The 227,791-nt window shown below is 61.5% G+C and carries 212 protein-coding genes, 2 tRNA genes and 7 pseudogenes (2 of these 221 cut by a window edge); 111 read left to right on the top strand and 110 right to left on the bottom strand.

What is annotated here, in order from left to right; all coding sequences use genetic code 11:
• Nucleotides 1-693, top strand: the final stretch of a protein-coding gene (locus tag ASD00_RS35880) for a bifunctional [glutamine synthetase] adenylyltransferase/[glutamine synthetase]-adenylyl-L-tyrosine phosphorylase (RefSeq protein ID WP_057211472.1). 2,265 nt of this gene lie to the left of the window's left edge; 693 of the gene's 2,958 nt are visible here — the last part of the coding sequence; its start codon lies off the left edge, out of view; its stop codon occupies nt 691-693.
• Here ASD00_RS35880 and ASD00_RS35875 read toward each other — a convergent pair.
• Nucleotides 672-3,032 (bottom strand): ATP-binding protein, encoded by a 2,361-nt coding sequence (locus tag ASD00_RS35875; protein ID WP_025426352.1) that lies wholly within the window; start codon nt 3,030-3,032, stop codon nt 672-674. The genes ASD00_RS35880 and ASD00_RS35875 overlap by 22 nt on opposite strands.
• A gap of 183 nt (nt 3,033-3,215) precedes the next feature.
• Nucleotides 3,216-5,864: an aminopeptidase N gene (gene pepN, locus ASD00_RS35870; protein WP_025426353.1), complete on the bottom strand. Its 2,649-nt coding sequence runs from the start codon at nt 5,862-5,864 to the stop codon at nt 3,216-3,218.
• A gap of 418 nt (nt 5,865-6,282) precedes the next feature.
• On the opposite strand from pepN, the gene ASD00_RS35865 reads away from it, so the two are divergent.
• Nucleotides 6,283-7,221, top strand: a complete 939-nt coding sequence (locus tag ASD00_RS35865) for a DMT family transporter (protein ID WP_025426354.1) — start codon at nt 6,283-6,285, stop codon at nt 7,219-7,221.
• 15 nt (nt 7,222-7,236) lie between these two features.
• On the opposite strand, the gene ASD00_RS35860 is transcribed toward ASD00_RS35865, so the two are convergent.
• The 5 genes from ASD00_RS35860 to ASD00_RS35850 form a co-directional block, all read right to left on the bottom strand.
• Complete coding sequence (locus tag ASD00_RS35860; protein ID WP_025426355.1) at nt 7,237-8,529, bottom strand: MFS transporter; 1,293 nt, start codon at nt 8,527-8,529, stop codon at nt 7,237-7,239.
• Between the two features lie 210 nt (nt 8,530-8,739).
• A complete protein-coding gene (locus tag ASD00_RS41085) occupies nt 8,740-8,895 on the bottom strand; it encodes a hypothetical protein (RefSeq protein WP_164474923.1) in 156 nt (51 codons plus the stop codon).
• A 65-nt stretch (nt 8,896-8,960) separates the two neighbouring features.
• The gene (locus tag ASD00_RS41080) at nt 8,961-9,137 is read right to left on the bottom strand and encodes a hypothetical protein (RefSeq protein ID WP_107026881.1); all 177 of its coding nucleotides are present in this window, start codon (nt 9,135-9,137) and stop codon (nt 8,961-8,963) included.
• Between the two features lie 142 nt (nt 9,138-9,279).
• Nucleotides 9,280-10,191, bottom strand: coding sequence for a uracil-DNA glycosylase (locus ASD00_RS35855; RefSeq protein ID WP_025426356.1), 912 nt, complete (start codon nt 10,189-10,191; stop codon nt 9,280-9,282).
• A gap of 41 nt (nt 10,192-10,232) precedes the next feature.
• Nucleotides 10,233-11,531 (bottom strand): Hsp70 family protein, encoded by a 1,299-nt coding sequence (locus tag ASD00_RS35850; RefSeq protein WP_057211470.1) that lies wholly within the window; start codon nt 11,529-11,531, stop codon nt 10,233-10,235.
• A gap of 177 nt (nt 11,532-11,708) precedes the next feature.
• Here ASD00_RS35850 and ASD00_RS40625 point away from each other — a divergent pair, with 177 nt between their 5' ends.
• From ASD00_RS40625 to ASD00_RS35835, 4 genes are all read left to right on the top strand, one after another.
• Complete coding sequence (locus tag ASD00_RS40625; RefSeq protein WP_128090422.1) at nt 11,709-11,951, top strand: hypothetical protein; 243 nt, start codon at nt 11,709-11,711, stop codon at nt 11,949-11,951.
• A 59-nt stretch (nt 11,952-12,010) separates the two neighbouring features.
• Nucleotides 12,011-13,675 carry an electron transfer flavoprotein-ubiquinone oxidoreductase gene (locus ASD00_RS35845; RefSeq protein ID WP_057211468.1) on the top strand — a complete coding sequence of 555 codons (1,665 nt, stop codon included), beginning with the start codon at nt 12,011-12,013 and terminating at the stop codon, nt 13,673-13,675.
• Nucleotides 13,676-14,070: 395 nt separating this feature from the next.
• Nucleotides 14,071-15,069, top strand: coding sequence for an ABC transporter substrate-binding protein (locus tag ASD00_RS35840; RefSeq protein ID WP_057211465.1), 999 nt, complete (start codon nt 14,071-14,073; stop codon nt 15,067-15,069).
• Between the two features lie 221 nt (nt 15,070-15,290).
• Nucleotides 15,291-16,178, top strand: coding sequence for a proline/glycine betaine ABC transporter permease (locus ASD00_RS35835; RefSeq protein WP_025426359.1), 888 nt, complete (start codon nt 15,291-15,293; stop codon nt 16,176-16,178).
• 69 nt (nt 16,179-16,247) lie between these two features.
• Here the strand turns inward: ASD00_RS35835 and ASD00_RS35830 are convergent, their stop codons facing one another.
• Nucleotides 16,248-17,159 carry a DMT family transporter gene (locus ASD00_RS35830; RefSeq protein ID WP_025426360.1) on the bottom strand — a complete coding sequence of 304 codons (912 nt, stop codon included), beginning with the start codon at nt 17,157-17,159 and terminating at the stop codon, nt 16,248-16,250.
• A gap of 151 nt (nt 17,160-17,310) precedes the next feature.
• Here ASD00_RS35830 and ASD00_RS35825 point away from each other — a divergent pair, with 151 nt between their 5' ends.
• Nucleotides 17,311-17,778, top strand: a complete 468-nt coding sequence (locus ASD00_RS35825) for an Lrp/AsnC family transcriptional regulator (RefSeq protein WP_025426361.1) — start codon at nt 17,311-17,313, stop codon at nt 17,776-17,778.
• Nucleotides 17,779-17,962: 184 nt separating this feature from the next.
• A complete protein-coding gene (locus tag ASD00_RS35820; RefSeq protein ID WP_025426362.1) occupies nt 17,963-18,874 on the top strand; it encodes a diacylglycerol kinase family protein in 912 nt (303 codons plus the stop codon).
• Nucleotides 18,875-18,881: 7 nt separating this feature from the next.
• Here ASD00_RS35820 and ASD00_RS35815 read toward each other — a convergent pair whose 3' ends face one another.
• Together ASD00_RS35815 and ASD00_RS35810 are read right to left on the bottom strand one after the other, a co-directional pair.
• Complete coding sequence (locus ASD00_RS35815) at nt 18,882-20,366, bottom strand: glycosyltransferase family 39 protein (protein ID WP_025426363.1); 1,485 nt, start codon at nt 20,364-20,366, stop codon at nt 18,882-18,884.
• Nucleotides 20,359-21,336, bottom strand: coding sequence for a glycosyltransferase family 2 protein (locus ASD00_RS35810; RefSeq protein ID WP_057211464.1), 978 nt, complete (start codon nt 21,334-21,336; stop codon nt 20,359-20,361). The genes ASD00_RS35815 and ASD00_RS35810 overlap by 8 nt, the downstream gene beginning before the upstream one ends.
• Nucleotides 21,337-21,471: 135 nt before the next feature.
• Between ASD00_RS35810 and ASD00_RS35805 the strand changes: the two genes are divergently transcribed.
• The gene (locus ASD00_RS35805) at nt 21,472-22,425 is read left to right on the top strand and encodes a lysylphosphatidylglycerol synthase domain-containing protein (protein ID WP_025426365.1); all 954 of its coding nucleotides are present in this window, start codon (nt 21,472-21,474) and stop codon (nt 22,423-22,425) included.
• A gap of 12 nt (nt 22,426-22,437) precedes the next feature.
• On the opposite strand, the gene ASD00_RS35800 is transcribed toward ASD00_RS35805, so the two are convergent.
• From ASD00_RS35800 to ASD00_RS35790, 5 genes are all read right to left on the bottom strand, one after another.
• Entirely contained in the window at nt 22,438-23,940 is a 1,503-nt protein-coding gene (locus ASD00_RS35800; protein WP_025426366.1) for an AMP nucleosidase, read from the bottom strand.
• Between the two features lie 172 nt (nt 23,941-24,112).
• Entirely contained in the window at nt 24,113-24,433 is a 321-nt protein-coding gene (locus tag ASD00_RS35795; RefSeq protein WP_025426367.1) for a YnfA family protein, read from the bottom strand.
• Between the two features lie 93 nt (nt 24,434-24,526).
• Complete coding sequence (locus tag ASD00_RS40620; RefSeq protein ID WP_162249772.1) at nt 24,527-24,703, bottom strand: hypothetical protein; 177 nt, start codon at nt 24,701-24,703, stop codon at nt 24,527-24,529.
• Nucleotides 24,704-24,716: 13 nt separating this feature from the next.
• The gene (locus ASD00_RS41075; RefSeq protein ID WP_025426369.1) at nt 24,717-24,890 is read right to left on the bottom strand and encodes a hypothetical protein; all 174 of its coding nucleotides are present in this window, start codon (nt 24,888-24,890) and stop codon (nt 24,717-24,719) included.
• 380 nt (nt 24,891-25,270) lie between these two features.
• Complete coding sequence (locus ASD00_RS35790; protein ID WP_025426370.1) at nt 25,271-25,612, bottom strand: DUF2147 domain-containing protein; 342 nt, start codon at nt 25,610-25,612, stop codon at nt 25,271-25,273.
• A 594-nt stretch (nt 25,613-26,206) separates the two neighbouring features.
• Between ASD00_RS35790 and ASD00_RS35785 the strand changes: the two genes are divergently transcribed.
• Nucleotides 26,207-26,473, top strand: coding sequence for a sel1 repeat family protein (locus ASD00_RS35785; RefSeq protein ID WP_025426371.1), 267 nt, complete (start codon nt 26,207-26,209; stop codon nt 26,471-26,473).
• A 67-nt stretch (nt 26,474-26,540) separates the two neighbouring features.
• Here the strand turns inward: ASD00_RS35785 and ASD00_RS35780 are convergent, their stop codons facing one another.
• From ASD00_RS35780 to ASD00_RS35770, 3 genes are all read right to left on the bottom strand, one after another.
• Nucleotides 26,541-27,665, bottom strand: a complete 1,125-nt coding sequence (locus tag ASD00_RS35780; protein ID WP_025426372.1) for a pyridoxal phosphate-dependent aminotransferase — start codon at nt 27,663-27,665, stop codon at nt 26,541-26,543.
• Between the two features lie 132 nt (nt 27,666-27,797).
• Nucleotides 27,798-28,172, bottom strand: a complete 375-nt coding sequence (locus ASD00_RS35775) for a PilZ domain-containing protein (RefSeq protein ID WP_025426373.1) — start codon at nt 28,170-28,172, stop codon at nt 27,798-27,800.
• A 209-nt stretch (nt 28,173-28,381) separates the two neighbouring features.
• The gene (locus tag ASD00_RS35770) at nt 28,382-28,804 is read right to left on the bottom strand and encodes a hypothetical protein (protein ID WP_244445421.1); all 423 of its coding nucleotides are present in this window, start codon (nt 28,802-28,804) and stop codon (nt 28,382-28,384) included.
• A gap of 254 nt (nt 28,805-29,058) precedes the next feature.
• On the opposite strand from ASD00_RS35770, the gene ASD00_RS35765 reads away from it, so the two are divergent.
• The 3 genes from ASD00_RS35765 to ASD00_RS35755 all read left to right on the top strand — a co-directional run bounded on the left by ASD00_RS35765 (nt 29,059) and on the right by ASD00_RS35755 (nt 33,393).
• Complete coding sequence (locus ASD00_RS35765; protein WP_057211462.1) at nt 29,059-31,278, top strand: caspase family protein; 2,220 nt, start codon at nt 29,059-29,061, stop codon at nt 31,276-31,278.
• 308 nt (nt 31,279-31,586) lie between these two features.
• Nucleotides 31,587-31,676 (top strand) — tRNA-Ser (locus tag ASD00_RS35760).
• A 655-nt stretch (nt 31,677-32,331) separates the two neighbouring features.
• Nucleotides 32,332-33,393 (top strand): porin, encoded by a 1,062-nt coding sequence (locus ASD00_RS35755; protein WP_025426376.1) that lies wholly within the window; start codon nt 32,332-32,334, stop codon nt 33,391-33,393.
• 204 nt (nt 33,394-33,597) lie between these two features.
• Here ASD00_RS35755 and ASD00_RS35750 read toward each other — a convergent pair whose 3' ends face one another.
• From ASD00_RS35750 to ASD00_RS35745, 3 genes are all read right to left on the bottom strand, one after another.
• Nucleotides 33,598-34,497, bottom strand: coding sequence for an alpha/beta hydrolase (locus ASD00_RS35750; protein WP_057211460.1), 900 nt, complete (start codon nt 34,495-34,497; stop codon nt 33,598-33,600).
• Between the two features lie 222 nt (nt 34,498-34,719).
• Entirely contained in the window at nt 34,720-35,205 is a 486-nt protein-coding gene (locus tag ASD00_RS39585; protein WP_081788894.1) for a BA14K family protein, read from the bottom strand.
• 342 nt (nt 35,206-35,547) lie between these two features.
• Entirely contained in the window at nt 35,548-37,620 is a 2,073-nt protein-coding gene (locus ASD00_RS35745) for a lytic transglycosylase domain-containing protein (protein ID WP_025426378.1), read from the bottom strand.
• Between the two features lie 296 nt (nt 37,621-37,916).
• Here ASD00_RS35745 and dapA point away from each other — a divergent pair, with 296 nt between their 5' ends.
• Together dapA and smpB are read left to right on the top strand one after the other, a co-directional pair.
• Complete coding sequence (gene dapA / locus ASD00_RS35740; RefSeq protein ID WP_025426379.1) at nt 37,917-38,801, top strand: 4-hydroxy-tetrahydrodipicolinate synthase; 885 nt, start codon at nt 37,917-37,919, stop codon at nt 38,799-38,801.
• Complete coding sequence (gene smpB / locus ASD00_RS35735; protein WP_025426380.1) at nt 38,801-39,280, top strand: SsrA-binding protein SmpB; 480 nt, start codon at nt 38,801-38,803, stop codon at nt 39,278-39,280. The genes dapA and smpB overlap by 1 nt, the downstream gene beginning before the upstream one ends.
• 71 nt (nt 39,281-39,351) lie before the next feature.
• On the opposite strand, the gene ASD00_RS35730 is transcribed toward smpB, so the two are convergent.
• Nucleotides 39,352-39,933, bottom strand: a complete 582-nt coding sequence (locus tag ASD00_RS35730; protein WP_025426381.1) for an NYN domain-containing protein — start codon at nt 39,931-39,933, stop codon at nt 39,352-39,354.
• 470 nt (nt 39,934-40,403) lie between these two features.
• Here ASD00_RS35730 and rpoZ point away from each other — a divergent pair, with 470 nt between their 5' ends.
• The 8 genes and pseudogenes from rpoZ (at nt 40,404) to era (ending at nt 47,370) form a co-directional block, all read left to right on the top strand.
• Nucleotides 40,404-40,811: a DNA-directed RNA polymerase subunit omega gene (gene rpoZ / locus ASD00_RS35725; RefSeq protein ID WP_025426382.1), complete on the top strand. Its 408-nt coding sequence runs from the start codon at nt 40,404-40,406 to the stop codon at nt 40,809-40,811.
• Between the two features lie 103 nt (nt 40,812-40,914).
• Nucleotides 40,915-43,140 (top strand): bifunctional (p)ppGpp synthetase/guanosine-3',5'-bis(diphosphate) 3'-pyrophosphohydrolase, encoded by a 2,226-nt coding sequence (locus ASD00_RS35720; protein ID WP_025426383.1) that lies wholly within the window; start codon nt 40,915-40,917, stop codon nt 43,138-43,140.
• Nucleotides 43,141-43,485: 345 nt separating this feature from the next.
• Nucleotides 43,486-43,638 (top strand): DUF3563 family protein, encoded by a 153-nt coding sequence (locus ASD00_RS39575; RefSeq protein WP_067698885.1) that lies wholly within the window; start codon nt 43,486-43,488, stop codon nt 43,636-43,638.
• A 106-nt stretch (nt 43,639-43,744) separates the two neighbouring features.
• Nucleotides 43,745-44,387: pseudogene (locus ASD00_RS35715) on the top strand (DUF2062 domain-containing protein).
• On the top strand, nt 44,384-44,803 hold the full coding sequence (gene acpS, locus ASD00_RS35710; protein WP_025426385.1) for a holo-ACP synthase: 420 nt from the start codon (nt 44,384-44,386) through the stop codon (nt 44,801-44,803). Before ASD00_RS35715 ends, acpS begins: the two are co-directional and overlap by 4 nt.
• 169 nt (nt 44,804-44,972) lie before the next feature.
• Nucleotides 44,973-45,716 (top strand): signal peptidase I, encoded by a 744-nt coding sequence (gene lepB / locus ASD00_RS35705; RefSeq protein ID WP_025426386.1) that lies wholly within the window; start codon nt 44,973-44,975, stop codon nt 45,714-45,716.
• Nucleotides 45,713-46,432, top strand: a complete 720-nt coding sequence (gene rnc / locus ASD00_RS35700) for a ribonuclease III (protein ID WP_025426387.1) — start codon at nt 45,713-45,715, stop codon at nt 46,430-46,432. Before lepB ends, rnc begins: the two co-directional genes overlap by 4 nt.
• Nucleotides 46,433-46,440: 8 nt before the next feature.
• Nucleotides 46,441-47,370, top strand: a complete 930-nt coding sequence (gene era / locus ASD00_RS35695) for a GTPase Era (protein WP_025426388.1) — start codon at nt 46,441-46,443, stop codon at nt 47,368-47,370.
• A 240-nt stretch (nt 47,371-47,610) separates the two neighbouring features.
• Here the strand turns inward: era and ASD00_RS35690 are convergent.
• Nucleotides 47,611-48,636, bottom strand: a pseudogene (locus ASD00_RS35690) (glycerophosphodiester phosphodiesterase family protein).
• Between the two features lie 174 nt (nt 48,637-48,810).
• On the opposite strand from ASD00_RS35690, the gene ASD00_RS35685 reads away from it, so the two are divergent.
• From ASD00_RS35685 to ASD00_RS35670, 4 genes are all read left to right on the top strand, one after another.
• On the top strand, nt 48,811-49,857 hold the full coding sequence (locus ASD00_RS35685; RefSeq protein ID WP_057211459.1) for a glutathione S-transferase family protein: 1,047 nt from the start codon (nt 48,811-48,813) through the stop codon (nt 49,855-49,857).
• Nucleotides 49,858-50,163: 306 nt separating this feature from the next.
• Nucleotides 50,164-51,420: a cyclopropane-fatty-acyl-phospholipid synthase family protein gene (locus ASD00_RS35680; protein WP_057211457.1), complete on the top strand. Its 1,257-nt coding sequence runs from the start codon at nt 50,164-50,166 to the stop codon at nt 51,418-51,420.
• Between the two features lie 172 nt (nt 51,421-51,592).
• A complete protein-coding gene (locus tag ASD00_RS35675; RefSeq protein WP_057211455.1) occupies nt 51,593-53,899 on the top strand; it encodes a Tex family protein in 2,307 nt (768 codons plus the stop codon).
• A 209-nt stretch (nt 53,900-54,108) separates the two neighbouring features.
• On the top strand, nt 54,109-54,426 hold the full coding sequence (locus ASD00_RS35670; protein ID WP_025426393.1) for a hypothetical protein: 318 nt from the start codon (nt 54,109-54,111) through the stop codon (nt 54,424-54,426).
• A 136-nt stretch (nt 54,427-54,562) separates the two neighbouring features.
• Here ASD00_RS35670 and ASD00_RS42215 read toward each other — a convergent pair.
• The 5 genes and pseudogenes from ASD00_RS42215 to ASD00_RS35655 all read right to left on the bottom strand — a co-directional run.
• A pseudogene (locus ASD00_RS42215) lies at nt 54,563-55,357 on the bottom strand (nucleotide sugar dehydrogenase); the annotation flags it as partial.
• A gap of 1 nt (nt 55,358) precedes the next feature.
• Nucleotides 55,359-55,627: pseudogene (locus ASD00_RS42210) on the bottom strand (UDP-glucose 6-dehydrogenase); the annotation flags it as partial.
• A 1-nt stretch (nt 55,628) separates the two neighbouring features.
• Nucleotides 55,629-56,075 (bottom strand): annotated as a pseudogene (locus ASD00_RS42205) (3-hydroxyacyl-CoA dehydrogenase NAD-binding domain-containing protein); the annotation flags it as partial.
• A gap of 72 nt (nt 56,076-56,147) precedes the next feature.
• Nucleotides 56,148-57,191 carry an NAD-dependent epimerase gene (locus tag ASD00_RS35660; protein WP_057211454.1) on the bottom strand — a complete coding sequence of 348 codons (1,044 nt, stop codon included), beginning with the start codon at nt 57,189-57,191 and terminating at the stop codon, nt 56,148-56,150.
• 69 nt (nt 57,192-57,260) lie between these two features.
• Nucleotides 57,261-57,593 carry a helix-turn-helix domain-containing protein gene (locus tag ASD00_RS35655; protein WP_025426396.1) on the bottom strand — a complete coding sequence of 111 codons (333 nt, stop codon included), beginning with the start codon at nt 57,591-57,593 and terminating at the stop codon, nt 57,261-57,263.
• A gap of 49 nt (nt 57,594-57,642) precedes the next feature.
• On the opposite strand from ASD00_RS35655, the gene ASD00_RS35650 reads away from it, so the two are divergent.
• Together ASD00_RS35650 and ASD00_RS35645 are read left to right on the top strand one after the other, a co-directional pair.
• The gene (locus tag ASD00_RS35650) at nt 57,643-58,125 is read left to right on the top strand and encodes an SRPBCC domain-containing protein (RefSeq protein ID WP_025426397.1); all 483 of its coding nucleotides are present in this window, start codon (nt 57,643-57,645) and stop codon (nt 58,123-58,125) included.
• Between the two features lie 13 nt (nt 58,126-58,138).
• Nucleotides 58,139-58,495, top strand: a complete 357-nt coding sequence (locus tag ASD00_RS35645; RefSeq protein ID WP_025426398.1) for a glyoxalase/bleomycin resistance/dioxygenase family protein — start codon at nt 58,139-58,141, stop codon at nt 58,493-58,495.
• A 16-nt stretch (nt 58,496-58,511) separates the two neighbouring features.
• Here the strand turns inward: ASD00_RS35645 and ASD00_RS35640 are convergent, their stop codons facing one another.
• Nucleotides 58,512-59,249: a L,D-transpeptidase gene (locus ASD00_RS35640; RefSeq protein ID WP_025426399.1), complete on the bottom strand. Its 738-nt coding sequence runs from the start codon at nt 59,247-59,249 to the stop codon at nt 58,512-58,514.
• Between the two features lie 236 nt (nt 59,250-59,485).
• Between ASD00_RS35640 and recO the strand changes: the two genes are divergently transcribed.
• The 5 genes from recO to ASD00_RS35615 all read left to right on the top strand — a co-directional run bounded on the left by recO (nt 59,486) and on the right by ASD00_RS35615 (nt 65,481).
• Nucleotides 59,486-60,232: a DNA repair protein RecO gene (recO, locus tag ASD00_RS35635; RefSeq protein WP_038576811.1), complete on the top strand. Its 747-nt coding sequence runs from the start codon at nt 59,486-59,488 to the stop codon at nt 60,230-60,232.
• Nucleotides 60,233-60,295: 63 nt separating this feature from the next.
• Nucleotides 60,296-60,805 carry a PaaI family thioesterase gene (locus ASD00_RS35630; protein WP_057211453.1) on the top strand — a complete coding sequence of 170 codons (510 nt, stop codon included), beginning with the start codon at nt 60,296-60,298 and terminating at the stop codon, nt 60,803-60,805.
• A gap of 253 nt (nt 60,806-61,058) precedes the next feature.
• Nucleotides 61,059-63,887: a DUF2339 domain-containing protein gene (locus ASD00_RS35625; RefSeq protein WP_057211527.1), complete on the top strand. Its 2,829-nt coding sequence runs from the start codon at nt 61,059-61,061 to the stop codon at nt 63,885-63,887.
• Between the two features lie 9 nt (nt 63,888-63,896).
• Nucleotides 63,897-64,553 (top strand): HD domain-containing protein, encoded by a 657-nt coding sequence (locus tag ASD00_RS35620; RefSeq protein ID WP_025426403.1) that lies wholly within the window; start codon nt 63,897-63,899, stop codon nt 64,551-64,553.
• Between the two features lie 79 nt (nt 64,554-64,632).
• Entirely contained in the window at nt 64,633-65,481 is an 849-nt protein-coding gene (locus ASD00_RS35615) for an MOSC domain-containing protein (protein WP_025426404.1), read from the top strand.
• Between the two features lie 29 nt (nt 65,482-65,510).
• Here ASD00_RS35615 and ASD00_RS35610 read toward each other — a convergent pair whose 3' ends face one another.
• Nucleotides 65,511-66,434: a phytanoyl-CoA dioxygenase family protein gene (locus ASD00_RS35610; protein WP_038576814.1), complete on the bottom strand. Its 924-nt coding sequence runs from the start codon at nt 66,432-66,434 to the stop codon at nt 65,511-65,513.
• 129 nt (nt 66,435-66,563) lie between these two features.
• On the opposite strand from ASD00_RS35610, the gene ASD00_RS35605 reads away from it, so the two are divergent.
• The 5 genes from ASD00_RS35605 (at nt 66,564) to nadC (ending at nt 72,636) form a co-directional block, all read left to right on the top strand.
• Nucleotides 66,564-67,430, top strand: a complete 867-nt coding sequence (locus ASD00_RS35605; protein ID WP_025426406.1) for an AraC family transcriptional regulator — start codon at nt 66,564-66,566, stop codon at nt 67,428-67,430.
• A 106-nt stretch (nt 67,431-67,536) separates the two neighbouring features.
• Nucleotides 67,537-68,775, top strand: a complete 1,239-nt coding sequence (locus ASD00_RS35600; protein ID WP_025426407.1) for an MFS transporter — start codon at nt 67,537-67,539, stop codon at nt 68,773-68,775.
• Between the two features lie 169 nt (nt 68,776-68,944).
• The gene (gene nadA / locus ASD00_RS35595; RefSeq protein WP_025426408.1) at nt 68,945-70,024 is read left to right on the top strand and encodes a quinolinate synthase NadA; all 1,080 of its coding nucleotides are present in this window, start codon (nt 68,945-68,947) and stop codon (nt 70,022-70,024) included.
• Between the two features lie 55 nt (nt 70,025-70,079).
• The gene (locus ASD00_RS35590) at nt 70,080-71,678 is read left to right on the top strand and encodes an L-aspartate oxidase (protein WP_025426409.1); all 1,599 of its coding nucleotides are present in this window, start codon (nt 70,080-70,082) and stop codon (nt 71,676-71,678) included.
• 49 nt (nt 71,679-71,727) lie between these two features.
• On the top strand, nt 71,728-72,636 hold the full coding sequence (gene nadC / locus ASD00_RS35585) for a carboxylating nicotinate-nucleotide diphosphorylase (RefSeq protein WP_025426410.1): 909 nt from the start codon (nt 71,728-71,730) through the stop codon (nt 72,634-72,636).
• A 113-nt stretch (nt 72,637-72,749) separates the two neighbouring features.
• Here nadC and ASD00_RS35580 read toward each other — a convergent pair whose 3' ends face one another.
• From ASD00_RS35580 to ASD00_RS35540, 9 genes are all read right to left on the bottom strand, one after another.
• On the bottom strand, nt 72,750-72,992 hold the full coding sequence (locus tag ASD00_RS35580; RefSeq protein ID WP_025426411.1) for a hypothetical protein: 243 nt from the start codon (nt 72,990-72,992) through the stop codon (nt 72,750-72,752).
• Nucleotides 72,993-73,248: 256 nt separating this feature from the next.
• Entirely contained in the window at nt 73,249-74,229 is a 981-nt protein-coding gene (locus tag ASD00_RS35575; protein ID WP_107028447.1) for an NAD regulator, read from the bottom strand.
• A gap of 1 nt (nt 74,230) precedes the next feature.
• Nucleotides 74,231-74,770, bottom strand: coding sequence for a tyrosine phosphatase family protein (locus tag ASD00_RS35570; RefSeq protein ID WP_025426413.1), 540 nt, complete (start codon nt 74,768-74,770; stop codon nt 74,231-74,233).
• Between the two features lies 1 nt (nt 74,771).
• On the bottom strand, nt 74,772-75,380 hold the full coding sequence (locus tag ASD00_RS35565; RefSeq protein WP_025426414.1) for an HD family hydrolase: 609 nt from the start codon (nt 75,378-75,380) through the stop codon (nt 74,772-74,774).
• Nucleotides 75,377-76,222 carry a folate-binding protein YgfZ gene (locus tag ASD00_RS35560; protein WP_025426415.1) on the bottom strand — a complete coding sequence of 282 codons (846 nt, stop codon included), beginning with the start codon at nt 76,220-76,222 and terminating at the stop codon, nt 75,377-75,379. The genes ASD00_RS35565 and ASD00_RS35560 overlap by 4 nt, the downstream gene beginning before the upstream one ends.
• A 341-nt stretch (nt 76,223-76,563) precedes the next feature.
• The gene (locus ASD00_RS35555) at nt 76,564-77,334 is read right to left on the bottom strand and encodes a hypothetical protein (protein WP_025426416.1); all 771 of its coding nucleotides are present in this window, start codon (nt 77,332-77,334) and stop codon (nt 76,564-76,566) included.
• A gap of 16 nt (nt 77,335-77,350) precedes the next feature.
• Nucleotides 77,351-77,620: a hypothetical protein gene (locus ASD00_RS35550; RefSeq protein WP_025426417.1), complete on the bottom strand. Its 270-nt coding sequence runs from the start codon at nt 77,618-77,620 to the stop codon at nt 77,351-77,353.
• Nucleotides 77,621-77,779: 159 nt separating this feature from the next.
• Nucleotides 77,780-78,232, bottom strand: a complete 453-nt coding sequence (locus tag ASD00_RS35545) for a TIGR02301 family protein (protein WP_025426418.1) — start codon at nt 78,230-78,232, stop codon at nt 77,780-77,782.
• Nucleotides 78,232-78,702 (bottom strand): NUDIX domain-containing protein, encoded by a 471-nt coding sequence (locus ASD00_RS35540; protein WP_025426419.1) that lies wholly within the window; start codon nt 78,700-78,702, stop codon nt 78,232-78,234. The genes ASD00_RS35545 and ASD00_RS35540 overlap by 1 nt, the downstream gene beginning before the upstream one ends.
• 58 nt (nt 78,703-78,760) lie before the next feature.
• On the opposite strand from ASD00_RS35540, the gene ASD00_RS35535 reads away from it, so the two are divergent.
• The gene (locus tag ASD00_RS35535) at nt 78,761-79,540 is read left to right on the top strand and encodes an SOS response-associated peptidase (protein WP_038576820.1); all 780 of its coding nucleotides are present in this window, start codon (nt 78,761-78,763) and stop codon (nt 79,538-79,540) included.
• Nucleotides 79,541-79,553: 13 nt separating this feature from the next.
• On the opposite strand, the gene ASD00_RS40835 is transcribed toward ASD00_RS35535, so the two are convergent.
• Complete coding sequence (locus ASD00_RS40835) at nt 79,554-79,700, bottom strand: hypothetical protein (protein ID WP_162174732.1); 147 nt, start codon at nt 79,698-79,700, stop codon at nt 79,554-79,556.
• Between the two features lie 522 nt (nt 79,701-80,222).
• On the opposite strand from ASD00_RS40835, the gene cysS reads away from it, so the two are divergent.
• From cysS to rarD, 8 genes are all read left to right on the top strand, one after another.
• Nucleotides 80,223-81,614, top strand: coding sequence for a cysteine--tRNA ligase (gene cysS, locus ASD00_RS35530; RefSeq protein WP_025426421.1), 1,392 nt, complete (start codon nt 80,223-80,225; stop codon nt 81,612-81,614).
• A gap of 110 nt (nt 81,615-81,724) precedes the next feature.
• The gene (locus ASD00_RS35525) at nt 81,725-82,105 is read left to right on the top strand and encodes a VOC family protein (protein WP_057211452.1); all 381 of its coding nucleotides are present in this window, start codon (nt 81,725-81,727) and stop codon (nt 82,103-82,105) included.
• 12 nt (nt 82,106-82,117) lie between these two features.
• Nucleotides 82,118-82,609 (top strand): GFA family protein, encoded by a 492-nt coding sequence (locus ASD00_RS35520; protein ID WP_025426423.1) that lies wholly within the window; start codon nt 82,118-82,120, stop codon nt 82,607-82,609.
• On the top strand, nt 82,606-83,082 hold the full coding sequence (locus ASD00_RS35515) for a GFA family protein (protein WP_025426424.1): 477 nt from the start codon (nt 82,606-82,608) through the stop codon (nt 83,080-83,082). Before ASD00_RS35520 ends, ASD00_RS35515 begins: the two co-directional genes overlap by 4 nt.
• Nucleotides 83,079-83,576: a GFA family protein gene (locus ASD00_RS35510; protein ID WP_025426425.1), complete on the top strand. Its 498-nt coding sequence runs from the start codon at nt 83,079-83,081 to the stop codon at nt 83,574-83,576. Before ASD00_RS35515 ends, ASD00_RS35510 begins: the two co-directional genes overlap by 4 nt.
• A gap of 2 nt (nt 83,577-83,578) precedes the next feature.
• The gene (gene pip / locus ASD00_RS35505) at nt 83,579-84,541 is read left to right on the top strand and encodes a prolyl aminopeptidase (RefSeq protein WP_025426426.1); all 963 of its coding nucleotides are present in this window, start codon (nt 83,579-83,581) and stop codon (nt 84,539-84,541) included.
• A 26-nt stretch (nt 84,542-84,567) separates the two neighbouring features.
• A complete protein-coding gene (gene cimA / locus ASD00_RS35500) occupies nt 84,568-86,184 on the top strand; it encodes a citramalate synthase (protein ID WP_025426427.1) in 1,617 nt (538 codons plus the stop codon).
• A gap of 234 nt (nt 86,185-86,418) precedes the next feature.
• Nucleotides 86,419-87,357, top strand: a complete 939-nt coding sequence (rarD, locus tag ASD00_RS35495) for an EamA family transporter RarD (RefSeq protein WP_025426428.1) — start codon at nt 86,419-86,421, stop codon at nt 87,355-87,357.
• Between the two features lie 176 nt (nt 87,358-87,533).
• Here rarD and ASD00_RS35490 read toward each other — a convergent pair whose 3' ends face one another.
• Entirely contained in the window at nt 87,534-88,154 is a 621-nt protein-coding gene (locus tag ASD00_RS35490) for a TIGR00730 family Rossman fold protein (protein ID WP_025426429.1), read from the bottom strand.
• A 243-nt stretch (nt 88,155-88,397) separates the two neighbouring features.
• On the opposite strand from ASD00_RS35490, the gene ASD00_RS35485 reads away from it, so the two are divergent.
• The 4 genes from ASD00_RS35485 to pssA all read left to right on the top strand — a co-directional run bounded on the left by ASD00_RS35485 (nt 88,398) and on the right by pssA (nt 93,977).
• Entirely contained in the window at nt 88,398-90,164 is a 1,767-nt protein-coding gene (locus ASD00_RS35485) for a LysM peptidoglycan-binding domain-containing protein (protein WP_025426430.1), read from the top strand.
• Nucleotides 90,165-90,383: 219 nt separating this feature from the next.
• The gene (locus tag ASD00_RS35480) at nt 90,384-92,276 is read left to right on the top strand and encodes an ABC transporter ATP-binding protein/permease (RefSeq protein ID WP_025426431.1); all 1,893 of its coding nucleotides are present in this window, start codon (nt 90,384-90,386) and stop codon (nt 92,274-92,276) included.
• Between the two features lie 114 nt (nt 92,277-92,390).
• Nucleotides 92,391-93,089 carry a phosphatidylserine decarboxylase gene (locus ASD00_RS35475; protein WP_025426432.1) on the top strand — a complete coding sequence of 233 codons (699 nt, stop codon included), beginning with the start codon at nt 92,391-92,393 and terminating at the stop codon, nt 93,087-93,089.
• 9 nt (nt 93,090-93,098) lie between these two features.
• The gene (pssA, locus tag ASD00_RS35470) at nt 93,099-93,977 is read left to right on the top strand and encodes a CDP-diacylglycerol--serine O-phosphatidyltransferase (RefSeq protein WP_025426433.1); all 879 of its coding nucleotides are present in this window, start codon (nt 93,099-93,101) and stop codon (nt 93,975-93,977) included.
• Between the two features lie 240 nt (nt 93,978-94,217).
• Here pssA and ASD00_RS35465 read toward each other — a convergent pair whose 3' ends face one another.
• From ASD00_RS35465 to alr, 5 genes are all read right to left on the bottom strand, one after another.
• Nucleotides 94,218-94,958, bottom strand: a complete 741-nt coding sequence (locus ASD00_RS35465; protein ID WP_025426434.1) for an SDR family NAD(P)-dependent oxidoreductase — start codon at nt 94,956-94,958, stop codon at nt 94,218-94,220.
• 12 nt (nt 94,959-94,970) lie between these two features.
• Nucleotides 94,971-96,461 carry an amidophosphoribosyltransferase gene (gene purF / locus ASD00_RS35460; protein WP_025426435.1) on the bottom strand — a complete coding sequence of 497 codons (1,491 nt, stop codon included), beginning with the start codon at nt 96,459-96,461 and terminating at the stop codon, nt 94,971-94,973.
• 144 nt (nt 96,462-96,605) lie between these two features.
• The gene (locus tag ASD00_RS35455; RefSeq protein ID WP_025426436.1) at nt 96,606-97,229 is read right to left on the bottom strand and encodes a CvpA family protein; all 624 of its coding nucleotides are present in this window, start codon (nt 97,227-97,229) and stop codon (nt 96,606-96,608) included.
• 134 nt (nt 97,230-97,363) lie between these two features.
• On the bottom strand, nt 97,364-98,767 hold the full coding sequence (gene radA, locus ASD00_RS35450) for a DNA repair protein RadA (RefSeq protein WP_025426437.1): 1,404 nt from the start codon (nt 98,765-98,767) through the stop codon (nt 97,364-97,366).
• 158 nt (nt 98,768-98,925) lie between these two features.
• On the bottom strand, nt 98,926-100,065 hold the full coding sequence (alr, locus tag ASD00_RS35445) for an alanine racemase (protein ID WP_025426438.1): 1,140 nt from the start codon (nt 100,063-100,065) through the stop codon (nt 98,926-98,928).
• A gap of 154 nt (nt 100,066-100,219) precedes the next feature.
• On the opposite strand from alr, the gene ASD00_RS35440 reads away from it, so the two are divergent.
• From ASD00_RS35440 to ASD00_RS35430, 3 genes are all read left to right on the top strand, one after another.
• On the top strand, nt 100,220-101,077 hold the full coding sequence (locus tag ASD00_RS35440; protein WP_025426439.1) for an AraC family transcriptional regulator: 858 nt from the start codon (nt 100,220-100,222) through the stop codon (nt 101,075-101,077).
• A 123-nt stretch (nt 101,078-101,200) separates the two neighbouring features.
• Complete coding sequence (locus ASD00_RS35435; protein ID WP_051509157.1) at nt 101,201-101,854, top strand: AzlC family ABC transporter permease; 654 nt, start codon at nt 101,201-101,203, stop codon at nt 101,852-101,854.
• On the top strand, nt 101,851-102,156 hold the full coding sequence (locus ASD00_RS35430) for an AzlD domain-containing protein (protein WP_025426441.1): 306 nt from the start codon (nt 101,851-101,853) through the stop codon (nt 102,154-102,156). The genes ASD00_RS35435 and ASD00_RS35430 overlap by 4 nt, the downstream gene beginning before the upstream one ends.
• 18 nt (nt 102,157-102,174) lie before the next feature.
• Here ASD00_RS35430 and ASD00_RS35425 read toward each other — a convergent pair whose 3' ends face one another.
• Entirely contained in the window at nt 102,175-103,677 is a 1,503-nt protein-coding gene (locus ASD00_RS35425; RefSeq protein WP_025426442.1) for a replicative DNA helicase, read from the bottom strand.
• A gap of 328 nt (nt 103,678-104,005) precedes the next feature.
• On the opposite strand from ASD00_RS35425, the gene ASD00_RS35420 reads away from it, so the two are divergent.
• The 3 genes from ASD00_RS35420 to ASD00_RS35410 all read left to right on the top strand — a co-directional run bounded on the left by ASD00_RS35420 (nt 104,006) and on the right by ASD00_RS35410 (nt 107,238).
• Nucleotides 104,006-104,449 (top strand): MarR family transcriptional regulator, encoded by a 444-nt coding sequence (locus ASD00_RS35420; protein WP_025426443.1) that lies wholly within the window; start codon nt 104,006-104,008, stop codon nt 104,447-104,449.
• 137 nt (nt 104,450-104,586) lie between these two features.
• On the top strand, nt 104,587-106,155 hold the full coding sequence (locus ASD00_RS35415) for an MFS transporter (RefSeq protein ID WP_225906190.1): 1,569 nt from the start codon (nt 104,587-104,589) through the stop codon (nt 106,153-106,155).
• Nucleotides 106,156-106,173: 18 nt separating this feature from the next.
• On the top strand, nt 106,174-107,238 hold the full coding sequence (locus tag ASD00_RS35410; protein WP_025426445.1) for an HlyD family secretion protein: 1,065 nt from the start codon (nt 106,174-106,176) through the stop codon (nt 107,236-107,238).
• A gap of 73 nt (nt 107,239-107,311) precedes the next feature.
• Here the strand turns inward: ASD00_RS35410 and rplI are convergent, their stop codons facing one another.
• From rplI to ASD00_RS35380, 6 genes are all read right to left on the bottom strand, one after another.
• Nucleotides 107,312-107,887 (bottom strand): 50S ribosomal protein L9, encoded by a 576-nt coding sequence (gene rplI, locus ASD00_RS35405; protein WP_025426446.1) that lies wholly within the window; start codon nt 107,885-107,887, stop codon nt 107,312-107,314.
• Between the two features lie 33 nt (nt 107,888-107,920).
• Nucleotides 107,921-108,874: a membrane protein gene (locus ASD00_RS35400; RefSeq protein WP_025426447.1), complete on the bottom strand. Its 954-nt coding sequence runs from the start codon at nt 108,872-108,874 to the stop codon at nt 107,921-107,923.
• Between the two features lie 195 nt (nt 108,875-109,069).
• Entirely contained in the window at nt 109,070-109,318 is a 249-nt protein-coding gene (gene rpsR, locus ASD00_RS35395; protein ID WP_025426448.1) for a 30S ribosomal protein S18, read from the bottom strand.
• A 27-nt stretch (nt 109,319-109,345) separates the two neighbouring features.
• Complete coding sequence (gene rpsF, locus ASD00_RS35390; RefSeq protein ID WP_025426449.1) at nt 109,346-109,792, bottom strand: 30S ribosomal protein S6; 447 nt, start codon at nt 109,790-109,792, stop codon at nt 109,346-109,348.
• Nucleotides 109,793-110,076: 284 nt separating this feature from the next.
• A complete protein-coding gene (locus tag ASD00_RS35385) occupies nt 110,077-110,589 on the bottom strand; it encodes a ClbS/DfsB family four-helix bundle protein (RefSeq protein WP_025426450.1) in 513 nt (170 codons plus the stop codon).
• Nucleotides 110,590-110,603: 14 nt separating this feature from the next.
• Nucleotides 110,604-111,647, bottom strand: coding sequence for an aldo/keto reductase (locus ASD00_RS35380; protein ID WP_057211451.1), 1,044 nt, complete (start codon nt 111,645-111,647; stop codon nt 110,604-110,606).
• 249 nt (nt 111,648-111,896) lie between these two features.
• Between ASD00_RS35380 and fabD the strand changes: the two genes are divergently transcribed.
• The 7 genes from fabD (at nt 111,897) to gmk (ending at nt 118,877) form a co-directional block, all read left to right on the top strand.
• Complete coding sequence (fabD, locus tag ASD00_RS35375; RefSeq protein WP_025426452.1) at nt 111,897-112,841, top strand: ACP S-malonyltransferase; 945 nt, start codon at nt 111,897-111,899, stop codon at nt 112,839-112,841.
• 27 nt (nt 112,842-112,868) lie between these two features.
• Nucleotides 112,869-113,606: a 3-oxoacyl-[acyl-carrier-protein] reductase gene (gene fabG, locus ASD00_RS35370; protein ID WP_057211450.1), complete on the top strand. Its 738-nt coding sequence runs from the start codon at nt 112,869-112,871 to the stop codon at nt 113,604-113,606.
• A 336-nt stretch (nt 113,607-113,942) separates the two neighbouring features.
• Complete coding sequence (locus tag ASD00_RS35365; protein WP_003531676.1) at nt 113,943-114,179, top strand: acyl carrier protein; 237 nt, start codon at nt 113,943-113,945, stop codon at nt 114,177-114,179.
• A gap of 221 nt (nt 114,180-114,400) precedes the next feature.
• Complete coding sequence (gene fabF / locus ASD00_RS35360; protein WP_025426454.1) at nt 114,401-115,666, top strand: beta-ketoacyl-ACP synthase II; 1,266 nt, start codon at nt 114,401-114,403, stop codon at nt 115,664-115,666.
• Between the two features lie 366 nt (nt 115,667-116,032).
• Entirely contained in the window at nt 116,033-117,223 is a 1,191-nt protein-coding gene (gene mltG, locus ASD00_RS35355; RefSeq protein ID WP_025426455.1) for an endolytic transglycosylase MltG, read from the top strand.
• Between the two features lie 103 nt (nt 117,224-117,326).
• Entirely contained in the window at nt 117,327-118,214 is an 888-nt protein-coding gene (locus ASD00_RS35350) for a YicC/YloC family endoribonuclease (RefSeq protein ID WP_025426456.1), read from the top strand.
• 3 nt (nt 118,215-118,217) lie between these two features.
• Nucleotides 118,218-118,877 (top strand): guanylate kinase, encoded by a 660-nt coding sequence (gene gmk / locus ASD00_RS35345; protein ID WP_025426457.1) that lies wholly within the window; start codon nt 118,218-118,220, stop codon nt 118,875-118,877.
• A 202-nt stretch (nt 118,878-119,079) separates the two neighbouring features.
• On the opposite strand, the gene rsmA is transcribed toward gmk, so the two are convergent.
• The 6 genes from rsmA to lptF all read right to left on the bottom strand — a co-directional run bounded on the left by rsmA (nt 119,080) and on the right by lptF (nt 126,673).
• A complete protein-coding gene (rsmA, locus tag ASD00_RS35340; RefSeq protein ID WP_025426458.1) occupies nt 119,080-119,907 on the bottom strand; it encodes a 16S rRNA (adenine(1518)-N(6)/adenine(1519)-N(6))-dimethyltransferase RsmA in 828 nt (275 codons plus the stop codon).
• Nucleotides 119,907-120,935 carry a 4-hydroxythreonine-4-phosphate dehydrogenase PdxA gene (pdxA, locus tag ASD00_RS35335; RefSeq protein WP_025426459.1) on the bottom strand — a complete coding sequence of 343 codons (1,029 nt, stop codon included), beginning with the start codon at nt 120,933-120,935 and terminating at the stop codon, nt 119,907-119,909. The genes rsmA and pdxA overlap by 1 nt, the downstream gene beginning before the upstream one ends.
• Before the next feature lie 15 nt (nt 120,936-120,950).
• Nucleotides 120,951-121,892: a peptidylprolyl isomerase gene (locus ASD00_RS35330; RefSeq protein ID WP_025426460.1), complete on the bottom strand. Its 942-nt coding sequence runs from the start codon at nt 121,890-121,892 to the stop codon at nt 120,951-120,953.
• Between the two features lie 184 nt (nt 121,893-122,076).
• The gene (locus ASD00_RS35325; protein WP_025426461.1) at nt 122,077-124,425 is read right to left on the bottom strand and encodes an LPS-assembly protein LptD; all 2,349 of its coding nucleotides are present in this window, start codon (nt 124,423-124,425) and stop codon (nt 122,077-122,079) included.
• Nucleotides 124,425-125,507: an LPS export ABC transporter permease LptG gene (gene lptG, locus ASD00_RS35320; RefSeq protein ID WP_025426462.1), complete on the bottom strand. Its 1,083-nt coding sequence runs from the start codon at nt 125,505-125,507 to the stop codon at nt 124,425-124,427. Before lptG ends, ASD00_RS35325 begins: the two co-directional genes overlap by 1 nt.
• On the bottom strand, nt 125,504-126,673 hold the full coding sequence (gene lptF / locus ASD00_RS35315; protein ID WP_025426463.1) for an LPS export ABC transporter permease LptF: 1,170 nt from the start codon (nt 126,671-126,673) through the stop codon (nt 125,504-125,506). Before lptF ends, lptG begins: the two co-directional genes overlap by 4 nt.
• A gap of 325 nt (nt 126,674-126,998) precedes the next feature.
• Between lptF and ASD00_RS35310 the strand changes: the two genes are divergently transcribed.
• Both ASD00_RS35310 and ASD00_RS35305 read left to right on the top strand, forming a co-directional pair.
• Complete coding sequence (locus ASD00_RS35310; protein WP_025426464.1) at nt 126,999-128,489, top strand: leucyl aminopeptidase; 1,491 nt, start codon at nt 126,999-127,001, stop codon at nt 128,487-128,489.
• Between the two features lie 41 nt (nt 128,490-128,530).
• A complete protein-coding gene (locus tag ASD00_RS35305) occupies nt 128,531-128,980 on the top strand; it encodes a DNA polymerase III subunit chi (RefSeq protein WP_025426465.1) in 450 nt (149 codons plus the stop codon).
• A gap of 76 nt (nt 128,981-129,056) precedes the next feature.
• Here the strand turns inward: ASD00_RS35305 and ASD00_RS35300 are convergent, their stop codons facing one another.
• Nucleotides 129,057-129,983, bottom strand: coding sequence for a Gfo/Idh/MocA family oxidoreductase (locus tag ASD00_RS35300; RefSeq protein ID WP_025426466.1), 927 nt, complete (start codon nt 129,981-129,983; stop codon nt 129,057-129,059).
• Between the two features lie 329 nt (nt 129,984-130,312).
• Between ASD00_RS35300 and ASD00_RS35295 the strand changes: the two genes are divergently transcribed.
• The gene (locus tag ASD00_RS35295; protein ID WP_025426467.1) at nt 130,313-131,155 is read left to right on the top strand and encodes a GNAT family N-acetyltransferase; all 843 of its coding nucleotides are present in this window, start codon (nt 130,313-130,315) and stop codon (nt 131,153-131,155) included.
• Between the two features lie 39 nt (nt 131,156-131,194).
• Here ASD00_RS35295 and ASD00_RS35290 read toward each other — a convergent pair whose 3' ends face one another.
• Complete coding sequence (locus tag ASD00_RS35290) at nt 131,195-133,084, bottom strand: ABC-F family ATP-binding cassette domain-containing protein (protein WP_057211449.1); 1,890 nt, start codon at nt 133,082-133,084, stop codon at nt 131,195-131,197.
• Between the two features lie 324 nt (nt 133,085-133,408).
• On the opposite strand from ASD00_RS35290, the gene ASD00_RS35285 reads away from it, so the two are divergent.
• From ASD00_RS35285 to ASD00_RS35275, 3 genes are all read left to right on the top strand, one after another.
• Nucleotides 133,409-133,696, top strand: a complete 288-nt coding sequence (locus tag ASD00_RS35285) for a hypothetical protein (RefSeq protein WP_025426469.1) — start codon at nt 133,409-133,411, stop codon at nt 133,694-133,696.
• Nucleotides 133,697-133,765: 69 nt separating this feature from the next.
• Nucleotides 133,766-134,044 (top strand): hypothetical protein, encoded by a 279-nt coding sequence (locus tag ASD00_RS35280; protein WP_025426470.1) that lies wholly within the window; start codon nt 133,766-133,768, stop codon nt 134,042-134,044.
• 88 nt (nt 134,045-134,132) lie between these two features.
• On the top strand, nt 134,133-134,603 hold the full coding sequence (locus tag ASD00_RS35275; protein ID WP_025426471.1) for a MarR family transcriptional regulator: 471 nt from the start codon (nt 134,133-134,135) through the stop codon (nt 134,601-134,603).
• Nucleotides 134,604-134,625: 22 nt separating this feature from the next.
• On the opposite strand, the gene ASD00_RS35270 is transcribed toward ASD00_RS35275, so the two are convergent.
• The gene (locus tag ASD00_RS35270; RefSeq protein WP_025426472.1) at nt 134,626-135,711 is read right to left on the bottom strand and encodes a GGDEF domain-containing protein; all 1,086 of its coding nucleotides are present in this window, start codon (nt 135,709-135,711) and stop codon (nt 134,626-134,628) included.
• A 248-nt stretch (nt 135,712-135,959) separates the two neighbouring features.
• On the opposite strand from ASD00_RS35270, the gene ASD00_RS35265 reads away from it, so the two are divergent.
• Nucleotides 135,960-138,626, top strand: coding sequence for an AMP-binding protein (locus ASD00_RS35265; RefSeq protein ID WP_057211448.1), 2,667 nt, complete (start codon nt 135,960-135,962; stop codon nt 138,624-138,626).
• Here the strand turns inward: ASD00_RS35265 and ASD00_RS35260 are convergent.
• On the bottom strand, nt 138,567-139,079 hold the full coding sequence (locus ASD00_RS35260) for a DinB family protein (protein ID WP_025426474.1): 513 nt from the start codon (nt 139,077-139,079) through the stop codon (nt 138,567-138,569). The genes ASD00_RS35265 and ASD00_RS35260 overlap by 60 nt on opposite strands.
• 141 nt (nt 139,080-139,220) lie before the next feature.
• On the opposite strand from ASD00_RS35260, the gene ASD00_RS35255 reads away from it, so the two are divergent.
• Nucleotides 139,221-139,910, top strand: a complete 690-nt coding sequence (locus ASD00_RS35255; protein WP_025426475.1) for a glutathione S-transferase family protein — start codon at nt 139,221-139,223, stop codon at nt 139,908-139,910.
• A gap of 103 nt (nt 139,911-140,013) precedes the next feature.
• Nucleotides 140,014-140,436, top strand: coding sequence for a nucleoside-diphosphate kinase (gene ndk, locus ASD00_RS35250; protein WP_025426476.1), 423 nt, complete (start codon nt 140,014-140,016; stop codon nt 140,434-140,436).
• Nucleotides 140,437-140,511: 75 nt separating this feature from the next.
• Here ndk and ASD00_RS35245 read toward each other — a convergent pair whose 3' ends face one another.
• Together ASD00_RS35245 and ASD00_RS35240 are read right to left on the bottom strand one after the other, a co-directional pair.
• Nucleotides 140,512-141,024, bottom strand: a complete 513-nt coding sequence (locus ASD00_RS35245; protein ID WP_038575989.1) for a hypothetical protein — start codon at nt 141,022-141,024, stop codon at nt 140,512-140,514.
• The gene (locus ASD00_RS35240; RefSeq protein ID WP_025426478.1) at nt 141,021-141,578 is read right to left on the bottom strand and encodes a CGNR zinc finger domain-containing protein; all 558 of its coding nucleotides are present in this window, start codon (nt 141,576-141,578) and stop codon (nt 141,021-141,023) included. Before ASD00_RS35240 ends, ASD00_RS35245 begins: the two co-directional genes overlap by 4 nt.
• Nucleotides 141,579-141,646: 68 nt before the next feature.
• On the opposite strand from ASD00_RS35240, the gene ASD00_RS35235 reads away from it, so the two are divergent.
• On the top strand, nt 141,647-142,543 hold the full coding sequence (locus ASD00_RS35235) for a branched-chain amino acid ABC transporter permease (protein WP_025426479.1): 897 nt from the start codon (nt 141,647-141,649) through the stop codon (nt 142,541-142,543).
• 2 nt (nt 142,544-142,545) lie between these two features.
• On the opposite strand, the gene ASD00_RS35230 is transcribed toward ASD00_RS35235, so the two are convergent.
• The 5 genes from ASD00_RS35230 to ASD00_RS35210 all read right to left on the bottom strand — a co-directional run bounded on the left by ASD00_RS35230 (nt 142,546) and on the right by ASD00_RS35210 (nt 146,875).
• The gene (locus tag ASD00_RS35230) at nt 142,546-143,010 is read right to left on the bottom strand and encodes a molybdenum cofactor biosynthesis protein MoaE (protein WP_025426480.1); all 465 of its coding nucleotides are present in this window, start codon (nt 143,008-143,010) and stop codon (nt 142,546-142,548) included.
• A 4-nt stretch (nt 143,011-143,014) separates the two neighbouring features.
• The gene (gene moaD / locus ASD00_RS35225; protein WP_057211447.1) at nt 143,015-143,275 is read right to left on the bottom strand and encodes a molybdopterin converting factor subunit 1; all 261 of its coding nucleotides are present in this window, start codon (nt 143,273-143,275) and stop codon (nt 143,015-143,017) included.
• On the bottom strand, nt 143,272-143,859 hold the full coding sequence (gene pgsA, locus ASD00_RS35220) for a CDP-diacylglycerol--glycerol-3-phosphate 3-phosphatidyltransferase (RefSeq protein WP_025426482.1): 588 nt from the start codon (nt 143,857-143,859) through the stop codon (nt 143,272-143,274). Before pgsA ends, moaD begins: the two co-directional genes overlap by 4 nt.
• A gap of 230 nt (nt 143,860-144,089) precedes the next feature.
• Nucleotides 144,090-146,114, bottom strand: a complete 2,025-nt coding sequence (uvrC, locus tag ASD00_RS35215) for an excinuclease ABC subunit UvrC (protein ID WP_025426483.1) — start codon at nt 146,112-146,114, stop codon at nt 144,090-144,092.
• The gene (locus ASD00_RS35210) at nt 146,111-146,875 is read right to left on the bottom strand and encodes an SDR family oxidoreductase (protein ID WP_025426484.1); all 765 of its coding nucleotides are present in this window, start codon (nt 146,873-146,875) and stop codon (nt 146,111-146,113) included. The genes uvrC and ASD00_RS35210 overlap by 4 nt, the downstream gene beginning before the upstream one ends.
• A 364-nt stretch (nt 146,876-147,239) precedes the next feature.
• Between ASD00_RS35210 and ASD00_RS35205 the strand changes: the two genes are divergently transcribed.
• Nucleotides 147,240-147,878, top strand: coding sequence for an outer membrane protein (locus tag ASD00_RS35205; RefSeq protein WP_025426485.1), 639 nt, complete (start codon nt 147,240-147,242; stop codon nt 147,876-147,878).
• A gap of 50 nt (nt 147,879-147,928) precedes the next feature.
• Here the strand turns inward: ASD00_RS35205 and ASD00_RS35200 are convergent, their stop codons facing one another.
• The 4 genes from ASD00_RS35200 to ASD00_RS35185 all read right to left on the bottom strand — a co-directional run bounded on the left by ASD00_RS35200 (nt 147,929) and on the right by ASD00_RS35185 (nt 150,711).
• Entirely contained in the window at nt 147,929-148,519 is a 591-nt protein-coding gene (locus ASD00_RS35200; protein WP_025426486.1) for a glutathione S-transferase, read from the bottom strand.
• 106 nt (nt 148,520-148,625) lie between these two features.
• Entirely contained in the window at nt 148,626-149,342 is a 717-nt protein-coding gene (locus tag ASD00_RS35195) for a ribonuclease T(2) (protein WP_057211525.1), read from the bottom strand.
• Between the two features lie 2 nt (nt 149,343-149,344).
• Nucleotides 149,345-149,791 carry a hypothetical protein gene (locus ASD00_RS35190; protein ID WP_025426488.1) on the bottom strand — a complete coding sequence of 149 codons (447 nt, stop codon included), beginning with the start codon at nt 149,789-149,791 and terminating at the stop codon, nt 149,345-149,347.
• 47 nt (nt 149,792-149,838) lie between these two features.
• A complete protein-coding gene (locus ASD00_RS35185) occupies nt 149,839-150,711 on the bottom strand; it encodes a 23S rRNA (adenine(2030)-N(6))-methyltransferase RlmJ (RefSeq protein WP_025426489.1) in 873 nt (290 codons plus the stop codon).
• Between the two features lie 69 nt (nt 150,712-150,780).
• On the opposite strand from ASD00_RS35185, the gene ASD00_RS35180 reads away from it, so the two are divergent.
• From ASD00_RS35180 to ASD00_RS35160, 5 genes and pseudogenes are all read left to right on the top strand, one after another.
• Nucleotides 150,781-152,916, top strand: a complete 2,136-nt coding sequence (locus ASD00_RS35180; protein WP_025426490.1) for a molybdopterin oxidoreductase family protein — start codon at nt 150,781-150,783, stop codon at nt 152,914-152,916.
• A gap of 21 nt (nt 152,917-152,937) precedes the next feature.
• Nucleotides 152,938-153,828: pseudogene (locus tag ASD00_RS35175) on the top strand (cation diffusion facilitator family transporter); the annotation flags it as partial.
• Nucleotides 153,829-153,879: 51 nt separating this feature from the next.
• Nucleotides 153,880-154,476, top strand: a complete 597-nt coding sequence (locus tag ASD00_RS35170) for an NUDIX domain-containing protein (protein WP_025426492.1) — start codon at nt 153,880-153,882, stop codon at nt 154,474-154,476.
• 103 nt (nt 154,477-154,579) lie between these two features.
• Nucleotides 154,580-157,189: a bifunctional lysylphosphatidylglycerol flippase/synthetase MprF gene (gene mprF, locus ASD00_RS35165; protein WP_057211446.1), complete on the top strand. Its 2,610-nt coding sequence runs from the start codon at nt 154,580-154,582 to the stop codon at nt 157,187-157,189.
• Complete coding sequence (locus ASD00_RS35160) at nt 157,186-158,571, top strand: AcvB/VirJ family lysyl-phosphatidylglycerol hydrolase (RefSeq protein ID WP_025426494.1); 1,386 nt, start codon at nt 157,186-157,188, stop codon at nt 158,569-158,571. Before mprF ends, ASD00_RS35160 begins: the two co-directional genes overlap by 4 nt.
• Nucleotides 158,572-158,578: 7 nt before the next feature.
• Here the strand turns inward: ASD00_RS35160 and purN are convergent, their stop codons facing one another.
• Nucleotides 158,579-159,250, bottom strand: coding sequence for a phosphoribosylglycinamide formyltransferase (gene purN, locus ASD00_RS35155; protein ID WP_025426495.1), 672 nt, complete (start codon nt 159,248-159,250; stop codon nt 158,579-158,581).
• Nucleotides 159,250-160,320: a phosphoribosylformylglycinamidine cyclo-ligase gene (gene purM, locus ASD00_RS35150; protein WP_025426496.1), complete on the bottom strand. Its 1,071-nt coding sequence runs from the start codon at nt 160,318-160,320 to the stop codon at nt 159,250-159,252. The genes purN and purM overlap by 1 nt, the downstream gene beginning before the upstream one ends.
• Nucleotides 160,321-160,580: 260 nt before the next feature.
• On the opposite strand from purM, the gene ASD00_RS35145 reads away from it, so the two are divergent.
• The 4 genes from ASD00_RS35145 to ppx all read left to right on the top strand — a co-directional run bounded on the left by ASD00_RS35145 (nt 160,581) and on the right by ppx (nt 166,206).
• Nucleotides 160,581-161,702, top strand: coding sequence for an AI-2E family transporter (locus ASD00_RS35145; RefSeq protein ID WP_038575993.1), 1,122 nt, complete (start codon nt 160,581-160,583; stop codon nt 161,700-161,702).
• A 27-nt stretch (nt 161,703-161,729) separates the two neighbouring features.
• Nucleotides 161,730-162,419 (top strand): DnaA regulatory inactivator HdaA, encoded by a 690-nt coding sequence (gene hdaA, locus ASD00_RS35140; protein ID WP_025426497.1) that lies wholly within the window; start codon nt 161,730-161,732, stop codon nt 162,417-162,419.
• Between the two features lie 65 nt (nt 162,420-162,484).
• On the top strand, nt 162,485-164,671 hold the full coding sequence (locus ASD00_RS35135; protein WP_025426498.1) for an RNA degradosome polyphosphate kinase: 2,187 nt from the start codon (nt 162,485-162,487) through the stop codon (nt 164,669-164,671).
• 11 nt (nt 164,672-164,682) lie between these two features.
• Nucleotides 164,683-166,206: an exopolyphosphatase gene (ppx, locus tag ASD00_RS35130; protein ID WP_025426499.1), complete on the top strand. Its 1,524-nt coding sequence runs from the start codon at nt 164,683-164,685 to the stop codon at nt 166,204-166,206.
• A gap of 59 nt (nt 166,207-166,265) precedes the next feature.
• Here the strand turns inward: ppx and ASD00_RS35125 are convergent, their stop codons facing one another.
• The 3 genes and pseudogenes from ASD00_RS35125 to ASD00_RS42195 form a co-directional block, all read right to left on the bottom strand.
• Nucleotides 166,266-167,624, bottom strand: a complete 1,359-nt coding sequence (locus ASD00_RS35125) for an esterase-like activity of phytase family protein (protein WP_057211444.1) — start codon at nt 167,622-167,624, stop codon at nt 166,266-166,268.
• Nucleotides 167,625-167,830: 206 nt separating this feature from the next.
• Nucleotides 167,831-168,196 (bottom strand): AraC family transcriptional regulator, encoded by a 366-nt coding sequence (locus tag ASD00_RS42200; RefSeq protein ID WP_239637567.1) that lies wholly within the window; start codon nt 168,194-168,196, stop codon nt 167,831-167,833.
• Nucleotides 168,197-168,270: 74 nt separating this feature from the next.
• Nucleotides 168,271-168,726 (bottom strand): annotated as a pseudogene (locus ASD00_RS42195) (AraC family ligand binding domain-containing protein); the annotation flags it as partial.
• Here ASD00_RS42195 and ASD00_RS35115 point away from each other — a divergent pair.
• Nucleotides 168,725-169,132, top strand: coding sequence for a DUF2000 family protein (locus tag ASD00_RS35115; protein WP_057211443.1), 408 nt, complete (start codon nt 168,725-168,727; stop codon nt 169,130-169,132). The pseudogene ASD00_RS42195 and the gene ASD00_RS35115 overlap by 2 nt on opposite strands.
• Nucleotides 169,133-169,135: 3 nt before the next feature.
• On the opposite strand, the gene ASD00_RS35110 is transcribed toward ASD00_RS35115, so the two are convergent.
• The 4 genes from ASD00_RS35110 to ASD00_RS35095 all read right to left on the bottom strand — a co-directional run bounded on the left by ASD00_RS35110 (nt 169,136) and on the right by ASD00_RS35095 (nt 174,327).
• Nucleotides 169,136-170,182, bottom strand: coding sequence for an adenylate/guanylate cyclase domain-containing protein (locus tag ASD00_RS35110; protein ID WP_025426502.1), 1,047 nt, complete (start codon nt 170,180-170,182; stop codon nt 169,136-169,138).
• Nucleotides 170,183-170,354: 172 nt separating this feature from the next.
• Entirely contained in the window at nt 170,355-171,506 is a 1,152-nt protein-coding gene (rnd, locus tag ASD00_RS35105) for a ribonuclease D (protein WP_038575996.1), read from the bottom strand.
• Between the two features lie 78 nt (nt 171,507-171,584).
• Entirely contained in the window at nt 171,585-172,985 is a 1,401-nt protein-coding gene (locus tag ASD00_RS35100; RefSeq protein ID WP_025426503.1) for a multicopper oxidase family protein, read from the bottom strand.
• A gap of 103 nt (nt 172,986-173,088) precedes the next feature.
• On the bottom strand, nt 173,089-174,327 hold the full coding sequence (locus tag ASD00_RS35095; protein ID WP_025426504.1) for an MFS transporter: 1,239 nt from the start codon (nt 174,325-174,327) through the stop codon (nt 173,089-173,091).
• 316 nt (nt 174,328-174,643) lie between these two features.
• Here ASD00_RS35095 and aspS point away from each other — a divergent pair, with 316 nt between their 5' ends.
• Nucleotides 174,644-176,431: an aspartate--tRNA ligase gene (gene aspS / locus ASD00_RS35090; protein WP_057211523.1), complete on the top strand. Its 1,788-nt coding sequence runs from the start codon at nt 174,644-174,646 to the stop codon at nt 176,429-176,431.
• A 186-nt stretch (nt 176,432-176,617) separates the two neighbouring features.
• On the opposite strand, the gene groL is transcribed toward aspS, so the two are convergent.
• The 5 genes from groL to ASD00_RS35065 form a co-directional block, all read right to left on the bottom strand.
• Nucleotides 176,618-178,246, bottom strand: coding sequence for a chaperonin GroEL (gene groL / locus ASD00_RS35085; protein WP_057211442.1), 1,629 nt, complete (start codon nt 178,244-178,246; stop codon nt 176,618-176,620).
• A 115-nt stretch (nt 178,247-178,361) separates the two neighbouring features.
• Nucleotides 178,362-178,580 carry a hypothetical protein gene (locus ASD00_RS35080; RefSeq protein WP_025426507.1) on the bottom strand — a complete coding sequence of 73 codons (219 nt, stop codon included), beginning with the start codon at nt 178,578-178,580 and terminating at the stop codon, nt 178,362-178,364.
• A 171-nt stretch (nt 178,581-178,751) separates the two neighbouring features.
• Nucleotides 178,752-179,759 carry a hypothetical protein gene (locus tag ASD00_RS35075; protein WP_025426508.1) on the bottom strand — a complete coding sequence of 336 codons (1,008 nt, stop codon included), beginning with the start codon at nt 179,757-179,759 and terminating at the stop codon, nt 178,752-178,754.
• Nucleotides 179,749-181,179, bottom strand: coding sequence for a cytochrome P450 (locus ASD00_RS35070; RefSeq protein WP_025426509.1), 1,431 nt, complete (start codon nt 181,177-181,179; stop codon nt 179,749-179,751). The genes ASD00_RS35075 and ASD00_RS35070 overlap by 11 nt, the downstream gene beginning before the upstream one ends.
• 526 nt (nt 181,180-181,705) lie before the next feature.
• On the bottom strand, nt 181,706-182,899 hold the full coding sequence (locus ASD00_RS35065; RefSeq protein WP_057211441.1) for a hypothetical protein: 1,194 nt from the start codon (nt 182,897-182,899) through the stop codon (nt 181,706-181,708).
• A gap of 451 nt (nt 182,900-183,350) precedes the next feature.
• Here ASD00_RS35065 and parC point away from each other — a divergent pair, with 451 nt between their 5' ends.
• Nucleotides 183,351-185,627, top strand: a complete 2,277-nt coding sequence (parC, locus tag ASD00_RS35060) for a DNA topoisomerase IV subunit A (protein ID WP_025426511.1) — start codon at nt 183,351-183,353, stop codon at nt 185,625-185,627.
• Between the two features lie 136 nt (nt 185,628-185,763).
• Nucleotides 185,764-186,102 (top strand): helix-turn-helix domain-containing protein, encoded by a 339-nt coding sequence (locus ASD00_RS35055; RefSeq protein ID WP_025426512.1) that lies wholly within the window; start codon nt 185,764-185,766, stop codon nt 186,100-186,102.
• Between the two features lie 50 nt (nt 186,103-186,152).
• Here ASD00_RS35055 and ASD00_RS35050 read toward each other — a convergent pair whose 3' ends face one another.
• The 4 genes from ASD00_RS35050 to hemB form a co-directional block, all read right to left on the bottom strand.
• Nucleotides 186,153-187,049: a DMT family transporter gene (locus ASD00_RS35050; RefSeq protein ID WP_025426513.1), complete on the bottom strand. Its 897-nt coding sequence runs from the start codon at nt 187,047-187,049 to the stop codon at nt 186,153-186,155.
• 3 nt (nt 187,050-187,052) lie between these two features.
• Nucleotides 187,053-187,841 (bottom strand): arginyltransferase, encoded by a 789-nt coding sequence (locus ASD00_RS35045; protein ID WP_025426514.1) that lies wholly within the window; start codon nt 187,839-187,841, stop codon nt 187,053-187,055.
• 134 nt (nt 187,842-187,975) lie between these two features.
• Nucleotides 187,976-188,440, bottom strand: a complete 465-nt coding sequence (locus ASD00_RS35040) for an RDD family protein (RefSeq protein WP_025426515.1) — start codon at nt 188,438-188,440, stop codon at nt 187,976-187,978.
• A 103-nt stretch (nt 188,441-188,543) separates the two neighbouring features.
• Nucleotides 188,544-189,560 carry a porphobilinogen synthase gene (gene hemB / locus ASD00_RS35035; protein WP_025426516.1) on the bottom strand — a complete coding sequence of 339 codons (1,017 nt, stop codon included), beginning with the start codon at nt 189,558-189,560 and terminating at the stop codon, nt 188,544-188,546.
• A 35-nt stretch (nt 189,561-189,595) separates the two neighbouring features.
• On the opposite strand from hemB, the gene ASD00_RS40610 reads away from it, so the two are divergent.
• From ASD00_RS40610 to ASD00_RS35000, 8 genes are all read left to right on the top strand, one after another.
• Complete coding sequence (locus ASD00_RS40610) at nt 189,596-189,754, top strand: hypothetical protein (RefSeq protein WP_156585923.1); 159 nt, start codon at nt 189,596-189,598, stop codon at nt 189,752-189,754.
• On the top strand, nt 189,744-190,181 hold the full coding sequence (locus tag ASD00_RS35030) for a DUF6163 family protein (RefSeq protein WP_025426517.1): 438 nt from the start codon (nt 189,744-189,746) through the stop codon (nt 190,179-190,181). Before ASD00_RS40610 ends, ASD00_RS35030 begins: the two co-directional genes overlap by 11 nt.
• Nucleotides 190,182-190,311: 130 nt before the next feature.
• Nucleotides 190,312-190,824, top strand: coding sequence for a MarR family winged helix-turn-helix transcriptional regulator (locus tag ASD00_RS35025; protein ID WP_025426518.1), 513 nt, complete (start codon nt 190,312-190,314; stop codon nt 190,822-190,824).
• A gap of 389 nt (nt 190,825-191,213) precedes the next feature.
• Nucleotides 191,214-192,539, top strand: a complete 1,326-nt coding sequence (locus ASD00_RS35020) for a murein L,D-transpeptidase (protein ID WP_025426519.1) — start codon at nt 191,214-191,216, stop codon at nt 192,537-192,539.
• A gap of 183 nt (nt 192,540-192,722) precedes the next feature.
• On the top strand, nt 192,723-194,018 hold the full coding sequence (glyA, locus tag ASD00_RS35015; RefSeq protein WP_057211440.1) for a serine hydroxymethyltransferase: 1,296 nt from the start codon (nt 192,723-192,725) through the stop codon (nt 194,016-194,018).
• 10 nt (nt 194,019-194,028) lie between these two features.
• Nucleotides 194,029-194,502: a transcriptional regulator NrdR gene (gene nrdR, locus ASD00_RS35010; RefSeq protein WP_003529310.1), complete on the top strand. Its 474-nt coding sequence runs from the start codon at nt 194,029-194,031 to the stop codon at nt 194,500-194,502.
• An 18-nt stretch (nt 194,503-194,520) separates the two neighbouring features.
• On the top strand, nt 194,521-195,630 hold the full coding sequence (gene ribD, locus ASD00_RS35005; RefSeq protein WP_025426521.1) for a bifunctional diaminohydroxyphosphoribosylaminopyrimidine deaminase/5-amino-6-(5-phosphoribosylamino)uracil reductase RibD: 1,110 nt from the start codon (nt 194,521-194,523) through the stop codon (nt 195,628-195,630).
• Nucleotides 195,630-196,250: a riboflavin synthase gene (locus tag ASD00_RS35000; RefSeq protein WP_025426522.1), complete on the top strand. Its 621-nt coding sequence runs from the start codon at nt 195,630-195,632 to the stop codon at nt 196,248-196,250. The genes ribD and ASD00_RS35000 overlap by 1 nt, the downstream gene beginning before the upstream one ends.
• An 83-nt stretch (nt 196,251-196,333) precedes the next feature.
• Here the strand turns inward: ASD00_RS35000 and ASD00_RS34995 are convergent, their stop codons facing one another.
• The 4 genes from ASD00_RS34995 to ASD00_RS34980 all read right to left on the bottom strand — a co-directional run bounded on the left by ASD00_RS34995 (nt 196,334) and on the right by ASD00_RS34980 (nt 198,938).
• Nucleotides 196,334-196,684: a hypothetical protein gene (locus tag ASD00_RS34995; RefSeq protein WP_025426523.1), complete on the bottom strand. Its 351-nt coding sequence runs from the start codon at nt 196,682-196,684 to the stop codon at nt 196,334-196,336.
• A 256-nt stretch (nt 196,685-196,940) separates the two neighbouring features.
• A complete protein-coding gene (locus ASD00_RS34990; protein ID WP_025426524.1) occupies nt 196,941-197,519 on the bottom strand; it encodes a GNAT family N-acetyltransferase in 579 nt (192 codons plus the stop codon).
• A 33-nt stretch (nt 197,520-197,552) separates the two neighbouring features.
• Nucleotides 197,553-198,053 (bottom strand): cupin domain-containing protein, encoded by a 501-nt coding sequence (locus ASD00_RS34985; protein WP_025426525.1) that lies wholly within the window; start codon nt 198,051-198,053, stop codon nt 197,553-197,555.
• A gap of 171 nt (nt 198,054-198,224) precedes the next feature.
• The gene (locus tag ASD00_RS34980; RefSeq protein WP_057211439.1) at nt 198,225-198,938 is read right to left on the bottom strand and encodes an HAD family phosphatase; all 714 of its coding nucleotides are present in this window, start codon (nt 198,936-198,938) and stop codon (nt 198,225-198,227) included.
• 278 nt (nt 198,939-199,216) lie between these two features.
• On the opposite strand from ASD00_RS34980, the gene ribH reads away from it, so the two are divergent.
• From ribH to ASD00_RS34960, 4 genes are all read left to right on the top strand, one after another.
• Complete coding sequence (gene ribH / locus ASD00_RS34975) at nt 199,217-199,678, top strand: 6,7-dimethyl-8-ribityllumazine synthase (protein WP_025426527.1); 462 nt, start codon at nt 199,217-199,219, stop codon at nt 199,676-199,678.
• Nucleotides 199,675-200,157 (top strand): transcription antitermination factor NusB, encoded by a 483-nt coding sequence (nusB, locus tag ASD00_RS34970; RefSeq protein WP_025426528.1) that lies wholly within the window; start codon nt 199,675-199,677, stop codon nt 200,155-200,157. The genes ribH and nusB overlap by 4 nt, the downstream gene beginning before the upstream one ends.
• 31 nt (nt 200,158-200,188) lie before the next feature.
• Complete coding sequence (locus ASD00_RS34965; protein ID WP_038576864.1) at nt 200,189-201,394, top strand: MFS transporter; 1,206 nt, start codon at nt 200,189-200,191, stop codon at nt 201,392-201,394.
• A gap of 199 nt (nt 201,395-201,593) precedes the next feature.
• Complete coding sequence (locus ASD00_RS34960; RefSeq protein WP_025426530.1) at nt 201,594-203,729, top strand: sodium-translocating pyrophosphatase; 2,136 nt, start codon at nt 201,594-201,596, stop codon at nt 203,727-203,729.
• Between the two features lie 70 nt (nt 203,730-203,799).
• Here the strand turns inward: ASD00_RS34960 and ASD00_RS34955 are convergent, their stop codons facing one another.
• Entirely contained in the window at nt 203,800-204,306 is a 507-nt protein-coding gene (locus ASD00_RS34955; protein WP_025426531.1) for an outer membrane protein assembly factor BamE, read from the bottom strand.
• A gap of 138 nt (nt 204,307-204,444) precedes the next feature.
• Between ASD00_RS34955 and ASD00_RS34950 the strand changes: the two genes are divergently transcribed.
• The 6 genes from ASD00_RS34950 (at nt 204,445) to ASD00_RS34925 (ending at nt 208,977) form a co-directional block, all read left to right on the top strand.
• Nucleotides 204,445-204,984: a ubiquinol-cytochrome C chaperone family protein gene (locus ASD00_RS34950; RefSeq protein ID WP_025426532.1), complete on the top strand. Its 540-nt coding sequence runs from the start codon at nt 204,445-204,447 to the stop codon at nt 204,982-204,984.
• Between the two features lie 98 nt (nt 204,985-205,082).
• Nucleotides 205,083-205,634 carry a DUF177 domain-containing protein gene (locus ASD00_RS34945; protein WP_025426533.1) on the top strand — a complete coding sequence of 184 codons (552 nt, stop codon included), beginning with the start codon at nt 205,083-205,085 and terminating at the stop codon, nt 205,632-205,634.
• A gap of 201 nt (nt 205,635-205,835) precedes the next feature.
• Nucleotides 205,836-206,894, top strand: a complete 1,059-nt coding sequence (plsX, locus tag ASD00_RS34940) for a phosphate acyltransferase PlsX (protein WP_057211438.1) — start codon at nt 205,836-205,838, stop codon at nt 206,892-206,894.
• A gap of 4 nt (nt 206,895-206,898) precedes the next feature.
• Nucleotides 206,899-207,870 carry a beta-ketoacyl-ACP synthase III gene (locus tag ASD00_RS34935; protein WP_057211437.1) on the top strand — a complete coding sequence of 324 codons (972 nt, stop codon included), beginning with the start codon at nt 206,899-206,901 and terminating at the stop codon, nt 207,868-207,870.
• A 92-nt stretch (nt 207,871-207,962) separates the two neighbouring features.
• A complete protein-coding gene (locus ASD00_RS34930) occupies nt 207,963-208,301 on the top strand; it encodes an integration host factor subunit alpha (protein WP_025426536.1) in 339 nt (112 codons plus the stop codon).
• Nucleotides 208,302-208,440: 139 nt separating this feature from the next.
• Complete coding sequence (locus tag ASD00_RS34925; RefSeq protein WP_025426537.1) at nt 208,441-208,977, top strand: MerR family transcriptional regulator; 537 nt, start codon at nt 208,441-208,443, stop codon at nt 208,975-208,977.
• Nucleotides 208,978-209,386: 409 nt separating this feature from the next.
• On the opposite strand, the gene ASD00_RS34920 is transcribed toward ASD00_RS34925, so the two are convergent.
• Nucleotides 209,387-209,620: a hypothetical protein gene (locus tag ASD00_RS34920; protein ID WP_025426538.1), complete on the bottom strand. Its 234-nt coding sequence runs from the start codon at nt 209,618-209,620 to the stop codon at nt 209,387-209,389.
• Between the two features lie 344 nt (nt 209,621-209,964).
• On the opposite strand from ASD00_RS34920, the gene ASD00_RS34915 reads away from it, so the two are divergent.
• Nucleotides 209,965-210,041, top strand: a tRNA-Pro gene (locus ASD00_RS34915).
• A gap of 110 nt (nt 210,042-210,151) precedes the next feature.
• Here ASD00_RS34915 and ASD00_RS34910 read toward each other — a convergent pair.
• The 7 genes from ASD00_RS34910 to ASD00_RS34880 form a co-directional block, all read right to left on the bottom strand.
• Nucleotides 210,152-210,994: a glycosyltransferase family 2 protein gene (locus ASD00_RS34910; RefSeq protein ID WP_025426539.1), complete on the bottom strand. Its 843-nt coding sequence runs from the start codon at nt 210,992-210,994 to the stop codon at nt 210,152-210,154.
• 11 nt (nt 210,995-211,005) lie between these two features.
• Nucleotides 211,006-212,061: a glycosyltransferase family 2 protein gene (locus tag ASD00_RS34905; protein ID WP_081788848.1), complete on the bottom strand. Its 1,056-nt coding sequence runs from the start codon at nt 212,059-212,061 to the stop codon at nt 211,006-211,008.
• Between the two features lie 122 nt (nt 212,062-212,183).
• On the bottom strand, nt 212,184-213,374 hold the full coding sequence (locus ASD00_RS34900) for a glycosyltransferase (protein WP_225906178.1): 1,191 nt from the start codon (nt 213,372-213,374) through the stop codon (nt 212,184-212,186).
• Complete coding sequence (locus tag ASD00_RS34895; protein WP_025426542.1) at nt 213,371-214,615, bottom strand: O-antigen ligase family protein; 1,245 nt, start codon at nt 214,613-214,615, stop codon at nt 213,371-213,373. The genes ASD00_RS34900 and ASD00_RS34895 overlap by 4 nt, the downstream gene beginning before the upstream one ends.
• Entirely contained in the window at nt 214,612-216,174 is a 1,563-nt protein-coding gene (locus ASD00_RS34890) for an undecaprenyl-phosphate glucose phosphotransferase (RefSeq protein WP_057211436.1), read from the bottom strand. The genes ASD00_RS34895 and ASD00_RS34890 overlap by 4 nt, the downstream gene beginning before the upstream one ends.
• Before the next feature lie 56 nt (nt 216,175-216,230).
• Nucleotides 216,231-217,403 carry a glycosyltransferase family 4 protein gene (locus tag ASD00_RS34885; RefSeq protein WP_057211435.1) on the bottom strand — a complete coding sequence of 391 codons (1,173 nt, stop codon included), beginning with the start codon at nt 217,401-217,403 and terminating at the stop codon, nt 216,231-216,233.
• Between the two features lie 5 nt (nt 217,404-217,408).
• Nucleotides 217,409-217,984, bottom strand: a complete 576-nt coding sequence (locus ASD00_RS34880; RefSeq protein ID WP_025426545.1) for a polysaccharide biosynthesis/export family protein — start codon at nt 217,982-217,984, stop codon at nt 217,409-217,411.
• Between the two features lie 206 nt (nt 217,985-218,190).
• On the opposite strand from ASD00_RS34880, the gene ASD00_RS34875 reads away from it, so the two are divergent.
• Nucleotides 218,191-220,383, top strand: coding sequence for an exopolysaccharide transport family protein (locus ASD00_RS34875; protein ID WP_057211434.1), 2,193 nt, complete (start codon nt 218,191-218,193; stop codon nt 220,381-220,383).
• Nucleotides 220,384-220,407: 24 nt separating this feature from the next.
• Here the strand turns inward: ASD00_RS34875 and ASD00_RS34870 are convergent, their stop codons facing one another.
• The 3 genes from ASD00_RS34870 to ASD00_RS34860 all read right to left on the bottom strand — a co-directional run bounded on the left by ASD00_RS34870 (nt 220,408) and on the right by ASD00_RS34860 (nt 222,766).
• The gene (locus tag ASD00_RS34870) at nt 220,408-221,580 is read right to left on the bottom strand and encodes a GNAT family N-acetyltransferase (protein WP_225906177.1); all 1,173 of its coding nucleotides are present in this window, start codon (nt 221,578-221,580) and stop codon (nt 220,408-220,410) included.
• 213 nt (nt 221,581-221,793) lie between these two features.
• Nucleotides 221,794-222,537, bottom strand: a complete 744-nt coding sequence (locus tag ASD00_RS34865) for a metallophosphoesterase family protein (RefSeq protein WP_057211433.1) — start codon at nt 222,535-222,537, stop codon at nt 221,794-221,796.
• A gap of 16 nt (nt 222,538-222,553) precedes the next feature.
• Complete coding sequence (locus ASD00_RS34860; RefSeq protein ID WP_025426549.1) at nt 222,554-222,766, bottom strand: DUF2842 domain-containing protein; 213 nt, start codon at nt 222,764-222,766, stop codon at nt 222,554-222,556.
• Nucleotides 222,767-222,922: 156 nt separating this feature from the next.
• Here ASD00_RS34860 and ASD00_RS34855 point away from each other — a divergent pair, with 156 nt between their 5' ends.
• Nucleotides 222,923-224,026: a COX15/CtaA family protein gene (locus tag ASD00_RS34855; RefSeq protein WP_025426550.1), complete on the top strand. Its 1,104-nt coding sequence runs from the start codon at nt 222,923-222,925 to the stop codon at nt 224,024-224,026.
• 71 nt (nt 224,027-224,097) lie between these two features.
• On the opposite strand, the gene argC is transcribed toward ASD00_RS34855, so the two are convergent.
• Complete coding sequence (gene argC, locus ASD00_RS34850; RefSeq protein ID WP_025426551.1) at nt 224,098-225,030, bottom strand: N-acetyl-gamma-glutamyl-phosphate reductase; 933 nt, start codon at nt 225,028-225,030, stop codon at nt 224,098-224,100.
• Nucleotides 225,031-225,330: 300 nt separating this feature from the next.
• Between argC and ASD00_RS34845 the strand changes: the two genes are divergently transcribed.
• A complete protein-coding gene (locus ASD00_RS34845) occupies nt 225,331-227,016 on the top strand; it encodes a sulfatase-like hydrolase/transferase (protein WP_025426552.1) in 1,686 nt (561 codons plus the stop codon).
• 12 nt (nt 227,017-227,028) lie between these two features.
• On the opposite strand, the gene speB is transcribed toward ASD00_RS34845, so the two are convergent.
• Nucleotides 227,029-227,791, bottom strand: partial view of an agmatinase gene (gene speB, locus ASD00_RS34840; protein WP_057211432.1) — the 3' portion only. It continues 200 nt past the right edge of the window; the window shows 763 of its 963 coding nt (coding positions 201-963); the start codon falls outside the window, past its right edge; its stop codon occupies nt 227,029-227,031.

Below are 227,791 nucleotides of genomic sequence, written 5' to 3'. Positions count from 1 at the left end.
GCAGCGCTCTCAGCGCCCACAGCCGAGGGCGTACTCTATGAGGTCGACATGCGGCTGCGGCCGTCCGGCAACAAGGGCCCGGTCGCCACCCGCATCAACGCCTTTGCCAAGTACCAGCGGGAAGAGGCCTGGACCTGGGAGCATCTGGCCCTGACGCGGGCGCGCTGCATCTGCGGCGACGACAGTCTGAAGGCGCAAGCCGATGCCATCTTCGCCGAAGTGCTCGGCCACACGCGTGATGTCGCCAAGGTCAGCACTGACGTGATCTCGATGCGCGAGATGATCGACAGCGAGAAGCCGCCAAGCGACATCTGGGATTTCAAGCTGATCCCCGGCGGCCTGGTCGATATCGAGTTCATTGCGCAGTACCTGGCGCTGATCGCTCCCGCCAAGGGCGTGCCGCCGCTTGAGGCCGGCGCCCACACGGCCGACGCCTTGAAGGTCCTCGGCGGTGCGATGATGAACCCCAATGATCTCGACACGACGATGGAGGCGCTGAGCCTCTTTACCGAGCTGTCGCAGATCGTGCGCCTGTGCATCGAAGGCGAGTTCGACCCGAAGGAGGCGCCTGCCGGTCTTGTCGATCTCGTCTGCCGGGCAGGGGACTATCCCGACCTGAAAACGCTGGAGGCGGATATCAGGCGGCTGTCGAAGGCCGTCCGGCGTATTTTTCAGTCGGTGGTTTCGGGATAGGGCTGCGGGTCGCTGTCGCGATCGGGCATGCGCAATGAAATGATGGTGCCGACATTTTCGGCGGAATGGATCTTCATCGTTCCGCCGTGAAGGCGCGTCAGCGACCGGGAGATGGCAAGCCCGAGGCCGGAGCCGCCCTTGCTCTTGGCATACTGGCTCTGCACCTGCTCGAAGGGCTGGCCGATCTTCTGCAGGGCATCACGCGGGATGCCGATGCCGGAGTCGGCGATCGTCAATGTCACAGCGCCCGTGACCTTGCGGGCGCGCAGCGAAATGCGCCCGCCTTCATTGGTGAACTTGACCGCGTTCGACAAGAGATTGAGCAGCACCTGCTTCATCGCCCGCCGATCCGCGACCACGGTCAGGCCCGAGGCGATTTGCTGCACCACATGGATGTTCTTCTGCTGCGCCGGGATCGTGGTGAAACGCAGCGTCTCCTCGATCAGCGGCGCGAGATCGATGGTCTCGCGGCTGATGCGCATATGGCCTGCTTCGATCTTCGACATGTCCAGGATGTCGTTGATGACGTTCAGCAGGTGTTTGCCGCTGTCGTGAATGTCGCGCGAGTATTCATCGTATTTCTCCGAGCCGAGCGGCCCGAACATCTGGGTCTGCAGGATCTCCGAAAAACCGAGAATGGCGTTGAGCGGTGTCCTCAGCTCATGGGACATATTGGCCAGGAATTCCGACTTGGCGTGGTTCGCCGCCTCGGCCCGTTCTTTTTCCGCCTGGTAGTTGGCGTTGGCGATCGACAGCTCGGTCTTCTGCCGCTCCAGGGTCATGCGCGAAGCCGAGAGATCGCCGATGGTCGCCATCAGCCGGCGCTCGGATTCGCGCAGCCGCACCTGGTGACGCTTGAGCAGCGTGATGTCGGTACCAACAGAAACGAGGCCGCCGTCGCGCGTGCGCCGCTCATTGATCTGCAGCCAACGCTCGTCGGCGAGCTGCACTTCGGTGGTCTGCGAATGGTTGCTACGGTCAGGATCCGCAATGCGGCGTTCCACTACCGGGCGTGCCGCAGCGGCGTGTACGGCGATGCGTTCGGTGCCTGGCACCAGAACGTGATCCGGCAGCTTGTAGGCTTCCTGGTAGTGCGTGTTGCACATGACCAAGCGGTCCTGCTTGTCCCAGAGGACGAAGGCCTCGGACGTACATTCGATGGCATCGGCCAGACGCTGATCAGCTTCGGCATAGCGCTGGGCGAGGCGGTGCTGCTCGGTGACATCCATGGCGATGCCGATGAGATGGGCGCGGCCTGAAACGGTGCGGATGATCTCGGCGCGGGCGCGCAGCCAGACATAATGGCCGTCCGCATGCCGCATGCGGAACACCTGGTCGATCTGTCGCGCATCGCCGCGGGCAATTGTCCGCGCCACGCCATAGATACCGCGATCGTCCGGATGCATCAGCCGTGCGGCGTCGCCGAAGGAAAGCACGCTGCTTTCGCCGGGCATGCCCAACATCTCATACATCGACCGCGACCAGAACAGCCGTCGGTTGGCAAGATCGAAATCCCAGAGGCCGCAGCGGCCGCGCGACAGGGCGGTTTCGACCCGCAGGTTCGATTCCGCAAACACCCCGTCGGCGTCGCGGGCGCGTTTGGCCTGGATGTAATAAGCGTAAAGCACCACCAGCAGGATCGCCGAGATGCCGGCAAACAGCGTCACATTCAGCGAAACCTCGTCGCGCCAGGCCGTTTCGAGCTGGGTCACCGGCGTTGCCGCCAGGACGACGCCGGCCGCTTCCGGCAACTGCGCCAAAGCGACGATATGGTCGACGCCGTTGATGGCCGTCTTCATGACGCTGGAATGTTCGCCGTAATACTGCAGCGTGGCGATATCGGGTGCAACCGAGGCAAGCGTCCGGCCGATCAGCGGCACACCATCAGGTGTGCTGGCGAAGATCCGTCCATCCTTGCGCACGGTCAAAAGAAACATGCCCGCGTCGAGCATGGTGTTGGGCAGGTATTGGGTCAGCCGCTGTTCGGCATCCCAACGCCGGCCCTCTTCGAACAGCGTCATGCCGTCAGCCTGGAACGCCGCGACCGCCGTTGCCGCGGCAAGCCCGACCGTCTGGCGCGAGTTGTCTTCCATCCGGGCGTGCTCGCCCATGATGCCGGACATGCGCGAAACGGCGACTATGATCAGGAATGCGATGATGAGGATGGGGATAGAGCGCTTGAGAATAGGTTCCGCGCTCGCAAGACGCTGCGACGTCGGCTCGGCGAAAATCTTCGCCTGCGAGATGAACTCGCGTTCCAGGCCGGAAAAGCCCGAAAACTTGAGTCGCAACCGCCCGTCGGCTGCGCTCGCTGGTCGCGCGTCCGCCATCTTACCCAATGTGAAACCCTCTGATGATTCGGCGCGCCGCTCGCCCGAATCTGACTCAATGAATCACAGGGCGATTCGCCTTGTCCAGAGGTAATGGTAAAGATTTCTTAACCATTTCTAATCGTTGGGAAATAATAGGCCGGGTCGAGCGAGCGACCCGGCCCTTGAAAAATGCCTGCATTCCCGGCCTTTTCAGGCCTTGAGCATGCGCTCGACGATGTCGCTGACATCGGCCGAAAGCTTGGTCGCGCCAGCGATTTCCTTCAGCGCATTGCGGGCATGATCGGCGCGCGTGTCTTCAAGCGAGCGCCAGGAGCGCATCGAAGTCAGGATGCGTGCCGCGAGCTGCGGATTGCGCGGATCGATATCGAGGATCTGCTTCGCGAGGAAACGGTAGCCCTCGCCATCGGCGCGGTTGAAGCCTGTCGGGTTGGCGAAGGCATAGCTGCCGACCAGAGACCGGACACGGTTCGGATTATTGCCATTGAATAGCGGCTCGGTCATCAGCGCCTTGACGCGATTGAGCGTCCCGGCCCCGGGGATTGTCGCCTGCACCGCGAACCACTTGTCGATGACGAGCGCGTTGTCGGCAAACCGTTTCCGGAAGGTTGCCAGTGCCTGAGCCGTCTCTGGCGCATCCGGGAACCGGTGCGCGAGCAATGCCAGTGCATGGCTGAGGTCGGTCATGTTGTCGGCGGCTGCGAAGACTTCTGCTGCCCGTTTCGGATCATCCTCGCCATGGACGAGATAGGTGAGTGCGGCGTTGCGCAGGGCTCGACGTCCCGCACTTTCCGCATCCGGACTGAAGGAACTCGTCGACGCCATTTCGTCGGCAAGCCGAAGGAAGGTTCCGCGGCCGGAAACCGCAATCGCCTTGAGGATCTGCTGCCGGGCGGTATGGATGGCATCGGGGTCGTTGTCGGCGCCGATCTCGCGGGCGATGTCGGCTTCGCTCGGCAGCGACAGCGCCTGCGACCGGAAAGCCGGCTCCAGTCCGTCGTCAGCCGCCGCGGCGACAAGGCCGTCGAGCAGCGCCTTTTCGCAGGTCACGGATTTGCCCGCACGGGCGTTGGCCGTCGCGGATACCAGATTGGCAAGTGCAATGGCGTTGAGTGCCTGCCAGCGTGCGAAGAGATCGCTTTCGTGCCGCGCGATCAGCGCCAGGTCGTCGTCGGTCTGCTCGATATGCAGGTTGATCGGAGCGGAAAAGCCGCGGTTGAATGAAGGCACCGGGCGCGAAGTAATGCCGGAGAAAACCACCGTCTGCTTGCGTTGGGTGAGGTGCAGCACGTCGCCGGTGATATCTGCGCCCGCCACGCTCGAAAGGTCGGCTTCCGCGCCGTTTCCAAGGAGCAGGCCCATGCGCAGCGGAATGTACATCGGCTCCTTGGCGCTTTGGCCCGGCGTCGGCGGCACGGTCTGTTCGAGCGACAGGGTGAAGGTCTGCTTGCCTGCGTCATAGGCGCCGGAGGCTGTCACCAGCGGCGTTCCCGCCTGATGGTACCAGAGCGAAAACTGGCTGAGATTGCGGCCGCTGACATCGGCGAAGCAGGCGACGAAATCCTCGATCGTCACAGCCTGGCCGTCGTGGCGTTCGAAGTAGAGATCCATGCCCTTCTTGAACAGGTCGCGGCCGAGAAGGGTCGCGATCATCCGGGTGACTTCGGAGCCCTTCTCATAGACCGTGGTCGTGTAGAAGTTGTTGATTTCACGGTATTTCGTCGGCCGGACCGGATGGGCAAGGGGGCCTGCATCCTCTGGGAACTGTTCTGATTTCAGGTGCCGGACTTCGGCGATGCGCTTGACGGCGCGCGAGCGCATGTCGGCGGAAAACTCGTGGTCGCGATAAACCGTCAGGCCTTCCTTGAGGCAGAGCTGGAACCAGTCGCGGCAGGTGATGCGGTTGCCGGTCCAGTTGTGGAAGTATTCGTGCGCGATGATCGCTTCGATATTGGCGTAGTCGGCGTCGGTGGCCGTTTCCGGATCGGCCAGCACGTACTTGTCGTTGAAGACATTGAGCCCCTTGTTCTCCATGGCGCCCATGTTGAAGTCGGAGACGGCGACGATCATGAAGATATCCAGATCGTATTCGCGGCCGAACGTCTCTTCGTCCCACTTCATCGAGCGCTTCAGCGCGTCCATGGCGTAGGCTGCGCGCGGCTCCTTGCCGTGTTCGACATAGATCTTCAGCGCGACCTCGCGGCCGGACATGGTGGTGAACGTGTCTTCGACCACGCCGAGATCGCCGGCAACCAGCGCGAAGAGATAGCTGGGCTTCAGGTGCGGATCGAACCAGGCGGCGAAATGCCGGCCATCGCCCATGTCGGCGCCGCCGAGATAGTTGCCGTTGGACAGCAGCAGCGGAGCGGATTTCTTGTCGGCGATGATGTTGACCGTATAGACGGCAAGTACATCAGGACGATCAGGGAAGTAGGTAATGCGGCGGAAGCCTTCCGCCTCGCACTGCGTGCAATAGACGCTGTTGGTGCGGTAGAGACCCATCAGCTTGGTGTTCGTCTCGGGCGAGAGCATCGTGGTGATGGTGACTTCGAACGGGGCGGTCTCGGGCAGGCCACGGATCGTCAGCGTGTCGTCGGTCACGTCGTAGAGCGCGGCTGCAAGCTCTTCCTGGTCGAGCAGCAGGCCGGTCATGACCAGCTCGTCGCCGTCAAGCACCAGCGGGGCCGATGCGTCCACGCCTTCCCGCCGATGCAGGATCAACCGCGCTTCGACCTTGGTTTCCTTCGGGTCAAGCTCGAAGGTCAGATCCACTCTTTCAAGTACGAAGTCGGTCGGCCGGTAGTCTTCCAGATGAATGATCTGGCCAGTATTTGTCCGCATGGTCAGTCCCGCTCGCGCCTTGCTACTGGTGGATTTGTAGAGGGCGCTTGTGATGGTGAAAAGGCCAAAGGGCGAAAAGCCGGATATGCCACACGATTGTGATGCCGGCGACCGCACTTCCGGCAGAAAAGACATGGTGTCCGGTATTCTTCCCGCTCCCTTATCGCCTTGACGTGTATCGAAGTGGCACTAACAAGAAATAAACCGGAAAGGTTTTTTTCGACCCCGCTAAAGAATTCTCGGCGATTGTCTTTGCTGCGATGAACTCATCAAGAAAAAAGTCGGTTCATCAAGAAGATTGATCCGACTTTCGCGGCCGGCGCAGCTAGAGTGACATCGTTCTCCGGTGAGCCTCTCACCCAAATCTCCCAAACTGTCGCCGCCGCGGTCCTCCGCTAAGGCTCGAAAAGCGTTTTCCATGGATGCCGAAGTCGAAAACCCGATGAAGGGGATCCTGCTCAAGGTCCTTTCGGTCGTCATCTTCGTTTGCATGTCGACCTTGATCAAGGCGGCCGGGAGCGAGATCGCCACCGGCCAGATCACCTTCTACCGCTCCGCCTTCGCCATGGTGCCGATCCTCGGCTATCTCGCCCTTCGCGGACAGTTGCGCGACGCTTTCAAGACGAAGGATATCGGCGCTCACATCGCACGCGGCTTCGTCGGCATCCTGGCGATGAGCTTCGGCTTTTACGGCCTCGTGCACTTGCCGCTCCCCGAAGCGATCGCCATTGGCTATGCGATGCCGTTGATCGCCGTTGCCTTTGCCGCGATTTTTCTCGGCGAAACCGTTCGGCTTTATCGCTGGTCGGCCGTCGTCATCGGTCTGGTCGGCGTCATGATCATCACCTGGCCGCGGCTGACGCTGTTTCGCGAAGGCGGTCTCGGGTCGTCCGAGGCGCTCGGGGCGGCGGCGGTCTTGCTGTCGGCGGCGCTCGGCGCGATCGCCATGGTGTTGGTGCGCAAGCTGGTGAGGGCCGAGCGCACCCACACGATCGTGCTCTATTTCTCGCTCTCGGCCTCGGTCTTTTCGCTCGCGACCCTGCCGTTCGGCTGGCCGAGCATCTCGCAGAAAGCCTTCCTGTTGCTGATGATCGCCGGCTTCTGCGGCGGCGTCGCGCAGCTCCTCTTGACCGAAAGCTACCGTCACGCCGACATGTCGACGATCGCACCGTTCGAATACACCTCGATCGTGCTGGGCCTGATCATCGGCTATTTTCTGTTCGAGGACATCCCGACGAGCACCATGCTGATCGGCACCGCCATCGTTGTCGGCGCCGGTATTTTCATCATCTTCCGCGAGCATCGGCTTGGATTGGAGCGCAGGGGTGCGCGCAAGCACGTCACGCCACAGGGCTGACGGCCCCTGTTTCATTCATTCCGGCTGTCGTTCCCAAGCAGGCACCGTGTCGTCCTCGATCAGGCCGTCCTGCGACGCCTGCTGGGCGGTCGGGCTGGTAACGTCGGGTCCGGGTGTCGGCAGCACCGTGGTCGCCTGGAAGTCGGTCTTGGCGACGAGACCCTCGTGCTGCTCCCGCCGCAGGATGCGCCAGGCGGCGTAGCCTGCATAGAGTGCGAAATAGACGGCAAGCACGATGAACAGCGCCGCCGGCCCGAACCGATCCATGACCGGGCCGACCATCAACGGGCCGGAGATCGTGCCAAGCCCGTAGGTGATCATCAGGCCCGAGGAGATCTCGACATATTCGTCCGGCTTGGCGAGGTCGTTGGCATGGGCGACGTTCAGCGCATAGATCGGGAACAGGACCGAGCCGACGAGGGCGGCGACGATATAGAGCACCGTCGGGCTGCTGCCGATCGACGCGGACATGACCAGGCAGGAGATCACGCCGACAATGCCGCAGCCGACCATGACGATACGCCGGTCGATGCGGTCGGAGGCGCGGCCGATCGGGATCTGCGAGAGGGCGCTGCCGGTCAGGAGCGATGCGAGCAATGTTGCGCCTTCGCCGGTCGACAGGCCGATCTTCTGCGTGAACACGCCGCCGAGGTTCAGCCAGGCGCCCGAGAGCGCGCCTGCGAGAAAGCCGCCGACCACGGCAACCGGAGAGCGGCGAAACAGGCCTGGAATGTCGAATCGCGCCTGCGCCGGCGGTGCCGGCATCGGCGAGGAAGAAAGCGCCGTGGGCAGTAGTGCCAGCGAAAACAGCACGCCGCAAAGGATGAAGAGCGATGTGTTGGTCGGGTCTCCCAGCGGCACCATGTATTGCCCGCCGATGGTGCCGACCATCGTGGTGATGAGGTAGAGCGAGAACAGCATGCCGCGGTTCTCGTTGGTCACCCGTTCGTTGAGCCAGCTCTCGATGACGAGATAACTGCCGGAGATCGCGAAACCGGATATGGCGCGAAAGGCGATCCAGGCACGCCAGTCGACGACCAGCCCGCAAAGCAGGATGGCGATCGAAAGCAGGGTTATGAGTGCGGTGAAGACGCGGACATGGCCAACGCGCAACACGAATTTCGGCGTGATGATGCAGGAGAGGGTGAAGCCGACCGTGTAGCCGGTGGCAATGACCGAGACCGTCAGCGTCGACCAGTTCTCGGCGACGGAGCGAACCGGGATGACGTAGCTCTGAAGCCCGAAGGCCACCATCATCAACAAAGTGGACAGCATCAGGCTGAGGACGGAAGCGAGACTGGCCAGCATCGGCGCTCCTGAAAACAAAGACGCGCCGACTTGACCAACCGGGTGGCTGGCAACGAAGGCGCGATGCGGAGCGAGGGCAGTCAGACGGGGTTGCCGGAGTGACCGATCGCTTCGAACTCGAAATGAGTGTGGCTCTATCCAGTTTTCGAGGCGCTGTCGATTGCGACAGCCGATAGCAAAAAGACGGTAACGGTCCGTCCTCGGGCGCTATCAGTTCGGCAGCAGTGGTCTGATCGCCGAGCGATGGGCGCGGCGGGCGTCCTTGGTGGTGCTGAGCGCGGTGTATTCGCGCGAGGCACGTACGGCAGTGCCGATATCGGCGATCGAATCGAACAGGACCTTGAGGCTTGCAATGGGCTTGGTCATGATCTTGTTCCTTGTCTTACGTCGTCTCTTTCGCGCGACACGCCTTTTGGCGCATCGCGTGGGGATCAGCGCTGGATGAAGTCGGCGAAGAGCTGCGACGGACGGGTGGTCCGGGCAAGGCCGATTGCAGTCATCTGCTCGTTGGCTGCCGAGCCGAAGCGGTTGAACGGCGTCCGTCGGGCAGCGTCCGTATGACGGAGCGTCTCAAAGCTGCTGTGGATCGGGCGAAAACGGGCAGTCATGGTTCTTGTTCCTTATTCCATTCCTCCCGTGTTGATATATTGCGCTGCAACATGGATTTTGCAATGCACTAGAACGCTGCGCAGATATGCGCAAACCGCATGGCTTTCTTCACACTTTGTTCATGAAACGGGCAGGCGGCCGTCAGCCGTTGATGCGGGCCTTGAAGGCAAGCATATCCTGCCAGGCAAAGCGCTTGTTGATCGGCGCTGTCACCAGGTCCTGCGGGTGCAGGGTCGCAAGGGTCTGGACGCTGTGTCCGCCCATCTGAAGGTCACGCCATTCGCCGCGCAGCTGGTGGATTGTGTCGCTGCCGCCGAAGAAGAAGCGCGCCGTAAAATTGCCGAGCAACAACAGGTGCTTGGGCTCGGCCAAAGCGACCTGGCGCTCGATGAAGGGGCGGCAGATATCGGCCTCGCGGGCGGTCGGCACGCGGTTGCCCGGCGGGCGCCACGGCACGACATTGCTGAGCAGAACGCCCTCGCGCGATAGTCCGATGCCGGCGAGCATGCGGTTGAGCATGTCGCCCAGCCTGCCCGAGAAAGGCTGCCCGTCGCGATCGTCATCCGCATAGGGCATCGGGCCGACGATCATGATGCCGTTTGACGGATCGCCTTCGGCAAAGACCAGATTGCGGGCGCTGTTTCTGAGATTGCAACCGACGAAGCCTTCCATTGCCAACCGCAGCTCGGCGAGCGACCGCGCCGATTCGGCGGCAAACTGCGCCTCCTTGACGGCCTGGGCGTCGGGGATGGCCACAGCAGGGGCGTTGACGGCAGGTGCTGGCGCGCGCGTTTCGCGAGCTTGGCCACCGGCCGAGCTGGCCGGCTGCCGCGTAGCAGGCGAGGCCTCCGGGCGCGCAACCGGCTGGCTTGCGCTCGTCTGTGGGCGCGAATCGGCCTGTTGGCGCACGTCGGAACGCGCCGCCTTCATCGCTTCGAACTCGGCGAGGCGATCGACAGGCTCCTCCTCCATCAGCCACTCGACACCCGCATCCGCGTGGAATGCGAGCAGGGCGGCGAGTTGGCCGGGGGAGAGGTTGTCGGCAGAAGTCATGGGCGCCAACCTAGCACGTCAGAAAATGTGGTCCAATGGCTTCATGCGGCATTCGCGGTCCAGTGGCCGATATCCTCATGTTCTCCGATCAGCGCCAGGCCGTGGGCGATGGACAGCAGTTCGCCGCCGCTTTCGATCCGGTCCTTTTCGAAGCGCCGCTCGAACAGGTTGCGCACCGCCGGCACGAACGAGGTGCCGCCGGTGAGGAAGACCTTGTCGATGCTTTCGGGCGGCGTTTCCGTTGTCTGTAACACCTCGTCGAGCGCGTCTTCGATGCGCGCAAGTTCAGGCGCAATCCAGCTTTCGAAGTCGGCGCGGCGCACCGTGCGGCGCGACATCTCGCCAAGCGGCGAGAAGTAGAACTCGGTTTCCTCCTCCTGCGACAGGCGCATCTTCGTCGCCGAGATCGCCTGGTAGAGCGGATAACCCTCGTCATGCTCGATCAGGTCGACGAAGGCCTCGAGCTTTTCCGGCTCCAGGCTCTGGCGCACCAGCTTCTTCAGATCCGTGAAATCTTTCAACGTCTTGAAGATCGAAAGCTGATTCCAGCGGCCGAAATTCGCATAGTAGTTCGACGGGACTTCAAGCAGCTTGTCGAAGCTCTTGAACAGACTCCCCTTTCCGATGAGGGGCGAGATCACATTGTCGATGATGCGGAAGTCGAAATGGTCGCCGGCGACGCCGACGCCCGAATGGCCGATTGGCGTTGCCGTCAGACGTCCCGCCTTGGTCTCAAAACGGATCAGCGAATAGTCGGTGGTGCCGCCGCCGAAGTCGGCGACCAGCACCGTGGCGTCGCGCTTGAGGTTCTGGGCAAAGTAGAATGCGGCCGCCACCGGCTCGTAGACATAGTGGATCTCGGGAAAGCCGAATTCGGAAAGGGCGGCGCTGTAGCGCTCGAGCGCCAGTGCCGGATCGGGGCTGGAGCCGGCAAAGCGAACGGGCCTTCCGACGACGATGCGGCTGTATTGGCTCGCCCAGTCGTCGCCGGCATAGTCCTTCAGCTTGGAGAGGAACACCCGCATCAGGTCTTCGAAACTATGGCGCTTGGCATAGATCTGCGTGCCCTGGAACAGCGGGCTTGCGGCGAAGGTCTTGATCGACTGCAGGAAACGACAGTCGCCGGGATTGTCGATGAACGAGCGGATTGCCGCCTGTCCGGCTTCCACCTTCAGGGCGGACGCGCCGAGGTTGGAATCCTTCATGAAGGAGAGTGCCGTGCGCATCGCATCGGTGCTGCCAGCCATGCTGTCGAAGTTCATCGAATGGGTGGTGTCGCCTGCCGAAACCGCGAGGACCGAGTTGGTGGTGCCGAAATCGAAGCCCAGTGCTCTGGCCATATGATGTCTCCTGACGCCTGTGTTTTGGTGTCGCTTCGCGACGCGCCCTTCCGGGGCTTGCGAAGGCGACACGGCTCTGTTCCGCACGCCGCCTTCTGGGCCGGTGCCGGGAAGGTCGGCGGAGCCCGGAATGAAGCGAAAGGCATGCCGTTCCGGCGCCGTAGGGCGCCTTGCCGAATGCTGGTTGCGGATGGGATTGCCGGCGTCTTCCGCCGGAAAATGAATGCCCGGCCTCCTGACATGGCTATTCGGCAAAAGCAAGGCTGCAAGGCGGCGGCCCACAAGGACATGGGTGAAATCACGTATTTACGTTTACGTTCACGTCATATAGACATTTGTGCTAAACTCATGACCTCATGCGCAAAAGCGGGCATCGACTGTCGCATCCCGGCTCGACAAGCCAAACTGCATTTGCCATGACGAGATGATATGGCCTGGGAACTGAGCTGGCAGAAGACCGGCGAGACTGGAGAGACGGTATGAGCGAGGCGATGGATCTACCCGAGCGCGAGAGTATGGAGTTCGACGTGGTGATCGTCGGCGCGGGGCCTGCGGGGCTTTCGGCTGCGATCCGGTTGAAGCAGGTCAATCCCGAGCTTTCGGTGGTGGTGCTGGAAAAGGGCGCCGAAGTCGGCGCGCATATCCTGTCGGGTGCCGTCGTCGACCCCATCGGCATCGACCGGTTGCTGCCGGGCTGGCGCGACGAGGCCGACCATCCGTTCAAGACCGAGGTTACCGACGATCATTTCCTCTTGCTCGGTCCCGCCGGCTCGATCCGCCTGCCGAACTTCGCCATGCCGCCGTTGATGAACAATCACGGCAACTACATCGTCTCACTCGGCAATGTCTGCCGCTGGCTTGCCGGCCATGCCGAAGCGCTCGGCGTCGAGATCTATCCGGGCTTTGCCGCAACCGAGGTGCTCTATAACGACGAAGGCGCCGTCATCGGTGTCGCCACCGGCGACATGGGCAGCGAGCGCAACGGCGAGCCGGGCCCGAACTTTGCCCGCGGCATGGAACTGCTCGGCAAGTACGTGCTGATCGGCGAGGGCGTGCGCGGCTCGCTCGCCAAGCAACTGATTTCAAAATTCGATCTCTCTAGGGATCGCGACGTCCAGAAATTCGGCATCGGTCTCAAGGAACTGTGGCAGGTCAAGCCCGAGAACCACAGGCCCGGTCTGGTGCAGCACTCGTTCGGCTGGCCGCTCGGCATGAAGACCGGCGGCGGTTCGTTCCTCTACCACCTCGAAGACAACATGGTCGCCGTCGGCTTCGTCGTGCACCTCAACTACAAGAACCCCTATCTCTTCCCGTTCGAGGAGTTCCAGCGGTTCAAGACCCATCCGGCCATTCGCGGCACCTTCGAGGGCGGCAAGCGGCTGTCCTATGGCGCCCGGGCGATCACCGAAGGCGGCTACCAGTCGGTGCCGAAACTGTCGTTCCCCGGCGGCGCGCTGATCGGCTGTTCGGCCGGTTTCGTCAACGTGCCGCGCATCAAGGGCAGCCACAATGCGGTGCTGTCGGGCATTCTGGCGGCTGAGAAGCTGGCGGCGGCAATCGCCAGCGGTCGCGCCAATGACGAGCCGATCGAAATCGAGCGTGGTTGGCGCGACAGCGCCATCGGCCAGGACCTGAAGCGGGTCAGGAACGTCAAGCCGCTGTGGTCGAAGTTCGGCACGGCGGTCGGCGTAGCGCTCGGCGGTCTCGACATGTGGACCAACCAGCTGTTCGGCTTCTCGTTCTTCGGCACGCTGAAACACGGCAAGACCGACGCGCAGAGCCTCGAACCGGCCGCCCAGCACAAAAAGATCGACTATCCCAAGCCCGACGGTGTTTTGACCTTCGATCGGCTGTCCTCGGTGTTCCTGTCGAACACCAACCACGAGGAAGACCAGCCGATCCACCTGCAGGTGAAGAATCCGGAGCTGCAGCGCACGTCGGAGCTCGACGTCTTTGCCGGTCCGTCGACGCGCTACTGTCCCGCCGGGGTCTATGAATGGGTGGAAAAGGACGGCCAGCCGGTCTTCGTCATCAACGCGCAGAACTGCGTGCACTGCAAGACCTGCGACATCAAGGACCCGAACCAGAACATCAACTGGGTGCCGCCGCAGGGCGGCGAGGGACCGGTCTATCCCAACATGTGAGGGCGGGTTTTCGCGCGACCGCGCAAAAGGAAACATTTGGAGGCGTCGAGCTCTGGCTCGGCGCCTCTTTCATTTCAAGCACACGACCGGACCCGTGTGCGGCGCGCTTTTCTCGGCGCAACGTCATCCTGCTCAGCGGTGAGCCCACATCTCCGGCGCCCCGACAAATGCGGGAGCATTGGGAAAGGCAATCGTTGACGCAAATGGGAAAGTCCTTGCCGGAAAGACCCTATAGCCTTGAGGGTGCCGTTGTCGCGCCAAGCGCGCCGACGGACCTGCAGGCCGTTCGGTCCCTGTTGTTCTTGAGTAGGGCCCAAGCCTGTTGACACGCGACCGATCACTGCGGTGAGATCGGTCGTCCGACGGGACGTACCGCCAGAACAGAGGGAACAGAAATGAACAAGCTTCTAGCAACGACTTGCCTGGCCGCCGGCCTTCTTGGCCTTGCCGGCATGGCCTCGGCGGCCGAATGCGGCGACGTGACGATCGCCAACATGAACTGGCAAAGCGCCGAGGTTCTGGCGAATGTCGACAAGATCATTCTGACGGAAGGCTATGGCTGCAACGCCGAGCTCGTCGTCGGCGATACCGTGCCGACGATCACCTCGATGATCGAAAAGGGCCAGCCCGATATTGCGCCGGAAGGCTGGGTGGACCTTCTGCCCGACGTCGTCAATCGCGGCCTTGAAGAAGGCAAGCTGGTCGGCGCCGCCGTCGCGCTTTCCGACGGCGCCGTCCAGGGTTGGTGGGTGCCGAAATATATCGTCGACGCCAATCCCGACATCAAGACGATCGACGATGTGCTGAAGCACAAGGAACTGTTCCCGGATCCGGAAGATGCCAGCAAGGGCGCCGTCTTCAACGGCCCGCAGGGTTGGGGCGGCACGGTTGTTACGACCCAGCTCTACAAGGCTTATGGCGGCGAGGCAGCCGGCTTCACGCTTGTTGATACCGGCTCGGCCGCCGGCCTCGATGGCTCGATTGCCAAGGCCTATGAACGCAAGCAGGGATGGGTCGGCTACTACTGGGCGCCGACGGCACTTCTCGGCAAATACGAGATGGTGAAGCTCGGCCACGGCGTCGAGGCGGATGCAGCGGAGTGGAAGCGGTGCAACACGGTTGCCGATTGCCCGGACCCGAAGAAGAACGACTGGCCGAAGGACAAGGTCCAGACGCTCCTGACCAAGACGTTCGCCGATCGCGCCGGCCCGGCTTTGGACTACCTGAACAAGCGTGCCTGGACCAACGACACCGTCAACAAGCTGATGGCCTGGATGACCGACAACCAGGCCAGCGGCGAGGAAGGTGCAAAGCACTTCCTCCAGGAAAACCCTGACATCTGGACCACCTGGGTCTCGTCTGATGTCGCGGAGAAGGTGAAGTCGGCGCTTTGATGGCCATCGACTGACGCAATTGGGCGGCGCACCGTTCAGTGCGCCGCCTGCTAAAGCATTTCCTGGAAAAGTGCGAAGCGATTTTCCGCAAGGAAATTTGTGAAAACAAGGAGATAGAGCGTTTCCGAATCTCCGCTTGATCCGGAAACGCTCTAGGTGATTGTCGGCGGACAAAAACAAACAAACGGGGCCGCCGTCGGGGAGCAGTGAAGGGCAATTTGATGGAATGGCTGACCCAGTTTCCGCATATGGATGACGACCGCCTGCGGGCGTTGAAAAAGGCGATCGACGAGGGTTTTCGCACCTTCACGCGCGCTTATGGCGACGGTATCGAAGCGTTCTTCGAGCCGTTGCAATTCTTTCTGATCCAGTCGGAGCGCTTCATGACGCGCACGCCCTGGCCGATCATCATCCTGCTGATCGCGGTTCTCGCCTGGTTTGCGAGCCGGAACTGGAAGATCGTCGCCGGCTGTATCGGCACGCTGTTGCTCATCGGCTATTTCGACATGTGGGACGATACGATGAAGACGATCTCGATGATCTTCGTCTGTACCGTGCTGTCGATCGCCATCGGCATACCGCTCGGCATCGTCATGTCGCGCTCGGACCGAGTCCAGAATGTCGTCAATCCGATTCTCGACGTGATGCAGACCATGCCGAGCTTCGTCTATCTGATTCCGGTGGTCATGCTGCTCGGGATCGGCAAGGTTCCGGGGCTGATTGCGGTGGTGATCTACGCCATCCCGCCGATGATCAGGCTCACCAACCTCGGCATCCGCCTCGTCGACAAGGATGTGCTGGAGGCGGCAGACGCCTTCGGCTCCTCGGGCTGGCAGAAACTGAAGAATGTGCAGATGCCCTTGGCGCTACCGACGATCATGGCCGGCATTAACCAGACGATCATGATGGCGCTGGCCATGGTGGTCATCGCCTCGATGATCGGGGTTCAAGGGCTCGGGCAGCCGGTGCTGAAGGCGATCGCCAACCAGTACTTCACGCTCGGCATCTTCAACGGCCTGGCCATCGTCGGCATCGCCATCATCTTCGACCGCGTCAGCCAGGCCTATGGCCACCGGCTGCAGAAGCATCGCGAGATCGTTCACGGCTGAAAATGACGGTACCAAGCAACAGAGTGGCCCGGAAGCTTTCGCTTCCGGGCCATTTTCCGTTCTGATCCTTCACGCCTTGCGCGGTGAAAGGATGCCGGTCGAGAGCGCCACGCCGACCGCCGTGACAATGGCGGCGACAATTTCGAACGGGCCGATCTGTTCACCGAGAAGAATTGCGCCGCCGAACATTGCCAGTACCGGGGTCAGCGCGGTGAAGGCGGCGGCCTGAGTTCCGCCGAGGCTGCGAACGGCCACGCCATAGGCGACCATCGCGACGAGGCCCGAGAGCAGGCCCTGGCTGGTGATTTGCAGCGCGATCTCCTTCAGCGGAACGCTTGCAAGCGTGCTGCCGAAGATGCCGGCAAGCAGCAGGTGGATAAGAAAAGACCAGACGGCGATCAGTGCACTGCCTTCGAGCGGGCTGAGGCCGGAGCGCCGGAAGGCGTGGGTATAGATCGCCCAGAGCGTGGCTGCCGCCGGAAGGAGGGCGTAGCCGGTCCAGCCGGTGCCAGTGGTGCCGGCAAGGCTGCGGGCGAGCAGAAGGGCAACGCCCGCAACGATGGCGGCAAAGCCGACGATGCGCATCCGGTCTGGACGCTCTCCGAAGAGGGTGATGCCGATCAGCGCCGTCGCCAGCGGCATCGAGCCCCCGAGCAGCACGCCGACCGAAGAGGCGGGCGTCGCATGGATGGCGAAGGCCGCGACCTGAAAGAACAGCGCGCCGGAACCAGCCACCATCAGGAGAAGCAGGAGCAGCGGAAGCTTGCGCGGCAGGAGCCCGATCTTGAGCCAAACCGGTGCAAGAACCAGCGCAGGAACGCCGTAGCGGATGAGGCCGAGATCGATTGTGCCGAGTGCGGTGCCGGCGGTATGCCGTGTCGCAAGAATCCACCCCGCCCAGATCAGGACGGTGACGAAGGCGCCGGCATAGCCGGCGGCGACAGGCGTGGCGTTGCCGCGATCGAGTGTGAGCGCAACCATCTGATTTTCCTTCCCGATTTAAATGCCCACAATCGCTTGGGCCTGGGAAGAAGATTACTGCCTGGGGGCGGGGCATGTCCTTGCGATTTATGCTTCAAATGGCCTATGGTGCGCAATCATATGCCAATACGGCCTCACTGGATTATCAACTATGCCAAGTCTAGATAAATTCGATCTCGCGATTCTCAAGATCTTACAGGAGGACGCGCGGGCAACGAACGTGGAGATTGCCGAACGTGTCAATCTGTCGCCGTCGCCATGCCTGCGGCGCATCCGCAATCTGGAGAAATCGGGGATCCTGCGCGGTTATCGGGCCGACATCGATCGCAAGGAAGTCGGGCTCGGCCTGACCGTTTTCGTGGAAATCAAGGTCGGCCAGCACAGCCGCGAGAATGCCCAGCGTCAGCAAGAGGCGCTGCTTGCCATTCCCGAAGTTGTCTCCTGCTTCCTGATCTCCGGAAATGCCGATTTTCTTGCTGAGGTCGTCGTCGAAGATCTCTCCGCCTATGAGACGCTGCTGACGGAGACATTGCTGGCCATGCCCGGCGTGACTGACATCCGTTCCAACTTCGCCATCCGCTCGATCAAGACAGGTGGTCCGCTCAAGCTGCCGGAGTGACGCCGAAGCAGGTCGGCGACGTTGCCGCCCTGCAGACAAAGGTGGGCAGCGACGGTGAATTCGAGCGCCCGCCGACGCGGGTTCAAGGTTAAGTTTTGGTAAGGCTCTGGAAACGGCGCCGATTGCGATTATCTCATCGCAGTGGACGCCCGTGTGCCACGGCAATGGAGCCTGTAAGCCTTTCATGAAAATCAAAGCTATCTTCAATCGGGATGGTGGGACCTTCCGAACGACGGACATGGCGGCCTATGGCAACAGGGTTGAGGCGGTCTTTCGCGATGCGGGTCACCAGATCGAGATCGCGACCGTCTCGGGCGCCGAGATGCAGGAGACCCTGGAAAAGACCTGCCGGCGCGACGATCTCGACGCAATCGTGGCGGGTGGCGGCGACGGTACGATTTCGGCAGCCGCGGGCGTTGCCTGGAAAACCGGCATGCCGCTTGGGGTCGTTCCTGCGGGGACGATGAACCTTTTTGCGCGCACGCTGAAATTGCCGCTCGATATCTGGAAGGTGCCGGAAGTTCTGGCGCAGGGCACGATCATCGACGGCGATATCGGCAGCGCCGATGGCCGAGCCTTCGTCCACCAGTTCTCGATGGGTCTGCATGCTCGCATGGTGCGCTACCGCGAATCGTTCAGTTTTCGATCGCGCCTGGGCAAGATCACGGCGAGCACACGCGCTGCGGTCGGGGTCATTCTCAATCCGCCGGATTTCGAGATCGAGTTCGACGTGGATGGTCACCATGAAAGCCGGCACGTTTCGGCTGTGTCCGTGTCGAACAACCCGTTCGGGCGCGATACGCTGATGTATGCTGATGACGTGACCGCCGGCCATCTCGGCTTCTACACGGCACCGCCGTTGAGCCCGCCCGGCGTTGCCAAGCTTGCGCTCGACGTGCTGCGCGGCAAGTTCCGCGACAATCCGGTTATTACCGAGATGAGCGGCCATGCTTTGGACCTGCATTTCCCCAAGGTCGACCGGAAGATCAACTGCGTTATCGATGGCGAACTTCTGCCAATGGGCCGCGACGTCGCGTTGAGGATCCATCCCGGCGAACTCAAACTGCTCGTCGGCGCCGACCGGTCTAGTTCGTGACCCCGGGTCAGTCCCTGACCCAGAGGTAGCCGAAAGTGTACCGGTCTTCAGCCTTGCCGTGCAGGTAGGGCAGGGACAGAACCTGTGGCGTTGCCGACGTCGTCGAAAATCCACGCGTTTTCATGGCGTTTGCCAGCGCCTCGGGCAGGATTGGCTCCGCCTTGCCGTCATCGCTCCAGACGACGAGCAGCGGCAACGATGCGCTGGCCGTCCCTGCGTCAAGATAGCCGGGGGTGAGCACGGGAGCATCGTGAAGGTGCGTGCGAAGGTTGCCACCGATCAACCTGTCTTTCGCAAGGATCAGGGCCGGTTCGCGACCCCCGAGCTTAACGACCGCTTCGGCCAGCGTGGCGTAGGGAATGCTCAATCGCGAATATTTGCCGAAGAGCGGCCGCACGATTGCGCGGGCGGAAACCACCATCAGCGTAGTGAGCACGATGAAGGCCACGAGCCACAGGAACGGTCGAAGTTTAAACGCGGCATCGACGCCAGCCGCTTCGACCTTGAGGCAGAGATAGAGCGGCAGGAGAATCAGGAAGAGCACGAGCCACTTTTCCCGGATATGCGTGGCTCCGACCCCCAGAACAATCAATAGGACTGCCACGAGGCAGATTGCAAGCATACGGCCGACAACGCGAGTCCATTGGCTTTGCGCCGACCAAATCGCAGGAATGCTCTTGCGGAATATGAGTCCGAACACGATCAGCGGCACGATACCGCCGCGGATCGTGGCGGCAATGAGCGAAACCACGCCGCCGAACGCCTGTGCGAGGCGGCCTTCGGAATGGGCCTCGCGCATCTCAAGAAAGGTGTTGTTTGAGGCGGAGCCGAGGTTTTCGAGGATCCACCAGCCATGCGGCAAAGCGATCAGTGCCGCAACCAACAGCGAGACCAGGATACGCCAGTCGAAAAGGCGCTCGCGTAGCTTGGGTTCCGGCAGAATGGCAAGGACGGCAGCGGCGGGTACAAGCGCAAAATTGTACTTGGAGATGAAGCCGATGCCGACAGCAAGGCCGGTCAGCAGATAGGCCGCGAGACTCGGCCGGACCAATGTCCGCAGGAAGCCGTAGAGAAACAGTGATACGGCGAACAGTGCCGCGACCGTATGGGAAAGGTCACGCTGCGCAAGTAGGAAAATCGGCGGCAGTGTCAGCACGCCGAGCATGGCAATCAGCGCCAGGCGCTTTTCTGCAAGGACTTCGCGCGCGGCGAAGCCATAGAAGAGACAGCAAAGAAACAGAAGCAGGTTCTTGAGCACCGTCATCGTCGCGAGAGACGGTCCGAAAACGGATGCAAGCCCGTATTGCAGCCAGTTGTAGAAGGGCGGTTGCGCGCCGTAACCGAGCCGCAGGAACTGCGACACGAATGCCTGCTCCGCCTCGTCGATTTCGAGCGAATTCGAAACGGCGAGACGCAGGCTGATGCAGAGCAGGAAATAGCCGGCGAGTAGGGCGGTGACGAGGTTGGGTCGCCGCTCGACGAACTCAAACATTCGTTTGATCCCGTACAAAGACCTCACGCACGATATAGCTGGTGGTTTCGTCGTCGCGGAAATAGGCACGCGCCATCATCTCGGCGAGAATGCCTGTTGTCACGAGTTGCACCGCCGACAGAAACAGCATCACGCCAACGATCAGCATCGGGCGGGTGCCGATGTCGTTGCCGAGAAGGAACTTGTCGAAGGCAAGATAGAGCAGGATGAGGACGCTCGCCGCCCCGGCTGCAAGCCCGATCGAGCCGAAGAAGTGGCCCGGGCGCGCCTTGTAGCGCATGAAGAACAGAACCGAAAGCAGATCGAGGATCACGCGGAAGGTGCGCGAGATACCGTATTTCGAGTGGCCATGCTGGCGCGCGTGGTGGGTCACCGGCATTTCGCCGATGCGGCTGCTGGGTACGACCCCTGCGACCCAGGCGGGGATGAAGCGATGCATCTCGCCCATCAGCTTGACCTGCTTGATGATCGAGGCGCGGTAAACCTTCAGGCTGCAACCATAGTCGTGCAGCCGGACGCCGGTGATCTTGCCGATTAGCCGGTTGGCGCACCAGGACGGGATTTTTCTGAGCAACAGCCCATCTTGACGATTCTTGCGCCAGCCGACGAGCAGGTCGAGTTGCCGCTCCTCGATTGCTTTGACCATAGCGGGAATATCGACCGGGTCGTTCTGCAGATCACCGTCGAGTGTGGCGATCAACCGGCCGGACGCCGCGTCGATGCCGGATTGCATGGCGGCGGTCTGCCCGAAGTTCTTCTGCAGTTCGATGATTTTCAGCTGAAGATCGGGGCGACAGAGCGCCTTCCTTGCATTGGTGAGCGTGCGATCGGTGCTGCCGTCATCGACCAGGATCAGCTCCCAAGGGGCTGAAAAATTCACCATGGCGTCACTGACGCGCGTGATGAGCGGCTCAATGCTGTCCTCTTCGTTGAAGACTGGGATGACGACGGATAGCTCGATGGGCAGCATGGGATCGCTCGTGCATTCGGCGCGCCTTGCACGAGCCGGAAGAATAGGGGTGCGCTTACATAATCATTTTCTTGCACAGTTATCGGTGATAACCAACGTGCAAAGTTGTGTTTCAACACGGGAAATCGGCGTCTGATGAATTCTGGCTGCGAGTTCGAGCGGCGATCGTGGCTGGCGCGCAACCGTGTGACGCTGATATCGGCCGCGGCGATTGTCGCCTATGCGGTTTTTGTCCAGTGGATCTGGGGCTGGCGAACGCTGCTCGATCAATGGACGAAAATCGGCGTCGGTTCCGGGCTCGCGGCCCTGATACTTCTTGTCGCCACCTATTTCATTCGCTGCTATCGCATCTATGATTATTTCCCGGCGGAAACGTCAGGCCGGTTTCTGGCGCTGTTTCGCGTCACCCAAGTCCACAATCTCCTGAACATCATGTTGCCTTTTCGCGCCGGAGAGACGAGCTTTCCACTGTTGATGCGGTCGGAATTCTCCATCCCGCTGGCGCGGGGGACCGCGGCACTTCTGGTCATGCGGCTGCTCGACCTGCATGCCCTGTTGACGGTCGCCGCAGTCGGCCTGGTTTTTGGCCGCGGATCAGGCGTCGCCTGGGCGCTCTGGATCGCGGCGCTGGTCGCGCCACTTCCGTTCTTTCTGTTGAAGGATCGCGTTGTCGCCCTGGCGCGGCGGTTGCTGCCGGCAAGACTGGAATCGATCGTCGAAGAGCTGGATACAGGTCTGCCCGGCACGACAAAGGCATTCCTCAGGGCCTGGGCGATGACCATTCTGAATTGGGCGGTCAAGGTGGTGGTTCTCGCCTGGGTTCTGGCGATCATGGGTGTCGCGCCGCTTGCTGCCTGTTTTGGCGGGGCTCTTGGCGGCGAACTCTCCTCCGTCTTGCCGATGCACGCGCCGGCGGGCGTCGGCACTTATCCCGCAGCGATCGCCGCCGGCGCCGTTTCTTTCGGAGCAGGGGCGGACCGCGCAGCGCTGGAGCAATTGGCCGGCGCCGGCGTCAACGCGCATCTGCTGATCATCGTGTCCGCTGTCGCGGGCACGATGCTGTCGATGCTTCTGCAGAGAAAGCCGTAGGCGCCGTCACGGTTACTGGAACGACGTCTCGTAGAAGCTTCTGAGCTTGCGGGAGTGCAGCTTCTCAGGCGGCATCGCCGCAAGTTTCTGCAAAGCGAGGATCCCGATCTTCAGATGCTGGCTGACCTGTGTCCGGTAGAAGGCTGTTGCCATGCCCGGAAGCTTCAACTCGCCGTGAAGCGGCTTGTCTGAAACGCAAAGCAGCGTGCCGTAGGGCACGCGGAAGCGGAAGCCGTTGGCCGCGATCGTCGCCGATTCCATGTCGAGTGCGATCGCGCGCGCCTGCGACAGGCGCTTGACCGGTCCGCGCTGGTCGCGCAGTTCCCAGTTGCGGTTGTCGATGGTGGCAACGGTGCCGGTGCGCATGATCTGCTTGAGATCATAGTCGCGGTAGCCGGTGACCTCCGCCACGGCGTCCTGCAACGCCACCTGCACTTCGGCAAGTGCCGGCAGGGGGATCCAGACCGGCAGGTCGTCGTCCAGCACATGGTCTTCGCGCATATAGGCATGGGCAAGAACATAGTCGCCGAGGCGCTGGCTGTTCCTGAGCCCGGCGCAGTGCCCGAGCATCAGCCAGACATGCGGGCGCAGCACGGCGATATGGTCGGTGATCGTCTTGGCGTTCGATGGGCCAACGCCGATATTGACCATGGTGATGCCGCCGTGGCCCTTCTTCTTCAGGTGGTAGGCGGGCATCTGCGGCAGGCGGGCGAGCGTATAGTCCGTTTCCGGCTTGTCGGAACCGGCAGGCGTGATGATGTTGCCGGGCTCGACGAAGGCCGTGTAGCCGTTGCCGCCCTCCGCCATCTGCTGGCGCGCCCAGGCGCAGAACTCGTCGATGTAGAACTGATAGTTGGTGAACAGTACGAAGTTCTGGAAATGCGTCGCACTCGTGGCCGTGTAGTGGCTGAGGCGGGCAAGCGAATAGTCGATGCGCTGCGCGGTGAACGGTGCAAGCGGGGAGGGTTCGCCCGGGCCAGGTTCGTAGGAGCCGTTGGCGATCTCGTCGTCGGTCGTCGTCAGATCAGGTGCGTCGAACAGGTCGCGTAGCGGAATATCGATGGCTTCGCCCGCCGACGCTTCGACGTGGGCGCCTTCGCCGAAGGCGAAATGCAGCGGGACCGGGGTGGAGGATTCGGACACGGTAATGCCGAGGCCGTGATTACGCATCAGGTGCCCCAACTGTTCCTTCAGATAGTGCCGAAACAGTTTTGGTCGCGTGATCGTCGTGGTGTAGACGCCCGGTGCGCTGACATAACCGTAGGACAGGCGGGAATCGACATGGCCGAAGCTGCTGGTCTCGATGCTGACCTGCGGGTAGCAGGCGCGGTAGCGCGTCAGGGTCACGCCGTTCTTGCCCAGCCCCTCGAAAGCCTCTGTGAGGAACCGGGTATTGCGATCGTAGAGCGCCTCCAGGCAATCGACTGCCGCCGCCGGATCATCGAAGAACTGCGGCTCGAACGGATCGGGTGTGGAGACGGAAAGGACGGAGTGTGAAGAGATTCGCTTGTTCATGTCGCATTATAGGCTGAGGCCTCTGACAAGCAAACGACAAGATGCTGGCATGCACAACCGCGTCTGGCAGAACAACTTTACAGCGTTGCGCGTCAGATATGACGCGCAAAGGACGCTGTAACGCTTTAAACTCTCTGCATAAATGCCTTTAAGGCATTATGCAGAAGCGGTCTTAGCGTGGTCCAGCAAGGATGAGGGCGCTGCCTATGAGCGCGACGACCATTCCGGTCAGATCCCAGCGATCGGGCCGCACGCCTTCGGCAAGCCACAGCCAGATGAGTGACGCGGCGATATAGACCCCGCCGTAGGCCGCATAGGCTCGGCCGGCTGCCGAGCTGTCGATCAGTGTCAGCAGCCAGGCAAACAGTGCCAGCGACGCCATGCCCGGGATCAGCCACCAGATCGGCTTGTCGAGTTTCAGCCAGGCCCAGAAGGCGAAACATCCTGCGATCTCGGCAAGGGCGGCAAGGGAATAGACGGCATAGGCTGGCATCGATAGCAGATCCTTTCAGCCGTGAAAGGACAGGAAGGCGCTCGGCGATGCAAGAGAGACAGGCAAATTAAAAGGCGCCGGTGGCGCCTTCGGTCAGCTCATGGATTGACGGTGCAGCGTCACGAAGAGAACGAGGCCGGCGCCCTGCTTGCCGATGCCGAGGCCATTGGCCTTGCTATAGGCGAGCGCCCCAACCGGCGCCATCAGCAGGCTGGCAAGTGCAAGAACACGCAGCGAGAGAAAGGCGGATGTGGAAAGGGCGGCCAGCATGTCGGTTTCTCCCTTAGAGCTTGGCTTGGCAGTATTGCGCTGTATGCGCTGTGCAATCCGTCAGCGAGCCGAGATAAGTGTTGCTGCGGCGACGTTCGGTATCTGCGCTGACTGCGGCCGCGAGGGTCATCGCAAAAACAACCATAAGAAGGCTGATAATAGTGAGGCGCCGAGCAAGAATGTCCATGGTTCTGTCCGTTGGTCTGGAGGCAGTTCAAATCGATTGAGCGTGTTTTCGCACAACCAAACTGAACTCTTGCTGATACGGTCGTTCATCTGGCGTTCATCTTGCGATTGAAATAGCCGCCGTTCTCGCGGGGCAGGGCGCGCGCCCAAGCCAACGATGCGGCAGATGGGCGGTCTTTGGCAGGCGGCTGGATGCGCCTGGCATTTCAAAAACAAAACCCACCGAAAATATCGGCGGGTTTGTCAACGCTCTGGGAGCGACCCCGATGGCCACCCTTTTGTATCGATCTTAAAGCGCGTCGCGATCTCGCGATTTAAGTTCTTGTTTTACGCATGCCGTTATCGCAAACGCGCGGCACACTTTTGCGCGACATGCTCTAGCTAGAGGCGCGACCAGGTCTGCGATTTGCAGAGAATCTTGAGCACGCAGCCCTTCATCTTCAGCGAGTTGCCGCTGACTGCACCCGAGCCGCTATAGGTCTTGTCGGTTTCGGGATCGGTGATCTCTCCGGAATAGCTGCCATCCGTGCCGGACAGGTTGCCGATCCGCTTGCCGGCGTGTTTGCCAGTCTTCAGCGTGACGCAGAAAGCGCCGCCGCAAGGGGCAATCTCGGCCGTAGCGCCGGTTGCGGTCTTCCAGTTGCCGACGATCGGTTCGGCGGCAACGGCCGTTCCGACGACGCCAAGAGCGAGAGCCGCGGTCATGAACAGGGTACGGTACATTCATTCCTCCAGATAGAAGTTGCCGGCGCGGTCCGCTTCGCCGGCATCTCTGCAGATATCCTCGTTTGAAAGGCAGTCTCCTCACCGCCGCGCGCACGATAGCTTACGCGTACGTAAAGGTAAACTGGCTTGAACAAGGCCGTTTATGCTTTTTCTTTGCCGGGTTCAGGCGGAGAAAAATCGAGGAAGGACGGCGTTGGCAGGCCGGGTGCTTGTTTCGTGGTTACCGTTTGGTTGAAATCGGCAGTTGAATATTTCGTAAATTTTTATTCGAATGCGCCGGATTTCCGGCCTTTCGATGTTTAACAAAAACTCAAGTTTACCAAGTGTTTGGACTTTGTTTGTCGCAAATTAATCATGCATTTTAAGCGCGTATTGAAGGCCGTGCTGCATAGTAAGACCCATAAGACGAGCGGAGAAATTCACCCCGCCAAATGACCGAAGACGACGCTGCAAAAGATGGCGCGGTTCGGAAAGGCCCACAAAGAGGCGCGGTCGAACAGGGACCAAAAACGAATGCTGATCTGGAGCATGGTCCGCCTCCAAAGGGCGGGCCGCTTCGGAAAACCAACCAGGCAAAACAGGGACAAGACAATGGCACGCTTTGATATGCAGGTTGCTTCGAATACCGCGATGGGTGGTGAAAACCAGGCGGACGTGTTCTGCGAAATGGGTCTGGCCTATGCGACCGGCCGCGGTCGGCCGGTCGATCTGGTGGCCGCCCACAAATGGCTGAACATTGCCGCGATCAAGGGCTGCGACCGCGCCGTTGATCTGCGCGCTGACCTCTCGATGACCATGAGCAAATCCGACCTCGCAGCCGCGCTTCGTGCCGCCCGCGAATGGATGACCGTTCACTGAACGACAAGGCGGGAGCAAGCTCCCGTCCAGCGGCGCCCGCCAGCGCGCAGGCGCCGGAGATGAAGGCCTATTGGCCGCCTGCCAGTTTGGCCAGAACCTGCGGCAGGGCAGCTTCAAGCAGATCCATCTCCGCTTCCGGCCCGGTGCTGACGCGAATGCAGCGATTGAGCGGGGCTACGCCGGGCATGCGGATGAAGATGCCGTGGTCGCTCATCAGTGTATCGACGATCGCACGCGCATAGACCGCGTCCCGTCCACAATCGATCGCAACGAAATTGGTCGCAGAAACGAGCGGCGACAATCCGTTGCGCCTGGCGATCTCTGCGATGCGTTCGCGCGAATGCGCGATCCTTGCCGTTACCGAGTTCAGATAATCCTGATCCGCAAGCGCCGCCACCGCCGCCGCCACGCCGATCCGGTTCATCCCGAAATGATTGCGGATCTTGTCGAATGCCTGGGCAGTCCCGGGCGTGGTGATGACGTAACCAACCCGTGACCCGGCAAGGCCATAGGCCTTGGAGAAGGTCCGAGTCCTCACGACATTTGGCATGTCGATCAAGCTGTTGATGGCGGGTAGGGCCCCAGCAGGAGCGGTTTCGCAATAGGCTTCGTCAAGAATGAAGAGCGTTGTTTCGGGCAAGGCCCTGGCGAACTCGACGATGCGCTCGGCGTCCCACCAGCTTCCCATCGGATTGTCAGGATTGGCGAAATAGACGAGCGGGGCGTTTTCCTTTTCGACGGCTGCAAGCAAGCCATCGAGGTCCTCGCGATCGCCGACATACGGCACCGTCACCAGCCGGCCCCCGTGACCGACGACGTGATAGTTGAAGGTCGGATAGGCACCGAGCGATGTGACGACCGGCATGCCGGGTTCGATGACGAGCCGCACGATCTGCCCGAGCAGGCCATCGATGCCTTCGCCGATCGCAATGTTGGCGGCAGGGACACCAAGCCGGGCAGCCAGCGCCTGCTTCAGATCATGGTTTTCCGGGTCCGCATATTTCCACGTTCCCGTTGCCGCCTCTCGCATCGCCTGCACGACGCTTTCAGCAGGTCCGAACCCGCTTTCGTTGGCGCCAATACGGGCCGCGATGGCGCGCCCGCGCTGGCGCTCAATGGCCTCAGGCCCGACGAAGGGAATGGTGGAGGGCAGGGATTGGATGAGCGGCGTGAAGCGAGAGAATGCGGACATGCTTTATATAAGGCCCCGTTCGAACAAAGTTCGCGGAACTTAACCCATGCTTCGGCAATGCGGAATCGCCTTGATGAGAAAGCCGTCGCGAATTGTTGCGTTTTGACGCCCGTTGCGCCGGCCGCAGAGGCATCAGCGGCGCTTGGGCGTTTTTGCGTTCTGGCCGGTAAAGAATTCCTGGCGGATGATCTCGCGCAGCAGGCTCTGTTCGATCGGCTTGATGAATTGCACGCCGACGCGATCGCCGTTGCGATAGACCTCGGCGCAGCCGATGCGGAGTGCTGTGCCGATGATATGGAGATAATAATGCTGCGGCAGGCCGATGGTGGTCTGCACGGCAAAGCTGGCGCCACCGCGGGAAATGTCGATCATCCGACAGGTCCTGACAGACACGCTGCCAAGGCCCGGCTGCACCGTCGTCAGGGTGGCGGCATGGCCGATGGAAAAGCGTTCGTAGCGACGCTCGTAGAACGGCGAGGGCACGCAGGAATACATCGTCTGCTGCATCTGTCATTCTCCGCCAACGCCGGATCGCGAAATGCGATCATTGCCAAACTCGGCCTTCGATCGTGGGCAACTCATTCGCCCACGCTTAATCCTCGCGTGAATGCCGAGGTAAGTCGAGTGCAGTTTCGGTTGAGAAGTTTGCAATCCCCTGAAGGAGTTCGATAAAAATCTAACATCGGTCATTTTCCGTGTACCGGAGCCGGCCACAATCAAAAGCCACCGCTTGAAAATTGCATGCGGATCAACCGGCTGATGAAATCGGGCGCCAGCAGCATGTTGAAGCGCACGCCGAGTTCCGCGCCGCTGCGGTGGACCTGGGAACAGCCGATCTCTTCCTTGAATCCGTCGATCTCGAGGAAGAAGTGTTTCGGCACGATCAGTGCGGCATTGAAATCGAGCATGGCGCCGGCGATCGAAATGTGACGCAGCAGGCATTGATATTTGGTCTTTGCCTTGAGGTGCTGGCCAATGATGAGAATCCGGCAGGGACGCTCAATAAAGTAGTGTTGATACGTCGTTGCCAGCTGTCCTGGCTTCGCTTCCGCGACGTGCATTTTCATCGACATGGCAAACTCCGAGAACGCATAGCCTTTCATTGGCGCAGGAAACGCATCAGGCTCGGCCGGAATCACCCGGAGCAAGCGATGCGGCGTCCGGGTTAAGATCGCCTGCTTGCTTCGACCTTGCGGCGGCGCAGACGACGAGCCACCTCAAAAAATATGGCGATCGGAGACATTGAAAGCCCCTGGCTCATACGTAATAGTTTCATTTGGGCATGATTGTGGGGCGTTGGCATCGTCCCGAAGTGCCGTCATTGGGGTTGTGCGCCTCCTCAATCCTGCTCCCGAGGAGTTGGTGGATAAGGGGTGACGCCGGAGGGAAGAGCATGTTTTCGGGGCATTCGTCGCGCTGGCGGTCGTTCGTCATTCTTTTGGTGGCGGTGTCGGCGTTTGCGCCGGCCGAGGTCTTGGCCGCAAAGCGCGTTGCCCTGTTGATCGGCAACGAAAAGTACGAAGCGACCTCGCAACTCAACAATCCCGCCAATGACGTCGAACTGATGAAGGCTTCGTTCGAGGAGGCCGGCTTCGATTCCGTCACCACCGTTCATGACCTCGGGCGCCAGGACATGGTCAAGGCGCTGCGCGATTTTGAAGATCTGGCGACGGGCGCCGACGTGGCGATCGTCTACTATTCCGGCCACGGCATGGAAATGAACGGCCAGAACTTCCTGCTGCCGACCGATGTGCAATTGAAGACGGACAAGGATATCGAGGACGAGGCGATTGGCCTTGATCGGGTTCAGCGCTCGCTCGAGGGCGCAACGAAGCTCAAGCTGGTGATACTCGACGCCTGTCGCAACAATCCGTTCGAGCAAAGCATGACGCGCTCGATCTCGACGCGCGCAGTTTCGCGGGGCCTGGCGCGTGTCGAGCCGGAATCGGCCGACCTGCTTGTCGCTTTCGCTTCCAAGGCCGGAACAGTGGCGCTTGATGGCGAGGGCAAGAACAGCCCGTTTGCCACCGCACTTGCCAAATATCTCACCGAGCCGGGTGTCGATGTGCGAATCGCCTTGGGCAAGGTCCGCGATGAGGTGGTTTCGGTCACAAACCGCGGTCAGGAGCCCTTTGTCTATGGGTCGCTTGGCGGTGCGCAGATCTTCCTGAATATAAAGGAAGTGAACATCAACATCACGAATAACGGCGAGCAGCTCTCGCCGAACAGCCAGTCGGCTGCCGCTGCCGACTGGCAGAACATCCGCGATCTCGCCGACAAAGACCTGATCGATGCCTTTCTCGCCAAGCATGGGTCCGATCCCGTCTACAAGATGTTGGCGGAGAAGAAGCTGAAGCTCCTGGCCGAGGCGGAGCAGATGTCGAGCGTGACCCCTGACGAGATCGCCTGGGATGCCCTCAAGCAATCGACCGATGCCGCCGCGCTGACGCGGTTCCTCGAGCGCTATCCCGACAGCAAGCATAAGGCAGAGGCCGAGCAGCAGATCGCCGCCCTCGAACCACAAAAGGGCCTCAACATCTCGCAGACCGGCAAGGACACGCAGGCTTCGCGCGACTGCTATCTGCTGGCAGGTGAACCTCAGTCGATGCCCGGCTTCGTTGGTGTGAATTTCTTGAAGCTTGATTCCGCCCGCGCACTGACGGCCTGCGCCCAGGCGGTCAACGAAAACCCGGATGACATGATGCTCGTCAATATGTTGGGCCGGGCACAGGATGCCGGACGCGACTATGTCGAGGCACGCCACAATTATCAAAAGGCCGCCGACGGCGGCAATATGTACGCGTTGACCAATCTGGCATGGTTCTCCGTTTACGGCACCGATGGCGCCGTCGATGTCGACCAGGGCCGCCGGATGTTCGAGCAAGCAGCCAAGGCCGGCAATGCCTATGGCCAGGCATCGCTCGGCTGGCTCTATCGCGAGGGCTATGGCGGCATCGCCCAGGATTATGATGAAGCGGCCAGATGGTACCAACTGGCCGCCAACCAGGGTTACGCCAACGCGATGGCGACGGTGGCCTGGTTCTACAGAGAGGGCCTCGGCCTGCCCAAGGACCTGACGCAGTCGCTGTCGTGGTACAAGAAGGCCGCCGAAGGTGGCGACGTCAACGCGATGTCGTCGCTCGGTTGGGCCTACCAGAACGGGCTCGGCACCGAGCAGAACTATGTCGAAGCCAAGACCTGGTATGAAAAGGCGGCCAATGTCGGGGATTCCTATTCCATGGCATTGCTCGGCTGGTTCTACGATATCGGCACCGGCGTCACCCAGGACTATGCTCAGGCCCGCACTTGGTACGAGATGGCGGCGAATGCCAGCAGCGCCTACGCCATGGGAAATCTGAGCCGCCTTTATGACTATGGCCTGGGCACCAAGGCGGATGCGAAGGAGGCGGTGCGCTGGGCGGCAGCCAGCATCGAGGGCGGCGATCCGGCCAAGCTTCAGGAGTTGAAGTCCCAGCCGAGCAATTTCACGCCGGCCTTCCGCAAGGAAATGCAGGCGCTATTGAAGGATCGCGGTTTTTACAGTGGTCCTGTCGACGGGGACTTTGGCGCGGCAACGCTCGATGCGATCGATAGGCTTTCGCGAAAGTCATAGAAACGTGCTGGTGAAAGCTACAGCGCCACGCGTCTTATTAGACGCGCAAAGGTCGCTGTCGCACTTTGGATTGCTGCATGTTTTTATCCTTAAATCGAATACGATCTAAGGAAACATGCAGTAGGCTCGGTCCTGTTCGTCTCGCATTGCTGCCGCTCTCGACCACAGTCGAACCGCTGCTTCCCGTGAGTCTTCGGCCGCGTGAGGGGCTTGGTTCCCCCGGTGCCCACATGAAAATGCGATCATTTCCCGGAAACCGACAAAAAAATCTTGCATTGCCTGCGGTCTGACACTAGTCAGGCGCTAACGGAGAGGTGGCCGAGTGGTCGAAGGCGCTCCCCTGCTAAGGGAGTATACCCGGAAGGGTATCGAGGGTTCGAATCCCTTCTTCTCCGCCATCACCTTCCAAGGTTGAATTTTCCCACTCGTCGCATCTCGGTCATCGGCTGATGGGTCTCGTCTTTACCCATGTGACATCGGTCTAGTCGCGAGCGGGAAAACACTCGCAGCGCCATTCGCGCCAATGTTCATGAATCTCCTCGGCTTTTCTCCGCTCAGAATCAGGCGCTGCGCACGATCAACTGCGAATCTCGCAAATTGATTCTGGTGATTCCCGCTGTCGGAGGGGCAACCCGCAATGTCGATTCTGAGAAATGTGGCGATGCAGCACGTCGCTCCTTCCAAGGAATTTGGCAGCCGGACCGGCGTTTCCCCCCAATTTGGGCCGCTTTCTGCCTCTTTCTGAAACAGGAGATGCCACTTGTCCTTACGCTAAGCTCAAGGGAATAAAGGCTTTTCTTAATCCTTTGTTAATTTTCTCGGGCCGCATGCGGCGATTTTGTGTCGTTTCAGCAACAGGGTTCGGCGAAGGGCGAGGCAAAGCACGCGATCTCATCAGTTGGACGTTGCGCCGATGACCGCGTCTTGTATTTTCAAATCCGGAAGCAAGGGCGGTTGATCGTCCGACTTCTTGAACGTTGGGGATGGGGCAGGGAACGCTGTCCTTCAGCAAAATACCCAGACCCGTTTGAAACTTTTGACTGGAGGTCAGAAATGAACATCAAGAGCCTTCTTCTCGGCTCCGCTGCAGCTCTCGCAGCAGTATCCGGCGCACAGGCAGCCGACGCAATCGTCGCCGCCGAGCCGGAGCCCATGGAATACGTTCGCGTTTGCGACGCTTTCGGCACTGGCTACTTCTACATCCCGGGCACCGAAACCTGCCTGAAGCTCAGCGGCTTCATCCGCGTTCAGGGCTCGTTCGGTTCTGAGGCATCGCAGAGCCGTTACAACCAGGCGAACCATGACTTCGACGGTGACGGCTTCAACGATCAGTCCACGTCGGACTGGGATGTCTTCTCGCGCGCTTACGTCGCATGGGATGCCAAGAGCGACACCGAGTACGGCACGCTCACCGGCTTCTTCGCTGCTGAATTCAATGCCGACAACGACACCGACTCTGGCGATAGCGACTTCATCGACGTTGATGAAGCCTACATCCAGCTCGGTGGCCTGAAGGCCGGTTTCTTCTACAACTGGTGGGATAAGGGCATCAACGGCGAAACCGACACGCTCGGCAACGTCACCGAGTTCAACTCGATTGCCTACCTCTATGACGGCGGCACCTTCCAGGCCGGTATCTCGATCGACGAGCTCGAAGGCTGGTCCACCAAGGCAAACGGCGTTGGCATCTCCGGTATCGTTTCGGCTTCGCTCGGCGGCGTTTCCTTCGACTTGCTCGGCGGCTACGACACCGAGTGGGAAGAAGGCGCGATCCGCGGCTTGCTCTCTGCAGACCTCGGCCCGGGCGTCTTCCAGCTTGCTGGTATCTGGGCTTCGAACCCGAACACCTACTGGGCTCAGTCTGAGTGGAGCGTTGCTGCTTCGTACCGCTTCAACGCAACCGACAAGCTGGCGATCACTCCTGGCGCTCAGTACTTCGGTAGCCTGCAGGATTCCGTCAACAGCTTCGGCGGCGACGATGCATGGCGCGCTGGCGTAACGGTTGACTACAAGATCACCGAAGGCCTCGCTACCCGCGTATCGGTTCAGTACGAAGATGAAGACAACGGCGACGACCAGGTATTCGGCTTCGTCCGCCTGCAGCGCGACTTCTAATCTGATCTGACCTCGGTCAGTTTAGAGAAGCCCGGCTTTCGAGCCGGGCTTTTTCGTTTGGCGCTTTCCATAAAGGAAATGCGATCTCAGGCGGGAGCGCAGGCGCGCGTTCGCTGCTACAGCGCCGCGCGTCCTATTAGACGCGCAAAGGTCGCCGTAGCACTTTGAATTGCTGCATGTTTTTATCCTTAAATCGAATAGGATTTAAGGAAACATGCAGTGGTGAACAAAGGCGGCTATGGCATGCCTGGGGCCGTCGAGATGCAGCAGCGGTGCATGGCCTTGTCCGGCGGCTGTCACGGTCGTCAAGTTGGGATGCCTGCTCTTCATCTCATCGACCGTGGTGCTTGACAGCAGCTTGGAATGTTCGCCGCGAACGACCATCATCGGAAGCCCGGTAAAGGCGTGGAACTGGGGCCAAAGATCCGGCAGCAACATGTCCGACGTCAGCGCCTGCAGTTGTGCCGCAATTGCTGGATCGAAGTCGACGACAGGAATGCCGCCTTCGTCGCGATAGATCGCCCTTGCCATCTGCAGCCATTCGACCTCGTGAAGGATCGGGAAATCGTCTCCGTGCATGGCTTTCAGGTAGTTGGGCGCTGCGGTCCAACTTACCGGTCCGGTCCCTGTGTTGAGATAGTCCCGGATCCCGAGCAATCCCCCGATTTCGATGACAGGCCCGATGTCATTGAGCACGGCCCCTGCTATCAAGCCGGGGGCCAGGCCGATCAAATGGTGCAGGATCAGCCCACCACGTGAGGTGCCGATAAAAATTGCCTTTTCAATAGCGAAATATGCGCACGCGGTGATGACGTCGGACGTTTCGACTGCAACCGTATAGCGACTCTTATCGCCGTCGCGTTCCGAATTCCCGCGGCCACGGTAGTCCAATGAGATAACGGGGTGCCCGCCTCCCGACGACGATGCAAGAAAGGTGGCAAGTTGGTGAAAGTCTCGGCTGTTGCGCGTGAGCCCTGGCAGGCAGATAACCGGAGTTGCCGCTCGTGGCTGAGGCCCAGGTCCGTAGGCCCGCGCGTAGAGCTGCAATCCGCCAACCCCGGGGAAGCGATGTTCCCGAAACGCATCCGCCCCATACTCGTTCATTTCAGCCTCGCCCTCCATCTGCACCCGGGCGGATCGTAGCCATTGAAACGGAAACGGCAAGCAGGCGGTCCGGCGTTCAGGGAATGAAAGGACTCGCCGCTCGCGCTACCTTTTGGACCGCGAGATCGCCGGTCACAGGCTTTAAAACCACGTTTTCGCGCCGATACCGGAGCAGCGGAAACATTGGGAGGGTGCGAGGGGCCGCCGCCCCATCCAGTCTTTTCAGTAGGGCGAATTGCACTGCCGCCGCGGACCACCATAAGGCTGATACGTGTTGTCCCAGGCTCGATAGGACCGATATCGGGCGTAGCACCAGCTGGTATGTGAGCTGCCGCCGGCAACTCCCGGACGGTTGTAGTATCTTGGCTGGCTCAACAAGCCGCCTATGATCGCACCGGCCGCAAGTCCGCCGATGAACGCGCCGGCATCATTATCGTGGTCCCGATAGTATCCGCGGTAACCATCGCGATAATGGCCATGTCTGTCGCCGTAGTAACCGTGCCGGTTGTACCGATAGCCACGGCCGCAATAGGGGAAACCACATCCGCTAGCACTCTTCCGCGCTTCACCGCGCTCGTACGGGAATTGCGCCGGTTGGACATCGGTGGCTTGAGACGCAATCTTCGGGGCGATCGGAAATGCTTGTGCTGGCGGAACGCCACTCATTACTGTCACCACCGACAGGGCGATAACTGTTAACGTCTTCATTGCCTTCACCATTTTCGTCGGGGAGGATGGAACCTTCAAGAAGGGAAATGCGTGACATCGTACTTTGTGCCGCCTTCTGCTATCACGATTATTTGATCATCTCCATTTGTCAACGATAACGACGAACAACCAATCTGAACCTACAGCGCCGCGGGTCTTATCAGACGCGCAAAGGTCGCTGTAGCACTGTGAATTGCTGCATGTTTTATCCTCGAATCGCATACGATCTAACGAAACATGCAGTAGCGTTTCCCGTTGGCACGGGTTCATAGAAGCGCGCTATCTCTTTGTTTTTATGCGATGTCTGACGCACCACCGCTGCGCACTCTTGCTGGAATTGCGCTAAGGTAACTGTCGTCCCATTCTAAGGTCGGCGACTATGTCAGCGCCTTGACCGAGCCTGACCTTGTAGACCTGATAGTTTTCCATCACGCGCTGGACGTAGTTGCGCGTTTCCTGGAACGGGATGCGCTCAATCCAGTCGACGACCTCGTCGATCGGTTTGCCGCGCGGGTCGCCATAGCGGCTGAGCCAGTCCGGTACGCGACGCGGGCCGGCATTGTAGGCAATGAAGGTGAGAATATAGGAACCACCGAAGCTGTTGATCTGCTCGCCGAGATAATGCGCGCCGAGGGTGGCGTTGTATCCGGCATCGCTCGTCAGGCGCTCCTTGGAGTAAGCAAGGCCGTAGCGGCTGGCTACCCCTTTGGCGGTGCCGGGCAGCAGTTGCAGCAAGCCGCGCGCGTTGGCCGTGGAGACCGCCGCAGGATTGAAGGCGCTTTCCTGGCGCGCGATCGCGTAGGCGAGCGCCTTGCCCGAGCCATCGATGTTGGCGGTCGACGGGATGACGCCGACGGGAAAAGCGAGTGCAGCGACATCGATGCCACGGCCAAAGGCGGTCTTGCCGATCTGGAGTGAAAGCTGATGATTGCGGGTCTTTTCGGCGCGTGCCGAAAGGATCGCCAGTTCGCCGGGGCTCGTCAGTTCTTCCGCAAGTGCCCGATAGATGCTGTCGGCACGCCAGCCGTGACCTGCCGCTTCCAGCCGTGCGATGGCGCGAACCGCCTCGCGGTTTTCGAAACGGGCACGGTCTTCCGCTGAAGGGGCGGGATAGGTAACGTTGAGTGCCTTGTGGCCGAGCCGCGCAGCGGCGAGTTGACCGTAGAAGGTGCCTGGAAAGCGGGCGGCATTGGCGAAATAGTCCTTGGCATTGCCCGGTCCGCCCGCTTCCGCCGATCGGCCGAGCCAATACCAAGCGCGGGACGCCGAAAGCGGCCGGTTGGAAACATCAAGGATCCGTCGGAAATGCTGCGATGCTGCGGCCGGATCTTCCATGCCGCGCAGCGCGAACCAGCCGGCGTGAAACTCTGCATCGACGATATCGGTCGCCTCGGTTGCCTTGTGGTTTGCGGCAACTCGGTAGGCGCCGCGAAAATCCCCCTTGTCCAGCAAGCCGCGGCTGACGATCCGTTGTTCGGTCCACCATTCACCGGGATTGACCAACGCGTCCTGATCCCTAGGCATCGTGGCCAGCAGCTTGGCGGCCTCCGCATATTTGTCCTGCTTACGCAGGCTTTCGATACGGATGAACAGATAGGCCGGGTCCTTATGCCATGAGGCGTCGATCGCCGATATCAGCGCAGGGGCATTGGTGCTGCCGCGGCTGACGGCGGCCCAGGCGCGATAGAGCGACTGCGCCTTGCCGAGATCGCTGAAGCGTTCGGCCTGCTCGACGCGGTTGCGATAAAGCAGCATCGTCATCCGCCGTCTGTGGTCGGCAACCGTCAGCAGGCCGGAAAATTCCGACAGGATCTGCGTTTCCACATCCTTGTCGAGCCCCTGCTTGAACCAGAGCGCGCGCAGCCGCGTTGCTGCGGTCGCACTCTGCCCCTGTGCCACCAGCGCGCGGGCAAGGATGATCGTCCCTTCCGTGGTTTCGGGCTGCGTCTGCCCAAAGGCGGCAAGAATATCGGGGGCTGCCGGGTTCTCGCGGTAAAGTGCGCGCTCGGAATGGGCGCGAAGCGATTTGAGGCCCGGCCACCCCTGCAGTTCGCGCTGGGCGTCGGCGATCTCGTAGGAGGGGACGCCACGTTGCCCCGATACGGCGATTGCCCAAGTCAGAATATGACGATCGAGCGTGCCCTCGTGCATGCCGTTTCGAACGGTGATCGCCTTGGTCGGATCCTTGTCGGAAAGCGCATCCAGACCGACCTTCAAGCCGCCCTGAATGGGCGATACCGTCGCCGGGATCGCGCCGGTGATGTCCTTACCCGAAACGCGCCCGACCTTGTCTGAGATTGCGGGTTTGCTGCCCGGTACCGGCACTGTGTTCGAGGCTTCGGAGGAGAGGGCCGACGAGGCCAGAAGCGCTGTGCCGATCATGGCGGCGACAGGCAGAAGAATTGATCCGCGCATCAAGAGCCCCGTGTTTCCCCGTGTCTCACATTCATTTGCCGCCGGATTGCCTAACGAAAGGTTACCGGGGTTTATAGATCACAGCAATCGCACCGCCGCCACCTTAGCACCGGGTGGCGAGCCTCAAGGATTATGCGGCTTGAACGTCAAGCTTTTACGTGAAAACCGGCATGAAATGCCGTGTCACGGCGCTTGCCGCAGCCCCCTCACATGATTATGGTGCGGCAGTTTTTTAACCGTCGATTACGGCCAAAGCGTGAGTGTATGCTCGTCCTTTGAGCCGTCAGGAGTTGTGCATGTTCAAGGGTTCCATTCCCGCTCTCGTAACACCGTTCACCGCCGCCGGCGCGGTGGATGCGGAAGGTTTCGTCGCGCATGTGGAATGGCAGATAAAAGAGGGAAGCTCCGGTCTCGTGCCCGTCGGCACGACAGGTGAATCCCCGACCCTTTCGCATGCCGAGCACAAGCAGGTCGTCGAGCTCTGCATCAAGGCAGCCGCCGGCCGCGTGCCGGTAATCGCAGGCGCCGGCTCCAATAACACGACCGAAGCCATCGAGCTTGCGCAGCACGCCGAAAAGGCGGGTGCGGACGCGGTGCTCGTCGTTACACCCTATTACAACAAGCCCACGCAGAAGGGCCTGTTTGCCCACTATTCGGCGATTGCCGAGAGCGTGAAGCTGCCGATCGTCATCTACAATATCCCCGGTCGCTCCGTCGTCGACATGAGCGTCGAAACCATGGCCGCGCTTGCCAAGGCCCATTCGACGATCATCGGCGTGAAGGATGCCACCGGCAAGATCGAACGCGTATCCGAGCAGCGCATGGCCTGCGGCAAGGATTTCGTTCAGCTTTCCGGCGAAGACGCAACGGCGCTCGGCTTCAACGCCCATGGTGGGGTCGGCTGCATTTCGGTCACGGCAAATGTCGCGCCGCGGCTTTGCGCCGAATTCCAGCAGGCCACCCTTGCTGGCGATTATGCCAAGGCACTGGAATATCAGGACAAGTTGATGCCGCTGCACAAGGCGATCTTCATGGAGCCTGGCCTGTGCGGCGCCAAGTACGCGCTGAACCGTCTCGGCCGTATGAGCCGCGCGGTTCGTTCGCCGCTGCTTTCGACACTGGAGCCGGCAACGGAAGCCGCAATCGACTCGGCGCTCAGACATGCAGGATTGATGAACTGATGGCACCCAAGGGAAGCCAGCGCACGGTCAAGAAGATTGTCGCGGAAAACCGAAAGGCCCGCTTCAACTACGAGATCGTCGACACCTACGAGGCCGGCCTGGTTCTGACCGGCACCGAGGTGAAGTCGCTGCGTGAAGGCAAGGCAAACATCGCCGAATCCTACGCCACCGACGAGGGCGGGGAAATCTGGCTGATCAATTCCTATCTGCCGGAGTACCTGCAGGCAAACCGATTCAACCATGAGACCCGCCGCCGTCGCAAGCTGTTGCTGTCCAAGCGCGAGGTCAACCGGCTGCAGGGGGCCGTCAATCGCGAAGGCATGTCGCTCATTCCGCTCAAGATCTATTTCAACGATCAGGGCCGGGCGAAGCTCGAGCTGGCGCTCGGCAAGGGCAAGAAATTGCACGACAAGCGTGAAAGCGCCAAGGAGCGCGATTGGAACAGGCAGAAGAGCCGACTGCTGAAAGAGCGCGGCTGAACGCAGCCGCACTCTCGCCCCGACGCCCTGCCTAAAAATTTTTTTCGTTGTTTGGCGAGTGACTGGTTCGCTCAGATCCCAACGGGGTCGGCTACCGGCTCGACATGTTGCCGGGGAACGCGTTCCGATGGGTCACGGCCGATTTCGGCCCGCAGCGTGACGAGATCGATGAAGTGATCCGCCTGTCGGCGCAGGTCATCGGCGATCATCGGTGGCTGGGTCGACATCGTCGATACCACCGAAACCTTGCGACCCTTCCGCTGCAGCGCTTCGACGAGCGTGGTGAAGTCGCCATCGCCCGAGAAGATCACCAGATGATCGACGGTTTCTGACTGTTCCATGGCATCGATCGCAAGTTCGATGTCCATGTTGCCCTTGATCTTGCGGCGACCGAGCGAGTCCGTGAATTCCTTCGCAGGCTTGGTCACGACCTTGTAACCGTTATAGTCAAGCCAGTCGATCAGCGGACGGATCGACGAATATTCCTGGTCTTCGATGAGAGCCGTATAGTAGTAGGCGCGTAGCAGATAGCCACGCTTTTGAAATGCCTTGAGCAGTTTGCGATAGTCGATGTCGAAACCGAGGCTCTTCGACGCGGCGTAGAGGTTGGCGCCGTCGATAAAAAGAGCGATTTTCTCGCGAGGGTCAAACATCGTTATTCCTTTTTGGTGCGCATCACATTCGGGTAAGCGGCCCGTCGGCGGATGCGCGAAAATACGGCGATTACATTAATAATTGCTGATATTGCAAATAATGTAGTTAACCACTTGCATTATTCCAAGCGGCGGCACGCGAATATAGCTAGTTTTAGCAGTTGCTGCAGTTCGTCCACATCGGAAATCTGCAGTTTCTACCAGGCGTTTCCGGTTTGTATTAGAAAATGCAACTAGGGTGTGTGAATACAAAGTCCAGCCCGTCCGCGTCGCATTTTATCACGCAGTAAAGGATGATGTGAGCGCTCCGTGCAGGAAAAACTTGAACTTATGCTGTTTTGATTGTATCCGGGCGGCTAATTCCAGAAATCGGAGCCGACGAGGCCGTCATCCGGCGGCCGTTCCGGTCTCGTGTCGTTAATCCGTGCTGCGGCGATGATCGCCGCGCTTTGAGCCCAAAAGGACAGGCAATGGCCCGCGTCACCGTCGAAGATTGCATTGACAAGGTCGACAACCGTTTCGAACTCGTGCTGCTCGCCAGCCACCGCGCCCGCCTGATCTCGCAGGGCGCAGCGATCACCATCGATCGCGACAATGACAAGAACCCCGTCGTGGCTCTCCGCGAAATCGCCGACGAGACGCTCTCGCCCGGCGACCTCAAGGAAGACCTGATCCACTCGCTGCAGAAGCACGTCGAAGTGGACGAGCCCGAGCCCGATCCGGCTTCGCTGGTGCAAGCCGATGCCGACACGACTTTTGCCGAGACGGCGGAAGACGACGACCAGCCGGAGGCAATCACTTTCGACCGCATGTCGGAAGAGGAACTTCTGGCCGGCATCGAGGGCCTCGTGCCCCCGGAAAAGAGCGACGACTACTGAGATCCGTAACGGAACAAGCGTTCCCGCGTGTTTTCAAAGCAGTGCGCCACTCGTATGATTGGCGCACTTTTTTTATTGTCTTTTCCCATGGAGCCGCCAGCGAATGATGCGCCAGTACGAGCTCGTTGAGCGCGTTCAGAAATACAAGCCCGACGTCAATGAAGCCCTGTTGAACAAGGCTTACGTCTACGCGATGCAGAAGCACGGGCAGCAGAAGCGGGCAAGCGGCGACCCCTACATTTCCCACCCGCTGGAAGTGGCGGCGATCCTTACGGAAATGCATCTCGACGAATCGACGATCGCAGTCGCGCTCTTGCACGACACGATCGAGGATACGACCGCGACCCGGCAGGAGATCGATGATCTCTTCGGCGAGGACATCGGTGCGCTTGTCGAGGGCCTGACCAAGATCAAGAAGCTCGATCTCGTCACCAAGAAAGCCAAGCAGGCGGAAAACCTGCGCAAGTTGCTGCTCGCGATCTCCGACGACGTGCGCGTCCTCTTGGTCAAGCTTGCCGATCGTCTGCACAACATGCGCACGCTCGACCATATGACGCCCGAGAAGCGGGCACGCATCTCCGAAGAGACGATGGACATCTATGCGCCGCTCGCCGGCCGCATGGGCATGCAGGATATGCGCGAGGAGCTCGAAAACCTCTCGTTCCGCCATATCAATCCGGAGGCCTTCGAAACCGTCACCCGCCGCCTGGAAGAGCTGTCCGAGCGCAATGAAGGCCTGATCAAGAAGATCGAGGACGAATTGACTGAGCTGCTCCAGACCGAGGGGTTGAAGGGCGCGCAAGTCAAGGGGCGGCAGAAGAAGCCCTATTCGGTCTTCCGCAAGATGCAGTCGAAATCCCTGTCCTTCGAGCAGCTTTCCGACGTCTGGGGCTTTCGTATCGTCGTCGACGATATCCCGTCGTGCTATCGCGCGCTTGGCATCGTGCACACCCGCTGGCGCGTCGTGCCTGGCCGCTTCAAGGATTATATCTCGACGCCAAAGCAGAACGATTACCAGTCAATCCATACGACCATCGTCGGCCCGTCGCGCCAGCGCATCGAACTGCAGATTCGCACGCGCCGGATGAACGATATCGCCGAATACGGTATTGCCGCTCACTCGCTCTACAAGGACGGCGAGGGGGTCTCGACGGAAACCGCCCTGTCGCCGACCTCGAACGCCTATTCCTGGCTGCGGCGCACGATCGAGTCGCTCGCCGAAGGCGACAACCCGGAAGAGTTTCTCGAGCATACCAAGCTCGAGCTTTTCCAGGACCAGGTGTTCTGCTTCACGCCGAAGGGGCAGCTGATTGCGCTGCCGCGTGGCGCGACGCCGATCGACTTTGCCTATGCGGTCCACACCAACATCGGCGACACCTGCGTCGGCGCCAAGATCAACGGCCGCATCATGCCGCTGGTCACGCGCCTCAACAACGGCGACGAAGTCGAGATCATCCGTTCGGGCATCCAGGTGCCGCCGCCGGCGTGGGAAGAAATCGTCGTCACCGGCAAGGCGCGCTCCGCCATCCGGCGCGCGACGCGCGCTGCCATCCGCAAGCAATATGCCGGCCTCGGCTATCGCATTCTGGAGCGAACCTTCGAGCGCGCCAGCAAGACGTTTTCACGCGAAGCGCTGAAGCCCGCGCTGCATCGGCTTGGACATAAAGAGGTCGAGGATGCGATCGCGTCGGTTGGCCGCGGCGAACTGTCGTCGCTCGACGTGCTGCGCGCGGTTTTCCCCGACCATCAGGACGAGCGCGTCACCGTCAAGCCGAACGCCGACGATGGCTGGTTCAACATGCGCAGTGCCGCCGGCATGGTGTTCAAGTTGCCTGGCCGATCCAAGGAGGCGGGCGAGCCGGCGCAAGCGGAAGGTCCGGAAGCGCTGCCGATCCGCGGGCTCTCGGGTAACGCCGGCGTGCATTTCAGCGCGGCGGGTGCAGTTCCGGGCGACCGTATCGTCGGCATCATGGAGAAGGACAAGGGGATCACCATCTACCCGATCCAGTCGCCGATCCTGCAGAAGTTCGACGACGAGCCGGAGCGCTGGATCGACGTGCGTTGGGATCTGGACGAGGCCAACAGCAGCCGCTTCATGGCGCGCATCGCCATCAGCGCCTTGAACGAGCCGGGCACGCTGGCGGAGGTCGCCCAGTCGATCGCGACGAGCGACGTCAACATCCGCTCGCTTTCCATGGGGCGTGTGGCTGCCGACTTCAGTGAGTTGCAGTTCGATCTCGAGGTCTGGGATCTGAGGCAGCTGAACCACCTGATCACGCAGTTGAAGGAATTGCCGAGCATCTCCACGGTCAAGCGCCTCTTCGAGTGAAGGGGCGCCGCTCGACTTTCGCATAGCTGCCGAACCGTCACCACCGGCGCCGTTGCTTCCGCCTTCCGTCGGGGTCTCGCCTTGGCAGGCGGATCATGACCGGCACTTTCTTCTTCTTGCCTCCGTCTGTCTGGCCGTCCGTGAGGGTTGGCGATACTCGCATTCGGCGGTGAAGTTTGGGCCTATGCGCGTCCGTTTTGCGCAGTTGCCTTCAAAACAGGCAGGTCGGGGCTTGAAAAACGGCAAGGCATGCTTGTTGCGCATGGCTGCTGTCTCTTCCTGGCTCTGGTGGAACAGTGACCTCTAAACTATCTTCTGCATGGGAGGTAAACGAAGAGGTTTGCCATGTTAAATCAGTTGAAGAAGATCACCCGCGCTCTGCGCGTCGCCACTCAGGAAGAGCGCGAGCTCGCCTATCTCAACGGTTCGGTCGATCGCATCGATCTCGAATACCGTCAGCGCCAGATCGATCGCGGCCTGTTCCGCAACGGCTACTAAGCCGCTGCCTGTTCCCGCATGATGGCGGGAATGGCGAGCCATGCGCCAGGCGAATGGCTCAATCGTGATCGCTGCACCACACGCCAGCGGGTTGCAAGCAAGGGGCATGACGCCTATCTTGCGGCCTTTAAACAGGCGGACACGCCGTCTTGTGCCGACTGGCGGTTTCAAGATGCGGTCATGACGGCATAATGTTATTCAGACGTAGAAAACCGGTCACGATATCCGAGAGGCTTCGCGCGCTTTTATGGCCGCGCAAGGGCTTTCGGCGTGGCCCGAGATACATGGCGCTGCGCATCCTGCGCCTGTCGTCGTCACCGCACTCGATTGCGGTCGGGGTCGCTGCAGGTGCCGCGTCCTCCTTCACGCCCTTCTTTGGGCTGCATATCATCATCGCGGTCGCGGTTGCCTCCGCGTTCTCCGGCAATCTGCTTGCGGCAGCGATCACCACGGCGCTTGCCAACCCGGTGACCATCCCGATGATCCTGACCGCGTCCTACGAACTTGGCACGGTCATCATGGGACCGCAGGCGTCAGGTCCCGCAACCGGCGCGGACGTCGCGCATATGGTCGAGCACCTCGAATTGTCGGCGCTTTGGGGGCCTGTGTTCAAGCCTATGCTCATCGGATCGGTTCCGCTTGCCGCCGCCGGCGCACTGATCTTCTATCCTCTTGCCTATCAAGCAGCCCGTCTTTTCCAGTCCCGCCGCAGGCGCGCGCGCGCGTCCGGTGCAAGGTCCACATCATGATCATCGGTATCGGCAGCGACCTCATCGACATCAGGCGCATCGAAAACTCGCTCTCGCGTTTCGGCGAGCGTTTCGTCAATCGTTGCTTCACCGAGGTGGAAATTGCCAAGTCCGAAGGTCGCAAGAACCGCGCCGCCTCCTACGCCAAGCGCTTCGCTGCCAAGGAGGCCTGTTCCAAGGCGCTCGGCACCGGAATAGCGCATGGCGTCTTCTGGAAAGACATGGGCGTCATCAATATGCCCGGTGGCAAGCCCACGATGCATTTGAGCGGTGGTGCTGCCGAACGGCTCCAGGCGATGGTGCCCAAGGGGCATCGGGCGGCAATCCATCTGACGATTACCGACGATTTCCCGCTGGCGCAGGCCTTCGTGATTATCGAAGCACTCCCCGTTGCCCCGCCAGAGGGAACGGTTTAGAGCATTCCGTTGAGAAATCCGGGCGTGCCCGATTGCAGGGGGCAGAGCGCCCTTGCAGCATGGATACAGAATTGCGCATCCGCCGGTGAGGCTGGAACCGAAAGCGCGAATGACAGTTGATTGAGCGGAGCGCCTATCCAGCGCGCCGATGACAAAGGAAGACAGCAGCGTGGCAGAAAAGACAGAAGCGAAGCAGAGCGGTCTCTGGGAGAATGTGAAGGTCATCATCCAGGCGCTGCTCCTGGCCGTGGTCATTCGCACCGTCTTCTTTCAGCCCTTCACCATTCCGTCGGGCTCGATGATGCCGACCCTGCTTGTCGGCGACTACATCTTCGTCAACAAGTTCGCCTACGGCTACTCCAAGTATTCGCTGCCGTTCTCGCCGGATCTGTTCTCGGGCCGAATCTTCGCCAGCGAGCCGGAGCGCGGCGACATCGTCGTCTTCCGCTTTCCGCCAAACCCGGACATCGACTACATCAAGCGTCTGGTTGGCCTGCCGGGCGATCGCATCCAGGTCCGCAACAGCATTCTCTACGTCAACGACAAGCCGATCGATCGCGCGCCTGACGGTGTCTTCCGCGCCGACGATCAGTACGACACCGGTGGCGACGTTCCGGTCTACCGCGAAACCATGGACAATGGCGTTTCCTATGACACGCTCGATCAGTTCCCGGATTCGCGCGGTGACAACACCCGCGAGTTCATCGTGCCCGAAGGTCATTACTTCATGATGGGCGACAATCGCGACAACTCGGCCGACAGCCGCTTCGACGTCGGCTTCGTGCCGGCCGAGAACCTTGTCGGCCGCGCGAGCCTGATCTTCTTCTCGCTCGGCAATGACACCTCGTTCCGCGAGATCTGGAAGTGGCCGGCGAACCTGCGCTACGACCGCCTGTTCAAGGCGGTCGAATGATGAAGGCGCGGTCGCTAAGCGCGGAGGATCGGGCCAAGCTCGAGGCCGTGATTGGCTATCAGTTCAGCGAGAAGGAACGGCTCGATCGGGCGCTGACCCATTCCAGCGCCCGCAATGCCAGGGGATCGAACTACCAGCGGCTCGAATTCCTCGGAGACCGTGTGCTGGGGCTTTGCGTCTCCGAGCTTCTGTTCCAGACCTTTCGTGATGCCAACGAGGGCGAACTTTCGGTGCGGCTGAACCAGCTCGTCAGCGCCGAGAGCTGCGCCCTGGTCGCCGACGACCTGGCGCTGCACCAGTTTATCCGCACCGGTTCCGACGTGAAGAAAATCACCGGAAAGGCGATGATGAATGTGCGCGCCGATGTGGTAGAGTCGCTCATCGCCGCCATCTATCTCGACGGCGGGCTGGAGGCGGCGCGTAAATTCGTGCTGCTTCACTGGAAAGAGCGGGCGACCCGTGCCGACGGCGCCCGTCGCGATGCCAAGACCGAATTGCAGGAATGGGCGCATGCCAAGTTTGGCATTGCGCCGACATATCGGACGGACAACCGCTCCGGCCCCGACCACGACCCGCGTTTCACGGTGACCGTGGAGGTTGCCGGCGTTGCGCCCGAGACCGGGACGGATCGATCCAAGCGCGGCGCCGAGCAGGTGGCCGCGACAAAATTGTTGGAACGCGAAGGCGTGTGGCGGAAAGTCTCCGCCGGAAATTGACGGAAAACATGACGGATATGGAAAAAGATACGGCCGCCGAAAGCGCGCCGACCCACTCTGGTTTCGTGGCGCTGATCGGCGCCACCAACGCGGGAAAATCGACGCTGGTCAACCGCCTCGTCGGCGCCAAGGTTTCGATCGTCAGCCACAAGGTTCAGACGACCCGGGCGATCGTGCGTGGCATTGCCATCCACGACAACGCACAGATCGTGTTCATGGACACGCCGGGCATCTTCAAGCCACGGCGCCGGCTCGACCGGGCAATGGTGACGACGGCCTGGGGTGGCGCCAAGGACGCCGATGTGATCATGCTCCTGATCGACAGCGAGCGTGGCCTGAAGGGCGATGCGGAAACGATCCTTCAGGGCATGAAGGAAGTCCACCAGCCGAAGATCCTGGTTCTGAACAAGATCGACCAGGTGCGACCGGAGGATCTGCTGAAGCTTGCAGCGGCGGCCAACGAGACGATCAAGTTCGAGCGCACCTTCATGATCTCCGCGCTGACCGGCTCGGGCTGCAAGGATCTGATGGATTATCTTGCCGAGACGCTGCCGGAAGGTCCCTGGTATTATCCGGAAGACCAGATCTCCGACCTGCCGATGCGCCAGCTCGCGGCCGAAATCACTCGCGAAAAACTGTTCCTGCGCCTGCATCAGGAACTTCCCTACGCCTCGCATGTCGAAACCGAGAAGTGGGAAGAGCGCAAGGACGGATCCGTTCGTATCGAACAGGTGATCTACGTCGAGCGCGAAAGCCAGAAGAAGATCGCACTCGGCAAGAATGGCGATGCGATCAAGGCGATCTCCACCGCGTCGCGGAAGGAAATCTCCGAAATCCTTGAGCAGCCGGTGCACCTCTTCCTGTTCGTCAAGGTGCGTGAAAACTGGGGCGATGATCCCGAGCGCTTCCGCGAAATGGGTCTTGAGTTCCCACGCTGATCGGCCAGTATTCTCAATACCGCTAACGCCGCTCGCCAGCCCTGCTGGCGGCCGGCTCCTCTCGGAGGGTGAACTTCGGGCTGCCGGGCATCTGCCGAAACGACAGGCGGGACTTGTCTCAGGTCAAGGCGCCGGTGCCCCAACCGTACGCTCCCTCAGTGACAAACGAGATTGGATAGGAACCGCTACTGCATGTTTCCTTAAATCCTATTCGATTTAAGGATAAAAACATGCAGCAAATCAAAGTGCTGCAGCGACCTTTGCGCGTCTAATAAGACGCGCGGCGCTGTAGGACGCCGGCTGTCTTTTTGCCAGCATCGGCCCGATCATCTCGGCACGGTTAGTCCAGACGTAGCCCGAGAAGTTCTCCGGCACCAGTTCAAGATCTTCCGCGCTATCGATGCCCGTGGTGAAATCTCCGCCGGCATAGGGGCCGAGCAGGATGATCTCGCTGCCGGCTGATTTCATGCGCTGTGCAAAACGGTCGGGCCAACCCCACAGCCAGGGCGCATAGTTTCCCGGAACGATCACCAGCGTGTTCTGGCAGGCGGCCGGAACGACGCCGGTCCAGCCATAGGCGATGTAGCGGGCGAGGCAGCCGACGACAGAGTTCCTGTCGTAACCACGCAGGCCCTTCACCAGCTTCAGCGCTTCCCGCGTCGGCTCGCCGCCGCCATAGACCCCAAAGACGGCTTGCCGCCATTCCGGATGTGTTTCGAGCAGGGCGGCGAGCGCTGCGCCTTCCTCGGCCCGGCGGCTCTTGAAATTGACGAGAAACTGGCGATCGGGCAGGGCGGTGAAAACCTCCTCCAAGGTCGGCATGTGGCCGGTGCCTTTTCCGCGGAACGGAAAGGTCTTGCCGCCGTCGGCGGTATAGCCGTAGCCGATGTCGAGCGATTTCAGCACCGTCATTGGCGTTTCCTCGGTGACCCCTTTGCCTTCAGTGCGGCAGTCGAACGTCCAGTCGTGGAAGACCGCGAACTGCCGATCGGGCGTCAGGTGGATGTCGAGTTCGACGACCGCAGCGCCGGAATCGAAGGCGGCCTGCATTCAGGCGACGGTATTTTCGAGGTGATCGTGCCGTGGCTTTTCGATGATCTCGGCCGTGCAGGTATCGTTCCCCACGCCCGCTTTCGGATAGGTCTGGTGGATGCCGCGATGCGCGAGAATCTTAGGCGGGCCCTCGGGGGGCGTTGCCAGCAGGGACGTGTTGAGGAGCCAGACGACGGCAGCAAAAAGCACGGCGACAATGACGAATCTTTTCATCCTGATTCTCCCTCTCGCGACCGGGATTGCTCGACAATGTGGCGCTACCGTGATGCTACGCGCTGGGCGTGTGGGCTGTGTAATGCGAACGATCTGTCAACCGGCCGCCGAATTGACCGGCACGCGCCCGCGTGTGAGTGAGTTGGCATTCCCCGTAGGTTCAGGAGAGAATTCATGCCGCAGCTCGTCGATGGAAAATGGGTCAAGGGTGACGTTGCTGCGAGCGAGATGAAGGGTGGCGCCTTTTTCCGCGAGCCGACCCGTTTCCACAGCTGGATCACGGCCGATGGCGGCCCCGGCCCGCAGGGGCAGCCAGGTCTTCCGGCGGAGGCCGGGCGCTTTCGTCTGTTCGTTTCGTACCTCTGCCCCTGGGCGTCGCGCACGATCGCTTTTCGCAATCTCAAGGGACTGCAGGACGTCATCGGGCTTACCGTCTCCGACCCGCTGCTAGGCGAGGATGGTTGGGTCTACGACGAGCCTGTGGACGCTGGCGGGCGTGTTGGTCTGATCCGTTATCATCACGAGCTCTATACGGCGAGTGATGGCCATTACACCGGCAAGGTGTCGGTCCCCGTCCTTTGGGACATGAAGGAAGGGCGCATCGTCAACAACGAATCCGCCGACATCATCCGCATCCTGAATTCGGCTTTCGACGACCTGACCGGCAACCGCCTCGATTTTTACCCTCAAGCGCTGCGTGCGGAGATCGATCACTGGAACGACCCGATTTACGAGCGCGTCAACAACGGCGTCTACCGCGCCGGGTTCGCCAAGTCTCAAAGCGCCTATGACGAGGCCGTCACGAGCCTGTTCGGGATGCTCGACGAGCTCGAGCGCCACCTGGCGGCCAATCGTTACATCGCCGGCGAGTACCTGACGGAGGCCGATATCCGTCTGTTCGTGACATTGATCCGGTTCGATGCGGCCTACCACGGCGTCTTCAAGTGCAATCTTCGCCGGATCGAAGATTATCCGGCGCTTTCCAACTATCTGCGCGAAATCTACCAGTGGCCCGGCATCGCCGAGACGGTGCGCATCGACCATATCAAGCGAGGCTATTACGGCATCGCCCACGTCAATCCGACCCGCATCGTGCCTGTTGGTCCCATGCTCGATTTCACCCGGCCGCATGACCGGCATTCCCTACCGGGTCGCGGGGTCGTCGGAGCTGAGGCCAATTCGGCCGATTTACTAAGCAAACAAATCTTTGAGGGGGCATAAAAAGCCCATTGCCAATCGTTTGAAGCTTACTAAGTTAGTGTAAGTTCTGATGGATAGGAGCCCGATGGCGGCTGGCATGGCGAATTTCCGGCAGCGCGCGCACGAGGAGCGCCGCATCTGTTCCGGATACCATGAGGCCACGCCAGAGCCGGTTTTCGCCGCTTCCGGAATTAGGTCGCGTCATGCCCCTGCGTTCCGCATCATTCTTCATGCGCGCCGCAACGCTTTCCCGGAAGCCCCGATAGAACCGGCCCCGTCGCCGCTCCTACGCAGCAGGACACAGGATGTGTCTGGCAGGGGTTGGATATGAATGCGGCATTGTTGAATTTGCTTCGCCGTCTGGTGCGCAAGGGCAATCTGACGGTGTTTTTTTCTGCGGGTGAGCAGGTCATTCTGGGTGACGGCTCGGGAAAGCCGGCAACGATCCGCATTGTCGATGCGGAAGCTGAAAAAGCGATCGCTATCGACCCGGGGCTTCGTTTCGGCGAGCTTTATATGGATGGCCGCGTCGTCATCGAGGACGGCGACATTTTCGATGTGCTCTCGATAGTAAAGGAAAACGGTCTGGAGAACGCCGCGACTGTTCCCAACACGCTGGTTGCTCTTCAGCATGTGTTGCGCCAGCAGGTGAAGAGCCGCATGCCGGTCAATCGCAACCGGCACAATGTCGCCCATCACTATGATCTCGATCGCAAGCTCTTCAATCTGTTCCTCGATCAGGACTGGCAATATTCCTGCGCCTATTTCGAGCCGCCGGGCATCTCGCTCGATGAGGCGCAACTCGCCAAGAAGCGCCATATCGCCGCCAAGCTGCTGCTTGAACCCGGGCAGAAGGTGCTTGAGGTCGGCTCCGGCTGGGGCGGGATGGCGATGTATCTTGCGGAATCCTCCGGCGTCGAGGTGACGGGCATCACACTCAGCGAAGAGCAGCTGAAGATCTCGCGCGAGCGGGCGGCCAAGCGAGGCTTTTCCGATCGTGTCCGCTTCGAGCTTCAGGACTATAGGACGATGCAGGGGCGGCAGTTCGACCGCATCGTGTCGGTCGGTATGTTCGAACATGTCGGCATCGGCAATTACGGCCGATTCTTTCGCAAGATCAGGGAATTGTTGAAGCCTGAGGGCGTGATGCTGTTGCACTCGATCGGGCAGGTCTACAAACCCTGGGCGACCAATCCATGGATCGAGAAATACATCTTCCCCGGCGGTTACATCCCGGCGCTTTCGGAGGTTCTGCCTTCCGTTGAAAAGACCCAGCTTCTCGTCAAGGATATCGAGATCCTGTCGATGCACTATGCCTGGACATTAAGGGCGTGGCGGGAGCGTTTCCTCGCGCGGCGCGAAGAGGCGGTAAAGCTGTTCGACGAGCGCTTCTTCCGGATGTGGGAGTTCTATCTCGCCGCGTCGGAGACGGCCTTCCTGCATGACAAGCACTTCATCTTCCAGCTGCAGCTGTCGCCGTCGCTCGATACGGTGCCTTTCGCACGCGGTTACATCGAGGCGAAGGAACGGGAACTGATGGAATTCGAAATGACCCGCCCGCCGCTTGAGCTGGTGGATATTTAACGCATGTCGCCCGAAAGTGCGCCGCGGTTTCGGTGCAACGACATCCTTAGAAAACACAGGTCGAGCGCACCTCTCCTGTGGAGTTCCGGTTTCGCCACGCAAGCCTTCACTTGGCCTTGAAGACCTGCGCCTTTATGGTCGCCGACTGAAAACAGGAAAGACGGATCCCACCATGGCCAGCCCAGCAAAACCCATCGCCGCCATCATTGCCAGCGAGATCAAGGCGTCGACCTCCCAGGTAATCGCCGCGGTGGAGCTGCTCGATGAGGGCGCGACGGTGCCGTTCATCGCGCGTTACCGCAAGGAAGTGACCGGCGGGCTCGACGACACGCAGCTGCGCACGCTGGCTGAGCGTCTGACCTATCTGCGCGAACTGGAGGCAAGGCGGGGTTCGATCATCGAATCGATCCGCGGACAGGGCAAGCTGACCGACGAACTCGAAGCCAAGATCGCCGCGGTGGAAACCAAGGCCGAACTCGAAGATATCTATCTGCCCTACAAGCCGAAGCGGCGCACCAAGGCGGAGATCGCCAAGGAGCGGGGCCTTGGGCCGCTTGCCGAAGCTATTCTCGCCGACCGGACGGTCGCACCGGCTGACCGCGCCGCAAAGTTTCTGACGGCAGATGTGCCCGATGTGAAGACGGCGCTTGACGGCGCGCGCGACATTATCGCCGAAGGCATGGCGGAGAATGCCGACCTGCTCGGCCGCCTGCGCAATCACATGAAGGGCGCGGCGTTCCTGCGGGCCAAGGTCGTCGACGGCAAGCAGGCGGCGGGTGCCAAGTTCTCGGACTATTTCGATCATTCCGAACGCTGGGCGACCACACCGGGTCACCGGGCGCTTGCCATGCTGCGCGGCTGGAACGAGGAGGTGTTGTCAGTCGATATCGTCGTCGATCAGGACGATACGTCTCCCGTCAAACCGGTCGAGCGCATGATTGCGGCCGCCTACAATGTCGGCGGACAGCTGCCGGGCGACAAATGGCTTTCCGAGGTTATCGGTTGGACCTGGCGCGTGAAGCTGTCGATGTCGCTGTCTCTCGACCTGATGCGCGAGCTGCGCGAACGGGCGGAAGAGGAAGCAATCCACGTTTTCGCCCGCAACCTGAAGGACCTGCTGCTGGCCGCTCCGGCCGGCTCGCGCGCGACGATGGGGCTGGATCCGGGCATTCGCACCGGCGTCAAGGTCGCCATTGTCGATGGTACCGGCAAGCTTTTGGAGACAACGACCGTTTATCCGTTCCCGCCGAAGAACGATGTCCGCGGCACGCAGGCCGAGCTGGCATCGCTGGTCCGCAAGCACAAGGTCGAGCTGATCGCGATCGGCAATGGCACCGGCAGCCGCGAGACGGAGAAGCTTGTCGCCGACATGCTTGCCCAACTGCCGGCGCCAAAGCCCACCAAGGTCATCGTGTCCGAAGCCGGTGCTTCGGTCTATTCCGCCTCGGAGACGGCCGCACTTGAGTTCCCCGGTCTAGACGTCTCCCTGCGTGGCGCCGTCTCCATCGCCCGGCGCCTGCAGGACCCGCTGGCTGAGCTCGTCAAGATCGAGCCGAAGTCGATCGGCGTCGGCCAGTATCAGCACGATGTCGACCAGTCGAAGCTCAACCGCTCGCTGGATGCGGTCGTGGAAGACGCGGTGAACGCCGTCGGTGTCGATGTGAATACGGCATCCGCACCGCTGCTTGCGCGCGTCTCCGGTCTCGGCAAGTCTTCGGCAGAAGCGATCGTCGCACACCGCGATGCCGCCGGACCGTTCGCCAGCCGCAAGGAACTCTTGAACGTCGCGCGTCTCGGCGCCCGCACCTTTGAACAGTGCGCCGGCTTCCTGCGCATTCCTGATGGCAAGGAGCCGCTCGATGCGTCGTCGGTCCACCCGGAAGCCTATGGTGTCGCCAAGAAGATCGTCGCGGCCTGCGGGCGCGATGTGCGCGCATTGATGGGCGACAGCGCGGCGTTGAAGCAGCTCGATCCGCGTGTCTTCGTCGATGAGCGTTTTGGCCTGCCGACGGTGAAGGACATTCTGGCCGAACTGGAAAAACCGGGCCGCGACCCGCGCCCGAGCTTCAAGACCGCGACCTTCGCCGAGGGCATCGACGACATCAAGGATCTGAAGGTCGGCATGCAGCTCGAAGGCACCGTGACAAATGTTGCCGCCTTTGGCGCCTTCGTCGACATCGGCGTCCATCAGGATGGCCTCGTTCATGTTTCGCAGCTTGCGGACCGGTTCGTGAAGGACCCCCATGAAGTGGTCAAGGCCGGCGACGTGGTTCAGGTGCGGGTGACCGAGGTGGATGTACCGCGCAAGCGCATTGGCTTGACCATGCGCAAGGACATCGGTGCCGATACGGGCCGCGAGGCGAGGGCGCCGGGATCGAACAACGGCAATCGCAGCGCGCCAGCGCGTCCGCAGAAGCCGCAGCAGCCGTCGCAGGGCGCCTTTGGTGCCGCGCTCATGGAAGCGATGAAGCGCAAGTAATACGGGTCGCCCAGAAGTCGTATCGGTTCCCGGGTTACTCTCCGTAAATTAGTCAATTGTAATATACGGATTGCTCCGCCATACTGATCTCGTGGCGGCACTTGTATCGTGTCGCGAGCAAGTGCCGATCATAACAATGCCGGTCAACGGCGGATGAGGTCAGCGGAAACTCCTTTTCCGCCGGGTTTCCCGGCGAAAGGAGGTGCGTCATGGGACGCAATATGATCCGTGGCCTCGCTCGAGCCGTCATATTGGCGGCCGCGGTGACGGCACTTCCAAACCCGGCAAGTTCGCAGGTGATGGCGAACTGTGCCGCGCGATCCGAAGTGATCGAATTTCTCATGCGACAGTATCAGGAAAAGCCTGCGGGGATCGGATTGATCAACCCGCATGCGGTGATGGAAATCTATGCCGCCGATAGCGGCACCTGGACCCTGATCGTCACGGATGTCACCGGCCGAAGCTGTGTCATCCTTGCCGGCAAAAGCTGGGAGGCACTGCCGCCCCAGCCGATACCGAAGGCATAGAGCATGTCGCGCAAAAGTGTGCAGCGGTTTTGCGATAACGACATGCGGCATAACAGGAAACTTTAAGTCTGTCGCCGCCTGTCGCAGACGATCGCCGGGCAGGGCGCCCGGCGTTAGATTCCGTGTCTTGCAGCCCTCACTGCGGCCGGCCGACGCTGGCATAGGCAAAGCCGTGCTTTGCAACTTCGTCGGGGCGATAGATGTTTCTGAGGTCGACCAGTACCGGCGCCTTCATCACGGCTTTCAACCGGCGGAAGTCGAGCGCGCGGAACTCGTTCCATTCGGTCACGATCACCAGCACGTCGGCCTCTGCGGCTGCCTCGTACGGATCCTTGGCGAAATCGAGACCGTCCATCAGTTTCTTGGCGTTTTCCATGCCTTCCGGATCATAGCCGACGACATGGGCGCCGGCGTCCTGCAGCGTCTGAACCACGGTGATGGCCGGGCTGTCGCGCATGTCGTCGGTGTTCGGCTTGAAGGTGAGGCCGAGGACGGCGACCTTGCGTCCGCGTACATCGCCGCCGGCAGCCGCGATAACCTTGCGGCCCATGGCGCGCTTGCGGTTGTCATTGATGGCGACGGTGGTCTCGACCAGGCGCACGGGGCTGTCGAAGTCCTGGGCGGTCTTGACCAGCGCCAGCGTGTCCTTCGGGAAGCAGGAGCCGCCGTAACCCGGGCCGGCATGCAGGAATTTTCCACCGATACGGCCGTCGAGGCCGATGCCGCGGGCAACGTCCTGCACGTTGGCGTCGACCTTCTCGCAGAGATCGGCCATCTCGTTGATGAAGGTGATCTTCATCGCCAGGAAAGCGTTGCCGGCGTATTTGATTAGTTCGGAGGTGCGGCGCGAGGTGAAGACCAGCGGCGCCTGGTTGAGGTAGAGCGGACGGTAGACCTCGGTCATGACGTCGCGGGCGCGCGCATCATCGTCNTCGGAGGTGCGGCGCGAGGTGAAGACCAGCGGCGCCTGGTTGAGGTAGAGCGGACGGTAGACCTCGGTCATGACGTCGCGGGCGCGCGCATCATCGTCGGCAAGGCCGATGACGATGCGGTCGGGGCGCTTGAAGTCCTCGATGGCGGCACCTTCGCGCAGGAATTCCGGATTGGAAACCACGGCGAAATCGGCGTCCGGGTTGGTTTCGCGGATGATGCGCTCGACCTCGTCGCCGGTGCCGACCGGAACCGTCGACTTCGTCACGATNATTGGAAACCACGGCGAAATCGGCGTCCGGGTTGGTTTCGCGGATGATGCGCTCGACCTCGTCGCCGGTGCCGACCGGAACCGTCGACTTCGTCACGATGACGGTGAAACCCTTGAGGTTGACGGCGATCTCGCGCGCTGCGGCGTAGACATAGGAGAGATCGGCATGGCCGTCGCCGCGACGCGACGGCGTGCCGACGGCGATGAAGATCACGTCGCTGTCCGCGACCGCCGAAACGAGATCCGTGGTGAACGACAGGCGGCCGGACTGGACATTGCTCGCGACGAGATGGTCGAGGCCGGGTTCAAAGATCGGAATGCGCCCCTGCATCAGGGCATCGATCTTGCTTTCGTCCTTGTCGAGGCAAACCACGTCATGGCCGAAATCGGCAAAACACACACCCGAAACAAGGCCGACATAGCCGGCGCCGATCATCGTGACTTTCATCTGCTCTTCCTTTTGTTGCGAGAGCTTCGCTTATGCAAAGTGTGGCGACGGCAGTCGTCGCCGATGGTTGCCTCAGGCCTGCCGGGCCGGCGAGCCAGCCTTCTCGGAGCGACCGTAATATTCGTCATACCAGGCTGCAAAGCGCGCGACACCGTCTTCCACCGAAATCGACGGCTTGAAATCGGTGAGCGCCTCAAGCAGATCCGGAGACGCATAGGTGCGTGGCACATCGCCCTGCTGCATCGGCAGCATGTTGCGAAGCGCCGGGCGACCGACTGCCTTTTCGATCGTCTCGATGAAGGTCATCAGTTCGACCGGCTGGCCGCCGCCGATATTGACGACGCGGAATGGCGCCTGCCGCGACAGCGTGTCCTGCGCCTTTTCGGATGGCACCCGGTTTTCCTCCGAGGGGAGGACATGCGAAAGCCTGAGGATGCCTTCGACGAGATCGTCGATATAGGTGAAGTCGCGGCTCATGCGGCCTTCGCCGTAAATGTCGATCGGCCGGTCGTTGTGGATGGCGTCGATGAACTTGAACAGCGCCATGTCGGGCCGACCCCAGGGGCCATAGACCGTGAAGAAACGGAAGGCCGTCGTCGGCACCTTGTAGAGATGGGCATAGCTGTGCGCCATCAGTTCCATCGATTTCTTCGTCGCCGCGTAGATCGTCATCGGCTCGTCGGCCCGGTCTGTCTCGGCGAAAGGGATCTTTTCGTTGGCGCCGTAGATCGATGAGGTCGAGGCCAGCATCAGGTGCTTGGGGCCGATTTCGCGCGCCAACTCCAACATGTTCCAGGAGCCGATGAGGTTGGAATCGACATAGGCCTTGGGGTTTTCCAGGCTGTAGCGGACGCCGGCCTGGGCAGCCAGATGGATGATGACCTCCGGCTCGGCAAGCTCTGCGGCGTGGTTCAGCGCATCCCGGTCTTCCAGCATGCCGACGACCGCCTTGAAGCCGTTCGAGCGGGCGAGGATCGCGTGGCGCTGTTCCTTGAGCGTGACGTCGTAGTAGGGCGTCATTCCGTCGAAGCCGACGACGAAATGCCCTTCGTCGATCAGTCGCTTTGCAAGATGAAAACCGATGAAGCCGGCCGTGCCGGTGATGAGGTAGCGCAAGACGATATCCCCAGATTGCGTTGTCGCGCGTTCATACGAAGAAAGCAGGGCAATGGAAAGCCGAAACCGTCATTCCGAGGGGCGGTCGAGCCCTTGCTGAAGGGCGGAAAGGATCGACATCGCCTGGCCGGCATACTGGCTGATCCAACGATTGTGGATGGCCTGGATCGGCATGGCGTTGAGGTGGTTCCAGCGCTCGCGGCCCTCACGCTGAACGATCACCAGATCGGCGTCTTCGAGAACTCTTAAATGCTGCATGACGGTGCAGCGATCAAGGCTGTCAAACTGCTCGCAGAGCATGCCGGTCGTCTGCGGCTCATCCTTCAGGGCGTCGAGGATCTGTCGGCGCAGGCCGTTGGCGAGTGCCTTGAAAACAAGGTCATCTTTCGAATCGGTTGACATGTTATATTTTTATAACATATGCTGTGTCAGCACAATGGGAGAAGAGGTCATGTCTTTCGAATTTCGTGTGAATGGACGCATCGACCGGCCTGTCGCCGAGGTATTCGATGCCGTGGTCAATCCTGATCAGATCAGCAAGTACTTCGTCACCCTTGGCGGGGTCAGTGGGCCCTTGGTCGCCGGAACAACGGTTACCTGGTGGGGCAACGTGCCGATAGAGGTCGAGGCCGTGGAACCCCACGAGCGCATCGTCCTTCGCTGGGATGCGATGGTGGAGAAGGAGGAGGAGCCTTATCGCACCAAGGTCGAGATGCGCTTCCAGCCACTCGAGGACGGCGCCACCATGGTGACGATCGCCGAAACCGGCTGGCGCGAAAACGCGCGCGGACAGAAGAGTTCCTACATGAACTGCGAGGGTTGGTCGCAAATGCTGGCCTGCATGAAGGCCTGGCTCGAATACGGCATCAACCTGCGCCAGGGCTACTACGTCAGCGAATTGTCCGGGCAGCCCGCAACCGAGCCGCCGCTTTAAGGGAGATCACACGATGACGATTACGGGTGGTATCAACATCGCTATGAAGGTGCCGTCGCACCAATATGAGGCGGTCGTCGCCTTCTACCGCGACACGGTCGGTCTCGAGCCTTTCGACGAGAAGGCGCCGGCCAAGGGTTTTATCCTCGGTCCTAACAGGCTTTGGATCGACGAGGCGCCGAATTACAGCCAGGCGGAGGTGTGGCTCGAACTCTTCACCGACGACCATGAGGCCGCACTCGGCGGGCTTGCCGAAAAAGGCGTGGTGCGCTGCGATGCGGTCGAGGATCTCGGCGAAGGCTTTCGCGGCGGCTGGATCATGAACCCGGCCAACATTGTGCACATGCTGCGCACGCCGGACGCCTGGTAGGCGCCCGGCAGCGGGATTAGTAGGCGAACGGCTCGCCGGCGTTTGCCGGCGTCGACATTGGCGCGAGCGTCTCATTCATCGGCGCTTCCGCCTGCAGCACGACGACGCGCGAATCCTTCGGCACGCGGCTGTAGAGATCGATGATATCAGGGTTGAAGAGCCGGATGCAGCCGCTCGATACCGCCTTGCCGATCGACCAGGCCTCGGTGGTTCCGTGGATGCGGAACAGCGTGTCGCGGTCGCCCTGGAAAAGGTAGAGCGCGCGCGGCCCAAGCGGGTTGCGCACGCCCGGTTCCATGCCGCCGGCAAGCGGGCCGTAGCGTTCGGGTTCGCGCGCGACCATGCTGGAGGTGGGCGTCCAGCGCGGCCATTCGGCCTTGCGGCCGATACGGGCTTCGCCTTCGAATTCCAGGCCGGCCTTGCCGACCCCGATACCGTAGCGCATCGCCATGCCGCCGTCCTGGACCAGGTAGAGGAAGCGATTCTGCGTGTCGATCACGATGGTGCCGGGCGGCTCATGGGTCGCATAGGCAACCTGCTGGCGCAGATAGCGCGTATCGACCTTCCTGATATCGATGGCGTCGAGCGGAAACTTTTCGTCCGGCTTCGGTCCATACATCGCGACATAGTAGGGATCGGGTCCCTTCGGCTTCGCCGGTCCGCCGCTGGTCACGCAGCCTGCGAGCGTGGACGTGGCAAGAAGGAGGGCGAAGAGCTGCGCCAAGCGGCCGGCGCTGTTCCGGGACACACACATAATCGGGTCAATATTCCTGCTGATTGCATTTCGGGAGGGAGCGGACGTTGCCGCCGTGTACGGCCGTTCTAATGCCAAACATGGCCTCGGGGAGGCAAGAGCGCGACGGAATTGAGGCAATTGGTGAGTGTCACCGAAAGGCGACAGTGCGGAGGTCTGCGTGAAAGCGCTAGATCGCGATGCCAGACTGGCATCATCGCTTGATCCGCTTTCCATCGCGGGTGTATGCCTTTTTCATGCAATGGAGCGATCAGGCCATCATTCTCGGGATCAGGCGGCACGGCGAAAGCTCGGCCATCGCCGAAGTCATGACTGCGTCGCGGGGCCGGCATCTTGGCATGGTGCGGTCCGGCCGTTCGCGCACCATGCAGCCCGTCCTTCAGCCGGGAAATACCGTCGAATTGACCTGGCGCGCGCGGCTCGATGAGCATATGGGCGAGTTCCGCATCGAGCCGCTCGAACTCCGGGCGGCGCGGCTGATGGAGGCGGCCACGTCAGTCTATGGCATCCAGGCGCTGGGCGCGCTTTTACGCCTGCTGCCGGAGCGCGATCCGCATCCGCATCTCTATGAGGCGCTGGCCGTCATCGTCGATCACCTCGAGGATCCGGCCGATGCCGGTGAACTGTTCGTGCGCTTCGAACTTGCCGTTTTGAACGATCTTGGTTTCGGGCTTGATCTGACCGAATGCGTGGCGACCGGAACGCGCGAAGACCTGGCCTTCGTGTCGCCGAAGTCGGGCCGGGCCGTCTGCCGCGCAGCCGGCATGCCCTATGCCGACCGCATGCTCGCGCTGCCGGAGTTTCTCGCCGTCGAAGCGCGAAGTGCGGCCGACTATGACAGCCTTGCCGCCGCCTTCCGCCTGACGGCCTTCTTTCTCAACCGCCATGTCTATGAGCCACGCGGCCTCAAGGTTTCGTCCGCGCGCGATGGTTTCGTCAATGCGGCGCTCAAGGCATTGAGGCCTTCTTCTTCAGCCGCGTGATCGACAGCGCCGCGCGTCCGATCGGGCGTGTGAAAGAGGCTGTCACACCTCAAGGGAGTTTGCATGTTTCAAGAACTTTTCCCCGGCATGCCTGTATCCGGCATCGGCGTGCTTCCGCTGGATCGCGTTGCGCGCGACGGCGGCCTCAAGGTCATGCAGGATCTTTTGAAGGGCGACCTGCCGGCGCCGCCGATGTCGGCAACGCTCAAGTTTGGCCTGACCGAGGTCGAGGAGGGGCGGGTGGTCTTCAAGGGGCTGCCGACCGAGGAGCATCTGAACCCGCTTGGAACCGTGCATGGCGGCTGGACGGCGACGGTGATGGATTCGGCGCTGGGATGCGCAGTGTTCACGATGATGAAGCCCGGCGAGGCCTACACCACTGTCGAATTCAAGGTAAACCTGGTGCGGCCCTTGCTGCCCGGCATGGGCGAAGTCTTCTGCGAAGGCAAGATCGTCCACCGTGGCCGCACCATCGCCACGTCGGAGGCCTGGCTGCGTGATGCTGGTGGCAAGCTTCTGGCGCACGGGACGGAAACCTGCGCGATCTTCCCGATCGACAATCTGCGCCGATAGCAGCCGCCCTTTCCCCGACGCTGCAACGATCGTCGGCGCTCACATGGGCGCCGGCGGAAGTCGCATACGTGAGTGGGATGCCGTTGGCTGTGCCTCATAGCTGCTCGGCTGTCGCGACGCCGGCGCATCACGTGAATGAAACTTATACATTTCCGCGAAGAGATTGGGGCTCTCAACCGTCTATGCCTTTGGCGGTCGTGCAAAACTCTGTATGGTCGCGATCGGCCTGCGAATATTGCCGCCAGGGGAAAACATGATTGAAGTTATTGCCTTAGTCGCTTTTGTTCTGGCGCTCTCCGCCTTTTTCGGCGGCAGGAAGACAGCAGAACGGTTGGACAGCGAAGTCGCCGCGCTCAAGAAGGAGATCGCGCGATTGACGGCTGCGGCCGGGCTCGCAGCGCCGGAAGGCGATATCGCGTCGGAGCAGGCGGCAGCGCTTTCTGAACGCTCCGCCGATGCGGTGACCGACGATGATGAAGGCGTCGATGGGCTCTCGGCGAGCGCTCGCGAAGGCGCAAGGATCTTCGGCAATGCCGAACCGACCGAGCCCGAAACCGCATCCGACGAAGCCGTGGCCGCGAGCGTCGAGGCGACCTCCGTCGATGCAGCGCCATCCCGGCAGGTGGAAAGCCTGGAAAGCCGTCTCGGTGCCCGCTGGGCCGTCTGGGTCGGCGGCATCGCACTGGCGCTCGGTGGCGTCTTCATGGTCAAGTATTCGATCGACGCCGGTCTTCTGAGCCCTGCCGTCCGGCTGACGCTGGCCGCACTCTTCGGTTTGCTGCTGGCTGCGGCTGGCGAGGTCATTCGCCGTCGCGCCGTGCCCGTTATCGCCAACGAATTCCAGAATGCGATGATCCCCGGCATCCTCACTGCCGCCGGTGCCGTCACGTTGTTCGGGGTCGCCTATGCGGCTTATGACATCTATGGCTTCATCGGCACGGCGACGGCCTTCGTGCTGCTGGCGATGATTTCGCTCGCAACCGTCGGCCTGTCGTTGCTGCATGGGCAGGCGCTGGCCGGCCTCGGCTTGCTTGCCTCGCTGATCACACCGTTGCTGGTATCGAGCGATGAGCCGCGCCCCTGGGTTCTCTTCGGCTTCCTGTCGGTCGTGTGGCTCGCGACCTTATTGGCGTCGCGGTTGCGGCGCTGGATGGTCGTGCCGACGCTCGCCAATGTCGGCATCGGGCTCTGGGGGCTTGCCTATGTCACCGCGGTATCGCCCTTCGACGCGCTGCCGGTCGCCTTTGCGCTGCTGGTGATGATCCTGGGTGTCGGGCTGGTCTGGCCGGGTGCGATGGACACCGATGCGCCCAGTGAGCCGTTGCCTGAGCCGACGAACCGCCCGATTGCGGTTGCCGGCCCGTGGGAGAAGCTCTTCACGCCGGCCTATGCCGCCATCAGCGTTTCCGCGGCCATTGCCGCGACCGTGCTCGCTCTGATCTTCATCAGCCCGGCCGTCAGCGCCGTGGAATATCCCGTCAAGGAGTTCTTCGTCGTGGTCGCGGCCCTGGCCGCACTCGGCGCATGGCGGACGAATGCCGTCTATCCGGCCCTGCTGTCTGCCCTCGGCGCGATCGTCGGCATCGGCAGCCTGACGGCGCTGAGCGGCGTCCTTGCCTATCTCGACTCTTCGCTTGCCGGTGTTGCGCCGGAGATCGTTCTGCCCAGCCGAACCGCGACGCTGAAGGCCTTGCTGCTGGCAACGCTGTTCGTGCTGTTCGGCGCATTCGTGCTCACCCGCCGCCTGCGCGAACACCCGCAGTTCGCTATCCTGTGGGCCGGCATTGCCGCCGTCGTTCCGGTTGCTCTGACCACGATGTCATTCCTGATGACCGGCAACTACACCTTCGATCTGCCGCACGGCCTTTTCGCGCTCGTTGTCGGTGGTGGTCTGCTGGCGCTTGCCGATTGGCTCTATCGCCGTGACGGCGAAGCAGAGGGCGTGGATATCGCCTCGAGCCTTCTGGTTACCGGCTCCTTTGCGCTCTTCGTGATCGCCTTGCATGCCTGGACCGATGGCCTCGTCACCACCCTGGCGATTGCGCTGCTTGGGACTGCCTATGCCGGCGCGACCCGTGTTCGGACCTGGCCAATCCTGCCCTGGATGACCGGCGCAGCGGCGATCGTCGTTCTTGGCCGTATCGCCTGGGAGCCGACGATCGTCGGCGCTGAAAACCTCGGCACCACGCCGGTGTTCAATGCGCTGTTGCCGGGCTACGGCATTCCCGCGCTCTTGCTTGTCGCCTCTGCCTATCTCGTCCGATCCTGGCCGGATGTGCGTGTGCGCAACCTGCTGCAGGCCCTGGCGAGCCTCTTCGTGCTGTTGACGCTGGCGATCCTCGTTCGCCATGCCATGAACGGTGGCGTGCTCGACAGCGCCGTACCGACGCTTGGCGAGCAGTCGATCTACACGTTGCTGGCGATCGGTGCCTCGGGTGTGTTCATGACGCTGGACATGAAGTCACCAAGCCCTGTCTTCCGCTACGGCGGCATGGGGCTTGGCGTGTTCTCGATGCTCTCGGTTCTCTCAGCGCATCTCTTCGGGCTCAATCCGTATTTCAGCGGCGAACTCTTGGGGGCCATCCCGTTCTTCGATCTGCTTTTGATCGGCTATCTCCTGCCGGGCATCGGTTATGCGGGCCTTGCCTGGTATGCGCGCGGCAAACGACCATTGCCCTACGTCATGGCGCTCGCCGTCAGTGGCGCGATCCTCGCTTTTGCATGGGCAACGCTTTCCGTCCGGCGCCTCTGGCAGGGGGAGAACATCGTGGACTGGAAAGGCTTCCTGCAGGGTGAGACCTACACCTATTCGGTCGTCTGGCTGGTGCTCGGCGTGCTGCTTTTGGTGTTCGGCTCGCGCTTCAATGCCAAGAGCATTCGCATCGCCTCGGCCGTGCTGGTCTTCATTGCCGTTCTGAAGGTCTTCCTGATCGACATGTCCAATCTCGAGGGCTTCCTGCGCGCGCTCTCCTTCATCGGGCTCGGCGGCGTTTTGATCGGCATCGGGCTGTTCTACCAGAAGATCCTTTCGGGCGTCGGCGTGACGCGGCAGTCGTCTGCTGCGCCGACACAGCCGCAATAGGTTGATGCCATGACTCGTAATTTTGCATTGGCGGCGGCATTCGCGCCGCATGCTGATCTCGCCGCCGTTCTCCTGCCGCATGCTTTTGCGGCAGATGACGGTTCGCATGATGCATCCCACCTGATCCGGGTCTGGAAGAACGCCGCCCGCATCCATGCCGAAGAGGGTGGTGACGAACGCGTGCTCTCCGCAGCCGTGTTGCTGCACGATTGCGTTTCTGTCGAAAAGAACTCGCCGCATCGCACGCAGGCCTCAAGGCTTGCGGCTGAAAAAGCCGCCGACATCCTGCGCGATCTCGGCTGGTCGGCTGAAGCCATATCGTCCGTCGCCCATGCAATTCTCACCCACAGCTTTTCGGCCAGCATCACGCCCGAGACGATCGAGGCGAAGATCCTGCAGGATGCAGACCGACTGGATGCGATCGGCATGGTCGGCGCTGCCCGCTGCTTCTACATCGCCGGGCGCATGGGCAGCGGCCTTTACGATCCGCTCGATCCGCTGGCAGAGGATCGAGAGCTCGACGACAAGGCCTTTGCCATTGACCATTTCGAGACCAAGCTGTTCAAGCTGGCCGATGGATTTCAGACGGCTACCGGTCGCAGGCTGGCGCTCGAACGCCAGCAACGGCTGCGCGATGTGCTTGCCATGATGCTGGATGAAATCTAAGCCTTTCAATCCATTACCGCCGTCCTGTGAATCAGATCGCGAACGGCCTGAATCTGTTTCTCAACGTGGAGCGTTTTCGATGAAGGTGACCGGACTGAACATTCATCCGCTGAAGAGCGGCCGGGCGATCCCGCTTGAGACGGTCACCGTCAATCTCGATGGTTTCGAGGGCGACCGCCGTTTCATGCTGGTGGAGCCGGATGGGCGTTTCATCACCCAGCGCGAGCTGCAGACGCTGGCACAGGTCGAGGCAAACCACATTGATGGCGGCGTGCAGCTGAAGATGGGCGACAAGGCACTCATCGTGCGCTTCGATCCTGACCAGCGGCTCGACGTGCGCGTCTGGGCAAGCGACGTCGATGCGGCAGTGGCCGACGATGCAACAAACGAGACGCTGTCGGGCTGGTTCGGCCGGCCCGTCAAGCTTGCCCATATGGATGCTTCGGCGGAGCGTTTCGTCGGTGCCGAGTGGGCCGGCACGGCAGCACCCGTCGGTTTTGCTGATGGCTTTCCGGTGCTGATCACCACCACAGGCTCGCTTGCCGATCTGAACCGTACACTTGCGGAGAAGGGGCAGGAGCCCGTCGGCATGGACCGGTTCCGCACCAACATCCTGCTCGATTGCGATGAGGCCTGGGACGAGGATTTCTGGGAGAGCCTGGAGATCGGCGGCATCCGCTTCGATTTCGTCAAACCCTGCGCCCGCTGCATCATGACCACCCAGGACCAGATCACCGGCGAACGCATCGGCGGCAATCCGATCCAGGGCCTCGCCGAAAAGCGCATGTCGGCCGACCGCCGCGTGGCGGGCGTGCTGTTCGGTTGGAACGTCGTGCCGCGCGGCGAAGGAACCTTGAAGCTCGGCGACGAGGCGCGGATTGTCGACCGGCGCCGGGAGCGCTGGCCGATGAAGGTGCGCGCTTCCTGAACCGGCGGAAGCCACCTACGATCTCCGCCTCAGAACCAGGGCGTTACGCCGAGCAGCTTTGCCCCGAGGTCCGAGAGGTTGGCGGGCGTGGCGTTGTGCTTTTCCCATTCGCGCGGATCGCCCGGAAAGGCGTCGCGCTTCGGATGGTCGAGCTCCCGCCAGAGCCGCACGCGTTCTTCGCGTTCGGCTCTGTTGTTCCACTTGGCTGGATGCATGGAGATGTACTGTGCCATGCGAACCCTGCCATCGGAATGGTTGGGCCGGACGCCGTGGGCAAGCAGGCTGTTGAAAATCATCAGGTCACCTGCCTCCATCTCGATATTGACGGTCGAAAGGCCTGACATGTCGGGGTGCATGGGGTCTCTGTCCGCCGGTTGGGTCTTTTCCCAGGTGGCGAAGTTTTCAAACAGCTCAGGAACACACTGAAAGCCGCCGACATCGCCATCCTGCTTCTGCAGGCTGAGCACGCCCTGGACGCCGATCGGCAGCGGACGGATCGAGGTGTCGACGTCCCAATGAATGAAACCGTTGGGATTTCCCTTGACCCTTTTCGGCGGGTTGAGGTTGGCGCGGTCGATCGTCACCCAAAGATCCTCCCGGTCCCAGATATCGACGAAGGCACCATAGATGCGCGGTTCCTGGCGATTGTCCCAGAGATATTGGTGATTGTAGATCTCCAGCATGCCGGTGTTGTTGAGTTCCTTCATCTTGTGTTCGCGGCGCTGCGGCGCGTACCAGGTCGAAGGGTCGGCTGGATCCTTCTCGTCGAAGCGCCAGAGCAGTTCGACGAGCCGCTCGACATTGGCTGCCGGCACGGCCTGCCGGACGATCACGTAACCCTTGGTGATCCAGTGCTGCCAGTCCTCCTCCGAGAGCACGCGCAACGGGAGGCGCTTCTTGATGTCCTTCAGTTGGGTTTCGGCGGCGGCTGTGGGGTGGCTGTCTCTGAGCATGCGCAAGGCCTCCTGTGCATCTGCGTCTTTCTGTCGATGCAGGCAGATTAGGCGTTCCGTGGCTGGCATGTTGCCTTCGTACGGCAAAGATTGGTACTAATCTGGCGTCATGATCCAGATGAGCGCAATATGAAGGCCGTTCTGCAGAAGATCCCAAGGCCCACGGAAGCATCCTCCATCCTTCTCGACCGACGGCTTGACGATTGCATCCCGTTTCAGTGGCATCACCATCCGGAATTCGAGCTGACCCTTACGCTGAACTCGCGCGGCCAGCGTTTCGTCGGCGACCACATCGGCACCTATGATGATGGCGATCTCGTGCTGGTCGGGTCGAACCTGCCGCACACATGGCATTCCGCGTCCAAGGTCGATGAGGGGGCGCCCCATGTGGCGCTGGTACTCTGGTTCCACCCGGAATGGGTGGAGCGGATGCAGGACGGCTTTGTCGAGCTCGGTGGCGTGCGGGCAATGTTCGATCGCTCCGCGCCCGGCCTGCAATTCTCGCAAGGAGCAGCCCGTCGCGTTCGGCCGCTGTTCGAGCGCCTGCGTACGCTCGAGCCTGAAGAGCGGTTGCCGGATGTCCTTGCGCTGCTGACGATCCTTGCGCGGGACGAGCATGTAACGCCATTGTCTAACCGGGTCGTCGCGCCCTCGGGCAGGGCCGTCGATCGTGGTCGCCTCGACCGCGTGCTCGATCACATCCACCTCACCTATGCCGAAAGCCCTTCGATGGACGAGCTTGCGGATATTGCCGCCCTCAGTCTCTCGGGCCTGCACCGCCTGTTCCTGCGCCATCTCGACATGCCGATCTCGGAGTATCTGATGCGGCTGAGGATCGGCGAGGCCTGCGCGCTTCTATCCGGCTCCGGAAAATCCATCGCTCATGTGGCCGAGGCGGTCGGCTATCGCTCGATCGCCAATTTCAACCGGCAGTTCAGGGTCCAGAAGGGTATGACGCCACGACTGTTTCGCCAGCGGTTTCAGCATGTCCGATGAGTGGCTTCCGGCCTCATCAATTCCGGTGATCGCGTCGTCAATTTAATTGGCTTTTATCTATTTTAGCGTCCGCGTAGGGTCGCGCTTCGTCATCAGGAGAAAACCCATGTCCGCCATTTCGGGAGCATCCGCGCCGTCGAGCGTTCGCCAGGAAATGCCTTGGCTGATTATTGTCGCCGGCTCGCTCGTTGCGATGCTCACCTTCGGTCCTCGCTCGGCGATGGGCTTCTTCCAGCTGCCGATGCTTGCCGAGACCGGTTGGGACCGCACGACCTTCGGTCTGGCAATGGCGTTGCAGAACCTCTGCTGGGGGCTGAGCCAGCCCTTCTTCGGCGCGATCGCCGACAAGTTCGGCACCTGGCGCGTGTTGACCATGTCGGGGCTTCTCTACGCCTCCGGCCTGTTCATCATGGCCCACGCCAATGCGGCGATCTGGTTGCACATCGGTGGCGGCGTCTTGATCGGCATGGCTGTCGGCTCCGGTTCGTTCGGCATTCTGCTCTCCGCATTCGCCCGCAACGTCACGCCGCACCAGCGCTCCATGGCCTTCGGCATCTGCACGGCGGCAGGGTCCGCCGGCATGTTTCTGTTCGCGCCTCTGAGCCAGGGGCTGATCTCCGCCTATGGCTGGTCGGACAGCCTTGTCTATCTCGGGGTGTTGATGTTGCTGGTGCCGTTGTTCGCCATTCCGTTGCGTGGAAACGCTTCCTCCGGCCGGCAGACGGAAGCGCAGTACAAGCAGTCGATCGGTCAGGCGCTGAAGGAAGCGCTCGGCCACAAGAGCTACCTGCTACTGGTCTCCGGTTTCTTCGTCTGCGGCTACCAGGTGGCCTTCATCACCGCGCATTTCCCTGCTTATATCGGCGACATCGGCATCGACGCCCGCTATGCGGTAATCGCGCTGGCGCTGATCGGGTTCTTCAACATCATCGGCTCGCTGTCGGCCGGCTTCATCGGCCAACATTATTCCAAGCCCTATTTCCTGGCGCTGATCTACATTGCCCGGTCGGTCGCGGTCACCGCCTTCCTGCTGCTGCCGCAATCGCCGACCTCGGTCATTGTCTTTGCAATCGTCATGGGCTTGCTCTGGCTTTCGACCGTGCCGCCGACAAACGCGCTCGTTGCCATCATGTTCGGGACACGCCATCTCGGCCTGCTCGGCGGCATCGTCTTTCTCTCGCACCAGGTGGGTTCGTTCCTGGGCGTGTGGATGGGCGGATACCTCTATGACCGCTTCGGCTCCTATGATCCGGTATGGTGGCTAGGCGTGGCGCTCGGCCTGTTTGCGGCCGTCGTTCATTGGCCGATCGAGGAGAAAGCCGTTCCCCGGCCTGCCATGGCCTGAAGAAATCCGTGAACGGGGCGTCGCAAAATGCGACGTTCCGTTCTTGAATTCTGTCACAAAACTTTCTAAATCAATCCATGCGGCTTTGCCGCTTTTGTTTTGGTTCAATTATGCTCATTTTGAGCATAATTGAAGAGCCGCCCAGGAGAGGGGCGGAGAGGAGATCTCGATGACGCGCCTTGACACCCGCACGCAGGCCGTGGCGAACCCGGTTCTTGTAAGCGCCGCCCAGCGCTTCGGCGTCATCGAAAGACCCGAGCTTGCTTTCACACCCGCAGTCGCGCGCGAGACGGAGCATCTTTACGAGAAGGTGAAGGATTTCATTCCGGCGATCGAGTGGCCGGTCTATGCGCCTTACGTTCACGCCATCAACCGGCTGAAGAAAGAGCGCAACGCCGTCATCCTCGCGCATAACTACCAGACGCCCGATATCTTCCATTGCGTCGCCGATATCGTCGGGGACTCGCTGCAGTTGGCGCGCGACGCCAGCAAGGTCGATGCCGAGATCATCATCCAATGCGGCGTTCACTTCATGGCGGAGACCTCCAAACTGTTGAGCCCGGAAAAGACCGTGCTGATCCCTGATGGAAAGGCCGGCTGCTCGCTGTCGGAATCGATTACCGGCGCGGATGTACGGTTGCTGAAGCAGCGTTACCCCGGCGTTCCCGTCGTCACCTACGTCAACACCTCCGCCGACGTGAAGGCCGAGACGGATATCTGCTGCACCTCGTCGAACGTGCTTGCGGTCGTTGAGAGCTTCGCATCGGACACGGTGCTGTGCATCCCGGACGAATATCTGGCCATGAACGTCGCACGCCAGACCAACAAGAAGATCCTGACCTGGAAGGGCCACTGCGAGGTGCATGAGCGCTTCACCGCCGCCGAACTGCTGGCCTACAAGGAAGCCAATCCGGGCATCGAGATCATCGGCCATCCCGAATGCCATCCGGATGTGATTGCCGTTTGCGATTTCGCCGGCTCGACATCGGGCATGATCAACTACGTCAAAGACCACCGGCCGTCGAAGGTCCTGCTCGTCACCGAATGCTCGATGGCATCGAACATCCAGGCCGAGATCGAAGGCGTCGAGTTCATCAAGCCCTGCAATCTCTGTCCGCACATGAAGCGCATCACGCTGCCGAAGATTCTCGACAGCCTGCTCACCATGACGGAAGAGGTTCTGGTCGATCCGGCGATCGCCGATCGGGCGCGCCTTGCAGTCGAACGCATGGTCAACCTCAAGCAATAACACCTGCCGGGCGAAAGGCCCGGCATACAAGCATGCGCTGGAGGAGAGCCGCACCATGCTGAGAGATCATTTCCGTCCGCAATCCTTCAACGGGATTGACGATATCGTCATCGTCGGCGGCGGCCTTGCCGGCCTCTTCTGCGCGCTGAAGCTCAGCCCCCGGCCGGTAACCATTCTCGCCGCCGCACCGATCGGCCACGGCGCCTCGTCGGCCTGGGCGCAAGGGGGGATCGCTGCGGCGATGAGCCCGGGCGACACTTTCGAGAAACACGTCGCCGACACGTTGACGGCGGGGGCCGGCATCGTCGACGAGAAGATGACGCGCATGATGGTGGCCGAAGGTCCCGCGCGCATTCACGATCTGCTGGAATATGGCGTACCCTTCGACCGCGATCTCGAAGGCAAGTTGATCCTGTCGCGCGAAGCTGCCCACTCCGAACGCCGCATCGTGCGCGTCAAGGGCGACATGGCCGGCAAGGCGATCATGGAAGCGCTGATCACGGCTGTGCGCAACACCCCGTCGATCCGCATCATCGAAGGCTATGTGGTCGAAGAGCTGGTGCGCGAAGGCCGCTTCATCTCCGGCGTCATCGCCCGGCCGGATGCCGGCCAGGCGAAGAAGCGCGTTTCGTTTCCGGCGCGGGCCGTGGTTCTGTGTTCCGGTGGCATCGGCCACCTCTATGCGGTGACAACCAACCCTTGGGAAGCTTGCGGCCAGGGTCTCGGCATGGCGGCGCGGGCAGGGGCGATCATCGCCGATCCGGAATTCGTCCAGTTTCACCCGACGGCGATCAACATTGGCAAAGACCCGGCGCCGCTTGCGACCGAGGCGTTGCGTGGCGACGGCGCCCAGCTTATCAACTCGGCCGGGCATCGCTTCATGCTTGACATTCACCCGGACGGCGAGCTTGCCCCACGCGACATCGTCTCGCGCGGCGTGTTCGCCGAGGTCCAGGCCGGTCGCGGCGCCTTTCTCGATTGCACCAAGGCGGTCGGCAAGCATTTCCCGGACATGTTCCCGACAGTCTATGCCTCGTGCATCGGTGCCGGCATCGATCCGGTGACGCAGCCGATCCCGGTCGTACCGGCGGTGCACTACCACATGGGCGGCGTGCTGACGGATGCTGAGGGCCGCACCTCGATCGACGGTCTTTGGGCAGCCGGCGAAGTGACGTCGACCGGCGTGCACGGCGCCAATCGGCTGGCCTCCAATTCGCTGCTGGAAGCGGTGGTTTTTGCCGCCCGCATCGCCGAAAACATCAAGGGCACCCTGCCGACGCCGCAGCTTACCCAATGGGGCGACAATGCCGGCGAAAACGACGACCCGGTCACGGTCGAAGACAGCCCGCAGCTCACGATCCTGCGCAGCCTGATGAGCGACTGCGTCGGCGTGGTGCGCACGCGCGAAAGCCTGTTGCGGGCGATCCGCGAAATTTCGGCGCTCGAGCGCGACAACACCCGCATGCGCTTCACCAACATCATCACCACCGCCAAGCTGATCGCCGTCGGCGCCCTTCGCCGCACCGAGAGCCGTGGTGGCCACTACCGCGCCGATTGCCCGACGGAACAGCCGGAATGGCGGCGCAGAACCTACCTGACGCTTGCGGAAGCGAACCGTCTGGCGGCCGACGTCGCGGAAGCCGAAACGGCCTGAGCATGGCGCGCAATAGTCACTTGAGAATAGAGACAGGACCAACGACCAGATGACTGCAGCCCTTCGCCCCGAACTGCCCGCCCTCATGGTCGAGGATCAGGTGCGTGCCGCCTTGCTCGAAGATCTCGGTCGCGCCGGCGACATCACCACCCTGTCGACGATCGGGCCGGAACTGTCGGCAACGGCTGGCATGAACGCCCGCGATCCCGGGGTGATTGCCGGGCTTGAGCTGGCGCGGACAGCGTTCCGCTTCGTCGATCCGTCCATCGTCTTCGAGGCTCTGGTTTCGGACGGAGATCGTGTGACACCGGGAACGGCGATTGCCCGCATCTCTGGTCGCGCCCGCGGGCTTCTGTCGGCCGAGCGCGTTGGCCTGAACTTCCTCATGCATCTCTCGGGCATTGCCACCTACACCGCGAAATTTGCCGACGAGATTGCCCACACGCGCGCAAAGGTCTGCTGCACCCGCAAGACGATCCCTGGCCTGCGCGCGCTGGAGAAATACGCCGTGCGTCTCGGCGGTGGCTCCAATCATCGCTATGGCCTCGACGACGCCGTGCTGATCAAGGACAATCACATCGCCGTCTCCGGCGGCGTTGCCGGCGCCGTCCATGCGGCGCGCGCCTATTGCGGTCATCTGGTCAAGATCGAGATCGAGGTCGATGGCCTCGACCAGATGCGCGAGGCGCTGACTGCGGCACCGGACGTCATCCTGCTCGACAATATGGGACCGGTGCGCCTGCGCGAAGCCGTCGCCATCAACGCCGCCCATTGGCAGCTTGGCGACGAGGCCTATGCCGCAGACCCGCGGCGCACGCGCCTGGAAGCTTCCGGCAACGTCAGGATCGACACGGTACGTGCCATCGCCGAGACCGGCGTCGACTATATCTCGACCTCCAAGATCACCATGGCCGCTCCGACGCTCGACATCGGTCTGGACGTAGCGATCAAGCACTGAGGCGCTCCGACGCGTAAGCGCCGCGATAATGCTTGAAGCGCGCCGCATAGGGCCCTGAATCGATTCCGGTTTAAGGAGTTGTTTAGTGGCCGTCGGCGCAGTTGAGGCCGACGCTAGCGCTGCATGATGAAGGGGCAGACGACGCGTTTGTCGATGGTGATCTCCGTGCCGCAGTCATAGCGACAGATCTTGAACTGCCCTCGCATGTCCTGGCCGTTGAGGTTGCAGATCGTCACCTGGCCGCGGCCCATCTGGTTGTTCTTGAAATAGTCGGGGATCGCCTTGTTCCCCTGCGGGTTCGGCAGGAGAGGCTGGTCCGTCAGGAGGCTGGTGAGCAGCGCAAGCGCAAGCAGCATGTGTTCTTCCCTAAAGCATTTCCAGAAAAAGTGCGGAGCGATTTTCCGTTCGGAAATGCGTTAAAACAAAGAGGTAGAGTGCTTCTTTGACTCCGTTTCAACCGGAAGCGCTCTAGCCGGCCACAGAGCCGGCACCATATCCAATTGAACGAATGTAGCGCGCATTGGCCGAAGTGTTAGATGCAGTCCGCACATTAAACCCGCCGCAACGATGTCATCGCCAGCATAAATCCCCAGTCGTTTCTGCCTGCGCGTTTCATGCGGAGGATGAGCGGCCGCCCACCTTGAGGCCGGGTGCGGGCCGTTCGTCGAGGATTTGCCGGCGGAAGCGGAACAGCGCCGCAGGCCTGCCGCCGGTCGACGCCAGCGTCATGCCGGTCGGCTCGACCAGCTCCGCACCTTCGACCAGACGCCGAAAATTCTGCTTGTGCAGGTGGCGGCCGGAAATGGCCTCTACCGTTGCCTGCAGATCGGTGAGGGTGAATTCGGGCGGCATCAGTTCGAAAATGACCGGCCGATATTTGATCTTGCCGCGCAGGCGGGCGATCGCCGTTGCGACGATGCGGCGGTGGTCGTGGCGCATGGCCTGCCCGGCGGCAGCGTTGTCCTGCTCCCGGCTGCGGCCGTCAATCACCGCTTCGCGCACGAGACCGGCCTCGTAGAGCAACTCGTAACGCTCCAGCACCCGTTCCTCGTCCCAGGGGAAATCGTCGAGGCCGAAGGCAAGCCGGATGCGTGCGCGCCGCTGCGCGCTTGGCGCCATGCGCTCGTCGTCTGATGTGGCAAGCTCCCACCGCGAGAGCGCGGGCAAAATCAGCTGGTCGAGGATGGCAGGGCGGCCCTGCCGCCAATCCTCCCACGGCAGGTAGCCGTACCAGTCGCGCCAGTGCGCGCCGGCCTCGGCCAACCGCTCGGTGTTCTCGGTATCGGTTCGCGTCAGGGCGAGATAGCCGACCGAGACCATGTGCTTGCCTTCTTCGCCCGGCAGGCGCTGCCGTCCGCGGTCGCCGAAGGTGTAGAGCTGCTCGATATAGCCGAGCTTGAGCGCCGTGCGTTTTTCCACGCGGTCGCGCAGACTGGTCTCGAAGGTGCGGTGAAGAGCAGGGTCGAAGGGGCCGAAGGGCAGGCTGTCCCTCGCGTCGCCATCCGCCTCGTTGACGGCCAGGATGCGCGGGCTGCGGCTGACGACGGCAACGATGGCCGCGTTGAGACCGATTTCGACGGTGACGGCCCGCATCTCAGTCGCCAACATTGGCTCCCTCGGCTACAAGCGGCAGCACGAAGGGAACATTGCCGTCCGTGTCCGCACCGCGGCCGATCGAGCGTACGGCAGCGACCAGCCGCCCGCCGCGCGACAAGACAGTGTCGCCGATTTCGACAAGCCGCGTATTCGGCGTCGCATAGGGAGAGGCGAACCGCAGCCGCTCGACCAGTTCTCGGTCGTCCTGCTCAGGCTCCACCGCAAGGGCGGCGATAAGGGCAGCGGCCGGCGACCTCGAAACGCCCATCCAGCAATGAACGAGCATCGGCCGCGAACGGTCCCAGCCCTTGGCGAAGGCGACGATCTGCTGGACGTGCTCTTCCTGCGGAGCGATGAGCCCACCGGTACCGGCGAAGCTGATATCGTTCATTCCCAGCGTCAGGTGCCGCGCCTTGGCAATGACGGCCGGACGGTGGAAGTCCTGGCCCTTGGCGACCAGGCTCAGCATCTCGGTGCAGCCGTGGCGCACAGCCATCTCGGCGATGCGGGCAAGCGGCGATACGACGATCTGGGGCATCTCAGGCATCCACCTTCGCAGCGGCGCGTTCCGCCTCGAGCGTGGCAAAACGCTCGGTAAACAGACGCTGGGCCTCTATGGCCGGCAGGGGGGCGATCAGCAGGCTGTCGCGGGTGATGCCGCGCGGCTGCCCGAAGAACTTTCGCGCCTCCTCGGTCGAAAAGCCGGCAAGCGCAGTCGCCTCGAAATAGGCGGCAATATGATCTGCCTTCTTGATCCGGTCCTTCAGATCCTTGGCGCAATGGGCAGGCAGACCGAAGCGCAGGTGAATGGCGCTTTCCAGCCTCTTTTCGACCAGCTTGTAGCCGCCGCCGACCACGGCCTTGAAGGGGGAGATCATATCGCCGATCACATACTCCGGGGCGTCATGCAGCAGCGCCATCAGGCAGTCGTCGGCGTTGCACTTGTAGCTCCGGCGAAAGATGTCCTCGACGATGAGGCTGTGCTGGGCGACGGAGAAGGCGTGGTCCCCGGCCGTCTGGCCGTTCCACCGGGCAACGCGGGCAAGACCGTGGGCGATGTCGGTGATCTCGACATCGAGCGGTGACGGGTCGAGCAGGTCGAGCCGCCGGCCGGAGAGCATGCGCTGCCAGGCGCGTGCCGAGGTCACGCGCTTGCCTCGTCGGCGGTGGTTGGGAAGGCAAGCCCGGTCCATTCCGGCAGGGTCAACGTCACAGTCACGTCGCCCGCGAGCAGGTCGACGCCGTTGGCCATCGCTTCGCCGGCCTTATCGATGCGCACGATCGCGAGGGCCGAAGTGCCACGCACTGTGCCGAGCGTGCCGATCGACTTGCCGTCTGCCGTTATCGCTGTGCCGGTCGGCGGGAGCGCCGATGCACCGGCGACGATTACGACGCGACGGCGCTGCGTGCCGCGGTGCTGCATGCGCGAAACCACTTCCTGACCGACATAGCAGCCCTTGCGGAAGGAGAGCGCACCATTCTTGTCCATTAGCACATCATGCGGGAAGGCGTCCTGCAGCGCATAATCGGGGCCGGAAACGGCAATGCCGGAGACGATCCGGAGTTGGTCGAGGTCGGCATTAGAGGCTGAGTCCGCTTCGCTCTCACCATAGAAGCGGAAAACGGTGGCGCCGGCCTTCTCGAAGCGGTGGTCGCGAAATCCCTCGGCCAGCGGCTCGTCGAAGGCAATGACAGTGGGTGTGGAGGTGTCGAGCGACAGGGTCACCGCCGAGCGCAGCTTGTACATGGTCAGCCGCTTCAGAAGCGCTTCGGCCTGATCCGCAGTCGTTTCCAGCCTGAAGCCGTCGCCGTCGCGGGAAATCATGAAATCGAACAGGATCTTGCCCTGCGGCGTCAGCAGCGCGCCTGGCCTCGCCTCGTCAGGGGCGAGGGCATCGAGATCGGTGGTGATCAACCCCTGGAGAAGATCTTCCGCATCCTTGCCGGAAACGGAGACGATCGCGCGGTCGTCGAGGCGAACTCTGGGCATGGCTCGATTCCTGTTCACATTGCCGAACAGGTAGGATGTTCAGGGATGAACGGCAAGCGTATCGCCGGCGCTTAGAGCACTTCATCTTTAAACGGAAGCAATTCTGTTGGCTCAAAACGGCCGTTCCACACGAAGGATGGCGCTGAGCGATGCGGATCCATCGGGCAAGCCATCCGACACAGTGGGCGGCCGTTTTCAGCCAACCCTAAGGGCCGGATGAATTTCGGCCATTACCGGCGGCGGCCGTCTCGACCGCAGCTTCTGCTGCGCTCTTTGCCAGCCGCCTTGGTCCTGGCCGAAATTCCTTCCGGCAGAATGCTTCTGTTTAAAGATGAAGTGCTCTAGTCGCCGGCGATGAAAAATTTCCACTTCCCGTCGGGCATGATGCCGACACGATAGAAGTTGTAACTGCCGAATTCTTCCATGTCCGCGAAATCGCCTGCCGTCACCAGCCGGAAGAGGTCGACTTTCTCAGGGGCGGTCAGCGAGGCCAGCGGCTTTTCGGCGAAATAGGGCCAGACATAGGCTTCCTGTGGCGTACCTTTGTCGACCTGGACGAAGCTGGTCGAAAGAACGTCGAGCAGGATTGCCAGGATCTCGACGCCATCCTGGTCGCCCGACAGGCTTTTCAGGATCGCGATCGGATCTTCATCGGCGCTGACGCCAGTGACCTGGGTCTGGGTCGGGCCTTTGCCGAGCAGGGGCCGCAGCCGCTCGATATCGCCGGAGGCAGCCGCCTCGACGATCAACTCGCGCATGCGCGCCACAGGCGCCGGTATCTTGGAGACGTCGCTGAGCACTTCTACGGGTTCGACCGTCTTCGGCTCTTCGGCGGCCTGATCTTCCTTCGTTATGGTAACCGTCTTTTTGATCAGCGGGTCCGGCATCGGGATTTCGAGCGGGAGCTTTTCTTCCTGATCCGGTTCGTCGTCCACAGGTTCGGCTGGCGGAGGAGGAGTATTCTGGTCGCTTGCGACTGCGTTGGGCGCTTCCTGCAATTCGCTGAGCGCGAATGCGGGCGACATCATAACCGGAACGCAGAGAGCGACACCGGCCAGAAGCAGCGTAACAAGGCGAACCGGAGAGGTCCGGTTGGCATGGTTCCGGCTCATAAGGGCAGTCCTGATATTACTGAAGCGAGCGTTGGGGCGAAAATTCACCGGCGAGCATGCGCTCGCGAAGCGAATTGAGCATCGCTTCCGCACCTTCTTCACCATGAAGCCGAACGGTTTCCCGCATGGCTAGAGCGATGGCCGCATCGGCGATGATTTCTGGCTCGATGCCATCAGCCATGCCGTCCGCCCAGGCCTCGTTCTGGTGTTCCAGCGCTGCCTGCATTTTCTCGTGGACGATCATGTCATCGATGTCGGTCAGGCTTGGTTCCATCATTCGTTCCATGCGACTTCCATTGCTGCAAGTGGCTCACTTTAACGTCGTCCGGCTGAACCCCAACTGAACGACTGTGACCCGGTTGTCACTTCTTACCACTCTCTTAACGAACTTAGCAGCCTTTTCCCGAAACGACACGGGGTCGTGAGAAAAGAGGTTAATTTATTGCTAATTTCCAAAGCGAGCGACGATTTCTGACGCAAGTGTTGCTCCTTCGGCACGATATCGCTGTTCCGCGACGATCGCCGGCTGCGTGCAGGTCGTGTAGACAGAGGCAAAGGTGCGATACCCCCGGTTGAAGGCGGCGGTCATCCGCTCGCGCCTTTTTTCCTCGTTGGCCGTTTCCTTGTCGATCAGCTGCTGCATCGAGCGCCGCCAGACATCCTCGGGCTCTTTTACGCAGAGATTGCGCAGATAATGGACCGATCCAAGCACCTCGGCGAGGCGAATCAGCCGTTGGTCATAGGGTGTCGGCTTCTCCTCGACGACAGCAGGTGCGGGCGCTTGCGTCTGCGTCTTGTCCTGCGGAGGTGCAGCCGTCTTCTGCGACGCAGCGGCCGTCGCCGTGGCAAGCAGCAGTGTTGTCACAGTCAGGCGGATGATGGTCGGGCCGAATGTCATCATCCCTTCAAGTCCGAATCGACGGCTGTTTCAAGGCATCCGCCCGTCTTTGCGTTGGCTGCAGCCTGGGCGGCCAGTTTTTCCACGCATTCGCGAACACTGTCGGGAATGGGAAGCGCAAAGATCTTGTCCGGCGTGAACCATCCGAGGCCGGCTGCGTCGTCGCTGGCAACAGCGACAGCCTTCGCGTCCGCCTGCGCCTTGAAGACGGAGAGGAAGAAATGCCGACCCTCGGATTCTTTGCCCGGCAGATCGTAGGTTTCAAACAGCACGGGGTTGTCGGCACAAATGCCGGTCTCTTCCTGCAATTCGCGCAGGGCCGTCTGCTCCGGCGTCTCTCCCGGCTCGGCCCGGCCGCCGGGAAAAGCGTACATGTCGGCCGACGGCGGATTGGCGCGCCGCACAAGCAAGTAGCGGCCATCGCGTTCGAGAATGACGGAGGAGGCGAGTTCGGGCTGTTTCGGCATGATGGAATCAATTTCGATCGGTATCGTTGACCCATCCTACGTGAAGTGCCACATCCATGTCATGTGCGGACGTTTTGCGCTGACGGCGACCCCGGAAGAATTGATGGAGCTGTTCGGCCTGCTGGAAAGCGACGACTTTCCGGTGCGCTTCAATATTGCGCCGACGCAGCCGATCATCGTCGTGGTCGCCGCGGATCGCGCCGGGCCGGGCAGCAATCTGCCGGAGCGCAAGGCCCTTCTCGTTCGCTGGGGCTTCACGCCCGGCTGGGTCAAGGACCCCAGGGACTTTCCGCTGCTGATCAATGCCCGTGCCGAGACGGCGATCGAAAAGGCATCGTTTCGCGCCGCGATGCGCCATCGGCGCGTTCTCGTCCCGGCATCCGGCTTCTATGAATGGCATCGCCCCGCAAAGGGCAGCGGCGAGGCGTCGCAGGCCTATTGGATCCGTCCTCGAAAAGGGGGCATCGTCGCCTTTGCCGGCCTGATGGAGACCTGGTCTTCCGCCGATGGCTCCGAAGTCGACACTGCTGCAGTGCTCACCACCAGCGCCAATCCCGCGATTGCCCCCATACATGACCGCATGCCGGTGGTGATCCAGCCGGAAGATTTCGCCCGCTGGCTGGATTGCAAGACGCAGGAGCCGCGCGACGTCCTCGATCTGATGGTGCCGGCGTCGGAGGATTATTTCGAAGCGATCCCTGTATCCGACAAGGTCAACAAGGTGGCGAATGCGGGGGCCGATATCCAGGAGGCGGTCATCCCGCAACTGGTGCCGAAAGCGCCCGTGAAGGACGACAAGAACGGGGACAAGCCCGACGACGGGCAGATGTCCCTATTCTGAATCTCATGGGTACTTAGGCCGTCTGCTTCTTCAGCTTGGCGGTGGGCTTTGCCTTCACCTGCAGGGCAGCGGCCAGCACGGCCTTGAGACCAAGCGGACGGTACTGTTGAACCAGATCGGCGGGTGTCTTGGCGATGTCGGTGGTCTTGGCGGTCTTCACGTGCATGCACTCCTTGATGCTTTTCCTGGACCGGAAACGCCTCGTTCTCGCTTGCCTACTGCATGTTTCCTTAAATCGTATCCGATTCAAGGATAAGAACATGCAGCAATTCAAAGGGCTACAGCGACCTTGGCGCGTCCGATAAGACGCGCGGCGCTGTAGGCGACAACGACGCTCCTCCTCATTTTCTCCGGAGACAGGAACCGTGGCGCAGGGCCAAGCTGCACCGCGAATCTCTTTCCCGCGTGGCGATCCCAGATAAGCCAAATCGTGACAAATCCATGACCATGCCTCAGCTTGGATAGTTGGCTGTGCTTCGCATGCGGCTCACCACTTGACCGGCGCCATGCGACGCGCGATAAGTGTGGCCATGAAAACGGTTACCTGCATTATCTGCCGGAAGATTATTCGCTAGCGCTTCGCTGGCCTGGCCGTTTTCGTCTCCCGAAATCCAAGATGACAAACGTGCGGGCCTCCCGGGCGCCGTATTTCTGAGGGTCGCATGCGTATTGGAGATTTGGAATGGGCGGAGTGCCGACACTTAAGCTGTACAACACGCTGACGCGGGAGAAGGTCGATTTCCGGCCGATCGATCCTGACAATGTCCGCATGTATGTCTGCGGCCCGACCGTCTACGACTATGCCCATATCGGCAATGCGCGTCCGGTCATCGTTTTCGATATCCTGTTCCGGCTGCTGCGCCATGTCTATGGGCCGCAGAGGGTGACCTATGTTCGCAACATCACCGACGTCGACGACAAGATCAACGCGCGGGCCCTGCGCGACTATCCCGGCCTGCCGCTGAACGAGGCGATCCGGCATGTGACCGAGAAGACCGAGACGCAGTTCCTCGAAGACGCCAAGTCGCTCGGCTGCCTTGATCCTGATGTCGAGCCGCGCGCCACCGACAATATTCCGCAGATGATCGACATCATCGACAAGCTGATTGCCAAGGGCCATGCCTACAAGGCCGGTGGCGAGGTGCTGTTCGATACCAGATCGATGCCGGATTACGGGCAGCTTTCCAAGCGCAATCTCGACGAGCAGCAGGCCGGTGCCCGCGTCGCCGTCGAGGTGCACAAGAAACACCCGGGCGATTTCGTGCTCTGGAAACTCTCGGCCGACAACGAACCGGGCTGGGAAAGCCCATGGGGCAGGGGGCGTCCGGGCTGGCACATCGAGTGCTCGGCCATGAGCGGGCGTTATCTGGGCGAGGTCTTCGATATCCACGGCGGCGGGCTCGATCTCATCTTCCCGCACCACGAGAACGAGATTGCCCAGTCGCGTTGCGCTCACGGCACGGATGTGATGGCGAATGTCTGGATGCACAACGGCTTCCTGCAGGTCGAAGGCCGCAAGATGTCGAAGTCCGAAGGCAACTTCGTCACCATCTACGAATTGCTGCACACCGAAAAATTCGGCGGCCGGAAGTGGCCGGGCGACGTGCTGCGCCTTGCCATGCTGATGACCCACTACCGCGAGCCGATCGATTTCTCGATCAAGCGCCTGGAGGAGGCCGAGCATCTGCTGTCGAAATGGCCGGTGCCGGGCGACGCCAAGGGCGAGGTCGATCCGGCCATCGTTACGGCGCTGTCCGACGACCTGAACACGGTGGCGGCGGTTCAGGCGCTGCATGCGCTGGCGCAGAAGACCGCCAGCGATCCAAGCCTGAGGGGCAGCTTTGCCGCCAGCGCGTCGCTGCTCGGCATCGTGCCGCAGGCGGTCGAACTCGACGAGGCCGTCGTGCACGAAGTCGATGGCCGCGTCAGGGCACGTCTCGAATTGCTGAAGGCCAAGGATTTCGCTGCGGCCGACAGAATCCGTGACGATCTGCTCGCCCAGGGCATCCAGTTGAAAGACGGCAAGGACCCGGCGACTGGCGAGCGCCTGACGACCTGGGAAGTGAAGCGATGAAGACGGCCTGCCATCCCCTATTGCCCTTGGATGCCGACGGTGTCCGGGCAGGGGACGGCGGTCGCAGCTTGACGGCATGAGGAGAGGCGCATGAAGGAGGAGTTCGTGCAATGATCGATCATACTGGTATCTCGGTTGCGGATTTCGACAAGGCGAAGTCGTTCTACGACGGGGCGTTTGCGCCGCTTGGCGCCTCCCTCCTGATGATGGTGCCGGCCGAGCACACCGGCGGCGTCAAGGTCGGCGGTTACGGTCGCGAACGTCCGGTCTTTTGGTTGCATGAGGCGGCCGCAGGTCCGGGCAGGCACTATGCTTTTACCGCACGCAGCCGCAGCGAAGTCGATGCCTTCTACGACGCAGCTCTTTCTGCCGGCGGCCGCGACGATGGCAAGCCGGGACTGCGCCCGCACTACCACCCGGATTATTATGCCGCCTTCGTCTTCGATCCCGACGGCAACAACATCGAGGCGGTCTGTCATGTGTCGACTTGAGGAGACGTTGCGATGAGTCTCGACAACAGGCCGTATCATACCGGCGGCTGCCAATGTGGTGCCGTGCGTTTCCGCGTCGAGGGCGTTCTCGGCGACGCTTCCGTCTGCCATTGCCGCATGTGCCAGAAGGCGAGCGGAAACTTCTATCTGCCGTTGGTGTCGGTGCGTGGCGCTACCGTCAACTGGACGCGTGGCGAGCGCAAACGCTTCCAGTCGTCCAATTTTGGCTGGCGTGGATTTTGCGGTGATTGCGGCACGCCTCTAACCTATGAGGCGCCCGATGGCATGGCGCTGGCGATTGCTGCCTTCGACGAACCTCAGGGGATCGTGCCGACAATCCAGTGGGGCATCGAGGCTAAGCTGCCCTATGTCGATCAAGTGCCTGAATTGCCGGGGGAGGAGACGTTGGCCGATGCCGACGCCGTGGCATTCCTTGCCGATCTCGTTTCCTACCAGCATCCTGATCATGACACCGAAACCTGGCCCCCGGAGGACGAGAAATGACCGATACAGTGCGAACAGGCGGATGCCAGTGCGGCGCGGTCCGTTTCCGCATTCGGGGACAACTCGGCCGTCCGTCGATCTGCCATTGCCGCATGTGCCAGAAGCAGTTCGGCGCCTTCTTCTCGGCGCTGGTGACAGCGCCGAAGGATGGCGTCGAGTGGACGCGCGACGAGCCGAGCTACTTCCAATCCTCGGTCAATATCGATCGTGGTTTCTGCCCGAAATGCGGCACGCCGATGATCTACCGCCATCCCGGCGGCATGGAAATCGCCATCGGCACGTTCGATGATCGCAGCGATCTGGCCCCGCAGATACAGGTTAATTATGCCTCGCGGCTCCCCTGGGTCGAGACCATCTTCGACCAGCCGGTGCTGACGGATCCGGATTTCTATAGCAGGCAGGAGAGTGTCATTTCCTTCCAGCATCCCGATCACGACACCGAGCAGTGGCACCAACCGGGAGTGTTCCGATGACGATTTCGCGCATCTTTACCGGCGGCTGCCAGTGCGGAGCGATCCGCTACCGCGCCGAAGGCGTGCTGGCGGATGCGCATATCTGTCACTGTCGCATGTGCCAGAAGGCCGCCGGCAATTATTTCATGCCGCTCGCCAACATCGCGCGCGACAATTTCGACATCACCCGCGGGCAACCCTCATGGTTTCGCTCCTCGCATCTGGTGCGCCGCGCCTTCTGCCACGATTGCGGAACGCCGCTCTTCTATGACATGCCGGACGAGGATTTCCTCAACATCGTGCTCGGCTCGCTCGATGATCCAGACGATCTGCCACCGGTTTATCAGTCTGGGGTAGAATCGCGCATGGTTTGGTTCTCGCGGCTTGCGAAGCTTCCCGAAAGGCAGACCGACGACGGCACCGAGCTTTCCGCCACCCGGCACCTGCTCGTGCTCGAAACGAACCGCCAGCATCCCGATTACGATACGGTGCACTGGCCACCGATGAGAGACTGAAGATGACTGCTCAATTGCGTACGCTCTACCCGGAAATCGAACCCCATGCGTCGGGTCACGTCGACGTCGGCGACGGTCATTCGGTCTATTGGGAACGGGTAGGAACGCCAGGCGCAAAACCGGCGGTGTTCCTGCATGGCGGGCCGGGCGGCACGATCTCGCCCAACCATCGCCGGCTGTTCGATCCCAAGCTTTACGACGTGACGCTGTTCGACCAGCGCGGTTGCGGCATGTCGAAGCCGCATGCGGAGATCGAAGCCAACACCACCTGGCACCTCGTCGCCGATATCGAACGTCTGCGCGAGATGGCAGGGGTCGAGAAATGGCTGGTGTTCGGCGGCTCCTGGGGATCGACCCTGGCACTCGCCTATGCGGAAAAGCACCCGGGTCGGGTGACGGAACTGGTGCTGCGCGGCATCTATACCCTGACCAAGGCCGAGCTCGACTGGTACTATCAGTTCGGCGTCTCGGAGATGTTTCCGGACAAATGGGAGCGGTTCATCGCGCCGATCCCGGAGAATGAGCGGCACGAGATGATGCGTGCCTATCACCGGCGCCTGACCAGCGACGACAGGGCGACGCGTTTGGCAGCTGCCCGGAGCTGGAGCATATGGGAAGGTGAGACGATCACGCTGCTTCCGGAACTGTCGACCAGCGGCCGTTTTGAGGAGGACGAGTTTGCCGATGCCTTCGCGCGCATCGAGAACCACTTCTTCGTCAATGCCGGCTGGATGGACGACGGCCAATTACTGCGGGATGCCCATCGTCTGCATGGCATCCCCGGCGTGATCGTCCAGGGCCGCTACGACATGCCATGCCCGGCAAAATATGCCTGGCAGTTGCACAAGGCCTGGCCCGAGGCTGAGTTCCACCTGATCGAGGGGGCAGGGCACGCCTATTCCGAACCCGGTATCCTCGACCGGTTGATCCGCGCCACTGACAAATTCGCCGGCAAGACCGAATAACGACTGAGCATTATTGGAAACGAGCCATGACCAGGGAACGCATCTACCTCTTCGACACGACGCTACGGGACGGGCAGCAGACGCCCGGCATCGACTTTTCCGTCGAGGACAAGATCGCGATTACCACCCTGCTCGACGATTTCGGCATGGACTATGTCGAAGGCGGCTATCCCGGGGCAAACCCGACCGATACGGAGTTCTTCAAGCGCAAGCGCACGAAGAAGGCCTCCTTCGTCGCCTTCGGCATGACCAAGCGCGCTGGCGTTTCCGCCTCGAACGACCCGGGCCTTGCCGCCCTGCTCGAAGCAAACACCGACGCGATCTGTCTCGTGGCCAAGAGCTGGGATTACCACGTGGCGGTGGCGCTCGGCTGTTCCAACGAGGAAAACCTCGACAACATCCGGGCTTCCGTCGCAGCCGTTGTCGGCGCCGGCCGCGAGGCCATGGTCGACTGCGAGCATTTCTTCGACGGCTACAAGGCGAACCGCGCCTATGCGCTTGCCTGTGCGCAGACTGCCTTCGAAGCGGGCGCACGCTGGATCGTGCTTTGTGATACCAATGGCGGCACCCAGCCGCACGAGGTGCGCGAGATCGTTTCGGCTGTTATCGCCGCCGGTGTGCCCGGCGCCAGTCTCGGCATCCACGCCCATAACGACACGGGGCAGGCGATAGCCAATTCGCTTGCAGCCGTCGAGGCCGGCGTCCGCCAGATACAGGGAACGCTGAACGGCATCGGCGAGCGGTGCGGCAACGCCAATCTGGTGACGCTTATCCCCACCCTCGCGCTGAAAGAGATCTATTCCAGCAGGTTCGAAACGGCGATCGATTCCGACCGCCTGCAGGAACTGACGAAGCTCTCGCATGCTTTCGACGAACTATTGAACCGCTCGCCGGACATGCAGGCGCCCTATGTCGGTGCCTCGGCCTTTGCCACCAAGGCCGGCATTCACGCCTCGGCGCTTCTGAAGGATCCACGCACCTACGAGCACATCGCCCCTGAAAGTGTCGGCAATCTGCGCAAGGTCATGGTGTCCGACCAGGGCGGCAAGGCGAACTTCATCAACGCGCTGAAGCGGCGGGGGATCGTGGTTGGCAAAGACGATCCCAAGCTCGACAAGCTGATCGCGATCGTCAAGGAGCGCGAGGCGACCGGTTATGCCTATGAGGGCGCCGATGCGAGTTTCGCGCTGCTGGCCAGCCGCATCCTCGGGACGGTGCCGGATTTCTTCCACGTCGAAAGCTTCCGGGTGATGGTCGAACGTCGGTTCGACGCCAACGGTCATCTGAAAACCGTGTCGGAAGCGGTCGTCAGGGTCGTCGTCGATGGCGAAACCATGATGTCGGTGGCCGAAGGCCACGGGCCGGTCAATGCGCTCGATCTGGCCCTGCGCAAGGACCTCGGCAAATACCAGTCGGAGATCGAAGACCTGGAGCTTGCGGACTACAAGGTCCGTATCCTCAACGGCGGGACCGAGGCGATCACGCGCGTTCTGATCGAATCGACCGATGGCACGGGCGCGCGCTGGTGGACGGTCGGCGTCTCCGACAACATCATAGATGCCTCGTTCCAGGCGTTGATGGACAGTATCATTTTCAAGCTGTTGAAGAATCGCGACCATGTCGGACTGATCGCCGCCGAGTAAGCGCCTGCTTCAGGTGAGGGAGAGCATAGGCACCCCGCTGGGCGTCGTTGCTCTTGCCTAAAGTATGAGCAAAATTCACCATCCGTTCACGGAAATGAATTGGTGCATTGATGGTCATTGGAGTACGACGCCCCATGGAAGGGTTCGTCGGCCGGTAAGGCTGCACCTTCGATTGCGACCGGAGCGGGCGTCATCGCCAAGACAGCCTCCGGCGACTACATCAGGAAAAATGTCATGGCCGAGCCGAACGCGAAAGTACCCGCAGAAAACACCGATTCCGCCAAGGGCTTCGCCTTTGCGCTCACGGCCTATCTGCTCTGGGGATTCCTGCCTTTCTTCATGAAGGCGATCGCCCATATCCCGGCGCCGGAAGTGGTTGCGCACCGCATCGTCTGGTCGGTTCCGCTCGCGGGCCTCGTGCTGGTGTGGCTTGGGCGCACGGAAGACGTCAAGGTCGCCCTTCGTTCACCGCGCATGTTGCGCATGGCGGCTCTCACTGCCGTGCTCATCACCATCAACTGGGGTATCTATGTCTGGGCGATCGGTGCTGGTCGCGCGATCGAGACGGCGCTCGGCTATTACATCAATCCGCTTTTCTCGATTTTCCTCGGCGCTCTGTTGCTGAAGGAAAAGCCAAGCCCGGCGCAGATGGTGGCGATCGCGCTGGCCGCTGCCGCCGTTGGCGTACTCGCCTTCGATGCCGGCGGTCTGCCCTGGGTGTCGATCGGGCTCTGCCTCTCCTGGGGCTTCTACGCCTTTTTCCGCAAGACGCTGCCGATCGGGCCGAACCAGGGCTTCTTCCTCGAAGTGCTGCTGCTCAGCGTTCCAGCGATCGGCTACATCATCTGGCTCGAGGCGACCGGCCAAGGGCACTTCGGCGACACGGGCATGACTGACGTGCTGTGGCTGATGTCCTGCGGCATTGTCACCGCGATCCCGCTGATGATCTATGCCAATGGCGCCAAGCTGCTGCGGCTGTCGACCATCGGCATCATGCAGTATATCGCGCCGACGATGATCTTCCTGATTGCCGTCTTCGTCTTCCACGAGCCTTTCGGCACCGCAAAGCTGATCGCCTTCGCACTGATCTGGGCCGCATTGGTTATTTATTCCGGCGCCATGCTGGCACAGAGCCGCGCCCGTCGCGCCGAACAGGTCAGCCCGGCCGAATAAGACACTACAGCGCCGCGCGTCGTGTTAGACGCGCAAAGGCCGCTGTAGCACTTTGAATTGCTGCATGTTTTTATCCTTAAATCGAATGTGATTTAAGAAAACATGCAGTAGGCAAGAATGGAAAAAGGCGCGTCCGTCAGGCGCGCCTTTTCTGATTTTGGGGGTGTAACACAGGCCTAAAGGCGGGAGATGATCTCGGCTTCGCCTTCGCGGCCGTTTGCGCCGCTAGCGGCCGCAAGGATCGCCGGCACGATGTCCTCGGCCTTGTCGACGACAAGCGGCTGGACGAGGTGGGCCGTGTGAACGAAGCCTTCAGCGCGCATGTGCTGCAGCAGGTCCAGCATCGGCTTCCAGAAATCGTTCATGTTGCCGAAGACCATCGGCTTGCGGTGACGACCGAGCTGCGCCCAGGTCATGATCTCGACGATCTCTTCCAGCGTGCCGATGCCGCCCGGCAGGGCGACAAAGGCGTCCGCCCGCTCGAACATGGTGTGCTTGCGCTCATGCATGTCGGCGGTGACGATCAGCTCGTTGAGCTGGCCGAGCGAATGGCGCGTCGCTTCCTTGTCCATCAGGAATTCCGGGATGATGCCGGTGACCTCGCCGCCATTGGAAAGCACGCCGCTGGCGACCGCTCCCATGATGCCGCGCGTGCCGCCGCCATAGACCAGACGCAGGCCATGGTCGGCGATCGAGCGGCCGAGCGCGCGGCCGGCTTCCATGTAAATCGGGTCGCGCCCGGGCTGCGAACCACAGTAGACGCAGATGGATCGAATCGTGCTGGTTTCAGTGCTCATCCGGTCAAAAAGCATTGCAGCGCAGCAAGGGTCAAGAAAAATGAGGGGAAAGCTTGGTTCGCGGCGCCTGCAGCAGGGGCGGCTGCTTGTCTGCTACACTAGGAAACGCTAGCAATTTCAGGGATCGATTGAAGAAATTGGGCGGGTAGCTCGCAGTTGCGCTATAATGACCGCGCAAGCCCCGCGCCTTAGGCCGATGAGAGGGCATGCGCGGAGCGTCGCTCCGCTCCTGTGGAGAGTGGCATGATCAAGAACAAGGCCGGCTGGGTGGCCCTTACTGTCCTTGCGGCAGCAACAGCGTTGATGGTTTTTGTAGTTCAACCGAATTTGCGTGACGGCAAGGAAGCCTCGGCCGATGGCACGGCAAACGCTCCGGCCCAAACCGGTGACGCGGCATCGTCGACCGGCGGGCCTCAGCCCACTTCGGACTCGGCGAAGTCCGATGACGCCAGCAAAATGGCGGAGCCGCAACAGGCGGCAAGCGCCGCTGACGCGAAATCACCGGTCGAGGATGCATCTATTCCCGGTTTTGACGTGCTGCGCGTCGAGCCCGATGGTTCGACCGTTGTTGCCGGCCACGCCGCACCCGGTTCCAAGCTGGAAATCCTCAACGGCGCGACGATCGTCGGAACGGCTGATGTCGGCGTGACCGGCGATTTCGCCGCCGTCTTCGACAAGCCGCTTCCGGCCGGGGACTACCAGCTGACCCTGCGCGCGGTCGGCGAAGACGGCGTTGCCAAGAATTCGCAAGAAGTCGCAACGGTTTCCGTTCCAAAGGACCCGACCGGCCAATTGCTTGCCATGGTCTCTAAGCCCGGCACTGCCAGCCGGCTGCTCACCACGCCTGACGCGCTGGCGGGCGTTGCGCAGACGGCTGACGCGCCTGCTTCGCAGCCGGCCGCGGCGACATCCGCCGATGTGGCGTCTGCAACGCCGCAGACGACGAGCGACGCAACGGCGGCAAAGCCAAACGGCGCTGCAGGGCTGCAGGTCACCGCCGTCGAGATCGAGGGCGCCAAGATGTTCGTCGCCGGTAGCGCAAAGCCCGGTGCCGTCGTTCGCATCTACGCGGACGACAAGCTGCTCGGCGAAATGAAGGCGGATGACAAGGGCCACTTTGTCGTAGACGGTCAGATCGACCTTGCGGTCGGCAGCCACATCATCCGTGCAGACATGTTGAGCGAGGACGCAAGCAAGGTCGTCATGCGCGCATCGGTGCCGTTCGACCGCCCGGCCGGTAGCCAGGTCGCAGCTGTTGCCGGCCCGGTTTCGGCCGCCGCGACAGCCGGCCTCGACGGGCTGCGTGCCGAAGCCGGCAAGGCGCTCGCGCTGCTGAAGGGGCTTTTCTCCAATGGCAAGGTGCCGACGGGCGAGCAACTCGCGGCAGCACGCTCAGCAAGCGAATTCGCACTGAAGTCGCTGGCCGATTTCAGGCTCGCCGACAATTCCGATCAGGCGCTCGCAGGCGAGGTCGCCCGGACAGCAAAGGCTGCTGCCGATGCGCTGGCCGTGCTGAAGGAGGCCCCGCAGGATGCCTCAAGTGTCGCTGCGGCCCTAACCAAGGTCGAAGCCTCGGTCGGTGCAATCCTTGCTGAACGCGGCAGTGTCACGCCGGCGGTTGCCAACACCATCGCATCGGGCGAGATCGCCGAGGCTTCCGGCGCGTCGAAGGTCAAGGGTGCCGGCAGCTCGATCACCAATGACGTCGCCGCTGCGCAGCCTTCCATGGCCTCGACTGAAACCCAGGCTCAGCCGGCAACGGTGGAGCAGGCGCCGCTGAAGGAAAGCAAGAGTTCCGTGATCATCCGTCGCGGTGATACGCTCTGGCAGATCTCACGGCGTGTCTATGGCGCGGGTGTTCGCTACACCACGATCTACCTCGCCAACCAGGCACAGATCGAAAACCCCGATCGCATCCGCCCTGGCCAGGTCTTCGGCGTTCCCGATCAGGCACTTTCCGATGAAGAATCGCGCGAAATTCACAAGAAGCACATGAAACACGAGCAATAGGCTGTTCATCGACATCATCGCATTGCGGCAGTGTCGACGGAGACCTATTTGTCAAAGAAGGCGGCGTCTTCAACGAGACGCCGCTTTTCATTGGATGGCGATGATGTGCCCCGATGTCCTTGCCCAAAGGTTCGAGGCGCGGAGCCGCAACTGCGCGACGCCGGTGGATTGGCATGACCGTCCGCCCGGGCGTGCGAAAGAGTGAAGGCGGATCAAGACGTGGCACCTCAGAACCAGACGAAGACGATTTCTGCCGATACGAGCAACCCGTTTCGAACCATCGTCAACCTGTGGCCCTACATGTGGCCTTCAGATCGGGCTGATCTGAAGCTTCGAGTCGTCTGGGCGACGATCATCCTGGTGATTGCCAAGGTCGTCCTCATCCTCGTTCCTTATTTCTTCAAGTGGGCGACGGATGCGCTGAACAACAAGCCGGATGCACTGGGCTTCCTGCCGCAGTTCCTGGGCGGCGCAGTCATGCTGGTGCTTGCCTATAACCTCGCGCGTTTGCTGCAGGCGGGGCTCAACCAGTTGCGCGACGCGCTGTTTGCCAGCGTCGGGCAGCATGCGGTCCGGCAACTCGCCTACAAGACCTTCGTGCATATGCACCAGTTGTCGCTGCGCTTTCATCTCGAGCGACGCACCGGCGGCCTGTCGCGCGTGATCGAGCGCGGCACCAAGGGCATCGAGACCATCGTTCGCTTCACCATTCTGAACAGTGTACCGACGCTGATCGAATTTTTGCTGACCGCCGTGATCTTCTGGTGGGGCTACGGTTTCAGCTACCTGCTGGTCACGGCCATCACCGTCTGGCTCTATATCTGGTTTACGGTCAAGGCGAGCGACTGGCGCATCGCCATCCGCCGCTCCATGAACGACAGCGACACCGACGCCAACACCAAGGCGATCGACTCGCTCTTGAACTTCGAGACCGTCAAGTATTTCGGCAACGAAGAAATGGAAGCCAAGCGCTTCGACAGATCCATGGAGCGCTATGAGAAGGCGGCGACCCAGGTCTGGACCTCGCTCGGCTGGCTCAACTTCGGCCAGGCGATGATCTTTGGCGCTGGCACGGCAGTCATGATGGTCATGTCCGCGCTCGCGGTGCAGCGCGGCGAGCAGACGCTCGGGGACTTCGTCTTCATCAACGCCATGCTGATCCAGCTGGCCATTCCGCTCAATTTCATCGGCTTCGTCTATCGCGAAATCCGCCAGGGGCTGACCGACATCGAACACATGTTCGATCTGCTCGACGTCGAAGCCGAAGTGGTCGACCGCCCGGATGCGCGGCAGCTCGCCATTGCAAACGGCGCCATCGCCTTCAAGGACGTGCACTTTGCCTATGATGCAGCGCGACCGATCCTGAAAGGCATCAGCTTCGAGGTGCCTGCCGGCAAGACCGTTGCCGTCGTCGGCCCGTCGGGGGCCGGCAAGTCGACGCTGTCGCGGCTTCTTTATCGCTTCTACGACGTGCAACAGGGCACGATCACTATCGACGGGCAGGACGTGCGCGGTGTGACACAGAAGAGCCTGCGCGCCGTGATCGGCATGGTGCCGCAGGACACCGTGCTGTTCAACGATACCATCGCCTACAACATCCGCTACGGACGCGTTTCGGCAACCGAGGAGGAGGTTGTCGCTGCGGCTGAGGCGGCACAGATCGCGACCTTCATCCAGTCGCTTCCCGAAGGGTTTCAGGCAATGGTCGGCGAGCGCGGCCTCAAGCTTTCGGGCGGCGAGAAGCAGCGTGTCGCCATCGCCCGTACGATCCTGAAGGCACCGCCGATCCTCATCCTCGATGAGGCAACTTCCGCGCTCGACACGCGCACGGAACAGGAAATCCAGTCGGCGCTCGACGTGGTTTCCCGCAACCGCACGACACTGGTTATCGCCCACCGGCTTTCGACGGTCATCAATGCCGATGAGATCATCGTGCTCAAGGATGGCGTCATCGCCGAGCGCGGCACGCACGGGGAACTGATCGATCGCGACGGACTTTATGCTTCCATGTGGAGCCGCCAGCGCGAGGCGACCCAGGCGGAAGAACAATTGAAGCGTGTGCGCGAGAGCGACGACCTCGGTATCGTCACGCGTGGCGAGCCGGCCCTATGACGGCCATGTCTTGTCGCTGATCGCGACGCGTTTTGTCGCTGTCGGGCGGGCAGCGTTGCCGCGGGCGGCATTTCGCGCTAGGTCACGTTCCACAGCAAATTTGGAGTAGAGTTCATGAGCTTGGTCAATACGGTGCGCAACACGCTGGTCCCGGTGCACAAGGAAGGCTATCGCTTCATCGCGATCTTCTTCGTCGCGTCGCTGGTGCTGGGCTTGCTGTGGGAGCCGCTGATGTGGATCGGCTTCCTGCTCACCGCCTGGTGCGCCTATTTCTTCCGTGACCCCGAGCGCATGACGCCGATCGACGACGATCTGGTGATCAGCCCGGCCGATGGCCGCGTTTCGTCGATTGCCATGGTGACGCCGCCGGAAGAGCTGGGTCTTGGTTCCGAACCGATGCTGCGCATCTCGGTCTTCATGAACGTCTTCAACTGCCACGTGAACCGTGCGCCGATGACCGGCACCATCAGCCGCATCGCCTACCGCGCCGGCAAGTTCGTCAACGCCGAACTCGACAAGGCCAGCCACGAGAACGAACGCAACGGCCTCGTCATCCAGACGAAGCATGGTGAAATCGGCGTCGTACAGATCGCCGGTCTGGTTGCCCGCCGCATCATCTGCTGGAAGTATGAAAACGGCTCGCTCGACGCCGGTGAGCGTTTCGGCCTCATCCGGTTCGGCTCGCGCCTCGACGTTTTCCTGCCTGATGGTGTCGAGCCCCGCGTCAGCCTCGGCCAGACCGCGATTGCCGGTGAAACCGTGCTTGCCGAATTCGGCTCGGCCAAGGGCCCGGTCATCAGCCGTCGCGCATAAGGAGCCCCTATGGAAGGTCCTCAACAGGAAAACCCAGCCGAACCGCCGAAAGTCGCGGGCGAGGCGAACGGTTCAAGCGATACCGGTCGCGGCCCTCGACTGCGCGAGATACCGCTGCGCCTGATGATCCCGAACATGATCACCGTGCTGGCGATCTGCGCAGGTCTCTCCGGCATTCGGCTCGCCTTCGAAAACCGCATCGAGCTCGCCGTTGCCATGGTGTTGCTTGCGGCCTTTCTCGACGGTATCGACGGTCGCGTCGCGCGCCTGCTGAAGGCGACGTCGAACTTCGGCGGCCAGATGGACTCCCTCGCCGATATCATCAACTTCGGCGTGGCGCCGGCGCTCGTTCTCTACGTCTTCATCCTGGATCAGGCCCGCTCGATCGGCTGGATTGCGGCGTTGATCTACGCGATCGCCTGCGGCCTGCGATTGGCCCGCTTCAACGTCATGGCCGAGCGCCAGTCCAAGGCAGCGTGGCAGTCGGAGTATTTCGTCGGCGTGCCTGCGCCGGCGGGTGCCATGCTGGTGCTGCTGCCGGTCTATCTCGGCCTGCTGGGCTTGGCACCTGAGCGCACCTTCGCGCTGATCGCATCGGGCTACACCGTGCTGATTGCCTTCCTGCTGGTCAGCCGTCTGCCGGTCTGGTCGGGCAAGTCGGAAAACAGCCGCGTTCGCCGCGATCTCGTCCTGCCGGTCATTCTCGTCGTCGTCTTTTATGTCGCGACGCTGATGACCTACACCTGGGAGACAATGGCGGTGACGGCGCTTGGCTACCTGATCACGCTGCCGTTCGGCGCGCGCTCGTGGCAGCGCAAGTATGGCGGCGACTGGCCCGCCCATCCCGCCCATGGCGGCGACGGCCTGCCGGGCGACAAGGTCGACTGAAGCATGTCGCAAAAGTGCGCGGCGGTTTTGCGATAACAACATGCGCAAAACGAGAGCTTAAAGCGCGGTAAGCGAATCCTACAGCGCCGCGCATCTTATTAGACGCGCGGCGCTGTAGCGCTTTGAATTGCTGCACATGCAGTAGAGATCGCGGCGCGCATTAACGCTGAATGTCAGCGCAAAATAAAAAGGCCACCGTGGAAACACGGTGGCCTTTTTGATCTCGGCTTTGTGGTGACGTCACTCCGGCAGGCGGTAGTCGACGATCTTCTTTTCGCGAACGATGTAAAGCTTGCCGGTCTCGGTCTGGTCCGGGCCGACCAGTGGCAGAAGCTCCGCCGCGACCTCGGAGGGGTGCGGCACGGTCTCCGGATCTTCACCGGGCATCGCCTGGGCGCGCATCGCGGTGCGGGTTGCGCCCGGATCGACGCTGAGGATGCGCAGCGGTAGTCGCTGTGTCTCTCCGGCCCATGTGCGGGCGAGCGCTTCGACGGCGGCCTTGGAGGCAGAGTAGGGGCCCCAGAACGGCTTGCACTTGTGGGCAGCGCTAGAGGAGAGAATGAGCGCACGTCCGGCATCGGACTTGATGAGCAACGGCTCGAGCGTGCGGATCAGGCGCCAGGTGGCATTGACGTTGATGTTCATCACCTTCTCGAACACCTTGGCCTCGACATGGCCGATCGGCGAGATGGTGCCGAGCACGCCGGCATTGGCGACCATGATGTCGAGTTTGCCCCAGCGCTCGTTGATCGCGCCGCCGAGCTTGTCGATCGCAGCCATGTCGGCGAGATCGAACGGAACGAGCGTTGCCGAGCCGCCGACCGCCTTGATCGCGTCATCCAGCTCTTCGAGGCCACCGACGGTGCGGGCGCAGGCGACGACGTGGGCGCCAGCCTTGGCGAGTTCGAGGGCCGTGAAATAGCCGATACCGCGCGATGCGCCGGTGACGACGGCGACCCGGTCTTTCAAATTGATCGTCATTTTATTGTCTGATTATCCGTTGCTGGCGAGAACCGAGAGTTTGCGGACATTGCTGGCGCCTTCCTGGTCGAGAAGGCGGGTCGGATAGTCCCCGGTGAAATAGTGATCGGTGAACTGCGGCGACTTGAGATCGCGCTTGATGCCGCCCACAGCCTCGTAGAGGCCGTCGATCGACAGGAACTCGAGCGAGTCCGCGCCAATGAAGCGGCACATGGACGCAAGGTCGGCATGCTGGTTGGCGAGCAGCTTGTCGCGGTCCGGCGTGTCGATGCCGTAGAAGTCCGGATGGAAGATCATCGGGCTGGCAACACGCACATGCACTTCGCGTGCACCGGCATCGCGGATCATCTGCACGATCTTGACCGAGGTGGTGCCGCGAACGATCGAATCGTCGACGAGCACGACGCGCTTGCCCTCGATCATCGCGCGGTTCGCCGAGTGCTTCAGCTTGACGCCGAAGGCGCGGATCTGCTGCGTCGGCTCGATGAAGGTCCGGCCGACATAATGGTTGCGGATGATGCCGAGCTCGAAGGGAATGCCGCTCTGCTGTGCGTAGCCGATTGCGGCGGGCGTACCGCCATCGGGAACCGGGACGACGACATCGGCCTCGACAGGGGCTTCCTTGGCCAGGTTCTGGCCCATGTTCTTGCGCGCCACATAGACGTTGCGGCCGCCGACGACCGAATCCGGACGGGCGAAATAGACGTATTCGAACAGGCAGAGCCGCTCCGGTTGCGGAGCCAGCGGCTTGCGCGAATCGATCGAGATCGAGCCGTCGGGCTGGATCTCGCAGATGATGATTTCGCCATTCTCCACGTCGCGCACGAACTTGGCGCCGATGATGTCGAGTGCGCAGGTTTCCGAGCAGAAGATCGGCTTGCCGTCGAGGTCGCCCATGACGAGCGGGCGGATGCCGTGCGGGTCGCGGGCGGCGATCAGCTTGGTGCGTGTCAGCGCCAGCATCGAGTAGCCGCCCTCGACCTGCGCGATCGCATCGGCGAAGCGGTCGGTGGTCGAAGCGTGCTTGGAGCGGGCGATGAGGTGGAGGACAACTTCGGTGTCGGAGGTCGACTGACAGATGGCGCCGTCCGAGATGATCTGGCGGCGCAGCGTCAGGCCGTTGGTGAAGTTGCCGTTATGGGCAATCGCGATGCCGCCTTCATGCAGCTCGGCAAAGAGCGGCTGGACGTTGCGCAGCGCCACTTCGCCTGTCGTCGAGTAGCGCGTGTGGCCGATGGACATGAAGCCCGGGAGCTTCGCGAGCGTTGCGGGATCGGTGTAGTGATCGCCGACGAGACCCATGCGCTTTTCGGTGCAGAACTGCTTGCCGTCGAAGGTGACGATACCGGCGGCCTCCTGGCCGCGATGCTGGAGCGCATGCAGGCCGAGCGCCGTCAGCGCCGCCGCATCCGGGTGCCCCAGGATGCCGAAGACGCCGCACTCTTCGTGCAGGGTATCGCCATCGAGTTCGTCATGGATTTCCGTGGATCTCAGATCGGTCATCACAGTCGCCTTTGCTCCGTGCCGGTGCGCATATCGTGATCAGGCCCGCCGTCTTCAAGCGATCTTAGCTGAAAACGGACACAAGCGTTATTCCCAAAAGGACAAAGCCCGCGCAGCGGGCTTTGTCGGCAGTTCTTCCATGTCTCAGCCGTTGGTGGCCGGGGCGTCGTCAACGGGCGCCTGGTCGGGCGAACCCGACGGTGCCTGTCCGGGCGTGCCGGCCGGGGTCTCGCCTTCGCCTTCGCCGGTCGTGTCCTTGCCGCGCAGGCGGTCGAGGATGGTGGCGTCGGCTTCCTCGGGCAGAAGCGCGATCAGCTTGTTGCCGAGATTGTCGAGAAGCGGCTTGGACTTCGCCTGCGTGACCCAACCCGGCTGCTGCTGCGGAGCGACCAGCCAGTTGAAGAACAGCATGGCGACGACCACGAGCAGGATGCCGCGCGCGGCGCCGAAGAGAAAGCCCAGCGTGCGGTCGAGCGCGCCGATGCGGCTGTCGATGATGAAATCGGCGACGCGCATGGTGATGAAGGAAATGATGATCAGCGCAACCAGGAAGATCACTGCCGCCGAGCCGATCAGCGCGACCGTGTCGCTGCTGGTATACTGCTTGGCATAGGGCAGGAGGTGCGGGTAGAGGAAGTAGGCCGCCGCCGCCGCGCCAACCCAGCTGGCAACCGACAGGACTTCGCGTGAGAAGCCTCGGACCATTGCCAGGATTGCTGAAAACAGCGCGACGCCGAGAACGATACCGTCGAGAATTGTAATGGGCATTTTGTCCTTACTCCGAACCCGGTTCGTCCGGGTCTCCTCAAGCCTATCCGCCGTCGGCCCTGCCTGATGTTCAGGGCATTGTTATGAGCCTGCTCAGAAGGCGTCCCGTGGAGCCGCTTGCAGCACCCGCACCTTCAATCTGCATCCTCTGCCGGTCTCAAGGCGTTTCGCGATCCCGCGATGCGCGCCACCAGATCCGGCAGGCTTTCCAACTCGCTCCACCGGCCATTGCCGTTCTTCGGCAATTCGGTCGAGGCAGCTGGCAGAACAGCCTGCGAGAAACCGAGCTTCTCGGCTTCCTTGAGGCGTTGAGCGGTATGCGCAACCGGCCGGATGGCGCCCGACAAGCTGACTTCGCCGAAATAGACGCAATCAGCCGGAAGGGCAAGCCCGGCAAGCGACGAAACCAGTGCGGAAGCCACAGCCAAGTCGGCGGCAGGCTCGGAAATTCGGTAGCCGCCGGCGATGTTGAGGTAGACGTCGTGCTGCCCGAGCCGCACGCCGCAATGGGCTTCAAGCACCGCAAGGATCATCGAGAGGCGGGCGGAGTCCCAGCCGACGATGGCACGGCGCGGCGTGCCGAGCGAGGTCGGCGCCACCAGCGCCTGCACCTCAACCAGGATCGGCCGTGTTCCCTCCATGCCGGCAAAGACGGCGGCCCCCGGCGATTTTTCGTTGCGCTCGCCGAGGAACAGTTCCGATGGATTGGCGACCTCGCGCAGACCCTTGTCCGACATCTCGAAGACGCCGATCTCGTCCGTCGGCCCGAAGCGGTTCTTCACTGTTCTCAAGATGCGGTAGTGATGGCCGCGGTCGCCTTCGAAATAGAGCACGGCATCGACCATGTGCTCGACCACGCGGGGACCGGCGATCTGGCCTTCCTTGGTGACGTGGCCGACGAGCACGACGGCGGTTCCCGTCTGCTTGGCAAAGCGGATCATCGCCTGCACGCCGGTCCGCACCTGGGTCACCGTGCCGGGCGCCGAATCGACGATGTCGCTCCAGAGTGTCTGGATCGAGTCGATGATGACGAGATCGGGGCGCTTGCCCTCGGCAAGCGTCGCGAGAATGTCCTCGACGTTGGTTTCAGCTGCCAGCAGCACGTCGCTGTCGGCAGCACCCAGCCGTTGGGCGCGAAGGCGCACCTGGGCCACGGCCTCTTCACCCGAGACATAGATGACACGGTGTTTCTGGCGCGCAAGGGCCGCTGCCGCCTGCATCAGCACTGTCGATTTACCGATGCCGGGATCGCCGCCGATGAGGAGGGCAGAGCCGCGAACGAAGCCGCCGCCGGTGGCGCGGTCGAGCTCGGATATCCCGGTCTGGATGCGCGGGGCGTCCTCGATTTCACCCGATAGCGTGGTGAGCGCAACCGGGCGCCCCTTCTTCGGCGCGCGGGACGGGCCGCCGCCGATGCCGGCTGTCGGGTCGTCCTCGATGATCGTGTTCCATTCGCCGCAGCCCTCGCACTTACCGGCCCAGCGGGTATGGATGGTGCCGCAGTTCTGGCAGACGAATTGTGTGCGGGCTTTCGCCATCGGCAACGACTTTCACAGTGCGGAGACTTTCGACGTGCCGTCTGTGGCGGCACTGCCGGTGATCGGAGAATCACTTTTGCCTTCACATAATGCCGCGAAACGCGGAACAAAAGGTGATTTTCGACGACGGACTGTAAAGTATCGGTGCGAAAGCCGGCTCAGACCGCGCCGATATAGTGGCGGTCGTAGCGATGGCCGAGGCTGGTCAGCATCTCATAGCCGATCGTGCCGCCGGCGCGCGCCACGTCGTCCAGTGCGACGTGCCGGCCGAACAGCTCGATATAGTCGCCGGCGCGCACCGCGTTTTCCGGCAGGTCGGTGACGTCGAAGAGGCTGAGGTCCATCGTCACCCGGCCGACATGCGGCACCTTCTCGCCGTGCAGAAAGCCGAAGGCGCCCGAAGGCGTCGCCTGGCGCAAGGTCACGCCACCGCCCGAGACGGAGCGGTGATAGCCATCGGCATAACCGACGGCGACGGTGGCGATGCGGCTGTCGCGGTTGAAGCGGGCAGACGCTCCGTAGCTTGCGTGCCCGCCGGCGGCGACGTTGCGTACCTGAATGATGCGGGCTTCTGCCGTCACGACCGGCTTCATCGGATTGGCGACGTCATTGACCGCTTCGCCGCCATAGACGGCGATGCCCGGGCGCGTCAGGTTGAAATGGTAGTCGTCGCCCAGGAACACGCCGCCGGAGTTTGCCAGGCTGGCATCAACGCCTTCGAATGCAGCAGAGGCTTCGCGGAAGCGTTGCAACTGATAACTATTGAGCGGGTTGCCCGGATCGTCGGCGCAGGCGAGGTGGCTCATGATCAGGACCGGCGAGAAGCTCGCCGGGCGGGCCGGATCGTTGGCAAGAGCGACGGCTTCTTCGACCGACAGCCCCAGGCGGTTCATGCCGGTATCGACATGCAACACGCAAGGGTGGTCGCCGCGCTCGGACAGCGCCGCCATGAAAACGGCAAGCTGCTCCTCCGAGTTGATCACCGGCACGAGATCATTGTCGAAGAACAGCACCTCATTGCCGGGCCACATGCCGGCCAGAATGTAGATCCGGCCTTCCGGCACCAGCGGCCGCAGGTCAGCACCTTCTTCCGCATTGGCGACGAAGAAATCGCGGGCACCGGCGGCGTAAAGCGCTGGCGCCGCCTCGTCGATGCCGAGGCCGTAGGCATCCGCCTTCAGCACCGCAGCGGCACGGGCCTTGCCCGAGCGGGCATTCATCGAGCGCCAGTTGTCTGCCAATGCGTTGAGGTCGATCGTGAGCCGGTTGGAGGCGGAGAGGAATTCTGGACTGAGCATGCCTGGCACTCTGCGTGGACGATGAAGGACCAATACAGCCAACCACGCTTGCCCGCAAATGCCGTCCTGTCGGATGGCGGCATTCGGTTGGGCGGCGAGGGCGAAGAGCACTTTTATGCAAGACGCTGGTCGTGGCGGACGTTAGGATCGCCACATGCACACGATTTCGCAGGAACAGGCCATCGATGTCATGCCGCTGGAAGGCGCGGAGCGGACCCGATTCTGGCGGGACCTCCGGTTCGATGGCATGGAATGCCTGACCGCGACTTTCATTACGCACGAATTTGCGCCGCACGCGCACGACACCTTCAGCATCGGCGCGATCGAGGCCGGCTCGCAGATCAGCAAGATCAGGGGCGAACGATCGCAAGCGGGGCCCGGCGACTTCTATCTCATCAATCCAGACGAGATCCATGACGGTCACCCAGGTGGTAGCGGTTACCGCTATCGCATGGTCTATCCGAGTACCGAATTGCTGGTGAACATTCTGGAAGATGTCACCGGGCGGCCGTTCAAGGGAACGCCGTCCTTTTCCAAGCGCATGCTGTGCGATCCGGATCTGGCCCACTCCTTCTATCACGCCCACAAGGCGCTGGAGCACGCGACTGGCGCGCTCGAAGCCGAGGAACGCATGTTCGGCGTGCTCGCCACCATGTTCGAGCGGCACGGCAGCACGATCATCGTGCCGGTCGAAACGAAGGAGCAGTCCGCGGTCCAGCGGGCGCGCGACTATCTGACCGAGAACTACGCGCAGGATATCGGCCTGGAGGAGCTGGCCAAGGTCGCGGGCCTCAGCCGGGCGCATCTGATCCGCGCCTTCCGGCGCCAGTTTCACATCACACCGCATGCCTTCCTGACTGACAAGCGCGTGCGGGCGGCAAAGACACTGCTGCGGCACGGCTGGTCGGCGGTCGATACCGCCTATCAGTGCGGGTTTGCCGATCAGGCGCATTTCAGCCGACACTTCAAGGCTCGAACCGGCGTCACGCCCGGCGCCTTCCGCGCCGGTTGATCACTTTCGTTCAATACGCCCCGCTCGGGCCGGTTTAGGTGTGCTCCGTTCGTTATCGATCGGGAGGCATGAACATTGAGCGACACGGGATTCGGTCCAGACTTTCGAGCCGGAGCCATGGCGATGGCGCCGCTCATCGTGGCGGTCATGCCGATTGGGCTCGTCTTCGGCGCAGTTGCCGCCGGCAAGGGGCTTTCGGGCGCGGAGGTGACATTGATGAGCGCGCTGGTTTTTGCCGGCGGCTCGCAATTCGTGGCCATGGACATCTGGACGCATCCGGCCTCTTGGGCGGCACTCGCTTTCTCCGCCTTGCTGGTCAATGTCAGGCACGTGCTGATGAGCGCGTCGCTCGGCGCCAAGCTCCAGGGGTTCTCAGGCCCGACGAAATACGCCTCGATGCTGCTGCTTGCCGACGAGATATGGGCAATGGCGGAGATGCGCGCGAAAGAGGGCAGGCTGACGCCCGCCTGGTTCGCGGGAATCGCCGTGCCGTTCTACTTCGTCTGGGTGACGACAAGCCTTGCCGGCGCGTTGCTGGGGGCCTTCCTTGGCGATCCGAAGGTGACGGGGCTCGACTTCGCCTTTCCCGCGGTTTTCATCGTGCTGGTGATGGGTTTCTGGAAAGGCCGTGAGACCGGGGTTGTGCTTGCCGCAAGCGCCGCTGCCGCGGTGCTGACGCATCAGTTTCTGCCGGGTGTCTGGTACATCGCCGCTGGTGCTGCTGCCGGGGTTGCGGTCGCGCTTCTTGCCGGCCGTAGCCAGGAGGTGCACGCATGACCGTCGATCCGAACACGCTTCTGGCCATCGTCGCCATGGCAATCGCAACCATTGCCACCCGCATCGGCGGCCTGGTGCTCATTCGGTTTGTGACGATCGGAGAAACGCAGAAGCGGGCCCTGGAGGCGATCCCGCCGGCCGTGTTGATGGCGGTGATCGCGCCGACGGCGCTGGTCACCGGGCCGGCGGAAACGATCGCTACGGTGGTAACGGCACTCGTCGCCATGCGGTTGCCGTTGCTCGCCGCTGTCGCGGCCGGCGTCGTGACCGTGGCGATCTTCAGAATGTTGCTGGGGGCGTAAAGACGCCCCCCGACTTTCTCAGTGTTCTTCGTATTGGGTGAAGGACGGATCGGCCAGATCGGTAAAGCGGGTGAATTCCGACTGGAAGGCGAGCTTGACGGTGCCGGTCGGTCCGTGACGCTGCTTGGCGATGATCACGTCGGCCGTGCCCTTCACCTGTTCCATCTTCATCTTCCACTCGTCGTACTTCGGATCGAATTCGTCGCGAGGCTCGAGGTTCTTCACGTAGTATTCCTCACGGAACACGAAGAGCACGACGTCGGCGTCCTGCTCGATCGAGCCCGATTCGCGAAGGTCGGAGAGCTGGGGGCGCTTGTCTTCGCGGCTTTCCACCTGACGGGAGAGCTGCGACAGCGCGATGATCGGCACGTTCAGCTCCTTGCCGAGTGCCTTCAGGCCGGTGGTGATCTGGGTGATTTCCTGCACGCGGTTGTCGCTCGATTTGCCCGAGCCGGTCATCAGCTGAATATAGTCGACGACCAGGCAATCGAGGCCGCGCTGGCGCTTGAGGCGGCGCGCACGGGCGGAGAGCTGGGCGATCGAGATACCACCGGTCTGGTCGATGAACAGCGGAACTTTCTGCATCATCTGCGAGCAGGCGACGAGCTTTTCGAAGTCGGCTTCGGAGATGTCGCCGCGGCGGATCTTCGAGGAGGAGACTTCGGTCTGCTCGGAGATGATACGCGTTGCCAGCTGTTCGGACGACATTTCGAGCGAGTAGAAGCCGACGACGCCGCCGTTCTTGGCCTTGAACGAACCGTCCGCCTGAACCTCCGGGTCGTAGGCGGCGGCAATGTTGTAGGCGATGTTGGTGGCAAGCGAGGTCTTGCCCATGCCGGGACGTCCCGCAAGTACGATCAAGTCCGAGCGCTGCAGGCCGCCCATGCGGGCGTCGAGCGACAGGATGCCCGTCGAAATACCCGACAGGCTGCCGTCGCGCTCGAACGCCGCGCCGGCCATGTCGATGGCAAGCGCGACCGCATCGTTGAAGGACTGGAAACCGCCGTCGTAGCGGCCAGTTTCGGCGAGCTCGAACAGGCGCCGTTCCGCGTCCTCGATCTGGCCCTGCGGCGGCATGTCGAGCGGTGCGTCAAAGGCGATATTGACCATGTCCTCGCCGATGGTGATCAGCGAACGGCGCAGCGCCAAATCGTAGATTGCGCGGCCGTAGTCTTCGGCGTTGATGATCGAGACGGCGCCGGCGGCAAGGCGGGCAAGATACTGCGCGACCGTCAGGTCGCCGACCTTTTCGTCGGCCTTGAGGAAGGTCTTGATCGTCACCGGGTTGGCGGTCTTGCCCATGCGGATGATGTCGCCGGCAACCTCGTAGATGCGGCGATGCAGGGGTTCGAACAGGTGGACCGGCTTCAGGAAGTCCGAGACGCGATAGAACGCATCATTGTTGACGAGGATCGCGCCGAGCAGCGCCTGTTCGGCTTCAAGGTTGTTCGGCGCCTCGCGGTAATGCTGGTCCGATTGGTCCTTGCCGATAGGGGCGAGCTTTCGCGCTGCGTCGTTCATGGTCGTTCGTCTCTGCCTCTTCTGGTGTGCACCCGGTTTGCTGTCTGCGTCTCTGCGGGTCAAGTGCAGCAGTGCCACAGTCGCAGACCATGTGGCGCGGCCCATCGCATTTGCCCGTTGTTCGACTGATCCACAGGCCGACATCACGAAAGTGCAAAAAATAAAGTCCGCATGAAGAACGACGTTGACGCCGCGAATCGCTGCAATCGGCGACTGCGCCAATTCTAGCGCCGTTTGCCCCCTCTCAAAACGCCGTCTTGAAAATTGCCTTGGGATGGATTAGATAGGAGCAGAATAATTAGCATGCTACTAATATGGAAAAGGTACTATGTATCAGCCCATCGTCAATCGCGAACTGTTCGACGCCTTGTCGATGGTCAATCGTAAGCTGCGGGCTGTCTTCGATGCCAGGGTGAAGGAGCGTGGCCTGACCCTGGCTCGGGCGAGGGCGCTGTTTGCGCTAACCAAGAAGGATGGCTTGAACCAGCGCGAACTGGCCGACGAACTGGATATCGAGACGCCGACGATCGTGCGCCTGCTGGACGGAATGGAAAAGCAGGGTTTCATCGAGCGCAGGGTCGAGGTGTCGGATCGCAGGGCCAAGCAGATCCACATGACCGAACTTGGGCGCACCATCGCCGACGAGATCCTGAAGCTTGCCGACGAGATCCGGGCAGAAGTGCTGCAGGGCGTCGGTGAAGACGAGGTCGCGGCGGTGCTGAAGGTCGTGCGCACCATCGCCGATAACGTTCAATCGCTGGCGAAGGAATGACATCGATGAGTGCCGCCGCAAGGCCCGCAGCAAACGACAACAGGACAGCCCTTGGCGACGACGAGGCGGAGGCGCCCTCTGGCGAGCCAGCACAACAGCAAGTCACGGCCACCGCAACGATGCCCGTGCCACGGCCGATGAGCGTTGCCAGGTCCGCGACCTACGTCGTCTGCTCGGCGCTACTGTTCCTCACCCAGGGCCTCGGCATGAATCTGGCGCTCGCCAATCTTACCCAGCTGCAGGGATCACTTTCCGCCACCTCGATCGAGGCCGCCTGGCTTTCGGCAGCCTACATGGCGCCGAATGTCTCTCTCTCGATCGCGCTCGTCAAAATCCGGGCGCAATACGGACTGCGCCGGTTCGCAGAAATCGGCATTGTCGGCTTTGTTATCGTTTCGCTGATGAACGTCTTTGTTTCCGATCTGCAGTCGGCGATCGTCGTTCGCTTCATCAGTGGCATCGCGGCGGCCCCCATGTCGACGCTCGGTTTCCTCTATATGCTGGAGGCCTTCCTGCCGGCGCGCAAGCTGACGGTCGGTCTTGCCCTGGCGCTGACCTGCACGACCATTTCGGCACCGATCACCCGGCTGATCTCGCCGAAGCTGATCGAATACGGCCAATGGCATGGGCTCTATACGCTCGAGATGGCCCTGGCGCTGATGGCGCTGCCGATCATCTACCTGCTGCCGCTGACGCCGGTGCCGCACGCCAAAGTGATCCAGCGCACCGATATTCTGAGCTACCTGCTGGTGGCTGTCGGCTTCGGCTGTATCGCCATCGTGCTGACCATGGGGCGGCTCTACTGGTGGTTCGAAGCGCCGTGGCTGGGTGTGCTCCTGGCTGTGGCGATCGTGGCGCTGACCAGCGTGGTGCTGATCGAACTCAATCGTGAACTGCCGTTGATCGACGTTCGCTGGCTCGCCTCCAGGGAGATCCTGCATTTTACCGCGGTGCTGCTGGTCTTTCGCCTTGTCGCCTCGGAGCAGTCGGCGATCGCGGCAAACTTCTATCAGCTGCTCGGATTGCAGTTCGAGCAGGTCGCGACGCTTTATTGGGTCATTCTCGGCGCATCGATCGCCGGCGGCCTTTTGTGCGCCGCACTAATGAATCCTGACCACGCCGAGTTCGTGCATGTTCTGGCGCTGAGCCTGCTGGCTGGCGGTGCCTATATCGACAGCCAGGCGACCAATCTGACACGACCCGAGCAGATGTATATCAGCCAGGCCATGATCGCCGCCGGAACCGCTCTGTTCCTGCCGCCGGCCATGGCCAGCGGCTTCAAGGCGGCGCTGATGAAGGGGCCGAGCTACATTCTCAGCTTCATCGTCATCTTCCTGTTCACCCAAAGCATCGGTGGCCTGATCGGCACCGCGACCTTCGGAAGCTTCGTCACCCTGCGGGAGAAGTTCCATTCCAATGTGCTGGCCGAGCAGATCGTGATGTCGAACCCGCTCATCGCCCAGCGCCTCAGCCAGCTGGCCGCAAGCTATGGCCGGGTGATCGGCGACAGGACCTTGCTGAACGGCGAGGGCGTGGCGTTGTTGGGGCAGCAGGTTACCCGCGAGGCCAACATTCTCGCCTACAACGATGCCTTTCTGCTGGCGTCCGGCATTGCCCTTTGCGCGTTGGCCGGTCTGCTGGTGCATATCCTTTACAAGCGGATCGCGGCGCGCCTTGCGCCTCCCGCACCCGCCTTCTCTTCTTGACGAACAGAGTTGACGACCATGCTGAAATCCTTGCGCTCACCCACCACGATCATCGTCTTGCTCGCCGGCCTCTCGGGCCTCGCCCTGGTTCTCTATGCCTGGCGACTGCCGCCGTTCCCCAGTTCCGTCGAGATGACGGAGAACGCCTATGTCAGGGGTTACCTGACGGTCATGAGCCCGCAACTGTCAGGTTATGTCGCCGAGGTGCCGGTGCACGACTACGAGGAGGTCAAGGCCGGGCAATTGCTCGTCAGGATCGACGACCGGATCTACGCCCAGAAACTGGCCCAGTCAGAGGCGACACTTGCCGCCCAGAAGGCATCGCATGCCAATTCGCGTCAGCAGGAACTGTCGGCCAAGGCCGGTATTGCTGCCAGCGCAGCACAGCTGGACAGCGCGAAGGCTGCGTTCAACAGAGCGAGCGCATCTTGGGACCGAATCCGGCCGTTGGCGGAGAAGGGCATCTCGACACGCAGCGAAGCCGATCAATCGCGCGCAGCGTTCGAACAGGCACAGGCCGCCGTCAACCAGGCCGAAGCGGGGCTGGAGGTTTCGCGCCAAGCACTGGCCACCACGCTTGGCGCCCGTGCCGGTCTGCAGGCTGCCGTTGCCGGCGCCGAGGCCGCCGTCGAACTGGCCCGGATCGATCTGGAAAACACCCGGATCGTCGCTCCCCGTGACGGAAAGCTCGGCGAGATCGGTGCGCGCCTCGGCCAATATGTCACCGCCGGCTCGCAATTGCTCGCCGTCGTGCCGCATGATGTTTGGGTGCTTGCGAATTTCAAGGAAACGCAGCTCGACGGCATGAAGGCCGGCCAGCCGGTGACCATTTCGGTCGATGCGCTGCAAAGGAACACGCTGACCGGGCACATCGAGCGCTTTGCGCCTGCCGCCGGCTCCGAGTTCAGCATCATCCGCCCGGACAACGCCACCGGCAATTTTACCAAGGTCGCCCAGCGCGTGGGCGTCCGGATCGCCGTCGATCCCGGCCAGCCGCTTGCCGATCTCTTGTCGCCCGGCCTGTCGGTCGTCGTACGTGTGGACAAGGATGCAGCACCTGTGGCCGAGCTTGCCCACAGCTGAAGTCAAGCCGACAGCAAAGAAAAAGCCCGGGTCCAAGGATCCGGGCTTTCGCATTCAGAATGGCCTGTAAGGCTTATTCTTCTTCGCCTTCGAATTCGGCTTCCGGGTTGAAGAAGTCTTCCGGCTTCAGGGCATCTTCGTCAACGCCGTAGATGGCGTCGGCCGAGGTCAGGCTTTCGCCCTTTGACTGGCGCTCAGCTTCTTCAGCCGAACGGGCAACGTTGACTTCAACCGCGATTTCGACTTCCGAATGCAGGTGCAGCGTGACGTTGTGCAGGCCGATCGACTTGATCGGGTGGTTCAGGTCGACCTGGTTGCGGCCGATGTTGAAGCCTTCTGCAGCCAGCACTTCGATGACGTCGCGAGCGGCAACCGAACCGTAGAGCTGGCCGGTTTCGCCAGCGGAACGGACGATGATGAAGGACTTGCCGTCGAGGTTCTCGGCAACCTTCTGGGCTTCCGACTTGCGCTCGAGGTTACGGGCTTCGAGCGTCGAACGCTCGGATTCGAAACGGGCCTTGTTAGCAGCGTTGGCGCGCAGTGCCTTGCCGAGTGGCAGCAGGTAGTTGCGTGCGAAGCCGTCGCGAACCTTTACGGTTTCGCCCATCTGGCCGAGCTTTGCGATACGTTCGAGAAGAATGACTTGCATGTTCGTTTCCTTTCAGAGTTCAGTTTTCGTTGGTCAGTTTTTTTCCACCGGGGTGACTGCGATGGTGCGTCGCGTATCGGTCAGGCCCGTGAGGAGGAAGAAGATTGCCGGGATCGTGAACACGAGCACCGACAGGTATGCGATCCACAGCACGGGAAGCCGCCAGGACTTGCCGCGCGTGCGGAAATGGAAGGATGCGAAGCCGGCGAGCAGGAAGCCTGCACCGAAGGTTCCGCAGACCAGCGCGCCGATCGTGGCAGGCGCGCCACCCAAGAAGGTCAGGACAAGGCCGCCGAGAAAGATGAAGATCGCATTGCGGTGCATGCGCAGCGTCGACGGAATGTCTTCGCGGGGGCGCAGCGACCGGCCCGACATCTGCACGATGCGGGTGGCGACATAATAGGCGGAAAACAGCATCACCACCCAGACGGCGCCCTGGATGAGCGGCAGCGCCAGCGTGAAGATCGACTTGATCTGGGAGATCGCCGCAGCATCGGGGTTGTAGAGCGGTTCCTGCGCCTTCACCGCCTGAATGACGATGTCGACCATACGGTCGGACACATCAGAATCATATCCGACGATGAAGCCGACGATGATCATGCCCGCGGTCACCAGGCCGGCGAGGTGGCTGAGAATGTCGGAAAGCGGGTACCAGGCAAGCGCGCCATCAGGTCCGCCGAGCTCAGTGGCCGGGCGCGCCAGATTGGCGAGATGGCTGAGCCAGCCGGCCGGAATGAGCGTCACGACGAGAATCAGCAGCGCGAAATAGGGCGAGACCAGAGCGGCGGCAGTAGCGCCGGCGCTGACGATGGCCGTGATGGCGGCCGCATTGCCCCAGCCAAGACCGGCAATGAGAATGGGAAGCGCCGAAGCGGCATAAAGAACGATCGCAAGCGACGACTGCGTATTCGCGCCCATCGACAGAAGGGCAGCGGTAAAGCCGGCGAGAACGCCGGTCAGCAGCGATGTCTTGTTCAACTTGTTCACGTTCGCTGTCCTGCTTCGTGCAGTTAGGGGATGGCCAAAGGCTCAACCCCAACATGGGATTTCCGAGTGTTTCCACACGGGTTCCGATCCGCGCCCAACGCGGAAGGGAGAGGGCAAGGCGATCACCCAAGGGGAGCGCCTTGCCCTAGAGTCGGTTTCCGTTGAGTCAGGCGACCAACGGAACGTCAGCCGTTCTTACGAAACGACGTAGGGCAGCAGGCCGAGGAAGCGGGCGCGCTTGATCGCCTGGGCGAGTTCGCGCTGCTTCTTCTGGGAAACGGCCGTGATGCGGGAAGGAACGATCTTGCCGCGCTCGGAAATGTAGCGCTGCAGAAGACGGATGTCCTTGTAGTCGATCCGCGGAGCGTTTGCGCCCGAGAAGGGGCAGGTCTTGCGGCGACGGTGGAACGGGCGGCGAACCGGAGCGGAAGAAACTTCAGCCATTGTCTTTAATCTCCTAAAGCTTCTTGATTAAGCGCGGTCTTCGCGCGGACGACGCGGGCGGTCTTCGCGGTCGCCACGGTCCGGACGCGGACCACGGTCACCGAAGCCACGCTCCGGACGGTCGCCATCGCGGCGCGGACGGTCGTCGCGGTCGCGCTTCTGCATCATGGCAGACGGGCCTTCTTCGTGCTTCTCGACGGCAATCGTCATGTAGCGCAGGACGTCTTCGTTGATGCGCATCTGGCGCTCGATTTCATGAACGGCCGCTGCCGGAGCATCGATGTCCATGAGAACGTAGTGAGCCTTGCGGTTCTTCTTGATGCGGTAGGTGAGGGACTTGAGGCCCCAGTTCTCGACGCGACCGACCTTGCCGCCGTTTGCTTCGAGCACGCCCTTGTACTGCTCGACGAGACCGTCGACCTGCTGCGGCGTGATGTCCTGGCGGGCCAGGAATACGTGTTCATAAAGAGCCATTGTGGCTTACCTTTCTTGCGTTAATCAGCCCGGACATCGGCGGCTAAGCCTCAACGACTGTTCTTATTGGCTGACAGGCAGCCGGCAAGAAAGTGTTGTATCGAGACGGTCGAGAGCGGAGACACGGGAGGCCGGAAAGACTTGCAATCCTAACGGCTCCCCTCGAGGAAGCCGGCCCTCCGTTCAGCCACCAGCCAGAAGACCGGGCATTTCGAACAGCGCGCTTATACGCATATTTCATCGAAAGGCAAGGCTTGCGCGGTCTTTTCGCCACGCTTTGCCCTTTAAGCGGCTCCCTTGAGCTTCTTCCACTGGCGCAAACGACCTCGCGCATTGGCATAGGGCGAGGACGTGTTGAACTGGATCATCCGGCCGAGCGGCCATTTGCCGTACCACGCCTGTCCGTAGAGGGTCTGATCGTCACGCGCCTCGATCAGTGCGACCAATGCGTCCTTGCTGGCCGCGAGGCGAGACAGGAGTTCCGAAGGCGGGAGCGCTCGGTAGTCGCCGTAGAATTTCTGCGCGAGACGACCGAGCTCGTTCCACTTGTACCCCGTTTCCGGAAAGTCGACCGGCAGACCTTGCTCGTCCCATTCGATCCATTTGACCACCAGTTCGCCCCAACCGGTGAGGTAGGCGACGAGGTCGCCGACGCTCATCATCGTGCCCTTGGCGTGTCCATCGAGCGATGGTTCGGCGAATCCCGCCGGCGGAATGCCATCGAGTTCGCGCTCGAGCTTGGCGAATTCGGTCTCGATGGCGTTCAGCAATTCCGCTTTCGTCTGGGGCACGGCCATCTGCTGTTTCGCGCTCAGATCGGCATCGGATAGAGCCGGTGCAGGCGACGAATGCCGTTCATGACATCCTGCGACAGCGTCATTCCGGCAGCGCCGAGATCCGTCTTCAACTGATCCATCGAGGTTGCGCCGATGATGACGGACGCCATGAACGGGCGGGCGAGGCAGAAGGCGATCGCCAGTTGCGACGGGTCGATCCCGTGTTCGCGGGCAAGCGCCACGTAGCCGGCGACGGCCGGTTCCTGGTGTGGCGTGAAGCGACCGCCGAGATCGCCGTTGATCGCAAGGCGCGACCCAGTCGGCCTGGCGCCGTCAAGATACTTGCCGGTCAACAGGCCGGCGGCGAGCGGCGAATAGGCGAGCAGCCCGACGTCCTCGTGGTGTGAGAGTTCGGCAAGGTCGAGGTCGTAGGCCCTATAGAGAAGATTGTATTCGTTCTGGATCGAGGCAACGCGCGGCAGCCCGTGCCGCTCCGCCATGTCGATCAGCTTCATCGTGCCCCAGGCGGTGTCGTTGGACAGGCCGATCGCGCGTACCTTGCCTGCCTTCACCACGTCGCCGAGCTTTTCGAGGATAGCCTTCAGGTCGGCGGCCACATGGGCCTTGTTCTGCTTGGCGGGCTCATAAGACCAGGCGTTGCGGAAATGGTAGTGGCCGCGGTTCGGCCAGTGGATCTGGTAGAGATCGATGTATTCGGTCTTCAGCCGCTTGAGGCTGGCGTCGACCGCCTCGCCGATGCCCTCAGGGGTGATCGGGCCGCCGTTGCGGATGTAGGGGCGGCCGGAGCCAGCGACCTTGGTGGCGACAACGACGTCGTCACGGCGGCCGCGCTTGCCCAGCCACTCGCCGATGATGCGCTCGGTATTGCCGTAGGTTTTGGCGGAAAGCGGGGTCGTCGGGTAGAGTTCGGCGGTGTCGATGAAGTTCACGCCTTTGTCGAACGCATAGTCGAGTTGTTCGTGCGCCTCAGCCTCGGAATTCTGAGAGCCCCAGGTCATTGTGCCCAGGCAGATTTCGGAAACCTTGATGCCGGTCCGGCCAAGCGTGTTGTAACGCATGCAGTGATGGTCCTTGTGAAAGGCGAGCCTCGACCCGGGAGGAAAGGGGTGCCCGCGGCAGAATTGGGTGAAGGCCGCAAGCCCAGGGGACGGTCGATCGGGCAGGGCGGCGATGCGCGGCAAACTTACGCCTTGATTGGCGAAGATCAAGGGCAAAAGGCCGGCTGAAGCCCGCAAAGCCGGGCCCGCGCGCTTGACTCGCCGGTCAGGAATGTGAATGGAGAGGAAAACCAGGGAAGGGACAATCCCATGAGTATTGCATTCACGTTTCCGGGCCAGGGCAGCCAGGCTGTCGGCATGGGCAAGGATCTGGCGGACGCGTTTCCGGAAGCAGCGGCAGTGTTTGCCGAGGTCGACGACGCGCTCGGCGAAAAACTCTCCGAGATCATGTGGAACGGCCCCGAGGAAACGCTGACGCTGACGGCGAACGCCCAGCCGGCGCTGATGGCGGTATCGATGGCGGTGATCCGTGTGCTCGAAGCCAAAGGCCTCGATCTGAAGAGCAAAGTCTCGTTCGTGGCCGGACATTCGCTCGGCGAATATTCGGCGCTCTGTGCCGCCGGAACCTTCTCGATCGCCGACACCGCGCGCCTGCTGCGCATCCGTGGCAACGCCATGCAGGCGGCCGTGCCCGTTGGCAAGGGCGCGATGGCGGCCATCATCGGTCTTGAGCATGCGGACGTCGACGCGATCTGCCGCGAAGCTTCTGCTCTCGGCTCCTGCCAGATCGCCAACGACAATGGCGGCGGTCAGCTGGTGATCTCCGGCGAGAAGGCGGCCGTCGAAAAGGCTGCGGCACTTGCATCCGAAAAAGGCGCCAAGCGCGCGCTGATGCTGCCGGTCTCTGCGCCCTTCCATTCGAGCCTGATGGCGCCTGCCGCCGAGGCAATGCGTGAAGCGCTTGCCAAGGTCGAAAAGCACAATCCGTCCGTGCCCGTTATCGCCAACGTCCTGGCCGCTCCCGTCAGCAACGCCGAAGAGATTGCGCGCCTTCTCGTCGAGCAGGTCACCGGCCAGGTTCGCTGGCGCGAGACGGTGGAATGGTTCGCCGCCAACAACGTCACGACGCTTTATGAAGTGGGCTCCGGCAAGGTTCTTACCGGGCTTGCCCGCCGGATCGACAAGTCAGTCACCGGTATTACTGTCAACACGCCTGCCGATATCGACACCGCGCTCTCGGCGCTTCTGGCCTGAGTGCTCCAGTTATAAGGAATCAATCCGATGTTCGATCTTTCCGGCCGTAAGGCTCTTGTAACCGGTGCATCCGGTGGTATCGGCGAAGAAATCGCCCGCATGCTGCACGCTCAGGGCGCAATCGTCGGCCTTCACGGCACGCGCGTCGAAAAGCTCGAGGCGCTTGCCAACGAACTCGGCGAGCGTGTCCAGCTGTTCCCGGCCAATCTTTCCGATCGCGCCGAAGTCAAGGCGCTCGGCGAAAAGGCCGAGGCTGAACTGGGCGGCGTCGACATTCTCGTCAACAATGCCGGCATCACCAAGGACGGCCTTTTTGTTCGTATGAGCGACGACGACTGGGACAATGTTCTGGAGGTCAACCTGACCGCCGTGTTCCGCCTGACCCGCGAGCTGACCCATCCGATGATGCGCCGCCGCTTCGGCCGTATCGTCAACATCACGTCGATCGTCGGCGTCACCGGCAATCCCGGCCAGGCCAACTACTGCGCCTCGAAGGCCGGCATGATCGGCTTTTCGAAGTCGCTCGCCCAGGAAATCGCCACCCGCAATGTCACGGTCAACTGCGTTGCGCCCGGCTTCATCGAGAGCGCCATGACCGGCAAGCTGAACGACAAGCAGAAGGAAGGCATCATGGGAGCGATCCCGATGAGGCGCATGGGCACCGGTGCCGAGATTGCATCTGCCGTCGTTTATCTCGCTTCGAACGAGGCAGGCTATGTCACCGGCCAGACCATACACGTCAACGGCGGCATGGCAATGATCTGACGAGGTGTCCGGGGCCTGCATGCCACGCACGCGAAACGGGCGTGATCTTGGCCTGCAATGCTCCGGCACACCACCGGCCAAATGCCTGAAATTCAATGTTGAGCAAGCGATTGTCAGGCATTTTCGCACTTTGCGGCAGACTTAAACCGTGTTAATCGGGCCATGACTGTTAGCAGTCGACCGGCCCCGCCAGGTGTCCGGCAGCCTTGGCTGCCTTGGGTTTGCCGCGGTTCTGGTTGGATGGATTGCCCGTTGGACCGTCTTGGTCTATCAGGCTTATTGAGAGTACCGGTGCCAGAAAGGCGCCCAGAGAAACGAAGGTCGAGGAACTCCGACATGAGCGATATCGCAGAACGCGTAAAGAAAATTGTTATTGATCATCTTGGCGTCGACGCCGAAAAGGTCAGCGAAGGCGCAAGCTTTATCGATGACCTCGGCGCGGACTCGCTCGACACCGTCGAACTGGTCATGGCATTCGAAGAAGAATTCGGCGTCGAAATCCCGGATGATGCCGCGGATTCGATCCTGACTGTCGGCGACGCCGTCAAGTTCATCGAAAAAGCTCAGGCCTGATCTTTTGCGATCAAGCCATTGGCGGGCCGCGTTCAGCGGCCCGTAATCAGCCCAGGGGAAGTGGGCTGTCTCGCGCTGGGCGCGGGTTTTCGATCAGCAAAGCGGTCCCGCATTTCCCTCTGATCGTTGCTACAAGAACTTAAAATGGATGCACGGATCGGGTTCGTCACGCGTGGTCCGATCCGGCTCTGAAATTGAACAGTCAGGGTGGGTCGCGGACTATGAGACGTGTCGTTATCACCGGTACCGGCATGGTATCTCCCTTGGGTTGCGGAACCGAGGCAACTTGGGCGCGCCTGATCGCGGGCGACAATGCTGCGCGCAAGGTCACGGAATTCGAAGTCGAAGATCTGCCCGCGAAGATCGCGTGCCGCATTCCGTTCGGCGATGGCTCGAACAACACCTTCAATGCCGACGACTGGATGGAGCCGAAGGAGCAACGCAAGGTTGACCCCTTCATCGTCTATGCGATGGCCGCTGCCGACATGGCGCTGGCCGATGCCGGCTGGAAGCCCGAAAACGACGAAGACCAGATTGCAACCGGCGTCCTGATCGGTTCGGGCATCGGCGGTCTCGAAGGCATTGTCGAAGGCGGCTATACGCTGCGCGACAAGGGGCCTCGGCGCATTTCGCCCTTCTTCATTCCCGGCCGTCTGATCAACCTTGCCTCGGGTCAGGTCTCGATCCGCCACAAGCTGCGTGGTCCCAATCACTCTGTGGTCACCGCCTGTTCGACCGGCGCCCACGCCATCGGCGACGCAGGCCGCCTGATCGCGCTCGGCGATGCCGACGTCATGGTTGCCGGTGGCGCCGAATCGCCGATCTGCCGTATCTCTTTGGCCGGCTTTGCCGCCTGCAAGGCGCTATCCACGCAGCACAATGATGATCCGCAGAAGGCATCGCGTCCCTATGATGTCGACCGCGACGGCTTCGTCATGGGCGAGGGTGCCGGCATTGTGATCCTTGAAGAGCTGGAACACGCCAAGGCGCGCGGCGCCAAGATCTATGCTGAAGTCGCCGGCTACGGTCTCTCTGGCGATGCTTACCACATTACCGCGCCGTCCGAGGATGGCGACGGTGCCTACCGCTGCATGCAGATGGCGCTGAAGCGCGCCGGCCTGACGGCGGCAGACGTCGACTACATCAACGCCCATGGCACATCGACGATGGCCGACACGATCGAGCTTGGCGCCGTCGAGCGGCTGGTCGGCGAGCATGCCTCGAAGATCTCCATGTCGTCGACCAAATCGGCGATCGGCCACCTGCTGGGCGCCGCCGGCGCTGTGGAAGCGATCTTCTCGGCGCTGGCGATTCGCGACGGCGTCGCACCGCCGACGCTGAACCTCGACAATCCCTCCGTCGAGACCAAGATCGATCTCGTACCGCATGTTGCGCGCCAGCGCGAAATCAACGTCGCGCTGTCGAATTCCTTCGGCTTCGGCGGCACGAACGCTTCGCTGGTTCTGCGCCGCTACACCGGCGTTTGATATTGCCGAATTATCAACGGGGCGATGCATGTCACTGGCCCGTTGATCCTGCTTTTGCCGCATTGCTCGCTACAAGCATGTAGCAGGAGGACGTGTCGGCCCTTTTCAGGGATTGGCGCTGCCTGACGGCTATGTTCGCGCAAGGCACATCTGACAGTTTGTTGTATCGCTATTGCCGGGCGCATGCTGGCTGTCTTCGAGCGAAAACGCCGTTGACCGGCGGGTGCGCCGAGACCATTTATTCCACTGCCAATCCAAGGGGATGGCTGCGGCTCAAACGTTTTGTTTTATACCTGCCACGGTCCAGGCCGAAATTCGCACCGCGGCAGCTAGAATGAGGATGCGAATTTCGGGTTCGGGACAATCGTGAGCGACTCAAACGAGAACGGCGCGGCGCAATTCGGCCGCAGCGACACCGGGAACAACGGGCCGATCATTCCGAAATCGGCCAGCGAAGCCTTGCGCCCCGAGAAGGCGCCGCAGCCGCCTACGAAGCGTTCGCGCAAGGCGCGCAGCCAGGTCGTGATCTTCCTGAATTTCGTCATGACCGTTATCGTCTTCGTCGCGCTCGCAGCGGCCGGTACCGTCTATTATGCGATGCATCAGTACGAAAAAGCAGGCCCGCTCGAAGCCAACAAGAACTTCATCGTCAGAAGCGGCGCCGGTATCAGCGAGATCGCCAGCGGCCTCGAGCGTGGCAACATCATCACCGATGGCCGCGTCTTCCGGTTCGTCTCGGAGGCTTACCTGGACAACGACACACTGAAGGCCGGCGAGTACGAGATCAAGGCTGGATCATCGATGCAGGAGATCATGCAGCTCCTGAAATCCGGCAAGTCCATTCTCTATTCCGTGTCGCTGCCGGAAGGTCTGACCGTCAAGCAGATGTTCCATCGCTTGTCCGATGACGAAGTCCTCGTCGGCGACCTGCCGCAGGAGCTGCCTGCCGAAGGTTCGCTGAAGCCTGACACCTACAAGTTTACGCGCGGCACCAAGCGCGTCGAAATCGTCCAGCAGATGGCGGCTGCCCAGAAGGCGCTTGTCGACCAGATCTGGGAAAAGCGCGATCCGAACCTCCCGGTCTCGACTGTCGAGGAGTTCGTGACGCTTGCGTCGATCGTGGAGAAGGAAACCGGACGCGCCGACGAGCGCCCGCGTGTTGCCTCGGTCTTCATCAACCGGCTCGACAAGGGCATGCGCCTTCAGTCCGATCCGACGATCATCTACGGCATTTTCGGCGGTGACGGGAAACCGGCGGACCGGCCGATCCTGAAGTCGGACCTCGATAAGGATACGCCCTACAATACCTATATCATCAAGGGCCTGCCGCCGACGGCGATCGCCAACCCGGGCCGCGCCGCACTTGAAGCCGTTGCCAATCCGTCGCGCACACCGGAACTCTACTTCGTGGCCGACGGCACGGGCGGCCACGTCTTTGCCGTGACATTGGATGAACACAACGCCAATGTTCGCCGCTGGCGCAAGGTCGAAGCCGAAAAGGCAGCCGAAGCGGCAAAGGCCGCCCAGGACGCGGCAACGACGGCACAGCCTCAGTAACAACGGCCTGCATTGTGGACGGACTTGTCACGGCGCGGATATCCCTTGCGGGATACCGCGCCGTCGCCTTATTGCTTTTCCAGAAAATGCCACGGAGGTGAGGATGCCGCTCCAATCGATGACCGGCTTTGCCCGGAGAGAAGGCAGCAGCGGCCGGCATCGCTGGGCCTGGGAATTGCGCTCCGTCAACGGCAAGGGCCTCGATGTCAGGCTTCGCCTGCCGCAGGGACTTGAGCGGTTCGAGCCGGATGTGCGCCGGCTCACTGCAGAATTTTTCTCAAGAGGCAATCTGCAGATCAGCCTGTCCGTCAGTGGAGCGGAGAGCGCTGTCGAAGCGGTGGTGAACCAGGCGGCGCTGACGGCTGTCCTGACCTTGCGCGAACAGCTCGGAGACCTCGTCGATCCCGCACCGCTCAAGTTCGACACGCTGCTGGCGATCCGAGGCATTGTCGACTTCCGTGAGCCCGAGGAGAGTGAAGCGCAACGCGCGTCCCTCGACGACGATATCATGACGGGCCTCAAGCTTGCTCTCAGCGATCTGCGCAGCATGCGCGCCGAAGAGGGCGGGGCGCTCTGTCAGATCCTGCTGGCGCAGGTCGGCAGCATCGAAGCACTGACGGCAACAGTCGAGAATGATCCCTCGCGCAGCCCGGGGGCAATTGCCGAAAGGCTGGCGCAGCAGGTGGCGCTGGTGATGGGCAGCGGCTCTTCGCTCGATCGCGACCGGCTGCATGCCGAAGTGGCACTGCTTGCGACCAAGGCCGATTTGAGAGAGGAGCTGGACAGGCTTGGCTCTCATATTGTCGCTGCCCGCGACCTCTTGTCGAAAGGCGGGCCGGTCGGCCGCAAGCTTGATTTCCTGGCACAGGAATTTAACCGCGAATCGAATACGATCTGTTCCAAATCGAATGCGGCAGTGGTCTCCGCCGCCGGCATCGAGTTGAAAGTGGTGATCGATCAGTTCCGCGAACAGGTTCAAAATCTGGAGTAACGCATGAAACCGGCGACCCCTTCGCCCATCAAGATCGCCCGCCGCGGGCTGATGCTGGTCATTTCCTCACCCTCGGGTGCGGGAAAGTCGACGATCGCGCGCAATCTGCTGGAAGCCGATCCCGATATGAGCATTTCGGTAAGCGTGACCACGCGTCAGCGCCGTCCGAGCGAAATTGATGGACGGCACTATCACTTCAAGTCTATCCGCGAGTTCGAAGCATTGCGGGCGACCGACTCGCTGCTGGAATGGGCTGAGGTTCACGGCAATTTCTACGGCACACCGCGCGACGCCGTCGAAGCGGCGATGGCTGCAGGCCGCGACATGCTTTTCGATATCGACTGGCAGGGCGCACAGCAGCTTCAGGAGAAGATGGCCGGCGACGTCGTCTCGATCTTCATCCTGCCGCCGTCGATGGCCGAGCTGCAATCGCGGCTGCATCGTCGCGCCGAGGACAGCGAGGAAGTGATCGCCACGCGTCTGGCCAATTCACGTGCAGAAATCGAGCACTGGCGCGAGTACGACTATATCGTTCTCAACGACGATCTCGACCGCGCCTTCTCGGCGGTACGCGCCATCGTCGAGGCCGAGCGCCTGCGCCGAGATCGCCGCCCGGGCCTGTTCGAATTCGTCAATGGACTTCTGACGGAAAACCCGTTCTGACCGGAGGCATGGCCGGCAATGCCGGCCATCCGTAGATATTGCTATCGCGGGTACGTTTGCCGCTCCCGCAAAGCCGCAGCGCCCTTTCGGGCGACATGCGCTAGAGCGTTTCCGGTTTAAGCGGAGTCGCAGAAACGCTCTATCTCCTTGTTTTTATGCATTTCCTGACGGAAAACCGCTTCGCACTTTTCCTGGAAATGCTCTAGAGGCAGTTTGCCAGCCGACAGAATTCTTCCACGGAGAGCGTTTCGGCGCGCCGCTGTGGATTGATGTCGGCTTTTGCCAGCAGCGTTTCGCCACCAAGCGGCTTCAGGCTCTGGCGGAGCATCTTGCGGCGCTGGCCGAAGGCGGCGTGCGTCACTTTCTCCAAAGACGACACCGCGCAGGGGATCGGATTGGCGACCGGCTCCAGATGCACGACCGAGGATGTCACCTTGGGCGGGGGCGTGAAGGCCTGCGGCGGCACGTCGAAGGCCATGCGGGCGTTCGTTCGCCAGCCACACAGAACCCCCAGACGCCCGTAATGATCGTCGTCAGCGTCGGCCACGATCCTCAAGCCTACCTCGCGCTGAAACATCAGTGTCAGCGACTGCCAGAAGGGCGGCCATGTCTTTGGCAGCAGCCAATTGACCAGAAGCTGCGTGCCGACATTATAGGGCAGGTTGGCGATGATCTTGACCGGGCCACCACCGGTGATCTCCTCAAAGTCAATCTTGAGCGCGTCACCCTCGATGACATCGAGACGGTTCGGATAGTGGCCGGAGATTTCGGCAAGCGCCGGCAGGCAGCGCGCGTCCCTTTCGATCGCCACTACCTTCTTTGCGCCAAGTGCTAGGATTGCTCGCGTCAGGCCGCCCGGGCCTGGGCCGACTTCGATGACTGTCACGTCCTCGAGCGGGCCGGCCGTCCGGGCAATCTTCTGTGTGAGATTGAGATCGAGCAGGAAGTTCTGCCCGAGCGCCTTCTTGGCGTCGAGGCCATGGCGTTGGATGACATCCCGAAGCGGCGGGAGCCCGTCGAGAGCGGCCATCAGACGATAACTCCTGCGGTATTGTTGGAAAGTTCTGCCGCGAGCTTCAAGGCTGCGAGCAGGCTGTCGTCCCTGGCAATGCCCTTTCCGGCGAGGCTGAAGGCGGTGCCATGATCGGGCGACGTGCGGATGAAGGGGAGGCCGAGCGTGACATTGACGCTATCGTCGAAACCAAGTGCCTTGGCGGGGATGAGCGCCTGGTCGTGATACATGCAGATCGCCACGTCATAGGTCGCACGCGCGCGGTCGTGAAACATCGTATCGGCGGGCAGAGGCCCGGTTGCATCGATGCCTTCGGCGCGCAGCCGTTCGACGACCGGACGGATAATGGCATCGTCTTCGGCGCCCAGCGCTCCACCTTCGCCGGCGTGGGGATTGAGCCCGGCGAGTGCCAGCTTCGGCCTGTCGAGGCCGAAGCGCGTGCGAAGATCCGCCGCGGTAATGGTGCAGGTTCGATAGATCAGATCTGCCGTGAGCTGGGCGGGCACGTCTTTCAGCGGGATGTGGATGGTCACCGGCACGGCACGAAGCTTGGGGCCGGCCAACATCATCACCGGCAACAGGGGCTCGCCGGTGGCCTTCTCCGCGAGATCAGCAAGGTATTCGGTATGGCCGGGGAAGCGGAAGCCGGCTTCGTAGAGCACGGCCTTGGCGATCGGGTTCGTGACGACGGCTGAAGCCTCGCCATCCATGACCAGCTGTACCGCTGTGTCAATCGACCCCGTTACGGCCGGAGCGTTGGCAGAATCGGCCTCGCCAGCAATGACGGGAGAAGGGCAGCGCACCGGCAGAACGGGCAAGGCGTCGGCAAAAATGGAGACGGCATCCCGGCAATCGGTCTCGCGGATCGCAACCGTATGCCCGAGCAATGCTGCCCGCGCCGCGAGAACTGTGGGGTCACCGATGAAAAGGAATGGCGGGGTCGCGCGTTCACGGCGGCCAAGCCAGGTGGTCAGGCTAAGGTCGAGTCCGATCCCGGCAGGATCGCCCATGGTCAGGGCAAGGGGCCCGCCGGTCGTGTCACGCATTTTTGCCCGCTGATCTTACTTGTTGACGATCTGCGCCTTCTTGCGCAGTTCTTCGAGGTACTTTTCGCTGTTCGGGTCTTCACCGCCGGCCTTCTTCTTGCCGATGTCCTCGGCGCGGAAGACGATTTCGGCTGCGGTGTCGTCATTGACCTGGCGCTTCTTGCAGATCGCCAGGAATTCGACGCCCTTTTCGGTCACGCGTGTTCCCGTCGTGTTGCCGTCGCCGGCCTTCTCGACGAGCGGCTTCCACTCGTCCGGCAACTGCTGGACAAGCATGCGGCCGAGATCGCGGATAGAAACGTCACGGTAGTTTGCCGCGAAAACCTTGGCGGTATCGCATCCCGGGAACTGACCACGCGCTGCGTTGGCTTCCGCCTGACGCTTGCCGGTGATGGCGCCGCGCTTCTTCTCCGGAATGACGAAGATGACCTGCTTGAGATAGTATTCCGTTGTGACCGGCTTGGTGCCTCCGCCTTCCATCATGCGCTTGACGAGATCAGCGCCTTGCAGGCGACTTGAGTTGCCGAAACGGAAGTTGACGGCGCGAGGCCAGCTCATCTGCACCGCGATGAACTGCTTGAAATGGTCGGAACCAACGCCGGCTTGATCGAGAATCTTGCCGAGCTGCTCCGGCGAGAGCTTGTTGCCGGCTGCAAAGCGCGCATAGGCCGCGTCCACGTCCTGCGTACTGACCGACTGGCCGATCCGCGCGATCTCGCCACGCTTAAGCACCTCGTCGACGAGCTGCTTCTTGGCTTCTTCTGCGCCACCAGCCTGGCGTTGCAGGCGAAGGAAGGCGACGCGCTTGGCAACGTCGCCGGAGGTGATCACGGTGTTGTTGACCGTTACCGTCACCTGGCTTGCAGCTTGCGCGCTGGCGCAAACGGCAATGCTCAGGCTGCCGGCCAAAGCCAGTGCCGAAAGCGTCCTCAAGATCGACATTTTCCCGCCCATCATCTTTTCCTGTCCTTCGCGCGGGCGAAGCCTGGTGCTTCGATCCGCAGCCCGGCTCACGCCGTTGTTCTATCTTGTCGGAGGGAATGCATAATACATGCGGCCAAACGATGACAAGACCGTTTGGCCGGCCCGACAGCGGGCAGAGGGGCAAACATGTGGCGAATGCCCCTCGGATCGAAGCGTATCAATAGTAGTCCAGCTCTTCGAACTTCGTGTCGCCGACATTGACGTCGCCAAGCGTACGGAAGCTGATGCGGGCGCCGATCGACCAGTCGTTCGCAATCGTGTTGTCGGTATCGCGTTCCTGCTTGTAGACGAGCGAGAACAGCGTGTCTTGATCGTCATAGGTGATGCCGAAGCCATTGCGCGAGATGACATCGTTGTTGATGTCGTAGGTTATCGCGCCGAAGACGGACCAGTAATCGTGGAACCTGTAGGCCGCCGCGGTCTGGATTTCGTCCTGGTTGTCGAGCGAGCCGTAAAGCGGCTGCGCCTCGATGCGCGTATAGGTCATTGCCGCCTGCCAGGTAAGGCCAAGATACCCCACGGTGGCATCGGCGCGACGCAGCGCCAGGTCCTCTTCATCGAGACGGCCGGAAAGGCTGGCCATAAGGCCAGACGGCGCATCGACACCGAACATGGCGACGTAGTCGGACCGTGTGCTCTCGAGGCCCGAATTCGCTCCCGCCTGGACCAAGTCTTCCGTTGCGAACGAGTTCAAACCGCCAAGCTGGTAGGATTGGCCGACGATGCCGCGCAAGCCGTAGCCGCTGTCGAATGTCCCGGTATAGCGAAGACCGACGTTGGCGCGCGTGCCGCCTTCGATGCGGTCGAAGCCGGAGTACTTGTCGCGATCAAACAGGTTCGTCGCGTCGAAGACAAAGCTCTGCGCATCTTCGTTTGGCAGGCCACCGGGATGCTGCTCGTCGGGACGGGCATAGATCTGGGCGATCGGCTCGAGTACGTGGCTGCTGTTGTCGCCGACGAAGAGGATCGGATAGCGCGCTTCGAGGCCCGCCGTCAGCATCCGCCGCGTCGCGGCGTCGCTGTTGTCATAATCCCCGGCATAACCAGGCCCCGGATCCGTCATGTTCAGGCCGAGCGCATCACCGCGCGCGGCAAGCAACGGCGTCAGCACGAACCCGCCCGGAGCAATGTAGGTACGCTTCCATTCGAGTTCGGCCGTGAGGCGGTGCGACGTGCCCTCGAGACCTAGGTACCTGTTGACGTCTGGAACGGCGTCAAGGTCAAGCCGGTTTCGCTTGATGTTGGTGAGGTTCACCGTCGCCGAAAGTTCGCCTCCCAATACCGGCTCTGGCGCCTTGTAGGAATAATCCAGAACCTGCGCGGTAGGCTGCTGGTTTTCAGCGATGCTGTTCGGATCTGCGTCCTGGATATCGAAATAGAAGGCGCGCAGGTCGAAGAAGTTCCGCTTGCCAAGCCCGGTCAGATACGCCTGGTTGACGTAGGTCGTTCCGTCGAAAGTCGACAGTTCGTAGGTCTTGGCGAAGTTGTTGTCGGATTGGACGAGGACGTTCCAGCCGAAGCTCCAGCGCGGATTGATCTCGAATACGCCCCTGGAAGCGACCATGCCGCGGTTCGTTTCAAGCGCGTCGACCGTACCAGGCGTGAAGCGGCTCTTGTCGAGCTGGCTGATGCCGGCGAAGCGCAAGGTGTGAAGGCCGTTGTGGAAGCTCTGGCGAAACTCGCCTTCGAGCAGGAAGCCTTGGCGGCTCAGGCCCGTCACGGTGGCGGTCGCGTCCATATAGGGCGAGATCGCCCAATAGTAGGGGACGCCCACGCCTGCGCCGAGCTTCTGTGTGTACTGAAACTGCGGGAACAGGAAGCCGCTCTTGCGCTTGACCGTATGATCAGGCAGTTCCATCACCGGAATATAGGCGATGGGCTTGCCAAAAAGCTCGAAACGGGCGTTTTCCAGCCGTATCGTCCGCGTACGTCCATTCTGGACGACGCGCTGGGCCTTGATGTGCCACAGCGAACGGTGATCGGGCTTCGTCGTGCAGGGCGTGCACGCGGTGTAAACGGCCTCGTTGAGGATGAATTCTTCGCCGTTCCGCCGTTCGCCGCTGGTCGCAGCAAGCCGTGTCAGATCGGTCGTCTCTATCCGCAAGGCATCAATGAAGCCGTTGCCGAAGTCATCGGTGACGTCCATCTTTTCGGCATAGACGACATTGCCGCCCGGCTCGATCAACTGGATTTCACCGGTGGCATGAATGCGGCCCGATTTCTGGTCGTATTCGACCTGTCGGGCCACCATCTTGTAGCCGCCGTAATCGATCTGCACGTTGCCGCGCAAGATGACCTTTTCGGCGTCCTTGTTATAGACAAGCTCATTGGCGGACAGAAGCAGCTTGGCATCTTCCGGCATGTTCGGGCGCAGCGAATCAAGGCGCTCCGACGTCTGCTGCGCGAGCGCGGGTGCACTCATTCCCATGGCAAGTGTCTGCAGCGCCACTCCTGCGAGCAGGGCAGCGTTGATCAGCTTTGTACGTTTGCGGTTGCCTACCGCCACTAGCCATCCTCCTGATTTAAAAGAATCGTCGAGCCCAGCGCCATCGCTACAACAACTGGCAACCAGGCTGCAACGAAGGGAGGTACAATACCGCTGCTCCCGAATGCTTTGACAAGCACGGTGACGACATAAAGCACGAAGCCCGACAGGATTCCACCGAGAATCACCGAGCGCGATTGGTTGAACCGGCTAAATTTCAGCGACACGCACGCAGCGATCAGCGTCATGGCGACAAGCAGCAGCGGCAGTGACAACAGGGAGTGGAATTGGGTTTCCATGCCGTTTGTGGAAAAGCCGAAGGAGCGCGCCACCTCGATCTTCCGCGGAAGGTCGAAAAACTGAATGGAATCAGCCTTTGCAAGCCTTTCCTGAACAAACTCTGGCTTCAGATTCGTGCGGAGTTGTGCCGTTTGCAGACGGCGAGGCAGCTGTCCGCTGCTTGTTTCCGTTACGCCATTAAGAAGCCAGTAACCATCTTCGAGTTTAGCGGAGGCGGCATCCTGTCTCAGAATGATCGAACCCTGTGGATCAAAGTGGATGACGGTGACGTTCAGAAGTGTGGTGCCGCCATCCTGAACCGAGCGTGCGCCGATGATCGTATCGGTGCCTTCATAGATCTGTCGCAGCCAGGGAATCGAGCCGGCATCCGAGGTGCGCGATGACCCGAGGGCAGCAAGCAGGGTCTCTTCCTTCTTCGTGCCCCAGGCTGCGAGCGGGTTTAGCGCAAGCACGGCGAGTACGCCGAACAGGAAGGCGCCAAGCACGAACGGGCGCAGGAACTGCCACACCGAAATGCCCGCGGCGCGGGTAACCACGAGCTCGTAGCGGCGGTTGAGCGAGATCAGAGCCGCCATCGCCGAGAAGAGTGCCACGAAGGGCACGGTTTGTTGCAGGATGGTCGGGATCCGGAACGCGCTGATCAGCAACGCGCCGGTGACCGAATAATGCGGAAGGTTGGACAGGCGGCTCGCCTGTTCGCTGAAGTCGATGATGAAGACCAGCGAAAAAATGCCGACCAGAAACCAGAAGGTCGTGACAGCATAACGGGTCAGAAAGTAGCGGCCGAGTGTGGTGAAAATCATGATGCGTTGCTCCCGTCAGATGAGGGGCGCACGAGGCGAAGGCGAACCATCAGCTCGGACAGCTTTTCCTGCCAGGTCATCGGAATGTCGAGACGCCGGTTGCTGGCGAGTTGGTGAATGGCGAGCGCTCCGGTCGCAAGGGGCACGATATACATCAACGGAACGAACCAGACGGAATCCTCGGCGCTGTTGCCCGCATAGAACGTCATCCATCGGATGACGAGGGCAGAGCCGAGTGCGCTGACCATCGGATGGACGCGCGCCTCGCGGTGCGAGCGTGCATCACTGCAGAAGACAAGCGCGATCAGGCCGAACACCAGCGGGAACGTCCATTCCGTCAGGCGGCGGTGCAGTTCGGCGGTGAAGGCAAGCGGGTTGCCCTGGTAGACAGAATCATTGGGATCCGGATTGAAAAGATTGGGAAGGTCGCGATCCTTGGCGCGTATCGTCGCTTCGCGGGTCGCCTTCGTCATGTCGGCCAGATCGAAGGCGTAGGAATCGAATTTGATGATCGACACGCCGCCGTCCGGCAGTTTGCGTTGGACTTCGCCGTCCTTCATGACCAGCGCCGAGCTTTTCTCGTCCACGGCACCTTCGCGCGCATAATAGACGAGCTCGAAAGCCGGGTTGCGCGAATCGGCAACGAAAATCCCCTCAAGCACACCACCGCCGCGCCGGCCGCCAACCTGGACATAGAGGCCGTCAGTAATCTTGCGGAAGGCGTTCTCCTGGACGACCGAGGAAAGCAGGTCGGCGTTGGCCGTTGCTAGCATCTTGCGCACAGCGACGCGCGAATAGGGCTCGACAAAATTGTCGACCACGAACGACAGGACGCTAAGGCCAGCGGCGAGATAGATGATCGGCCGGATGATGGTCATGCGCGAGCTTCCGGCCGCGTTCAGCACCGTCAGCTCCGAATCGGTATTCATCGTCGTGAGCGTCTGGGTTACGCCGATCACCAGGGCGAAAGGCAGAATGATCGGCACGACCGACGGCAGAATGAGCGTTGCCAGCTTCAGGAAGGCGAAGACGGACTGCCCGCTATCGGTAACCAGGTTGACGTTGGTCAGGGCCTGCGTCGTCCACACGATGCCGAGCAACGGCAAAAGCGTAGCGAGGAACATGGTCAGGGCACGCCGGAAAATGTAGCGTTCGATCAGCTTCATGTCCGTTTCCGGTCCAAATCCATGCTCATGTTTCTGTGCCGCACCGCCGCATCGAAACGCCTGTTGCTGCCGCCGCCATCAGCGGGAACCGAGCTTCCGTCTCACGTCCGGCGCTGCTCAAATCGTAAAGCAACTGGGATAATTTAAGACGAAGAACCTCGGTTAACCGCATGTAAACATCTGCGGGCATCTTGCCAAGCCGTTGAAAAGCGAGAAGGGTGCCGACCACAGCTTTGACGGTGGTAGACGCAGCGAATGTTTGTCACTGTCACCCCCCGGTAACAGGGCGGGTCGTGTAAGACCGAAAAATGCCCGGAGTTTTGTAATGTCTATGAAATTTGAGTTCACCTTCGCCAAGTCCCATCGCCCGGCGGGTGGTGTTGCGGTCCTCCTGAAAGCCGCCGCAGGACAGGCGGCGGGCGCCGATGTCGCCGATCCGGAAGGCGTGCTGGCCAAGGCGGCGAAGGTCAAGAAGTTCAGCGGCAAGGCATTCTCCACCCTCGATATCATTGCCCCGCATGGCTCGCCCGCGGACCGGATCGTGGTTCTTGGTCTTGGTGACACCGATGCATTGACCGATCACGATTGGCTGAAGGCAGGCGGCGCGGCAGCCGCAAAATTGCGTGGAGCCGACAAGGCCACGATCTTCATCGACGTCCCCGACCTCGATGTCACCGGCAAGGCGGCGGCCGACTTTGCGCTCGGCATGGAAATGAACGCCTACAGCTTCGACGGTTACAAGACGAAGAAAGCGGACGACGATGCCAAGCCGGCAGGCAAGCCGGTCAAGGTGACGATCGTTACCGGCGCGGTGATTGCAGCGAAGAAGGCTTTTGCGACGGCGCAGGCGGTCGGCGAGGGCGTATTTCTCGCCCGCGACCTGGTCAACGAGCCGGCAAACGTCCTCGGTCCGCTGGAGTTCGCCGCCAAGGCGAAGGAGCTGGAAAAGCTCGGCGTCGAGGTGGAAATCCTCACCGAAAAGGAAATGAAGAAGCTTGGAATGGGTGCGTTGCTCGGCGTTGCCCAGGGCTCGACGCGTCCGCCGCGGCTGGTCGTGATGCAGTGGAAGGGCGGCAAGTCCAAGGATCGCCCGGTCGCCTTCGTCGGCAAGGGCGTCGTGTTCGACAGCGGCGGCATTTCGATCAAGCCCGCGGCCGGCATGGAAGAGATGAAGGGCGACATGGGTGGTGCTGCCGCCGTCACCGGCTTGATGCACGTGCTCGCTGCCCGTCACGCCAAGGTCAACGTCGTCGGCATCATCGGGCTTGTGGAAAACATGCCGGATGGCAGCGCACAACGCCCAGGCGACATCGTCACCTCGATGTCAGGGCAGACGATCGAGGTCATCAACACCGATGCCGAGGGACGTCTCGTTCTGTGCGATGCACTTTGGTATTGCAACGACCGCTTCAAGCCGCAGGCCATGATCGACCTTGCGACGCTGACAGGCGCCATCATGGTTGCGCTCGCGACCCATCACGCCGGCCTGTTTTCGAATGATGACCGCCTGGCCGGCCAGCTGTTGGCCGCCGGCATTGCCACGCAGGAGCGCCTCTGGCGCATGCCGCTCGGCAAGGAATACGACAAGATGATCGACAGCAAGTTTGCCGACATGAAAAACACCGGCGGACGTCATGGCGGCGCGATTACGGCGGCGCAGTTTCTGCAGCGTTTCGTCAAGGATACGCCCTGGGCGCATCTCGATGTCGCCGGAACCGCCATGGGCTCGCCGACCGACGAAGTCAATCAATCCTGGGGCTCCGGCTTCGGCGTTCGCCTGCTCGATGAGCTGGTCCGCGCGAGCTATGAGTCCTGAGCGGCATCGTGAGCCGCGGTGAAGGTCGTGGAGAGATCGGTGTGATCGAGGTCCTTTTCTATCACCTGACGGAATCGAAGCTCGAGGACGCACTTCCACCGCTGCTCGATAAAAGCGTCGAGCGCGGCTGGAGGGTGGTGGTGCAGACGGTCGATGCCGAGAGGCGCGATGCGCTCGATACGCATCTCTGGGTTTACAGGGACGAAAGTTTCCTGCCGCACGGGACAGATGCCGGGGAACTCGCTGCCGAGCAGCCGGTTCTCCTGGTGGCGGACGATGGAAATCACAATGCCGCAACCGTTCGCTTCGTCGTCGACGGTGCCAACCCGCCACCGGTCGATACTTACGAGCGGATCGTCTTCATGTTCGACGGCTACGACCAGGAACAGCTCGAAGCCGCTCGCGGTCACTGGAAGCGGCTGAAGGGTGAGGGCCACAACCTCACCTATTGGCAACAGAACCGTGACGGACGCTGGGAAAAGAAGGCCTGAGCGACGCAAGAACGGCTTCAAGAAGACAAAGCCCGCGGCAAACCGCGGGTTTTGTTTTTCGATCCTGTCCGGACGCCTAGTCGTGGAAGGCTTCGACGAATTTGCGTCGGCCGAGCATGAAGGCATCGGCGACATGGCGCAGCGGCGCCAGATCGACGTCCGACGTCTTGGCCCTGATGATTTCGGCGAAGCGCTTGTAGAGCATCGGATATTCCTGCTCCGGCTCCTCATGCACAATCTTGCCGTCGACCGAGAGCTTTGCGCCACCTTCCGAAAGCACCATTTCGCCTGATGCGGTCTGCGCGACGATGTCCCAACTCTGTTTACCGGTCTGGCGCCAGTCGAACTCTGCCGAAACCGCCAGCTTGTTCGCGTCGGTGAAGGCGATCGTGGCGGCGATCGGGGCGTCGCGGTTCTCCGGGAATTCCAGCGTGGCTGCGGTTATGAACAGCGGCCGTGGCAGGATATGCGTTACGATCGACAGCGCATTGATACCCGGATCGAAGATACCGAGGCCACCGGCCGCCCAGATCCATTCCTGATTCGGATGCCAGTGCCGCACGTCCTCCTTCCAGATGATCTTCACATCGTGGATTGCGGTCGCGGTGAGAAACGACTTCGCTGCCTCTACTGCCGGTGCATAGCGCGAATGCCAGCTTGCAAACAGTGACAGCCCCTTAGATGCAGCCAGAGCCTCCAGATCCGCGACTTCGCTCAATGTGGCGCCTGGCGGTTTTTCGAGGAAGACATGTTTGCCGGCCTCAAGGGCCGTGCGCGCGGCCTCATACCGGTATTGCGGTGGCATGCAGAGCGATACCGCGTCGATTGCGGGAACGGCCTCCAGCATCGCTTCGATCGACTTGAAATTATCGATGCCATCGACGGTGCCGTGGCGGCTCGCCGCAGCAATCAGGTGGTAGTCGTCGTTCTTGGCAATGGCCGGCAGGTGCTGGTCACGAACGATCTTGCCGACGCCGACAAGCGCGATTTGAATTGGAGGCATGGTGTTTCGCTCATATTAGTATGATTTATTGTCGGTTCTTGTAGCAGATTGCGCGGCGCGGGCAAGCACTGCCGAAGAGACGCGAGCCCGGTTTGCTGAACGCCAAACAAACGGCAACGGACCCATTCTTTCTGGCCTCCTGTGCCCTACAGCGCCGCGCGTCTTATCAGACGCGCAAAGGTCGCTGTAGCACTTTGAATTGCTGCATGTTTTTATCCTTAAATCGAATAGGATTTAAGGAGCATGCAGTAGCTTCTACAATCCATGATGCCAATCCACATGTGCAGCAAACGCGACACGCGCGGTGACCGGCAGAACGAGGAGAGATTATGCACCACGAAATCCGCCATGCCAGCCGCCACGAACTCGATGCCATCATCGATTGGGCGGCCCGCGAAGGCTGGAACCCGGGGCTCGACGATGCGGCGGCATTCTGGGCGGCGGATCCGGAAGGATACTGGGTGACGGAGCGCGAGGACAAGCTCGCAGCCGCCATATCGCTGGTGCGCTACGACGAGAACTATGCCTTCCTTGGCTTCTACATAACGGCACCGGATTTCCGCCGGCAGGGTATCGGCGGCCAGATGTGGCAGCACGCCTTGGCGGCGGCGGGACAACGCATTGTCGGTCTCGACGGTGTCGTTGCCGAGCAGGAGAACTACCGGCGGTCTGGCTTCGTTCTCGCCCACGCCAATATCCGCTATGGCGGCATCGTCGACGCGGTCGAGCCTCCGGGTACGGACCTGGTGGAGGTTGCGCCGATCCACATGCCGATGCTGATCGACTACGACCGTCGCTTCATGCCAGCCCGGCGCGACACTTTTCTCACCGAATGGCTGAGACCGGGCCGTACGCGACGAAGCGTCGTGCTGCTCCGGGACGGTGCGATTGCCGGCTACGGCACCTTGCGCGCCTGCCGGCAGGGCTACAGGATCGGTCCGCTCTTTTCCGAAAGCGAGACGGCAGCCGACCTGGTGTTTCGAAAGCTGGCTGCGACGGTGAAGGGCGAGGAGATCCACCTGGACATTCCCGAGCCGAATGCCTCGGCGCGTGCGCTCTGCGAGCGCTACAACATGAAACCGGTTTTCGAAACGGCGCGGATGTATCGAGGCGTCGTGCCCGATCTGCCGCTCGCCCGCATCTACGGCATCACCACCTTCGAACTCGGCTGACCGGCGACGTGCCGGGACAGCCATTTCGAAAGTGTCGGATCAGATGGCCATCGCCTCTTCGTACTCGGACGAGAGCTCGAGCCATTGTTCCTCGGCATGCGCAAGTTTGTCGACTGCGTCGGAGCGTTCCTTGGCCTTCTGCGCGGCCTTCGCCGGCGACTTTTCGTAAAGCGTTGGGTCGGCGAGTTCAGCGTCGAGCGCTTGAATCACTTTCTCCAGCTTTCCCGTCAGCGATTCGATTTCGTTGATCTTTTTTCTGAGAGGTGCCAGCGATGCGCGCTTGTCCGCGTTGGCCTTGCGCTGGTCCGCCTTTGACAGGGAATCGTCCGCTCCGGCTGCCTTGGGTTTGTCCTCCTTGGCCTTAGGGCCGCCGACGATCAGGCTCCGATAGTCTTCCAGGTCGCCGTCGTAGCTCGTCACCGTTCCGTCCCGCACGAGCCACAGCCGGTCGGCGGTCGCCTCGATCAGGTGGCGGTCGTGCGAGATCAGGATCACGGCGCCGGAATAGTCGTTGAGCGCGGTGATCAACGCATTGCGGCTGTCGATATCCAGATGGTTGGTCGGCTCGTCGAGGATCAGCAGGTTGGGCGCGTCGAAGGCAGCCAGCCCCATCAGCAGGCGTGCTTTCTCGCCGCCCGAGAGGTCCTTGGCAGGCGTTTCCATCTTCTCGGTCGCCAGGCCCATCTGCGCCACGCGGGCGCGCACCTTGGCTTCCGGTGTTTCCGGCATGCGACGACGCACATGTTCGACGGCGCTTTGGGTCGGGATCAGATCATCCAGCTGGTGCTGCGCGAAGAAGCCGACCTTGAGGTTCGGCGCGATCTTCAACTCGCCGGATTCTGGCGCCAGCCGCCCGGAGATGAACTTGGCGAAGGTCGACTTGCCGTTGCCGTTCGAGCCGAGCAGCGCGATGCGATCATCGGTGTCAATCCGCAGGTTGAGGCGCTTGAGGATCGGGTTGCCGGGCTCGTATCCGACGGTTCCGCCGGTGACGGCGATAATCGGCGATGCGGCCTCTTTCTCCGGCTCTGGGAAGGAGAAGCCCTGAACGTGATCCTCGATCACGGCCGCAATCGTACCCATGCGCTCCAGTGCCTTGACGCGGCTCTGCGCCTGGCGGGCCTTGGTGGCCTTGGCCTTGAAGCGGTCGATGAAGCTCTGGAGGTGCTTTCGCGCCGCGTCGTTCTTGGCCTTCGCCTTCATCTGCAACTCGTCGGCTTCCGCCTTCTGTCGCTCGAACTGGTCGTAAGGCCCGCGATAGTAGGCGAGCTTCTTCTGGTCGAGATGCACGATGGCGTTGACCGCCGTGTTCAACAGATCGCGGTCGTGGCTGATGATGATGACGGTGTGCGGATAGCGGCGAATGTAATCTTCGAGCCAGAGCGTACCTTCGAGGTCGAGATAGTTGGTCGGCTCGTCGAGCAGCAGCAGGTCCGGCTCGGAGAAGAGAACGCCTGCGAGCGCCACGCGCATCCGCCAACCGCCGGAGAAGGAGGAGGCAGGGCGCAGCTGCGCTTCGTGATCGAAGCCGAGGCCGGCGAGAATGCTCGCCGCACGCGCCTCCGCCGAGTGGGCGCCGATATCGGCGAGCCGGGTCTGGATTTCTGCAATACGGTGCGGGTCGGTCGCGGTCTCCGCCTCGGCGACCAGCGCCGTGCGTTCCTTGTCCGCCTTGAGCACGATCTCGATCAGCGGTTCCTCGGTGCCGGGCGCTTCCTGTGCGACCTGGCCGATCCGCGCATTCTTGGGCAGCGAAATTGTGCCGGCTTCCGAAGCGAACTCACCGGTAATGATACGGAACAGCGTCGACTTGCCGGCACCGTTTCGTCCGACTAGCCCGGCCTTCGTGCCCGCCGGAAGCGTCACGGATGCGTTTTCGATGAGGAGACGGCCCGCGATGCGGGCGGAAAGGCCGGAAATCTGGATCATTGCGGCCTTTTGCCCGGACTTGAGCCGGAAGGCAAGAGGTGCGTCGCGACTGCAGTTTCGGCCCGGCGCGTGGATGTCTGGTTCGCGGATTTCAAGGGGCCATTGTTATCAATTCATGAACAACGCGTTCCGACAATCGATACTACACATCCTCATCGTGAGGGACCATCTGTTTAAGCGAAGGGCAGCGAAAGCTCTTCCGACCGCCTCGATCGACTGAACGCCATCGGCAAGGCCACCGCGTTCCAGGAAAGACCGATCCGGCCAAACGTAGTTTTGATGAAACCCTCGTTCAAGCGAACGAGCCTCCCAGGAGCAAAGACGATGAAAACCACGATCCACACCGCACTCGCCGCAGCTCTCGTTGCAACAGCCGTTCTCGGCGGCGCCTCCGCCGCCTTTGCCGGCGGCAGCTATTACGAAGGCATCAGCCCGACCCCGCTGTTTACCGAACGCGCTCCCAAGGCCGCCGGTAGCTCCGCCTTGAACATCCGCGGTTCGGAAGCCGGATATGTCGACCGTACGTCCACCGGCTCGGTCCACAATTACGATGCCAGGCCGCAGGTTGTTCAGGGCGGCGAAGGCGAATACTACCAGGGCATCTCCCGCTAAGGCGCATTCCGTCTCCGGTCATGGGGCTTCCAGCCCCATGACGCTCCATCCCCATCAAGGAAAACTCCCATGAAAAAGTCCATCGCAACGCTTCTCGTTGCAGCGGCAACGTTGGCCGGCGCATCCACCGCCTTTGCCGGCGGCAGCTACTATGAAGGCGTCAGCCCGAAGCCGCTCTTTACCGGTCGTGCAGACGCTTCGGCAGGTGCCGGCGTGTCCGCAAACACCGTCGACGGTGGTGATTACTATGCCGGTATCGAGAACAAGGCGGTTGACGCCGCGGCGACAGGCGCGATTGCCAACGGCAATGCGAAGGCCTTCGGCAAGACCGGTCAGGACAGTCAATAACCCACGCCAAACGGACGACCAGATAACCCGGTCCCGCCAAGCGGGGCCGGGTTATCTCGTTTTGGCGTTGCCAATGAGGTGATTTGCCATGACAGAAAAAATTCACGTCGCTGAGCGGCTCTTCGAACTCTACCACTGCGTCCACCGCCTGGTGAACGCGTCCATGAGTGAAGAAGGCGTCTCGCTCGCGCGCAGCAAGTTCCTGTTCTATCTCAGCGAACTCGGGCCATGTCGCTGCGCCGACATCGCTTCGGCACTCAGCTTTGCCCCGCGAACCGTCACTGAGGCGATCGACGGACTTGAGCGCGACGGGATGGTCGTCCGCGAGCCGGATCCCGAGGACCGGCGAGCAAAGATCATCTCGATTACCGACCTCGGCCGGGCCGGCCTCGAAGCGGCGCTCCGGCCACGTCGTCAGATGATCGAAGAGCTTTTCTCGGCGCTCGATGACAATGAGCGCACGGATCTTCATCGCCTGCTCGGTCGGCTGGGTGACAAGGCTTGCGAAATCGGCACGAGCCGGATGGCCGTGCATGAGCGGCAGTCAGAAGCGGCATGAACCCTGGAGATCGCGACGCGCTTTAGGCAGCGTGCGGCGAATAGATCTTCGCCCGTTTGCCGCCAAGCTCCGGCGTATAGGCAAGAATTCCCGAGCGCGATCCCGTTCGGGCGGCCGCAAGCGCCAGTTCGGCCTGCTGCATGACGTCGGCTGGCGTCGCCATCGGCTGGGCCGTCGCGATGCCGGCCGAGAGCGAAAGGGTTTCGGTCGTGAAAGCACGGCCGGGCAGGGCGACGCGCAGCGCCTCCACCGATTGCTGGATGCGCTGCGCAATTGCTTCGGCGTTCTCCTCTGTGACGTCGCTGCAGAGGAACGCAAATTCCTGGCCGCCGACGCGTGCGACGAAGTCACTCTTCTTGATCGACTTGCGAAACAGCGTCGAAAGTTTGCCGAGCGCCTTTTCTGCCGCGCTGCCGCCGTGCTGCTCGGCGATACCGCGCAACCCCTCGACTGACACGACAAGCAGGGCAACCGGCTCGGTTATGCCTTCGGCTTCCAGCATTGTTCTCAAACGCGCCGCCAGGGCCAGGCGATTGGGCAGGCCGGTGGCGGGGTCGCGGGTCAACGGTTTGCGGCTTTCGGCGAACTCGCCTTCCAGCGCTGCAAAGCGCTCGGCGCTTACCTGCAAGGCTGTTTGAAAAGCCTGTTCTTCATTCATCAGCAGGCCGGCCGCATCCCGCAACCTCGCTGCGTCGTCGGCAAACTCCGACAGGCCGGCAACCGGGTCGGCGACCAGGCGGTCTTTGAAGCGGTCGAGCTGGCTTCTGAAGGCGTGTTTCTGCGCCAGGCTGTGCCTCAGCTGCAGAGCAAGTTCGCTCAGGGCCTCCTGTGCTGCTGCCCTTGCCCTGTCGGCGGCAAGTGCCCCGTGAGCCACCAGATGATGCTTGAGGCCGAGTTCGTCGAGGGCGTCCTGCTGCGGCGTGGCGCCGAGCGCCGCCAGATCGCGCGAAAGCTGCGGTAGCCGGCCGGACAAGGCTTCATAGACAAGTTCATAGTTGCGTGGCAGTGCCGCGATGCCAAGCTGAGACATGGATTGCGCCACCTTCAAAATGATGGTGGTGCTTTTCGTCTGCGATCGGCCGGTGTTCGCGGCAACTTGCCTGGTCATTCCGTGGTCGTCCTCGATGCCTGTATGGGATCCGAAAACACTATGGCGGCGCTGCGTTTAAGGGAGTCTGAAGATACCAGGCGCGATACCAGATCTGCCCGGTATGGTTGTCGAAATCCCACCGCAGGAGGGACTGGCGCAACCGATTGGAGCGGAAAGTCGAAAGTTGCTGTTTTAGTTCATGTTTATAGTTGACGGAGCTTGTCAACAATTATATCCCGCCTTGCTAAATCGGGCGGGAGGCTCGAATGCAGAGTGATGGTTTGACAATGCCCCCTTCATTCATCGCGGATCTTGCGGCGTGGGGCGAGCGTCCCGCTCTGGTTCTTCCCGGTCGGCGTTTCGTCAGCTACCGCGACCTGCACGAAAGGGTCGACCGTCAGGTCGCACTTTTTCCGCGCACCCGCGCGCTGATAAAGCTTGAGCCCGAACTCTCCGAACATGCCATCATTGCCTATCTCGCAGCGCTTAAGGCCGGACATGTGGTTGCCATGCAGGCGCCGCGCGCCGCCGGCACTGCGGCCTGGACGGACATGTTCGAACCGGACTGTGCCTATTGCCGGATCGACGGCCGTTGGCGAACCGAACATCTGGGGGGCAGTGACAAGCCGTTGCATCCGGACCTCGGCCTCCTGCTGTCGACCTCTGGCAGTACCGGGTGCGGCAAGGCGGTGCGGCTTTCGGCTGGCAATGTTTCGGTCAATGCCCGCTCGATTGCCGAATATCTGGAGCTTGGCGCCGACGATCGCAGCTGCTTGATCCTGCCGCTGCATTACTCCTATGGCCTTTCGGTGCTGAACGCCCATCTGACTGTCGGCGCCAGCCTTTACGTTCCCAGCGGCTCGATCCTTGATCCAGGATTCCTTGACGGTCTTGCGGCCAGCGGCTGCACCAATCTTTCCGGCGTGCCCTATTCCTATGAACTCCTGGAAAAGGTCGGCTTTCGCGACCGTGCGTTCCCGCAACTGCGTTTCATGACGGTTGCCGGCGGACGTATGGCGCCGGAGCGCGTTCGTGCCTATGACGAGCATCTTCGCGCCCAAGGCGCCGCTTTATTCGTCATGTACGGTCAGACCGAAGCGACGGCCCGCATCGCCTATGTTCCCCCCGCGCGGCTCAAGGGCAATGAAGACCGGATCGGCGTCGCCATTCCCGGTGGCATGCTATCGATCGCGGATGATGAGGGGCGAGCGATTGCCGGTGCCGGTGTCGCCGGCGAACTTGTCTATCGCGGCCCCAATGTGATGATGGGCTACGCCTCGTCGCGGCAGGACCTGGCCCGCGGCGCAGACCTTGACGAACTGCATACGGGCGACCTGGCGGTCCGCGAAACCGATGGCCTTTTCCGCATCGTTGGACGCATGAAACGCATGTCCAAGATCGCTGGCCTGCGCATCGGCCACGATACCCTCGAGCACGCGCTCGAGCGGCGCGGTGTTGTGGCGGCAATCGTCGGCGATGACGAAGGGCTGCATGCCTTCTTTCAGGGCGAAGGCCGACTCGAGGACGTGCGCCGCCTGCTCGTTGCCGCGAGCGGCCTGACACTTGCCCACATCATGGCCACGCACGTGCCGGAAATCCCGAGGTTGCCATCGGGCAAAGTCGACTATGGTGCCCTGAGCCTTGCAGCAAAGCAGGCGATCGCCGCCGGCCACGGCGATCGCGAAGGTATCGAAAGCCTCTTCCAGCAAGTGTTCTATCCTGCACGGGTGAAGCCGGAGGATAGCTTCCTCTCGCTCGGCGGAGATTCGCTGCGTTTCGTGCAGCTCTCGATTGGTCTCGAAAAGGCGCTTGGACAGGCTCCGGAGATGTGGGAGGCCATGCCGATCGCAACACTTGCGGCGCTGGAAAAGCGAGAAACGGCGACGGCAAGGATCGGAATGGATCTGATCATCCGTGCCTTGGCTATATTGCTCGTCGTTCTTCACCACGAAACCCTGTGGCCGCTGCCGGGCGGATCGGCTGCCATGGTTATCCTTGCCGGTTTCAGCCTCGCCCGATTCCAGATGGGGCCGCTTCTGGCCGGTGGTGGCTTGGCTATTCTGCGACCACTCACGCAGATCCTCGTGCCCTATTATCTCATTGTCGGCGCCTATGCCGCCGTTTGGGGCGAAGTCCCCTGGGCATCGATCTTCCTTGTCGGCAATTTCGGTTTCGCCGATCCGGAGACCCGTGGCATGGTGCCCTACCTCTATTGGTTCATCGAAGCCTATTGCCAGATGATGCTGGTCTTCGTGGCGCTGTTCGCGATCCAGCGCTTCCGGCGGCTTGCTGCTCGGCAGCCCTTTGCGATGGGCATGCTGTTGCTCGGCGTGGCGCTGATCGCCAGGCTGGCCTTGCCGATACTCTGGCCGATCGGCAACCGGCTGATCTTCACCTTGCCATGGATCTTCTATCTCGCTGTGATCGGCTGGTGCGCCGCGATCGCCGAAACGCATCTGCAGCGACTGCTTCTGGTGGTCGCGGGAGCTGGCGCCTTCCTGTTTTTCGGCCTTTACGAGGGCGTCTGGATCGGCACGAAGATCAAGTATCTGCTGTTGATCGCCGTGCTCGTTGCTCTGGTCTATGCGCCGCGCGTCAGCGTTCCGCGCTGGGCAGCGCAGCTGGTGCTGCCGCTATCGGCTGCCGGCTTCCATATCTACATCCTGCACCGTTTCGTGCCGGAGCTGTTGATGACGCCGCTGCAGCCGCATCTCCCAACGGTGCTCTTTTCCACAGTCTCGATCGCAGGCGGCATCGCGCTTGGCCTCGCCGCCTGGCTCTTGCAACGCCAATTGCTCAAGGCGGCTGTGAACGGAAGGCCCAAGCCCGGACTGTCGCTTAATCATCTGCGGCCGAGTGCCAGATGGGCTGTTTTAGTTCGCCCACTTTTCGCCTTCGGTCCACAAAAAGAACGCGAGATCCAGCACAATTGATGGACGCCCAAGCGCTGTCAGCGTCGCGTGCACCTGGCCGCGGTGATGGGTCTGGTGATTGAAGACGTGGGCGAGCGTTGGCCCGAGCTTCTGCGTGACGATCACTGGTGAGCTCAGCGTCGTGTAATTGAAGGTGGCGGCAAACCGCGCCTCATCGAGCCCGTAGATCCAGGCAATCATTCGCGCATCTTCCCGTTCGCGTGCGCTGGTAAGGCTGGCGAGATCTTCATGGAGCATCGTATCCAGCGCTGTCGGCGCGTCGCCTTCGCCGGTGAAACGTTTCATCCAGATCCGATCCGCGGCAAGGATATGATTGAGCGTCGCAAGCGCTGACCCGAAGAATGCACCCTTGCTCTGCCTCAGTTCGCTGTCCGGAAGTTCTGCGGCCGCTGCGTAGAGCCGGCGGTTGGCCCAGATGTTGTAGTCGGCGAACATGCGAAAATGATCGAGCATCTGTTTCTCCTTCGTGGTCGCGAAGTTAGCGCAGATCCGCATTCCTGTGGCGAATGCCACCCATGAAATTTAATCATTTGATCGTTCGATCCGTCTGGCGTCGAATGAGGTGAGACGATCCAATTTTCGCCGGGAGATCACGTGAGCAGGAAACTCTATTCGCTTTGCGGTGCCGACAGGGCCCGACCTTTTTCACCGCATGTCTGGAAGACCAAGCTGTCGCTTGCGCATAAGGGGCTCGACTTCGACGTCGTTCCGATCGGCTTTACCGAGATCCCCAAGGTAGAGGAAGGCGCCACCAAGCTCGTGCCGCTTCTGCGCGACGGCGACCGGCTGGTACAGGACAGTTTTGAGATTGCCGTCTATCTCGACGAGAACTACCCGGATCGGCCGTCGCTGTTTGGCGGACCGGGCGGCATGGCCATGGCCCGCTTCATCGAGGGCTGGTCGCAGACGACGCTGCATCCGGCAATCGCTCGCATCATCATCAAGGATATTCACGACAGGCTCGATCCGGTCGATCGGGTCTATTTCCGCGAAAGTCGCGAGGCGCGCTTCGGCACTTCGCTCGAAGCGGTGGCTGAAACCGGAGGCGCGGCCCTTGCGACCTTCTCCGACAAGCTTGAGCCGCTGCGCCATATGCTGAAGTTTCAGCCCTATCTCGGCGGCGAGCGGCCACTCTTTGCCGACTACATCGTCTTCGGTGCGCTGCAATGGGCGCGTATCGTTTCGCCGCAACGCCTGCTTTCCCAAGGCGATCCGGTCACAGACTGGTTCGAGCGTTGCCTCGACCTGCACGATGGCATCGGCCGCTCTGTGACAGCGGCGTGAAACCCGCAAGGCTCGCGGCGAATCGTGAGTGAACCCCCTTGTTTTGCGCGGAATTGGCGGCTAATGAACCGCCACTTCTCAAGAAAACAAGGGAATTGAGCCAATGGCGATTGAACGTACCTTTTCGATGATCAAGCCGGACGCAACGAAGCGTAACCTGACCGGCGCCATCACCAAGATGCTCGAAGACGCCGGCCTGCGCGTCGTTGCTTCCAAGCGCGTCTGGATGAGCCGCCGCGAAGCTGAAGGCTTCTACGCCGTTCACAAGGAACGTCCGTTCTTCGGCGAACTCGTCGAGTCCATGTCTTCGGGCCCGACCATCGTTCAGGTTCTCGAAGGCGAAAACGCCATCGCCAAGAACCGCGAAATCATGGGCGCCACCAACCCGGCAAACGCTGATGAAGGCACGATCCGCAAGGTTCACGCCCTTTCGATCGGCGAAAACTCGGTTCACGGTTCGGACGCTCCGGCAACGGCTGCTGAAGAAATCGCATACTGGTTCTCCGGCACCGAAATCGTCGGCTGAATTCAATATCTGCATTTCCGGCCATAACGGCTTGAAATCACTCGATTGAACCGGAGCGGAAACGCTCCGGTTTTTTCATATCGGGCACTTTGCCGTTTCAAAATGCTCCGGCGCCTTGCCGTCCCGGAAGACCGCCGGATTCTTGTCGTATGCCGGACCCTCGACCAGTGGCTTCGCCGGCAAGATATCTTGGTCGACATCGGAGGTGACGGTGGTCTCCAGTTTCTGCAGCGTTTCGCCCGCAGGTCCTTTCACCTCGATCGTCACCGCATAGGGCCTTTCCTTTTTCACACAAGTCAGATCGGGACTTTCCAGCACCACTCTGTCGAGCTTTGGAAAGAGCTTGCGCGTCACCTTGAGCGACTCGCCGCCCACCGGGTTCTCGAATGTCGCGATGACAATGCTACCCTCGGGCACGGGCTCCGTCTTCTGGAGCGTGATCGTGTAGACGGCATAGGCGAGGCGGTAGTTGAAGATGAACATCTTGCCAGTCAGCTTTAGCGGATCGGGGCCGGTCTCCCGTTGGCAGCCGGCGATCAGCATCACCGTCATCATGGCCGCAAGCGTTGCAATCGTCCGTATTATCATTGTGCCTCCTCCTTGCTGCGGCGATAGTGACGCTTGGCCTTGCTGCGGTTGCCGCAGACGGCCATGTCGCACCAGGTCCGGCTGCGGTTGCGGCTCCTGTCCAGAAATAGCCAGCCGCAATTGGGGCAGATCTTCAGCCGATCGGGTTCGGGATTGGCGACGAGGCTGAGTGCGGAATGGGCCGTAGCGGTGTCGAGCGCGACGGCGTCTCCACCGTTGCCGGCACCACGCAACACCGCGGCGATCGCCTCGAGCAGGTCGGCCATCAAGTCTACCCGCTGCTCGGCCTCCGCCTGCGCCCGAAAATGCCGATCCGTTGCCTCGCGCAACGTCAAGAGCCTGGTGCGGTTCGGCTCGGCAACGGGCAACAGCGTGCCAAAGCGTTGGCTCTCGGCGCAGAACCGGTTGGCGGCTCCGGCGAAGCCGTCGAGCGCCGGGACGTCGGCAAAGCGATCGATCCGCCTCGCGGGATCAAAGCGCAGGATGACGGAGTTGGCGACATCCAGCGCCAGCGCGCCGCCGGCAAATCGGTGTGCGGTCCAGGTGAAGGTCATGAACAAATCCTAACTGGTAAATGTGATTTTACCAGTTATATTGATGTTGTCACGCTCCCGGATGCGCCATGCTCTATTTCCTGCAGCAGATCGCCAATGCCGTCCCTATCGCCGCGCTCTATGCTGCGCTGGCATTCGGCTATGCCATCGCCTTTGCCGTGACCCGCCGGGCCGATCTCACCTACGGTGCTCTCTTTGCCTTCGCCGGCCAGATGTTCGTGCTGTTTGCCAATTTCGGCTGGAACCAACTGTGGCTGGTGCTGCCGGTAGCGCTCGGCCTCGGCGCCGCAGCGGGCCTCACACTCGGCGTCGGGGCAGGGCTTGTCGCCGGGCGCTATGTGATGCGCCCGCTTGCATTCTCGTCGGCCAACACTGTCGTCGTCGCGTCGCTTGGCTGTCTTCTGGTGCTGATGGAGACCGCGCGGCTGGCGTCGGAAACGAAGAGCCTGTGGCTGCCACCGTTTCTGAACGGCAACATCGTCTTCTGGTCCGATGCCAAGTTCCCGGTGACGCTGACGGTGATCCAGTTGCTCAACACGCTGTTGATGGTGGCGCTGGTCGCGAGCGGTCACTGGTTTCTGGCGCATAGTCGCGCCGGGCGGTCGTGGCGAGCGGTGTCAGAGGATCGTGGCGCTGCTGCCCTGTGCGGCATCGATGCGGCGCGTGTCTATATCGCCGCCTATGGCGCCGCGTCGCTGATCGCCGCCTGCTGTGGCATCCTGGCCGCGTCCTACTATGGCAACATGGATTTCGGCACCGGGCTAACCTTCGGGGTCAAGGTGCTGTTCATCGCGGCGATCGGCGGCCAGACCTCGCCGCTTTGTGCCGCGCTCGGTGCAGCAGCGATCGGCCTGCTCGAAACGCTCTGGGGCGCGTATGGCCCGATCCTCTGGCGGGATTTCGCGATCTTCGGCTTCCTCGTCATCGTGCTCGCGGTGACGCGGCAGGAGAAAATCATCCCCTGATGTCAGCGTTTCCAGCGATCACGCGCCGTGTCGTCGGCATCCTTGGCGCTGACCCAACCGCCGGCCGTTCCGTCGCTCGAGTGCTCCTTCTTCCAGAAGGGAGCGGAGGTCTTGAGGAAATCCATGATGAAGTTGGCGCCATCGAAAGCCGCCTGCCGGTGCGGCGAGGCGGTGATCACCAGCACGATGTTTTCGCCGGGATTGATCTTGCCGTAGCGATGGATCGCCGTTGCCGCTTGCAGCCCGAAGCGTTCGACCGCCAGCCTGCAGATGCGTTCGATTTCGGCTTCGGCCATTCCAGGATAATGCTCTAACTCGAGAGCGGTCAGCGTGCCCGCTTCGTCGCGGCAGAGGCCCGAAAACGTCACAACCGCCCCGATGTCAGGGCGGCCGGAAGAGAGCTTGGAAACCTCGGCCGAAAGATCGAAGTCCTCGCGCTGCACGCGCACGGTGACGGCCGCGCCCATGGCGTCAGCCACCGGTCATCGGCGGGAAGAGAGCGATCTCGCGCGCGCCGGCGATCGGTTCGCCATGCTCGACATGCTCCTGGTTGATCGCTGCGCGGATGACGTTCTGGTGCTCGAGCGCCGTCTCGTATTCTTCCCCAAGGGTTTTCAGATGCGCAAGCAAATCGGCAATGGTGACGACGTCGGCCGGGACTTCCAGCGTTTCCTCACCCTTGCCAATGCGTTCGCGCACCCAAGAGAAGTAGACGAGATTGACGGTGCTCATTCGTTGACCACATGTTTCAGGCCGGCGCGGAAATAGTCGTAACCGCTGTAGAGCGTGATCGCCGCGGCAATCCACAGCAGAACGATACCGGCCTCGGTCGTATAGGGCAGGATCTTGTCGCCAGCGGGGCCGGCCAGCAGGAAGACGATCGCCACCATCTGGATCGTCGTCTTCCACTTGGCGATGCGGGTAACCGGGACGCTGACCTTCAGCGCTGCCAGATACTCGCGCAGACCCGAAACGAGGATCTCGCGGCACAGAATGATGATGGCGGCCCAGATCGACCAGCCGGCAATCGTGCCGTCGGCGGCAACGAGCAGCAGGATCGAGGCGACCAGCAGCTTGTCGGCGATCGGATCGAGCATCTTGCCGATGTTCGAGGTCTGCTTCCAGATGCGGGCGAGATAACCGTCGAAGAAGTCGGTGATCGAGGCGATGGCAAAGAGAGTGACCGCCGTCCAGCGCGCAAAATCCGAACTGTGCAGCCGGCCTTCGACGAAGAAGCAGAGCACGATCAGCGGCACGATCAGGATTCGGAAATAGGTGAGCAGGTTGGGGATGCTGTAGGCGACGGGCGTGGGCATGGATTCGGGTTCTCTGTCTTCCTCGGAGGTACAGAATGACTTTGCGACCCTCAGGTCAACAAGTCATTGTGCGAAGGTTGTCATAATTGGCGCATCTCACCTGAACGCCCGGTGAATTGCCACTGCATAATTCCTTAAATCGGTATCGATCGGGGGGCGAAACGATGCGGCAAGGTTGAACCATTACAGCGTCTTCCGCGTGTCCTCTTCGACATGCTGCGCTGCAACGGTCATTTTGCCGCGTCCTCATGGAAATGCTCGTAGACCAGCCGGGCGACCGCTTCGGAAATGCCGTTGACCGCCATCAGGTCGTTCATGCCGGCGCGGGAAACGGCCTTGGCGGTACCGAAATGGGTGAGCAATGCTCGCTTGCGCGTCGGCCCGATACCGGCAATCTCGTCGAGCGGGTTCTTGACCATCTCCTTCTTGCGCCGCGCGCGGTGGGAGCCGATGGCAAAACGGTGCGCCTCGTCCCGTAGGCGCTGGATGAAATAGAGCACCGGATCTCGCGGCGGCAGGGTGAAGCTGTCGCGCCCGAGCGCGAAGAAACGCTCGCGCCCGGCGTCGCGGTCGACACCCTTGGCGACGCCGATCGCCGTCACGCAGTCTTCGACATCCAATTCCCTCAGGATCGTGCGGACAGCCGTCATCTGTCCCTGGCCGCCGTCGATCAGGATGACGTCCGGCCAGGCCGGGAAGGCTGCATCTTCGGCGACCTCGGCAGTCCGGTCCGGTTTGCCTTCTTCCTTGAGCAGGCGCGAGAAGCGGCGGGTCATCACCTCGCGCATCATGCCGAAGTCGTCGCCGGGCGTGATGTCGGTCGATTTGATGTTGAACTTGCGATACTGGCCTTTGACGAAACCTTCAGGGCCGGCGACCACCATGCCGCCGACGGCATTGGTGCCCATGATGTGGGAGTTGTCGTAGATCTCGATCCGCCGTGGGGCGCGTTCGAGCTTGAACGTTTCGGCAAAACCTTCGAGCAGTCGCGACTGCGACGCGGTTTCAGCCAACTTGCGGCCATGCGCCTCGCGGGCGTTGGCAAGCGCGTGATCAACAAGATCCTTCTTTTCGCCGCGTTGAGGCACCTGGATCGACACCTTGTAGCCCGACTTTTCGCTGAGCGCCTGGCCGAGCAGTTCCTGCTCCTCGACTGCCTCGCACAGCAGGATCTGCCGCGGACAGGGCTTGTCGTCGTAGAACTGCGCGAGGAAGGCCGAAAGCACCTCTGCCGTCGGCAGCGATGGGTCCGCCTTCGGGAAATAGGCGCGGTTGCCCCAGTTCTGCCCGGTGCGGAAGAAGAACACCTGGATGCAGGAGGTTCCGCCCTCGTGGTGGATCGCAAAGACGTCCGCCTCTTCGACGCCGGCCGGGTTGATGCCCTGGTGGCTTTGAACGTGGCTGAGTGCTGCGAGCCGGTCGCGATAAAGTGCGGCACGTTCGAAGTCGAGGTTTTCCGCAGCCTCGCCCATCGCCGCCGCAATCGTCGCTTTCACCGCCTGGCTCTTGCCGGAGAGGAAGTCCTTGGCCTCGCGCACAAGTTCGGCATAACCCTCATTGCTGATTTCGCCCGTGCAGGGCGCCGAACAGCGCTTGATCTGGTGCAGAAGACAAGGACGCGTGCGTGTCTCGAACACACTGTCGGTGCAAGTTCTCAACAGAAAGGCGCGCTGCAGCGAGTTGATCGTGCGTCCGACGGCGCCCGCCGATGCGAAGGGGCCGAAATAATCGCCCTTTCGGCTGCGTGCGCCGCGATGTTTGTAAAGGGCGGGCGCACGGCTGTCGCCGGTGACCAGAATATAGGGAAAGGACTTGTCGTCGCGCAGAAGCACGTTGAAACGCGGCCGGAGCCGCTTGATCAGGTTGGCTTCAAGCAGAAGCGCCTCGATCTCCGTGCGGGTGGTGACGAACTCCATGTTCGCCGTTTCGCGAATCATCCGCGAAATACGGTTGGAGTGGCCGCGCCCCTGGGCGTAGTTGCCGACGCGCTTCTTCAGGCTGCGTGCCTTGCCGACATAAAGGACGTCGCCGGCCTCATTGAACATGCGATAGACGCCAGGGCCGTTCGGCAGCCGCTTGACGAAGGCCTGGATCAGTTCGGCGCCCTTGAGGCCCACGACCTCGTTGCGATTCTCCGCCCACTCGATCGCCGGGCCTGCGGGCACGCCTTCAGGCGCCTCGATCAGGTCGTCGTCGTCTTCGATGTCATTGCCGTCATAAAGGATGCCGCCGTCAGTCGGCACGCGTCCGTTCATTCCACTATCTCCCTGATATCAGGCGTTTCCCAGGCGAGGTGCTGGCCGCCATCCAGCGCGATCATCTGTCCGGTAATCGACGGCGTGTCGAAAAGGAATCGGATCGTCCGCCCGAATTCGCCGAGCGCCGGACCGCGCTTGAGGATCACCGCATCGACCTGAGCCTGGAAATCGCGAGGATCCTGCCGCTCGTTCGGCAGTGTCGGCCCGGGGCCGATGCCGTTGACGCGAATATCCGGCGCAAGTGCCTGAGCCATCGTTTGTGTTGCCGTCCACAGTGCGGACTTGGACAACATATAGGAATAAAAACGCGGGTTTGGAGACCAGACGCGCTGGTCGATCACATTGACGACGAGGCCGGAGACGCCGCGTGGCAGCTGGCGGGCAAAATCGCGGGCGAGCAGGGAGGGTGCTTTTACATGCAGGGCGAAATGCCGGTCCCAGACGGCTTCGTCGAAAGCGTCGAGGCTATCCTTCTTGAACAGCGAGGCATTGTTGACGATCAGGTCGATCGGTCCGAGCGCTTCGTTGGCTTGCGCCATCAGCGCCAAGGTTTCCTGTGTGTCGGTAAGGTCCGCCTTCACGGCAACGGCTGCGACCCCGGTTTTGACAAGCGAAGCCGCAAGCGCCTCCGCCTCATCGAGCGAGCCATTGGCGTGGATTGCGACCGCGAAGCCGTGCGCCGCGAGGTCTTCAACTATAGCCTTGCCGATCCGTTTGGCGCCACCGGTTACGAGTGCCGCCTTCAGTGATTTCTTCACGTTTCATCCCGCTTTTCGAATCTTCGCGCCAGCGGACGAAGATATAGGCAAGAAACGCCGCCCTGAAACTCTCCCTGACGATTCATTTCGCAAAAATTAATGGAATTCACGTAAATTGTATTATTTTGAAGCCATATAGTATATCTTTCGTTAATCTTGAAAGATGGTTAATAAAACTCCTGTGGCGTGAAAGCAACATCAAACTTTGGGCGTGATTGTGCCACCAAAATTTCACATTTTGGCTCTTGTGAATCCTCATTTGCTGGCCAATTTCAGCTCAACCGGGCGGGTTAATTGAAAGTTGTCCGATGTTTCATTGCGGGATCCCAACCCTCGAGGCATCGGTTCGTAAAGGAGAATATTTATGCGTACGTTCACCACCACCCTCATGGCTTCGGCCGTATCCCTCATCGCCTTCCAGGCCGCCCACGCTGCAGACGCGATCGACGAAGTTCCGGCGGCTCCGGCGGCTGAATACACCGAGCCGGCTGCGAAGAACTGGTCGGGCGCTTATGTCGGTGGTACCGTTGATTGGCGCCATGGCGAAGCCGACGCGACCGGCAACAACCCCGCGGTTGGATTTGGCGGCGGCCTCTATGGCGGCTACAACGTTCAGAGCGGCCAAATGGTTTACGGTGGTGAAGCCGATATCGGCTACGCCGGCAACGATTCTCATTCCAGCAACCGCAGCGTTACGCAAGGTGTGAACGGCTCGATCCGCGGCCGCGTCGGTGTCGATCTGAACCCGGTCCTGGTTTACGGCACGGCCGGTCTCGCCGTCGGTAACGCCAAAGTTAGAACTCAGGCTGGCGCCGACGACAAGACCATGGTCGGATGGACGGCTGGTGCTGGTGCCGAAACCTTCGTGACGGACAACATCACCGCCCGCGTTGAGTATCGCTACACGGACTACGGCTCGAAGGACTTCCATATGGGCGGTACGAGCGTCTCGACCGGTTACGATGAGCAGAGCGTTCGCGTCGGTATGGGTGTGAAGTTCTGATCGGCTTCTGCCGGATCAAAGAAAGAAGGCCGGGGTGACCCGGCCTTTTTTTATGCTTTGAATTTGGAATAATCCGGAAAGTGCTTTTCGAACTTCGCCGGCCAGTTCTTGAGCTTGGCGCGACCCCGCTGCCATTCGCCGCTGAAGCGCAGCTCAATGTAGCGCAGCAGTGCCGCGAGCGCGAAATGCCCCGCATGCAGCTTGGCTCCGGTCTTGGGTAGGTTTTCGTTCAGATGGTCGAGGCCGCGTTCGATCTTCGTCCATTGCATGTCGATCCAGGGCTGATGGACCTTTTCCGGCGGGTGGATGCGCTTCTCGTAGACGATCGCCAGCAGGCAGTCACAAATGCCGTCACACAGCGCCTCGAGGATTTCGATATCCAAGCGCTTGCCGGCATTCTTCGGGTAGAGCTTGCCTTTCGTTCCCCGGTCGATGAAGTGCATGATCGTGCGGCTGTCGTAGATAGACTTGCCATCGCCGGTAATCAGCGTCGGAATCTTGCCGAGCGGATTGCTGCCGATAAGCTCTGGCGAGTTGGCATTGGTATCGGTCAGCACGCTTTCAACCGCAAACCCGGCATAATGCGCGGCCATGCGGACCTTGTTGGAGTAGGGGGATGTGGGCGAGTAGAGTATTCTCATCGAGCATCTTTCACTTTCGCGCGCACCGCCCGAAATCGAGTACGGAAGGCCACACGCAGTTTCAAAACATAGGAGCGGCTCCCGCACCCATTGGCAAGGTATCGGCCTAGGATGCTGGAGGCAGTGTCACGGTGTCTCTTCGGCAGGCCTGGCGATCCACTTCGGGGCAGGGCCGGAAGCTCAGCGCCTTGTCGAAGCAGATCCTGATTTCCTCCAGCCGCTTGCCCTCGCAGGTAACAGCGACGGCGTTTGTCGTCATGCCCGGATTTCTGGCCACGAACGCGGCCTCGATGGCGCTGACGGACATCGAATTTTCGCGACGCGCAGCACCGAGTTCCGCCGGCAATGCAACGCGCTCGCGCGCTGCACGTGTCACGGCGAAATAGTCCTGCTGGCTGAGGCCCGAGCAGGTGCCATGTTTGCGCCATTGATGGCCGATCAGCCCCATCGAAGGAATGAGATCGAGATACTGGCGGCCGAGCGCTTCCGGCACACGATCGGATTGGCGCGTCGGGCAGAAATCGGGGTACCCTCGCTCATCCTGCGGCCACAGCCCATGTACGATCAGCCCGCGGTTGCTGCCGATCTTGCACTGTCCGATTTTGCCTGATGGGTCGTTGTCATCGCACCAAGTCGGCGACCAAGAGAGTGAGAGGACGTAGAAATCAAAGCCCTGGCCGACGGGGAGGGCGACATCCGTTTTTGTGTGGCCTGCAGTTTGCAATGGCGGCTTCTTCTCGGCGCTGTCTTCGCTGCAGCCGACAAGTGCCAACACAACGAAAAGCGCCGGCAGGAGCCGGCGCTGTCGGCAATACCTCGGCATGGTCAGCGAAGCGAAGCGCAATGTGCGCCGTAGACATACCAGGGATCGAGGCCGCCGACGCAGAACTCGATGCTCCGGCCGATGCCGGCAAAGCCCCAGTTGCGCTCGATGAGATAATAGAGCGGCCGCTGGTCGCCATCCGTCATGACGGCAGTCGCGCGGCAATACTCGCGCTCGACGCGGTGCGTGTAGTCGCGTAGTTCCAGCCGGTTCTGGCCCATGTTGCGGATCTCGGCGATCGAGAGATTGGCGTGCAGATAGTTCGCCGCCTTGTATTCGAACCGCGAGGTGATGAAGCCGAGAACCGAGGCGTCGCCACAGACGCCCGCGCTATAGGACGTCGGCTGGTCGCGGTAGGTCCCGAGATAGTCGGCCGCCGAAGCGGCGGGCGCTGTCGTGGCGGCGAAGGAAAGCGAGGCCAGAAGCGTTGCGGCGAGCTTGCGAGTCATGGGCGTCTCCCTGGATCGTCTCGCAAGATTGCGGCTTTAAGAGCCTTTCAGTCAAGGCCCCGAGTTGCTGCTTCTTCCCCACGCAGCCAGAAGCAGCGTGCCGAAGCGAAACGGTCTTGTCCGAGCCGGGTTTTCAAGAAGGGCAACAGCACGTCGAGTTCACTCTTGAGCGTGAAGGGTGGGTTGACGATGATCAGGCCCGAACCCGACAATCCCGTGGTGTCGCGGTCGCTGCGCACGGCAAGCTCGGCGCAGAGCATTTTCGGGATGTTGAGCGCCTTGAGTGCCTCATGGAAGGCCTTGATCGGCGCATTCTTCTTCAGGGGGTACCACAGGCAGAAGGTGCCGCCGGCAAAGCGTCGATAACCCCTGGCGAGGCCGTCGGCGAGCCGTTCGTATTCTCCCTCGATCTCGAAGGGCGGGTCGACCAGGATGAGGCCGCGCTTTTCCTTGGGCGGCAGGTGAGCGCCAAGCGCCAGCCAGCCGTCAAGCTCGGTGATCCGGCTCTGGAAGTCGCCGTCGAAGAGCCGGTGCAGCGTCTCGTAGTCATCAGGGTGCAATTCCATCGCCGACAGACGGTCCTGCGGGCGAAAAAGCATGCGAACCAGCTTCGGAGAGCCGGGATAACGCGTCAGCTCCGAACCGGTGTTGAGCTCGCGAACGGTCGCCAGATAGGGTTCGAGAATAGCTGCGACCGGCGCTGGCAGATCACCCTCGAGCAGCCGGCCGATGCCGTCGCGCCACTCGCCGGTCTTCTGCGCTTCTTCGCTCGACAGATCGTAGAGACCGATGCCGGCATGGGTGTCGAGAACCCGGAACGCCTTCTCCTTTTGCTGGAGATAGGTGACGAGCCGTGCCAGCACCGCATGCTTGAGAACATCGGCGAAATTGCCCGCGTGATAGATATGCCGATAGTTCATGAGGGCCGCCGATGGCTGTGATCAATTGTTTCGATGGATGCGCGTTTGGCTCTTTGAGCCCGATTGTCGATGCCATATAGAAAAGCCATGAACGTTGCGACCCCCATCAAAGCAGAAAAGTCGATCGGCCACTCCGTCTGTCCGCACGACTGTCCCTCGGCTTGCGCGCTGGAAGTGGACCTGACGGCCGAAGGCCGCATCGGCCGCGTGCGCGGTGCCGCCGCCAACACATACACCGCTGGCGTCATCTGCGCCAAGGTCGCGCGCTATTCCGAGCGCATCTATCATCCTGACCGGCTGATGGTGCCACAGCGGCGCGCCGGAGCGAAGGGCAGCGGCAACTGGCAGGAGATTTCCTGGGAGGCGGCACTCGACGAGATCGCCGACCAGTTCGTCAGGGCCGAGCAGAAGCATGGGGCCGAAGCCATCTGGCCCTATTTCTACGCCGGTACCATGGGGCAAGTGCAACGCGATTCCATCGACAGGTTGCGCCACGCCAAGCGCTATTCCGGCTTCTTCGGCTCGATCTGCACCAATATGGCCTGGACCGGTTTCTCGATGGCAACCGGCTCGCTGCGCGGCCCCGACCCGCGCGAGATGGCGAAGTCCGACTGCGTGGTGATCTGGGGGACAAACGCGGTCGCCACCCAGGTCAACGTCATGACCCACGCGGTGAAGGCCCGCAAGGATCGCGGCGCCAAGATCGTCGTCATCGACATCTACGACAATCCCACGGTCAAGCAGGCCGATATGGGCCTGGTGCTGAGACCGGGCACGGATGCGGCGCTCGCCTGCGCGGTGATGCATGTCGCCTTCCGCGACGGTTATGCCGACCGCGCCTACATGGCCGAATTCGCCGATGACCCGACCGGGCTCGAAACGCATCTGAAGTCGCGCAGCCCCGAATGGGCGTCGGCGATCACCGGTCTGTCCGTCCAGGAGATCGAGGCGTTCGCGAAACTCGTCGGCACGACGCCGAAGAGCTTTTTCCGCCTCGGTTACGGCTTTACCCGCCAGCGCAACGGATCGGTGGCGATCCATGCAGCCGCCTCCGTTGCCACGGTTCTTGGATCGTGGAAGCACGAAGGCGGCGGGGCGTTTCATTCCAACAACGACATCTTCAAGCTCGACAAGCGTGAGCTTGTCGGCACCGCATTCCACGATCCTGATGTGCGCATGCTCGACCAGTCGCAGATCGGGCGGGTGCTGACCGGCGATGCCGAGGCGCTGCGCCATGGCGGCCCGGTGACGGCGATGTTGATCCAGAACACCAATCCGGTGAACGTCGCCCCGGAACAAAGGCTGGTGAAACGCGGGTTCCTGCGGGACGACCTGTTTGTCGCGGTGCACGAACAGTTCATGACCGACACGGCGCAGCTTGCGGATGTCGTGCTGCCGGCGACGATGTTCCTGGAACATGACGACCTTTATCGCGGCGGCGGCCATCAACACATCCTGATTGGGCCGAAGGTGGTGGAGCCGCCATCGACCGTGCGCACCAATCTCTTCGTCATTGAGGAACTGGCGAGGCGCCTCGGCGTCGCCGATCATGCCGGCTTTGGGTTGAGCGAGCGCCAGCATATCGACCGGCTGCTTGCCAACTACGGCATCGGCTATGACGAGATGAAGCGCGAGAAGTGGCTCGACTGTCAGCCGGCGTTCGAGGACGCGCATTATCTCAAGGGCTTCGGTCATCCCGACGGCAAATTCCGCTTCAAGGCGGACTGGACCGGCACGCCGGCGCCGAACCGTCCCCCGAAGTCGATGGGTCTGCAGGGGCCGCATGCGGCACTGCCTGAGTTCCCTGATCATGTCGACCTGATCGAGGTCACGGATGCGAAACACCCCTTCCGTCTCGCTACCTCGCCGGCGCGCTCTTTCCTCAATTCGACCTTCGCCGAGACCCCGTCGTCGATCCAGAAGGAAGTCCGCCCGATGGTAATGATGCATGCGGATGACGCCGCCTCACTTGGCGTCGGCGACGGTGATATCGTCAAGCTCGGCAACCAACGCGGCGAAGTGCGCCTGCATGTGGTGGTCGGCGGCGGCGCGCGGCGCGGCGTGGTGATCGCTGAAGGCCTGTGGCCGAACGGCGCCCATCTCGACGGGGAGGGCATCAATGTGCTTACTGGCGCCGATGCAGTTGCGCCCTATGGCGGCGCGGCTTTCCATGACAACAGGGTCTGGGTGAAACCGGCACCCTGACTCTAGCCACCGGATGCCTTCATGAGCGGCGACCATCAACATGCGGATGTCAGCAACACGCCAGTCTCGCGTCTCTGGGGTGCGCTCGGGCTGACGGGCGGCTTCATGCTGGCCGAGGTCGTCGGCGGCATTCTGACCGGCAGCCTGGCGCTGATCTCGGATGCGATGCATATGCTGACCGACGCGGCGGCATTGGCCATCGCGCTGGTCGCCATCCATGTCGGCCGCCGGCCGTCGGATCTGCTGCGCACCTACGGCTATGCCCGCTTCGAGATTCTCGCGGCGGCCTTCAACGCCCTGCTGCTGCTCGCCGTCGCCTTTTACATTCTCTACGAGGCCTGGCAGCGCCTGTCGCTGCCGCAGGAAATCCAGTCGGGCGGCATGCTGCTGATTGCCGTCATCGGTCTTGTCGTCAACCTGATCTCCATGCGGCTTCTGACCAGCCACAAGGACGAGAGCCTCAACGTCAAGGGCGCCTATCTCGAGGTCTGGTCGGACATGCTCGGGTCGCTGGCGGTGATAACAGGCGCGGCGATCATCTGGTTTACCGGCTGGCAATGGGTCGATTCGTTGCTCGCCGTTGGTATCGGCTTCATGGTTTTTCCGCGCACCTGGGTGCTGCTGAAGGACTGCGTCAACATTCTGCTGGAAGGCGTGCCGCCTGGCATGCGCCTGGCCGATATCCATGCGGCAATCACGACCGTGCCCGACGTTGCCTCGGTGCATGATCTGCATCTCTGGGCGATCACCCAGAGCCAGCCGTCGCTGACGGCGCATGTCGTTCTGGCGGAAGAGGCCGACGGCGAGACGGTGCGGCGTGCGATCGAACAACGGTTGCGCGACGAGTTCGACCTGCACCACACGACCTTGCAGATGGAACGCGAAAGCTGCGCCCCTTCGGAACACATTCACTGACGGTCGACTGCGACCACATCCTTTCCTCTCCCGACCAAGGACCCCGCCATGACGAACCACCACGATCCCCGTGTCAGGATCATCGAGCGGCGCACGCTCTCGGACGGTTTCATTCATCTGGAAGAAATCACCCTTGAGCAGGACATGTCAGGCGGCGGCACGGCGACGCTCACGCGTGAAGTGCATGATCACGGCAGCGCCGCGACCATCCTGCTGTTCGATCCGAGGCGTGAGAGCGTCGTGCTCGTCCGCCAGCTGCGCGTGCCGGTGCTGCTGCAGGGCGATCCCGCCTATATGATCGAAGCGCCGGCCGGCCTGCTCGACGACGATACGCCTGAAGTCGCGATCTGCCGTGAGGTGCTGGAGGAGACCGGCTACCATGTCGACAAGGCCACTCACCTCTTCGATGCCTATATGAGCCCCGGCGCGCTCACCGAGCGCACCAGCTTCTTCGTTGGGCTTGTTGATGTCACAGAAAAGGCCGGTGATGGCGGCGGCCTGGCGCATGAGGGCGAGGATATCGAGGTTCTCGAAATTCCCTTTGATGAAGCGGTCGCCATGATCGCGACCGGCGAGATCTGCGATGCCAAAACCATCATGCTGCTGCAGTGGGCCCAGCTGAACCGCGGCAAGCTCACGGCATAAGACCTTGTTTTATAAGAGAACAATACATTACGGATATTTCACTTTTTGATCGTTCTCGGGTAGGCTACAGCGCTGATGTCTTCATCAATGACATGGGCAACCCATGACGTCCTCCCTTACGGAACGTGCAGCCAACGACGATCAGCAGATCGAGGTAGGATGGAGACCCTTTCTGCGCCGTAACCGGCGCTATCTGCAGGCACTTGCGACATTGCTGGTGATCGCCCTCTTCGGGTTGGCGATCTTTCATCTGACCTCCGAAGTGCAGTACGGCGACGTGGTCCAGGCGCTTGCAGATACCAGCTGGACCTCTGTCGCCGCGGCGGTGTTCTTCACCGCCTTGAGCTTTTTCGCGCTCACCTTCTACGATGTCGGCGCGCTTGATTACGTCAGGCGCAAGCTGCCCTATGCCGATGTCGCGTTGACGGCGGCCTGCGCCTATGCGGTCGGCAACACGGCCGGCTTTGGCGCCTTGAGTGGCGGCGCCATCCGCTACCGGTCCTATTCGCGGCTGGGCATCGAGCCGGAAAACATCGCCCGGATCATCGCCTTCGTGACGCTCGCCTTCGGCCTTGGGCTTTTGACGGTCACGTGCCTGAGCCTGCTCGCCGTCGGCGAATATGTGGCGCCCTTGACGGGTCTTAACCCCTTCTGGCTGCGGATGATCGCGGTTGCCATTCTCGGCGTCGTGCTCGCTGTCTTCGTCAAGGCGCGTGACGGTCATGAGGTCAGCCTCGGGCGCTTCACACTGCGCCTGCCGGATTCGCGCACCTCCTCGCGCCAGTTCCTCGTCACGGCGCTGGATCTGGCGGCATCGGCGACGGTGCTCTACGTGCTGCTTCCGGCGGGCACAATCGGTTGGCCCGCCTTCCTGGCGATCTATTCGCTTGCCGTCGGTATCGGCGTTCTCAGCCATGTTCCGGCCGGGCTCGGCGTCTTCGAGACGATCATCATCGCCACGCTCGGTCACAGCGCCGATGTCGACACGATCCTCGGTGCGCTGGTTCTCTACCGTGTCATTTATCACGTGCTGCCGCTGCTGATCGCGATCGCGGTTGTCATCGGCACCGAGCTTCGTCAGCTTTCCGGCCATCCCGTCGCCTCCAGCGTGCGCCGTATCGGCGGCCGTATCACGCCGCTTCTCCTGGCAACACTCGGCATCGTGCTGGCGATCATGCTGGTGCTGTCGAGCGTCACGCCGACGCCGGATGAGAATCTCGCCTTCCTCGAGGGTCTGCTGCCGCTGCCGATCGTCGAGGGCGCGCACTTTCTGGCAAGCTTGCTCGGCCTTGCGCTCGTCATCGTCTCGCGCGGGCTCGCACAGCGGCTCGATGGCGCCTGGTGGGCGTCGGTCGCAATCGCCGTTGCCGCACTGCTGCTTTCGCTGATCAAGGCGATCGCGCTGGTCGAGGCCGGCATGCTTGCCTTCTTTCTCGTCGGTCTCCTCGCCAGCCGCCGTCTGTTTGTTCGGCCGGCTTCGCTCTTCGGCCAGGCGCTGACGCTGCCGTGGTTGACGGCACTCGGGGTGATCTGCCTGGGTGGGCTGGTCGTCCTGCTGTTCGTCTATCGCGACGTCGAATACAGCCATGAACTCTGGTGGCAGTTCGAATTCTCTGCCGAGGCGCCGCGCGGCCTGCGTGCGCTTCTGGGTGTGACGATCGGCGCCAGCGCTGTTGCCATCTGGAGCCTGATGCGCCCGGCGGCCTCAGGCGCGGAGCCGGCAACCGACGATGCCATGGAGCGGGCATTGGCGATCGTCGAGGCGCAGGACATGTCCGATGCCAATCTGGTGCGCATGGGAGACAAGAGCCTGATGTTTTCCGCCGATGGTCGCGCCTTCATCATGTATGGCCAGCGCGCCCGCTCGTGGATCGCGCTGTTCGACCCGGTGGGGCCGGTCGATGCCTGGCCGGAACTGATCTGGCAGTTCTTCGAGAGGGCCCGCGCCAGCGGCTGCCGCGCGGTGTTCTATCAGGTTTCGCCACTTGGGCTCGCCTACTATGCCGATGCGGGACTTCGCGCCTTCAGGCTCGGCGAGCTCGCCCATGTCGATCTCGCCCGTTTCGAGATGAAGGGCGGCAAGTGGGCCAATCTGCGCCAGCAGGTCAGCCGCGCCCAGCGCGACGGGCTGGAGTTCAAAATGGTGGCTCCAGCAGACGTTCCGGCGATCATGGGCGAATTGACGGCGATTTCCGATGCATGGCTTGCCCATCACAATGCCAAGGAAAAGGGTTTTTCGCTTGGGGCTTTCGATCCTGAGTATCTGGCCGAACAGCCGGTCGCGATCCTCACCTACGAGGGACGGATCGTCGCCTTCGCCAATATCCTGGTGACGGCAACCAAGCAGGAAGGCACCGTCGATCTCATGCGCTTCTCGCCGGATGCCCCCAAGGGATCGATGGATTTCCTGTTCGCGAAGGTGATGGAATATCTGAAGGCCGAGGGGTACCGGACCTTCAATCTTGGCATGGCGCCGCTGTCTGGTATGTCCTCGCGCCAGATCGCGCCGGTCTGGGATCGGGCAGGGCGAACCTTCTTCGAGCACGGCGAACGCTTCTACAATTTCAAGGGACTTCGCGCCTTCAAGTCGAAGTTCCACCCCCATTGGCAGCCGCGCTATCTCGTGGCGAGCGGCGGCATCAATCCGATCCTTGCCTTGATGGATGTAACATTCCTGATCGGCGGCGGCCTCAAGGGAGTGATGAAGAAATGATGCGGATCCCGATGATCTGGAAGCCTCTGGCAGGTGCCGCCCTTCTCGCCATCGCGACGGTTGCACCGGCTTTAGGGCAGGAGACGGCGGCGACCTACGACACCGGCATGATCCCGGCACCCCATATCCTCGTCCCGAAGGACAAGGCATCCGCCCTTGTTGTTCTGCTGTCCAATGCGGATGGCTGGAGCGACAAGGAAGATGCGGTCGCTCGCGCCCTTGTCGACGACAAGGCGGTCGTCATCGGTATCGACCTCAAGGCCTATCTTGCCTCGCTCGCCAAGGACGACGGCGACTGCATCTACACGGTGTCGGATATCGAAGCGTTGAGCCAGCAGGTCCAGCGCGTCCTCAAGAGCGATGCCTACCTCCCGCCGATTGTGGCCGGGGTCGGAGCGGGCGGGGCCATGGCGCTGGCCATCGCCGCACAGACGCCGGCTGCGACCATCGGCCAGACGCTTGCGGTCGATCCGGAGGAAGGCGTTGCGCTGACGAAGCAGCTCTGCACGCCGGCGGAGAAGACCTTGAAGGCCGATCGCATGGTGTACGGCCTGACGGACGGTGCCCTGCCGGACCCGATCTCCGTCGTCTTTACGCCGACGGCATCCGACGACGGCCGAAGCCATGTGGCTAAACTCATCGAAAAACACCCTGATATCACGCAGGAAGACAGCGACGACGAAGCCTATGCGGCGCTATCAGGTCATCTGACGGATCTGATCGACAGCGAGAGCGCGGCAGACAATCCATTCGGCTTGCCCCTGACGGTGCTCGATACCAAGCCGACACGCGACACCATGGCGGTGATCTATTCCGGCGATGGCGGCTGGCGCGATATCGACAAGCAGGTCGGAGACGTCCTGCAGCAGCAAGGTGTCCCTGTCGTCGGCATCGATTCTCTGCGTTATTTCTGGTCCGAGCGCGAACCGCAGGCGACGGCCGACGATCTCGCCAAGGTGATGAGCTACTATCGCAAGCGCTGGAACGTCCGCAATGTTCTCTTGATCGGTTACTCCTTCGGTGCCGATATCCTGCCACGCACTTTCAATCTGCTCCCGCCCGCAGAGCGCGCCCATGTGCGGCAGGTCACGCTGATGGCGCTATCGCATCAGGTCGACTACAAGATTTCGGTGCTTGGCTGGCTCGGCGCGGCCGGGCAGGGCGATGGCGGCGATCCGCTCGACGATATCAAGCACATCGACCCCTCTTTGGTGCAGTGCATTCACGGCACCGAGGAAGAAGACGACGCCTGCCCTGACCTGAAGGGCGCGGGCGTCGATGTCGTCGCGATCGAAGGCGGTCACCATTTCGACGAGGACTATCCCGCCTTGACCCGGCGTGTGCTCGACGCGCTCGACCGGCGGTTGGCTTCGGCAAAGTAGTGGTGGTTTATACGGCCGGCGAAATCAGAGTTGAAGACGCGGGCACGGGACTGATGCCCTGCGTGACGACCCGTCCGTCTTCCATCCAGGCTTTGCCTTCCGCCAGCAGCCTGAGCGCCATCGGATAGGTGCGGTGCTCGACCGTCAGCACGCGAGCGGCAAGGGTGTCGGCCGTGTCGCCGTCGACAACCGGTACGACCGCCTGCGCGACGATCGGACCCTCATCCATGCCCTCGGTGACGAAATGCACCGTACATCCCGCCACTTTCACGCCGGCGTCAATGGCGCGCTGATGGGTGTGGAGACCCGGAAAGAGCGGCAGAAGCGACGGATGAATGTTGATGATCCGGCCTTCGTGGCGCTGGATGAAGTTCGCCGACAACAGCCGCATATAGCCGGCAAGGCAGATAATATCGGGAGACAGCCGCTCGAGTTCGGCAAGGACCGCCGCCTCGTGCGCATCCTTGCTGTCGAAATCCTTGCGAAGGAACGCATAGGTTGGGATGCCGAGCGCTGCAGCCTTGGCAAGGCCTCCGGCATCGGCCTTGTCGGCAATCACTGCGACGATCTCGGCCGGAAAACCAGGCTCGGCGGCAGCTTTGGCCAGCGAAAGCATGTTGGAGCCGCCGCCCGAGATCAAGACGACGACTTTTTTCCTGCCTGCCGTCACGTCGTTCATCATAGGGCGAGGCTGCCCTTGTAGATCGTGCCATGCGCGCCTTCGGCGCGGGCAACCATGCGGCCGAGCGTGAAGACGGTTTCGCCCTCGGCTTCCAGCACGGCTGCAACGTCCTGCGCCTTTTCCGCCGGAACGACGGCGATCATGCCGACGCCGCAGTTGAACGTGCGCAGCATTTCGTTGGCCGCGACGCCGCCGGTCTGGGCAAGCCAGGAGAAGACCTTCGGCGCCTTGATGGCGTCGAGATCGATCTCGGCTGCAAGATGCTTCGGCAGCACGCGCGGAATGTTCTCGGGGAACCCGCCGCCGGTGATATGCGCCAGCGCCTTGATCGAGCCGGTTTCGCGGATCGCCTTCAGGAGCGGCTTCACATAGATGCGCGTCGGCGTCATCAGGAGATCGGCAAGCGTGCCTTCACCAAACGGGGCAGGTGCATCCCAGGCAAGACCCGACAGCGCGACGATCTTGCGAACGAGAGAGTAACCGTTGGAGTGAACGCCTGACGATGCAAGGCCGAGGATGACGTCGCCTTCACCAATGTCACCCGCTGGAAGCAGCTGGCCGCGTTCGGCCGCACCGACAGCGAAGCCGGCAAGGTCATAGTCGCCTCCGGAATACATGCCCGGCATTTCCGCGGTCTCGCCACCGATCAATGCGCAACCGGATTGGCGGCACCCGGCGGCAATGCCGGCAACGATTGCGGCACCCTGATCGGGATCGAGCTTGCCCGTGGCGAAATAGTCGAGGAAGAACAGCGGCTCGGCACCCTGGACCACCAGGTCGTTGACGCACATGGCAACGAGGTCGATGCCAACGGTGTCGTGCTTGTTGGCGTCGATGGCAATCTTGAGCTTGGTGCCGACACCGTCATTGGCGGCAACGAGCACCGGGTCGGTGAAACCGGCGGCCTTCAGGTCGAACAGGCCGCCGAAGCCGCCGATCTCGCCGTCGGCACCCGGGCGCCGGGTCGAGCGCACATGCGGCTTGATTTTCTCCACCATCAGATTGCCGGCATCGATATCCACGCCTGCGTCACTGTAGGTGAGGCCGTTCTTTCCCGACTGGCTCATGCTGGTTCTCCAAGGCTGGTCGCGCGACAGGTATTTTGCGGATGCGATTGGCACGATGGGCAAGGGAGTGCAAGCCGACAGCCTGCCTTCTCGGCCTTTTTTCAACATTTTGCCCATATCCCACCGGCAAGAACGGTATGGAGGGTTCAATTTACCGGGCTGAGAAGCACGCGGACTTGACCGGTGCGCGCCACGCCACCTATCTCCTCATACAGAATATGATGCGGTAAAGGCATGCTTGGCGTGTTACGGGGAACACCATGGACATAAAAGTCAGCGGTTCGGGACTACAGCGCCAGGTTATCTTCTGGCTGCTGGTGCTCGCCGCCTTCATCGCCTTCCTGATGGTTTTCAGCTCGATCCTGCTGCCGTTCCTCGCGGGCATGGCACTGGCCTATTTCCTCGACCCGGTCGCCGACCGCCTTGAGCGCCTCGGCCTCAGTCGGCTGATGGCGACGGTGGTGATCCTCATCGGCTTCGTGGTGATCTTCGCCCTGTCGCTGATGATCATCATCCCGGTGATCTTCACCCAGGCCGCCGACTTCATTCAGAAGATGCCCGGTTACATCTCCAAGCTGCAGGCGCTGTTGACCGACAGCCAGTCGACGCTGCTGCCACAATGGCTGGCGGACCAGATGACGGCGATCAAGCAGAATTCAGCCAAGCTTTTGGAGCAGGGCGCGAGCTTCCTCGGCACGTTGTTCCAGCAGCTCTGGAACTCTGGCATGGCGCTGCTCGACATTCTGTCGCTGTTCGTGATCACGCCGGTCGTCGCCTTCTATCTGCTGCTCGACTGGGACCGGATGGTCAACCGGGTCGATAGCTGGGTTCCGCGCGACTATGTCAGCGTCGTCCGCCAGATCGCCCGGGACATGAACACGACGATCGCCGGCTTCGTTCGCGGCCAGGGCTCGCTCTGCATCATCCTCGGCCTTTACTATGGCATCGGCCTGTCGCTCGTCGGTCTCAATTTCGGCCTGCTGATCGGCCTCTTTGCCGGCATGATCAGCTTTATCCCCTATGTCGGATCGATGGTCGGTCTGGTGCTGGCCGTCGGCGTCGCGCTTGTACAGTTCTGGCCCGATTATCTCTGGATCGGGCTTGTCGCTGCCATCTTCTTCAGCGGCCAGTTCCTCGAAGGCAACATCCTGCAGCCCAAGCTGGTGGGCAAGAGCGTCGGCCTGCATCCGGTCTGGCTGATGTTCGCGCTTCTTGCCTTCGGTGCCCTCTTCGGTTTCGTCGGGCTTCTGGTTGCGGTTCCCGCGGCCGCCGCCATCGGCGTGCTTGTTCGCTTCGGCATCCAGCGATACCTTGATAGCGATCTCTACCATGGGCATGGAAAGGTCGCGGCGAAGAAGGCAAAGGGCAGTCAGCCCGGCTGATAGTCCCATCCTTGTCCCGAGTACAGCATGACAAAACGTCCCTTCGAACAACTGCCTCTGGCATTCGACCACGACCCGGCAACGGGTCGTGAGGATCTGCTCGTTTCCGATCGGTTGAGCGCGGCGATCGCGATCGTCGATCACTGGCCAGACTGGCCGTCGCCGGTTGTCATCATCGCCGGCCCGATCGGTTCCGGAAAATCGCATCTCGCCAGCATCTGGAAGGAGAGGGCGGGCGCGCGGGCGATCCACCCGGTTGCGGACTCGGATGTGGCGTTGATCGCCGCCAACGGTCCTGTGCTGTTCGAGGATGCCGACCGTCAGGGGTTCGACGACACCACCCTGTTTCATGTCATCAACAGCGTTCGCCAGCATGGCACGGGCCTCTTGATGACCTCGCGCCTGTGGCCGATGTCCTGGCCGGTCGTTCTTCCGGACCTGCGCTCGCGCCTGAAAGCAGCAACCGTCGTCGAGATCGGCGAGCCCGACGATGAGTTGTTGACGCAGGTATTGATCAAGCTCTTTGCCGATCGCCAGCTTTTCATCGACGAAAGGCTCGTCGGCTATATCGTCCAGCGCATGGAACGCTCGCTCGAGGCTGCCCAGACGATCGTCGAACGCATCGACAGGCTGGCACTCGCCCGCGGCGTCAAGCTGACCCGATCGCTTGCCGCCGAAGTCCTGGAAGAGCTTGGAAATCAACGCCATTCCGATTGATTGTCACAGTTCCGTCGTCAAACTGTTATAGTTCCTGCATGCGAAGAAATGGGGTCTGACCGGTAATGGATAATGCGACGTCTGCGGTGAATGAGAACAAACAGGCCGCGGAGGAGCTAGACCTGCTCTCCAGCCCGGAACGGTTCATCAATCGCGAATTTTCGTGGCTGCAATTCAATCGCCGCGTGCTTGAGGAGACCCTGAACACGGCGCATCCGCTCCTGGAGCGTGTCCGCTTTCTGTCGATTTCGGCCGCCAACCTTGATGAGTTCTTCATGGTGCGCGTCGCCGGCCTCGAGGGCCAGGTGCGGCAGGGGCTCGCCATGCGGTCGCCTGATGGCAAGACGCCGGCCGAACAGCTCGAAGACATCCTCAAGGAAATCGACAACCTGCAGATGGAGCAGCAGGCGTCGCTCGCCGTCCTGCAGCAGTATCTGGCCAAGGAAGATATCCTCATCGTCCGCCCGGCGTCCTTGTCGGCGCAGGACAAAAGCTGGCTTGCCAACGAATTCGACCAGGCGATCTTTCCGGTGCTGACGCCGCTGTCGATCGACCCGGCGCATCCGTTCCCGTTCATCCCGAACCTCGGGTTCTCGATGGGCCTGCAGCTCGTCAGCAAGACCGGCCGTGAGCCAATGACGGCGCTCTTGCGCCTGCCGGTGGCGCTCGACCGCTTCATCCGCCTGCCCGATTTCAAGAACGTCATCCGCTACATCACGCTCGAAGACATGGTCAGTCAGTTCATCGAACGGCTGTTCCCAGGCTACGAGGTCAAGGGCTCGGGCACGTTCCGCATCATCAGAGACAGCGATATCGAAGTCGAAGAAGAGGCCGAAGATCTGGTGCGCTTCTTCGAAACGGCGCTGAAGCGTCGTCGTCGCGGATCGGTGATCCGCATCGAGCTCGATTCGGAAATGCCCGCTTCGCTGCGCCAGTTCGTCGTTCAAGAACTCAGCGTTCCGGAAAACCGCGTCGCCGTTTTGCCGGGGCTTCTGGCGCTGAACACGCTGTCGGAAATCACCAAGGCGCCGCGCGACGATCTGCGCTTTGAACCTTACAATCCGCGCTTCCCCGAGCGCGTGCGCGAACACGCCGGCGATTGTTTTGCCGCGATCCGCGAAAAGGACATGGTGGTCCACCACCCCTATGAGTCCTTCGACGTCGTGGTGCAGTTCCTGCTGCAAGCGGCGCGCGATCCGGAAGTGGTCGCCATCAAGCAGACGCTCTACCGTACCTCGAACGACAGTCCGATTGTGCGCGCGCTTGTCGACGCTGCCGAAGCCGGAAAGTCCGTGACGGCGCTGGTCGAACTGAAGGCCCGCTTCGATGAGGAAGCCAACATCCGCTGGGCGCGCGACCTGGAGCGCGCCGGCGTGCAGGTGGTCTTCGGGTTCATCGAACTCAAGACCCATGCCAAGATGTCGATGGTGGTGCGTCGCGAAGAGGGCCGGTTGCGCACCTATTGCCACCTCGGCACCGGCAACTACCATCCGGTCACGGCGAAGATCTACACTGACCTGTCATTCTTCACCTGCAACCCGGTCATCGCCCATGACATGGCGAACATCTTCAACTTCATCACCGGTTACGGCGAGCCGGAAGCCGGCATGAAGCTGGCGGTTTCGCCGCACACGCTTCGCCCCCGCATCCTCAAGCATATCGAGGAGGAGATCGAGCACGCCAAGGCCGGCCGGCCTGCGGCGATCTGGATGAAGATGAACTCGCTCGTCGATCCGGAAATCATAGACGCGCTCTACAAGGCAAGCCGTGCCGGGGCTGAAGTCGACCTGGTGGTACGCGGCATCTGCTGCCTGAGGCCGCAGGTGCCGGGGCTGTCCGACAATATTCGTGTCAAGTCCATCGTCGGCAGATTCCTTGAACATTCCCGCATATTCTGCTTCGGCAACGGTCACGGCCTTCCATCGGAGAATGCGCTTGTCTATATCGGCTCGGCGGATATGATGCCGCGAAATCTGGACCGGCGGGTTGAGACGCTTGTGCCTCTTATCAACCGGACTGTGCACGAACAGGTACTTTCGCAGATCATGCTGGGCAATCTCATCGATAACCAGCAGAGCTACGAAATTCTTCCCGACGGTACGTCTCGCCGGATGGAAGTCGGCAAGGACGCCGAACCTTTCAACGCGCAGCACTATTTCATGACCAATCCCAGCCTCTCCGGCCGGGGTGAAGCCCTGAAGTCCAGTGCACCGAAGCTGATTGCCGGCTGGAAGAGCAGCTGGCACAAGTAAAACGGAATTGCATGGTCGAATCTGAAGCGCAGGGGCGTCTGCCCGGCATCCGCCCGGTTTCCGTTGTGGATATCGGCTCCAACTCCATTCGCCTTGTCGTCTACGAAGGCCTGAGCCGCGCTCCGGCCATGCTGTTCAACGAGAAGGTCATGTGCGGTCTGGGCAAGGGCATCGATGCCACCGGACGCATGGACGAGGAGAGCGTCGAGCGCGCTCTCCGGGCGCTGCATCGCTTTCATGCGCTGTCGCAGCAGGCGCGTGCGACCTCCATGTATGTTCTGGCCACCGCAGCCGCTCGCGAGGCGAGCAACGGACCTGCCTTCATCGAGAAGGCCGAGGCGATCCTCGGCCACAAGGTGCGCATCCTCACCGGCGAAGAGGAAGCCTATTTCTCCGCCATGGGCATCGTCAGCGGCTATCACGACCCTGATGGAGTGGTCGGTGACCTTGGCGGTGGCTCGCTGGAACTTGTCGAGGTCAGCGGCACAAAGATCGGCAAGGGCATCACCCTGCCGCTCGGGGGTATCCGCCTCTTCGAGCATAGCGGCGGCTCGCTGCCGAAGGCTCGCACCTGGGTGCGCAAATTCATGAAAAGCTCGCCGGTGCTGAAGACCGGCACCGGCCGCACCTTTTATGCCGTCGGCGGCACCTGGCGCTCGATCGCCAAGCTGCACATGGAAATCCGAAACTATCCGCTGCATATGATGCAAGGCTACGAGATCTCCTACGACGAGGCGATGGCGCTGCTGCCGGAGGTGATCGAGCCGAGGAACATCAAGCCATCGGCCTATGCGACGATCTCCAAAAGCCGCCGCAGCCTGCTTCCCTTTGGCGCGATCGCGATGCAGGAAGCACTGTCGATCATGAAGCCGGAGCGGATTTCGTTCTCGGCGCTCGGCGTGCGCGAAGGCTATCTCTTCTCTCTGCTGAACGAGAGCGAGCGTGCGCAGGATCCGCTGCTGACCGCCGCCGGCGAAATCGCCATCCTGCGGGCGCGTTCCCCCGAGCATGCCCGCGAACTTGCCGACTGGACCGGCCGCATGGTGCCGTTCTTCGGCGTCGAGGAAACCGAAGAGGAAAGCCGCTATCGCCAGGCTGCCTGCCTGCTCGCCGATATCAGCTGGCGCGCCCATCCGGACTATCGCGGTCTGCAGGCGCTGAACATCATCGCCCACTCGACCTTCTCCGGCATCACCCATGCGGGGCGGGCCTATATCGCGCTCGCCAACTACTATCGCTTCGAAGGCCTGAACGACGATGGCGCGACCGGCGCACTGACCGGCATTACCACGCCGCGACTGCTGGAACTGGCGAAACTGCTCGGCGGCCTGCTGCGCGTCGCCTATCTGTTCTCGGCGTCGATGCCGGGCGTGGCGAGGAATCTGACCTTCCGCAAATCGTCCCTGCCGGATGTCGATCTGGAGATCGTCGTGCCTGCGGCCTATTCGGAATTTGCCGGCGAGCGCCTCGACGGACGGCTGCAGCAGCTCGGCAAGCTGACCGGCAGAAGATTGGCGTTCCAGTTCGAGAGCTGAACGCACTCAGATCTTTGACGAAGGGGCGCGCGGACGCAAATCCGCGCGCCCTTTTTTGATTATTCGGCTTTCAAGAATTCGCCGACTTCGAGCAGAACGAACTCGTTGTCGTCGGCCTTATCAAGCGCCCGGCCGGCCGAGAACGGCAGGTTGTTGTCATTGCCGACGATGATGTGCGTGTCATCGACGCGATCGACGTTTTCGATCGTCACGAACGGCATGTCGTAATAGCCGTCACCACCGCCCTGGCGCTTCTTGTTGTCGGGGTCGGCGATCTTCAGGAGGTCGATGTAACCGATCTTGCGGACGGCCTTGCCGACATTGCTGTCATCGAAGGCAATCTTGTAGACACGTTTCACCTTCGAGCCGACGGCAAAGCAATCCGGCTTCGGATCCTTCGGATCGGCGCAGGCCTTGTCGAGCGTGCCCGCGCCGTTGTCGCGTTCGATCACCAGTGCCGTCTTGTCGTCGAGCATGTTGAAGTCGCCGATTGCCTCGCCGCCTTCGGCCAGCGGATAGAGCCAGCTGCGGCCCGTCCAGGCCTTGGCTGCGACATCGAGTTCGATGACGCGTAGTGTCGGACGGCCATCGGCCTGTTCCACGGTTTCGCTGTCGGTCCAGATCGGCCCTTCGAGCAGACCGTAGAGCTTGGAGCCGTCCTTCGACAGTGCCATGCCTTCATAGCCGCCGGAGCGCTTCAGGTTGAAGGCGGGTGTCTTCTTCGACGGATCGCCCTGCAGTGTCAGGGTCGGATTGTCGGGCGACATAACCGGCTTGCCGTCAACTGTTGTCGCGATGACGTCGGTCAGCTTGCCGTCGACATCGAATTTCAGGATATAGGGACCGAATTCTTCCCCGACCCAGAAGCCGTCGGCGACCGGCTGGATCGACTCAACGTCGAAGTCAGCGCCGGTCAGGTAGCGCTTGTCGGAACCTTCTATGACGATCGGGAAGGGGGCCTTGCGGTCCGGGTCGGTGAGGAACAGTGTTTTCAGCGCCTCGACCTTGCCGGCGTCCCAGTCCATCTTCACGTGGTGCAGCATCAGCATGGCATCGGTTGAGTTCAGCTTGTTGCCGAAGCCGTTGTCGGAAAGGCTCCAGAAGGTGCCGTCTTCCATGGCCCTGATGCCGGAGAAGCCCTGCATCGGCTGGCCGTTGAACGGCAGTGAAAGGCCGGTCGGGCGCACGCCATCCTTGCCGGGCACGGTGCCGAGCGCGTCAGCGCGCTTGCGGTCCGCCGTGGTGAATTTGCCCGATGTCTTCAGGTATTCCGGTGCGTCGGACTGTGCTGCCAGGATCGTGTTTGCCGGTAGGATCGCATGTGCCTTCAGGGTTGCGGGAAAGGCCTTTTCCTCGGCCAGGACGGTCGTCGTCATCAAAAGTGTGAGCGCCGCAGCGGCGAGAAGCGTTTTGGTCATGAAAGTCACCGTGGGTTGGATGCCAAAGTACGGGAACCCGATAGGCGGCTTTGATGACGGTTGGGTGATGCTTGGCTTACAGGCTGGTGAAGCTTTGATGACAGACGAAAGGCGCTGCGCCCGAGGGGAGAAACTCGCCGAGTTCGAATTGTTGCGCGTGACCGGACACTGGTTCCGGGCCGCAACGACCCAGCGGCGCCGGTGCTTCAGCCGGCGAGCGCCAGGCTCGCCCAGCGCCCGGGCGTTACACCGTAGGCACGTTTGAAATGGCGGGTGAAATGGGCCTGGTCGGCAAAGCCGGTTTCGAGCGCGGCACCTGCCAGGCTGTGACCGGCGGCAATCATCCGGCGCGCCTGCTCCAGCCGCCGCATCAGAAGGTAGCGGTGCGGGCTGGTGCCGAGAACCTTGCGGAACTGGCGGGCGAGGGTGAAGCGATCAAGGCCGCTGACGGCCTCGAGTTCCTGCGAGCCGACCGGGCGATCGAGGTTGGCTTTGAGATAGTCCGTCGCCTCGAAACCGCCCGCTTGGCCGACCTGCCGGCAGCCTTGCTTGTCGTGCCGGCATGGCGGCACAAGCCTTCTGCAATGCGTGTAAGAATGTCGTCGAGCGCGAGTTCGTCAATACCGCCGTCGAGATCCATGACGGCCTCGCCGATCGCCTGGCGCAGGGCCACGTCACCAACAACCGGGGCGGCTATGATGGGCAAGGCGCCGCCACTGTCGCCAAGCGCCGCGATCAATCGCTCCGGCTGCAGATACATCATCCTGTAGCGAAGCGTCGCTTCCGTGCCCGCGCCGCCATCGTGCAGTTCGTCGGGGTGAATGATGATGATGCTTCCAGGCGTGCTGTAGCGGCTCTCGCCACGATACTGGAAGGTCTGGATGCCGCCAAGCGTCACGCCAAGCGCATAGGTGTCGTGGCGATGCGGCTCGAAGACCTTGCCGTGCAGCCGGGCCTCGATGCGCTCTATGCCGTCCACCGGTGCCGCGACGCGGATGCCATCGCCCGGCGATCCGCACAATCGTTCAAGATTGATCGCTGCGTCCTCGGTTAAGGCCTCCTTGGGCACGCCCTGATGTCCTGAAATGGAGATACCCGTCATGTTCGACACCAAGTTTGCGATCGTTTTGCGCGACGATCTGGCCACCTGGCAGAAGCTGAACGTCACCGCGTTTCTGGCAACCGGCATCGCCGGGCAGAAACCGGCGATTATCGGCGAACCCTATCGCGACGGCGCCGGCCACATCTACAACGCTCTGAGCGTTCAGCCGATCATCGTGTTATCGGCAGATGGTGCGACGCTTGGCAATATTCAACGCCGTGCGATCGAAAGGGAAATACAAACCTCTGTTTATGTCGATGCGATGTTTTCGACCGGCCACGACAGTGCCAACCGCGCGGTCTTCGCCGAAACGCGACCCGACGGCGCGAAGGTCGCCGGCATCGCCATTCATGCCGACAAGAAGCTGGTCGACAAGATCACCAAGGGTGCAAAACTGCACGGTTGACGGCTAATTGACAGCCACTGGCGGTGCAGGCGTGCCCCCGGCCCGAAGCGCCAGGACGCCGAGCTTCTGCCCGCGTCCCTTCACGGCGTGCTCGCCAAGATCTTCCACGCGGACATAGTGCGGCAGCCGCATCTTGCGGGCGAGGTCGGTGGAAATCAGCACCTGATGGTTCAGTGACTTGCACAGGCCTTCGAGGCGAGCGGTGGTGTTCACCGTGTCGCCGAAATAGGTGATCTTGTGTTTGTCGACGCCAATTTCCGCGGCGACGATGGTGCCGCCATGAAGCGCTGCCCGTAGGCGCGGAACCTCGCCGAACTCCTTGCGCCAACGGTGGGCGCCGGCTTCGATCTCTTCGAGAATGTCGAAAACGCAGTGCACGCAGGCGGCGTTTTTGACAGCACGGTCGAAGGGCCAGGTAATCACGGCCGCGTCGCCGACATAGTCGTCGATCGCGCCGCGATAGCGCAGTACGGGGTCGGCAAGTGTTGCAAACAGCTTGCTGAGATATTCCTGCATCCTGAGATCGCCGTATCGCTCGGCATAGGCGGTGGAGCCGGCAAGATCGATGAAGAGGAAGACGCGCTCCTCCTGCATCGGCTTGCGATAGCGCCCGGTCAAAAGGCTCAGAAACACGTCACGGCCCAACAGTTCGCGCACGCGAAGCGCGAAAACGATCGAGCCCGAGACCGCCAGGGCGAACAGAAGCGCCGTGCTTGAGGGGACGACCGCGTCCTTCCAATCCGCGTCTATTTGCCCGCTCATCTGCATCAGGAAGCCGGCGACGCCGTAGCCCAGCTCGATAAACACCAGATAGACGGCGATCGAAGCGAGGAAGAAAGCGGGCGTCGAATAGGAATGGATCTTGCGGTTGAGACGCCGGAGAATGATGCGCCGTTCAAAGGCGAGGATCGGGACGCAGACGCACAATGCGTACGTGGCGCCGATCAATCCGCCGCCACCGTCGAAGGCGATCGTCGCATAGATGGCGCCGGCGCTACTGACGATCAACAGCAGCAAAATTCCCTCGAACATGGAGAAACGCCAGCGCATGCGGAAGAGCCTCGAACCCGGACAACGAAGAAAAAACGCGTCGGACACCCTGGTTGTCGTGTCACGCGTCAGCGCTCTGATGTCTGCTCGACGCGATTGCGAATCAGTCCCGCTGCAGGGCCTTGGCTAGAGCCGGATTCGGGCGGAAAGTTGTTGTCCGCCCGTCCGTTTTTCAGTCACCGATTTCCATCGCTTCGATCTTCTTGTCGACGAAGCGCAGAGCCACTTCACCATTGATCAATTTCAGTGCCGTATCGCCGAACAGCTCGCGCCGCCACCCCTTGAGCGCGCCGACATCGGCGTTCTCGCCCTCGGCGGCGATCTTGTCGAGATCCTCGCTGTTGGCGATGATCTTGGCAGCCACGCCCTGCTTCTCGGCGATCAGCTTCAACAGCACCTTCAGCATTTCGGTGGCGGCGGCTGCGCCTTCAGGTGTATGGCTCTGCCGCGGCAGCCGTGGCAGGTCGGTCTTGGGGATGGCGAGCGCTTCGTTGACCGCCTCGATCAGCGCAGCCCCGGCGCTCGATCGTTCCCAGCCCTTCGGAATGGTTCGCAGCCGCGCCAGCGCCTCGGTGTCCTTCGGCTGCTGCTGCGCGACTTCATAGATCGCATCGTCCTTGATGATACGCCCGCGCGGAACGTTGCGGTTGCGTGCCTCGCGTTCACGCCAGGCTGCGACCTTCTGCAGCACGGCAAGCTCGATCGGCTTCTTGACGCGCATTTTCAGGCGCTGCCAGGCATCGTCCGGGTGCAGGTCGTAGGTATCGCGGGCTTCGAGGATCGCCATTTCCTCGGAAAGCCATAGCGAGCGGCTTTCGCGCTCGAGCTGCGCATTCAGGTACTGATAGATGTCGCGCAGATGCGTGACATCGGCCAGCGCGTAATCGAGCTGTTTCTCGGTCAGCGGCCGCCGGCTCCAATCGGTGAAGCGCGAGGACTTGTCGATCTGCTCGCCCTTGATGCGGTTGACGAGCTGGTCATAGGAGACGCTGTCGCCGAAGCCGCAGACCATGGCCGCAACCTGGGTGTCGAAGATCGGATGCGGAATCAGATTGCCGAGATGGAAAATGATCTCGATATCCTGGCGCGCGGCATGGAAGACCTTGATCACGTCGGGGTTGGCCATCAACGCGAAGAACGGCGTGAGATCGATGCCCTTGGCCATCGGGTCGACGATGACGGCCATATCCGGGTTTGCCATCTGGATCAGGCAAAGCTCTGGCCAGAAGGTGGTCTCACGCAGGAATTCCGTGTCTATCGTAATATAACTTGAGCGGGCCAGCTGCTGGCAGGCGGCCTCTAGATCTGCGGTTGTTTCAATCATCGGATTTAAATCACTGTGGCAAAAATGCGGCTAGGTTTTTCGTGTAGCCCTTCATGCCATCCGTCACAATCGAAAATCTCAAACCACCTTGAAATAACCGGTCATGCCGGTCTTCTGGTGCTCGATGATGTGGCAATGGAACACCCAATCGCCAAGATTGTCGGCGACGAGCGCGATTTCCGCCTGTTCGTCGGGCAAAAGCAGGATGGTGTCCGTCGGTGGTGGCAGGAAGGTCCGCTTGTTCGAATTGAGAATTCGGAAGCTCATGCCATGCAGGTGGATCGGATGGGCATGCGGCGTCCGATTGGCGATCTGCAGGACATAGCTCTTGCCGAGCTTCATCTCCTCGATCGGCGCGATCGGATCGGGCGTGTCGCCCGGCCACGGTACCTTGTTGATTGCCCAGAAGGTGTAGCCGAGCGAGCCGCAGATCGACGGCGTCGCCTTGTGTTCTGCCGTGGCCGTCAGATCGATCGGAACGCGAGTGGCAACCGACAGGTCCGCCTCGGCGATCGGATTGGCGGGAAGGGCAGCCACATCGCGGATATCGCGCTTCAAGGATTGGCCCGTTGCGCGGAAATTGGCGATCGTCCAGGGATGCGAGCCACGCAGATTGCCGAGCTTCACCGTCGCACCTTCGTTGTCGGGCATCCTGACGACGAGGTCGATGCGCTGGCCCGGGCCGACGTCGTAGCGGTCGAGCGGGAAGGGCTTGTCGACCGGATTTGCATCTAGCGCGACGACCATGGCCTCCGCCCCCTCCAGGCCGACCGTATATATCCGCGTGACATCCGTCGCCGCGATACGGACCCGCACGAGGCCGCCGGCCGGCGCGTCGTAGCTCGGCTCCTGCTGCCAGTTTGCGGTGCGAACCGTGCCGTAGGTGCCGCCGCGCGCAGCGTCCCTCGGTTTGAACGGGTCGATGAAAACGCCGCCTTTGCCGAGCCGCCAGTCGCGCAGGTTCAAGACGATCTCGGCGTCGAATACTGGATCATCCGGGTTCTCGACGACGATGACGCCGGTCAGCCCGCTTCCCATCTGCGTCAGCGTATTGCAGTGGGGGTGATACCAGAAGGTGCCGGCATCCGGCGGCGTGAAGATGTAGTCGAAGGGATCGCCCGGATAGACATAGGGCTGGGTCATCTCGGGCACGCCGTCCATGGCATTGGGTATGCGAAGTCCGTGCCAGTGGACAGTCGTCGGTTCGTCGAGCTTGTTGATCAGTCTTGCGGCATAGGGCTCGCCCATGCGCATCCGCAAGACAGGCGGCATGCCGTTAGTGGTCGCATCGCCCAGCCCGTAGGTCATCACCTTGGGTGTCACGCCATCTGAGGCGATCTGTGCCTGCGTCAGCTGTGCCGTCAGGACCTGCGGATCCGGTGCCGCACCGGCGCGTGCCGCCATGCCGGCTCCGAATGCGAAGGCGCCTCCCAAAGCGGCAGAGCCCTGGAGGAACGTACGGCGGCTGATCAGGGACATTTTGGCAATCTCGGCAACTGGATAGGACGACTGCTCGGTTTTTAAACCTGATCGCCGCAATCAGCAATTCTTTGCCGCAGGCACATCTTGCCGCAGGTTGGTATCAGTCGTCTTTGCGGGCGTGGTTGCCGCCGGCGAGCTTGTTGAAGAACGATGAGGTCCGCAGCAGGTTGCGGAAAGGCATGACGCGCGCTTCCGCGGGAACGCCGCTGCGCGCTGTCATGCGCCTGACCGTGTAGAGCATGAAGAGGAAGAGGATCGCGGCGGTATAGATGAACAGCGCCTGCGGACCGAAAATTTCGAGCAGGAAAGAGGCAAACAGCGGGCCGATGATGGCGCCGAGCGACCAGAAGAACAGCATGCCCGCCGATACCAGCGCATGCTGACCTTCCGCCGCATGGTCGTTGGCATGGGCCGAACAGAGCGAATAGAGCGGCATGGCGAAGGCGCCGAAGAGGAAGATACCGGCGAAATTGAGCCACTCATCATTGCCGGCGCCAAACGCAAGGAAAAGTCCGGCGAGCAATGATCCGAGGGTGGCGATCAGGATGATCAGGCGCCGATCGATCTGGTCCGAGTAATGGCCGAGCGGATATTGCAGCACCACGCCGCCGATGATGCCGGCGCTCATGAAAGTGGCGATTGCCGTCACCGAGAGGCCGATCCCCTGCGCGTAGATGGGGCCTAGCGAGCGGAAGGCGGCGTTGGTGAGGCCGACGACGATGCAGCCGACGGTCGCGAGCGGCGAGATGTTCCAGAGCGCCTTGACGTCGAAGCGGATCGCTTCCGGCGCCACCGGGCTCGACCGGTCGGCAAAGGAAATCGGCACGAGCGACAAAGTCAATGCCATCGAGATGATCGCGAAGAGTTCGAAGCCGCCGATACCGACGCCGGGAATGATATATTGGGCCGCGGTGACCGAGCCGAGATCGACCAGACGATAGACGGAAAGCGTGCGCGCGCGGTTAGTATTGGTGACGCTGGCATTCAGCCAGCTTTCGACGGTCGCAAAAAGACAGGCGAAAGCGATACCGGCGACGAGCCGCATCAGGAACCACATGAACGGATTGATGATCAGCACCATGGCGATCGCCGCCGCCGACGCGATCGCTGCCATCGCCGAGAACGTGCGGATATGGCCGATCGAGCGCAGGATGCGCGTGACATAGACGCAGCCGAGCGCGAAGCCGATGTTGTAGCCGGCGCCGATGACACCGATCAGCGAGGTCGAAAAGCCTTCTTCCAGCGCCCGCAGCGAAATGAAGGTGCCTTGTAGTCCGTTGCCACCGATGAGGATGCCTGCGGTGACGAGAAGCGGAATGAGCGGACGAATTTGCGACATGGGGCAGGCGACTTCCGAATGGTGCTCGCGAGTCGGATAAGGCGGACCCATTATGTGTAGCGGCGCATTCCCGTGGCGCACAGTCGCGAATTGTGACGATATCCGTTCTTTTCGCGCCGTTTGGGCGAATGCACTTGTCTCAAGCCCATGAATAGGGTCGAACTTGTCCCGGTTGAGCGGCGCTTCCCTCGGGGAGCGCGGAGGTCTCGGCTTGACAAAGCCGGCGCATCATGCGCTTTTCCGCCCGATTTTGATCATGTTGCCGCGCGCCGTTCCGGCGAGCCTGCGCGGCGCTTTGCAATTCCGGGATAACACCATGCACCGCTACCGCAGCCACACCTGTGCCGCCCTCCGCAAGTCGGATGTCGGCTCCACCGTTCGCCTTTCCGGCTGGGTCCACCGCGTCCGCGACCATGGCGGCCTGCTCTTCATCGACCTGCGCGATCATTACGGCATCACCCAGGTCGTCGCCGATCCCGATAGCCCTGCCTTCAAGGCCGCCGAGACCGTCCGCGGCGAATGGGTTGTCCGTATTGATGGCCTCGTCAAGGCCCGTATGGACGACACCGTCAACAAGGGCATGCCAACAGGTGAAATCGAGCTCTACGCCCAGGAGATCGAGGTTCTCTCGGTCGCCAAGGAACTGCCGCTGCCGGTGTTCGGCGAGCCGGACTATCCGGAAGACGTGCGCCTGAAGTACCGCTTCCTCGACCTGCGCCGCGACACGCTGCACAAGAACATCGTCAAGCGCACCCAGATCATCTCGTCGATGCGCCGCCACATGGGCGACGTCGGCTTCACCGAATACACGACCCCGATCCTGACGGCGTCGTCGCCGGAAGGCGCACGCGACTTCCTCGTGCCGTCGCGCATCCATCCCGGCAGCTTCTACGCGCTGCCGCAGGCGCCGCAGCAGTACAAGCAGCTGCTGATGGTCGCCGGTTTCGACCGCTACTTCCAGATCGCGCCGTGCTTCCGCGATGAAGACCCGCGCGCCGACCGCCTGCCGGGCGAATTCTACCAGCTCGACCTCGAAATGAGCTTCGTCGAGCAGGAAGACGTCTGGACGACGATGGAGCCGGTGATCCGCGACATCTTCGTCGAGTTTGCCGACGGCAAGCCGGTGACGGAAAAGTTCCCGCGCATTCCTTACGACACGGCGATCCGCAAATACGGTTCCGACAAGCCGGACCTGCGCAACCCGATCGAGATGCAGGCCGTTACCGAGCACTTTGCCGGTTCAGGCTTCAAGGTCTTCGCCAACATGATCGCCTCGAACCCGAAGGTCGAAGTCTGGGCCATCCCGGCCAAGACCGGTGGTTCGCGCGCGTTTTGCGACCGCATGAACGCCTGGGCCCAGAGCCAGGGCCAGCCGGGTCTCGGCTACATCTTCTGGCGCAAGGAAGGCGAGAAGCTCGAAGGCGCCGGTCCGCTTGCCAAGAACATCGGCGAGGAGCGCACCGATGCGATCCGCACCCAACTCGGCCTCGATGATGGCGATGCCTGCTTCTTCGTCGCCGGCGACCCGTCGAAATTCTACAAGTTTGCAGGCGAAGCCCGCACGCGGGCAGGCGAGGAACTGAACCTCGTAGACCGTGACCGCTTTGAATTCTGCTGGATCGTCGACTTTCCGTTCTACGAATGGCTGGAAGACGAAAAGAAGATCGACTTCGCCCACAACCCCTTCTCGATGCCGCAGGGTGGCCTCGAGGCGCTGAACAGCGAAGATCCGCTGTCGCTCAAGGCCTACCAGTACGACATGGTCTGCAACGGCTTCGAGATCGCGTCCGGCTCGATCCGTAACCAGCTGCCGGAAGTCATGGTCAAGGCGTTCGAGCTGACCGGCAAGTCGCAGCAGGAAGTGGAAGAGCAGTTCGGTGGTCTCTACCGAGCGTTCCAGTACGGCGCGCCTCCGCATGGTGGCATGGCCTTCGGCATCGACCGCGTCGTCATGCTGCTGGTCGGCGCCAAGAACCTGCGCGAGATCTCGATCTTCCCGATGAACCAGCAGGCTGTCGATCTGCTGATGGGCGCGCCGTCCGAGGCGACATCAGCCCAACTGCGCGAACTGGCGCTTCGCCCGATCCCGCAGAAGAAGGACTAAGGTCCGAAGCGATCAAAGAAGCAACGGACCCGGCAGCGCTCGCTGCCGGGTTTTTTCATTTCGGCAATCCAAGGGCTTACGGCTGGGCATAGAGCGCGTCGCGAACGCCCCGGGTGAACTCGGTGCCGTCCGATTCCTCGGTCTGACCCACGCCAACTCGCAGCCGATGGCGCTAGCCCGTTGATCCTAGAAATCCATTCCGGGTCCGCCCGGCAGTTGCGCGGCGCCATCCTTTTTCGGCTTTTCGGCGATCATCGCCTCGGTTGTGACCAGGAGCCCGGCGACTGACGCTGCGTCCTGCAGAGCGGCGCGCACGACCTTGGCCGGATCGATGACGCCCATTTTGAACAGATCGCCGTATTCGCCGGTCTGAGCATTCCAGCCGTAAGCGAAATCGGTTTTCTCACGCAGCTTGCCGACGATGATAGAGCCTTCGGCGCCGGCATTCTCGGCAATCTGGCGCACGGGCGTCTCGATTGCACGCCTGACGATCTCGACGCCGACGCGCTGTTCCGCATTGGCAGTCTTGATATTGTCGAGCGCGTTGACGACCCGAAGCAGGGCGACGCCGCCGCCCGGCAAGATGCCTTCCTCGACGGCCGCGCGCGTCGCATGCAGCGCGTCATCGACACGGTCCTTCTTTTCCTTCACTTCGACCTCGGTCGAGCCGCCGACGCGGATCACGGCAACACCGCCCGAGAGCTTAGCAAGCCGTTCCTGCAGCTTCTCCCGGTCGTAGTCGGAGGTACTCTCCTCGATCTGCGCCTTGAGCTGGCTGATGCGGCCACCGATGTCGGCCTTGGTGCCGGCGCCATCGACGATGGTGGTGTTTTCCTTCTCGATCATCACGCGTTTGGCGCGGCCGAGCGTTTCCAGCGTGACATTCTCAAGCTTGATGCCGACGTCGTCGGAAACCACCGTCCCGCCCGTCAGCACCGCGATATCCTCAAGGATCGCCTTGCGCCGGTCGCCGAAACCCGGTGCCTTGACGGCGGCGATCTTGAGCCCGCCACGCAGCTTGTTGACGACCAGCGTCGCCAATGCCTCGCCTTCGACGTCTTCGGCGATAATGAGCAGCGGGCGGCTCGCCTGGATGACCGATTCGAGGATCGGGATCATCGCCTGCAGGTTGGAGAGCTTCTTTTCGTGGATGAGGATGTAGGGATCTTCGAACTCGACCCGCATCTTCTCCTGGTCGGTGATGAAGTAGGGCGAAAGGTAGCCCCGGTCGAATTGCATGCCCTCTACGACTTCGAGTTCGATCTCGGCGGTCTTGGCTTCCTCAACGGTGATCACGCCTTCGTTGCCGACTTTGGCCATCGCCTCGGCGAGATATCGGCCGATCTCCGTATCGCCGTTGGCGGAGATGGTGCCGACCTGGGCGATCTCCTCATTATTGGCGATCTTGCGGGCGCGGACCTTAAGTTCGGCGACGATGGCGTCGACGGCGAGATCTATGCCGCGCTTGAGGTCCATGGGGTTCATGCCGGAGGCAATCGCCTTGACGCCTTCTTTCACGATCGCCTGCGCGAGCACGGTTGCCGTCGTTGTCCCATCGCCGGCAACATCGCTGGTGCGTGACGCCACCATGCGCAGCATTTGCGCGCCCATGTTCTCGAACTTGTCTTCGAGCTCGATCTCCTTGGCGACGGACACGCCGTCCTTGGTGATGCGCGGGGCGCCAAAGGACTTTTCGATGACGACATTTCGTCCCTTTGGCCCGAGCGTCACTTTCACGGCATTGGCAAGAATATCGACACCGCGCAGCATGCGATCGCGGGCATCGCTACTGAACTTGACTTCCTTGGCTGTCATAGTCGGCCTCCCTCAACACGAAACTCGCAGTCACGTGGCCAGCCATCACGAGATGGCTCCTGACGTCTTGGTCATTACATCTGCCTCGTCGGGCGTCTCCTCAGCGCCCCAAAGTTCATTCCTCGCCGTCATCCGGCGTCAGGATGTCGATCAAAGCCGCAACGCGCCCGGCCGGCAGATGTCGTCCTTCGCCGATCAGCGCTTCGTCGTTGTTGACCCAGGCGATCGCTTCGGCGAGTTCGGCCGCACTGGCCCCGGTAGCCAGCAGCTCTGCCATCAGCGTTTCGTCGACCGGGCCAAGAATGGCGGTGATATCCGCGTGTTTCAGTCCCATGGCGTTCTCCTTCCGTGTGATCGGTCAGGAATGCGGGATGGAGTCTTGTCTTCAGACAGATGTAGATAGGCGACTGCTCGCGGGCATCAAGCAGATACGATCATAACATGGAACGCACGCGCGCGAAAAAGCCCGGCGGAAGTCGCTATACTTGCCATGGCCCGGTTCGGGTCACTCCGGTCGGAGCGAATTGTCGAGAAAGTACCACTGGTCGAGATTTGCCCGGATAACCGGCTCGATGGCGTTGTTCAGCATCAGGATATCGTCAAGCTGGCGTGCCCCGGGGCGCTCTTCGGGCGGGAGCCGGATAGGCGCCAGCGCGCGGCATTCGAAGCGGAAACCCTCGGTGCGCAGATTGTACCACGGGCAAATGGTGGCGCCGGTCATGCGTGCCAGACGAATGGCAATGGCAAAGTTTCCTTCGAGATGCGGCTTGCGGTCGAAGAATGGTCCGCGAATGAAGCCGCCAAAACCTTCGTCGCAGAACGTGCTGACGACGCCGCCATTCTTCAGGATCTTGATCGCCGGCCGAATGCCCTCGGCGCCCGGCGGCAGGAACCGCAAGCCCGCCTTGCTGCGGACGCGCTCGGCGATCCAGGCTTTGGCGCGGCCCTTGGGCGGGAGGTAGAAGGCATGGGGGTGGACATTGATGCTCTGCAGTACAGTCGGACCAACTTCCCAGTTGCCAAGATGCATACCGACGATGATGACCGGGCCGGCCTTGGCCGCTTCGCCGATAATGTCGAGGCCGTGCAATGTCAGGCGGTCACGGTTGTTTTGCAACCGGTTCACGACGGAGAATTCGGTCATCAGCCGACCCTGTGCCCGGCAGTTCTCGCGAAAGAGCGCCGCCTGCTCGGCCTCGTTGAGATCGGGTCGCAGTGCGCGGATCGTTTCTTGCGCACGCCGTGATGCCACCTTGTGGAAACGCGGCACGGCAAACAGACCAAGGGCTGCACCAAGGTTGGAGCAGGCGTCCATCGGCAGGAGTTTCATCCCGAAATGCCCGGAGAGGTGCGCGAGGTTCCAGAGATTGTCCGTCACCCAATAGCGCCAGAAGGCGCGGAAGCCTTCGCGGCCGGAAAGGGCATCCACAAAGGAGGGCCGCCCTTCGCTGGCGAATGTCCACGCCTTTCGCTTGGCGATTCTTTCGGCCTGGCTCGGCTCTTCAGTGGTCATGGGATGCTTTCTGCCGTCGATGAAGGGTCACCGGAAGCCCGCCCTTTGGCCGCAGCGTCAGGCGGCAGATGGGCTCGACCTTGTGGCCGTCGACGACGGTCACCCGGAACTGCTGTGCAATGATCGCCAGGCACAGGATTGCTTCGGTCAGGCCGAAATGCAAGCCCGGGCACACGCGTGGTCCGCTTGCAAACGGAATGTAACTATAGGGCGTCGGGCGACGTCCGCCCATGAAGCGGTCCGGGCGGAAATGGTGCGGGTCCTCAAACAGGCTTTCCGTTCGGTGGAGAAGCCACGGGACGATCAGAACGAGCGATCCGCGTTCAGCGGCGATATCGCCGATCATTTCGGCTTGGCGCGTTTGGCGCGCGAGAATGGGGACGGGCGGATAGAGGCGAAGGGTCTCTTCAATGATGGCCTTGCACCATTCGAGTTGCGGTACGTCGTCGATCGTCGGAACGCGATCGCCGCAGACACGGCCAATCTCTTCATGGAGCGCCTTTTCCACCCATTTGGCGCGAGACAGCAGATACCAGGCCCAGGTCAGCGTGGCGGCTGTCGTTTCATGGCCCGCCATGAAGATGGTCGCCGCTTCGTTGCGCAGGGCAACCAGGTCGAGTTTCAACTCCGGGTTTCGTTGTTGTCGACGGATCAGCAGCTCAACCATCGAATTGTGATCGCCGCGACCTTCCAGGTGATCCTCGACCACCTTGTCGATGATCTGATGGATACGCTTGACCGAGCGGCGAAGCGTCGGCGTTCGCAAGATCGGTAGCCCGTCGTCGAAACCGAGGAAGTAGCCGAGGTTGATCGAATCGACCAGCGATTGGTAGCTCGTGAAGCTGTCGGTGACCGCCGCAGCACTGTCGTCGCCGAGCTGGTTTCCAAAAACGCTGCGGGCAATGATTTCGGCGGTCAGTCCAGCCATTTCGTGCAGGGCGTTGACTTGCGTGCCGTCCGGCATCCCGTTCCAGCGCTCGACCAATTCGGTGGTCGTGCGCTCCATCACCGGACCGAAGGCCGGCACTCTTTTGGCATGCACGATGTCGGCGACCAGGGGACGCCGCTGTTTCCAGGTTTCGCCGTCCGAGATGAAGAGGCCGTCGCCCAAAAGGAACTCGAGCGCCCGGCGCATCTGCGGGCTCTTGCGCTCGAAGTTCTCATGACGCTTGACGACGACCTGACGGATGAGGTCGGGCGAGTTGACCAGAATGACCTGCCGGCCGATCAGCCGGATCTGGGAAACCTTCTCGGTAAAGTCGTTGTTTCGCCAGATGGATAGGAAATCTGTTCTCGCCTGAAGCAGAAGTCTGAGGGGCTTGCCTGGTGGGCCTGCATAATATTCGGCGCGCGCAGGCTCAAATTTTTCTTCCGACAGCTCTTCCCTGAACTTTACCGGTTGATGGAACCACCCAGCCATTGACGTCCGATCTGTCGAAAAAAGAGAGATGATTACTTCTGCGTTCGGCGTTCAGTTCAGCTGGTTGTTCGCAAGAAAACGGCTCTCCAAACAGGAAATCCGCCGCTTGTATTCTTAGCTGTTCTTCCTTGGATCGAAGTCGTCAGCGTGGATTTGTTTGGCTGTCGGTATCGGTATGCGGTCGAAAAAGTCGCGCAGAAAGAGGTGTCAGGCAAAGCGCCATTCAGGTCTTACGCTTGCAAGTCATGCTGAAAAAAGATGCAGTCGCCCGCGAGAGGCGCGCCAGTAATAGTGGCTGCGCGGACATGGGGAAGCAAGGCAGGCGAAATAAAACGGCGCACGGAAATGCGGGTTTTCAACCGAAAAGCGCGGGGCAACAGCTATTCCAGTACGCGCCGGCCGGCTTGATCGTCCGTTTAACCGGCAGCGCCGGCACCGGGCGCCGATGCTAAAACGCCGGCGACTTCGATGACAACAGTGTCTTGCGAAGTCGCCGGCGGCGATTGTCAGACTATGACTTTAGCGATCAATCGTTCGCCGTCACCTTGACGCCCAGCACCGAAGGGATGGTGTTCGGCGCGCCCATTGCCGCACCCATGATCATGGGGAACGGCACCGGCTTTTCCGGTGCGGCGCTGATCGTCAGGCTCTTCGGGCCGTCGAGATAGGTGTTGACCGCGGACGATACCTGATTCTGCAGTTCCGGCACGTTGAGCTGCGCCATCATCAATGGAACGAGGCCCTTCAGCGATTGGGCCAGCTGATCGCCGGTAACGCCCTGCTGCGAACCCGCATAGTCGAGCGCCTTCTTGGTGATGGAGGCGTCGTCGAAGCGGACCTCGGCGCTGTTGAAGGTCAACTGCTGCATCAGCCCCATCATAGCAAGGCCCATGGCCTGATTGGCCTCTTCCTTGTTCGGGTTGGCTTCTGCGGTCTTCATGGCTTCCTGGAGCGACTTCATGAAGGCAAGCGTGTAGCCCGAGATGTCGACGGCGAGGTTCAGCCGCCCGACATTCTTGAAGTCGAAGGCATATTCTTCCAGCGCGACGTTGCCGCTTTCGATTTCCCAGCTGCCCTTCATGGTCACGGCGCCATCAAGCTTGGTCAGGCCGAGCTTCTCGATGGCGTCCTTGGTCTTGGGGTCTTCGACTTCGGAAAGGTCGGCCTTGAGGCCGGCAGCCGTTGCGTCGAAGTCAAAGCCGGCATCGTTTTCCTGGCGGGCGAGGTTTGCTTCGCTGCTTTCGAGCGAGAAAACTTCCTTGCCTTTGGCGCTGACCGTGATCGGGCCGGTGCTGGCGCTCTCGTAGAGCAGGATATCGTTGATCGTGCCGCCGGCCGGGTTGGCGGGGATCGACAGACCCGAAACGAGAATATCCTTGACGGCGAAGCTGCCCGCGTCCTGCGTGACATTGACGTCGGGGAAGGAGACGGTCTCGGCATAGTAGCCGCCGCCTTCGGTTTCTTCGACGCCTTCAAAAGTGATGTCGCCGATCTTCAGCGCGTCGCCGGGCTGGCCCGCGAGTTTGACCTGGACGCCCGAGGCCGTGACGGTGTCGCCGCTGACTTCGGCCTTGTCGAAGGTGAGCGTGGTGCCGTTCGAGTTCGTCGCCGCATCGAGCTTCTTCATCATGTCCGCACCATCAAGCGCGAAGGCCGGGCCGGTCAGGGTCAGGAGTGCGGCGCTGGCCATCATCAGGCGGATCTTGCGCGTATGCATCATTGTGGAGTTCCTTCGTGAAAATATTTGATTGTTTAGCTGTGTTGAAGAAGCGGTGTCGCTAATCTGGTTCATATCGGCAAGCTGCGTCAACTGAGGTGGACAGCCGTGTCGGCCGACGAAATATGCCGTGCCTATGGCTCCATCTCCCCTCAGTTCGCGTCCCGCAATGTCCCCCTCGCAAATCATCCAAATCAACAGCAGCCGAACCTAATACGAAACAGGGCGAAATTATATTCGCTTGATGAAATCACACAGCTTCCGCGCCCGGATGCTTTCCAGGGCGTTACTGGTGGCGATCGCTCATCCATGGCATAACCGTCTAAGCGTTGCATGAACATTGCAGCGCCCGGTCTGCGCCGTTCAATAGCGCGCCGGCGGCGACTTGTGGTTCTCCACAGCGCGATCCCCTGAAATCCTTGATGTTCCGGGTTTGTTGCGCTAGCAAGAACATATGGGACAAAGCCTTACTCCCCCGTCTGGCGGGGATGATCATATTCAGCCGGTTGACCTGAAGGCGGCGCTGGAAGAGCGTTACCTCGCCTATGCCTTGTCGACCATCATGCATCGCGCGCTTCCTGATGTCCGCGACGGCTTGAAGCCGGTGCATCGACGCATCGTTCATGCCATGAGCGAGATGGGGCTCAGGCCGAACACCTCGTTCAAGAAATGCGCCCGCATCGTCGGCGACGTCATGGGTAAGTTCCACCCCCATGGCGACGCCTCGATCTACGACGCACTGGTGCGCCTGTCCCAGGAATTCGCGATCCGGTATCCGCTGGTGGACGGGCAGGGCAACTTCGGCAATATCGACGGCGATAACGCCGCTGCCATGCGTTACACCGAAGCGAAGATGACCGACGTCGCCTCGCTTCTGCTTGAGGGCATCGATCAGGACGCGGTGGATTTTCGTCCCACCTACAACGAGGAAGACCAGGAGCCGGCGGTGCTTCCCGGCGCCTTCCCGAACCTGCTTGCCAATGGTGCGACCGGCATTGCCGTCGGCATGGCGACATCGATCCCGCCGCACAACGCCCATGAACTGTGCGACGCAGCGCTGCATCTGATCCGCCATCCCGAGGCGACCGTCGAGGATCTGCTCTACGATCCTGCCAATCCGCAGCGGGGCGGGATCGAAGGGCCGGATTTCCCGACCGGCGGCATCATCGTCGAAAGCCGTGCGAGCATGGCGGAGTCCTATCGCACCGGTCGCGGTGGCTTTCGCGTGCGGGCGCGCTGGGTTTCGGAAGAGCTCGGTCGCGGCGGCTACCAGATCGTCATCACCGAGATCCCCTATCAGGTCCAGAAGTCGCGGCTGATCGAGAAGATCGCCGAACTGCTCGTTGCGCGCAAACTGCCGCTGCTGGAGGATATCCGGGACGAATCGGCGGAAGATATCCGCATTGTGCTGGTGCCGAAGAGCCGTTCCGTCGATGCCGGCATCCTGATGGAATCGCTCTTCAAGCTGACAGAGCTTGAAAGCCGCATCCCGCTCAACATGAACGTGCTGTCGATGGGACGCGTGCCGCGCGTCATGGCGCTCAACGAAGTGTTGACGGAGTGGCTTGCTCACCGCCGCGACGTCCTGCAGCGTCGTTCGCGCCACCGCCTGGCTGCGATCGAGCGGCGCCTCGAGATTCTTGGCGGTTATCTCGTCGCCTATCTCAATATCGACGAGGTTATTCGCATCATCCGCGAGGAGGATGAGCCGAAGGCCGTGATGATGGAGCGGTTTTCGCTCACCGACCTCCAGGCCGAGTCGATCCTCAACATGCGGCTGCGCTCTTTGCGCAAGCTGGAAGAATTCGAGATTCGCACGGAGTTCGACGCGTTGTCGAACGAAAAGGCCGAGATCGAGGCGCTGCTCGCTTCCGAGGAGAAGCAGTGGCAGACTGTCGCCTGGGAAATCGGCGAGGTGAAGAAAAAGTTTGCCAAGGCGACCGAGATCGGCAAGCGGCGCAGCACCTTTGCGGATGCGCCGGACGCCGACATCGAAGCCATCCAGCAGGCGATGATCGAGAAGGAACCGATCACCGTCGTCATCTCTGAAAAGGGCTGGATCAGGGCGCTGAAGGGCCACATCTCCGATACCTCGACGTTGCAATTCAAGGAGGGGGATGCGCTCAAGGTGGCGTTCCCAGCGCAGACGACCGACAAGATCCTCGTCTTCACCACGGGCGGCAAGGTTTATACGCTCGGCGGCGACAAGCTGCCCGGCGGTCGCGGTCATGGCGAACCCTTGCGCATCATCGTCGATATGGAAAATGACCAGGACGTGCTGACGGCATTCGTGCACGACCCGGCGAGAAAGCTCATCGTGGCCTCTGTTGCCGGTAACGGCTTTGTCGTGACGGAAAGCGATATCGTCGCCAATACCCGCAAGGGCAAGCAGGTGATGAATGTCGCCAACAACGATGAGGCGAAGTTGGTTGTTTCCGTCAAGGGCGACCATGTCGCCGTTGTCGGCGAAAACCGCAAGATGCTCGTTTTCCCGCTGGCGCAGATTCCGGAAATGGCGCGGGGCAAGGGCGTCCGGCTGCAGCGCTACAAGGATGGCGGCATCTCCGATATCCGCTGCTTTGCAATCGCAGACGGCCTCGTCTGGGAAGACAGCGCCGGCCGCGTCTTCACCAAGGGCAAGGACGAACTGATTGAGTGGCTGGCCGATCGCGCCTCTGCCGGTCGCGTCGTGCCCAAGGGCTTCCCGCGCAGCGGCAAGTTCAGCGGCTGATCCATCGCTGCCTGCGCGGCTTGGCTGCGCAGGCCGATACCCATCTGCTTCTAAAGCAATCTGAAATTTAGTAGAATGCCCCGTTTTCGGCGCTTGAAAGCAACGTGCGGTCGTGGATCAATAATCGTCCAACAGGATGAAGACCATGCCAAATTCTGCTGCCCTTGACGACATTCTGCTCGCACTCGCGAATCCGGTTCGCCGGCGGATATTCGAGATATTGCTCGGCGGAGAAACGCGGGTTGTCGAGGTGGCCGCCGCCGTCGCCGTGACGCCGGATGCACTCGAGCAGCACCTGCGCATCCTTGAGGAAGCCAGCCTGGTTTCGCGTCTACCTGCCCGTGATGGCGAGGCCGTGTGCGGCAATCCCGCACCTCTTGATGTCGCTGCCGCCTGGATCGACATGAACCGTGCGCTTTGGTCGATGCACAGCCAAGTGGCGTACTCTTTGGAGGGCGGTAGAACGTCAGCCTGACGAACCTTCGCTGACAATCGTTATTTCGCCGCCTTGCGGACGGCCGCTACCTATTCGGGGCAGGGCAGAGCCGCGCGGACGGGGCGGCTGCGCATCTGCCAGAGAGAGTGGCCGATAAGCGCAAGGATAAGGACGGCGCCGCCGGCAAGCGTCTGCGTCGTCGGGCTTTCGGCGAAGACAAGCCAGACCCAGATCGGTGCCAGGATGGTTTCGAGCAGATAGAACATACCCACTTCCGGTGCCGACAGGAACCGCGGCCCTGTTGCCAGACAGAAGAAGGCAAGCGGGATCATCACCAGGCCGTTGAACAGGATGTATTGCGGAGCCGCGATCGCGAAGCCGCCGGCAGGCAAGAGCAGAAGCGCGACTGCGGCCGGAAAGATGGCGGTCACCAGCGGCACCAAAGCCATGTCGCGGCCGCTTGCCCGGCTGATGGTGATGGCGCTGGCGAGCAGGAAGGCGGAACTTGCCGCCATCGCGTCGCCGAAGATATGGCCACTTTCAAGCCCGTCCTGCACGATCAGCCCCACGCCGATCACCATGGCTGCCATCGTCACGAGCGTTGCATTGGAAGGGCGTTCCTTCAGGAAGATCCAGGAAAGCAGTGCCGCGAACATCGACGTGAAGGCAAGAATGAAGACGACGTTTGCCGTTGACGTGTTGAAGACGGCCAGCAGGAACGTGCACGAGTTGATGCCGTAAAACAGACCGACGACCAGCCCGGTCTTGCCCGGAATGAGTGAGATCTTGCGGCGAAGCAGCCGATTGAGCACGAACCATGCCAGGAGGCCGATGAAGAAAGTCGAAAGGCTGCGCACCGCGAGCAGCGACCAGACCTCGCCGCCGGCGGATCGGATGAGCGGAATGTCGAAGGAGAGAGCAAGGCCGCCAAGGCCGGTGATCGCAAGTCCGCGCCGGTGCAGCGCGGCATCAGTGGAAGGGTTCAATTTTCAATCCGTTTCCGTCGAGGGCATTTCTGAAGGAGCGTCAGGACCATCGTAGCGCTCCCAGCCGCGCGGCATAAGATGCTCCTGCGGCAAAAATTTCGTCTTGTATCCCATCTTGCGCGACCCCTTGACCCAATAGCCGAGATAGACATGCGGGAGGCCGCGCTCCTTGGCGCGCCGGATATGATCGAGAATCATGAAGGTGCCGAGCGAGCGCTCCTCATGCGCAGGGTCGAAGAAGGAATAGACCATCGAAAGCCCGTCACCCATGCGGTCGGTCAGCGCTGTCGCGATCAGCGGTCCGCGCGCTCTCTCGCTGATGCCGTCGCCTTCGGTCCTTAAGCGATACTCGATGATCTTGGTGTGCACATGGGTGTCTTCGACCATCATCGCATAGTCGAGAACCGACATGTCGGACATGCCACCCTTCTGGTGTCGTCGGTCGAGATAGCGGCGGAAGAGGTTGTACTGTTCGCTCGACGGCTCGGCCGGATATTCCGATGAGATCACGTCGCTGTTGGTCGCGAGCACGCGGCGCATCGACCGGCTCGGCGAAAATTCGTTGGCGAGAATTCGAACGGAAATGCAGGCGCGACAGGTTTCGCAGGCGGGCCGATAGGCGATGTTCTGCGAGCGGCGGAAGCCGCCCTGGGTCAGGAGGTCGTTGAGCTCCGGTGCGCGCTCGCCCACCATGTGGGTAAACACCTTTCGCTCCATCTCATTCGGCAGATAAGGGCAGGCTGCCGGTGCAGTGAGATAGAATTGCGGAGACGGTGTGGTCTGTGTGTTCATCGAGTGCGGCGGTCACTCTTCGCGCGGTTGTTCATGACAGTAGCATGGCGGAAGAATGGAAAACGTCAACTCACACGTTTGGGGCGGTCGCCCCTTGCGCGCGGATTGTTCGTCGTCGATTGCTTCGGCAGGGTTCAGTAGGTGTCGCGACGGACCGTTACGGTGCCAATCAGCAGATCGTGCAGCAGGCGGCTGCGATCTGTAAACAGTCCGATCAGCAGAATCAGCGGCGTCAACAGCGCGTTGGCGATCCAGAAGATGACGAGATGCACGATCGCCGTCAGGAAGTCCATTGGTCGTCCGTCAGTGCGCGCAATCGCCAGTCCCATCATCCGCATGCCGGGCGATGCCTGCTCGCGGCCGCCCACGGTCACGCCGAAATAGAGCATCGCTACCAGCGCAAAAAGCACGGGATAGAGCAGGAAGCCGAGGCCGAGCGTCAGGATGCCGAGGAAGAACACAACGACGGCGGCCGGGATCCACAAGAGCGCGATGATGACATAGTCGAGAATGAAGGCGAACACCCGCCGCGACAGCACACCCTGATAGGCGCGCCAGTCATTGCTCGGCAGCCGCAGTTCTTCGTTGTGCATCGTCATCTCTATAGGCCCCGCATAGTTGTAAGCTCGATATGGGTTGGCATTGCGTGCAAAACAAGGATTGCCCGCCACGCGCCGCCTGCAGTTTGCAAAGGTGAGGGCGTTACCGCCCCTTGGCCAGGATCCTTGCGACCTCGATGGCGAAGTAGCTGAGGATGCCGTCGCAGCCGGCGCGCTTGAAGGCGAGCAGCGTTTCGAGCATCACCTTCTCGCCGTCGATCCAGCCATTGGCGGCCGCCGCCTTGACTTGAGAGTATTCGCCCGACACCTGGTAGGCGAAAACCGGAAGGCCGAAGGCCTCCTTCATGCGCCAGCAGATGTCGAGGTAGGGCAGGCCGGGCTTGACCATCAGCATGTCGGCGCCTTCCTCGACGTCGAGTGCGGCGTCGCGGATCGCCTCGGTGCCGTTGGCCGGGTCGATATAATAGGTCTTCTTGTCGCCCTTGAGCAGACCGCCGGTGCCGATCGCCTCGCGATAGGGACCGTAGAAGCCGGAAGCGAATTTCGTCGCATAGGCCATGATGCCGACATTCTGGTGGCCCGCCGCGTCGAGCGCCTGGCGGATCGCACCGATGCGACCGTCCATCATGTCGGAAGGCGCGATGATATCGGCGCCGGCGTCGGCCTGGCCGACAGCGGCCCTGGCGATCGTCTCCACCGTCTCGTCGTTGACGATTTCGCCATCGCGCAGGATGCCGTCGTGGCCGTGGCTGGTGAACGGGTCGAGCGCCACGTCGGTTATGACGCCGATCTCGGGCACGGCCTTCTTGAAGGCGCGCGTCGCCTGGTTGATGAGATTGTCGGCGGCAAGGCTGTTGGAGCCGGTCTCGTCGCGCAGCGACAGATCTATATTGGGAAAGGTGGCGATTGCCGGGATGCCGAGATCGGCGGCTTCTTTCACCGCTTCCACCGCCGTGTCGATGCTCATGCGGTTGACGCCAGGCATGGCATCGATCGGCTGCACGATGTTGCTGCCCGGCACGATGAAGATCGGCCAGATCAGGTCGTCGACCGTCAGGCGGTTTTCCTGCACCAGCCGGCGCGTCCAATCGGCCTTGCGGTTGCGGCGCATGCGGCGGTGTCCGGTAATCCTGTCCACAAGATTCGTCCTGTCGTTCATCGCGCCGCGCCTTTCCTTGGAAACTGTGAGGTGGCATGCGCTTTATCATGTGGGGGCCACGCTTGGAAACCGCGCCGCGCACGACCGGCCTGCGGCATTTCTTCCCCGTCGCCAATCGACAAAGGGGGGGAGGGGCTTCCTTCGTGCTGGCGGATGGCGTCGACCCGCCCTATCTTGCCGCCCATGCTTCATGATTCTGCCCATGTGCCGAAACCATCGCTGACCGAGATCCTTTTCGGTCTGTTCCTGCGGCTGGTGTCGGCCTCGTGCTTCTGGTTCGCGCTGAACTATTGGGCCATGCTGATCGGCTTCTCCCATGGCGGTGCCGGCCGTTTCGATCTATTGACGCCGGAGTGGCGGGCAGCGGCTACCGCGCTTGCCGTGGTCTACCCCGTGGCTGCCCTCGGGCTGTGGCTGCTGGTCTCCTGGGGACCGGTGGTCTGGGTGGTAGCGGCAGCGATCGAAATCGCGATGTACGAGTTCTATCCCGTCAGTTTCGGCGCCCGTCCGTTGCTGATTGCGCTGCACGGGGCCGTCGCCGTTACCTTCATCCTTTTCAGGGCCGCGCTGTTCTATCAACGCTACCGGCAGGCGAGACAGGTAAGAGTTGATTCACCCTGAGACAGACTCGCCGAATGGTAAGCTCATGTTAAGGCTGCGGTTTAAGTAGAATTTTAGACGTATTCGATAGGGTCTCACTCAAGGCGGGAAGACAAACAGACACCGCCAAACAAAACAGTGAGGCAGTCAAATGAACACGAAGATGAAGCCGCAGGTCGCTGCGCCCCGAGACCCTCAGGAAGAAACCATCCGCGGTCTCTACATGGAATCCCTCCACCTCGTCGAGCGTCTGCACCGCCGTCTGCTCGACGTTATCAAGGACGAGTTCGACCGTCAGGGTCGCGACGATGTCAACGCCGTCCAGGCTCTGTTGCTGTTCAACATCGGCAACTCCGAGCTGACCGCCGGCGAGCTTCGCTCCCGCGGCTACTACCTCGGCTCGAACGTCTCCTACAACGTCAAGAAGCTCGTCGACCTCGGTCTCATCAACCACCAGCGCTCACGGGTCGACCGTCGTTCGGTCCGCATCAGCCTGACGGAAGACGGTCAGGAAATCGCCGAAACCGTCGCCAAGCTCTACGAGCGTCACATCGGCTCGATCCAGAAGGTTGGCGGCATCGGTTCAGATGAGTTCACCCAGATGAACAAGCTGCTGCAGCGCCTCGATCGCTTCTGGAACGACTCGATCATGTACCGCCTGTAATCGGCGTCGCTTACCTCCAGTTCAATGGCCGGACGCAATCCTTGCGTGTCCGGCCTTTGCCGTTTTTCGGTCCCGGCGATGTTGCCGAAAGGCCGCAGTGGGCCCAAGCAAGAGGCGTGCCACATGCCTTCGGCCGCCGCCCGAGACACGAATTGGCCATATTGGTGTGACAGCGACGAGAGCATGCGGTAGGTGCGCCCACGTGTTTTCATCGATGTGGTTTCGTTTCGCGTACGCCTGCCGGATGAGGGACCTCGCTCGCGGTATCGTGAAATGCGAGGGCAGGGTGGCTCGTTGGTTGACCTTTGTTAACCACGATCGTGTTAGGGCTCCGGCAACATGCGTGCCTGCGCATAGGGCGCGTGCCAACGCATTGGGATGGTAGGAATATGTCGAAAAAGAATGGAATTGATGCATTCTCGCGCCGTGCATTTCTGCGCTCGGCCGCAACCTTCGGTGCCGTCGCTTGCGCGGGAGCCGCGGGCGCACAGGACGCCCTGAACGAGATCATCAATTCGCCACGCCGCGGCTCCTGGGACGACCAGTACGACGCCAAGGCATCGCGCACGGCGACCACGGTCGTGTCCAATACGCCGGTCTTCGGCCCGGAGACGATCAGCCATGTCCAGCAGGCGATCTTCGACTATCAGAACATCGTTTCGTCAGGCGGTTGGCCGATGGTGGCAACCAGCCTCAAGCTCGAGATCGGCGTTACCGATCCTTCGGTGCAGCAACTGCGCCAGCGCCTGATGGTTTCCGGCGACCTGCCGCGTTCGGCCGGCATTTCGTCGCAGTTCGATTCCTACGTCGACGGCGCCGTAAAGCGCTTCCAGGCCCGCCACGGCCTCCCGGCGGACGGCGTCATTGGCGAATACACGCTGAAGGCCATCAACGTTCCGGCGACCACCCGTCTCGGCCAGTTGCAGACCAATCTCGTGCGCCTGCAGTCGATGTCCGGTGACCTCGGCCGCCGCTACGTGATGGTCAACATCCCGGCTGCCTACATCGAAGCTGTGGAGAACGGCCGCGTCGCGCTGCGCCACACCGCCATCGTCGGCAAGATCGACCGCCAGTCGCCGATCCTCAATTCCAAGATCTACGAGGTCATTCTCAACCCCTATTGGACCGCGCCGCGCTCGATCATCCAGAAGGATATCATGCCGCTGATGCGCAAGGATCCGACCTACCTGAAGCGCAATGCCATCCGCCTGTTCGATGGCAGCGGTGGCGAAGTGTCGCCAGAAACGGTCGACTGGAATGCCGAGAAGGCGCCGAACCTGATGTTCCGTCAGGATCCGGGCAAGATCAACGCGATGTCGTCGACGAAGATCAACTTCCACAACGAGCATCAGGTCTACATGCACGATACGCCGCAGCAGGGCCTGTTCAACAAGCTGATGCGTTTCGAATCGTCCGGCTGCGTTCGCGTCCAGAACGTTCGCGACCTTTCGAGCTGGCTGTTGAAGGAAACACCCGGCTGGTCGCGCCAGCAGATGGAAGCCACGATCAAGACCGGCGTCAACACTCCGATCACGCTGGCCGAAGAAGTTCCGGTCTTTTTCACCTACATCACCGCCTGGTCGGCGACAGATGGCGTCGTCCAGTTCCGCGACGACATCTATCAGCGCGATGGCGCGACAGAACTTGCACTGCAGACGCCCTATGGCGTCGAGCAGTCCTCCGGCTCGGTCGAGCAGGACGCTCTGCCGCAATAAGCAAAGTCGGGACAATAATTTGAAAAAGCCGCGCTTGCCTTGGCAGTGCGGCTTTTTCGTTGGTCCATGGCTGCGATGTTTAGGCGCGGCAGATGGGGGAAATGACGCAAACCGCACAGCGGATATTGCTCTCGCCGTGCGAGGAAGCTAAAGAACTGCCACCTTTGAGAGGAGCCTCGCCCGATGCTTGCACAGAACAATGATGCCTTCTTCACCCGCTCTCTCGCCGACAGCGATCCGGAAATCTTCGGTGCGATCGAAAAGGAGCTGGGTCGCCAGCGCCACGAGATCGAACTGATCGCCTCCGAGAACATCGTTTCGCGCGCCGTGCTCGAGGCCCAGGGCTCGATCATGACCAACAAATATGCCGAGGGCTATCCGGGCAAGCGCTATTACGGCGGCTGCCAGTTCGTTGATATCGCCGAGGAATTGGCGATCGAGCGTGCCAAGAAGCTCTTCGGTGCCAAGTTCGTCAACGTGCAGCCGAACTCCGGCTCGCAGATGAATCAGGCCGTGTTCCTGGCACTCCTGCAGCCAGGCGACACCTTCATGGGTCTCGACCTCAATTCGGGCGGTCACCTGACGCACGGCTCGCCGGTCAACATGTCCGGCAAGTGGTTCAACGTGGTTTCCTACGGCGTTCGCGAGAGCGATCACCTGCTTGACATGGACGCCGTCGCCGAGAAAGCGCGCCAGCATAAGCCGAAGCTGATCATCGCCGGCGGCACCGCCTATTCCCGCATCTGGGACTGGAAGCGTTTCCGCGAGATCGCCGACGAAATCGGCGCCTATCTGATGGTCGACATGGCGCACATTGCCGGCCTCGTTGCCGGTGACCAGCATCCGTCGCCGGTTGCGCATTGCCACGTTGCAACGACGACCACACACAAGTCGCTGCGCGGCCCGCGCGGTGGCATGATCCTGACCAATGACGAGGATATCGCCAAGAAGATCAACTCGGCGGTCTTCCCGGGTCTCCAGGGTGGCCCGCTGATGCACGTCATCGCCGCCAAGGCCGTTGCCTTCGGCGAAGCGCTGCAGCCGTCCTTCAAGGACTATGCGGCCCAGGTCGTCAACAACGCCCGCACGCTTGCAGAGACGCTCAAGGCGAACGGCCTCGACATCGTTTCCGGCGGCACCGACAACCACCTGATGTTGGTTGACCTGCGCAAGAAGAACGCGACCGGCAAGCGCGCCGAGGCAGCCCTTGGCCGCGCCTATGTCACCTGCAACAAGAACGGCATCCCGTTCGATCCCGAAAAGCCGTTCGTCACGTCGGGTGTCCGTCTCGGCACTCCGGCCGGCACGACGCGTGGCTTCAAGGAAGCCGAATTCAAGGAAATCGGTGAACTGATCGTCGAAGTGCTCGACGGCCTCAAGGTCGCCAACTCCGACGAAGGCAATGCTGCCGTCGAAGCGGGTGTGCGCGAGAAGGTGATGAAGCTCACCGAACGCTTCCCGATGTACGGCTACATGTGATCGGCTCATCATGCGCTGCCCCTATTGCGGTTCCGAAGACAGCCAGGTGAAGGACAGCCGTCCGGCAGAGGACGGCAACGCCATTCGTCGTCGCCGTATCTGCCCGGATTGCGGTGGTCGCTTCACGACCTTCGAACGGGTGCAGCTGCGTGAGCTGATGATCATCAAGAAGACCGGTCGGAAGGTGCCTTTCGACCGGGACAAACTACTGCGGTCTTTCGAGATCGCACTGAGAAAGCGCCCTGTAGATCGCGACCGCATCGAGCGGGCAGTTTCCGGCATCGTGCGACGGCTCGAAAGCTCCGGCGAGACCGAGATCCCTTCGGAAGAGATCGGCCTGCAGGTGCTGGAAGCGCTGAAGAGCCTCGACGATGTCGCTTTCGTCCGCTACGCATCGGTCTATCGGGATTTCTCCCACGCCGAAGATTTCGAGAAGGTCATCGCCGAGATCAGCGCCAAGATTGCGCGCGACCCCGGCGAATAGGAAAGCGCCCGGATCGCCATGGCCAATCCCACCCGTGAGGACGAGAGGTTTATGGCGGCGGCGCTGCGGCTGGCACGCCATCATCTCGGACAGACATCCACAAACCCATCGGTCGCCTGCCTGATCGTGAAGGATGGCATTGTCGTCGGACGGGCGGTAACCGCCAGCAGCGGTCGTCCGCATGCGGAAGCCCAGGCGCTTGCCGAAGCCAGAGAACGGGCGCGGCGCGCGACCGCCTATGTCACCCTCGAACCGTGCTCGCATCACGGCAAGACGCCGCCCTGCGCCGATGCGCTTGTCGCCGCCGGCGTTGCCCGTGTCGTCATCTCGATCCTCGACCCCGATGAACGCGTTGCCGGCCGCGGCGTCGTGCGTTTGCGCGATGCTGGAATCACGGTCGATATCGGCCTACTGCCGGAGGAGGGGCATCGCGCGCTCGAAGCCTATCTCATGCGGCAGGTCAGCAAACGTCCGCATGTGACTCTCAAGCTTGCCATTTCTGCCGACGGCATGATCGGCCGCAAAGGGGCTGGACAGGTCCGTATTACCGGTCCGATTTCCAGGGCGCAGGTTCAGATCCTCAGGGCGCAAAGCGACGCGATCCTGGTGGGCATCGGTACGGCGACCGCCGACGATCCGGAATTGACCGTGCGTCTTCCCGGACTTGAAGACCGCTCGCCCGTCCGCATCGTTCTCGATCGACGCTTGGACCTTTCTCCCGGATCGAAGCTCGTGCGCTCAGCACGCGATGTCCCGCTGATTGTCGTCTCCGGCGAGCCGTCGGGGCAACCGGAACTGGAGCCGGCTGGCGACCGGGCTGGCCGCCGCGCGGCGTTGGAGGCCGCCGGTGTCGAGGTGCTGGAAACCGGATCGGTCGCCGATCTGCTGACAGCGCTCGGTTCTCGCGGCATTTCCTCGCTGCTCGTCGAGGGTGGTGCCGTTGCCGCTCGTGCTTTCCTGGAGAGTGGCCTCGTCGATCGCATCCAGATCTATACCGGTCCGCAACAGATTGGCGAAAACGGTATCGCGTCCCCATTTGATCGGAAGTCCGTTCCTGCCGGCTTCACGCTCGTCAATTCCGCACGATACGGCGACGACCTTTTCGAAGAATACGAAAGAGAGAACTGATGTTCACAGGCATTGTCACTGATATCGGTACCGTTGACGCCGTTACGCCGCTGAAGGAAGGCGTGAAGCTGCGCGTCGCCACCAATTACGATCCGAAGACCATCGACATGGGGGCGTCCATCGCCCATTCCGGCGTTTGCCTGACGGTCACGGCTTTGCCTGATGGTGGCAGCAACGAGCGCTGGTTCGAGGTCGAGGCATGGGAGGAGGCGTTGCGGCTGACGACCATAGCCGGCTGGAAGAAGGGCACACGCATCAATCTCGAGCGGTCACTGAAGATCGGCGATGAACTCGGCGGCCATCTCGTTTCCGGTCATATCGACGACAAGGCCGAGATTCTCTCGATCGAATCTGAAGGTGATGCTGTCCGGTTCCGGTTGCGTGCACCAGCGCATCTGGCCAAGTTCGTTGCGCCCAAGGGGTCCGTCGCACTGGACGGCACGTCGCTTACAGTCAACAAGGTCGATGGCGCCGAGTTCGACGTGCTGCTGATCCGGCATTCGCTTGAGGTGACGACCTGGGGCGAACGCCAGGCTGGCGATTTCGTCAATTTCGAAGTCGATACGATGGCGCGCTACGCCGCCCGCCTTGCGGAGTTTCCCGCGCCGAAGGCTGAATAGGCGATCGCAGCCGCCGAGACCCGACAAGGTGCACCACCTCGAATGTGGAGATGGTGCACCTTTTTAGGTTGACCGCGCGCGGTTCAACGCACGTATAGGGTGAGGCTTCCGTTGGCACTCTGCACAGCGCCCGCTATATTGCCCATTTCGACGTTCTTGGCCTTCAGCGCGGCGGCTAATCCAGCGTTGCTGTTGACCGCCGCTTGCAAGGCGGCGCGCTGTTCTGGCGTCGCATGCTCGATCCACATGCGTGTCTGATCTTGTTCGCTCAGCGTACCGACATCGACGATGGTGAAGTTGTCTCCCTTGAACTCTTGCACCGTCTTCTCGATTTCAGCCGGCCATTCCATTTTGGCGTCTTGAGCGTGGGGGATAGCTGCGAAGGCGAGGGAAGAGAAAGCAGCAATGATTGATAGCTTGGCAATGCGATTCATGGTCATGCTCCCTGGTTGTTTGCGGCGCAGTAACCGGTAACCTGATACCCGAACATATTACCCAGTGCGGGTTTCTGGCGGGCCTGCTGGGGATGCGCATGGCAGTCGCCAGCGGGCTGTATTACGGGTGACTTACCCGCAGCGAAATTTGTTGGACGTCGACTGATCAGGTGGTGTTGCCTAAGGTTATAATTCGCCTCCACCCGAGGCCCAGCAACCTTACTTGCGATCTAGGCGTTTGGCAATTCAGGATTGTTTACGTTGCCAAATTCGCAGGCATTTGCCCCAAATGGGCCGTGGCACCAGCAAGCGGTCGTTGCCGTTCAAACATGATCACATGGGTTCCGTGATAGGACGTGCGCCAGAATTCCTTAAAGCCATGCTTTTCTGCGACGCGGATCGAAGCATTGTTGCCGACATCGATGATGCAGGTCTTCCGCAACTTCGGAAACTGTCGGTCGGCCCATTCGAGCGCGGCGGTAACAGCCTCGGTTGCAAGCCCCTGGCCATGTGCCTTGGGCGAAAGCGCCCATCCGGTTTCCATGGTTCCTTCGAGCGATGGCGTGATCAGCCGATGAACGTCATGAAAACCCGCTTCTCCGAGAAAGGTGCCGGTCGCTCGATCCTGGATGGCGAAGAAGCCGAAGCCGAAATAGTGCCACATGCCGACCTGGCGCAGGAACCGCGTCCAGGACTGCTCTCGCGTGTAGGGAACGCCGCCGACGAAACGCGTTACCTCACTGTCGGCAAACAGGGCGGCATAGGCCGTGAAGTCGTCACGTCGATAGGGACGCAGGACCAGGCGTTCGGTCTCGATGATAGGAACACTGTGCATGTTTTATCCACTGCTATTGGTTTGGAAAGGGGATCAGATGCCGGGCTCGCCGTCCCAGTAGTCGACGGCACTTTCAGGCCTGCCGGTGAACTGGAACCGGCGTTCGCCGCCGGCCGTGCGCGTCCTGGCGTGAAACTTTCCGGAATCCGGGTATTCGCAGATCTCGGTTGCGGCCATCGTCGAGATGGAGAGATATTTGAGCGGCACGGTTCCGGTGTTGATCAGGTGGTGTGCCGTCTCGGGGCCGCCGGCAGGTGCGCCCAGGATGTCCCCAGGCCCGACAGCGTAGCGCTCGGCGCCGAACCGATAGGTGCCTTCGCCTTCGAGGATGACGAACAGTTCCTCTTCCACATGATGGTTGTGGAACGGGCAACCGGATTTGCCCGGTGGCACTTCGCCATAGCCGATGCCTAGGTCTTTCAGCCCCAGCCGGCCGCCGAAAGACGCGTCGCGTGACTCGAAAAACGTGCCTTCCGACCAATGGTCGAGGGCAAGATCCCTCGGGTTGATGATGGGTTTGTTGGTGTCCGCCATGTATTCCTCCCTGGCGCTATCGGCGTCGCACGGGGCGACCTTAGTGGCTCCTCCGTGTCGCGCTTGATTTTTGGTCTGCCGACAATCGGTCAGGTGTCCGGCGGCGGCCATTCGTTCTTACGGGAAAATTTGCATTCGAAACGTGAAGAAAGGCGCGTGGCAATTCTGTCTTCAGGCAGGGGCATGGGCGCCTCGCGAATGGTTGAGGAGCGCGTGGTGAACCTGGCCGAGGTGGGCGGCGACATTGACGCAAAGGCTGCGGATCTCTTCCGTTGCCGCCAGCAGATCCGGCACCATGATCGTCATCATGCCGGCCGATGATGCCGAGCGCACGCCGTTATGGCTGTCCTCAAGCGCAAGGCAAAGCTCGGGCGGGACATCGAGCCGCCGAGCAGCCGTCAGGAAAGGTTCGGGATGCGGCTTGCCCAGTTGGTAGTCGCCGTGAGCGACGACGACAGGGAAGCGGTCGAACAATCCATGAAGGCCGAGGTTTCGCTCGACATCGTGATGCTCTGACGATGTGGCGATCGCAAAGGGAATGCCGAGGTCTTCCAATAGGTCGATGAGTTCGACCACACCCGGCTTCAACCGCAGTTCGGTCGTTGTCAGGGTATGGAAGGTGGCGGACGCCTGCCGCCAAAACCCGTCGAGATCGAAGTCTGCTCCGAAATGTCTGCTGAGTGATTGTCGCGTCGCTTCGCCGGAAAGCCCTATGGTCGCGAGATAAAGCGACAGCGGCATGATCTGCCCGAGCGCCTGCGCAGTCGTAAGCATCGCGTCGCGATAGAGTGCCTCGGTATCGAAGAGCAGGCCGTCCATGTCGAAGACGACGGCCTGAGGCATACTGGGCAGACGAATAGATATCGACGGATCGACATCATGCATTAGGGACAACCTTCGCTCGACTTCCATTGTCCGGGCCGGCTTTCTCTCCGGCCAGGCGTTGTGTAAGGTTTGATTATTGTCATTGTCGGCAACGCCTGGCTACCCCCTCAAGCGTGACACAAGCGTACCGCCCCATCTGGAGCGGGCAGGGCGCTACCGGCGTGCGACGCGGCAAAAGGGCGCCGAGAGCGGAATTTGCTTGCCATTCGACGCCGGTCATGGTTTGACCGCCGCCTCAGCCGGTCGCACCGGCGCAGAAATCTCAAGACAGGTGACCCATGGCGAAGACCAAGGCTGCCCACATCCTGATTGTGGAAGCACGCTTCTATGACGATATGGCCGACGCGTTGCTCGATGGCGCCAAACATGCGCTGGATGCAGCCGGCGCGACCTATGATATCGTGACAGTTCCCGGCGCACTCGAAATCCCGCCGGCAATCGCCATGGCGCTCGATGGCGCGGACGACGGCGGCACGGGCTACGACGGCTTCGTCGCGCTCGGCATGGTCATTCGCGGCGAGACCTATCATTTCGATATCGTCGCGAACGAATCCTCGCGTGCGATCATGGACCTCGCCGTCAGCGAAAGCCTTGCCATCGGCAACGGCATCCTGACGGTCGAAAATGATGATCAGGCCTGGGCGCGGGCGCGCCGGTCGGAAGGCGACAAGGGCGGCTTTGCAGCGCGCGCTGCGTTGACGATGATTGAACTGAAGAACAAATTGGGCACGGAACAGTGACGAACACCCCCTCGGATCAGCCGTTGAAACAGGCTAACCAACGCGGCGCGGCGCGTCTCGCGGCCGTGCAGGCGCTCTACCAGATGGATATCGGCGGCACCGGCGTGCTCGAAGTCGTCGCTGAATACGAAATGCACCGCCTCGGCCAGGAACTGGACGGCGATACCTATCTGAAGGCTGATGCGTCCTGGTTCCGCTCGATCGTTGCAGGCGTCGTGCGCGATCAGCGCAAGCTCGACCCGCTGATCGGCTCGGCATTGCAGGACGACTGGGCGCTGTCGCGGCTCGATTCCACCGTTCGTGCCATCTTGCGCGCCGGGACATTCGAGATGCTGGAGCGCAAGGACGTGCCTGTTGCGGTGATCGTCACCGAATATGTCGAAATTGCCAAGGCTTTCTTCGGAGACGACGAGCCGAAGCTGGTGAACGCCGTTCTTGACCGAATTGCCCGGCAGGTTCGCGGCGAACCCAAGAAGTAGCGCGGCCATGGTTGCGGCTGCCGTCGATGATATGGGCTCTGCCCTTCGCGAAGCGCGCCGCAACGTTTTCCTTCTAACGGCGGCGCAGGCGATCCTTGGCGTCGTCGGCCCGATCTGTTTTGCCGTCGGCGGCGTTGCCGGCTATCAATTGCTGGCAGACGACAAGTCGCTGGCGACAGCACCTCTGACTGCCTACAACGTCGGCATGGCGCTCGGTGTCATTCTCGTGGCAACGCTCTCGCGCCTCATCGGCCGACGCTTCGCCTTCATGGTCGGCACCGGGATTGCGTCGGTAGGCGCCGCAATCGCCGCGGTTGCGCTGTTCCGCGAGAGCTTCTGGCTCTTTGCCTTCGGTCTTGCCATTCTCGGCTCCTCCAACGGGTTTACACAAAAGCTGCGCTTCGCGGCCGCCGATGCTGCGCCGTCCTTCTACAAACCGAAGGCGATATCGTGGATCCTGGGCGGCGGCATCGTTTCCGCGATTCTCGGCCCACAGATCGTCATTTTCGCCGGTGATCTCTTCGCGCCCGTTGCCTTTGTCGGGGCCTTCATCGCCTTGCTGCCGGTCTGCCTGCTGGCCGCATTCTTCTTCGCGCCATTGCGTCTGCCGGAGCAGGGGACCGTGGCTAGCGAGCATCATGGCCAGGCCGCCCGCTCGCTCAGTGAGATCGTTCGCAACCAACGCTTCATCACCGGCATGGTCTGCGGCATATCCAGCTACGCGCTGATGACATTCATGATGACCGGTGCACCGGTCGCCATGGTCGTCGGCTGCGGCTTTTCCACCGAGCTTGCCACGCTCGGCATCCAGTGGCACGTGCTCGCAATGTTTGCGCCCAGCTTCTTTACGGGGTGGCTGATCACACGCTTCGGCGCCGAGCGCATCGTCGCCTGCGGGCTGCTGCTGCTCATGGCCTGCGCGGCCGTCGCCCACATGGGTCTGGAACTCTGGAACTTCTGGGGCGCTCTGGTGCTTCTCGGTCTGGGCTGGAATTTCGGTTTCATCGGCTCGACCGCCATTGTTGCCGGCAGTTATCGCCCACAAGAGGCCGACAAGGTGCAGGCCTTCCACGACATCATCCTCTTTACCACCGTCGCGCTCTCGTCCTTTGCCTCTGGCAAGGTTCTCTCGGTCTATGGCTGGGATATGCTGAACGCCGTCGTCTGGCCGGTGACATCAGTCTGCCTTCTTCTGCTCTTCTTGCTGATGCGTACTCGTCCCAGCGTTGCGGCCTGAGCCACCGCTTTTCTCCAAAATCTTCCGTTCGCAAAGGTCCGCCGGTAGTTAGTTTTCCGGGGCTTGACGATCTTTCGTTGCAACCGCACTCTGGCCGCGCCGTGAGGGGTGCTGCTTGAGGAGGTGGTGCGTGATTCGCGGATTTGAGGGGCCTGCGGCCGGGAGTGAGTCCGCGGGTTGAAACGGAGGGTAATGCGAAATGACCATTTTGTTGGGCGTTATCGCATGCGGGTTGCTCGCGGTGGCTTATGCCATCTGGGCAACACGGTCGGTGCTTGCCGCCGACCAGGGGAACGCCCGCATGCAAGAAATCGCAGGCTACATTCGTGAGGGGGCGCAGGCCTATCTCACACGTCAGTACAGAACCATTGCCATCGTCGGCGTCGTCGTTTTCATCGGCGCCTGGGTTCTACTTTCTTCCGCAGCCGCGTTCGGCTTTCTCGTTGGGGCAGTGCTTTCGGGCGCTGCCGGTTTCATCGGCATGCACATTTCCGTTCGCGCAAACGTGCGCACCGCGCAGGCGGCTTCGGTCAGCCTCGCATCCGGCCTCGATATTGCCTTCAAATCCGGCGCGATCACCGGCCTTCTCGTCGCAGGCCTCGCCCTGCTCGGCGTATCGGTCTATTACCTCATCCTGACAGCAGGTCTGGGTCACGAGCCCGGTTCGCGTGAAGTGATCGACGCGCTGGTGGCGCTCGGCTTCGGCGCATCGCTGATCTCGATCTTTGCCCGTCTCGGCGGCGGCATCTTTACCAAGGGTGCTGATGTCGGCGGCGACCTCGTCGGTAAGGTGGAAGCCGGAATCCCGGAAGATGATCCGCGCAACCCTGCGACGATTGCCGACAACGTCGGCGATAATGTCGGCGACTGCGCGGGCATGGCGGCCGACCTGTTCGAAACCTACGCTGTCTCGGTGGTCGCAACCATGGTGCTGGCTTCAATCTTCTTTGCCGGCACGCCAGTGCTCTCGACCGTGATGGCTTACCCCCTGGCGATTTGCGCGACCTGCATCATCACCTCGATCATCGGCACCTTCTTCGTCAAGCTCGGCAGCAACAACTCGATCATGGGCGCTCTCTACCGCGGCCTGATCGTGACGGGTGCGCTGTCGATCGTCGGCCTGGGTGCGGCCACATCGCTGACGATCGGCTGGGGTTCGATCGGCACCGTCGCGGGCCAGGATATTACCGGCTGGAACCTGTTCCTGTGCGGTATCCTCGGCCTCGTGGTCACCGCATTAATCGTGGTCATCACCGAATACTACACTGGCACCAACAAGCGCCCGGTGAACTCCATCGCGCAGGCGTCGGTCACCGGTCACGGCACGAACGTCATCCAGGGCCTTGCAGTCTCGCTGGAATCGACGGCATTGCCGGCGATTGTCATTGTCGGGGGCATCATTTCGACCTACCAACTGGCCGGCCTGTTCGGCACCGGGATTGCCGTAACCGCGATGCTTGGCATTGCCGGTATGATCGTTGCACTCGACGCCTTCGGTCCGGTGACGGACAATGCGGGCGGCATCGCGGAGATGTCGCATCTGCCGCCGGAAGTGCGCAAGTCTACCGACGCGCTCGATGCCGTCGGCAATACGACGAAGGCCGTAACCAAGGGCTATGCCATTGGCTCGGCCGGGCTCGGCGCGCTGGTTCTGTTTGCGGCCTACGCCAACGACCTCAGCTACTTTGCCGCCAATGGCGACAAATATCCGTACTTCGCTGATGTCGGTCAGATCTCCTTCGATCTCTCGAACCCCTATGTCGTTGCCGGACTGATCTTCGGCGGCCTCATTCCCTATCTCTTCGGCGGCATCGCGATGACGGCCGTCGGGCGTGCGGCAGGTTCGATCGTCGAGGAAGTGCGCCGCCAGTTCCGCGAAAAGCCGGGTATCATGGCCGGCACGGAAAAGCCGGACTATGGTCGCGCGGTCGACCTGCTCACCAAGGCGGCGATCCGCGAAATGATCGTTCCGTCGCTGCTGCCGGTTCTGGCGCCGCTCGTCGTCTATTTCGGCGTGCTGTTGCTGTCCGGCTCGAAGGCATCCGCTTTCGCGGCACTTGGCGCGTCGTTGCTTGGCGTGATCGTCAATGGCCTGTTCGTGGCGATCTCGATGACCTCGGGCGGCGGCGCCTGGGACAACGCCAAGAAGAGCTTTGAGGACGGTTTCGTCGACAAGAACGGCACTCGGCACCTCAAGGGCTCCGAAGCGCACAAGGCGTCGGTGACCGGTGATACTGTCGGCGATCCCTACAAGGATACGGCAGGCCCCGCGGTGAACCCGGCAATCAAGATCACCAACATCGTGGCGTTGCTGCTTCTGGCAGTCCTTGCCTGATCCTATCCCCAAAACGCAAAAGGCCCGCGGAACATCGTTCCGCGGGCCTTTTCTTTGCGATCGGGTGAACTTAGTTGCCGAAGTCCTTGAACAGGCTTCGCGCTGCAGCCTGTCCGGCGCCGGGGCCGGTCAGCAACTGGCCGAGGAAGCTCGTTTCCTTGCCGCCGGTCGGCGTCGTACGCGTCAGCATGTCGAAGACCTTGCCGTCCTTGAGCGTGTAGTGCGCGAGCTGGCTGACCGTGCCTTCCTTGTCGAAATAGACGGCAAGAATCGACTGGTCGACGAGCTGCGGCTTCATGAACGCGACAGGCCGTTTGCGGGTCTGCGAGATGTAGTAGAATACCTCGTTGTCGAAGGTCGCGGTCGTCGACGGTGTGCCGAGCGAAAGCATGACCTGTTCACGGCTGGAACCGACCGGAACGAGATTTAGCGTTTCCTGGTCAACCACATAACCCTGGTGGAGAACTTCACCGACATTAGCGGACTGGCAGGCGGAGAGAGCAATGGTGCTAACAGTCGCTACGGCCGCAACTCGGCCTAGGACCTTCAAATTTGTTCTGAAAAACCGCTTCGTCAACGACAGCTCCCTTTGGAGTAACGATGGCATATCCGCCATTGCAATTCGTGCATGCTTCGGTAAACCAGCTTCGGCTATCATGCAACAACGTCATGGGCGCTTGCGCGCATTTCGAGAAAGCCAAAGCTGGGCTTTGTGATGATTTTTGGACTGTTCAAAAGAAAAAGCGGCAATATTGCGATTGTCGAACGGCAATATGCATTGTTGACCGCGGCGGCACGTCAGCCGCACCTCTATACGGACCTCGACGTGCCCGACACGGTGATGGGGCGTTTCGAGATGCTGTCGGCCGTGCTGATCCTTTATTTCCGGCGCACGCGCGGGTCGGCGCGCGCCGGCCAGGAGATCGCTCAGGAGATCGTCGACGCCTTCTTCGAGGATGTCGACCATTCGATCCGCGAGCTTGGCGTCGGTGATGCCGGCGTGCCGAAGAAGATGAAGAAGCTGGCCGGAATGTTCTATGGCCGGCTCGAATCCTATGCGGCGGCACTCGAAGGTCGAGATGCGTCCTCGCTTGCTGCGGCGCTGAAGCGTAACTTCTATCCGAAGGGCGATCAGGGTGAGCCGGGGATGGATGGCCTGGCTGCCTATCTCCTCTCTGTCGAGGAGCGGCTCGCGACTGAACCGGAAGAGCGCGTCGAAACCGGCCAGTTGCGCATCCCCACCGCCGGAGAGTAAGAGACGCCATCGATGCCCGTGCGCCCTTGAACCTGGCGTGCGGCACTATCCGCGAAGAGCGTGCCGGCAACGGCGCCCGCGCGAGGAAGGATCTGATCATGAAAGACGATAGCCGACCGGCATTCTCCTACCCGGTGAAGGTCGGGCATATCTCGGCCAATGCCGTGACCGTGCGGCTCTCGGCAAACGAGAGCGAACGGCAAGCGCTTGCCGAACTCTGGGATGTGCGCGAAGTCCTGTCGCTTTCAGCGGATCTGCAGATCGCGCGCTGGAAGAAGGACGGTGTCAAGATCAAGGGTGACGTTACCGCTCGGATCGTGCAGTCCTGCGTCGTGACCCTCGAGCCAGTCGAGGCCGATATCAAGGAATCCATCGATTCTATCCTCGTACCGGAAGGATCGAGGCTCGCCCGCCAGGCCAGCAATGATGGCGGTGAGATGATCCTCAGCCCCGACGGCCCCGATATCCCCGATACCTTTACCGGCGACACGATCGATGCCGGCGTCGTCGTCAGCGAGCATGTGGCGCTGGCGATCGAACCTTATCCGCGCAAACCGGGCGTGACTTTCGGTGCGCGCATCGAAAGCACGGCGGCCGACGACGAGAAGCCGAACCCGTTTGCAGCGCTGAAGGACTGGAAAAAGGACTGAGGCCGCCAAAGCCTCCCCTACAATTCGGTTGTCACGCGGGCGAAAAGCAGTATTTTGGCCCGACTCCGGCCAAATGAGCCGCCGCAGCGACCTGCCGCGTGCCTGGCTCAAGCGTCAGAAGCAATATGTATCGTCGTTGCGTTCGAAAGCGTGCGCCACGGCAGCACGTGTTGTGTGGCAGGAAAAAAGGATAAGACACGCGTGGTCAGAATTTCTCTTGACGTGATGGGCGGCGACCATGGTCCTGAAGTCGTCATCCCGGGCGCCGCACGGGCGCTTGAACGTCATCCGGACATAAGGTTTGTCCTGTTCGGCATAGAAGCGCAATGCGCTGATATCTTGGCCAAACACCCCAAGCTCAAGGCCAATAGCACCTTCCACGATTGCGAGATCGCAGTCGCCATGGATGAGAAGCCGAGCCAGGCGCTGAGGCGCGGCCGCGGCAAGTCGAGCATGTGGCGGGCGATCGATGCGATCAACGCCGGTGAGGCCGACGTCGTCGTCTCGGCCGGCAATACCGGCGCGCTGATGGCCATGTCGGTCTTCTGCCTGCGCACGATGCGGGGCATCCAGCGCCCGGCGATCGCCGCGATCTGGCCGACGCTCAAGGGCGAGAGCATCGTGCTCGACGTCGGCGCCACCATCGGTGCCGATGCGCAGCAGCTCATGGATTTCGCGCTGATGGGCGGCGCCATGGCACGAGCGTTGTTCGAGATAGAACGCCCGACCGTCGGCCTGCTCAATGTCGGCGTCGAAGAAATCAAGGGCCAGGAAGAAGTCAAGGAAGCCGGGCGCCTCATCCGTGACGCCAATATCGAAGGCTTCGATTATTACGGTTTCGTCGAAGGCGACGATATCGGACGCGGCACCGTCGACGTAGTTGTCACCGAGGGCTTCTCCGGCAATATCGCGCTCAAGGCCGCCGAAGGAACGGCGCGACAGATCGCCGAATATCTCCGCGCGGCCATGTCGCGCACGCTGATGGCCAAGATCGGCTACATCCTGGCCAAAGGTGCCTTCGACCGCCTGCGCGAAAAAATGGACCCGCGCAAGGTTAATGGCGGCGTCTTTCTCGGCCTCAATGGTGTCGTGATCAAGAGCCATGGTGGCGCCGATGGCGAGGGCTTTGCGGCCGCTATCGACGTCGGCTATGACATGGTGAAAAATGGCCTGAAGGCGAAGATCGAGATCGATCTGGCGAAGTACCATGGCGCCGAGCCGCCGAGCGCGCTTCCCGCCGGCATGAATGATGAGGTTTGAATAAATGATCCGTTCCGTCGTTCGCGGCTTCGGTGCAGCGTTGCCGAAGCGCATTGTCACCAATCAGGAGCTGGAATCCAAGGTCGATACGTCAGACGAGTGGATCGTGCAGCGCACCGGCATCCGCCAGCGCTACATCGCCGGCGAAGGCGAAACCACGGCGTCGCTTGGCGAGGCCGCTGCACGCGCAGCACTGGACAATGCCGGGCTGACGGCGGCTGATCTCGACCTGATCATTCTGGCGACGTCAACGCCAGACAACACCTTTCCGGCAACTGCGGTCAACATTCAGAACCGGCTCGGCATGCACCATGGCGCGGCCTTCGATCTGCAGGCGGTCTGTTCGGGCTTCATCTACGCGGTAACGACGGCGGACGCCTATATCCGTGGTGGGCTGGCAAGGCGTGTTCTGGTGATCGGTGCCGAGACGTTCTCACGCATTCTCGATTGGTCCGATCGCACGACCTGCGTGCTCTTCGGCGATGGCGCTGGCGCGATCATCCTGGAAGCCCAGAAAGGCGAGGGCACGATTGCCGATCGCGGCGTGCTCACTGCCAAGTTGCGCTCCGATGGTGCGCATCGCGAAAAGCTTTATGTCGATGGCGGACCATCGACAACGGGTACCGTCGGCCATCTCAAGATGGAAGGCCGCGAAGTCTTCAAGCATGCCGTCGGCATGATCACCGACGTGATCGAGGCCGCCTTCGAGGCCACGGGAACGACGGCGGAAGACATCGATTGGCTCGTGCCGCACCAGGCCAACCGCCGTATCATCGATGGTTCGGCCAAGAAGCTCGGCATCCCGCTCGATAAGGTTGTGGTAACAGTCGATCTCCATGGCAACACCTCTGCCGCGTCCATTCCGCTGGCTCTGAACACCGCGGCGGCGGACGGCCGGATCAAGAAGGGCGATCTCGTTCTGCTTGAAGCCATGGGGGGTGGCTTCACATGGGGCTCCGTTCTGATACGCTGGTAAAAAATGCTGAGGCAACGCAGGCGCTTGACCGCAAAAGGCAAGGGCAATAGTCTTCGGTCGCTGATCGGCGTGCCAGACATCGGTGGGGGAAGATGAGCGGAAAAACAGTAACACGAGCAGACTTGGCTGAGTCGGTTTTTCGCAAGGTGGGTCTGTCTCGTACAGAGTCTGCCGAGTTGGTGGAAACCGTCATTGACGAAATATGCAACGCAATCGTGCGTGGCGAGAGTGTGAAACTATCCTCCTTCGCGACCTTTCAAGTTCGCGATAAGAACGAGCGCATCGGCCGCAACCCGAAGACCGGTGAGGAAGTGCCGATTTCGCCGCGGCGGGTGATGACCTTCAAGGCGTCTAACGTCCTGAAGCAGCGGGTGTTGAAATCGCATCTGAGCCGCAAGGCCAAGCTGAAGCCGGCCTCTCCCGTATCGTAAGCGGAGGTCGGCAACCACAATGTGGTTGAAAACCCATCCATAAGCCGTTGAAATGGAGCCGATTCGTGCGATCATCGCACGACATCGGTTCATTGCGCTTAGGCTTGCCCTGAGTCGCATGACATGGAATGGGAACGAAATGGAAAAAAGCCCCGACGCTTTTCGCACCATCAGCGAGGTCGCCGACGATCTCGATCTGCCGCAGCACGTCCTGCGCTTCTGGGAAACACGCTTCCAGCAGATCAAGCCGATGAAGCGTGGTGGCGGCCGGCGTTATTATCGCCCTGAAGATGTCGACCTGCTGAAGGGCATCCGTCACCTGCTCTATGATCATGGCTACACGATCAAAGGCGTGCAGAAGCTGCTGAAGGCCAACGGCAACAAATTCGTGGCGGCGATCGCCAGCGGCGATCTGGCGACGGTTGAGGCCCTGGCCGCCTCGAGCAACGAGGAGCCGCTACCGCCGAAGGCCGGCTTGTCCGACGAGGATCAGATCGTCGGTCGCGCCAAGGCGCCAGCCAGCCGCCGCTTTTTCTCCTTCGGCGGCGGCAATGACGACGTTCCGGAAATCTCTCTCGGCAAGTCCTCCTCCGTCGGCAAGGAAGATCGGGCGCTGCTTCAAGAGGCGCTTTACGATCTCCTGGAATGCAAGCGTTTGCTTGATCAGGCGCGGTAACTGGCGCCTGCTGATTCGGCAGCGAAGGTTGCGCGTCGGCGAGGCAGAGGCGCAGGCCGCGAAAGTAGAGGGGCTGTGCAGGTCACGCCGGAGGATTGCGGCAACTACGCCGGTCCCGAGCTGATGAAGCACGCCTCGATCCTGTCGCATAGTCGAATCACTTCACCGATGCAGGTGCGCGCTAAGGGTGTTCTTTGGGTGTCCTTTGATGGACTGCACAACTCCTTAAATTGACGGTGATTCAAGGGGGCTGCGGCGGGCCTTTAGCCGTGACTCATTCGACGTACACCCGTCGGCGTTCGCCTGAGAGCGAGAGCTGATCGCAAAGGGACCCCAGGGCCTGAGCTATTTTGCGCGAGGTCCTGATGGTTCTGGAAGATCGCGGATAGGCGGAAAGCGGTCCTGCATGTCAGGCAGCGTTCAGATCCGCAATCTCGCCGAACTGGACCAATAGGCGAGGGCTACTCATGTCGCCGCTTTCTTCGTCCACCTGGACAGCATAGGCGGCGACGCCGACATGCCTCGGCGCCATAGCCGCCGCAACCTTCTCTGCCCCAGCCGCGGTCGTGGCGGCACGCATCTCGCCGGGCGCGAGCCCACCGCGAACGCGTTTAAAGGGCATGATGATAAATTTCTCTGACATGGCAAAGCCTCCAATTTGTTCTACAAATGTTCTGATGCTGGTCAGAAGTCAACGGCTTAATTCTGCGGGAGACCAATCGCTCGTTTGCGCTGCAGAAAGACGGGCCTAGCTGGGTTGCCAGCCCTGTGAAGGGAGGGGCGAAGCGGCGGTGTGGCGACAACCGTTGCCGGCAGTGACCGCCGCGTTCACATGGAGTGTATTCTAGACCGACAATCGCAAAGTTTTGACCTGTGGGACTTCTCGTCCCATTTTCCACTTATCCACGCCGTTTGTTCCTTTTTCCTGCCGGGCCCGAAATTCCCGCTTGCGCTCTAAGCGTTGAGAATATAGGGATTTCCTCGGTCCGGAGCGTAGCGCAGCCCGGTAGCGCACTTGACTGGGGGTCAAGGGGTCGTGGGTTCGAATCCCGCCGCTCCGACCATTTCAATCACCAAGCCCCCAAGGGGTGATTGATAAATTCCTTCGTTTGTTGATTTTCCGTTGTCGCCAACTAGGCGGCTATACGGCGCCGCCAACTCACCCGTCTGAGCGTCAGAGGCCGAAAATCCGATACCTGGTCTTACGCCTGGCATCGTTCCAGCACATGCGGAATAGCATCAATCGGCTGTAGAGGGATGCGGGAGGAAGCTTGTCTTTGAGCTTGTAGCAGCCGATCGTGTATTGCCAGCGAGCTCGAATTTTTGCTGTGATGGATGTCACCATGTATTTTTTGTCCGAACCGGATCCCTCGGTGAATTCGTAGACAGGGCCGTCGGTGTAGGCGACGAGGTCGCGAACGACGAACTCCGTGACGACATAGGAGCTGAGCGCCCAGACCGCGCCTTCGTGCCACCGCTTGAGAACGATCTCGTCGGCTGCAGCAGACCGGAAGACGCCGTAGATCCACTCGGACGGATACATGAGATTCCGCGGGGCTCGGCCGCGTACGTAGCGTTCCTTGAAACGGAAAATGTCCTGGTTCGGCTTGGCGTGTTTTACTTTTGTGCCGTCGACGCGCTCGACGTTGCCCACGGCCAGCATTTTACTTGGATCCGCATCCAGCGATGCGACGAGTTCCTGCAGGAAGTCGGGTGTTGACGTGTCGTCGCACGCGCGAAGGCAGAAGTATTCGCCTTCGCATGCGCCTATTCTGAACGCCTTGGCAAATTGCTCGAGCGCGCTCAGAAAATTGGCGTTCTGAATAACGGAAAATCGCGGATCCCTTGCGCAAAATGCTCTGGCGATCTCTAAGGTGTCGTCGGTCGAGCCATTTTCCAGGATAAGTGCCCTGAAATCGGACAGGGATTGGTCCGCAATGCTCTGCAGACTTCGCTCAAGCGTTTTTGCGCCGTTGTGGACCGGAAAGACGACGACGATCTTGGATTTTTCAGGCATGGCTACACGTGTTACCGTCTGGGCTCAGTTGGAGCAATTGGCGTAATGAAGCCAAGGTCGAGCAACTGCTGCGAGCCGGTAAACTTCAATGAGTCGTCGGACTGTAGCTGCAGCGTCCCTTTTTTCGCGATGACATCCGTCATCTTCGAATACGCAGCCGCATTGTCGAAATATTGCCCGTCGCGTGCAGCCTCCGTTATTTCCTTCTCGTAGTCTGAGAAAAACTTGAAGTGGAGCAGGGCGCCCATCATGCTCGCGAAGTTTCTCCGATATGGAAGCGGTTGATGTATGCTGGGGCCGAAGCGACAGTCATCGTCCCAGTATATCAGGGGGTACTTGATGAGTTCGAGGTCTGCGTCGAATTCTCGTTTGCGCGCTCCGCCCTTGATTGAAATCGCCCGTTTGGTTGTAGACAGCGTGTACCCGGAGCTATCGAGGTGGTCCGCGATTTCCCAAGGCGCGCGCGAGCTCAGCAGATTGGCGTCCGCTTTAGATAGGTCGATGGGATACATATCGAGCATGGGCGCCGGCAGTCTCAGCGCGCCTGCCTTTTCAAGACAGTGTATAACAGACCAGAGTGTCCTGGTTTCGAACCCGTCATAGACGAGGAATTCATCGGAATCGACATTGACGTACCACCTTGGGCCGCCATAGAGGCCCAAAAGTGTCTCGCGCCATGCTCGGCCGCGGCGTGCGTCCTTGTAGCGGACAGGCGAAACCCACAGGTCCACATCGTCCTGTTTGAGGAGGAATTCTCTTGTTCCGTCCGTGGAGACGTCGTCCACGCAAATGAAGCGCGTTACACCTAGCTGCCGATAGTGCGAAAGGAATGCGGGAACCAGCTTTGCGTCGTTGTGCGTCAGGAAAACAAGCGGAAGTTCGTCGGGATATAGTGACGTTTGGCCGTGATGACTGACGCAACGCAGGCTAACGGATGTCGCTTTGCGCCGTTCGCGCCGTTCGACCTTCAGCGTTTCATACCAAGTGGAGAGACGCTCCAGTACCCCCCTGTCAGCGATCGAAGTCGCGTCGGCTTGAGCCCTGAAGGGATAGTTGATTTCGGCCATTCCCGCCCCAGTATAGCTTCCAGATATTATTTCGACTTAGATGAAAAGCTACGGTTTCGCAATGTTTGCGGTATGCCTACATGTCGTCATGCAGGTCGTCGTCCCAAAACCGTGTTATGTAATCAGGCGGTTACCCTGATACGTCGTCGTTCCGCCAGCTTCCAATAGAGCATCTCGGTTTGGTCGAGCATCGCGTCGAGCGTGAAGCGCTCCTTGAGGCTGTCGGCTGCCGCCGCGAGCTTCCTGAAGGTGGCTGGCGTAGCGGACGCAGCCATAGTCTTGGCAAGCTCCGAGATATCGTCGGTATTCTGCACGATGAAGCCGTTGTGACCATCCTCGATCACGGTTCGTGCGCCGCCGATATCGCTGGCAATGATCGGCTTTCCGGCCGCCGCCCCCTCCAGCATGACGTAGGACATCGCCTCGTAGCGGCTCGGCATGACCAGCACATCGAAGGCAGGGGCCGCTTGCGGACCTGTGAATGCGGATGTCAGATGCATCCGGTTCTGTAGGCCGCTCTCGGAAATGGCGGTGCGAACCGTGCCTTCGAGCTCGCCGGCGCCAACCATGACGAGATGACTGTCTTTCACCGTCGCGGCGATGTTCTTAAAGGCGGCAACGAGCCGTTCGGGTGCCTTCTGCGCGGTCAGCCGGCCGATGAACCCGAAGACAAATGCGTTCGGCGCAATGCCGAAACTAGCCCTTATGGTCGTTGCCATATCCCGTGAGGGCGGAGCAACGCCATTGACGATCACCGACATCCGCTCCTCCGGCATGTATAGCGAAACGGCGTGGGAGCGCTCGTCGTCGGACACACAGATGAGATGGTCGGTATAGAACCAGGCGAGACCCCATTCGATCGCGCCATAGATCAGCCTGCCGCCGCGTCCCAGTGTCGGATCCAGCGTACGGAAAGCGTGCGGCGTGTAGATGCGCGGCAAATGGCGACCGGGCAAGCGCAGGCGCGTCAACGCTCCGGCCTTGGAGCTGTGGCCGTGAACGATATCGAAAGGGCCATGATCGCGCATAATACGACGCAGCGTCAGGAAGGCTGGGATGTCGGTGGGCCCTGGGGCACGCTTCATGTCGACGGCGTGAACAGCGGGAAGGCCAATAGCCTTCAGCTCGCGCACGAAACTTTCCTCGGCTCGCACCGGTGAGTAGACCGCCTCGACGTGATGCCCGCGGAGATGCATGCCGCGGCAGAGATCGATGAAATGCCGGCCCGATCCGCCACCGCTCGGCTCGAGGACTTCGAGCAGGCGCAGCGGCGCGGCGGCGGGGCGATTTGGCAAAGGATATTCCATGTTCATTGCTGCCATCCGGCCCGCATTGTTCGACGATGGCGGTATTCGAGGGCGGCACATCCCCAGATGATGCCGAGAAGCATGTAGAAATGACGCCAGTGATCGGTATCGATGACATTGCCGACGCCCACATGACCGATCAGCGCGACCCAGGCGATCATCAGATAAACCTGCCAGGGGCGCTCGAGCAGCAGGAAGCGGAAACCGAGCGACAGCGTCCAGATGATAAGCGTGACGTAGCTGACGAAACCGAGCCAGCCGTAGGATGTCAGCGACTTCAGCCAGACGTTATGTTCGTCCTCGGGAAAGATCGTGCTGAAGACCATCGGACCGATGCCGAGCGGTTTCTCCATCGACATCAGGAAACCGATGCGGTGACGGTCGAAGCGGCCGAGGTGGCCGCCGTCATAGTCCTGCACGAGCTGCGAGCGGCTGGAAAAGAGCGTTGCCACCTGCTCCGATTGCAGCGCGGCCAGCAGGGCGCCGACAACAAAGACACCGCCGACCAGGGCGACGACGAGGATGCGCAGGCGGAAGAGGCCGTTGCGCTCCTTGAGCAGCATCACGAAGACGAAGGCAACCACGCAGAAAAGGTTGAGCGCCCATGCAGCACGCGAGAACGACAGGAACACGCCGAGCGCCAGCACCAGAAGCGCGGCGATCTTGGGCGGGGCCTTGTGGATCGGCTGCGTCAACAACCCGTGGATTAGATAGAGTGCGGGAACCGACAGGAATGGGCCGAACACGTTCGGGTCCTGGAAGGCGCCTTTGGCCCGGTCGTAGAGTGTGAAGTTTTCAGCGCCCGGGATTGCGCCGAAGTAGCCGAGAATACCAAGCAGGGCGGTCAGGACGGCAGCCGTGACCCAGGCGTTGAAGATCAGCCGGAGCCGCTGATAGCGATCCTCGATGATGGCGGCGTAAAAGACCGCCGACAGCGCCAGAAATCCGGAGACCGCCATGTACATCGGCCCCTTGGTCAGGTCGACCATCGTCATCAGCGACAGGATCCCGCCGATCATGAACAGGGTGAGCAGAGTAAGAAGCGGCGCGACATAGCGCGAGATTTTCAGGCCGAAGAGCGCCCAGAGCCCAATGAGGACCACCAGGAATAGCTCGTAGGGCGCTGGTTCGGCAATCACGAAACCCGACAGAAACACCACAAGCGCAACCAGCCATGAGCCGAAGAGCGAAAGCGCGGCGAGCTGGGGTCTAAAGACGATCGGCGGTGGTGTGTCGACGGTGCTCAATAGGCATTTTCCGTGTTGAGCAGCCGGAACGGTGTCAGGAACAGGATCTTCAGGTCGAAGAGCAGCGACCAGTTCTCGATGTAGTGGAGGTCGAAGGCCGTGCGCAGGCGGATCTTGTCGTCACTGTCGATCTCGCCGCGCCAGCCGTTGATCTGCGCCCAGCCGGTGACCCCGGGCTTGACGCGGTGACGGGCGAAATAGCCTTCGACGACGTCGGAATAGGTGCGGTTCTGCGTCTGCGCTAGCACGGCATGCGGGCGCGGGCCGACGAGCGAGAGCTCGCCCTTGAGCACGTTGAAGATCTGCGGCAGTTCGTCGATCGAGGACTTGCGGATGAAACGCCCAACCGGCGTGACGCGGGGGTCGCCCTTCGTCACAGCGTTGCGGGCGCTCGGGTCGCTCAAATGCGTGTACATCGAGCGGAACTTGTAGACCTCGATGGTCTCGTTGTTGAAACCGTGGCGCTTCTGCTTGAAGATGATGGGGCCGGGCGAGGTGGCTTTGACCGCGATCGCAGCCCCCAGCATCACCGGCCACAACAACACCAGGGCGACGATGCTGAAGAAGATGTCGAAGCCACGCTTGGCGACGGAATCCCAGTCTGCGATGGGTTTGTCGAAGATATCCAGCATCGGCACTTCACCGACGTGGGAATAACTGCGCGGCCGGAAGCGCAGGTTGTTGGCGTGCGCTGCAAGACGGATGTCGACCGGCAGTATCCAGAGCTTCTTCAGGAGCTGCAGGATGCGTTTCTCCGCCGTCAACGGCAGCGAGATGATCAACATGTCGATGCGCGCCAGGCGCGCGAATTCCACCAGCTCGTCGACCGTTCCGAGCTTGGGGTAGCCGGCGATGACATTCGGAGACCGACGTTCGTCGCGATCGTCGAAGATGCCACAGATCCTGATGTCGTTGTCGGTCTGATGTTCGAGTGTGCGGATCAGATCCTTGGCCGGCTGGCCGCCGCCGACGACGACGGCACGACGCTCCATCGTTCCGTTGCGGGCCCAATGCCGGATGGAATAGGCAATGAATGCGCGTTCTGCCACGAGGAAGAGCGCACCGGCGACGAACCAGCCGCCGAACCACACACGCGAATATTGATGACCGGACTTTAGAAAGAAAAGCGCGATGGCAATGCCGCCGAATGCGATCGCCCAAGAGGCGAGGATACGCGGAGTAAAGCGCAACCAGGCGCGAAGAGCAGGGACCTGGTAGGTGTCGGCGATCTGCATCGCGGCAACGGCTAGTGCGGAGCCACCAACGAGGATCGTCAGGTAAAGCGGCAGCTGATCGAAGCCGGGCTGCACATAAAGCGCATTGATGGCATAGCCGATGGCGAACAGTGCGCAGAACTCGAAAAGACGCATCAGGCCCATGATCATGGCGGGCGAATAGGTGTCTGCGCGGAATTGTTCGGCAATCTGTCGGGCGAGGGGGTTGAGTTCCGTCGACGGTTCGTCACCGGCTTTTTCGTCCGGCGCACGGGTACGGATCTCCGAAATCTTCTTGCGAAGCGCTTCGGGGTCGAAGGCTTCCGACCGCTTAAACTCGTTCATGGCTTCCTTCCGGCACTGAAGTCCGCACGGGATAGCAGAAAGCCACTAAGAAACGCTTACGTTGCAACCTGAGGCCTTATCGGAGCCGATTGGTCCCGGCACAAATCCCGGTAGAGCCGCAGCACCTCCGCCGTCATGACCGAGGCCGCGAAGCGGGACTTGAATGTCTTCGGGTCGGGCATCACGCGCGCGGACCAGTCCTTCTCGACGATTGCAGAAGCCATGATCGTGGCAAGTGACTGCGCGTCTGCCGCTTCGGCAAGAGCTGCGCTGTGCTTGCCGAGGATTTCCGGTATGCCGCCGACGCGGCTGGCAATCACCGGCTTTTGCGCCGCGAGCGCCTCGAGCACGATATAGGGCATGGATTCTGCCCGGGATGGAATGACGATGTTTCGTGCCAGCGAAAAGGCTTCGCGGGCGTTCATGGCAGGGCGCATGGTGATCCGTCGCCCGAGGCCCTGCTCGAACGTGAGGTCGCGGTATTCTTGCTGCTGTGGGCCGTCGCCGACCATCAACGCCGAGAGCGGCCGCCCGACAAGCCGTTCCGTGCGGGCAAAGGCATCCACAAAAAGATCGGGACCCTTCAGGTCCCGCATCATGCCGATATAGAGGAAGTCGACCGCATCCGGCCGCGCCTCTACGGCCTCGAACTCGCGATCGTCGATGCCGTTGTAGATCAGCTCGTAGTGCTCGCGCGGCTCGCCGACCTTGGAAAAATAAGTCTGGCGCTCGAAGTCGCAGACGAAGACGAGCGCGTCGGTCAGGCGTTCCTGAAGCCGCTCCAGCGGGAAGACGATCCGCCCGACAAACGACTTCGGGCTGTAGTGGAGACTGCCACCGTGCGGGGAATAGAGGCGGGCTACGCGATACCTGTTGACCCGCAAGGCTGAACCGATGAGGCGGGCTATGGCGCCACCTTTGGCGCCGTGCCCATGCAGCACATCCGGTTGCAAACTTCTGATTTCCTTGTAACAGCGCCAGAGCGCGGCAAAATCCCTTGGGCCGATCGAGCGATGGATCGGCATGCGGACGAGGCCCAGCGCCAGATAGGGCCGGATTCCGTCGAAGAGCGAATCCTCATAGGATCCGCCAGTGGTACTGTCGCAGAGGATGCCGACCTCATGACCCGCCGCCGCGTGCGCCTCCGCCAGCTCGCGCACATGGCGGAAAATACCACCGACGGGCGATCTGAAGCAGTGAATGATGCGCAAGGGACGCTGCGGCTGCATCGAGATCAGAACAGCCGTTCGCGAATGTAAATCGTATCGCCAGCCAGTACGGCATCGGTAATCGGCACGCGACCGGTGATGATCCGGCCGTTGATTTTACGCGTGACGTCGGCGCTGGCCTGGTTGGCCCGCGGCGAGAAGCCGCCGGCAACCGCAATCGCGTTCTGTATCGTCATTCCCGGCACATAGGCATATTGTCCTGCCTGGCCGACTTCGCCCATGATGAAGACCGAGCGATAGCGATCGACTTCGATGGTGACATCCGGATCGCGCAGATAGCCCTGTTTCAACTTTGCGGCGATCATGCCTTCGAGTTCGGGCAGCGTGTGGCCGCGCGAGGCGACGGTGCCGATCAGCGGAAAGGCAACATAGCCTGCCTGATCGACCGTGTAGGTACCACTTAGGCCTGCCTGCTCGAATACGTTGATGCGCAGCCGGTCGCCGCTGTCCAGCCGATAGGGCTGGATCGTTGCTTCGCTGAACGCTTTGGGTGCCGGCTGATAGCTTGTGCAGCCGCCGAGCAACATCGACAGTGCTGCCACCGTAATAGCGAGACCCGTCTTCATACCTGCGGTTGACATGCTGCTCTTCGGCTCCGGAAACGACCACCTCTCTCGCCGTTATCGATCCGTTAGGGTTAATAGCTGGTAAACTCGCGGTAGAATTTTCAACGGGGGACCTGCGGCAGAGGAGGGGCGAAATCGCCCAGAGGTTGAGCAGCCATTAACCCTTGCGTTACCATGTTCATTTACCTTCCGGCGAGATTTTAAGGTTCGGAGCCAGAAGCATGTCGGGAAACGGCAGCGGACAACAGGATGTGGATATCGATCTCGGCGGGCTGTTCCGCGCCGTGTGGGATCGACGCGTCAAGGTATTGCTCGCCACTGCGTGTGTTGCAGCGCTCGCTTTCGGCGCCGCGAAGATGATCGCACCGGACTATCAGAGCGAGACGCGCGTCCTCATCGAATCGCGGGAGCCTGAATTCAGCGGCTCCAACCAGAACGCGCAGACAGGGTCCGACCGCGTCTTCGACGAATCCGGCATTCTGAGCCAGGTTCAGGTGCTGCGTTCGGCCGACCTGATCAAGCAGGTCGCGCGCAACATGAAGCTACACGAGCAGAAGGAGTTTGATCCTTCGGCCGCACCTTCGGCGGTTTCCGACCTGATGGTCATGCTGGGCCTGAAGAAGAACCCACTGGAAATGCCGCCCGAAGAGCGGGTGCTGAAGGAGTTCACATCGAAACTGCAGGTCTATCAGGTCGAGAAGTCGCGCGTGATCGCGATCGCCTTTACCTCGAAGGATCGACAGTTGGCGGCTGCGATCCCGAACGAGATGGCAAAGGTATTCCTTTCGCTGCAAAGCGGCGCGAAGCTCGACACCAATTCTGAAGCCAGCCGTTGGCTTGAGCCGGAGATCGCCAATCTGCGCGAGAAGGTGCGGGATGCCGAAGCCAAGGTGGCGGCCTATCGTTCGTCGTCCGATCTGTTGCCAACCGGCGAGACCACGAATTTCGCAACCCGGCAACTCACGGATATCTCGACCGAGCTGACCCGCGTGCGTGGCGAGCGGGCTAATGCCGAGGCGCGCGCCGAAGGTGTGCGGGCGGCGCTGGCGAGCGGCCGCGAGGCTGATACCATCGCCGACGTCGTTGGTTCGCCGATGATACAGCGCCTCAAGGAGACGGAAGCAAACCTGCAAGGGCAGGTGGCTGACCTTTCGACCACGCTTCTGGACGGCCATCCGCGGCTGAAGGCCCTGAAATCGCAGGTCGAAGGTATCAGGGCGCAGATCCGCTCAGAAACCCGCAAGATCCTCAGCAGTCTGGAAAACGAGGCGAAGGTCGGCGAGTTGCGCGAGCAACAGCTGACGCAGCAGCTCAACGCGCTCAAGGCCAAATCGGCCCAGGCCGGCGAGGAAGAGGTGGGCCTGCGTGCACTCGAGCGCGAGGCGACCGCCCAACGGCAACTGCTCGAGACCTATCTGGCGCGCTATCGCGAAGCGACGTCGCGCACGGTCGAGAATGCAACGCCCGCCGATGCGCGTGTCATTTCAAGCGCGGTCGTCCCCACCGGCGCCAGCTTCCCGAAGGTGATGCCGATCACCATCGTTGCGGCACTTGCGACCTTTCTTCTGAGCTGCATCATCATCATGCTCGGGGAGTTGTTCAGCGGTCGTGCACTGCGGCCGGTGTCAGTCGGTGCCGAGCGGCCGCCGGCACGTTCGCGGCCGGCCATTGCCGCCGTCGCTGCTGCTGATGGTTTCGATGAGAAGAAGCTCAACATCTCGCCTGCATTGAACGACGCCATCGATCTGCCACCGTTGGCGCCACTGGCCGAGGACGAGACGGACGATGTTGTCGACGACCCGAGCGGCGAGACGGCCGAACCGGATTTCTCGATCGAGGCGGTTGCCGATCACCTGCGTGAAAACGCAGTGCGGATCGCAATCTCTGTTTCGCCCGGTGGCGACGAGGGGTCGACGGCGACGGTGATGCTGGCGCGTCTGATCGCGGAGGAAGATCGCAAGGTCGTGTTGATCGACCTCACAGGTTCGGCCTGCCCGACCCGCCTGATGGCGCGTTCGGCGCAACTGCCTGGCATCACCAACTTGCTGGCCGGCGAGGTGGCGTTCACCGAAACCATTCATGCCGATCGGTTCTCCGACGCGCACATCATTCCGCAAGGCGATGCCGATCCGCGGCTCGCAATGCGCGGCATCGAGCGCCTGCAGATGATCATCGATGCGTTGACCAATGCCTATGATCTGGTGCTGGTCGAATGCGGACCGGCCGACGAGGGAGCCGTCGACAAGATTGCCCGCCGCGACGGCGCGGAAATCATCCTGTCGGCGCCGGCGGTTAGCGAAGAGAGAATCATTGAAGTCCTGACCGGCTTCGGCGAGGCCGGCTACCGGGACATCGTGTTGATGACTGGGCGGGGTGAACCCGGCCCGGATTATCCCGACCGCCACGCGGCCTGAGCCGAGGCGCGCTAACGGCGCTGCTTATTCGCTATCGATCTCGCCGGTCTGTCGATCGGTCTTCCGCTTGCGGCTCCGCACCCGCTGGAAGAATGAATAGGCGGCCCTGTTGGCCTTGATCGCCACTTTCGCCTGCACCAATGCCCGGTGGTAGCCGGCTGCAAACCGGCCGCGCACCGTCAGCGGCAGGACGATGTCCCTGAGCGGCGTCTCGACTGTACACCACGAGCGTTTGTAGGGCTGGTCTCCGACGCCGAAGTCGAAGAGCGCCGCGCCCTCGCCGCAAAGCCTTTGGATCATTCTGTAGAACAAGAGCTCGCCCGGGCTGGCGTCGCCTGCCAATTCCTCGTCGATGGAGCCGAATTGACAGATGACATGATCGGCCTTTCGCGACAGACTGGCGACGGCCACAATCCGCCCGCCATGTTCGCCTTTAAGGCGGATGGCATTGAGTTCGAGCAGTCGTTCGTCAGCTGCGCCGCAACTGCCCGCGACTGCGTGAAAGAACGTTCTGGTCGGGGCGCCCTGAAAGACATCGGGAAGTCCGAGAGCTGCAAAACGAGTGGCCTTCTGGCGAAAAAAGACGTCGAGCAACGACCGCGCTTCGCAGGGATCCTGCGCAATGACGTAGTCGTACCCCCCGAGAGCCTCGAGCCGCCGCTCGGAGATCCGCATCTTCTTGCGCCGCCGTTTGGCATTGACCTGTGCCAGCGTGCGTTCGAAGCTCGAAAACAGCGGCAGCTGAAACGAGGAATTCTGGTTCTTGATGCCGGGTAGGTTCGCAAACGGGCTTGCGGTTCCGCGCCAGGCAAGCGGCGTCTTTTCGAGCGCCACGAGATCGACTTTATGGCGCAGCCGATGAGTGAGTTCGCGCGCCAGTCGGTCAGCGAAGTCGTTTCGGGGAAGGGTCAGCGCATCTGCCGCGAAAAGTCCGGTATTGAGATTGCTGTGGGGCGCACCGACAAACCGCGCCGTGTTGAACAGGCGACCGGGCACGAATTCAAGAGGCAGGATGAACAGCAATTCGCCATCAAGGGCGCCGCGAACGACCTGCAACTCGCTGTCATGAGCCTGCGCCCATGCCGCGCACCAGTCGTAGCCTTGATGCAGGGAGTTGAAAGACAGCGCTTCCAGCGACCGCCATTCCTGCTCCAGCGGCGCCATCGTATCATGGATGGAGATCTCGAATCGGCTCATGGCGGCATCAGACCGGGACGCAGCGTGTGCGTCTCGATGGCCCGGCCGGCCGATGGTCAGATCTGTGTTCGTCATCGGCAAGGCCGTCCGGATGCTGGTTGCGGCTGCCATTCAACGGCAACTCCGCTACAATCCGTTTAATTCCTGAAATATGACTGCGACCTCCGGGCAACAACCGGCGAATGCAGTTAGCAAAGCATGAAGCCCGGATTGCTACCCACCGAGAAAACCTGTTGCAAGAGCTTGCGCCCATTGCAGGCGGTTTCGCTGCGCGGCAAGCCTTGCCATCGTCTCGTGCTGGTAGGGAACTGTGCGGAACGTGACACTCCAATCATTGCCAACGCTTTCGACGATGGCGTAGCGCGCATCCGGCGAGCCGACTTCAACCTTGTGGGCGACCGGGCTGTCGGCGTCATATCCAGGGCAACCAACGCTGCCGGGGTTGACTACGAGCCGGCCGTCCGCAAGGCGGATCGCTCGGGGAGTGTGCGTGTGTCCGCAGAGAATGACTGGTTGCTTGATGCCTGTAGCGAGGACTTCGATGGCGCTGCGCGCTGCCAGATGGACCACGCCCTCCGCCGTCAATGCTTCGAGCCAGTACGCCTCGTCGCTCGCAGGCGTGCCATGGCAAAGAAAGAATGCACCGCGATAGACGAGGGTGGCCGGCAGGGTCGCTAGCCATTCAAGATGCCGAGGCTGCAATTCCGCATGGGCCGCGCGGTCGGACAACCCCATGCCGGTGGGATCGAGCGTCAGCAGGTATCGGTCATGATTGCCAGAGATCGAGGGGATGTTGCGCGCCATCAGGATATCGGCGGTGCGCGCCGCATTGAGCGGACCGCTGACATGGTCGCCGAGATTGACAATATCGGCGATCCCCAGCGCGTCGATATCGGCAAGCACCGCCTCGAGTGCAAGGTCGTTGCCATGGATATCGGAAATGATCGCAACCTTCATCGAGGTCCCCCTTGGCTCAGCGGTCTTTCGCCGGCTTTTCCATCCACTTGATGATCAGCATCGCCGGCAGCACCCAGAGCAGGCCGGTAAAGAAGAAGTACATCAGATGCACCCACCACGGCGCAGCGCCGAGCAGCAGTGACGCGAAGGTGACGGCGGCGAGCGCATAGACGATGACGAGGATGATGATCAGGATCGTACCGATCAGCTTTCTGAGACGTACGGGCATTTCAATTCTTTCAAATGGCGCGAGATCCGGCCGCGACGGCATGCCGCAAAGGGTTCGGCCTTGTTTTGCATGCCGCTCTGGTGCAAATCAACGGCTTTCCGGCAGGCGCGGCGATGAACCGCTCGCCGCCAACCCCGCGATACCAGAGGGAAAGCCATGGCAGGCGTCGAATTGGCGACAGAACAGATGCTCCGAAGCGAGATTGGCAGGACCGATCGCAACCGCCGGCAGATCCGCGGCTGGCTCGTCGTCGTTCTCTTTACGCTTTTTGCGCTGGTGCTTGTCGGCGGCGCGACGCGCCTGACCGAATCCGGCCTTTCGATCACGGAGTGGAAACCTATCCACGGTGTGATCCCGCCGCTGACGGCCGAGGAGTGGGAGGAGGAGTTCCAGCTCTACCAGCGCATTCCGCAATACCAACAGCTCAACAACGGCATGACCGTCGGCGAGTTCAAGACGATCTTCTGGTGGGAATGGGCGCACCGGCTGCTGGCGCGCACCATCGGCATCATCTTCGCCGTGCCGCTCGCCTTCTTCTGGCTGACGGGTCGGGTCGAACGCCGGCTGCGCTGGCCGCTGCTCGGCATTCTGGCGCTCGGTGGCTTCCAGGGTTTTATCGGCTGGTGGATGGTTTCGTCCGGTCTGGTGGAGCGGACCGAAGTCAGTCAATACAGGCTGGCGACCCACCTCGTCATCGCCTGTTTGATCTTCGCCGCCTGCATGTGGATCCAGCGCGGCCTTTGTCCGCATTCCGATGATGCGGCGCCGACGGATCGTTCGCGTCGGATGGCCGCCATCATCGCAATCATGAGCCTGTTCCAGATCTATCTCGGCGCGCTGGTTGCCGGGCTCGATGCGGGCTTCAGCTACAATACCTGGCCGCTGATGGATGGCGCGTGGATCCCGTCCGATCTTTTCCTGCAGCACCCCTGGTGGATCAATGTCTTCGAGAACCCGAAGACCGTGCAGTTCATCCACCGGATCGGCGCCTACGTGCTGTTTGCGCTGGCGTTGATGCACGTGATCGCCTCGGTGCGGGCGGCGCCGGAATCGACCCATGCGCGCCGCTCGGTATTGCTGTTCGTGCTCGTCTGCGTCCAGGCGATCATCGGCATCACGACGCTCCTGCTGCAGGTGCCGGTCGGCTGGGGCGTCCTGCATCAGGGCGGTGCGCTGGTGGTGCTCGGCTTTGCCATCGCCCATTGGCGCGGCTTCATCGGCGAATATCCGAAGCCGACTGCAATCGAGTTGCGCAACTAAAACCCACAATCGCAAAGAAAAACCCGGCGAACGTCTCGCCGGGTTTTTTCGTTTGCAATTGCTGTAACCGATCAGGCGGACAGCATCAAATCCATGTTCTGGACAGCGGCCCCCGAGGCCCCTTTGCCGAGATTGTCGAGCAGAGCGACGAGGTTCACGTGAGTTCCGCCAGGCGTGCCGAACACGAACAGCTTCATCGTGTCTGCTCCTGCAAGTTCCGTGGCGTCGATGCGGCCGAGCTTTTCGCTGACGGCCAGCGGGACAACGTCGACGATCGATTGGCCGGCATAGTGCTCGACGAGCGCCGCATGAATGTTCTCGATCGTCGCGCCGGAGGCGAGATCGTCGAGATAGAGCGGAACCTGAACGATCATGCCCTGCGGGAATTTGCCGACGGATGGCGCAAATACCGGTGCGCGGTCGAGCAGGCCATGCATCTTCATCTCCGGCACGTGCTTGTGCTTGAGCGTCAGCCCATAGAGGAAATGTGGCGCGCTGATGTGATCCGGGTTCGCCTCGTCTTCCATCTGCGCGATCATCTGCTTGCCGCCGCCGGTATAGCCGGAAACGGCATTGACCGTGACCGGGTATCCATCGGGCAGGATGCCGGCCTGACGCAGCGGCCGGATCACGCCGATTGCACCCGTCGGGTAGCAGCCGGGATTGGCGACGTGGCGGGCATCACGGATCTTGGCGGGCTGTGTCTTGTCCATCTCCGCAAAGCCGTAGGCCCAGTCGGGAGTGATGCGATGCGCGGTCGACGTGTCGATGATGCGTACCCGGTTGTTGCCGGCAACCATGGAGACGGCCTCGCGCGATGCGTCGTCCGGCAGGCAGAGGATTGCGATGTCGGCATTGTTCAGAAGATCTTCGCGCATCGCGGCATTGCGTCGCTCGGCTTCCGGTATCGACAGGAGTTCGAGATCGCTGCGGCCGGCCATGCGGGTGCGGATCTGCAGCCCGGTGGTGCCGTGTTCGCCATCGATGAAGATCTTCGGTTTCATGATTTTCCCGTTCGTCCAGAAGGTTACGAGTCATTCCGGAATCAATCTGACACAGATTTGATTCAGTTTCTCAACGCCCCGTTCGCGCGTGAAGCGCCCGCCCGGTGGCGCGGTGGTGTTCATATATAAGCAGCGGCCGGAGCCCGCAACTGGGCGGCCCGCGCAAGCAACGGGCCGGCGACGCCGCGCCGCGCATTCCACGCTTAACCATGAATTGTGATTTACAACCCAGAGGTTGCCTTGTCGTCGGTAATTCTGCATCTGAGGCGCTGTCATAAAACTGTCATATGGGAGCAGAGGGTGAAATACGTGATCGAGCAGGCCGGGCGCGTGCTCAGGCATCCGCTGCCTATCTCGCTGGCGTTCCTGACGCTGCTCCAGGCCTTACACTATTTCGATACGCGGTGGCGGTTCGTGCCCTTCCTCGTCGCCGTGACGCTGGCGATCGCCGCACTGCTGTTCCTCTTGTCGCGCCGGCCGACTTTTTCGCTCTGGGCAGCGGGATTGACGGTATTGCTCATAGCGGCGATGTCGGAGGTCAAGTTCCGCCTCAAGGGTTTTTCCCTGCACGTTTTCGATTTCGCCTTTACCGGCCTTGATCGATCTGCGCTTTCCTTTCTGGTCGGCTCCTACTTCAATTTGTTGATTGCCGGACTGGCTGCGCTGGCCGCAGCATTCGTGTTCCTGGTCGTGGCATTCAGGAGCGACCGCCGGTCGGCTCGCTCTTTTGTCGTGCGCGCTTGCCTGTTTGTCATAGCGGCAGTCGGTGTTGTCGCTCTTTATCCGCAGAAGAACGGCGAGCCAGACTACGTCCATTACATCTCCGGTTATGACGCCTCGTCCTTCTTCGTGTCGATCGGCGATCTTGAGTTTCCGCTCGGGCGGATCGTCCTTGCCGGTCGACTGGAAAATGTCGAAGCGGAGGGGAAGCTCAGCGATGACATCAGCTGCGGCGTGGCGGCCAGCCAGCCCGACCTGTTTCTCGTTCTCAGCGAGAGCCAGACCAGCCCCAGCTATTTCCCGCAGGTAACGGTCCCTGAATGGATGAGTGCGTCGTTCCAATCACAGGACGGCCGGGTGCATCCGATGCAGGTCGAGACGTTCGGCGGCGGCACATGGGTCACGAATTTCTCCGTGATGACGGGGCTCTCCGGAGCAGATTTCGGCTGGCAGAGCCCCTATGTGACGCAGATCCTGGAAGGCCGGGTCAAGGCGAGCCTGCCGAGCCTCATGGCACGCTGCGGCTATCGCACCATCGCCGTGATGCCGATGCAGGCGAGCTTCGTCAATGAAGGGCCGTTCCTGACCTCGATCGGATTCCAGGAAATCGTCGATTTCGACGCAATGAAACCGGAGTCGCACTTCGTGCGCGATCGTTTCTATTTCGATGTCGTAGAACGAATTGTGCGCGAGCACCGCGAAAAGGATCGGCGACCACTGTTCATTGCCATGCAGACCCTTTTCCCGCACGGCCCTTACGACATGACGCTGGTGCCGCAAGACGCCTTGCCGGACAAGGCTTTCGCTCCGGATGCCCAGGTTGACGAATACCTGCGGCGTGTTGCATTGTCCAAACAGGACCTGCAGGATTTTCGGCGCGAGCGTGAACGGATGCCAGGCCCCAATGGCACGATCGTGCTCGATTTCGGCGATCACCAGGCGGTTGCCACCAAGGACTACCTTGCCGCCGGTACCCCGGGAAACAATGTCTTTTCCGACCTGGGATCGATTGCCTACAAGACCTATTACACTGTGCACGGCTACGGGCGCGATATCGATATGCGGCCTTTCGCCATACCGTTGGACGTCGGTTTCCTTGCCGCAAGCCTGATCGAGGCTGCGGGCTTGCCGACATCGCCGACGTTCGAGGCGTTGGCACGACTACGCGATGCTTGCGAGGGGCGCTATCACGCGTGTCCTGATCGAGCGCTCGTCGATCAGCATCTCCGTCAGCGTCAGGACGCCGGTCTGCTCAATCTCGATTGACGGAGCAGGAAATCAGCGAAGCGTCGAACGCTCCGCCAGCTTTTCGGCGTGCAGGCCGAGCATGTACATGGCGACCGTCGCGCCGGCGATGGCGGTGATGTCCGCGTGGTCATAGGCAGGCGCGACTTCGACGACATCGCTTCCGACGACAGTCAGGGCTCCGAGCTTGCGTAGAACCGAGAGTATCTTGGCGCTGGATGGGCCGCCGGCGACCGGAGTGCCGGTGCCGGGCGCATAGGCAGGGTCGAGGCAATCGATGTCGAAGGTCAGATAGGCTTTGCGTTCCCCGACCTGCTGAATGATGGCGTCGGCAATGTCTGAAACACTCATTTCCTCGATGTCGTAGCCATAGAGAATGCGGATGCCGCAGTCTTCGGGCGCATGGGTGCGGATGCCGATCTGGATCGATGCGTCGGTATCGATCAGGCCCGCCCGCGCCGCACGGCCGACAAACGAGCCATGATCAATACGACCGCGTTCATCCGGCCAAGTGTCCTGGTGCGCGTCGAACTGGACGAGGGCGAGGGGGCCATGGATGGCCGCATGGGCTTTCAGGATCGGATAGGTGATGAAGTGGTCGCCGCCAAGCGTCTGCAGATAGGCGCCGCTCTTCAGGATCTTTGCCGCTTCGCGCTCGATCGTCGCCGGCGTTTTCGAGTGGTTGCCGTAGTCGAGCAGGCAGTCACCGTAATCGATGGTTGCCATTTCAGCAAAGAGGTCACGTTCGAACGGGTATTGCGGATCGTTGTCGAAGATCGCCGAGGCGCGGCGGATG

It is taken from the genome of Ensifer sp. Root31, from assembly GCF_001424825.1.
Classification (GTDB): domain Bacteria; phylum Pseudomonadota; class Alphaproteobacteria; order Rhizobiales; family Rhizobiaceae; genus Ensifer; species Ensifer canadensis.
The sequence above is the reverse complement of the archived record's forward strand: the minus strand, read 5'-3'. Positions and strand labels throughout refer to the sequence as shown.

Coding starts and splice junctions, on each gene's coding strand:
- pepN (WP_025426353.1), bottom strand. CDS start 5,864: ATGCGGACAAATACTGGCCAGATCATTCATCTGGAAGACTACCGGCCG.
- ASD00_RS35865 (WP_025426354.1), top strand. CDS start 6,283: ATGGATGCCGAAGTCGAAAACCCGATGAAGGGGATCCTGCTCAAGGTC.
- ASD00_RS35860 (WP_025426355.1), bottom strand. CDS start 8,529: ATGCTGGCCAGTCTCGCTTCCGTCCTCAGCCTGATGCTGTCCACTTTG.
- ASD00_RS41085 (WP_164474923.1), bottom strand. CDS start 8,895: ATGACCAAGCCCATTGCAAGCCTCAAGGTCCTGTTCGATTCGATCGCC.
- ASD00_RS41080 (WP_107026881.1), bottom strand. CDS start 9,137: ATGACTGCCCGTTTTCGCCCGATCCACAGCAGCTTTGAGACGCTCCGT.
- ASD00_RS35855 (WP_025426356.1), bottom strand. CDS start 10,191: ATGACTTCTGCCGACAACCTCTCCCCCGGCCAACTCGCCGCCCTGCTC.
- ASD00_RS35850 (WP_057211470.1), bottom strand. CDS start 11,531: ATGGCCAGAGCACTGGGCTTCGATTTCGGCACCACCAACTCGGTCCTC.
- ASD00_RS40625 (WP_128090422.1), top strand. CDS start 11,709: ATGCTGGTTGCGGATGGGATTGCCGGCGTCTTCCGCCGGAAAATGAAT.
- ASD00_RS35845 (WP_057211468.1), top strand. CDS start 12,011: ATGAGCGAGGCGATGGATCTACCCGAGCGCGAGAGTATGGAGTTCGAC.
- ASD00_RS35840 (WP_057211465.1), top strand. CDS start 14,071: ATGAACAAGCTTCTAGCAACGACTTGCCTGGCCGCCGGCCTTCTTGGC.
- ASD00_RS35835 (WP_025426359.1), top strand. CDS start 15,291: ATGGAATGGCTGACCCAGTTTCCGCATATGGATGACGACCGCCTGCGG.
- ASD00_RS35830 (WP_025426360.1), bottom strand. CDS start 17,159: ATGGTTGCGCTCACACTCGATCGCGGCAACGCCACGCCTGTCGCCGCC.
- ASD00_RS35825 (WP_025426361.1), top strand. CDS start 17,311: ATGCCAAGTCTAGATAAATTCGATCTCGCGATTCTCAAGATCTTACAG.
- ASD00_RS35820 (WP_025426362.1), top strand. CDS start 17,963: ATGAAAATCAAAGCTATCTTCAATCGGGATGGTGGGACCTTCCGAACG.
- ASD00_RS35815 (WP_025426363.1), bottom strand. CDS start 20,366: ATGTTTGAGTTCGTCGAGCGGCGACCCAACCTCGTCACCGCCCTACTC.
- ASD00_RS35810 (WP_057211464.1), bottom strand. CDS start 21,336: ATGCTGCCCATCGAGCTATCCGTCGTCATCCCAGTCTTCAACGAAGAG.
- ASD00_RS35805 (WP_025426365.1), top strand. CDS start 21,472: ATGAATTCTGGCTGCGAGTTCGAGCGGCGATCGTGGCTGGCGCGCAAC.
- ASD00_RS35800 (WP_025426366.1), bottom strand. CDS start 23,940: ATGAACAAGCGAATCTCTTCACACTCCGTCCTTTCCGTCTCCACACCC.
- ASD00_RS35795 (WP_025426367.1), bottom strand. CDS start 24,433: ATGCCAGCCTATGCCGTCTATTCCCTTGCCGCCCTTGCCGAGATCGCA.
- ASD00_RS40620 (WP_162249772.1), bottom strand. CDS start 24,703: ATGCTGGCCGCCCTTTCCACATCCGCCTTTCTCTCGCTGCGTGTTCTT.
- ASD00_RS41075 (WP_025426369.1), bottom strand. CDS start 24,890: ATGGACATTCTTGCTCGGCGCCTCACTATTATCAGCCTTCTTATGGTT.
- ASD00_RS35790 (WP_025426370.1), bottom strand. CDS start 25,612: ATGTACCGTACCCTGTTCATGACCGCGGCTCTCGCTCTTGGCGTCGTC.
- ASD00_RS35785 (WP_025426371.1), top strand. CDS start 26,207: ATGGCACGCTTTGATATGCAGGTTGCTTCGAATACCGCGATGGGTGGT.
- ASD00_RS35780 (WP_025426372.1), bottom strand. CDS start 27,665: ATGTCCGCATTCTCTCGCTTCACGCCGCTCATCCAATCCCTGCCCTCC.
- ASD00_RS35775 (WP_025426373.1), bottom strand. CDS start 28,172: ATGCAGCAGACGATGTATTCCTGCGTGCCCTCGCCGTTCTACGAGCGT.
- ASD00_RS35765 (WP_057211462.1), top strand. CDS start 29,059: ATGTTTTCGGGGCATTCGTCGCGCTGGCGGTCGTTCGTCATTCTTTTG.
- ASD00_RS35755 (WP_025426376.1), top strand. CDS start 32,332: ATGAACATCAAGAGCCTTCTTCTCGGCTCCGCTGCAGCTCTCGCAGCA.
- ASD00_RS35750 (WP_057211460.1), bottom strand. CDS start 34,497: ATGAACGAGTATGGGGCGGATGCGTTTCGGGAACATCGCTTCCCCGGG.
- ASD00_RS39585 (WP_081788894.1), bottom strand. CDS start 35,205: ATGAAGACGTTAACAGTTATCGCCCTGTCGGTGGTGACAGTAATGAGT.
- ASD00_RS35745 (WP_025426378.1), bottom strand. CDS start 37,620: ATGCGCGGATCAATTCTTCTGCCTGTCGCCGCCATGATCGGCACAGCG.
- dapA (WP_025426379.1), top strand. CDS start 37,917: ATGTTCAAGGGTTCCATTCCCGCTCTCGTAACACCGTTCACCGCCGCC.
- smpB (WP_025426380.1), top strand. CDS start 38,801: ATGGCACCCAAGGGAAGCCAGCGCACGGTCAAGAAGATTGTCGCGGAA.
- ASD00_RS35730 (WP_025426381.1), bottom strand. CDS start 39,933: ATGTTTGACCCTCGCGAGAAAATCGCTCTTTTTATCGACGGCGCCAAC.
- rpoZ (WP_025426382.1), top strand. CDS start 40,404: ATGGCCCGCGTCACCGTCGAAGATTGCATTGACAAGGTCGACAACCGT.
- ASD00_RS35720 (WP_025426383.1), top strand. CDS start 40,915: ATGATGCGCCAGTACGAGCTCGTTGAGCGCGTTCAGAAATACAAGCCC.
- ASD00_RS39575 (WP_067698885.1), top strand. CDS start 43,486: ATGTTAAATCAGTTGAAGAAGATCACCCGCGCTCTGCGCGTCGCCACT.
- acpS (WP_025426385.1), top strand. CDS start 44,384: ATGATCATCGGTATCGGCAGCGACCTCATCGACATCAGGCGCATCGAA.
- rnc (WP_025426387.1), top strand. CDS start 45,713: ATGATGAAGGCGCGGTCGCTAAGCGCGGAGGATCGGGCCAAGCTCGAG.
- era (WP_025426388.1), top strand. CDS start 46,441: ATGACGGATATGGAAAAAGATACGGCCGCCGAAAGCGCGCCGACCCAC.
- ASD00_RS35685 (WP_057211459.1), top strand. CDS start 48,811: ATGCCGCAGCTCGTCGATGGAAAATGGGTCAAGGGTGACGTTGCTGCG.
- ASD00_RS35680 (WP_057211457.1), top strand. CDS start 50,164: ATGAATGCGGCATTGTTGAATTTGCTTCGCCGTCTGGTGCGCAAGGGC.
- ASD00_RS35675 (WP_057211455.1), top strand. CDS start 51,593: ATGGCCAGCCCAGCAAAACCCATCGCCGCCATCATTGCCAGCGAGATC.
- ASD00_RS35670 (WP_025426393.1), top strand. CDS start 54,109: ATGGGACGCAATATGATCCGTGGCCTCGCTCGAGCCGTCATATTGGCG.
- ASD00_RS35655 (WP_025426396.1), bottom strand. CDS start 57,593: ATGTCAACCGATTCGAAAGATGACCTTGTTTTCAAGGCACTCGCCAAC.
- ASD00_RS35650 (WP_025426397.1), top strand. CDS start 57,643: ATGTCTTTCGAATTTCGTGTGAATGGACGCATCGACCGGCCTGTCGCC.
- ASD00_RS35645 (WP_025426398.1), top strand. CDS start 58,139: ATGACGATTACGGGTGGTATCAACATCGCTATGAAGGTGCCGTCGCAC.
- ASD00_RS35640 (WP_025426399.1), bottom strand. CDS start 59,249: ATGTGTGTGTCCCGGAACAGCGCCGGCCGCTTGGCGCAGCTCTTCGCC.
- recO (WP_038576811.1), top strand. CDS start 59,486: ATGCAATGGAGCGATCAGGCCATCATTCTCGGGATCAGGCGGCACGGC.
- ASD00_RS35630 (WP_057211453.1), top strand. CDS start 60,296: ATGTTTCAAGAACTTTTCCCCGGCATGCCTGTATCCGGCATCGGCGTG.
- ASD00_RS35625 (WP_057211527.1), top strand. CDS start 61,059: ATGATTGAAGTTATTGCCTTAGTCGCTTTTGTTCTGGCGCTCTCCGCC.
- ASD00_RS35620 (WP_025426403.1), top strand. CDS start 63,897: ATGACTCGTAATTTTGCATTGGCGGCGGCATTCGCGCCGCATGCTGAT.
- ASD00_RS35615 (WP_025426404.1), top strand. CDS start 64,633: ATGAAGGTGACCGGACTGAACATTCATCCGCTGAAGAGCGGCCGGGCG.
- ASD00_RS35610 (WP_038576814.1), bottom strand. CDS start 66,434: ATGCTCAGAGACAGCCACCCCACAGCCGCCGCCGAAACCCAACTGAAG.
- ASD00_RS35605 (WP_025426406.1), top strand. CDS start 66,564: ATGAAGGCCGTTCTGCAGAAGATCCCAAGGCCCACGGAAGCATCCTCC.
- ASD00_RS35600 (WP_025426407.1), top strand. CDS start 67,537: ATGTCCGCCATTTCGGGAGCATCCGCGCCGTCGAGCGTTCGCCAGGAA.
- nadA (WP_025426408.1), top strand. CDS start 68,945: ATGACGCGCCTTGACACCCGCACGCAGGCCGTGGCGAACCCGGTTCTT.
- ASD00_RS35590 (WP_025426409.1), top strand. CDS start 70,080: ATGCTGAGAGATCATTTCCGTCCGCAATCCTTCAACGGGATTGACGAT.
- nadC (WP_025426410.1), top strand. CDS start 71,728: ATGACTGCAGCCCTTCGCCCCGAACTGCCCGCCCTCATGGTCGAGGAT.
- ASD00_RS35580 (WP_025426411.1), bottom strand. CDS start 72,992: ATGCTGCTTGCGCTTGCGCTGCTCACCAGCCTCCTGACGGACCAGCCT.
- ASD00_RS35575 (WP_107028447.1), bottom strand. CDS start 74,229: ATGCGGGCCGTCACCGTCGAAATCGGTCTCAACGCGGCCATCGTTGCC.
- ASD00_RS35570 (WP_025426413.1), bottom strand. CDS start 74,770: ATGCCCCAGATCGTCGTATCGCCGCTTGCCCGCATCGCCGAGATGGCT.
- ASD00_RS35560 (WP_025426415.1), bottom strand. CDS start 76,222: ATGCCCAGAGTTCGCCTCGACGACCGCGCGATCGTCTCCGTTTCCGGC.
- ASD00_RS35555 (WP_025426416.1), bottom strand. CDS start 77,334: ATGAGCCGGAACCATGCCAACCGGACCTCTCCGGTTCGCCTTGTTACG.
- ASD00_RS35550 (WP_025426417.1), bottom strand. CDS start 77,620: ATGGAACGAATGATGGAACCAAGCCTGACCGACATCGATGACATGATC.
- ASD00_RS35545 (WP_025426418.1), bottom strand. CDS start 78,232: ATGACATTCGGCCCGACCATCATCCGCCTGACTGTGACAACACTGCTG.
- ASD00_RS35535 (WP_038576820.1), top strand. CDS start 78,761: ATGTGCGGACGTTTTGCGCTGACGGCGACCCCGGAAGAATTGATGGAG.
- cysS (WP_025426421.1), top strand. CDS start 80,223: ATGGGCGGAGTGCCGACACTTAAGCTGTACAACACGCTGACGCGGGAG.
- ASD00_RS35525 (WP_057211452.1), top strand. CDS start 81,725: ATGATCGATCATACTGGTATCTCGGTTGCGGATTTCGACAAGGCGAAG.
- ASD00_RS35520 (WP_025426423.1), top strand. CDS start 82,118: ATGAGTCTCGACAACAGGCCGTATCATACCGGCGGCTGCCAATGTGGT.
- ASD00_RS35515 (WP_025426424.1), top strand. CDS start 82,606: ATGACCGATACAGTGCGAACAGGCGGATGCCAGTGCGGCGCGGTCCGT.
- ASD00_RS35510 (WP_025426425.1), top strand. CDS start 83,079: ATGACGATTTCGCGCATCTTTACCGGCGGCTGCCAGTGCGGAGCGATC.
- pip (WP_025426426.1), top strand. CDS start 83,579: ATGACTGCTCAATTGCGTACGCTCTACCCGGAAATCGAACCCCATGCG.
- cimA (WP_025426427.1), top strand. CDS start 84,568: ATGACCAGGGAACGCATCTACCTCTTCGACACGACGCTACGGGACGGG.
- rarD (WP_025426428.1), top strand. CDS start 86,419: ATGGCCGAGCCGAACGCGAAAGTACCCGCAGAAAACACCGATTCCGCC.
- ASD00_RS35490 (WP_025426429.1), bottom strand. CDS start 88,154: ATGAGCACTGAAACCAGCACGATTCGATCCATCTGCGTCTACTGTGGT.
- ASD00_RS35485 (WP_025426430.1), top strand. CDS start 88,398: ATGATCAAGAACAAGGCCGGCTGGGTGGCCCTTACTGTCCTTGCGGCA.
- ASD00_RS35475 (WP_025426432.1), top strand. CDS start 92,391: ATGAGCTTGGTCAATACGGTGCGCAACACGCTGGTCCCGGTGCACAAG.
- pssA (WP_025426433.1), top strand. CDS start 93,099: ATGGAAGGTCCTCAACAGGAAAACCCAGCCGAACCGCCGAAAGTCGCG.
- ASD00_RS35465 (WP_025426434.1), bottom strand. CDS start 94,958: ATGACGATCAATTTGAAAGACCGGGTCGCCGTCGTCACCGGCGCATCG.
- purF (WP_025426435.1), bottom strand. CDS start 96,461: ATGACCGATCTGAGATCCACGGAAATCCATGACGAACTCGATGGCGAT.
- ASD00_RS35455 (WP_025426436.1), bottom strand. CDS start 97,229: ATGCCCATTACAATTCTCGACGGTATCGTTCTCGGCGTCGCGCTGTTT.
- radA (WP_025426437.1), bottom strand. CDS start 98,767: ATGGCGAAAGCCCGCACACAATTCGTCTGCCAGAACTGCGGCACCATC.
- alr (WP_025426438.1), bottom strand. CDS start 100,065: ATGCTCAGTCCAGAATTCCTCTCCGCCTCCAACCGGCTCACGATCGAC.
- ASD00_RS35440 (WP_025426439.1), top strand. CDS start 100,220: ATGCACACGATTTCGCAGGAACAGGCCATCGATGTCATGCCGCTGGAA.
- ASD00_RS35435 (WP_051509157.1), top strand. CDS start 101,201: ATGGCGCCGCTCATCGTGGCGGTCATGCCGATTGGGCTCGTCTTCGGC.
- ASD00_RS35430 (WP_025426441.1), top strand. CDS start 101,851: ATGACCGTCGATCCGAACACGCTTCTGGCCATCGTCGCCATGGCAATC.
- ASD00_RS35425 (WP_025426442.1), bottom strand. CDS start 103,677: ATGAACGACGCAGCGCGAAAGCTCGCCCCTATCGGCAAGGACCAATCG.
- ASD00_RS35420 (WP_025426443.1), top strand. CDS start 104,006: ATGTATCAGCCCATCGTCAATCGCGAACTGTTCGACGCCTTGTCGATG.
- ASD00_RS35415 (WP_225906190.1), top strand. CDS start 104,587: ATGAGCGTTGCCAGGTCCGCGACCTACGTCGTCTGCTCGGCGCTACTG.
- ASD00_RS35410 (WP_025426445.1), top strand. CDS start 106,174: ATGCTGAAATCCTTGCGCTCACCCACCACGATCATCGTCTTGCTCGCC.
- rplI (WP_025426446.1), bottom strand. CDS start 107,887: ATGCAAGTCATTCTTCTCGAACGTATCGCAAAGCTCGGCCAGATGGGC.
- rpsR (WP_025426448.1), bottom strand. CDS start 109,318: ATGGCTGAAGTTTCTTCCGCTCCGGTTCGCCGCCCGTTCCACCGTCGC.
- rpsF (WP_025426449.1), bottom strand. CDS start 109,792: ATGGCTCTTTATGAACACGTATTCCTGGCCCGCCAGGACATCACGCCG.
- ASD00_RS35385 (WP_025426450.1), bottom strand. CDS start 110,589: ATGGCCGTGCCCCAGACGAAAGCGGAATTGCTGAACGCCATCGAGACC.
- ASD00_RS35380 (WP_057211451.1), bottom strand. CDS start 111,647: ATGCGTTACAACACGCTTGGCCGGACCGGCATCAAGGTTTCCGAAATC.
- fabD (WP_025426452.1), top strand. CDS start 111,897: ATGAGTATTGCATTCACGTTTCCGGGCCAGGGCAGCCAGGCTGTCGGC.
- fabG (WP_057211450.1), top strand. CDS start 112,869: ATGTTCGATCTTTCCGGCCGTAAGGCTCTTGTAACCGGTGCATCCGGT.
- ASD00_RS35365 (WP_003531676.1), top strand. CDS start 113,943: ATGAGCGATATCGCAGAACGCGTAAAGAAAATTGTTATTGATCATCTT.
- fabF (WP_025426454.1), top strand. CDS start 114,401: ATGAGACGTGTCGTTATCACCGGTACCGGCATGGTATCTCCCTTGGGT.
- ASD00_RS35350 (WP_025426456.1), top strand. CDS start 117,327: ATGCCGCTCCAATCGATGACCGGCTTTGCCCGGAGAGAAGGCAGCAGC.
- gmk (WP_025426457.1), top strand. CDS start 118,218: ATGAAACCGGCGACCCCTTCGCCCATCAAGATCGCCCGCCGCGGGCTG.
- rsmA (WP_025426458.1), bottom strand. CDS start 119,907: ATGGCCGCTCTCGACGGGCTCCCGCCGCTTCGGGATGTCATCCAACGC.
- pdxA (WP_025426459.1), bottom strand. CDS start 120,935: ATGCGTGACACGACCGGCGGGCCCCTTGCCCTGACCATGGGCGATCCT.
- ASD00_RS35330 (WP_025426460.1), bottom strand. CDS start 121,892: ATGATGGGCGGGAAAATGTCGATCTTGAGGACGCTTTCGGCACTGGCT.
- lptG (WP_025426462.1), bottom strand. CDS start 125,507: ATGATTTTCACCACACTCGGCCGCTACTTTCTGACCCGTTATGCTGTC.
- lptF (WP_025426463.1), bottom strand. CDS start 126,673: ATGAAGCTGATCGAACGCTACATTTTCCGGCGTGCCCTGACCATGTTC.
- ASD00_RS35310 (WP_025426464.1), top strand. CDS start 126,999: ATGTCTATGAAATTTGAGTTCACCTTCGCCAAGTCCCATCGCCCGGCG.
- ASD00_RS35300 (WP_025426466.1), bottom strand. CDS start 129,983: ATGCCTCCAATTCAAATCGCGCTTGTCGGCGTCGGCAAGATCGTTCGT.
- ASD00_RS35295 (WP_025426467.1), top strand. CDS start 130,313: ATGCACCACGAAATCCGCCATGCCAGCCGCCACGAACTCGATGCCATC.
- ASD00_RS35290 (WP_057211449.1), bottom strand. CDS start 133,084: ATGATCCAGATTTCCGGCCTTTCCGCCCGCATCGCGGGCCGTCTCCTC.
- ASD00_RS35285 (WP_025426469.1), top strand. CDS start 133,409: ATGAAAACCACGATCCACACCGCACTCGCCGCAGCTCTCGTTGCAACA.
- ASD00_RS35280 (WP_025426470.1), top strand. CDS start 133,766: ATGAAAAAGTCCATCGCAACGCTTCTCGTTGCAGCGGCAACGTTGGCC.
- ASD00_RS35275 (WP_025426471.1), top strand. CDS start 134,133: ATGACAGAAAAAATTCACGTCGCTGAGCGGCTCTTCGAACTCTACCAC.
- ASD00_RS35270 (WP_025426472.1), bottom strand. CDS start 135,711: ATGACCAGGCAAGTTGCCGCGAACACCGGCCGATCGCAGACGAAAAGC.
- ASD00_RS35265 (WP_057211448.1), top strand. CDS start 135,960: ATGCAGAGTGATGGTTTGACAATGCCCCCTTCATTCATCGCGGATCTT.
- ASD00_RS35260 (WP_025426474.1), bottom strand. CDS start 139,079: ATGCTCGATCATTTTCGCATGTTCGCCGACTACAACATCTGGGCCAAC.
- ndk (WP_025426476.1), top strand. CDS start 140,014: ATGGCGATTGAACGTACCTTTTCGATGATCAAGCCGGACGCAACGAAG.
- ASD00_RS35245 (WP_038575989.1), bottom strand. CDS start 141,024: ATGATAATACGGACGATTGCAACGCTTGCGGCCATGATGACGGTGATG.
- ASD00_RS35240 (WP_025426478.1), bottom strand. CDS start 141,578: ATGACCTTCACCTGGACCGCACACCGATTTGCCGGCGGCGCGCTGGCG.
- ASD00_RS35235 (WP_025426479.1), top strand. CDS start 141,647: ATGCTCTATTTCCTGCAGCAGATCGCCAATGCCGTCCCTATCGCCGCG.
- ASD00_RS35230 (WP_025426480.1), bottom strand. CDS start 143,010: ATGGGCGCGGCCGTCACCGTGCGCGTGCAGCGCGAGGACTTCGATCTT.
- moaD (WP_057211447.1), bottom strand. CDS start 143,275: ATGAGCACCGTCAATCTCGTCTACTTCTCTTGGGTGCGCGAACGCATT.
- pgsA (WP_025426482.1), bottom strand. CDS start 143,859: ATGCCCACGCCCGTCGCCTACAGCATCCCCAACCTGCTCACCTATTTC.
- uvrC (WP_025426483.1), bottom strand. CDS start 146,114: ATGAACGGACGCGTGCCGACTGACGGCGGCATCCTTTATGACGGCAAT.
- ASD00_RS35205 (WP_025426485.1), top strand. CDS start 147,240: ATGCGTACGTTCACCACCACCCTCATGGCTTCGGCCGTATCCCTCATC.
- ASD00_RS35200 (WP_025426486.1), bottom strand. CDS start 148,519: ATGAGAATACTCTACTCGCCCACATCCCCCTACTCCAACAAGGTCCGC.
- ASD00_RS35195 (WP_057211525.1), bottom strand. CDS start 149,342: ATGCCGAGGTATTGCCGACAGCGCCGGCTCCTGCCGGCGCTTTTCGTT.
- ASD00_RS35190 (WP_025426488.1), bottom strand. CDS start 149,791: ATGACTCGCAAGCTCGCCGCAACGCTTCTGGCCTCGCTTTCCTTCGCC.
- ASD00_RS35185 (WP_025426489.1), bottom strand. CDS start 150,711: ATGAACTATCGGCATATCTATCACGCGGGCAATTTCGCCGATGTTCTC.
- ASD00_RS35180 (WP_025426490.1), top strand. CDS start 150,781: ATGCCATATAGAAAAGCCATGAACGTTGCGACCCCCATCAAAGCAGAA.
- ASD00_RS35170 (WP_025426492.1), top strand. CDS start 153,880: ATGACGAACCACCACGATCCCCGTGTCAGGATCATCGAGCGGCGCACG.
- mprF (WP_057211446.1), top strand. CDS start 154,580: ATGACGTCCTCCCTTACGGAACGTGCAGCCAACGACGATCAGCAGATC.
- ASD00_RS35160 (WP_025426494.1), top strand. CDS start 157,186: ATGATGCGGATCCCGATGATCTGGAAGCCTCTGGCAGGTGCCGCCCTT.
- purN (WP_025426495.1), bottom strand. CDS start 159,250: ATGAACGACGTGACGGCAGGCAGGAAAAAAGTCGTCGTCTTGATCTCG.
- purM (WP_025426496.1), bottom strand. CDS start 160,320: ATGAGCCAGTCGGGAAAGAACGGCCTCACCTACAGTGACGCAGGCGTG.
- ASD00_RS35145 (WP_038575993.1), top strand. CDS start 160,581: ATGGACATAAAAGTCAGCGGTTCGGGACTACAGCGCCAGGTTATCTTC.
- hdaA (WP_025426497.1), top strand. CDS start 161,730: ATGACAAAACGTCCCTTCGAACAACTGCCTCTGGCATTCGACCACGAC.
- ASD00_RS35135 (WP_025426498.1), top strand. CDS start 162,485: ATGGATAATGCGACGTCTGCGGTGAATGAGAACAAACAGGCCGCGGAG.
- ppx (WP_025426499.1), top strand. CDS start 164,683: ATGGTCGAATCTGAAGCGCAGGGGCGTCTGCCCGGCATCCGCCCGGTT.
- ASD00_RS35125 (WP_057211444.1), bottom strand. CDS start 167,624: ATGACCAAAACGCTTCTCGCCGCTGCGGCGCTCACACTTTTGATGACG.
- ASD00_RS35115 (WP_057211443.1), top strand. CDS start 168,725: ATGTTCGACACCAAGTTTGCGATCGTTTTGCGCGACGATCTGGCCACC.
- ASD00_RS35110 (WP_025426502.1), bottom strand. CDS start 170,182: ATGCGCTGGCGTTTCTCCATGTTCGAGGGAATTTTGCTGCTGTTGATC.
- rnd (WP_038575996.1), bottom strand. CDS start 171,506: ATGATTGAAACAACCGCAGATCTAGAGGCCGCCTGCCAGCAGCTGGCC.
- ASD00_RS35100 (WP_025426503.1), bottom strand. CDS start 172,985: ATGTCCCTGATCAGCCGCCGTACGTTCCTCCAGGGCTCTGCCGCTTTG.
- ASD00_RS35095 (WP_025426504.1), bottom strand. CDS start 174,327: ATGTCGCAAATTCGTCCGCTCATTCCGCTTCTCGTCACCGCAGGCATC.
- aspS (WP_057211523.1), top strand. CDS start 174,644: ATGCACCGCTACCGCAGCCACACCTGTGCCGCCCTCCGCAAGTCGGAT.
- groL (WP_057211442.1), bottom strand. CDS start 178,246: ATGACAGCCAAGGAAGTCAAGTTCAGTAGCGATGCCCGCGATCGCATG.
- ASD00_RS35080 (WP_025426507.1), bottom strand. CDS start 178,580: ATGGGACTGAAACACGCGGATATCACCGCCATTCTTGGCCCGGTCGAC.
- ASD00_RS35075 (WP_025426508.1), bottom strand. CDS start 179,759: ATGACCACTGAAGAGCCGAGCCAGGCCGAAAGAATCGCCAAGCGAAAG.
- ASD00_RS35070 (WP_025426509.1), bottom strand. CDS start 181,179: ATGGCTGGGTGGTTCCATCAACCGGTAAAGTTCAGGGAAGAGCTGTCG.
- ASD00_RS35065 (WP_057211441.1), bottom strand. CDS start 182,899: ATGATGCATACGCGCAAGATCCGCCTGATGATGGCCAGCGCCGCACTC.
- parC (WP_025426511.1), top strand. CDS start 183,351: ATGGGACAAAGCCTTACTCCCCCGTCTGGCGGGGATGATCATATTCAG.
- ASD00_RS35055 (WP_025426512.1), top strand. CDS start 185,764: ATGAAGACCATGCCAAATTCTGCTGCCCTTGACGACATTCTGCTCGCA.
- ASD00_RS35045 (WP_025426514.1), bottom strand. CDS start 187,841: ATGAACACACAGACCACACCGTCTCCGCAATTCTATCTCACTGCACCG.
- ASD00_RS35040 (WP_025426515.1), bottom strand. CDS start 188,440: ATGACGATGCACAACGAAGAACTGCGGCTGCCGAGCAATGACTGGCGC.
- hemB (WP_025426516.1), bottom strand. CDS start 189,560: ATGAACGACAGGACGAATCTTGTGGACAGGATTACCGGACACCGCCGC.
- ASD00_RS40610 (WP_156585923.1), top strand. CDS start 189,596: ATGCGCTTTATCATGTGGGGGCCACGCTTGGAAACCGCGCCGCGCACG.
- ASD00_RS35030 (WP_025426517.1), top strand. CDS start 189,744: ATGCTTCATGATTCTGCCCATGTGCCGAAACCATCGCTGACCGAGATC.
- ASD00_RS35025 (WP_025426518.1), top strand. CDS start 190,312: ATGAACACGAAGATGAAGCCGCAGGTCGCTGCGCCCCGAGACCCTCAG.
- ASD00_RS35020 (WP_025426519.1), top strand. CDS start 191,214: ATGTCGAAAAAGAATGGAATTGATGCATTCTCGCGCCGTGCATTTCTG.
- glyA (WP_057211440.1), top strand. CDS start 192,723: ATGCTTGCACAGAACAATGATGCCTTCTTCACCCGCTCTCTCGCCGAC.
- nrdR (WP_003529310.1), top strand. CDS start 194,029: ATGCGCTGCCCCTATTGCGGTTCCGAAGACAGCCAGGTGAAGGACAGC.
- ribD (WP_025426521.1), top strand. CDS start 194,521: ATGGCCAATCCCACCCGTGAGGACGAGAGGTTTATGGCGGCGGCGCTG.
- ASD00_RS35000 (WP_025426522.1), top strand. CDS start 195,630: ATGTTCACAGGCATTGTCACTGATATCGGTACCGTTGACGCCGTTACG.
- ASD00_RS34995 (WP_025426523.1), bottom strand. CDS start 196,684: ATGAATCGCATTGCCAAGCTATCAATCATTGCTGCTTTCTCTTCCCTC.
- ASD00_RS34990 (WP_025426524.1), bottom strand. CDS start 197,519: ATGCACAGTGTTCCTATCATCGAGACCGAACGCCTGGTCCTGCGTCCC.
- ASD00_RS34985 (WP_025426525.1), bottom strand. CDS start 198,053: ATGGCGGACACCAACAAACCCATCATCAACCCGAGGGATCTTGCCCTC.
- ASD00_RS34980 (WP_057211439.1), bottom strand. CDS start 198,938: ATGCATGATGTCGATCCGTCGATATCTATTCGTCTGCCCAGTATGCCT.
- ribH (WP_025426527.1), top strand. CDS start 199,217: ATGGCGAAGACCAAGGCTGCCCACATCCTGATTGTGGAAGCACGCTTC.
- ASD00_RS34965 (WP_038576864.1), top strand. CDS start 200,189: ATGGGCTCTGCCCTTCGCGAAGCGCGCCGCAACGTTTTCCTTCTAACG.
- ASD00_RS34960 (WP_025426530.1), top strand. CDS start 201,594: ATGACCATTTTGTTGGGCGTTATCGCATGCGGGTTGCTCGCGGTGGCT.
- ASD00_RS34950 (WP_025426532.1), top strand. CDS start 204,445: ATGATTTTTGGACTGTTCAAAAGAAAAAGCGGCAATATTGCGATTGTC.
- ASD00_RS34945 (WP_025426533.1), top strand. CDS start 205,083: ATGAAAGACGATAGCCGACCGGCATTCTCCTACCCGGTGAAGGTCGGG.
- ASD00_RS34935 (WP_057211437.1), top strand. CDS start 206,899: ATGATCCGTTCCGTCGTTCGCGGCTTCGGTGCAGCGTTGCCGAAGCGC.
- ASD00_RS34930 (WP_025426536.1), top strand. CDS start 207,963: ATGAGCGGAAAAACAGTAACACGAGCAGACTTGGCTGAGTCGGTTTTT.
- ASD00_RS34925 (WP_025426537.1), top strand. CDS start 208,441: ATGGAAAAAAGCCCCGACGCTTTTCGCACCATCAGCGAGGTCGCCGAC.
- ASD00_RS34920 (WP_025426538.1), bottom strand. CDS start 209,620: ATGTCAGAGAAATTTATCATCATGCCCTTTAAACGCGTTCGCGGTGGG.
- ASD00_RS34910 (WP_025426539.1), bottom strand. CDS start 210,994: ATGCCTGAAAAATCCAAGATCGTCGTCGTCTTTCCGGTCCACAACGGC.
- ASD00_RS34905 (WP_081788848.1), bottom strand. CDS start 212,061: ATGGCCGAAATCAACTATCCCTTCAGGGCTCAAGCCGACGCGACTTCG.
- ASD00_RS34900 (WP_225906178.1), bottom strand. CDS start 213,374: ATGAACATGGAATATCCTTTGCCAAATCGCCCCGCCGCCGCGCCGCTG.
- ASD00_RS34890 (WP_057211436.1), bottom strand. CDS start 216,174: ATGAACGAGTTTAAGCGGTCGGAAGCCTTCGACCCCGAAGCGCTTCGC.
- ASD00_RS34885 (WP_057211435.1), bottom strand. CDS start 217,403: ATGCAGCCGCAGCGTCCCTTGCGCATCATTCACTGCTTCAGATCGCCC.
- ASD00_RS34880 (WP_025426545.1), bottom strand. CDS start 217,984: ATGTCAACCGCAGGTATGAAGACGGGTCTCGCTATTACGGTGGCAGCA.
- ASD00_RS34875 (WP_057211434.1), top strand. CDS start 218,191: ATGTCGGGAAACGGCAGCGGACAACAGGATGTGGATATCGATCTCGGC.
- ASD00_RS34870 (WP_225906177.1), bottom strand. CDS start 221,580: ATGAGCCGATTCGAGATCTCCATCCATGATACGATGGCGCCGCTGGAG.
- ASD00_RS34865 (WP_057211433.1), bottom strand. CDS start 222,537: ATGAAGGTTGCGATCATTTCCGATATCCATGGCAACGACCTTGCACTC.
- ASD00_RS34860 (WP_025426549.1), bottom strand. CDS start 222,766: ATGCCCGTACGTCTCAGAAAGCTGATCGGTACGATCCTGATCATCATC.
- ASD00_RS34855 (WP_025426550.1), top strand. CDS start 222,923: ATGGCAGGCGTCGAATTGGCGACAGAACAGATGCTCCGAAGCGAGATT.
- argC (WP_025426551.1), bottom strand. CDS start 225,030: ATGAAACCGAAGATCTTCATCGATGGCGAACACGGCACCACCGGGCTG.